Annotated in this window: 198 protein-coding genes, 2 tRNA genes and 2 pseudogenes (2 of these 202 running past the window's edge); 87 read left to right on the forward strand and 115 right to left on the reverse strand. The window is 46.0% G+C overall.

What is annotated here, in order from left to right; all coding sequences use genetic code 11:
• Nucleotides 1-1,267: the 5' portion of an ABC transporter permease gene (locus MYF79_RS31055; protein ID WP_247811701.1), read on the reverse strand. The gene continues 83 nt to the left of window position 1, outside the view; only the first 1,267 of its 1,350 coding nucleotides appear in the window; its start codon is at nucleotides 1,265-1,267; its stop codon lies beyond the left edge, outside the window.
• 4 nt (nucleotides 1,268-1,271) lie between these two features.
• Entirely contained in the window at nucleotides 1,272-2,522 is a 1,251-nt protein-coding gene (locus MYF79_RS31060; RefSeq protein WP_247811702.1) for an efflux RND transporter periplasmic adaptor subunit, read from the reverse strand.
• Nucleotides 2,523-2,727: 205 nt separating this feature from the next.
• Here MYF79_RS31060 and MYF79_RS31065 point away from each other — a divergent pair, with 205 nt between their 5' ends.
• The gene (locus MYF79_RS31065) at nucleotides 2,728-3,888 is read left to right on the forward strand and encodes a hypothetical protein (RefSeq protein ID WP_247811703.1); all 1,161 of its coding nucleotides are present in this window, start codon (nucleotides 2,728-2,730) and stop codon (nucleotides 3,886-3,888) included.
• 190 nt (nucleotides 3,889-4,078) lie between these two features.
• On the opposite strand, the gene MYF79_RS31070 is transcribed toward MYF79_RS31065, so the two are convergent.
• Nucleotides 4,079-4,477: a response regulator gene (locus tag MYF79_RS31070; RefSeq protein ID WP_247811704.1), complete on the reverse strand. Its 399-nt coding sequence runs from the start codon at nucleotides 4,475-4,477 to the stop codon at nucleotides 4,079-4,081.
• A 132-nt stretch (nucleotides 4,478-4,609) separates the two neighbouring features.
• Nucleotides 4,610-5,459: pseudogene (locus MYF79_RS31075) on the reverse strand (sensor histidine kinase); the annotation flags it as partial.
• A gap of 274 nt (nucleotides 5,460-5,733) precedes the next feature.
• Here MYF79_RS31075 and MYF79_RS31080 point away from each other — a divergent pair.
• The 9 genes from MYF79_RS31080 to MYF79_RS31120 all read left to right on the forward strand — a co-directional run bounded on the left by MYF79_RS31080 (nucleotide 5,734) and on the right by MYF79_RS31120 (nucleotide 15,806).
• Nucleotides 5,734-7,827, forward strand: a complete 2,094-nt coding sequence (locus tag MYF79_RS31080) for a M48 family metallopeptidase (RefSeq protein WP_247811706.1) — start codon at nucleotides 5,734-5,736, stop codon at nucleotides 7,825-7,827.
• 122 nt (nucleotides 7,828-7,949) lie between these two features.
• Nucleotides 7,950-9,836 (forward strand): DNA polymerase III subunit gamma/tau, encoded by a 1,887-nt coding sequence (locus MYF79_RS31085; RefSeq protein ID WP_247811707.1) that lies wholly within the window; start codon nucleotides 7,950-7,952, stop codon nucleotides 9,834-9,836.
• An 85-nt stretch (nucleotides 9,837-9,921) separates the two neighbouring features.
• Nucleotides 9,922-11,562, forward strand: a complete 1,641-nt coding sequence (locus tag MYF79_RS31090) for a pyruvate dehydrogenase complex dihydrolipoamide acetyltransferase (protein WP_199653375.1) — start codon at nucleotides 9,922-9,924, stop codon at nucleotides 11,560-11,562.
• A 174-nt stretch (nucleotides 11,563-11,736) separates the two neighbouring features.
• Nucleotides 11,737-12,126, forward strand: a complete 390-nt coding sequence (locus MYF79_RS31095; protein ID WP_247811708.1) for a VOC family protein — start codon at nucleotides 11,737-11,739, stop codon at nucleotides 12,124-12,126.
• A 118-nt stretch (nucleotides 12,127-12,244) separates the two neighbouring features.
• The gene (locus MYF79_RS31100) at nucleotides 12,245-12,751 is read left to right on the forward strand and encodes a GbsR/MarR family transcriptional regulator (protein WP_247811709.1); all 507 of its coding nucleotides are present in this window, start codon (nucleotides 12,245-12,247) and stop codon (nucleotides 12,749-12,751) included.
• A gap of 63 nt (nucleotides 12,752-12,814) precedes the next feature.
• Nucleotides 12,815-13,759, forward strand: a complete 945-nt coding sequence (locus tag MYF79_RS31105) for a TIGR01777 family oxidoreductase (protein WP_247811710.1) — start codon at nucleotides 12,815-12,817, stop codon at nucleotides 13,757-13,759.
• Between the two features lie 82 nt (nucleotides 13,760-13,841).
• Nucleotides 13,842-14,210: a CoA-binding protein gene (locus tag MYF79_RS31110; protein ID WP_247811711.1), complete on the forward strand. Its 369-nt coding sequence runs from the start codon at nucleotides 13,842-13,844 to the stop codon at nucleotides 14,208-14,210.
• 205 nt (nucleotides 14,211-14,415) lie between these two features.
• A complete protein-coding gene (locus tag MYF79_RS31115; RefSeq protein ID WP_149693599.1) occupies nucleotides 14,416-14,889 on the forward strand; it encodes a ribonuclease H-like YkuK family protein in 474 nt (157 codons plus the stop codon).
• A 512-nt stretch (nucleotides 14,890-15,401) separates the two neighbouring features.
• On the forward strand, nucleotides 15,402-15,806 hold the full coding sequence (locus tag MYF79_RS31120; protein WP_247811712.1) for a hypothetical protein: 405 nt from the start codon (nucleotides 15,402-15,404) through the stop codon (nucleotides 15,804-15,806).
• Between the two features lie 14 nt (nucleotides 15,807-15,820).
• Here the strand turns inward: MYF79_RS31120 and yihA are convergent, their stop codons facing one another.
• Nucleotides 15,821-16,429 (reverse strand): ribosome biogenesis GTP-binding protein YihA/YsxC, encoded by a 609-nt coding sequence (gene yihA / locus MYF79_RS31125; RefSeq protein ID WP_247811713.1) that lies wholly within the window; start codon nucleotides 16,427-16,429, stop codon nucleotides 15,821-15,823.
• Nucleotides 16,430-16,509: 80 nt separating this feature from the next.
• Here yihA and ubiE point away from each other — a divergent pair, with 80 nt between their 5' ends.
• The 5 genes from ubiE (at nucleotide 16,510) to MYF79_RS31150 (ending at nucleotide 22,478) form a co-directional block, all read left to right on the forward strand.
• Nucleotides 16,510-17,244: a bifunctional demethylmenaquinone methyltransferase/2-methoxy-6-polyprenyl-1,4-benzoquinol methylase UbiE gene (ubiE, locus tag MYF79_RS31130; RefSeq protein WP_247811714.1), complete on the forward strand. Its 735-nt coding sequence runs from the start codon at nucleotides 16,510-16,512 to the stop codon at nucleotides 17,242-17,244.
• Nucleotides 17,245-17,279: 35 nt separating this feature from the next.
• Entirely contained in the window at nucleotides 17,280-17,921 is a 642-nt protein-coding gene (locus tag MYF79_RS31135; RefSeq protein WP_223233115.1) for an outer membrane beta-barrel protein, read from the forward strand.
• Between the two features lie 57 nt (nucleotides 17,922-17,978).
• A complete protein-coding gene (locus MYF79_RS31140; RefSeq protein WP_247811715.1) occupies nucleotides 17,979-19,322 on the forward strand; it encodes a dihydroorotase in 1,344 nt (447 codons plus the stop codon).
• Nucleotides 19,323-19,515: 193 nt separating this feature from the next.
• On the forward strand, nucleotides 19,516-20,847 hold the full coding sequence (locus tag MYF79_RS31145) for a MutS-related protein (protein WP_247811716.1): 1,332 nt from the start codon (nucleotides 19,516-19,518) through the stop codon (nucleotides 20,845-20,847).
• A gap of 86 nt (nucleotides 20,848-20,933) precedes the next feature.
• A complete protein-coding gene (locus MYF79_RS31150; RefSeq protein WP_247811717.1) occupies nucleotides 20,934-22,478 on the forward strand; it encodes a YifB family Mg chelatase-like AAA ATPase in 1,545 nt (514 codons plus the stop codon).
• Between the two features lie 4 nt (nucleotides 22,479-22,482).
• Here MYF79_RS31150 and MYF79_RS31155 read toward each other — a convergent pair whose 3' ends face one another.
• Nucleotides 22,483-24,612 (reverse strand): elongation factor G, encoded by a 2,130-nt coding sequence (locus MYF79_RS31155; RefSeq protein WP_247811718.1) that lies wholly within the window; start codon nucleotides 24,610-24,612, stop codon nucleotides 22,483-22,485.
• Between the two features lie 221 nt (nucleotides 24,613-24,833).
• Here MYF79_RS31155 and MYF79_RS31160 point away from each other — a divergent pair, with 221 nt between their 5' ends.
• The 3 genes from MYF79_RS31160 to MYF79_RS31170 all read left to right on the forward strand — a co-directional run bounded on the left by MYF79_RS31160 (nucleotide 24,834) and on the right by MYF79_RS31170 (nucleotide 27,603).
• Nucleotides 24,834-26,591: an ABC transporter ATP-binding protein gene (locus MYF79_RS31160; protein WP_247811719.1), complete on the forward strand. Its 1,758-nt coding sequence runs from the start codon at nucleotides 24,834-24,836 to the stop codon at nucleotides 26,589-26,591.
• 20 nt (nucleotides 26,592-26,611) lie between these two features.
• Nucleotides 26,612-27,025 (forward strand): DUF983 domain-containing protein, encoded by a 414-nt coding sequence (locus tag MYF79_RS31165; RefSeq protein ID WP_247811720.1) that lies wholly within the window; start codon nucleotides 26,612-26,614, stop codon nucleotides 27,023-27,025.
• A 92-nt stretch (nucleotides 27,026-27,117) separates the two neighbouring features.
• A complete protein-coding gene (locus tag MYF79_RS31170) occupies nucleotides 27,118-27,603 on the forward strand; it encodes a hypothetical protein (RefSeq protein WP_247811721.1) in 486 nt (161 codons plus the stop codon).
• A 64-nt stretch (nucleotides 27,604-27,667) separates the two neighbouring features.
• Here the strand turns inward: MYF79_RS31170 and MYF79_RS31175 are convergent, their stop codons facing one another.
• The 5 genes from MYF79_RS31175 to MYF79_RS31195 form a co-directional block, all read right to left on the reverse strand.
• Nucleotides 27,668-30,100, reverse strand: a complete 2,433-nt coding sequence (locus MYF79_RS31175) for a TonB-dependent receptor (RefSeq protein WP_247811722.1) — start codon at nucleotides 30,098-30,100, stop codon at nucleotides 27,668-27,670.
• A 102-nt stretch (nucleotides 30,101-30,202) separates the two neighbouring features.
• Entirely contained in the window at nucleotides 30,203-30,505 is a 303-nt protein-coding gene (locus MYF79_RS31180) for a hypothetical protein (RefSeq protein ID WP_247811723.1), read from the reverse strand.
• Nucleotides 30,506-30,712: 207 nt separating this feature from the next.
• Nucleotides 30,713-32,287 carry a DUF1501 domain-containing protein gene (locus tag MYF79_RS31185; protein ID WP_247811724.1) on the reverse strand — a complete coding sequence of 525 codons (1,575 nt, stop codon included), beginning with the start codon at nucleotides 32,285-32,287 and terminating at the stop codon, nucleotides 30,713-30,715.
• Nucleotides 32,288-32,308: 21 nt separating this feature from the next.
• A complete protein-coding gene (locus MYF79_RS31190; RefSeq protein ID WP_247811725.1) occupies nucleotides 32,309-33,955 on the reverse strand; it encodes a DUF1800 family protein in 1,647 nt (548 codons plus the stop codon).
• A gap of 197 nt (nucleotides 33,956-34,152) precedes the next feature.
• Nucleotides 34,153-35,328: an acetyl-CoA C-acyltransferase gene (locus MYF79_RS31195; protein ID WP_247811726.1), complete on the reverse strand. Its 1,176-nt coding sequence runs from the start codon at nucleotides 35,326-35,328 to the stop codon at nucleotides 34,153-34,155.
• 110 nt (nucleotides 35,329-35,438) lie between these two features.
• On the opposite strand from MYF79_RS31195, the gene MYF79_RS31200 reads away from it, so the two are divergent.
• The 5 genes and pseudogenes from MYF79_RS31200 to MYF79_RS32560 form a co-directional block, all read left to right on the forward strand.
• Nucleotides 35,439-35,512, forward strand: a tRNA-Lys gene (locus tag MYF79_RS31200).
• Between the two features lie 1,238 nt (nucleotides 35,513-36,750).
• A complete protein-coding gene (locus tag MYF79_RS31205; RefSeq protein ID WP_247811727.1) occupies nucleotides 36,751-37,101 on the forward strand; it encodes a hypothetical protein in 351 nt (116 codons plus the stop codon).
• A gap of 1 nt (nucleotide 37,102) precedes the next feature.
• A complete protein-coding gene (locus MYF79_RS31210) occupies nucleotides 37,103-39,928 on the forward strand; it encodes a KGGVGR-motif variant AAA ATPase (protein ID WP_247811728.1) in 2,826 nt (941 codons plus the stop codon).
• A 547-nt stretch (nucleotides 39,929-40,475) separates the two neighbouring features.
• Nucleotides 40,476-41,837, forward strand: a complete 1,362-nt coding sequence (locus MYF79_RS31215; protein WP_247811729.1) for an ISL3 family transposase — start codon at nucleotides 40,476-40,478, stop codon at nucleotides 41,835-41,837.
• Nucleotides 41,838-41,848: 11 nt separating this feature from the next.
• A pseudogene (locus MYF79_RS32560) lies at nucleotides 41,849-41,971 on the forward strand (hypothetical protein); the annotation flags it as partial.
• A 62-nt stretch (nucleotides 41,972-42,033) separates the two neighbouring features.
• Here MYF79_RS32560 and MYF79_RS31220 read toward each other — a convergent pair.
• A complete protein-coding gene (locus MYF79_RS31220) occupies nucleotides 42,034-42,393 on the reverse strand; it encodes a hypothetical protein (protein ID WP_247811730.1) in 360 nt (119 codons plus the stop codon).
• 48 nt (nucleotides 42,394-42,441) lie between these two features.
• Here MYF79_RS31220 and MYF79_RS31225 point away from each other — a divergent pair, with 48 nt between their 5' ends.
• Entirely contained in the window at nucleotides 42,442-42,795 is a 354-nt protein-coding gene (locus tag MYF79_RS31225; RefSeq protein ID WP_247810391.1) for a hypothetical protein, read from the forward strand.
• Between the two features lie 11 nt (nucleotides 42,796-42,806).
• Here the strand turns inward: MYF79_RS31225 and tnpC are convergent, their stop codons facing one another.
• The 7 genes from tnpC to MYF79_RS31260 all read right to left on the reverse strand — a co-directional run bounded on the left by tnpC (nucleotide 42,807) and on the right by MYF79_RS31260 (nucleotide 48,423).
• On the reverse strand, nucleotides 42,807-44,606 hold the full coding sequence (gene tnpC, locus MYF79_RS31230) for an IS66 family transposase (RefSeq protein WP_247810392.1): 1,800 nt from the start codon (nucleotides 44,604-44,606) through the stop codon (nucleotides 42,807-42,809).
• Nucleotides 44,607-44,698: 92 nt separating this feature from the next.
• Complete coding sequence (tnpB, locus tag MYF79_RS31235) at nucleotides 44,699-45,043, reverse strand: IS66 family insertion sequence element accessory protein TnpB (protein ID WP_247810393.1); 345 nt, start codon at nucleotides 45,041-45,043, stop codon at nucleotides 44,699-44,701.
• A complete protein-coding gene (tnpA, locus tag MYF79_RS31240; protein WP_247810394.1) occupies nucleotides 45,040-45,354 on the reverse strand; it encodes an IS66 family insertion sequence element accessory protein TnpA in 315 nt (104 codons plus the stop codon). The genes tnpB and tnpA overlap by 4 nt, the downstream gene beginning before the upstream one ends.
• A gap of 36 nt (nucleotides 45,355-45,390) precedes the next feature.
• Entirely contained in the window at nucleotides 45,391-46,194 is an 804-nt protein-coding gene (locus MYF79_RS31245) for a Mu transposase domain-containing protein (protein WP_247811731.1), read from the reverse strand.
• 4 nt (nucleotides 46,195-46,198) lie between these two features.
• Entirely contained in the window at nucleotides 46,199-46,891 is a 693-nt protein-coding gene (locus MYF79_RS31250; RefSeq protein WP_247811732.1) for a hypothetical protein, read from the reverse strand.
• 395 nt (nucleotides 46,892-47,286) lie between these two features.
• Nucleotides 47,287-47,610, reverse strand: a complete 324-nt coding sequence (locus MYF79_RS31255) for a nuclear transport factor 2 family protein (RefSeq protein ID WP_247811733.1) — start codon at nucleotides 47,608-47,610, stop codon at nucleotides 47,287-47,289.
• Between the two features lie 18 nt (nucleotides 47,611-47,628).
• Complete coding sequence (locus tag MYF79_RS31260; RefSeq protein ID WP_247811734.1) at nucleotides 47,629-48,423, reverse strand: SDR family oxidoreductase; 795 nt, start codon at nucleotides 48,421-48,423, stop codon at nucleotides 47,629-47,631.
• A gap of 131 nt (nucleotides 48,424-48,554) precedes the next feature.
• Between MYF79_RS31260 and MYF79_RS31265 the strand changes: the two genes are divergently transcribed.
• Together MYF79_RS31265 and MYF79_RS31270 are read left to right on the forward strand one after the other, a co-directional pair.
• Nucleotides 48,555-48,959: a winged helix-turn-helix transcriptional regulator gene (locus MYF79_RS31265; protein ID WP_247811735.1), complete on the forward strand. Its 405-nt coding sequence runs from the start codon at nucleotides 48,555-48,557 to the stop codon at nucleotides 48,957-48,959.
• A 251-nt stretch (nucleotides 48,960-49,210) separates the two neighbouring features.
• The gene (locus MYF79_RS31270) at nucleotides 49,211-49,630 is read left to right on the forward strand and encodes a hypothetical protein (protein ID WP_247811736.1); all 420 of its coding nucleotides are present in this window, start codon (nucleotides 49,211-49,213) and stop codon (nucleotides 49,628-49,630) included.
• Between the two features lie 235 nt (nucleotides 49,631-49,865).
• Here the strand turns inward: MYF79_RS31270 and MYF79_RS31275 are convergent, their stop codons facing one another.
• A complete protein-coding gene (locus tag MYF79_RS31275) occupies nucleotides 49,866-50,222 on the reverse strand; it encodes a winged helix-turn-helix transcriptional regulator (protein WP_247811737.1) in 357 nt (118 codons plus the stop codon).
• A gap of 138 nt (nucleotides 50,223-50,360) precedes the next feature.
• On the opposite strand from MYF79_RS31275, the gene MYF79_RS31280 reads away from it, so the two are divergent.
• Nucleotides 50,361-50,702 (forward strand): hypothetical protein, encoded by a 342-nt coding sequence (locus MYF79_RS31280; protein ID WP_247811738.1) that lies wholly within the window; start codon nucleotides 50,361-50,363, stop codon nucleotides 50,700-50,702.
• 156 nt (nucleotides 50,703-50,858) lie between these two features.
• On the opposite strand, the gene MYF79_RS31285 is transcribed toward MYF79_RS31280, so the two are convergent.
• A complete protein-coding gene (locus MYF79_RS31285) occupies nucleotides 50,859-51,770 on the reverse strand; it encodes a helix-turn-helix domain-containing protein (RefSeq protein ID WP_247811739.1) in 912 nt (303 codons plus the stop codon).
• A gap of 65 nt (nucleotides 51,771-51,835) precedes the next feature.
• Between MYF79_RS31285 and MYF79_RS31290 the strand changes: the two genes are divergently transcribed.
• The 4 genes from MYF79_RS31290 to MYF79_RS31305 are packed head-to-tail and all read left to right on the forward strand — an operon-like array spanning nucleotide 51,836 to nucleotide 55,388.
• On the forward strand, nucleotides 51,836-52,639 hold the full coding sequence (locus MYF79_RS31290; RefSeq protein WP_247811740.1) for a hypothetical protein: 804 nt from the start codon (nucleotides 51,836-51,838) through the stop codon (nucleotides 52,637-52,639).
• 17 nt (nucleotides 52,640-52,656) lie between these two features.
• A complete protein-coding gene (locus MYF79_RS31295) occupies nucleotides 52,657-53,499 on the forward strand; it encodes an alpha/beta fold hydrolase (RefSeq protein WP_247811741.1) in 843 nt (280 codons plus the stop codon).
• A gap of 51 nt (nucleotides 53,500-53,550) precedes the next feature.
• Nucleotides 53,551-54,366 carry an alpha/beta fold hydrolase gene (locus MYF79_RS31300; protein WP_247811742.1) on the forward strand — a complete coding sequence of 272 codons (816 nt, stop codon included), beginning with the start codon at nucleotides 53,551-53,553 and terminating at the stop codon, nucleotides 54,364-54,366.
• Nucleotides 54,367-54,371: 5 nt separating this feature from the next.
• Nucleotides 54,372-55,388 carry an NAD(P)-dependent alcohol dehydrogenase gene (locus MYF79_RS31305; RefSeq protein ID WP_247811743.1) on the forward strand — a complete coding sequence of 339 codons (1,017 nt, stop codon included), beginning with the start codon at nucleotides 54,372-54,374 and terminating at the stop codon, nucleotides 55,386-55,388.
• Nucleotides 55,389-55,868: 480 nt separating this feature from the next.
• Here MYF79_RS31305 and MYF79_RS31310 read toward each other — a convergent pair whose 3' ends face one another.
• Nucleotides 55,869-56,216, reverse strand: coding sequence for a winged helix-turn-helix transcriptional regulator (locus MYF79_RS31310; RefSeq protein ID WP_247811744.1), 348 nt, complete (start codon nucleotides 56,214-56,216; stop codon nucleotides 55,869-55,871).
• Between the two features lie 125 nt (nucleotides 56,217-56,341).
• On the opposite strand from MYF79_RS31310, the gene MYF79_RS31315 reads away from it, so the two are divergent.
• Complete coding sequence (locus MYF79_RS31315) at nucleotides 56,342-57,097, forward strand: SDR family NAD(P)-dependent oxidoreductase (protein ID WP_247811745.1); 756 nt, start codon at nucleotides 56,342-56,344, stop codon at nucleotides 57,095-57,097.
• Nucleotides 57,098-57,365: 268 nt separating this feature from the next.
• Here MYF79_RS31315 and MYF79_RS31320 read toward each other — a convergent pair whose 3' ends face one another.
• Both MYF79_RS31320 and MYF79_RS31325 read right to left on the reverse strand, forming a co-directional pair.
• A complete protein-coding gene (locus tag MYF79_RS31320) occupies nucleotides 57,366-58,169 on the reverse strand; it encodes an alpha/beta fold hydrolase (protein ID WP_247811746.1) in 804 nt (267 codons plus the stop codon).
• Nucleotides 58,170-58,181: 12 nt separating this feature from the next.
• On the reverse strand, nucleotides 58,182-59,003 hold the full coding sequence (locus tag MYF79_RS31325) for an alpha/beta fold hydrolase (RefSeq protein ID WP_247811747.1): 822 nt from the start codon (nucleotides 59,001-59,003) through the stop codon (nucleotides 58,182-58,184).
• Nucleotides 59,004-59,382: 379 nt separating this feature from the next.
• Between MYF79_RS31325 and MYF79_RS31330 the strand changes: the two genes are divergently transcribed.
• Nucleotides 59,383-59,967, forward strand: coding sequence for a Crp/Fnr family transcriptional regulator (locus tag MYF79_RS31330; protein WP_247811748.1), 585 nt, complete (start codon nucleotides 59,383-59,385; stop codon nucleotides 59,965-59,967).
• A 5-nt stretch (nucleotides 59,968-59,972) separates the two neighbouring features.
• Complete coding sequence (locus MYF79_RS31335) at nucleotides 59,973-60,926, forward strand: hypothetical protein (protein ID WP_247811749.1); 954 nt, start codon at nucleotides 59,973-59,975, stop codon at nucleotides 60,924-60,926.
• Nucleotides 60,927-61,183: 257 nt separating this feature from the next.
• On the opposite strand, the gene MYF79_RS31340 is transcribed toward MYF79_RS31335, so the two are convergent.
• From MYF79_RS31340 to MYF79_RS31355, 4 genes are all read right to left on the reverse strand, one after another.
• Complete coding sequence (locus MYF79_RS31340; RefSeq protein ID WP_247811750.1) at nucleotides 61,184-62,122, reverse strand: HipA domain-containing protein; 939 nt, start codon at nucleotides 62,120-62,122, stop codon at nucleotides 61,184-61,186.
• Complete coding sequence (locus MYF79_RS31345; RefSeq protein WP_247811751.1) at nucleotides 62,109-62,438, reverse strand: HipA N-terminal domain-containing protein; 330 nt, start codon at nucleotides 62,436-62,438, stop codon at nucleotides 62,109-62,111. Before MYF79_RS31345 ends, MYF79_RS31340 begins: the two co-directional genes overlap by 14 nt.
• 135 nt (nucleotides 62,439-62,573) lie before the next feature.
• Nucleotides 62,574-63,011 carry an EthD family reductase gene (locus MYF79_RS31350; RefSeq protein ID WP_247811752.1) on the reverse strand — a complete coding sequence of 146 codons (438 nt, stop codon included), beginning with the start codon at nucleotides 63,009-63,011 and terminating at the stop codon, nucleotides 62,574-62,576.
• A gap of 226 nt (nucleotides 63,012-63,237) precedes the next feature.
• Nucleotides 63,238-63,927 carry a DUF1493 family protein gene (locus MYF79_RS31355; protein ID WP_247811753.1) on the reverse strand — a complete coding sequence of 230 codons (690 nt, stop codon included), beginning with the start codon at nucleotides 63,925-63,927 and terminating at the stop codon, nucleotides 63,238-63,240.
• A 211-nt stretch (nucleotides 63,928-64,138) separates the two neighbouring features.
• Here MYF79_RS31355 and MYF79_RS31360 point away from each other — a divergent pair, with 211 nt between their 5' ends.
• Nucleotides 64,139-65,140, forward strand: a complete 1,002-nt coding sequence (locus MYF79_RS31360; RefSeq protein ID WP_247811754.1) for a lipase family protein — start codon at nucleotides 64,139-64,141, stop codon at nucleotides 65,138-65,140.
• Between the two features lie 443 nt (nucleotides 65,141-65,583).
• On the forward strand, nucleotides 65,584-66,009 hold the full coding sequence (locus tag MYF79_RS31365; RefSeq protein WP_247811755.1) for a cupin domain-containing protein: 426 nt from the start codon (nucleotides 65,584-65,586) through the stop codon (nucleotides 66,007-66,009).
• A 124-nt stretch (nucleotides 66,010-66,133) separates the two neighbouring features.
• Here the strand turns inward: MYF79_RS31365 and MYF79_RS31370 are convergent, their stop codons facing one another.
• From MYF79_RS31370 to MYF79_RS31385, 4 genes are read right to left on the reverse strand one after another with little or no spacing between them, the layout of a single operon-like run.
• On the reverse strand, nucleotides 66,134-68,431 hold the full coding sequence (locus tag MYF79_RS31370; protein ID WP_247811756.1) for a GH92 family glycosyl hydrolase: 2,298 nt from the start codon (nucleotides 68,429-68,431) through the stop codon (nucleotides 66,134-66,136).
• A 45-nt stretch (nucleotides 68,432-68,476) separates the two neighbouring features.
• On the reverse strand, nucleotides 68,477-69,178 hold the full coding sequence (locus tag MYF79_RS31375; protein WP_247811757.1) for a hypothetical protein: 702 nt from the start codon (nucleotides 69,176-69,178) through the stop codon (nucleotides 68,477-68,479).
• On the reverse strand, nucleotides 69,159-70,136 hold the full coding sequence (locus tag MYF79_RS31380; RefSeq protein ID WP_247811758.1) for a hypothetical protein: 978 nt from the start codon (nucleotides 70,134-70,136) through the stop codon (nucleotides 69,159-69,161). The genes MYF79_RS31375 and MYF79_RS31380 overlap by 20 nt, the downstream gene beginning before the upstream one ends.
• 52 nt (nucleotides 70,137-70,188) lie before the next feature.
• Nucleotides 70,189-70,512 carry a DUF4870 domain-containing protein gene (locus MYF79_RS31385; protein WP_247811759.1) on the reverse strand — a complete coding sequence of 108 codons (324 nt, stop codon included), beginning with the start codon at nucleotides 70,510-70,512 and terminating at the stop codon, nucleotides 70,189-70,191.
• 229 nt (nucleotides 70,513-70,741) lie between these two features.
• Between MYF79_RS31385 and MYF79_RS31390 the strand changes: the two genes are divergently transcribed.
• On the forward strand, nucleotides 70,742-72,610 hold the full coding sequence (locus MYF79_RS31390; RefSeq protein ID WP_247811760.1) for a helix-turn-helix transcriptional regulator: 1,869 nt from the start codon (nucleotides 70,742-70,744) through the stop codon (nucleotides 72,608-72,610).
• A gap of 150 nt (nucleotides 72,611-72,760) precedes the next feature.
• On the forward strand, nucleotides 72,761-73,150 hold the full coding sequence (locus tag MYF79_RS31395; RefSeq protein ID WP_247811761.1) for a hypothetical protein: 390 nt from the start codon (nucleotides 72,761-72,763) through the stop codon (nucleotides 73,148-73,150).
• Nucleotides 73,151-73,218: 68 nt separating this feature from the next.
• Here the strand turns inward: MYF79_RS31395 and MYF79_RS31400 are convergent, their stop codons facing one another.
• The 4 genes from MYF79_RS31400 to MYF79_RS31415 all read right to left on the reverse strand — a co-directional run bounded on the left by MYF79_RS31400 (nucleotide 73,219) and on the right by MYF79_RS31415 (nucleotide 75,946).
• Entirely contained in the window at nucleotides 73,219-73,812 is a 594-nt protein-coding gene (locus MYF79_RS31400) for a hypothetical protein (protein WP_247811762.1), read from the reverse strand.
• Between the two features lie 141 nt (nucleotides 73,813-73,953).
• The gene (locus tag MYF79_RS31405; protein WP_247811763.1) at nucleotides 73,954-74,553 is read right to left on the reverse strand and encodes a hypothetical protein; all 600 of its coding nucleotides are present in this window, start codon (nucleotides 74,551-74,553) and stop codon (nucleotides 73,954-73,956) included.
• Complete coding sequence (locus MYF79_RS31410; RefSeq protein ID WP_247811764.1) at nucleotides 74,553-75,047, reverse strand: RNA polymerase sigma factor; 495 nt, start codon at nucleotides 75,045-75,047, stop codon at nucleotides 74,553-74,555. Before MYF79_RS31410 ends, MYF79_RS31405 begins: the two co-directional genes overlap by 1 nt.
• Nucleotides 75,047-75,946: a TraB/GumN family protein gene (locus MYF79_RS31415; protein ID WP_247811765.1), complete on the reverse strand. Its 900-nt coding sequence runs from the start codon at nucleotides 75,944-75,946 to the stop codon at nucleotides 75,047-75,049. Before MYF79_RS31415 ends, MYF79_RS31410 begins: the two co-directional genes overlap by 1 nt.
• A 500-nt stretch (nucleotides 75,947-76,446) precedes the next feature.
• Here MYF79_RS31415 and MYF79_RS32565 point away from each other — a divergent pair, with 500 nt between their 5' ends.
• From MYF79_RS32565 to MYF79_RS31430, 3 genes are all read left to right on the forward strand, one after another.
• The gene (locus tag MYF79_RS32565) at nucleotides 76,447-76,557 is read left to right on the forward strand and encodes a hypothetical protein (protein WP_410688428.1); all 111 of its coding nucleotides are present in this window, start codon (nucleotides 76,447-76,449) and stop codon (nucleotides 76,555-76,557) included.
• 61 nt (nucleotides 76,558-76,618) lie between these two features.
• Entirely contained in the window at nucleotides 76,619-77,017 is a 399-nt protein-coding gene (locus tag MYF79_RS31425; RefSeq protein ID WP_247811766.1) for a cupin domain-containing protein, read from the forward strand.
• A 17-nt stretch (nucleotides 77,018-77,034) separates the two neighbouring features.
• Nucleotides 77,035-77,802: an SDR family NAD(P)-dependent oxidoreductase gene (locus MYF79_RS31430; protein WP_247811767.1), complete on the forward strand. Its 768-nt coding sequence runs from the start codon at nucleotides 77,035-77,037 to the stop codon at nucleotides 77,800-77,802.
• A 202-nt stretch (nucleotides 77,803-78,004) separates the two neighbouring features.
• On the opposite strand, the gene MYF79_RS31435 is transcribed toward MYF79_RS31430, so the two are convergent.
• Both MYF79_RS31435 and MYF79_RS31440 read right to left on the reverse strand, forming a co-directional pair.
• Entirely contained in the window at nucleotides 78,005-79,558 is a 1,554-nt protein-coding gene (locus MYF79_RS31435; RefSeq protein ID WP_247811768.1) for a vanadium-dependent haloperoxidase, read from the reverse strand.
• 1 nt (nucleotide 79,559) lies between these two features.
• Nucleotides 79,560-80,519, reverse strand: coding sequence for a transporter (locus tag MYF79_RS31440; protein ID WP_247811769.1), 960 nt, complete (start codon nucleotides 80,517-80,519; stop codon nucleotides 79,560-79,562).
• 454 nt (nucleotides 80,520-80,973) lie between these two features.
• On the opposite strand from MYF79_RS31440, the gene MYF79_RS32455 reads away from it, so the two are divergent.
• Both MYF79_RS32455 and MYF79_RS31445 read left to right on the forward strand, forming a co-directional pair.
• A complete protein-coding gene (locus tag MYF79_RS32455) occupies nucleotides 80,974-81,108 on the forward strand; it encodes a hypothetical protein (protein ID WP_262922360.1) in 135 nt (44 codons plus the stop codon).
• A gap of 66 nt (nucleotides 81,109-81,174) precedes the next feature.
• Nucleotides 81,175-81,849 carry a hypothetical protein gene (locus MYF79_RS31445; RefSeq protein WP_247811770.1) on the forward strand — a complete coding sequence of 225 codons (675 nt, stop codon included), beginning with the start codon at nucleotides 81,175-81,177 and terminating at the stop codon, nucleotides 81,847-81,849.
• 52 nt (nucleotides 81,850-81,901) lie between these two features.
• Here the strand turns inward: MYF79_RS31445 and MYF79_RS31450 are convergent, their stop codons facing one another.
• A complete protein-coding gene (locus MYF79_RS31450) occupies nucleotides 81,902-82,612 on the reverse strand; it encodes a hypothetical protein (RefSeq protein ID WP_247811771.1) in 711 nt (236 codons plus the stop codon).
• Between the two features lie 104 nt (nucleotides 82,613-82,716).
• Here MYF79_RS31450 and MYF79_RS31455 point away from each other — a divergent pair, with 104 nt between their 5' ends.
• Together MYF79_RS31455 and MYF79_RS31460 are read left to right on the forward strand one after the other, a co-directional pair.
• Entirely contained in the window at nucleotides 82,717-83,064 is a 348-nt protein-coding gene (locus MYF79_RS31455; RefSeq protein WP_247811772.1) for a winged helix-turn-helix transcriptional regulator, read from the forward strand.
• Between the two features lie 693 nt (nucleotides 83,065-83,757).
• Complete coding sequence (locus MYF79_RS31460; RefSeq protein WP_247811773.1) at nucleotides 83,758-84,135, forward strand: hypothetical protein; 378 nt, start codon at nucleotides 83,758-83,760, stop codon at nucleotides 84,133-84,135.
• A 209-nt stretch (nucleotides 84,136-84,344) separates the two neighbouring features.
• On the opposite strand, the gene MYF79_RS31465 is transcribed toward MYF79_RS31460, so the two are convergent.
• The gene (locus MYF79_RS31465; RefSeq protein ID WP_247811774.1) at nucleotides 84,345-84,791 is read right to left on the reverse strand and encodes a lipocalin family protein; all 447 of its coding nucleotides are present in this window, start codon (nucleotides 84,789-84,791) and stop codon (nucleotides 84,345-84,347) included.
• 188 nt (nucleotides 84,792-84,979) lie between these two features.
• Between MYF79_RS31465 and MYF79_RS31470 the strand changes: the two genes are divergently transcribed.
• The 3 genes from MYF79_RS31470 to MYF79_RS31480 all read left to right on the forward strand — a co-directional run bounded on the left by MYF79_RS31470 (nucleotide 84,980) and on the right by MYF79_RS31480 (nucleotide 87,026).
• The gene (locus MYF79_RS31470; protein WP_247811775.1) at nucleotides 84,980-85,822 is read left to right on the forward strand and encodes a hypothetical protein; all 843 of its coding nucleotides are present in this window, start codon (nucleotides 84,980-84,982) and stop codon (nucleotides 85,820-85,822) included.
• A 95-nt stretch (nucleotides 85,823-85,917) separates the two neighbouring features.
• Nucleotides 85,918-86,424 carry an RNA polymerase sigma factor gene (locus MYF79_RS31475; protein ID WP_247815103.1) on the forward strand — a complete coding sequence of 169 codons (507 nt, stop codon included), beginning with the start codon at nucleotides 85,918-85,920 and terminating at the stop codon, nucleotides 86,422-86,424.
• Nucleotides 86,424-87,026, forward strand: a complete 603-nt coding sequence (locus tag MYF79_RS31480; protein WP_247811776.1) for a hypothetical protein — start codon at nucleotides 86,424-86,426, stop codon at nucleotides 87,024-87,026. Before MYF79_RS31475 ends, MYF79_RS31480 begins: the two co-directional genes overlap by 1 nt.
• A 177-nt stretch (nucleotides 87,027-87,203) precedes the next feature.
• On the opposite strand, the gene MYF79_RS31485 is transcribed toward MYF79_RS31480, so the two are convergent.
• The 4 genes from MYF79_RS31485 to MYF79_RS31500 all read right to left on the reverse strand — a co-directional run bounded on the left by MYF79_RS31485 (nucleotide 87,204) and on the right by MYF79_RS31500 (nucleotide 92,746).
• Nucleotides 87,204-90,341 carry a PQQ-dependent sugar dehydrogenase gene (locus MYF79_RS31485; RefSeq protein WP_247811777.1) on the reverse strand — a complete coding sequence of 1,046 codons (3,138 nt, stop codon included), beginning with the start codon at nucleotides 90,339-90,341 and terminating at the stop codon, nucleotides 87,204-87,206.
• 617 nt (nucleotides 90,342-90,958) lie between these two features.
• Complete coding sequence (locus MYF79_RS31490) at nucleotides 90,959-91,549, reverse strand: YdeI/OmpD-associated family protein (RefSeq protein ID WP_247811778.1); 591 nt, start codon at nucleotides 91,547-91,549, stop codon at nucleotides 90,959-90,961.
• A 10-nt stretch (nucleotides 91,550-91,559) separates the two neighbouring features.
• Entirely contained in the window at nucleotides 91,560-91,973 is a 414-nt protein-coding gene (locus tag MYF79_RS31495; protein WP_247811779.1) for a DUF1761 domain-containing protein, read from the reverse strand.
• Between the two features lie 77 nt (nucleotides 91,974-92,050).
• Nucleotides 92,051-92,746 carry a helix-turn-helix transcriptional regulator gene (locus MYF79_RS31500; protein ID WP_247811780.1) on the reverse strand — a complete coding sequence of 232 codons (696 nt, stop codon included), beginning with the start codon at nucleotides 92,744-92,746 and terminating at the stop codon, nucleotides 92,051-92,053.
• Nucleotides 92,747-92,915: 169 nt separating this feature from the next.
• Between MYF79_RS31500 and MYF79_RS31505 the strand changes: the two genes are divergently transcribed.
• Genes MYF79_RS31505 through MYF79_RS31520 form a run of 4 tightly spaced genes read left to right on the forward strand, consistent with a single transcriptional unit; the run spans nucleotide 92,916 to nucleotide 97,190 of the window.
• Entirely contained in the window at nucleotides 92,916-93,773 is an 858-nt protein-coding gene (locus MYF79_RS31505; RefSeq protein WP_247811781.1) for a DUF2911 domain-containing protein, read from the forward strand.
• A gap of 27 nt (nucleotides 93,774-93,800) precedes the next feature.
• The gene (locus MYF79_RS31510; RefSeq protein WP_247811782.1) at nucleotides 93,801-94,250 is read left to right on the forward strand and encodes a protein-disulfide reductase DsbD domain-containing protein; all 450 of its coding nucleotides are present in this window, start codon (nucleotides 93,801-93,803) and stop codon (nucleotides 94,248-94,250) included.
• A gap of 7 nt (nucleotides 94,251-94,257) precedes the next feature.
• Nucleotides 94,258-95,928 carry a protein-disulfide reductase DsbD family protein gene (locus MYF79_RS31515; RefSeq protein WP_247811783.1) on the forward strand — a complete coding sequence of 557 codons (1,671 nt, stop codon included), beginning with the start codon at nucleotides 94,258-94,260 and terminating at the stop codon, nucleotides 95,926-95,928.
• Between the two features lie 23 nt (nucleotides 95,929-95,951).
• Nucleotides 95,952-97,190 (forward strand): peroxiredoxin family protein, encoded by a 1,239-nt coding sequence (locus MYF79_RS31520; RefSeq protein ID WP_247811784.1) that lies wholly within the window; start codon nucleotides 95,952-95,954, stop codon nucleotides 97,188-97,190.
• A 51-nt stretch (nucleotides 97,191-97,241) separates the two neighbouring features.
• Here MYF79_RS31520 and MYF79_RS31525 read toward each other — a convergent pair whose 3' ends face one another.
• Nucleotides 97,242-98,150, reverse strand: a complete 909-nt coding sequence (locus tag MYF79_RS31525; RefSeq protein ID WP_247811785.1) for an SDR family NAD(P)-dependent oxidoreductase — start codon at nucleotides 98,148-98,150, stop codon at nucleotides 97,242-97,244.
• 207 nt (nucleotides 98,151-98,357) lie between these two features.
• On the opposite strand from MYF79_RS31525, the gene MYF79_RS31530 reads away from it, so the two are divergent.
• The 5 genes from MYF79_RS31530 (at nucleotide 98,358) to MYF79_RS31550 (ending at nucleotide 101,797) form a co-directional block, all read left to right on the forward strand.
• A complete protein-coding gene (locus MYF79_RS31530; RefSeq protein WP_247811786.1) occupies nucleotides 98,358-98,534 on the forward strand; it encodes a hypothetical protein in 177 nt (58 codons plus the stop codon).
• A gap of 36 nt (nucleotides 98,535-98,570) precedes the next feature.
• Nucleotides 98,571-99,578, forward strand: a complete 1,008-nt coding sequence (locus MYF79_RS31535; RefSeq protein ID WP_247811787.1) for a bestrophin family protein — start codon at nucleotides 98,571-98,573, stop codon at nucleotides 99,576-99,578.
• A 77-nt stretch (nucleotides 99,579-99,655) separates the two neighbouring features.
• Nucleotides 99,656-100,114, forward strand: a complete 459-nt coding sequence (locus MYF79_RS31540; RefSeq protein ID WP_247811788.1) for a carboxymuconolactone decarboxylase family protein — start codon at nucleotides 99,656-99,658, stop codon at nucleotides 100,112-100,114.
• Nucleotides 100,115-100,146: 32 nt separating this feature from the next.
• Nucleotides 100,147-100,488: a YciI family protein gene (locus MYF79_RS31545; protein WP_247811789.1), complete on the forward strand. Its 342-nt coding sequence runs from the start codon at nucleotides 100,147-100,149 to the stop codon at nucleotides 100,486-100,488.
• Between the two features lie 64 nt (nucleotides 100,489-100,552).
• On the forward strand, nucleotides 100,553-101,797 hold the full coding sequence (locus tag MYF79_RS31550) for an RNA polymerase sigma factor (protein ID WP_247811790.1): 1,245 nt from the start codon (nucleotides 100,553-100,555) through the stop codon (nucleotides 101,795-101,797).
• A 22-nt stretch (nucleotides 101,798-101,819) separates the two neighbouring features.
• Here MYF79_RS31550 and MYF79_RS31555 read toward each other — a convergent pair whose 3' ends face one another.
• The 6 genes from MYF79_RS31555 to MYF79_RS31580 all read right to left on the reverse strand — a co-directional run bounded on the left by MYF79_RS31555 (nucleotide 101,820) and on the right by MYF79_RS31580 (nucleotide 109,058).
• Nucleotides 101,820-102,599 (reverse strand): succinate dehydrogenase cytochrome b subunit, encoded by a 780-nt coding sequence (locus MYF79_RS31555; protein WP_247811791.1) that lies wholly within the window; start codon nucleotides 102,597-102,599, stop codon nucleotides 101,820-101,822.
• Between the two features lie 69 nt (nucleotides 102,600-102,668).
• Complete coding sequence (locus MYF79_RS31560) at nucleotides 102,669-103,025, reverse strand: YciI family protein (RefSeq protein ID WP_247811792.1); 357 nt, start codon at nucleotides 103,023-103,025, stop codon at nucleotides 102,669-102,671.
• Nucleotides 103,026-103,093: 68 nt separating this feature from the next.
• Nucleotides 103,094-103,327 carry a hypothetical protein gene (locus tag MYF79_RS31565; RefSeq protein WP_247811793.1) on the reverse strand — a complete coding sequence of 78 codons (234 nt, stop codon included), beginning with the start codon at nucleotides 103,325-103,327 and terminating at the stop codon, nucleotides 103,094-103,096.
• A 212-nt stretch (nucleotides 103,328-103,539) separates the two neighbouring features.
• Nucleotides 103,540-104,295 carry an SDR family oxidoreductase gene (locus tag MYF79_RS31570; RefSeq protein ID WP_247811794.1) on the reverse strand — a complete coding sequence of 252 codons (756 nt, stop codon included), beginning with the start codon at nucleotides 104,293-104,295 and terminating at the stop codon, nucleotides 103,540-103,542.
• 320 nt (nucleotides 104,296-104,615) lie between these two features.
• The gene (locus MYF79_RS31575; protein WP_247811795.1) at nucleotides 104,616-107,813 is read right to left on the reverse strand and encodes a sigma 54-interacting transcriptional regulator; all 3,198 of its coding nucleotides are present in this window, start codon (nucleotides 107,811-107,813) and stop codon (nucleotides 104,616-104,618) included.
• A 468-nt stretch (nucleotides 107,814-108,281) separates the two neighbouring features.
• Nucleotides 108,282-109,058: an alpha/beta hydrolase gene (locus tag MYF79_RS31580; RefSeq protein WP_247811796.1), complete on the reverse strand. Its 777-nt coding sequence runs from the start codon at nucleotides 109,056-109,058 to the stop codon at nucleotides 108,282-108,284.
• A 342-nt stretch (nucleotides 109,059-109,400) separates the two neighbouring features.
• On the opposite strand from MYF79_RS31580, the gene MYF79_RS31585 reads away from it, so the two are divergent.
• Nucleotides 109,401-110,246 carry a family 16 glycosylhydrolase gene (locus MYF79_RS31585; RefSeq protein ID WP_247811797.1) on the forward strand — a complete coding sequence of 282 codons (846 nt, stop codon included), beginning with the start codon at nucleotides 109,401-109,403 and terminating at the stop codon, nucleotides 110,244-110,246.
• A 31-nt stretch (nucleotides 110,247-110,277) separates the two neighbouring features.
• Here MYF79_RS31585 and MYF79_RS31590 read toward each other — a convergent pair whose 3' ends face one another.
• The 6 genes from MYF79_RS31590 to MYF79_RS31615 all read right to left on the reverse strand — a co-directional run bounded on the left by MYF79_RS31590 (nucleotide 110,278) and on the right by MYF79_RS31615 (nucleotide 115,521).
• Nucleotides 110,278-110,724 carry a hypothetical protein gene (locus tag MYF79_RS31590; protein WP_247811798.1) on the reverse strand — a complete coding sequence of 149 codons (447 nt, stop codon included), beginning with the start codon at nucleotides 110,722-110,724 and terminating at the stop codon, nucleotides 110,278-110,280.
• A gap of 478 nt (nucleotides 110,725-111,202) precedes the next feature.
• Complete coding sequence (locus MYF79_RS31595) at nucleotides 111,203-112,114, reverse strand: IS3 family transposase (protein ID WP_247809346.1); 912 nt, start codon at nucleotides 112,112-112,114, stop codon at nucleotides 111,203-111,205.
• A gap of 23 nt (nucleotides 112,115-112,137) precedes the next feature.
• Nucleotides 112,138-112,554, reverse strand: a complete 417-nt coding sequence (locus MYF79_RS31600; RefSeq protein WP_247809347.1) for a hypothetical protein — start codon at nucleotides 112,552-112,554, stop codon at nucleotides 112,138-112,140.
• Nucleotides 112,555-113,177: 623 nt separating this feature from the next.
• On the reverse strand, nucleotides 113,178-114,095 hold the full coding sequence (locus tag MYF79_RS31605) for a helix-turn-helix domain-containing protein (protein ID WP_247811799.1): 918 nt from the start codon (nucleotides 114,093-114,095) through the stop codon (nucleotides 113,178-113,180).
• Between the two features lie 68 nt (nucleotides 114,096-114,163).
• Nucleotides 114,164-114,904, reverse strand: coding sequence for an SDR family oxidoreductase (locus MYF79_RS31610; RefSeq protein WP_247811800.1), 741 nt, complete (start codon nucleotides 114,902-114,904; stop codon nucleotides 114,164-114,166).
• 101 nt (nucleotides 114,905-115,005) lie between these two features.
• Nucleotides 115,006-115,521: a dual specificity protein phosphatase family protein gene (locus tag MYF79_RS31615; protein WP_247811801.1), complete on the reverse strand. Its 516-nt coding sequence runs from the start codon at nucleotides 115,519-115,521 to the stop codon at nucleotides 115,006-115,008.
• Nucleotides 115,522-116,048: 527 nt separating this feature from the next.
• Between MYF79_RS31615 and MYF79_RS31620 the strand changes: the two genes are divergently transcribed.
• Nucleotides 116,049-116,699 carry a DUF6304 family protein gene (locus MYF79_RS31620; RefSeq protein ID WP_247811802.1) on the forward strand — a complete coding sequence of 217 codons (651 nt, stop codon included), beginning with the start codon at nucleotides 116,049-116,051 and terminating at the stop codon, nucleotides 116,697-116,699.
• 68 nt (nucleotides 116,700-116,767) lie between these two features.
• On the opposite strand, the gene MYF79_RS31625 is transcribed toward MYF79_RS31620, so the two are convergent.
• The 3 genes from MYF79_RS31625 to MYF79_RS31635 all read right to left on the reverse strand — a co-directional run bounded on the left by MYF79_RS31625 (nucleotide 116,768) and on the right by MYF79_RS31635 (nucleotide 118,359).
• The gene (locus MYF79_RS31625; RefSeq protein ID WP_247811803.1) at nucleotides 116,768-117,181 is read right to left on the reverse strand and encodes an OsmC family protein; all 414 of its coding nucleotides are present in this window, start codon (nucleotides 117,179-117,181) and stop codon (nucleotides 116,768-116,770) included.
• 217 nt (nucleotides 117,182-117,398) lie between these two features.
• Nucleotides 117,399-117,809 (reverse strand): DUF1348 family protein, encoded by a 411-nt coding sequence (locus tag MYF79_RS31630; RefSeq protein ID WP_247811804.1) that lies wholly within the window; start codon nucleotides 117,807-117,809, stop codon nucleotides 117,399-117,401.
• Between the two features lie 10 nt (nucleotides 117,810-117,819).
• On the reverse strand, nucleotides 117,820-118,359 hold the full coding sequence (locus MYF79_RS31635; protein ID WP_247811805.1) for a TetR/AcrR family transcriptional regulator: 540 nt from the start codon (nucleotides 118,357-118,359) through the stop codon (nucleotides 117,820-117,822).
• Between the two features lie 202 nt (nucleotides 118,360-118,561).
• Between MYF79_RS31635 and MYF79_RS31640 the strand changes: the two genes are divergently transcribed.
• Complete coding sequence (locus MYF79_RS31640; RefSeq protein ID WP_247811806.1) at nucleotides 118,562-119,887, forward strand: cytochrome P460 family protein; 1,326 nt, start codon at nucleotides 118,562-118,564, stop codon at nucleotides 119,885-119,887.
• A gap of 233 nt (nucleotides 119,888-120,120) precedes the next feature.
• Nucleotides 120,121-120,996, forward strand: a complete 876-nt coding sequence (locus tag MYF79_RS31645; RefSeq protein WP_247811807.1) for an NAD(P)-dependent oxidoreductase — start codon at nucleotides 120,121-120,123, stop codon at nucleotides 120,994-120,996.
• Between the two features lie 258 nt (nucleotides 120,997-121,254).
• On the opposite strand, the gene MYF79_RS31650 is transcribed toward MYF79_RS31645, so the two are convergent.
• Nucleotides 121,255-122,232 carry a c-type cytochrome gene (locus tag MYF79_RS31650; protein ID WP_247811808.1) on the reverse strand — a complete coding sequence of 326 codons (978 nt, stop codon included), beginning with the start codon at nucleotides 122,230-122,232 and terminating at the stop codon, nucleotides 121,255-121,257.
• A 326-nt stretch (nucleotides 122,233-122,558) separates the two neighbouring features.
• Here MYF79_RS31650 and MYF79_RS31655 point away from each other — a divergent pair, with 326 nt between their 5' ends.
• A complete protein-coding gene (locus MYF79_RS31655; RefSeq protein WP_247811809.1) occupies nucleotides 122,559-123,449 on the forward strand; it encodes a glycosyl hydrolase in 891 nt (296 codons plus the stop codon).
• A gap of 79 nt (nucleotides 123,450-123,528) precedes the next feature.
• Here the strand turns inward: MYF79_RS31655 and MYF79_RS31660 are convergent, their stop codons facing one another.
• Nucleotides 123,529-124,587: an aldo/keto reductase gene (locus MYF79_RS31660; protein WP_247811810.1), complete on the reverse strand. Its 1,059-nt coding sequence runs from the start codon at nucleotides 124,585-124,587 to the stop codon at nucleotides 123,529-123,531.
• Between the two features lie 219 nt (nucleotides 124,588-124,806).
• Here MYF79_RS31660 and trxA point away from each other — a divergent pair, with 219 nt between their 5' ends.
• Nucleotides 124,807-125,103 carry a thioredoxin gene (gene trxA / locus MYF79_RS31665; protein WP_199653462.1) on the forward strand — a complete coding sequence of 99 codons (297 nt, stop codon included), beginning with the start codon at nucleotides 124,807-124,809 and terminating at the stop codon, nucleotides 125,101-125,103.
• 232 nt (nucleotides 125,104-125,335) lie between these two features.
• Complete coding sequence (locus MYF79_RS31670; protein WP_247811811.1) at nucleotides 125,336-126,211, forward strand: lipase family protein; 876 nt, start codon at nucleotides 125,336-125,338, stop codon at nucleotides 126,209-126,211.
• Nucleotides 126,212-126,373: 162 nt separating this feature from the next.
• On the opposite strand, the gene MYF79_RS31675 is transcribed toward MYF79_RS31670, so the two are convergent.
• Nucleotides 126,374-126,907, reverse strand: coding sequence for a carboxymuconolactone decarboxylase family protein (locus MYF79_RS31675; RefSeq protein WP_247811812.1), 534 nt, complete (start codon nucleotides 126,905-126,907; stop codon nucleotides 126,374-126,376).
• Between the two features lie 124 nt (nucleotides 126,908-127,031).
• Nucleotides 127,032-127,901 carry a pirin family protein gene (locus MYF79_RS31680; RefSeq protein ID WP_247811813.1) on the reverse strand — a complete coding sequence of 290 codons (870 nt, stop codon included), beginning with the start codon at nucleotides 127,899-127,901 and terminating at the stop codon, nucleotides 127,032-127,034.
• A 287-nt stretch (nucleotides 127,902-128,188) separates the two neighbouring features.
• Between MYF79_RS31680 and MYF79_RS31685 the strand changes: the two genes are divergently transcribed.
• The 4 genes from MYF79_RS31685 (at nucleotide 128,189) to MYF79_RS31700 (ending at nucleotide 132,466) form a co-directional block, all read left to right on the forward strand.
• The gene (locus MYF79_RS31685; protein WP_247811814.1) at nucleotides 128,189-129,715 is read left to right on the forward strand and encodes a TROVE domain-containing protein; all 1,527 of its coding nucleotides are present in this window, start codon (nucleotides 128,189-128,191) and stop codon (nucleotides 129,713-129,715) included.
• A gap of 399 nt (nucleotides 129,716-130,114) precedes the next feature.
• Nucleotides 130,115-130,263: transfer RNA gene (locus MYF79_RS31690), tRNA-OTHER, on the forward strand.
• A 723-nt stretch (nucleotides 130,264-130,986) separates the two neighbouring features.
• Nucleotides 130,987-131,340, forward strand: coding sequence for a hypothetical protein (locus tag MYF79_RS31695; RefSeq protein WP_247811815.1), 354 nt, complete (start codon nucleotides 130,987-130,989; stop codon nucleotides 131,338-131,340).
• A gap of 613 nt (nucleotides 131,341-131,953) precedes the next feature.
• Nucleotides 131,954-132,466 (forward strand): hypothetical protein, encoded by a 513-nt coding sequence (locus MYF79_RS31700; protein WP_247811816.1) that lies wholly within the window; start codon nucleotides 131,954-131,956, stop codon nucleotides 132,464-132,466.
• A 126-nt stretch (nucleotides 132,467-132,592) separates the two neighbouring features.
• Here the strand turns inward: MYF79_RS31700 and MYF79_RS31705 are convergent, their stop codons facing one another.
• Entirely contained in the window at nucleotides 132,593-133,837 is a 1,245-nt protein-coding gene (locus MYF79_RS31705) for an MFS transporter (protein ID WP_247811817.1), read from the reverse strand.
• Nucleotides 133,838-133,961: 124 nt separating this feature from the next.
• Between MYF79_RS31705 and MYF79_RS31710 the strand changes: the two genes are divergently transcribed.
• The 4 genes from MYF79_RS31710 to MYF79_RS31725 all read left to right on the forward strand — a co-directional run bounded on the left by MYF79_RS31710 (nucleotide 133,962) and on the right by MYF79_RS31725 (nucleotide 136,974).
• On the forward strand, nucleotides 133,962-134,396 hold the full coding sequence (locus MYF79_RS31710; protein ID WP_247811818.1) for a MarR family winged helix-turn-helix transcriptional regulator: 435 nt from the start codon (nucleotides 133,962-133,964) through the stop codon (nucleotides 134,394-134,396).
• A 10-nt stretch (nucleotides 134,397-134,406) separates the two neighbouring features.
• Nucleotides 134,407-134,880, forward strand: a complete 474-nt coding sequence (locus MYF79_RS31715) for an OsmC family protein (RefSeq protein WP_247811819.1) — start codon at nucleotides 134,407-134,409, stop codon at nucleotides 134,878-134,880.
• 246 nt (nucleotides 134,881-135,126) lie between these two features.
• Nucleotides 135,127-135,765: a YiiX family permuted papain-like enzyme gene (locus MYF79_RS31720; RefSeq protein ID WP_247811820.1), complete on the forward strand. Its 639-nt coding sequence runs from the start codon at nucleotides 135,127-135,129 to the stop codon at nucleotides 135,763-135,765.
• Between the two features lie 111 nt (nucleotides 135,766-135,876).
• Nucleotides 135,877-136,974, forward strand: a complete 1,098-nt coding sequence (locus MYF79_RS31725) for a tetratricopeptide repeat protein (protein ID WP_247811821.1) — start codon at nucleotides 135,877-135,879, stop codon at nucleotides 136,972-136,974.
• A gap of 37 nt (nucleotides 136,975-137,011) precedes the next feature.
• Here MYF79_RS31725 and MYF79_RS31730 read toward each other — a convergent pair whose 3' ends face one another.
• Together MYF79_RS31730 and MYF79_RS31735 are read right to left on the reverse strand one after the other, a co-directional pair.
• Nucleotides 137,012-137,380, reverse strand: coding sequence for a hypothetical protein (locus MYF79_RS31730; protein ID WP_199653474.1), 369 nt, complete (start codon nucleotides 137,378-137,380; stop codon nucleotides 137,012-137,014).
• A 280-nt stretch (nucleotides 137,381-137,660) separates the two neighbouring features.
• Nucleotides 137,661-138,587 (reverse strand): endonuclease/exonuclease/phosphatase family protein, encoded by a 927-nt coding sequence (locus MYF79_RS31735; protein ID WP_247811822.1) that lies wholly within the window; start codon nucleotides 138,585-138,587, stop codon nucleotides 137,661-137,663.
• Between the two features lie 370 nt (nucleotides 138,588-138,957).
• Between MYF79_RS31735 and MYF79_RS31740 the strand changes: the two genes are divergently transcribed.
• Together MYF79_RS31740 and dinB are read left to right on the forward strand one after the other, a co-directional pair.
• Nucleotides 138,958-139,482 (forward strand): DinB family protein, encoded by a 525-nt coding sequence (locus tag MYF79_RS31740; RefSeq protein ID WP_247811823.1) that lies wholly within the window; start codon nucleotides 138,958-138,960, stop codon nucleotides 139,480-139,482.
• A gap of 180 nt (nucleotides 139,483-139,662) precedes the next feature.
• Complete coding sequence (gene dinB / locus MYF79_RS31745; RefSeq protein WP_247811824.1) at nucleotides 139,663-140,778, forward strand: DNA polymerase IV; 1,116 nt, start codon at nucleotides 139,663-139,665, stop codon at nucleotides 140,776-140,778.
• 119 nt (nucleotides 140,779-140,897) lie between these two features.
• Here the strand turns inward: dinB and MYF79_RS31750 are convergent, their stop codons facing one another.
• From MYF79_RS31750 to MYF79_RS31820, 15 genes are all read right to left on the reverse strand, one after another.
• The gene (locus MYF79_RS31750; RefSeq protein ID WP_247811825.1) at nucleotides 140,898-141,236 is read right to left on the reverse strand and encodes a hypothetical protein; all 339 of its coding nucleotides are present in this window, start codon (nucleotides 141,234-141,236) and stop codon (nucleotides 140,898-140,900) included.
• 23 nt (nucleotides 141,237-141,259) lie between these two features.
• Nucleotides 141,260-145,666: a DUF6443 domain-containing protein gene (locus MYF79_RS31755; protein ID WP_247811826.1), complete on the reverse strand. Its 4,407-nt coding sequence runs from the start codon at nucleotides 145,664-145,666 to the stop codon at nucleotides 141,260-141,262.
• 14 nt (nucleotides 145,667-145,680) lie between these two features.
• A complete protein-coding gene (locus MYF79_RS31760) occupies nucleotides 145,681-149,208 on the reverse strand; it encodes a hypothetical protein (protein ID WP_247811827.1) in 3,528 nt (1,175 codons plus the stop codon).
• An 885-nt stretch (nucleotides 149,209-150,093) separates the two neighbouring features.
• Nucleotides 150,094-151,728: a RagB/SusD family nutrient uptake outer membrane protein gene (locus MYF79_RS31765; protein ID WP_247811828.1), complete on the reverse strand. Its 1,635-nt coding sequence runs from the start codon at nucleotides 151,726-151,728 to the stop codon at nucleotides 150,094-150,096.
• Nucleotides 151,729-151,748: 20 nt separating this feature from the next.
• Complete coding sequence (locus MYF79_RS31770) at nucleotides 151,749-154,670, reverse strand: SusC/RagA family TonB-linked outer membrane protein (protein WP_247811829.1); 2,922 nt, start codon at nucleotides 154,668-154,670, stop codon at nucleotides 151,749-151,751.
• A gap of 787 nt (nucleotides 154,671-155,457) precedes the next feature.
• Nucleotides 155,458-155,964, reverse strand: a complete 507-nt coding sequence (locus MYF79_RS31775) for a DinB family protein (protein WP_247811830.1) — start codon at nucleotides 155,962-155,964, stop codon at nucleotides 155,458-155,460.
• Nucleotides 155,965-155,993: 29 nt separating this feature from the next.
• Nucleotides 155,994-157,034, reverse strand: coding sequence for a sialidase family protein (locus MYF79_RS31780; RefSeq protein ID WP_247811831.1), 1,041 nt, complete (start codon nucleotides 157,032-157,034; stop codon nucleotides 155,994-155,996).
• A gap of 106 nt (nucleotides 157,035-157,140) precedes the next feature.
• Nucleotides 157,141-158,763, reverse strand: coding sequence for a SusD/RagB family nutrient-binding outer membrane lipoprotein (locus tag MYF79_RS31785; protein WP_247811832.1), 1,623 nt, complete (start codon nucleotides 158,761-158,763; stop codon nucleotides 157,141-157,143).
• 36 nt (nucleotides 158,764-158,799) lie between these two features.
• Nucleotides 158,800-162,354: a SusC/RagA family TonB-linked outer membrane protein gene (locus tag MYF79_RS31790; RefSeq protein ID WP_247811833.1), complete on the reverse strand. Its 3,555-nt coding sequence runs from the start codon at nucleotides 162,352-162,354 to the stop codon at nucleotides 158,800-158,802.
• Between the two features lie 378 nt (nucleotides 162,355-162,732).
• Nucleotides 162,733-163,782, reverse strand: coding sequence for a FecR family protein (locus tag MYF79_RS31795; RefSeq protein ID WP_247811834.1), 1,050 nt, complete (start codon nucleotides 163,780-163,782; stop codon nucleotides 162,733-162,735).
• 94 nt (nucleotides 163,783-163,876) lie between these two features.
• On the reverse strand, nucleotides 163,877-164,416 hold the full coding sequence (locus MYF79_RS31800; protein WP_247811835.1) for a sigma-70 family RNA polymerase sigma factor: 540 nt from the start codon (nucleotides 164,414-164,416) through the stop codon (nucleotides 163,877-163,879).
• Between the two features lie 294 nt (nucleotides 164,417-164,710).
• A complete protein-coding gene (locus tag MYF79_RS31805; protein WP_247811836.1) occupies nucleotides 164,711-165,208 on the reverse strand; it encodes a ferritin in 498 nt (165 codons plus the stop codon).
• A gap of 100 nt (nucleotides 165,209-165,308) precedes the next feature.
• Nucleotides 165,309-165,638 (reverse strand): cupin domain-containing protein, encoded by a 330-nt coding sequence (locus MYF79_RS31810; protein ID WP_247811837.1) that lies wholly within the window; start codon nucleotides 165,636-165,638, stop codon nucleotides 165,309-165,311.
• 173 nt (nucleotides 165,639-165,811) lie between these two features.
• Nucleotides 165,812-166,945 (reverse strand): TlpA disulfide reductase family protein, encoded by a 1,134-nt coding sequence (locus MYF79_RS31815; RefSeq protein WP_247811838.1) that lies wholly within the window; start codon nucleotides 166,943-166,945, stop codon nucleotides 165,812-165,814.
• A 266-nt stretch (nucleotides 166,946-167,211) separates the two neighbouring features.
• Nucleotides 167,212-168,528 (reverse strand): sugar porter family MFS transporter, encoded by a 1,317-nt coding sequence (locus MYF79_RS31820; protein WP_247811839.1) that lies wholly within the window; start codon nucleotides 168,526-168,528, stop codon nucleotides 167,212-167,214.
• A 189-nt stretch (nucleotides 168,529-168,717) separates the two neighbouring features.
• Here MYF79_RS31820 and MYF79_RS31825 point away from each other — a divergent pair, with 189 nt between their 5' ends.
• Nucleotides 168,718-169,503, forward strand: a complete 786-nt coding sequence (locus MYF79_RS31825) for an alpha/beta hydrolase (protein ID WP_247811840.1) — start codon at nucleotides 168,718-168,720, stop codon at nucleotides 169,501-169,503.
• Between the two features lie 198 nt (nucleotides 169,504-169,701).
• Here MYF79_RS31825 and MYF79_RS31830 read toward each other — a convergent pair whose 3' ends face one another.
• From MYF79_RS31830 to MYF79_RS31850, 5 genes are all read right to left on the reverse strand, one after another.
• On the reverse strand, nucleotides 169,702-170,559 hold the full coding sequence (locus tag MYF79_RS31830; protein WP_247811841.1) for an AraC family transcriptional regulator: 858 nt from the start codon (nucleotides 170,557-170,559) through the stop codon (nucleotides 169,702-169,704).
• Between the two features lie 178 nt (nucleotides 170,560-170,737).
• On the reverse strand, nucleotides 170,738-171,583 hold the full coding sequence (locus tag MYF79_RS31835) for an aldo/keto reductase (protein WP_247811842.1): 846 nt from the start codon (nucleotides 171,581-171,583) through the stop codon (nucleotides 170,738-170,740).
• Nucleotides 171,584-171,827: 244 nt separating this feature from the next.
• Complete coding sequence (locus MYF79_RS31840) at nucleotides 171,828-174,275, reverse strand: glycosyl hydrolase family 95 catalytic domain-containing protein (protein ID WP_247811843.1); 2,448 nt, start codon at nucleotides 174,273-174,275, stop codon at nucleotides 171,828-171,830.
• A 304-nt stretch (nucleotides 174,276-174,579) separates the two neighbouring features.
• Nucleotides 174,580-176,229: a GH39 family glycosyl hydrolase gene (locus MYF79_RS31845; RefSeq protein ID WP_247811844.1), complete on the reverse strand. Its 1,650-nt coding sequence runs from the start codon at nucleotides 176,227-176,229 to the stop codon at nucleotides 174,580-174,582.
• A 268-nt stretch (nucleotides 176,230-176,497) separates the two neighbouring features.
• On the reverse strand, nucleotides 176,498-176,779 hold the full coding sequence (locus tag MYF79_RS31850; protein WP_247811845.1) for a hypothetical protein: 282 nt from the start codon (nucleotides 176,777-176,779) through the stop codon (nucleotides 176,498-176,500).
• Nucleotides 176,780-176,881: 102 nt separating this feature from the next.
• Between MYF79_RS31850 and MYF79_RS31855 the strand changes: the two genes are divergently transcribed.
• On the forward strand, nucleotides 176,882-177,817 hold the full coding sequence (locus MYF79_RS31855) for a helix-turn-helix transcriptional regulator (RefSeq protein WP_247811846.1): 936 nt from the start codon (nucleotides 176,882-176,884) through the stop codon (nucleotides 177,815-177,817).
• Nucleotides 177,818-178,340: 523 nt separating this feature from the next.
• On the opposite strand, the gene MYF79_RS31860 is transcribed toward MYF79_RS31855, so the two are convergent.
• The gene (locus tag MYF79_RS31860; RefSeq protein ID WP_247811847.1) at nucleotides 178,341-178,535 is read right to left on the reverse strand and encodes a hypothetical protein; all 195 of its coding nucleotides are present in this window, start codon (nucleotides 178,533-178,535) and stop codon (nucleotides 178,341-178,343) included.
• 108 nt (nucleotides 178,536-178,643) lie between these two features.
• On the opposite strand from MYF79_RS31860, the gene MYF79_RS31865 reads away from it, so the two are divergent.
• The 8 genes from MYF79_RS31865 to MYF79_RS31900 all read left to right on the forward strand — a co-directional run bounded on the left by MYF79_RS31865 (nucleotide 178,644) and on the right by MYF79_RS31900 (nucleotide 189,589).
• Nucleotides 178,644-180,482, forward strand: a complete 1,839-nt coding sequence (locus MYF79_RS31865; protein WP_247811848.1) for an ABC transporter ATP-binding protein — start codon at nucleotides 178,644-178,646, stop codon at nucleotides 180,480-180,482.
• Between the two features lie 67 nt (nucleotides 180,483-180,549).
• Entirely contained in the window at nucleotides 180,550-181,893 is a 1,344-nt protein-coding gene (locus tag MYF79_RS31870; RefSeq protein ID WP_199653498.1) for an NAD(P)/FAD-dependent oxidoreductase, read from the forward strand.
• A gap of 62 nt (nucleotides 181,894-181,955) precedes the next feature.
• A complete protein-coding gene (xseA, locus tag MYF79_RS31875) occupies nucleotides 181,956-183,395 on the forward strand; it encodes an exodeoxyribonuclease VII large subunit (protein WP_247811849.1) in 1,440 nt (479 codons plus the stop codon).
• Nucleotides 183,370-183,579 carry an exodeoxyribonuclease VII small subunit gene (xseB, locus tag MYF79_RS31880; protein ID WP_247811850.1) on the forward strand — a complete coding sequence of 70 codons (210 nt, stop codon included), beginning with the start codon at nucleotides 183,370-183,372 and terminating at the stop codon, nucleotides 183,577-183,579. Before xseA ends, xseB begins: the two co-directional genes overlap by 26 nt.
• A 213-nt stretch (nucleotides 183,580-183,792) precedes the next feature.
• Nucleotides 183,793-185,049 carry a TolC family protein gene (locus MYF79_RS31885; protein ID WP_247811851.1) on the forward strand — a complete coding sequence of 419 codons (1,257 nt, stop codon included), beginning with the start codon at nucleotides 183,793-183,795 and terminating at the stop codon, nucleotides 185,047-185,049.
• A gap of 2 nt (nucleotides 185,050-185,051) precedes the next feature.
• Entirely contained in the window at nucleotides 185,052-186,062 is a 1,011-nt protein-coding gene (locus tag MYF79_RS31890) for an efflux RND transporter periplasmic adaptor subunit (RefSeq protein WP_247811852.1), read from the forward strand.
• A 43-nt stretch (nucleotides 186,063-186,105) separates the two neighbouring features.
• Entirely contained in the window at nucleotides 186,106-186,411 is a 306-nt protein-coding gene (locus tag MYF79_RS31895) for a DUF190 domain-containing protein (protein ID WP_247811853.1), read from the forward strand.
• Nucleotides 186,412-186,442: 31 nt separating this feature from the next.
• Nucleotides 186,443-189,589, forward strand: coding sequence for an efflux RND transporter permease subunit (locus MYF79_RS31900; RefSeq protein ID WP_247811854.1), 3,147 nt, complete (start codon nucleotides 186,443-186,445; stop codon nucleotides 189,587-189,589).
• A gap of 98 nt (nucleotides 189,590-189,687) precedes the next feature.
• Here the strand turns inward: MYF79_RS31900 and MYF79_RS31905 are convergent, their stop codons facing one another.
• The 5 genes from MYF79_RS31905 to MYF79_RS31925 all read right to left on the reverse strand — a co-directional run bounded on the left by MYF79_RS31905 (nucleotide 189,688) and on the right by MYF79_RS31925 (nucleotide 198,169).
• Nucleotides 189,688-190,503: a hypothetical protein gene (locus tag MYF79_RS31905; RefSeq protein WP_247811855.1), complete on the reverse strand. Its 816-nt coding sequence runs from the start codon at nucleotides 190,501-190,503 to the stop codon at nucleotides 189,688-189,690.
• 77 nt (nucleotides 190,504-190,580) lie between these two features.
• Complete coding sequence (locus MYF79_RS31910; RefSeq protein WP_247811856.1) at nucleotides 190,581-195,089, reverse strand: chemotaxis protein CheB; 4,509 nt, start codon at nucleotides 195,087-195,089, stop codon at nucleotides 190,581-190,583.
• Between the two features lie 227 nt (nucleotides 195,090-195,316).
• A complete protein-coding gene (locus tag MYF79_RS31915; protein ID WP_247811857.1) occupies nucleotides 195,317-195,895 on the reverse strand; it encodes a biliverdin-producing heme oxygenase in 579 nt (192 codons plus the stop codon).
• A gap of 76 nt (nucleotides 195,896-195,971) precedes the next feature.
• Nucleotides 195,972-196,421, reverse strand: coding sequence for a response regulator (locus MYF79_RS31920; RefSeq protein ID WP_247811858.1), 450 nt, complete (start codon nucleotides 196,419-196,421; stop codon nucleotides 195,972-195,974).
• 263 nt (nucleotides 196,422-196,684) lie between these two features.
• Nucleotides 196,685-198,169, reverse strand: coding sequence for a S41 family peptidase (locus tag MYF79_RS31925; protein WP_247811859.1), 1,485 nt, complete (start codon nucleotides 198,167-198,169; stop codon nucleotides 196,685-196,687).
• A gap of 500 nt (nucleotides 198,170-198,669) precedes the next feature.
• Between MYF79_RS31925 and MYF79_RS31930 the strand changes: the two genes are divergently transcribed.
• Entirely contained in the window at nucleotides 198,670-199,677 is a 1,008-nt protein-coding gene (locus MYF79_RS31930; protein ID WP_247811860.1) for a glutamine synthetase beta-grasp domain-containing protein, read from the forward strand.
• Nucleotides 199,678-199,770: 93 nt separating this feature from the next.
• Here MYF79_RS31930 and MYF79_RS31935 read toward each other — a convergent pair whose 3' ends face one another.
• From MYF79_RS31935 to MYF79_RS31995, 13 genes are all read right to left on the reverse strand, one after another.
• Nucleotides 199,771-200,532, reverse strand: a complete 762-nt coding sequence (locus tag MYF79_RS31935) for a hypothetical protein (RefSeq protein ID WP_247811861.1) — start codon at nucleotides 200,530-200,532, stop codon at nucleotides 199,771-199,773.
• Nucleotides 200,533-200,653: 121 nt separating this feature from the next.
• On the reverse strand, nucleotides 200,654-201,613 hold the full coding sequence (locus tag MYF79_RS31940; protein ID WP_247811862.1) for a DUF5018 domain-containing protein: 960 nt from the start codon (nucleotides 201,611-201,613) through the stop codon (nucleotides 200,654-200,656).
• A gap of 32 nt (nucleotides 201,614-201,645) precedes the next feature.
• Nucleotides 201,646-202,365, reverse strand: a complete 720-nt coding sequence (locus MYF79_RS31945) for a hypothetical protein (protein ID WP_247811863.1) — start codon at nucleotides 202,363-202,365, stop codon at nucleotides 201,646-201,648.
• Nucleotides 202,366-202,388: 23 nt separating this feature from the next.
• Nucleotides 202,389-203,174 carry an HmuY family protein gene (locus tag MYF79_RS31950; protein ID WP_247811864.1) on the reverse strand — a complete coding sequence of 262 codons (786 nt, stop codon included), beginning with the start codon at nucleotides 203,172-203,174 and terminating at the stop codon, nucleotides 202,389-202,391.
• Between the two features lie 32 nt (nucleotides 203,175-203,206).
• The gene (locus MYF79_RS31955) at nucleotides 203,207-203,905 is read right to left on the reverse strand and encodes a hypothetical protein (protein WP_247811865.1); all 699 of its coding nucleotides are present in this window, start codon (nucleotides 203,903-203,905) and stop codon (nucleotides 203,207-203,209) included.
• Between the two features lie 8 nt (nucleotides 203,906-203,913).
• Complete coding sequence (locus MYF79_RS31960; RefSeq protein WP_247811866.1) at nucleotides 203,914-206,040, reverse strand: TonB-dependent receptor plug domain-containing protein; 2,127 nt, start codon at nucleotides 206,038-206,040, stop codon at nucleotides 203,914-203,916.
• Nucleotides 206,041-206,073: 33 nt separating this feature from the next.
• Entirely contained in the window at nucleotides 206,074-207,096 is a 1,023-nt protein-coding gene (locus tag MYF79_RS31965; RefSeq protein ID WP_247811867.1) for an HmuY family protein, read from the reverse strand.
• A 40-nt stretch (nucleotides 207,097-207,136) separates the two neighbouring features.
• Nucleotides 207,137-209,212 carry a TonB-dependent receptor plug domain-containing protein gene (locus tag MYF79_RS31970; protein ID WP_247811868.1) on the reverse strand — a complete coding sequence of 692 codons (2,076 nt, stop codon included), beginning with the start codon at nucleotides 209,210-209,212 and terminating at the stop codon, nucleotides 207,137-207,139.
• A 254-nt stretch (nucleotides 209,213-209,466) separates the two neighbouring features.
• Nucleotides 209,467-209,784, reverse strand: coding sequence for a DUF6686 family protein (locus tag MYF79_RS31975; RefSeq protein ID WP_247811869.1), 318 nt, complete (start codon nucleotides 209,782-209,784; stop codon nucleotides 209,467-209,469).
• 763 nt (nucleotides 209,785-210,547) lie between these two features.
• Nucleotides 210,548-211,579 (reverse strand): hemin-degrading factor, encoded by a 1,032-nt coding sequence (locus MYF79_RS31980; RefSeq protein ID WP_247811870.1) that lies wholly within the window; start codon nucleotides 211,577-211,579, stop codon nucleotides 210,548-210,550.
• A 3-nt stretch (nucleotides 211,580-211,582) separates the two neighbouring features.
• Entirely contained in the window at nucleotides 211,583-212,431 is an 849-nt protein-coding gene (locus tag MYF79_RS31985; RefSeq protein WP_247811871.1) for a heme ABC transporter ATP-binding protein, read from the reverse strand.
• Nucleotides 212,428-213,486 (reverse strand): FecCD family ABC transporter permease, encoded by a 1,059-nt coding sequence (locus tag MYF79_RS31990; protein ID WP_247811872.1) that lies wholly within the window; start codon nucleotides 213,484-213,486, stop codon nucleotides 212,428-212,430. The genes MYF79_RS31985 and MYF79_RS31990 overlap by 4 nt, the downstream gene beginning before the upstream one ends.
• Nucleotides 213,486-214,331, reverse strand: a complete 846-nt coding sequence (locus MYF79_RS31995) for a hemin ABC transporter substrate-binding protein (protein WP_247811873.1) — start codon at nucleotides 214,329-214,331, stop codon at nucleotides 213,486-213,488. The genes MYF79_RS31990 and MYF79_RS31995 overlap by 1 nt, the downstream gene beginning before the upstream one ends.
• A gap of 503 nt (nucleotides 214,332-214,834) precedes the next feature.
• Here MYF79_RS31995 and MYF79_RS32000 point away from each other — a divergent pair.
• Entirely contained in the window at nucleotides 214,835-215,086 is a 252-nt protein-coding gene (locus tag MYF79_RS32000) for a hypothetical protein (RefSeq protein ID WP_089828543.1), read from the forward strand.
• 11 nt (nucleotides 215,087-215,097) lie between these two features.
• On the opposite strand, the gene MYF79_RS32005 is transcribed toward MYF79_RS32000, so the two are convergent.
• The 4 genes from MYF79_RS32005 to MYF79_RS32020 all read right to left on the reverse strand — a co-directional run bounded on the left by MYF79_RS32005 (nucleotide 215,098) and on the right by MYF79_RS32020 (nucleotide 220,754).
• Entirely contained in the window at nucleotides 215,098-215,967 is an 870-nt protein-coding gene (locus MYF79_RS32005) for a DUF4249 domain-containing protein (protein WP_247811874.1), read from the reverse strand.
• A 9-nt stretch (nucleotides 215,968-215,976) separates the two neighbouring features.
• Complete coding sequence (locus MYF79_RS32010) at nucleotides 215,977-218,622, reverse strand: TonB-dependent receptor (RefSeq protein WP_247811875.1); 2,646 nt, start codon at nucleotides 218,620-218,622, stop codon at nucleotides 215,977-215,979.
• Nucleotides 218,623-218,642: 20 nt separating this feature from the next.
• Entirely contained in the window at nucleotides 218,643-219,593 is a 951-nt protein-coding gene (locus MYF79_RS32015) for a FecR domain-containing protein (protein WP_247811876.1), read from the reverse strand.
• Nucleotides 219,594-220,244: 651 nt separating this feature from the next.
• Entirely contained in the window at nucleotides 220,245-220,754 is a 510-nt protein-coding gene (locus MYF79_RS32020) for an RNA polymerase sigma-70 factor (RefSeq protein WP_247811877.1), read from the reverse strand.
• A gap of 129 nt (nucleotides 220,755-220,883) precedes the next feature.
• Here MYF79_RS32020 and MYF79_RS32025 point away from each other — a divergent pair, with 129 nt between their 5' ends.
• Nucleotides 220,884-221,906, forward strand: coding sequence for a quinone-dependent dihydroorotate dehydrogenase (locus tag MYF79_RS32025; RefSeq protein WP_247811878.1), 1,023 nt, complete (start codon nucleotides 220,884-220,886; stop codon nucleotides 221,904-221,906).
• A gap of 167 nt (nucleotides 221,907-222,073) precedes the next feature.
• Here MYF79_RS32025 and MYF79_RS32030 read toward each other — a convergent pair whose 3' ends face one another.
• The 5 genes from MYF79_RS32030 to MYF79_RS32050 form a co-directional block, all read right to left on the reverse strand.
• On the reverse strand, nucleotides 222,074-224,074 hold the full coding sequence (locus tag MYF79_RS32030; protein ID WP_247811879.1) for a glycoside hydrolase family 127 protein: 2,001 nt from the start codon (nucleotides 224,072-224,074) through the stop codon (nucleotides 222,074-222,076).
• 13 nt (nucleotides 224,075-224,087) lie between these two features.
• Nucleotides 224,088-225,704 carry a RagB/SusD family nutrient uptake outer membrane protein gene (locus tag MYF79_RS32035; RefSeq protein ID WP_247811880.1) on the reverse strand — a complete coding sequence of 539 codons (1,617 nt, stop codon included), beginning with the start codon at nucleotides 225,702-225,704 and terminating at the stop codon, nucleotides 224,088-224,090.
• Between the two features lie 19 nt (nucleotides 225,705-225,723).
• Nucleotides 225,724-228,987: a SusC/RagA family TonB-linked outer membrane protein gene (locus MYF79_RS32040; RefSeq protein ID WP_247811881.1), complete on the reverse strand. Its 3,264-nt coding sequence runs from the start codon at nucleotides 228,985-228,987 to the stop codon at nucleotides 225,724-225,726.
• A 285-nt stretch (nucleotides 228,988-229,272) separates the two neighbouring features.
• The gene (locus tag MYF79_RS32045) at nucleotides 229,273-230,142 is read right to left on the reverse strand and encodes a FecR family protein (RefSeq protein WP_247811882.1); all 870 of its coding nucleotides are present in this window, start codon (nucleotides 230,140-230,142) and stop codon (nucleotides 229,273-229,275) included.
• Nucleotides 230,143-230,211: 69 nt separating this feature from the next.
• Nucleotides 230,212-230,686 carry the 3' portion of a sigma-70 family RNA polymerase sigma factor gene (locus tag MYF79_RS32050; protein ID WP_247811883.1) on the reverse strand. 113 nt of this gene lie beyond the right edge of the window, so only the last 475 of its 588 coding nucleotides appear in the window; its start codon lies beyond the right edge, outside the window; its stop codon occupies nucleotides 230,212-230,214.

A 230,686-nucleotide genomic window follows, 5' to 3' on the forward strand; every position in this document is an offset into this window, starting at 1 on the left:
ATGCCAGCACGAAGGACAGGAAAATGGAAATGCCGGAAACAATGGTATGGATGTCGGCCAGCTTATCCACCAGGTAGGCGCCTGAAACGCCCAGTATCACACCTATCACGCCCCCTGTAAGACTGATCAGTACTGACTCGAACAGGAATTGCATAACAATATCCTTCTTCTGTGCACCCAATGCGAGGCGGATACCTATTTCGCGCGTACGTTCCAGTACAGAAGCCAGCATGATATTCATGATACCAATACCTCCTACCAGGAGTGAGATACCGGCAATGGCACTCAGCACAATGTTGAATACATCTTTGGTCTTCTGCTGTTGCTTGAGCAACTGCTCGGGGATAGTGATCTCAAAATCCAGTACATCGTTGTGCCTGCGTCGCAGCATACGGCTGATGATAGTCGCCGATTCTGACAATGATTCCGCCGCATGTACCTGTATGACCAGTTCATCCAGCTGATGAAAGATCTTGTTCTGGGGAGCCTCGTTACTTCTCCCGAAAAACATTCCGTTGTCGCCCGCCCCCAGGTACAAGGAAGGGTTCTTGTAACGGATGAGCGATGTCTGAATAGGTATGTAGATATCCAGGTTATAATCCCTGATACCGAGATTATCTTTAGTTGCTTTGCTGATCGTTTTTTCTTCTGTAACGCCAATGATCTTCAGCCACTGTGTGCCGCATTTTATAGTTTTTCCCAGCGGATCTTCTGAGATGAAGAACTTCCGTTTCACATCACTGCCAATGATACATACGCCTTCGCCGGCAATGCGTTGATGCTCATTGAAGATGGTGCCTTCGCCAATCTTAATATTGTTGATATCAAAGAAGGCCGGCTCCACTCCCACTACTTTCAGTTTACTGCTTTTACTACCGTAGATGATGTCCTGTTCCTGTATCATCTCCGGACTGATGGCAGCCACGGTGGGAATAATGCGGCGGATGCTCTCTGCATCTGCGAGGCTCAGACCTTTGGAGAAACGGTTCTTTGTGGTGGCAGCTTTAGCTCCTGATTTTTCGTCTGATTCCTTTTGTTGTTCTTCTTCCTTTTTCTCTTCTGCCTTGGGTTTGATCACAATGTTATTCACACCTACAAGCTTCATCTGCTCAAGGATTTCCGCCTGTGCGCCCCTGCCGATGGCCAGCATGGCAATGACAGCCGCCACGCCGAAAATAATGCCCAATGCTGTCAGGAAAGAACGCAGCCGGTTTGCACCGAGGGAATCCAGGGCGATATATAGGTTGTTGAAATTACGGTCCAGCATCACATTATTTTAATATCGTTATTTTCATGTCTTTTGCTGATGCCGGTTCAGAGAGATAAACAATATCTCCTTCTGCCAGTCCTTTTTCAACGATCACTTCTTCATCATTGGATTTGCCCAGCACTACCTGCTGTTTGGAGATGTTACCTGATTTGCTCTTATAGACATAACTTGTTTTACCGCTGGCAAAAACCGCTTCCAGCGGGATGATCAGCTTGCCTGGCAATTCACTGATCAGGATATGGTTGGAGGTGGTCATTCCAGGCTTGAGAATGGAATCCACTTTATTAAGTTTGATATTTACTTCAAACACCTTCGCCGTAGCGCCGGGACGGGTCTCACCGATGTTGGCGACCGTCTTCACGATACCCTCCATCTTCACTTCAGGGAATGCATCCAGTCCCATGGTCACCTTCTGCGACTGGTGTATTTTACTGATGTCAACTTCATTGATATACACCTTGGACAACATGCTGGAGAGATCGGGAAGCATGGCCACGCGGGGATCCCAGGAGCGCACCACTGAGCCGGTCTTCTTCTTGCCTCCACTGGCCCAGTCATTGATGTACACCAATAGTCCGTTCTTTGGCGCCTTAATAATAAAGCGGCTTTTCAGTTCTTCCAGCCTTGCTATCTGCCGGCCGAATTCATCGGCTTCACGGCGTGCCTGGATCATTTTTGTAGCAGCCTGTTGCTGTTTGATCTTGTAGTTATCTTTCATCTGTACCAGGTCACGCTGCGCCTTTTCAAGGTCTATCTCTGCCTGCCGGATGGTAGCGGGAGGCTCGTACTTACTCAGTTCCAGGGCCAGTTTTTTCTGTTCCATCTGGAATTGAAGATTAGTCATCTGATCACGAGCCTCCCTTAAAGTAAGTGCTGTATCCAGTGCCGTTTGGGTGACTGCTGAATTCGACTTTTCGAAGGATAGCTGCCCATCGCTGATGCGTTTATTCACCAACGTTGGATCCAGTGTAGCGATATAATCACCTTCTTTTACATGGGAACCCTCAGCCACCATATCCTGTATCTTGATCTCATCATAGATCTGATTGGCCTGCAGATCGGCAGGTGCAGAGACATAGACAGTATTTTCCGCCTCCAGTTCTCCTGAACTGGCTACAACGTCACGGAAGTTACCTTTACGTACCTTGGCAGTAATACTGCTGTCGGCAGCTTTACCAGAAAACAGAAAATAACAGATCGCAATGATAGGAATAACAATGGCTGGCAGCAGCCACCTTCTCTTTTTTAACATAAGTTGGGTAAATGGATTATGAAAGGCCGGGACACTATTTTGCTACAGACACGTTATAAAAGTAATCGTCCATTTGAAAAATAAATGTTAAAAGTACCTGCATCAGCAACTATTATCGACGGATAACGGAGTTATGAGTCCCATTTCCGCTACACTATCGACTATCGACTTTAAACACTATTTTTGCACCTCAAATTCGCTCCCTATGGAACTGGTGATCGTAAATAATAAAAAGACAGCCAAGCAGTTTATTGATACACATGTAGCCCTGAATAAACATATTCCTGAGTGGATACGTCCCCTGGATAAAGATATCGAGCAGGTATTCGATCCGGAAAAGAACAAGGCTTTCAGGCAGGGAGAGTGCATACGCTGGATCCTGAAGGATAGTAAGGGTAAACTGATAGGCCGTATTGCTGCCTTTGTAAATAAAAGGTACAAAACCAAGGGAGATAAACAACCAACCGGCGGTGTTGGTTTCTTTGACTGCATCAACGACCAGGCAGCTGCCAACCTGCTGTTTGACACTGCCCGCGAGTGGCTGAGAGAGAGAGGCATGGAAGCAATGGACGGGCCTATCAATTTCGGGGAGCGCGACCGTTGGTGGGGATTACTGGTAGAAGGATTCTATGAGCCGCTATACGGCATGAACTTCAATCCGCCTTACTATAGAGAACTGATGGAAACATATGGCTTCCTGCCATTCTTCAACCAGATCTGTTATTCCATGGGTGTAGATACGCAGCTGCAGGAAAAATTCTTTTCACGGCATGCCGCTATAGCAAAAGATCCGGCTTTTCACGCGGAATACATCAGCAAAAAGAACCTGCCAAAATATGCGGAGGACTTTACCGTAGTATATAATAAGGCCTGGGCCAGGCATGAAGGCGGTAAGGATATTACCAAACAGCAGGCGCTGAACATCTTCAAACAGATGGCTGCCGCTATGGATGAAAAGATCGTCTGGTTTGCATACCACAACAATGAACCTATTGCCTGCTGGCTGAACTTACCGGAACTGAACCAGTTCTTCAAACATATGAACGGGAAATTCGGTCCGTTCCAGAAACTACAGTTCCTGTACATGAAGCTGATGAAGAAATGTAAGAAATTCACCGGGATCGTATTCGGCGTGGTGCCTGAGTTCCAGGGTAAAGGAGTAGATGCCTTTATGATCGTGGAGGGCGCCAAAGTGATACAGAAAACACTATCCTATGAGCAGTATGAACTACAATGGATCGGCGACTTCAATCCCAAGATGCTGAATATTGCAGAAAGCCTGGGTACTCAACCCAGCCGTAAGCTCATTACTTACCGCTATCTTTTTGACAGGACAAAAGAATTCCAACGCCACCCTATTCTTTAAATAGGTTGCATAATATATTTCCGGGCGTACACCACATACGCCGCCGGCTGAACCTATTTACGTTTGGTTGCCATGCGCATCCCGCAGGTCGTACCAGGGTGAACAACATGGCGCTGACAGGTGACTATCAAAAGCGCCGGTAATGATGGATGAGAAGCCTGTAGAGATATACAGGAATACAGGCATTTCTTTAGTGGGGAACGTTAACATGAACGGGACGGAGATGCCGGATCATGACGTTGTATATCTCTTTTTCCCGGAAAGGTTTTAACAGGTAATCATCAAAGCCGGCATCGATGAATGCCTGGTTACCGGGCATAGTAGTATCTGCCGTCAGTGCCAGTACAGGTATCTGTGCTTTGGCGGGTTCCTTATCTTCCCGTATTCTTTTCACCACCTCCACTCCAGTCATACGGGGCATCTGGAGATCCAGCAGCACCATATCGTAATTATTGCATACAAATAATTCATAGGCAGCAACCCCGTCCGGCGCTTTATCAAACCTGCACTGCCAGCGGGTCAGGATCTTTGCCATGAGAGCCAGGTTCATTTCCTGATCATCAGCCACAAGTATGTACCGGTCTTTCATAAACTGGCCGGTTGCTTGTGCAAGTTCCCGCTGGGTCACGACCATGGTTTGTGGTTGAGGCACGCGCTGATAACTGAGAGAGCAGGAAAAACAGCTGCCTCTTCCCGGTATGCTTTCTACAGTGATCTGCCCATTGTGTAATGCTACCAGGTCCCGGACGAGCGCCAGTCCCAGTCCCGCGCCGTGCAGGGCGCCTGCTGCAGGGGCCACTGTTGTACATATATTGCCCGAATATAAAGGGCAGCCTTTCCGGTGTGATGCCACTACCGGTATCCCTTACCTTTATATTTACCTTCACGATTCCCGCGTACTGTTCCTGCAGTTGCATATGGCAGTGTACGCTACCGGTATCGGTATATTTAACCGCATTTTCCACGAGGCAGGTAAGTATACGGCTCAGGCGCCGGCCATCGCCGCTTACCTCCAGTTGCCCTTCTCCCTCACAGATCGCTTCAAACTCCAGGTGTTTGTTGCGAGCTACGGAAGACAATTTCGCCGTAACAGTTTCAAATATTTTATAAGGTGAAAACGGATAAGTATCAAGATGCAGTTCTCCTTTCTGTAACCAGCCGAGCTCCTGGATATCCAGTTGTATCTGCATGAGCATACCGGCTGCATTTTCAACGGTCTCCAGCAGTTCCCGCTGATTACAGTCAAGCGCTGTATAAGACAGCTGTTCGCTAAACCCAATAATAGCATTTAAAGGTGTACGTATTTCCTGGCTGATATTATTGAGCATATGCAGGCAGGAGTTCGTCATTTCTTTCCCGGTACGATTTATGTGTATGATATGTTTCCGGAGACGCCAGATATAATACAAGAGAACAATCACTAACACGAATAACAGCAAAGGCAGTAAAAATGATAGATCGGTGACACCGGTAACTGCCAGAACAGTGATGGCATTTACTGATGGGGCATTTACAATCACGAACAGGGAGAATATGTATGGGATTAATCCAAGAGCAAGCGATAGATACATCGTATGCAATTAAAAGATGAAACAAGTTGGCGTTAAACTAACAAGCAATTAAGAGTGCTGACTCTTCCAAACCCGGTCTTTTAACAGGCTACATTGATGTACCGAATTTAATCAAAAGCTGTGAGATGGAAAATTATTTCCCTTTCGTGTTATGTTCCGGCATAGAAAATAGGAGTATATTTATCATGAGCTGATATGCTCCACCATAACGCGTTAATACTATGTCCAACAACCAATGCGGAGGCTCCCAAAACTATTGTGAATTACACGCAATATGATGTCAGGTACGTACTTTAAGCAAGAGGTGCTACGAATGACAGGCGGCGTCCTGTTGTTTTATGTCACCTATATCATTTTATTATTATGCTCTTTACTGCTGCTCGCCGCTTTTACCTGGAGCGGAAGTACGCTTATTGCGTATGCTTCTTATATGGGTATATCCGGCATATTTATGTCGGTGTCGGGCGCTGTGCTGATAGTGCTGGGTATTCTGCAGGTAGCTTTCATTGTTTTATTTCTCTTTAGCAGGCCAAAGACCAAAGTGCCCTACCGTACTGTCGTTACAGAAAAAGAACAGCCTGTGTTGTTTGATTTTATTCACAAACTTGTACAGCAGACCAGAACGGCTCTTCCCAAAAAAGTCTACCTCGTACCGGATGTCAATGCAGTGGTCTTTCACTCACCCGGCATAGCAGGCCTTTTCGGTGAAGCGGACAAAAACCTGGTAATAGGGCTGGGTATGGTGAACAGCCTTAATATCAGCGAATTTAAAATGGTGCTGGCACACGAGTTCGGGCATTTCTCCCAACGCAGTATGAAGCTGGTGCTGCACGTATATACGATCAACAGGATCATTTACAATATTCTCTATGAAAATAAAGGCTGGCGGAACGCCCTTATATGGCTATCCAACAAAGGCCTGCTGGCAGCTCTCTTATCCCGCCTGTTTGTGTTACTGGCGGCAGGTCTGCATTTTCTTTTCCGGAATATGCATGAACTGATCAACCGGCAGTATATGCGTTTGAGCCGTGAAATGGAATTTAATGCCGATGAAGTAGCACTTTCCATCTGTGGAACAGATAATGCCATCTCTGCGATGCGCCGGGCAGAAATGAGCAATGCCTGTTTCCTGCAACTATTGCAGAAAGTATCGGCGTGGGCACAGCAACAACGGTTCATCCGGAATATTTATGAAGCACACAGCATGCTCATAAAATATCACGCGAAGCGGCACAGTACCCCTCTGGACCACCAGCAATTGCCACAGTACAACGACGACCAATTCGGCACCACCGTGAGAAGCCAGGTGCAGTTCCGCGACCGCTGGGCATCGCATCCTACGCAGGAAGAACGTGAACAACGTTACCTGGCCGCCGATATTCCCGGTGTGACGATCCCCCAAAGTGCATGGACGCTGTTTCATAATGCAGCAGCTTTACAGGAGCAGATGTCGCGACAGGTTTACCAGGTACTGGCGCCGGAAGCCGGGCCGGGACAGTGGGAAACTGCAGCAGATCTTATCAGGGAGATTGAAGCATCGCATGAGCAGTATGCTTTTCCTGCCCAGTACAATAACTACTACAACGACAGGCCTTTTTCTGATGTTCCTTCCGGCAAACTGGAGCCTTTCCCGGAGGAAGAACAAATATTATATACGCTTTCCAACCTGTATGCAAAAGAACACTGGCTACGGATCCGTCATTACTTCCGGGATATCCAGGATGCCGCTACCTTACAGGCGATTATAAGCAGGGAGATACAGGTGGCGCATTTCACTTATGGAAATGTGCAATACCGCAGTCATGAAGCGCCGAAGATCCTGGATAAGTTGCAGCAGCAGATTGCCAGGGACAAGGAATGGTTGCAGGAACACGACCAGCTCTGCCTCCGTTATCACTATACCTTTGCGCTGCAACATACGCAGGAGGCAGCCGTTAATTTAGAGGAACAGTACAAATGTATTCTCTCCCATCAGACCAAGGCCGCTGCACTCAATGAAATAGCGGCGATGATAATGGAAAGTATTCCAATCATTTACAGCAGCCATAATATTTCACGGGAAGGGACAGATCACCGCCTCCGGATACTGCGGCATGAGGCAACGCAACTACAACAACTGCTGCAGGATCTTTCATGCCAACACCATATCAGCGACCAATGGGAACCCGACCTGCAGCAAAAAGTGGCGCATTTTATTCAATACCAGTATCCTTACCTGCGGGAACACCTGCCATCGCCGGAAGAACTGGAAACCATGCACGAGATCAGCGCCGCCGTATCAGACCATTATAATAACAGCATTGTGCTGATGAAAAAAGACTTTCTTTACCATTGCCTTGACTTCAGCGAATTGTCTGTTGCCCGTTGATGATTTACTTTTCTTAATATGTAAGTAACTACCATACCGGCAGCTACCATCAACTATGGGACAGCAGCTAGGGACTATGGACAATTTTCTGTACTTTCGGCCCTCGCGAATGCGTTGTATATATGGAGAATTTTATCGTTTCAGCCCGTAAATACCGTCCACAGAATTTTTCAACCGTAGTCGGACAATCACATATTACTACCACCCTTAAAAATGCGATCCGTAACAACCAGCTGGCACATGCCTTCCTGTTCTGCGGTCCGAGAGGTGTGGGTAAAACAACCTGTGCCCGTATACTGGCCAAAACAATCAACTGTGAAAACCTGCAGCCTGATGGGGAAGCGTGTAATCAATGTCATTCCTGTACCTCCTTCAATGAAGGAAGTTCCTTCAATATCCACGAACTGGATGCTGCGTCCAACAACTCGGTAGATGATATCCGGACGCTGGTAGAGCAGGTACGTTTCGCGCCTCAGGCAGGAAAATACAAGATCTATATCATAGATGAGGTACACATGCTCAGTTCTTCCGCATTCAATGCGTTCCTGAAAACGCTGGAAGAGCCTCCTTCTTATGCCATTTTCATCCTGGCTACCACAGAAAAGCACAAGATCCTTCCGACTATCCTGAGCCGGTGTCAGATCTTTGACTTTAAACGCATCACTATCCAGGATACTGTAGAGCATTTACAGGAGATCTGCCAGAAAGAGCATATCCAGGCAGAATCTGATGCGCTGCACCTGGTAGCCCAGAAAACGGATGGTTGTATGCGTGACTCACTCAGTACGCTGGACAAGATCGTCAGCTTCACCGGCGGGCACCTGACTTACCAGAACACGCTGGAGCACCTGAACATCCTGGATTATGATTATTTCTTTAAAGTGATGGATGCCGTGCTGCAACAGGATGTTGCCACTGCCCTGTTAATATTTGACGAGATCTTACAGAAAGGTTTCGAGGGAGATAATTTCCTGAACGGCTGGGCGGAGTTTCTCCGTAACCTGCTGATGAGCAAGGAAGAAAAGGTGCTGCACCTGGTGGAAGTATCCGGTAATCTTAAAGACAGGTACAAGCAGATGTCCGGCAAGGTAAGCCCGTCTTACCTGATCACGGCGCTGCACCTGTTGAATGAAACGGAGATCAACTACAGGATGGCCCGCAACAAAAGGCTGCATGTGGAAATGGCGCTGATCAAGCTATGCTTCCTTCAGCAGGCCGTTACCTTAGTCAGCGATGACCAAACCGGAGAGGTAGTAAAAAAAAAACTGGTAGCTGATGGTGCAGTGCCACAGAAGCTACGGTCTTCCTTTATACAGGCAGCGCCGGGGCCTAAACCGGTGGCAGGTCAGCCGGCCACTACCAGCTCCATAGCAGCCAATGAAGCAAGACTGACCATTGAAACGCCGGCACCGGCGGCCAACCATATACAACAAACACCTGCCCAGCCTGTACAGCCCGTGCAACGGCAGGCGCCAGCAGTGCAACCCGCCACAGCACCTGCAACAGCTGCAACAGCTACAGCCGCCAGGCCTGGTCAGACAGCAGGGCCTCAACCCAAGCTGACCGGCCTTGCCGCCATGAAGGAGGCACTGGCTGCCAAACAGCAGGTGCAATCGGTACACCAGGCAATTCCTATGACCCTGGGGGCACTTCATGTATACTGGGAAGAATTTATCAATACTTTCAGGCAGGCTAACAAAATGACAGTCGTGAGCAATCTCCAGCTGGCTGTTATTAACCTGGCAGGTCCTGAAGAAATAGCCATTGTGAGCAGGAATATCGTGCAATTCCGCTTCATGGAAGAAGAAAAGCTCTCAATTTCGGCTTTCTTCAAAGAAAAGTTCCATAACCCGGCTATCGTGCTGACCTTGCAGCTGGATGAGAGCCAGCAAACGGTGGATATTGGCCCCGCGCCGCTTTCCAGCCGGGAACAGTTCCAGAAGATGACTGAAAAATATCCGCTGGTGAAGGAACTGAAAGATAAGTTGAATATGGAACTGGATTTTTAAAGGGGTTTACAGAAATATCTTCTGTAATCTAACTTTCACAATTCGCATTTCTTTTGTAGGTTTGGGCAAAATTTGGAAAAATACTATGGCAGAAGTTATCAGAATGCCCCTTTTGAGTGACACAATGACTGAAGGGGTGATCGCGGAATGGCATAAAAAGGTAGGAGATACCGTAAAAGCAGACGACGTAATTGCTGAGGTGGAAACAGATAAAGCCACCATGGAAGTAATGGGCTATGTTGAAGGTACTCTATTATATATCGGTGTCGAGAAAGGTAAGGCTGCTAAAGTAAATGAGATCATAGCAATTGTAGGAAAACCAGGTGAAGATTATAAATCTTTACTCGGTGGAGGTAATAATAATGGCCAGGCGGCACAGGAAGCTAAACCTGCAGCGCAGGCAGCACCAGCTGCAACTCCGGCTCCGGCAGCCAGCAGTGCTGACAGTGCAGCAGCTGCGGAAGCACTGAAAAATGCAACCGTTATCCGTATGCCGTTGTTGAGCGATACGATGACGGAAGGTAAAATTGTAGCCTGGAACAAAAAAGTAGGCGATACCGTGAAGAGTGATGATGTACTGGCTGAGGTAGAAACCGATAAGGCTACCATGGAAGTGATCGGTTACGCCGACGGTGAACTGTTATATGTAGGAGTAAAAGAAGGCGACGCCGCCAAAGTAAACGGCATCATCGCGATAGTAGGTAAAAAAGGCACCAATGTAGATGCGATCCTCGCAGCAGAGGGCGCAGGTGGTGCAAAACCAGCTGCACAGGCAGCACCAGCAGCAACTCCGGCTGCATCTGCGGCTCCGGCAGCAACGCCTGAAGCTTCTGAAAGCAAAGACGGACGTGTAAAAGCATCTCCGCTGGCGAAAAAACTGGCTGAAGAAAAAGGCATCGATATCAACAAAGTGACCGGCTCCGGCGACGGTGGCAGGATCGTGAAGAAAGATGTTGACAGCTACGTACCATCCGCAGCTCCGGCTGCAACCAAGCCAGGTGCTGCTCCAGCCGCTAAAGCTGCTGCATTCACTCCGGCAGGTCAGGAAGGCTACACTGACGTTCAGTTAAGCCAGATGCGTAAGGTAATTGCTAAACGCCTGAGCGAAAGCAAATTCTCTGCTCCTCACTTCTACCTGAAAGTAGATATCAATATGGACAAAGCCATTGAAGCACGTAAAGCTATCAATGAAGTGTCTCCTGTTAAGATCTCCTTCAACGATATGGTGATCAAGGCTTCTGCCCTGGCACTGCGTCAACATCCTGATGTTAACAGCAGCTGGATGGGAGATTTCATCCGCCAGAACCACCATGTACATATCGGTTCCGCTGTAGCAATAGAAGATGGCCTGATCGTTCCGGTGATCCGTTTTGCTGATCAGAAGAGCCTGAGCCAGATAGCTGGTGAAGCGAAAGAACTGTACGACAAAGCCAAAAACAAAAAACTGCAGCCGCAGGATTTCTCCGGCAATACCTTCACTATCTCTAACCTTGGTATGATGGGTATAGACGAATTTACTGCCATCATCAACCCTCCGGATTCCGCAATCCTGGCTGTTGGTGGTATTAAAGAAACAGTCGTTTCCGAGAAAGGACAGTTCAAAGTAGTGAACATCATGAAGCTGACCCTCAGCTGTGATCACCGTAGTGTGGATGGCGCTGTAGGAGCACGTTTCCTGGCTACGCTGAAAAGCTACCTGGAAAATCCGGTAACAATGCTGGTATAATGTAAATATCACAACGAACTATAAAGAGAAAGGCTGCGTCAAGTTGACGCAGCCTTTTTTTGTTCGCATACGGATCCATTCCCTATCTTCTTAACACGCTGTTATTCAGCAGCAGAATTTGGGAATTGCTATTTAAATGATTAAATTTAAGTGGCCCCCAACAACAAATGATCAATGGAGATTCCTAAGAATGCGTTAAGCTGGTTCGAAATCCCTGTACATGATTTTGACAGGGCAAGGAAATTTTACAGCAAAATATTCAACTATGAAATGCCGGAAGAACAGTTGGGTCTGAAGAGGACAGCATTTTTCCCATTCGACAAACAAAATCATGGTATCGGCGGAGCCATTGTTCAGGGCTCCGAATATTTTCCCAGCCAACGTGGCGCATTGATCTACCTGCATGCCGGCGATGATCTCTCAGATGTACTGGAACGTGTGGAGGCGGCAGGCGGTAAGATAGAACTGGACAAACGCCCCGTATCTGAGTTACAGGACCTGGGGTATTTCGCCATCTTCTTTGATCCTGATGGTAACAGAGTTGCCCTTCATTCCCGCCGATAAAACAGCTGAAAACCAACAAACACAAACACCCCATTCCTAACCAGCCTCACCCTCTTTCACTTTCTTTTGAAAGTTCAATAACTTAGCATTACATTTGGGGTAACGAAAAGAGGATTACATGAAATTGGCAGAAGCAAAAGCACAGTTTATACAAACCTGGGGATCTTTGGGTGCCCAATGGGGCATTAACCGTACTATGGCCCAGATCCATGCCCTGCTGATGATCATGCCAGATCCGCTGAGTGCCGAAGATATTATGACGGAACTGAATATTTCCCGCGGCAATACCAATATGAACGTGCGGGAACTGATCAACTGGGGGCTGGTGGAACGTGTATTGATCCCTGGGGAAAGGAAGGAATATTTTACCGCCGAAAAGGACATCTGGAAGGTAGCCACTGAAATTGCCAGGGAACGGAAACGCCGGGAGCTGGATCCTATTCTCAAGACCCTGAACCAATTGCAGGAAGTGGAAGGAGATGCGAAAGATAAACACGTAAAAGCCTTCAAAGAATCCATCCAGGGCATCAATAAGTTCGCCCATCAGACAGACAAGGTGATCAACTCTTTCGTGAAAGCGGAAGAAAGCTGGTTCTATGGAACGCTAATGAAATTATTCAAGTAATATTTTTTCTCCAAATGTTTCACTTTTTACTGAAAGTTCAGAAACAGTATTAATCCGCATACCATGAAAAATAAAAAAATAGTCATTGCAGCAGGAACAGGGTTCATCGGCACAGGTATGATCGACTACTTTGGTAGCGATAATGACATTGTTATTCTTACCCGTCATCCGGTTGCCGGGCATGGCCGGGTAAGCTATATAAAGTGGGATGGCCGAAGCCTGGACACGTGGTCAGAACAACTTGAAAATGCCGACCTGCTGGTCAACCTGGCCGGGAAAAGCGTGAACTGCCGCTACACGGAAGAAAATAAACAGGCAATATTTGATAGCAGGACAAATGCGACTTCGGTGCTGGGCGCTGCCATACGAACCTTACAGCGTCCGCCGGCATTGTGGATCAATGCCGCCTCTGCCACTATTTACCGGCATGCAGAAGACCGGCCTATGGATGAATTTACGGGAGAGATGGAAAATGATTTTTCCGTACAGGTATGCAAACGCTGGGAAGCAGTCTTTAACGAGCAAAAGACGCCGGGTACCCGTAAGGTCATTCTCCGTATAGCCGTAACGCTGGGTCACCAGGGAGGGGTTATAGCACCATATCTCAATCTTATCAAATTTGGACTGGGGGGCTACCAGGGAAGCGGAAGGCAGCAATTCAGCTGGGTACATATCAATGATGTATGCCGGATGATGGCATGGCTATATGAGCGTCCGGAACTGGATGGTGTATTTAATTGCAGCGCACCTCATCCTGTCAGCAACCGGCAGTTTATGAAAACATTACGGAAGGCGGCAGGTCATCTTTTCGGCTTGCCTGCGTTTACCTGGATGTTGTATATCGGGGCCAGACTTATTGGCACCGAAACTGAGCTGCTGTTGAAAAGTCGCTGGGTGCTACCCACCCGCGCCCTGCAGGCAGGTTTTGTTTTTGAGTATCCTGAACTTCAGCCTGCCATGGAAAATATTATCGGTCAACTGCCAAGGCGTCGGTATCACCTCATATAGATCATTATGGTTTAATGTTTGCTCTTAATAGAAAGTGCCTGCCGGGGTTTATACCCTGGTGGGTACATTTAAAAAGATGGTTATGAACGATAAGAAACTCACAGTTGTATTAGGCGCCTCTCCCAACCCGACAAGATATAGCTACCTGGCAGTGTCCAGATTGGCGGCAAAAGGGCATCCTGTACTTGCTATCGGCAAAAAAGAGGCACAGATAGGCGATATCCCTGTTACGAAAGAGCATCCGGTGCCTGCAGATGTGGACACCGTTACCCTGTATATGAATCCGGTGCTACAGCGGGAGTATTATGATTATATCCTGCAATTGCACCCGAAACGCATCATTTTTAACCCGGGTACAGAGAATGAGGAGCTGGCCACATTGGCTGAAAATAAAGGTATTGAAACGATGGAAGCTTGTACACTGGTGTTGTTGAGCACTGGCCAGTATTAAGGCCTGTAGCCACTATTACCCTCCTGTGAAATGTTGTCCCTTCCGGAATAAGATGCCGTTAATTCTTGCTTTCTCTTATCTGATTGCTGATTAATTTTTGTATATTACTTATAATTTTCCCCTACCAGCAAGGATTTATAACGACAGAACGGCATAAATGTAATCTTAACTACCACGCCTATTCACTCTAATCATATATATTATCATGAAATGGAGAAGATTCAACGGCGAACCGATTCATTTGCCCATTAAAGAAGAAGTACGCCAGGCAATTGTCCGGGAAACCGGAAAGGGCTTTCACTTAAAAGTGTGTATTGGCACGGACTCACAGGTAAAAGGTGCAGAAACAGAATTTGCAACAGTGATCGTTTTCCTGCGTGAAGGACATGGAGGTTTCATGTTCATCCACAACGACAAAACACGCGACTCTTACTCCATCAAGGAGCGTATGCTCATTGAGGTAGCCAAGAGTATTGAGATCGCCTATGAACTGTGTGACATGTTCACTGAATATGATGTGGACATGGAAGTACATGCAGACATTAACACGAACCCCCAGTTCAAAAGTAACCTGGCCCTGCGTGAGGCAATGGGTTACATCCTGGGAATGGGATTTGCCTTTAAAGCAAAACCAGACGCCTTCGCCAGCAGCTGCTGTGCGGATAAGGTAGTGAACTAAGCCTGCAGGCTGATATTTACTTTCCCCGCTGTCAGGATGCGTTCCTTCGCATCCGGGGGCTTTCTTCCCCCTGAAAAACCGATACCCTCAAGCCAATTATCCGCCCACAATACGGATTACAGATACCTTTTAGACATACCTGCCATAAAAGGCTGCAAATGCTTTGAGAACGGCCATCATACCGGTTTTCCTCTAGAAACTGGTCTTTATATTGCTATCCCGGTAACAGCGCGCCGGCCAGTGGCCATTATATGTGTGCGAAACAGGGTATGCCTTTCCATCAGGCAGGGTGCCCGGCGGACAGTGAACGAAAATCCCGGAAAAATATTGTTATGTTAACTCTTCGTAAAAGCAGAAGGCTCAAACGCAGTCCAGGCCTCATTTCGAGGCCTTAACCTTTCAACTCCCGGCTTTCTCATCCGGACGGGGCTCTTTTAATTTGAAAAAAAATCCTTAATTTATACTTGTTATACTGATACTGTTATACTGATTTTACTGAATAGCTGTCCAACATGCGTGCCTACATAACTGTCATACTACTGTTAGTATTTGCCAACTCCTCGTGCAAAAAAGAGACTATCTCCGACACTTCTTCCCAAAAGCTGCAGGGCAGCTGGCGGCTGTTGTATTCGAAGCCTTCCGGGGGAAATACCCTGGTTCAGCCTGATACAACCTCTTTAGAGATCCTGAAATTCGATGGTAACAATATGCTTACCTACAATCGTGGCTCGCTGATCTCCAGGGAAACCTACCTGATGGCCCTTAAAAGCGATCGCCAGCCCTACCTGGTGGCAGACAGTGATCCATGGAATCCACGGATATTCAGCTGCAATATCACAGGGAATGACACCTTATCCCTCTTATCAGTGCATTCCAGCGTCCACGTCGGCCGTGTGTATGTGCGGGTGAAGCCTTAATTTGTTTTGCCGGGCTAGGCAATGGCCCGGAATTCTGTATTCATCTCGTCTATCATTGACAGGATAGCATCTCTGCCTGTCTTTTTCACAGTGCTGGTTACAAAATGGGCAGGGAGAAATTCCCATGTTTCCCTGAGCTTATTCAGGAATGCCTTGATATTCCGGCTGGTTTCCGCCTGGGTATTCTTATCTGCTTTGGTAAATACCAGGGAGAAAGGGATCTGCCACTCTCCCAGCTGGTTAATAAAGTCGATATCCAGCTTTTGCGGGGTATGGCGGCTGTCTATCAGTACAAACACATTGACCAGGTTCTCCCTTTTCCGGAGATAATTCTCGATCATCTGCTCCCAGGATCTACGCTGCGACTGACTCACCTTGGCAAAGCCATATCCCGGCAAGTCTACCAGGTACCAGGCCTGGTTGATCAGGAAGTGGTTGATAAGCTGCGTTTTACCCGGTGTTCCGGACGTTTTAGCCAACTTTTCATTGTTTGCCAACATATTGATCAGGGATGACTTTCCCACGTTGGAACGGCCTATAAAGGCATATTCCGGGAGATTCGGAGTGGGACATTTCTGCCAGTCAACATTACTGATGAGGTATTCTGCGCTCTTGATGATCATATTATTACTCTTCGGGCACAAAGTTCATGAAAATTTACTTATTGCCGGCATTTCTCTATTTTCTCCTAACTTTGCGGGCTATGTCAGATAAGAAGATTGTACCGTTTGCCACATCAGAACTCAGCAAGAAGGAACAGATAGCGACCATGTTCAACGACATTGCTCACCGCTACGATTTCCTCAACCATTTCATGTCATTAGGTATTGATATCCAATGGCGTAAAAAGGCTTTAAAACAACTAAAGACCTTACAGCCAAAGAAAATGCTTGATGTGGCCACCGGCACGGGCGACTTTGCCATTATGGCGAATAAGATGCTGCAACCCAGTACAATAACCGGGATTGACATCTCTGAGGGCATGCTTGCTCACGGACGTGAAAAGATCAATAAACTGGGACTATCCGACAAAATAACCCTCCAGCTGGGCGACAGTGAGACAATAAGTTTTCCAGACAAGACGTTTGATGCTATAACGGTAGCATACGGCGTACGTAACTTCGAGAATCTGGAAAAAGGACTGGCTGAAATGTTGCGTGTACTAAAGCCGGGAGGAAAGCTGGTAATATTGGAATTCTCCAATCCGACCGTTTTTCCTATTAAACAATTATATAATTTATATTTTCGTTATATTACACCTTTGATCGGGAAATGGATAGCCAGGAGCGAAGCAGCATATACCTATCTGCCGGAGTCCGTGAAAGCGTTCCCACAAGGTCAGGAAATGTGTAATATTTTAATTAATACCGGTTTCCAAGCAGTAACATGCAAAAAGCTCACATTCGGCATCAGCTCTATTTATTGCGCATCCCGCTAGTACTTCTTCTGGTAATCCTATGGAATACAGGTAGCGTGAAAGCGCAGTCTGTGATGAACATGGAAGAACATGACGCCAAGCCCTATTACTTTGGTATCACACTTGCAGGCAACAATTCCAATTTCAAGTTATACCATGATGAGATCTTCCTCAAGCAGGACTCTATTATGGTAGCTGAACCATTAAGGACCTTCGGTTTTAACCTGGGCTTACTGGGAAACGTACGCCTGAGCGAGAACTTCGACATCCGCTTCAATCCGCAGCTATTATTTGCCTCCAAAAACCTCTACTATAAAGAGAACTATCCGGCAAGAGAAACGACCAAGAACATCGAGTCTATCCTGCTCAGCTTTCCACTGCAGCTGAAATTCAAATCTGACCGTATCGGTAACATGCGCGTGTACACGATCGGTGGTCTGAAATACGACTATGACCTTGCTTCCAATGCGAGGGCCCGTCGTGCGGAAGACCTGGTGAAGATCAGGAAAAGCGACTATGGTTATGAGTTCGGAGCCGGCTTTGAGTTCTACTTCCCCAGTTTTATCTTCTCTCCTGAGTTCAAGATCAGCAATGGTATTGGTAACGTACATGTGAAAGATGAGCACCTGCGTTACTCCAATGTGATCGATAAGCTGAATTCGAGGATGATCGTTTTTTCCATCCACCTGGAAGGTTGAGTTCCTGCCGCACATAGTTAGTCTGTGGACAAATTGTCTATTTACTATCTTTGCGCCATGAATTACATCATCCGCAATATATCAGTGGTCAACGAAGGCACCACTACTGTTCAGGACGTATATATACAAGATGGCCGCATCGCGAAAATAGCTCCGCAATTGAATGTGAGCGGTCAATACACAGAAATTAACGGGGAAGGCAAGCACCTCCTGCCCGGCGTTATTGACGACCAGGTCCATTTCCGTGAACCAGGCCTTACGCACAAAGCCACCATTTATACCGAAGCCCGCGCAGCAGTAGCCGGAGGCACCACCAGTTTCATGGAAATGCCTAATACGCAACCGGCGGCACTTACACAGGAATTACTGGAAGATAAATATAATATTGCCGCACAGCATTCACTGGCGAACTACTCCTTTTTCATGGGTGTAGCCAATGATAATGTGGAAGAAGTACTGAAAACAAATGCCAGAAAAGACCGGATCTGTGGCGTAAAGATCTTCATGGGCTCTTCTACCGGTAATATGCTGGTAGACAATTACATTACGCTTGAACAGATCTTCTCAGGCAGCGAGTTGTTGATCGCTACACACTGCGAGGACGAAAAGATCATTAAGGCTAACCTGGAAAAGTATAAACAGGAAGTGGGTGCGGAAAATCTTACTGTAGACTATCACCCCATCATCCGCAATGAAGAAGCTTGTTTCGAGTCTTCTCTCGCGGCTATCCAGTTTGCCAAAAAATTCAATTCAAGACTGCATATCCTGCATATCTCGACCGAAAAAGAATTACAACTGTTCAGCAATATGCTGCCCCTGGAAGAGAAACGCATTACTGCGGAAGTATGTGTGCATCACCTGCATTTCTCTGCGGATGACTACCCATGGCGGGGCAACCTGATCAAATGTAATCCGGCTATCAAAGCAGTACACAATAAACATGCACTCTGGAAAGCCCTGCTGGATGACAGGCTGGACATTATCGCAACAGACCATGCGCCACATACATGGGAAGAAAAACATCAGCCTTACTTACAGGCGCCTTCCGGCGTACCGCTGGTGCAGCATAGCCTGCTGCTGATGCTGGAACATGCATCGCTGGGCAATATCACCCTGGAAAAAGTGGTGGAAAAGATGTGCCATGCGCCGGCAGTATGCTTTCAGATCAAAGACAGGGGCTACCTGCGGGAAGGCTACTTCGCTGATTGCGTGATCGTTGATCTGCAACAGGCCACTACGGTGGATAAACAGAATATCTATTATAAATGCGGCTGGTCTCCTTTTGAAGAACATACTTTCCCGGCAGCTGTTACACATACATTCGTGAACGGACACCTGGCTTATGAGAATGGTCGTTTCAATGAAGCGGAACGGGGACAGCGCCTGTTATTTAACCGTTGATCATCTTATTCAACAGATAAAGGAAAATGCTCTTATCGTTCATTGATAAGAGCATTTTCTTTTGTAACATTACCATCCTCTGCATTTATGGAAATGGCGGCGCCCTGCATCTATACATATTATTGGGAACAGCGCATCGTCATGATACCAATGCTTTTTCGATTATACGTATATTCACTAAAAATACCTGTGCATGGAACTGGACAAAACAACCTACTATGATCTCTCCATATTTAACCGTGAAGAAGAATATTCGCTGTTTCATAAACTGGATTTTACCACTACCACAGGTGGCAAGGATTACTTACGATACCTCTACAGCAATCCTTTAAAAGATATTGCTTCCATAGAAGAGCGTCAGAAAGTATTACAATACATCCTGCAGCAGGAAGACAGCTGGCCTGCAGATATCATCAGTAATGGTACTATCGTCGTGATGGAGAACTACCTGGAAGCACAGATAGAGCCGATCAGCAACCCGGATGGTGTTCCATTGCTTGTAAGCGCGCTGCTGACTAAAACCATTTTTTCACCGGACTATAGTTTTATTAAATTCTCCTTTACCCAGCTGCTCAATCTCCTGACGGGATTCCGCCAGCTGGAAAAGAATTTCAATACAGACCAGACGCCGAAGATACTGAAGCAATTACTGGACAGGGCCCATCACCTGCTTTATCAGAAAGAATTCAATGATATCATAACAGCAAGCGAGGCTGGCCCTGTATCCTTTGTACAGATACTACGGTATGACCATTACATCCGGAAGAGACAGCGGAAAACCATTTCCGAACTGCTGGATATCTATCGCCGCCTTGACGCCTATTATGCTATGGCAAAGGCTGTACGGCATTTCAACCTGCAATTCCCCGTGTTTGAAGATACGCCTCATCCCTTTGTACAGCTGGATAATCTCTATCATATCATTCTGCCCAAACCAGTGGCATACGATATCACCATGAAACCACAGTCGCACTTCCTGTTCCTGACAGGAGCCAACATGGCAGGGAAAACAACTTTTATCAAAGCAGTGGGAGTAGCTGTGTTCCTCGCGCATATAGGCATGGGGGTGCCTGCGGGAAGTATGAAGCTGAGCTTCTTTAACGGTATATTCAGCAATATCCAGGTACAGGACAACATCTTTAAAGGAGAAAGTTTTTTCTTCAATGAAGTACAACGTATCAAGAACACTATCATCAAGATAAATGATAACAGGAAATGGCTGGTACTGATAGATGAAATGTTTAAAGGTACCAATGTGGAAGATGCGAAGAATTGCTCACTCGCTGTGGTAAATGGATTACTGAAGAGCACCAATTGTCTTTTCATCCTATCTACACATCTGTACGAGATCGCGGAAGAGCTGCAAAATGCACAGAATATCCGGTTTAAATATTTTGAATCGCAGGTCATAGACGATAACCTGTACTTCACCTATCAGCTGAAAGATGGTGTAGCAAAAGAAAAGATCGGATACCTCATCCTTAAGCGAGAGAAAGTACTGGACTTACTGAATGAGATAAAATAAAATGCACAGAATGAATAAATATTGGATGCAGACCTTTCTCTAAATTCGGCATCCATATTTATTCATTCTCAATTTTATCCTTATCTATGATCGTAAAAACCTACGGCAGTGCCGTACAAGGCGTAGAAGCCATTTCCATTGTTATTGAAGTAAACGTTGCTCCCAAAGGCACCCAGTTTTACATTGTAGGCTTACCGGACAGCGCTGTCAAAGAAAGTGAACGGCGCATCGAATCTGCCATCATTAACATCGGCTTTAAGTTTCCCCGTTTCAGGACAGTCGTGAACATGGCTCCGGCCAATATCAGGAAGGCCGGTTCTGCCTATGACCTGCCCATTGCATTAGGGTTGATAGCCGCGTCAGAACAGATCAGCCCTGACCTCTTATCACAATTCACCATCATGGGAGAATTATCCCTGGATGGTACCGTACAACCCATCCGGGGTGCCTTACCTATTGCCATCCAGGCCAGAAAAGAAGGTTTCAAGGGCCTGATCGTACCGGCACAGAATGCCCGCGAAGCAGCGATGGTGAATAACCTCGAAGTATATGGCGTTACACATCTGCAGGAAGTGATCGATTTTCTGCAGGCGCCCGATACGCTGCAGCCGGTATTTGTAGACACGAGAGCGGAGTTTGCGAACGGGCAGCAGCATTTTGATATCGACTTTAACGATGTAAGAGGCCAATACACCATTAAACGCGCATTGGAGGTAGCTGCAGCCGGCGGACATAATGCGCTGCTGATCGGTCCTCCGGGCGCAGGCAAGACCATGCTGGCCCGCAGACTTTGTACGATATTGCCACCGCTTAGTTTACAGGAGGCACTGGAAACGACCAAGATCCATTCTGTAGCCGGCAAACTACCGGCGGATGCTTCATTGATCACACAAAGACCTTTCCGCTCCCCGCATCATACCATTAGTCATACCGCATTGATCGGCGGAGGGGCCATTCCACAACCGGGTGAAATATCGCTGGCACACAACGGCGTACTATTCCTGGACGAGCTGCCCGAGTTCAGCAGGCAGGCACTTGAGGTAATGCGGCAACCTATAGAAGAAAGAAGAGTGTCTATTTCCCGGGCCAAACTGTCGGTTGAGTTTCCCGCCAGCTTCATGCTGGTTACCAGTATGAACCCCTGCCCCTGCGGTTTCTTTAATCACCCCGAGAAGGCCTGCACCTGCGCGCCCGGTTCCGTACAACGGTACCTGAACAGGGTGTCTGGCCCGTTAATGGACAGGATAGACCTGCATATAGAAGTAACACCCGTGCCCGTACACTCCCTGCTGGACCATTCTGATGGGGAGCCCAGCGTAATTATACGGGAACGGGTATTAATGGCAAGAGAGATACAAAACGCCCGGTTCAGGGCTTACAGGGGTATATACTGCAATGCGCAGATGACCAGCAGCCTGCTACGGAAAGTATGCAGGTTGAGCAAAGAAGGTGAAGATCTTCTAAAGAATGCCATGCAGAAGCTTAAGCTCTCCGCACGTGCCTATGACAGGATTCTCAAGGTAAGCCGTACTGCGGCCGATCTTGAAGCCAGTGAACACATAAAGATCGAACACCTGGCAGAAGCTATTCATTGCAGAAGTCTGGACAGAGAAGACTGGTGGGACAAATAGTCCATTATGCCACCAGTTCCGCGCTTTTATATTCTTCAGACAATTTCTTCTGTACATCAGGCGGCACGGGGGCATACTCCGCGAACGCGGTCTTGATCTTAGCCTTACCCTGCGTAACATTCCGCAGCGCTGCATACAATTTATCCAGCTCTGCCTGCGGGGTACGGGCTTTGATAACCTGGTAATTATTCTGCGTATCCATACCGGTAATGATACTTCTGCGGCTCTGTAGCTCGCTCATTACATCTCCCGCCATCGCGTCGGGTGCGGCGATCTCGATATCAAATACCGGTTCCAGCAACTGCGGCGCTGCCTGGTGAAAGGCGTCCCGGAACGCCATCATACCGGCTATTTTGAAAGAGATATCATTGCTGTCTACAGGGTGCATTTTACCATCATAAACACTCACCCGGATATCCCGCACATAAGAGCCGGTAAGGGGCCCTTCCTGCATTTTTTCCATCACGCCTTTGAGGATGGAAGGCAGGAAACGGGCATCAATGGCTCCTCCTACGATGCAGTTATTGAACACCAGCTTTCCGCCCCAGTTAAGGTCTATTTCATCTGTGTCGCGCACAGGATGCTCCTTATAAGGCGGCATGCCTTCATAATAGGGTTCAATAGTGAGGAAGACCTCTCCGAACTGGCCGGCGCCACCGGATTGTTTCTTGTGTCGGTAGGTAGCCGCAGCATGTTTCCGGATGGTTTCGCGGTAGGGAATTTTTGCAGGTAAATATTCCACATGCATCTTGTAGATATTTTCCAGCCTCCATTTGGTAACAGCCAGGTGCAGGTCTCCCTGTCCATGCAGGATTACCTGTTTTAATTCGCGGTTGTATTCTATTTCCAGGGTAGGATCTTCCATATGCAATTCCGCCAGCACTTCCCCCAGTTTTTCATCATCTGCTTTATTGGTAGCCTCAATGGCCACTCTCACCTTGGGACCCGGGAATTCAATAGGTTTTACCTGTTTACCTGATTGTTTGTCGCTGAGAGTATGATTGGTAAGGGTATTTTTCAGTTTCAGTGTACAGCCAATATCCCCCGCGCGTAATACCTCGGTATTTTGCCGGTTACGGCCATCAGTAATGAACAACTGGTTCAGCCTTTCCATGGTACTACCCTTCTCATTGTATAATTCAACACCTGCTTTTATTTCGCCTGCCAGTACCTTAAAAAACGAAAGGCGCCCTATATGGGGCTCCTGGAGGGTTTTAAACACGAATAAGACTGGTGATGCGGAAGGATCACAGGGAATAGCGCTGCCGTCTTCTGCCTGTTCAGGAGGCATATCTACGGCAGCCGGGGCCACATTATCGATGAAACCCATTAAACGGCCACTGCCCATATTATTGATGGCTGAGAGGCAGAAAACGGGGAATACCTGGTGTTTAAGCATGCCTATTTTCAGCCCCTGCCTCATTTCGTCTTCATCGAGATTGCCTTTTTCAAAATACTGTTCCATGAGGGTGTCATCATTTTCGGCCGCTTTTTCTACCAGCTCGTTATGAAGTCGCTCCGCCTGCTCCCTCTCGCTGTCAGGAATGGGGAGCTTCTCGGGCTTTCCACCATTTTCAGGGAAACGGTACATCGTCATTTTAAGCAGATCGATCACACTATTGAACCCTGTACCCTGATTTACAGGATATTGCATGATGGTCACCGCCGGACCGAATACGCGGCGCGCCTCATCCACCGTACGGGTAAAGTTGGCCTGTTCTGCGTCTAACTGGTTGACCGCCAGGATAGTTGGCTTCTGGTATTTGTCTACATAATCCCATATCTGTTCTGTACCTACTTCTACTCCGTATTGTGCATTCAGGAGCAGCAGCGCAGTATCGCAGACGCGGATGGAGGAAATGATCTCACCGATAAAGTCCTCCAGCCCGGGCGTATCAATGATATTGATCTTATAATCACGCCATTCGGTATGCAGACAGGTGGCATAGACGGAACTTCCCCGTTCATGCTCTACATCGTGGTAATCGGAAACAGTGTTCCCTTCTTCTACGGTACCACGTCGGGGAATAATACCTGCTTCAAAGAGCATGGTTTCACAAAGGGTTGTTTTTCCGCTCTTTGCGGCACCCAATAATACAATGTTCCTGATGTGTTTCTCATCATAGGTCTTCATAAACGTTAGAATTAATGATTGCTCAGCCGGAGAGGCTGATCGTAAACAATAAGAAAAGAAAAGCAGACGTGGAATGCCGTTTTGGTGATTTTAGCCGGTGCTGGATAAGCTGTGACCGATTCTGAGTATTAAGTTACTCTATTTTTTTCTACCGTAGCAGCTCAAACATGTTGCAACATCAATATTAATGTACCTTTGTCTTCTAGACCGTCATAAGTATCATGAAATTGTTTTTATATTATCTGAAAAGTTACAAATGGTTGATAGGACTGGCCTTATTATTAGCTACCATTAACCAGGTATTCTCCCTGTTGGATCCCTATATATTCGGCAGGATCGTAGACCTTTTTGCGAATCATCCGCACACCACGGCCAATGGCCTTCCGCGTCCGCAATCTGAGTATGTAAAAGGCGTTATTCTCTGGCTGCTGGCATCTATAGGAGTTGCCATGGTGTCCCGTATCGCGAAAGCATTCCAGGATTATTTCGTGAATGTGATCATCCAGAAGTTCGGGGCCAGGATCTACACCGATGGTCTCCGCCATTCGTTAAGGCTTCCTTACCAGCAGTTTGAGGATCAGCGAAGCGGCGAAACGCTGGCCGTGCTCCAGAAAGTGAGGACCGACAGCGAGAAATTCATCACGTCCTTTGTGAACGTACTCTTCGTAGCCTTCATCGGGGTCATATTTGTAATGATCTATGCCTTTAGCGTCCACTGGAGCCTGGTATTCGTATATTTTGGTGGCAGCCTGATCCTCGGCTGGCTGATCAATGTACTGAGCAGGAAGATTAAGACCATACAGAAGACCATCGTCAAGGAAACAACCATGCTGGCGGGCGCTACTACAGAATCCCTGCGCAACATCGAGCTGGTAAAAAGCCTTGGGCTGACGCACCAGGAGATCGGCAGGTTAAACTCGACCACCATCCGCATCCTGATGCTGGAACTGAAGAAAGTGCGCAGCGTACGCAGTATCAGCTTTATACAGGGTACTTTCGTGAATTTCCTGCGCCAGACCATTCTGTTCCTGCTCCTTTTTATGATATACAAGGACACGGTGAGCGTAGGACAGATGTTTACGCTGCAGCTGTACTCCTTCTTCATTTTCGGCCCTTTGCAGGAGTTGGGAAACATCATCCTGGCTTACCGTGAAGCACAGGTATCGCTGCTGAACTTCGAGCGGATCATGAACACGCCGGTAGAACCAACCCCGGTAGACCCGGTTAAGATCAACCGCATTGACAAGCTGACCTTCAAAAATGTAGGCTTCAAACACCAGACCGCTACCTCTAAAGCATTGGATGGCATCAACTTCAATGTCAACGTGGGTGAAACCGTCGCTTTTGTAGGCCCCTCAGGTTCTGGTAAAACCACCCTGGTAAAACTGCTGGTAGGTCTTTATTCACCGCAGGAAGGCTCTATTGACTACAACGGGGTGGACAGCCGTAACATTGATATTGAGGAACTGAGATACCAGATCGGTTTCGTAACACAGGATACCCAGCTGTTCTCCGGATCTATCAAGGAGAATCTGTTGTTCGTGAATCCGCAGGCTACAGATGAAGAGATCCTGCAGGTGATGAAGCAGGCCAGCTGTAATACCCTGCTGGAGCGGGCAGATAATGGCCTCAATTCAGTGATCGGGGAAGGCGGTATGAAGATATCCGGTGGTGAAAAGCAGCGTTTATCTATTGCACGTGCCCTGTTGCGCCGTCCGCGCCTGCTGGTATTTGATGAAGCTACGTCAGCGCTGGACTCAATTACAGAAGAATCTATTTCCAATACAGTACGTGACATTACCTCTACAAGGGAACATATCACCGTTATGATCGCACACCGCTTATCCACCATCATGCATGCCGACAGGATCTATGTTCTGGAAAAAGGCCGCATTACGGAAACCGGTACGCACGATCAGTTGCTGTCAGAAAAAGGCCTTTATTATGCGATGTGGAGGCAACAGATTGGGGAGCGATAATTATAATTATCTTTGCGCCCATGAGCAAAAAGCGACCAAACTACTTCCTGAGCATGCTTACTATGAAATGCCCGCATTGCCGCAGAGGAGATATGTTTAAGACCAAAAATGCCTATACGAACCTGAAAAGGACCTTCGATATGCATGAACGCTGTCCCGTTTGCGGGCAGAAATACGAACTGGAAACAGGTTTCTGGTTTGGCACCGGGTATGTCAGTTATGCTTTAGGTGTAGCCTTTTCGGTAGCAACGTTGATCGCCTACTGGGTATTCTTCGGCTTATCGTGGGCAGACAACAGCATCTTTATCTGGCTGGGCGTAAACGGCGTTTTGCTGATATTACTGCAGCCCTGGCTGATGCGCATCAGCAGGGTCATATATCTGTACTTTTTTGTGTATTATGATGAAAGCACGGCAGAATTGCCGGAAAAATAAACAAAAGGAAGGCTGGCTACAAAGTCAGCCTTCTTCATTTACACCCCGATTCATTGCATGACTTTTGTTATACCTCTGCAAAAGATCAACTCATGCAAGTCAATCACCTACTGTACATCTTCGCCATTTCCCTGCTGAGCAGCTGCGTGGCCGCCTCACAGGAAACAGAAACAAAGGCAGACAGCAACAGCGTAACAGCCGTCACAGATGAGGCGCCTGCAAAGCAACAAACTGTGGATACGGCCCGCAATACCCCGGAGGGGGAAGTACTGAAGCCACAGGCTGGCCCCTACCCTCCCGAATGTTATAAAACAATTACAGACATCATACAGAGCTCTGACTTCAAATCAGATCTTGCCGAGAAAGCGAACATCAAGGTAAGGATAGACCGGCAGGATAACAGTAAGCTATTCCTGCAACTGTTTGCCAGTGAGAAAGACCACGAATCTACCATTGCATGGTTGCGGCTGGATAAAGCAAATGAAAAACTGGAAGATATTACCGTCGATCCCGACAAACCAGTACAACTGAACTATGACAGATCGCTGATCAGTGCATTGAGACAAAGCTGCCCATAAACAGCAACAGGAAATAATGTACTTTTCCACATTATTTCCTGTTACCTGATCAATCAGTCAGTGATCACTTAAAATCAATCGGGATGGACACTTTCATGCTGAAAGTCCTGCCCATATTAAATACGCCCATCCTGCCCGTTACCTCGTTCTCAGGAGCATATTTCAAGCGGCTGAGGTGATTCTGATAAGCAACGTCTGTCAGGTTATTAGCTGCCAGATGCAGGGAGAACAATACTTTACTATTTTTCTTATTCACGAAATCAGTACCGATACCTGCGTTCAGCAAAGTGTATCCGGAGGTAGCTGTTTCTGTCTGGTAGGCGTAGAAGACATCATTCTGTGCAAATGTCTTATCCAGCTGCACGCCGATGTATGCATTCTGCATGACGCCTCCTACCTTTTTGAACTTCCCTTTCAGCTCAGAAAGCCAGCGGGCTGCGGGGATATTGGGTAGATATTTTGTTGAATCGGTGCTATTGGCAACAGATGAGCGTACATAAGAAAAGGTATTCTCAAAATGCAGCCAGTCGATCGGATGCGGATGTATATCGAGCATTAATTCTCCTCCATAAAGATTGGCAGTGTTCTGCTGATATTTAAAAGCGGAATATCCTTCATCATTATCAGTAGCCGGGATAGAATCTGTACCAGCTGCATTTACCAGTTTACGGGCAAAGATGAAATTGCTGATATGATTGTAGAACACACCGGCGGTTAGGGAAATATGCTGTGAGTTGAACTCCAGTCCCAGATCTCCCTGGGTGCTCACTTCCGGCTTTAAATCCTGGTTGCCGTATTCATATTTAATAGTTCCTTCATGCACACCGTTCGCTGCCAGTTCTGAAATATTCGGCGCACGGAAACCGCGGGCCACATTCAGCTTCAGGGTTACCTGCTGGCTGGCGGCATAGCTTAGTCCCGCACTACCCGATACGTTGGAAAAGTCACGATCAAAGCTGGCAAATTTCGTTTCACCACCATCCAGTTGCAGCCCCTTAATATTCATATGGCGGTTATCGAAACGCAAGCCGCCGCTTACCGTCAGTTTATCAAATGTTTTGCTGGTTACTGCAAATACCCCCGCATCGAAGAGGTCGTAAGCGGGTATCAGGTATTCTTCTCCGCCGATGTTATTCTGCTGCTGCATACCATTTACCCCGATGGTAGTCTGCCAGCCATTCATTTCCGGCAGATAGTATTTCAGTCCATAATTGAAAGTATTCAATTTCAGGAACAGATCAGGTTCATCCGGCGCCAGTACATTCCCCAGCTCCTTGCGGCGGTTCCACTGGTAACCCAGGGTCAGCGCCAGGCGACCGCCATTCTGCAGATAAACATTGTTATCCCATACCAGTTTATTATGTGTGATCTTCTGGCGTGGTGCACCGATGCTATAGGATTTAAAATCGTCGTTTGTAGCTACTGCCTCATCGGCCACGCCATTATTGTTGATCGGTTTGATGAATTGTCCGTTCTCATTACGGTCGCCCTCAACCAATCCCAGCTCCTGGTTGAAGGAAGTAAAGCGGAGAATGGAGGAGCCCCATTGTTTGTTCAGTCCCAGGCTACCACCGTAGTTGGTATTTTTGAATTTGGAATTGAATACATAACCATCGTATTTATTCTTATAATCATGGGCAAATTTCTGTGTACCAAAAGCGCTCCAGCTCAGTCCTCCTTTTGTGGTACCTGCAATATCCGCATGATAGGAGATCTGTCCGTTGTTAGTGAGGTAATTTGCTGCTACATTCCCTTTTATCTGGCCGGCAGCAACACTACCGGGAGGTACAATATTTACAACACCGGCAAGCGCATCGGAGCCATATACCAGGGAGGCTGGGCCTTTCAATACTTCCACTTTGCTTACATTATAATCATCGATCTCAATACCATGTTCATCTCCCCATTGTTGTCCTTCCTGGCGTACACCATCGCCCACTACTACTACGCGGTTATATCCGAGACCACGTATAAAAGGTTTGGAGATGGCAGGTCCGGTAGTCAGCTGACTTACCCCAGGCAGCTTGGCAATCGCATCAATGATATTGGTAGAGATGTTGGCATCCAGGTAATCTTTTCTTACAATACTTACCGGCGTAGGCGTTTTCTTCAATGTAGTGGCCATGTTCACACCGGTGATCACCACTTCATTTTTCTCCAGCAGCGTCTCTGACAGGGCAAAGTCCTGCTGTGTAACACCGTTGATCTGTACTGTTGTTGTAAATGCGGCATAGCCGATATAATGTACTTCCACCAGGAATTTTCCCTTAGGCAGGTTTTTGATTTCATATTCGCCCTGAGCGTTGGCGGAAGCGCCAACATGCAGGTCTGGCAAATAAACAGTAGCCCCGGGCAATGGGCTGTGAGAAGATTTATCTGTTACTGTTCCTTTAAGCGAGCTGCCGGCATCATCGTCATTTAATATTGAGGCAAAACCGGGAATATATATAAGCAAGCTGGTAACTAAAGCTATAATAAAGACACGTAAATAGTGCATAGAAAGATTTGTTTATAGACAATTATCTATACAGCAACACAGCGTTGCTATAATAGTAACAATACGGGCAGGATGCCCTTTCATAAGAGTGCATGTAAAAAACTAAACGAGCGCTGTTACCGGGGGCGCACGGGGAGGAAGTGTTCTGTGGGGTAGGTATTCAATAACCGGGATAACCGGGATGGCGTAATGCCAGGATATCTCCTTCACCAGTACATGATAAAATGTAGTGGTGTGTTCATAAGGTTCCGGTTCTATTTGCAGGAAACCGCAGTGTACGTGTTTAACGGAAAAAGCGGGGCCATGCTTTGCTACCGGAGCTTCATCTTCAGTATCATGGTGCGGGAAGAACTGGTGTATAAATGCCCGGGGGGTAGTATTAAATACAAATACCCCCAACAGCATGATAGCCAATATCCTATATAACACCTTATGCTTCAGATCATGAGTTTGAACGGTAACAAAGGTAGGGAATAAATGCAACAATGTTGCTCATACATAGTATTAGTCCATAAATGAGCAATAGGGCTGATGGCTGGCGGATGGTCTTAGCATGAAAAAAGTCCATAGCATAGCTGCTATGGACTCCCGGAATATTTTCCGTGCTGATTATTAATACTTTACTTTCAGCATCGATCTTACATGCTGATACACACCATTCTGCAGGCGTGCGTAAAAGATACCGCTGGCGAGATTACCGCTATCGAAGGTGATGCTGTATTCTCCGGCAGGCTGGATCTTATTGACAGGCGTTGCCACCAGGCGGCCCATAGTATCGAAGACCTGGACCATGGTGTGGCCACCCCTTGTCTTATATTTCAGTGTCGTGGTAGACACGAATGGATTCGGATAATTGGTGATCAGGTTATTGCTGCCATTATTCACATCGTCGATGTTAGTCAGGGTGCCACAGGCAATACCGCTCACGATAGGCAGACGCTGATAATCCTTGAAGAGAATGGTCTGGAGTGTTGCATTGTCCACGCAGAACCACTGTTCCAGCAATGAGGCGTATACAGAACGGAAGTCGTACTGCATCGGCATATTGTCGGCCACATTGGTTTCTGTAGGAATGTCGGGAGAAGATCCAAGCACACCCTGCAGTACATAATCGCCAAATACGATCATCGGGGCAGCAGCACCGTGGTCGGTACCCATACTACCATTGGATTTGATACGACGGCCGAACTCAGAGAAGGTCATGCCTACTACACGGCGCGATGCCTTGAGCTTGGTGAGGTCGTCCATAAACGCCTTGATAGAATCCGACAGCTGGCCCAGGAGGTTTGCGTGATCACCTTTGGTGGTATCGCCTGACTGCGTCTGGTTAGCATGTGTATCGAAGAAGGCATGCGTTACCATGTAGAGGCGGGTTTTCAACCCACCGGCTACCAGGCGCGCTACTATTTTCAGCTGCTCTGCCAGCCTGTTGTCAGGATAAGGGCTCTGTGAAGTAACATTCGCAGCAGCCTTTTTGATGGCATCAGCAAATTTATTGGACTGTTTGGCGATCAGACGCACGTATTCCAGCTCAACACCCGCGTGGGTATTGGGAACAGGGTCGTTAATATCTTCGATCAGGTTATAGAAGTCGGTAGAGCTGGAGATAGCCACAGCCATATTTGCATCATTACCCTGGAATACCGGAGAAGTGAGGGAACCGATCTGAATAGCCAGGGGCTCAGCACCTTCGTAAGCGTCAGGGAAGCCAGGGAACTGTGTTTCCAGGTAACGACCCGCCCAACCGGTTTCCAGGATCTGGTTCTGATCAGAACCGCTCATCCAGATATCCATTGCGCGGAAGTGGGAATAATCCGGAGAGGGATAACCTACGCTCTGGATCACACATACTTTACCATTATCGTACAGTTCCTGCAGCCCTGTCATAGCAGGGTGGAAACCTGTTTTAATATTGTTGGCCAGTGGCAATACCGATCCTTCCGGGATAGCGATATTTTTACGGGCATTCTGATAATCCGCGTACACATCCAGCGGAACGATCATATTAAGACCATCATTACCACCAATCATCTGGATCATCACCAACACGTGGTCATTATCTTCTGCAGATTTCTGCAACGCATTCAGCAGCGATGAAGCGCCGAAAGCCTTTACAGAAAATCCGTTTATAAAGGTAGGCAGAACCGTTGCCGGGGCGGAATATTTAAGGAAGTCTCTGCGTTTCATAGTTTATAGGTCTTTCTAAGATCAGGCTAATTGATATTCAGATAAATTCATCAGGTACTTGTACAGTGTCTGGAGACGGCTTTCCACAATGTTGCGGTTAGCGGATGTAGGATTGGATTTCCAGGTATTCCAGGCATCTGTCCAATAGTAATCGCTGTCAGGGTTCTGGCCACTGAGCAGGATGATGTTCTTTATTCTTGCCTTTGATGCGTCAGATAATTCGATACGGTATAAGAGGTCCAGTGCGTCCTGGATCAGCGCAACAGGATTGGAAGGGTCAGAGAATTTCTCGGTGAAAGCCAGTACATCGATCTTTACACCACCAAAGCCACCGCTGCTAATGATGGAATCAGTCATCATGTTACGTTTGGGCAGGGTGTCTGTATTGATCCAGATCTCATGGTACTGCGGCGCCAGGTGATAGGCTTCCCAACCTGCTACCTGTGGAGGGTCTCCGATGTCCTGCAGCATGCTGGCGCAATGACGGCGGATGGCATCCAGCGACTCATGAGCCGCCATATAGTCTGCCGGGAATTCTATACCAAATTCACGTACCAGACCTACGGCAAATTCCATCGGGCTCTTGATCAGTGCTGACATATTCAGCGGATCGAAGAAGTGCTCACTCTTGAACAGGGCCTTAAGTACTGGCTTCAGTTCAAATTTGTTTGTACGGAAGATCTCTGCCAGTGGTGCGATCACATTCTGTTCAACGGCATCGTCTATCAGGTAATACACGAAGAAACGGTACAGTTTACGGCAGATGAACTTTGATACTTCCTGCTGAGCAAAAATGATATTCAGCAGGTCATCCAGTTCACTGGCTCCTTCAGCGCCTGTTTTACCAGTGATCTTAGCGTTATTATAGAAACTTGAGAATTCCTTGTTGGTGATCACGTGCTGTGTAGAATCAAAGTAAGACTCTATCGTCACCGGGTTGATCCTGTAACCTGTCAGCACGGTAGCGGTTGTCCTTACATCTTCTTCCGTATAAGCGGAATCAGGTCCTTTACCTACCGTGAAGAGTTCATGCAGCTCACGGCCATAGTTTTCATCCGGGCTTTCCTTTCCGTTCAGATAGCCGTTCAGGTATTTGAGCATCGCCGGATCGAGGGTCACAGCTTTGGTCAATGCCTTGAAATTGCCGGTAGCATTATTTCTCAGCATGACATTGTGCTTATATATGTAGCGGGCATCATTCACCATATCCATTTCTGTTGCGAAATGGTTATGCCAGAAGAGCACCATTTTTTCCTGGATACTGCGTGACTGGTCAATCATCACTTTCAGCCACCATGCTTTATAGGAAGACCATCTTTTCCGGTCAAGATCACCTTCTTCAGGAGGGGGAGCAGAATTCACCCAGGTAGCGCCGGGAGCGATACCAGTTTCGTCTTCTCCATATGTATTTACTGGTTGTGTGGTAACCGGGGTAATGGTATCAATCAATGCATCTACCGCTGCGTCCATACCCAGACCTTTCGCCCATGCTACATCTTCAATTGTAGAACCGAACATGGTGCGTTTCAGCAGGTGTACCGCCTGGGCAGTACCAAATTCTCCCGTATATGCTGTAATGCCAGAATCAGTACGAAAGCCAGTAGTCTTCGCTTTGACTGCTGTTTGCTGGCGTTGGGCAGGAAGCGTAAGGAATTGTCTGCGATCCATAGATAGTATGATATGGTTGTATTGATATATAGGGAAAAATGATTAACGTAGGCTATTACACAGGTCCCATTTGCGGATCCAAATTAATAAAAACTTTAATTCAAGCAGATTATTTTATTTGTTACCTGATACTCAAAAAGAAAAGGGGTTGACTACCATTTATTTAGTCAACCCCTACTCAGTATTGTTCTCTTTTACTATAATCTCTCGATGACACCGGCAATGCCTTGTCCGCCGCCGACACAGGCTGTAACAACGCCATATTTCTTATCAAGGCGTTTCAGATCGCTGAGTATCTGTACTGTGAGCTTCGCGCCGGTACAACCCAGCGGATGCCCCAATGCGATGGCCCCGCCATTGATATTCACCAGGTCAGGATCCATGCCCAGTTCACGGATCACCGCTACCGACTGGGAGGCAAAAGCCTCATTCAGTTCCACCAGGTCAATGTCATTCAGCGACTTACCTGCCTGTTTCAGGGCTTTCGGGATAGCGGCTACCGGTCCGATGCCCATGATACGCGGGTGTACTCCTGCGGAAGAACAGGCTACCAGCCGGCCGATAGGCTGCAGGTTCAGCTCTTTCACCATGGTTTCGCTCATCACGATGACAAAGGCCGCGCCGTCTGAGGTCTGGGAAGAGTTACCTGCTGTAACACTGCCCCCGGCAGCAAATACCGGTTTCAGTTTAGCCAGCGCTTCGGGAGAAGTATCCGCTCTCGGACCTTCATCTGTATCTACCGTGTAAGTGCGGGTTTGTTTACGGCCCTTTTCGTCCACATATACTTCGTTAACAGCTATCGGGAGGATACCTTCCTTAAAATAGCCGTTCTGGATAGCTTTGATGGCTTTCTGGTGGGAGCTGTAAGCAAATGCGTCCTGATCTTCACGGGACACATTGAACTCACGCGCCACGGCTTCTGCGGTCAATCCCATGCCCAGGTAGTATTCTGGTGTTGTACTGGCCACGGTGTAATTAGGTACCGTCTTCCAGCCGGCTACCGGCACGAGGCTCATACTCTCCGTCCCTCCTGCTATGATACAATGCGCCATGCCTGACTGGATCTTGGCCGTCGCAATAGCGATAGTTTCCAGTCCAGAGGCACAGTAACGGTTCACCGTCATACCTGGAACTTCTATTCCCAATGCACGTACAGATATCATACGGCCGATCTGCAGGCCCTGTTCTGCTTCGGGCACCGCATTGCCCACAATGAGGTCATCCACCCTTTTGGGGTCGAGCTGCGGTACGCTTTTCAATAATCCGGTAATTACATCCACGGCCAGGTCATCAGGCCGGTAAAAGCGGAAGCCGCCCCGCTTGGCCTTGCCCACGGCGGTTCTATATCCGGCAACTATATATGCTGTTTCCATTCCTTGTCTCCTTTTCCGGGTGTAAAAACCCGATTTTTTTCTTTTAAGTTAAAGAAGTTTTGCGAAATAGAAAACAAGGTGTTAGATTTGCAGCCCGCAACAGCGGAAAAGACTCCTTAGCTCAGCTGGTTAGAGCTACTGACTCTTAATCAGTAGGTCCAGGGTTCGAGTCCCTGAGGGGTCACCGGAAGCCCGGCTTCGAATAGAAGTCGGGTTTTTTATTTGTCCGAAGTGCTCGTTGGTTCTGCAACGAGCGCGAATAAAGGGGATTGAATTTTGTGGTTCGAGGTTGGTCATTTTCCTTGTTATAATAGATTCCCTCCGGAAATATCATCTTCTGCATTCTCTGCTTTTCCTGATAATTACTGTGGTCCCATGCAGAGCGGGTTCCATAACACGCTGAGTAGCGAATTCGATGTATTCTCTGAGGTTCTAGGGCGTTTAATGGGGAAGGTTGTAATGCCTCCAGCAATCAGTTACTGAGAAAATGATCACAGAACGTCATACTCCACATGAAGAGATCCTGAAAAGGCATGTTAAGCACCGAGACAAAAGTAAGAATATCCATGATATCAAATATGGTCTGTTGGCAAAATATGTTACCCAGCTATTTCCTGCGTCACTTGCAGGTATAATTATCCTAAACTGAAAATTCTTCCCGCGCATAAGAAATTTTACTTTGGAACCCTCTTCCCTTCTGAATCTAAGATTTTGTAAAGGTTATTGAATATTCGAAGACTATAGCTTCCATCATCAAGACGCAGGATGTAAGCAGTTCAGCTTCTGCGAATACCTGACTTCCGCTTTTTAATGAGGGTATATATTTCGTTAATAGGTTGACAGGCAAATAGGCACAAAACAAATATTCGTCCCAGCAGACTCACCCTGCGTAGTTTATGGTATGGTGCGCTTAGCGGGTACAGAGGCGTTTTTAAATGGTGCATGTTTCTGGCCAGAGGAATGTCCGTGAGGTTTGAAAGCGAAGCAGTGTATTTAGACATGTAACTTTAACATTACAAGACACCCACAAAGGGATACATTCGGAAAAACGACTTAGAGTACTCATAAAACCCGAATAATCGTGCTTTCAGGGGATTATGCCTCCCTGCGCCGTGATGCCTATCTCGTCCCCGACCACTCCAGTGAAAATGGTATGGTGTAAACTGTCCACATTTTTAATGATCGGTGTACTAATTTTCTTATAACGATTGTTTTTCTGACATCTAGATATATATTTGTAAGGGAACAAAATAAATTATTCGTATCTCACTTCAAATGCCCAGAAAGTTAACATTTCCCGAATTTAGAACAGCAGGATATAGGAATTTAAGTGTATGTAGAGAACTATTAAATAGCTTAAGGAGCTGCCCTGCTAGAAGTAGGGCACATATCCTTCATAAGATATTTTACCTGTCTGGATACGTGATCGAGTTTTCATTCAAATATATCCTGTTTTCTTCACTTAGGGTAAAAGAAACACAGAACTTATATGAATATGACGACGAAATTTTCCGAAAAAGTTGGCAACAACATAATTTCGACAGACTCCGCTTAGTATTGGACACGAAAAGAATCATCATCAGTACAGATGTTCCTTACATCGGAATCAAAGTTGAAAATAAAGAATTGGATGATTTAATAAAAGCTTGGGATGTGCAGATTAGGTATAGTTTGGGGCTTTCTCATCAACCCGTTGTATTGACCGAACCACTGATGGAAGAATTCGTGGGCCTTACCGAGCAAATTTTGAAACGCGTAACAAGCAAGTATTAAAATGATAGGAATACTACAATCCTTTGATAAAATTAGAGAGGCATTAGCCATTAAGAAAAAGACAGGTGCAATTGACAAGTTTCAGATCACCATGAACCACAGAAATGAAATTGCCGTGGTAGTGGTTGCAGAAGATGAACTGTTAAGAACCGATCTGATTGATGATGGTGATGTCTTGGAAAATGTAGTTTACACATTTCTTTCCAATGACGAGCTCCAGGAAGATTTCTTTTATAGTGAACTGTTTAATACTGGCGGCGACTGCATAATCGAATATGCGAATTCAAGAAGGAAATTAAATAATCTTCTCAGCCCTGGCACCGAACACAAGACATCCATACCCATTGTGACTTTTTATAGCTATAAAGGTGGAATGGGCAGATCAACAAATCTAGTTATATCATCCACATATTTGGCAAGGGCACATGGTCGTAAAATCATCATAATAGATTGCGATTTTGAGGCGCCAGGTTTTTCCAACTTTTTCCTCGAAGAAAATTCTTCACCAATCTATAGCAATGGTCTTATCGAATATTTCTTTGACAAAGAGAGCCAAGAGGAAATTAACCTTAATGATTATTCATGGGAGGTATCCAAACAATACTCGCAAAGTGGTGAAATCAGAATTATACCAGCCGGTAACACGGACCCGAAACGCAGGCTGGAGAATATTGAATTTCCGACCCATTTAACCCATTATCTGGAGGGCCTATCGAGACTGGATTTGTCTTCAACTGAATCTATCATTAAAAAGTTCAAGTCTCTTATTTCTGATATACAACAACAGTATCGCCCGGATGCTATTTTTATAGATAGCAGAACTGGATTTACCGACATTTTTGGAATTGCGGCACTGCAATTATCAACCCAAGTTGTCGGTTTTTTCAGTAGCAGTTCCCAGAATGACCCCGGTATATATCAATTTATACAATCTATTAGCAAACTTGCCAATAGTAGAACGGATGTTTATGCTCCGATTCTGGTAAATTCATTTTCAGATTTAGGCTATTTTAATGACTTTCGAAAAAAAATCGAGGAAATTATAGCTAGTATTGGAGACCCCCAAGACTCCTTCAGGTTGTCTCCATACTTTTACCACTTTAGATATGATGGACTGTTGTCTGAAATAGGAACCAAGCGCGAAAATAAGGATGAATGGCTAAGTCAAATAGATGAAAGACAATTATTAAAAGGATATATCGATGTTGCAGACAAGATTAATGAATCAATAGGGCAAATTACTGAACGGATTGTGGATGAACAAGAAGAGATTAATGAGCCAGTTGTAGAAGTTGAAGTAAGCCCTGATAAAGAATCATCTAAAACAGATCAGGAACAGATTTTAGGAAATATCTATCGAAAATGGCCTGATCTCTATGCAGATAGCGAAGGGCTTGATTATCAAACCGAATTTGAACAAGGGCGCGTCTTTTACCGTGAGTCAATGATGGATCTGTTCAATTTCACTAAATTTATCGTATTGGGCAATAAGGGAACCGGCAAGTCCTACATGTTCCAAGCACTTAAAAATGAGGACATAACAAATGAGTTAAAGCGAAGGGCGCAAAAAACAACTGTCAAGATAGAATTCCTTCATTTGGTCGATAAGAAAATGAATTATTTTATCGGAACCAGTGGACTTGAAACTTTTAAAAGAGACATCGACGAGATCGGAGACTTCTTCAATAAATTTTGGAAAGTTTATACTTGGCGAAGCATCATTGATAAGTTGAATGGTGTGATCACATTTGAATCCTCGATACCTCATTTCTTTTCAATCAAAAATAATGACACGGATAACCTTAAAAGTCTAATACGATTTATTAAAGATGTTGAAAATATTATCGCTGTCGAAAAGGAATTGGCTCTGCTTGATAAAGAGTTAAACTCCCATCAAACAGATATAGTTGCTATCTACGATAATCTGGACCTTATGGTTGAACCTTCCAAATGGAAGGATGAAATGGCGTCATTGATCAGTTTTTGGCAGTTTTCAAGCTATAAAAGGATACATAGTAAATTGTTTTTGCGCTCGGATCTATTTAAAACCATTAGAGGGATCAATAATGTACAATCCTTAAAAAATAATATAATCTCGATCGAGTGGCAAAAAGAAGAGATTTTTAATTACTTCTTTAATCTTGTAAAACGATACGCCAAAGAAAGTTTCATTAATGTTGTCAGAAAATTTGATTTCAAAAGGGTTTCAACGGATGCACTGGAATGGATTACAGAATTTGAAAAGAAATTCGACAATGTAAAGCAAACACAATTCGAAGAGGCTATTCTTCGAAAGTTATGTTGGGTCTTTTTTGGTCAATATCCCGACAGGAAAGCGTTTGGAGAATCGTATGATTGGCTGTACAAAAACATCATGAACGCGGATGAAACTATTAGCGTCCGACCGTTTTTAGACTTGCTCAGGCTGTCTATTGAGCTCTTTCAAAGTGACTATAATAAAGATAGCTCTGTTATCCTTCCAAGTAAATATTATACCGCCAAAAGCGTACGAAGGGATGCCGTAACGCGGCATTTTCAGGACTTGGTAACGGAAAAGGGAAACGAAAGCCTGCAGCATATTTTTGATTACATTGATAATAACGAAGACTACCAATTCTACCAACTGACTAGGGTTGAATTATACGAACTGTTAGGAAAGGTTATAAAAAAGCACGAGTTAACAGAATCAGTTGAAGATTTGGAGAAAATTCTTGATATAAATGGAATTTTAAGGAGACATAGTAATTCAAGTTACAATTTCGCATTTCTATATAAATACCGTTTGGGATTAAAAAACAGGGAAAGAAAACGATTAAAAAATTACTAATTATATGTTGAAATAAATGAGGTTTCGATAGAGCGATCGAGGTTACCACCTCATTTCGAAAACGATTCTTGGTAGATTTAAATATGTAATAAAACATTGGGGAGTACCTGCCGGATAATTTTGACGCGGCAGGTACTCTTTTATTATAGAACTTGGGGGCCAATTTTGGATAGTATTTCTAAATAGAGGCATACATGGATAGTGAATGACGTCATGGGTTACAAAGGGTGGCGCGCTCGCCAACATGAGTCATTATCAATTGACAGATGACCTTCGGGAAGATTACCTGTCTAGCTATGACAATGGAAGGTTTTGGGACACGATGTTGTTTTTGAAAGCCCTCCCGCATGAACTGCCAGGTCTACGTGTGTATTCCGGAGATGCTGGTTCTTCGTCACTTTTGGTGGTTGGGAAGTGTTACATAATGAGACTCAATGTAACATAAGTTATAAATTTCATGTGGCCTCAAAATTTAATATTTGATTGTGATGTGTTTTGCTTTGATTTATTGGATTACAAAGTAGATGCAGGTAATATCACTCTATTTATGAGAAGCCAGAAAGTGGAGCAGTTGTGCCCTCTTTGTAATATTCCTGCGACCAAACTTCATAGCTACTATTATCGATCCTTCAGAGATTTACCAGTGTTTGAGAATAAAGTATTGATAAGATTAAAATGTAGGAAATTTTATTGTGAAAACCAGTCATGTATCAGAAAGATCTTCGTTGAATCTCTTGATAATACTTTTTCTAAGTATAGTAGGACTACCAATAGGCTGAATAAAAAGCTTTTGAAGATAGCATTGTTGGTTGGTGGTAATATGGGATCAAAGTTATCTCAAACCTTAAATATACCTACGAGTAGTTCCACGTTTATCAGATTAATACACAAACAGAAATTTCCTCAAAACTTTGAGGCAAATGAGATAGGGATAGATGATTGGGCATATAAAAAAGGCCACACTTATGGAACTGCTATTATCGACCTGACATCACGAAAGATCATTGATTTATTACCCGATAGGGAAGCTAAAACCGTAGAAGATTGGTTAAAGCAAAGACCTGATATAAAAATAGTAACCCGGGATCGGTTCGCTAGATATGCCAAAGGAGTTTCAAAAGGTGCTCCGCAGGCATTACAAATAGCAGATCGTTGGCATCTGATAAAAAATATGGGTGATGCTTTGACTAAACTATTAGAACGGGTTCGGCAAAGCATGAAACCTCAATTGGTAAACAAGGTGAAAGCAGCAAAGGAATACCTGGAACCAGGAAACCAGGCTTTGAAAGAATCCTCTTATGGCTCATTGCCGAAGCGCTTTTCGCAATTCGAACAAATAAGGAAATATTATAAGGATGGCGTACCAATAAGAACTATTGCCAGATTGGTAGGAGCAAGTAGAAATACTGTAAAAAAATACTTGCACCTAAACGAGCCACCACCTAAAATACCCGCCAGAAGTAACTTAACTGGATATGTAGATTATATCCAGTCCAGATTGAGAGAAGAACCTGAAGTGGAAATTATTCAGTTATGGAATGAAGTTAAAGAAAGAGGATATAAGGGAAGCAAAAGCGTATTCTATGAACACCTAAAGGGATATCAGAAAGGGAAACGGTATCCAACAATATCATCCTCTTCAATGCCATACTGGTCCGCAAGGAAAGTAAGTCTATTACTTTATCGAAAAAGAAAGCAACTATCAATGGAAGAGAGGGAATTGATCTCCAATTTAAAGAAAAAGTCAAAGGATATTCAAACAACTTCACTTTATGTAAACAGGTTTCGTAAACTATTAGAAAATAAACATGGAGAAGGATTACAAGATTGGATTGATGAAGTATCTGGTACCAACCTTAAAGAGCTTAAAAGCTTTGCAAAGGATTACTATCAGACATCACTGCTGTAACAAATGCAGTCTCATTTCCCTGGAGTAATGGACAGGTTGAAGGCCAAATTAATAAATTGAAGACAATAAAGCGTCAGATGTACGGACGGGCTGGATTCAATCTGTTACGAAAGCGATTGGTGCTGCAAAGGTAGTAACCACCAAAAGTGACGAAGAACCACATAAATCAGAACGGTGGGTCAACATGGTCCAGAATCTACAGACGATGTTCCCATTCAGCATCCACCAGCAAGGTTAGCAGTTCATCTGCGGTACAATGCGTGTAATGCTGGTCAGTAAGACTTTGATGGTAAAGACGGGCCATGGCGCTAAGATGCATTCGACGTAATTTCTCTACGGTGTTGTTTTCGTTCATTATGATTTGTTTTTTAATAAGTAATCGTTGATACCAGCGCTTAGTGATAAGCTGCGGCTCCCCGGATATTTGCATGCTCCGGGATGGAAGGCAGCTCTGCGGGATCATCTGACAGCTTGTCCAGACGTAAACCTCCAACGTGCCCCGTCTTTTTACTATCGACATTTCACCAGTAATATCTCGTGATATTCCGTTTTTCATTTTAGCGTGATTTTGTCGATATTTGGTTTACAACCAAATAGTTCCGTTATGTTAACGTTCTCCCCGCCCGATAGATTGACTGTAGGCCAGGCGCTGGCTAAATTGAGAGCAATCTATCAACCCGACAACACCGCTTTTTCACAGGCCCTGCGTACTTCCTATACGACATACTTGAAAACAGAACGGGATCAAAGAGAACTGAGCTTTTTAATGGCATTGAAGATCTGTAAATTTTACAAGATCGATATTCACGATTTGGTCGTCATGCTCAGTGATGAAGAACTTGATAGAAGAGATCAATCTGTTATTAGGGCCCAGGAGAAACGCGACAGGAAGAAGGCGGAGGCAGAAAGTGCAAAAGTGATAGATCTCGCTACCGGCAAAATAAAGCAAGGGATATAATCGGATATCTGTCAGACAGCCGATTTATGTGTGGTGTTGGACGATTTCCAGTTCTGGGGCAAAAGTTCCAGATACTTGTCTTTAGGGTGATCAGTAATTCTTCGCAGCACATCATCCAACCATTTTACAGGATTGACACCTTGTAGACGGCAAGTAGCCAGCAGACTGTAAATAATAGCAGCGCGTTTACCTGCCAGATGAGAACCCGCAAACATGTGGTTATGCCTGCCTAATGCCAGTGGTCGTATTTGTGCTTCCAGTAAATTGTTGTCAGCCTCTAACATTCCATCAGTTGTATAGATCATCAGTGCGTCAAAGCGGGTAAGTGCGTAAGTAATAGCTTTATGCATCGGAGTCCCCGGTATAGTACCAGGAGCTTGTTGTTCCAGCCACTGACGCATTGCTAATAGTACCGGAACGGATTCGGCCTGTCTCTTTTCAGTGATCTGATCATAATCCAGGTTCAATGCTTTACATGCTGCTTCGATGGCATATAAAGGTTTAAAGAAGTTATCTAAAGCATATCCCGCACGGCTGGAGTCATAATTCAGGGCTTGCGTAAAATATCTTCTCACATGCACAAGACATTGTTGATGGATGACACCTGGCTGTTTACCATAGCTGGTATACACCCCATAACCATCTGTCAGCAAGTATCCCCGATACCCTGACAATATTTTCGCAATATCCTTTTTACCTCTTCCTTCCTGATAGGTAAAACCAGCTATGCGCTGAACAGGGGACATTATTGCCCACATCCAGCCTAAATGTGATTTCTTACCCTTCTTGCGGGTGTCATCCAAAACCTTGTAACAACTCTCATCAAAATGAAGATGCCTGCTGCTTAATATTTCCTTAAGAAGTAAATGCCATAATGGTTCCAGTATATCGCAGACCCTATTCGTAAAATAGGATAGCGTGCTATAAGATAGCGTGATCCCATACTGGACAAAACGTCTCTGCTGTCGCCATACAGGCATATGATAAAGGAACTTGTCAATCAATAGCATTACCAGAACACTAATGTCTACTTTACATCTGGGGATAGGATGTTTTGGTAGCGGAGCTACGAACTGTTTAGCATACAAGCCATCTTCACAAGAAGCTATGTAAACAGGTCTCCTGGTAACTTTGACGTACCACCGTAGCGGACTACAAGCCAACTGCCGCTGTTCTTCTATTCGCAAAAGTCTGGCGCCAACAGGCAGATTTTCTACGTCCAGGACAATAATCTCTTCTTCCAACCCTTCAGGAAGATCATGTCGACCACCTCTTTTCTTTGGGGCAATGGTAATACTGGTCCTGATATGAGCGGCTACTAGTTTTCTACTGTTTATGTGACATACACCCCAGTCATCAACGTCCAGGGATAATTTGCCTTGTATCACATCTACCGACATGGGGAGTTCGTTGCTGGTATGACGTTTCTCACTTTTTATCCCATAGATCCATTTCTTTACTATACGCAACTCATGCCGAAGCATATCTAGCTTACTTAACTCTTTATTCTGTTCGTCTAAGTGTTGCTGCTGTGTAGATATCTGTTTATGCTGGTTGGTGATCAGTTGATCATACTGAGATAATTGTTCGACTTGTTGTAGGATTGTTTGCTGATAGCTGGCAAGTTGCAGATCCTTATCGCATAAATACTGATGCTGTCTGATGATCAATTGGTCCTGCTCTCTGAGTAAGTTATCAGTAGTCTCACGATCCTGCTGCAGGAGCAATATTTGCTCCTGTAATAGTACAATTACCTGATCCTTTCCATCAGAGATAGCAGCTTTGTTGTATGTTTCGTGAGATTGTTTCATCAGACACTACCAATAACAGCGAAGGCAGATCTTTGTTCGATCTACCTTCACTGTTAAACAAAAATAATTTGCGCACTGAGATTAATAAAAGATTAAGTGTATTGACGATACTTATGGAAAGATAATCCTTTAAGAATAGATAATAAGTCACTGGCATTTAATGCAACTGCGTTGTTACCTCCTTCCTGCATCAAAAGATCGAACCTCCCCTTATCTAACTTACGATACAGCATCGTAAAACCATTGTGTTCATGCAAGAGTATCTTCATGTGAGTCTTGTCTTTGTTGAGGAATACAAATATGTCATTATCTGTGATAGTCATGTGCATCTCATTTATCACGATTCCGCAAAGTCCTGCAAAACTTTTACGCATATCAGCACTGCCTCCATATAAAAAATACCTATACCGGTCTGTAAACAATATTATGTTGCTCATGCCAGTAACGATTTGAGATAATCAGGGCCAACTGGCTGGTAAAGACAAATATCTCCCACTTTGGCAAATAATCGTTCTTCCGGTAAATCTCTAGCGGGAAGTGAAGAAATGATTTCTATAAATCCTTCTGAAGGAGCTGTTTTTATGGGTGGATATTTCTTTCGCCAATTGTAAAAGGTGGCATCGCTTATATTATGAAGTTCGCAAAAGTCCTTAACTCTCATTCCTCCCTTATCAAACATATCCATCAAGCCACTGATTTCACTCTCCGTGCGACGCATTTTAACCGGTTTGTTTAATTTGCTGCTCATAGTTTTTTTTAGCAGCAAAATTAATGGGCAGAACACCTATGACCTATGTGGGGCAGGTTGTTGGTTTACGTCCAGACCTGCCTTTAAAATGCGTTCAACAGTATGAAAGCCGGCTTTATGATATTCGAGTGCCCGATGACAGGCCTGCTCAAGACGTTGTGAGGTATAATCCTTTCCTAAAGCCAGTATTCCCTGGCATTGCTTGTAAGCGATTTCCGGATAGCTGTACTGGCCTAATAACCTTTGGATATAGAGAGGGGTATTATTGCCTACCTGCGCTGCTTTATCCTCAAAGAACTTAGGACTCCAGTCATTATATACCTGGTGAGTAGAAGGCAGATGATCGCTGATAGTAGTATAGTGTCCTGGGATAAAACAACGTCGATGACTGGATATGCGGGTATGGTTATAGAATATCTCTACTGATACCTGATTATATTGTACCTCTACGTGAAGGCCTTGATAGCGATAGGGTACGCTATAGTAATTCCGACTTTCACTCAGGTAGATATAACTTGTTTTCTGCACTTTGGCTCTTCTGTATTGCCGTATGTGATAACGGCCCTGTGGCAGCGATTGCAACCACTCTTTTTCAGTATCAATAAATTGTTGCCAGCGGGTTGTACCTCCATGGGCAAACAGGTAATCATTAAAAGTGATCAGCATATTGCTGATTTCAGTATTAAGCTCTTCAAGAGAAAAGAAGGTATGGCGGGATATTGGGTAGTAAATACGTTGGTATATTAGCTCCACTGCGCGTTCAACTAACGCTTTATCTTGCGGATGATAAGGGCGGGCAGGATCTACAGCACAGCCATAGAACAGTGCAAAATCGGCCAATGTTTTATTGATCAGTGGCGCATATTTTGTGTGCCTTGCTCACAGCACTTTTCAGATTATCAGATACAATGGCCTGAGGAACTCCTCCAAACCACTGTAAACAAGCAGATAAACAATTGATCAGATCCTCTCTTTTCTGTGAGGCTACTGCTTTTACGAAGGTATATTGGCTGCAGGGCAATTTTGCCACAAACACTTCTACAGCTATCAGTTCCCCGGTAGTTTTGTCAATATAGGAGAGCTTATCACCACGAAAGTCGACATACAGTTTGTCGCCAGCTTTATGCAATAGTTTTCCTCCCGGCGTACTCCTTTTATTCCACTGCCGTATGTGCCAGCAAAACTGTGTATAACGGTAACCGTCCGGGTGTTTTGACAAGTATTCCTGGTGTAATGCTCCAAGTGTACAACCAGGCTTCAAAAGTTCCTTTTCAATGTAGCTGAAGTAACCAGCCAATGTCTCATAGCGCTCTTTTTCGGTCTGGCTATCTTCTGTAAAAAGGTCTGCAAGTTCAGCATCTTCTAACTGCATTAGGGCATCCAGGGGTAAATCCAATGCTTTAAAGCGGGCCATATAACTGTCTACAGTCTTACGGTTGACCTTAATGTAGTCGGCAATCTTACGATTGCTCCAGCCCTTCTGTTTCAGTGAAATTAATGTACGTACTTCCATGACATTGATTCTTTGACCCGCCATATACCTATTGCTTTTTTAGGTACAAGACTATTGCAAATCATGGAAAGTGGCCCAATGACCTCCGTTTGGGGCTACGGTTATTGATTAATTTGGCCCAATGATCTCCGTTTAGCGCGGCAGGAAACCTTATTTTTGCCCCAATAACCTCCGTTTTAAACAGTGGAACCTGGAGATTGGCTTATTAAAACCGTTCTAGGCAAATTACTTTTGCTCATTTTGGCCCAATATCGCCGTTTTGACTGGCCCGGTATGCTCCGTTATGGGTGGCACAATGACCTCCGTTTTAGACAGCGATCGGTAAGTTGTTCGAATTCCCCTATCTACACCGGAAAAAACCGCCCCTTTTTAGAAGGCGGTCTCTATGATCTATATCAGCGCAACTTTACAATGTAACACTACCCGGTTACTTTTAAAGAATCTATAAGATCGTCCTTAAATCCCAAATGAAACTTCAACACTATAGGGCTTCCAGGGAATGTGCCAGACACCTTGGCTGTCAACACTGCCTTCGATCCGGACTGCTCATAATTGAGAGGTTGCATCGAAGATTGATAGGCCTCATTCGCATGTTCGATCCATTGGCGAATTTCTTCTTTGCCGGTATGCGTTTTGCCTTCATCATGCACACTGGCAGTATCTGTAAAACACGCCGCGTAAGCCTTGCTGTCGTAATTGTTCTGCGTCTCTATAAAACGTCCTACTACTTTTGGTAATTCCATGATAATATGATTAAGTTTTTAAATTGTTGGTATTGTTCCGCCGTCAATGACGAAATTTGTTCCGGTTAAGTAATTGGCTCTTGGTGAAACTAAAAAGCCAACAAATTCGGCTACTTCTTCCGGTTCGGCGGGCCTGCCGTAAGGTATTCCACCCAATGCATTCATGACACCTTGCTGAGCTTCTTCTACAGTACTATTTGCATTTCTTGCAATCTCGCCCAACCAGGCTATCGATGCTGTTGTATTTATCCATCCAGGCGAAACAGTTAGTACGCGAACGCCTTTGGGCGTGACTTCATTTGATAAACTTTTACTGTAATTGATTAATCCTGCCTTTGAAGCTGCGTACGGCAAGGTAGAATCGTATAGCGGCAATTTGCCCTGGATGGAGGCGATGTGAATAATAACACCACTTTTCCGCTCGATCATTTGCGGTAAAAATCCCCTGTCAAGCCTGACAGGAGCAAGTAAATTAGCTTGTAGGGTTGATATCCAATCCTCATCATTCAATGCTGAAAAACCACCGGCGGGTGTTGATGAACCACCAAGGTTGTTTACCAGGATATCCAGCCTGCCATAGGTTGACAGCACTTCGCTGATTACTTTTTGCGCATCTTCTGCCTTGCTCAGGTCTGCCGGCACAAAATAAAGGCCTGCATCTGCATGTTCGGGTTGGTTCCTCGCGGTAATAACCACCGTTGCGCCAGCTGCCTTTAAGCGTTCGGCGATTGCTTTTCCGGCGCCCTTTGTACCACCTGTCACTAAGGCTATCTTTCCAGATAATTCGTTGCTGTAGATGAATTGCTGTTCCATATTTCTTTGTTTGTAGTACAAATCTCGATACTACACAGATAGCAAACAATTACGGTCTTATGAATCAAATAGGGACAAATTTATCCGTATTGATCCCTTACCGGGTGTTGTTTATATTTGTAATTATGTACATGAAAAAGACTACTCCAATGCTCAATTGCGGGCTTGACCTGGTTGGTGAAGTATTGTATGGCAAATGGAAGATACGTATCTTATGGTTCATTCATCAAGGCACCCTTAGACCGGGTGAACTTCAACGGAAAATCCCCGACGTAACGAGACGGGTGCTGAATGTCCAACTGAAAGAACTTGAAGATCATGAATTGGTTACTAAAACGATCTTTCCGGTATTGCCTCCTAAGGTGGAATACCGTCTTACGGACTTCGGTAAAACACTTATCCCGTTGATTCAATCCATCGGACTTTGGGGCGACGAACATCAGGAGCGGCTCCGCAGGGTTATTTTGAAGCATAATGCAGCATCATTGGATGATATCGAAAATGCTTATAAAGAGGGGCCCTCGTTATTAATATGATTCGGGCTTATGATGTTGAATTGATATTTCTGGTAAATCTTGAAGCTGGTGTGAGATATGATCTTTTAGCTTAATGGTAGATGGGTGAGTTTTGTAATGATGCCGCTGGCTTGAATGACGTGTTGATTACTTGATGGTCTTACCTATTTTGAAAGTTGTGCCTTTGCCGGGGAAACTTTCATAAACATATTAAAAACGGGAGTTTTCTATCAACGCATAATATTCATAACGATAGCTATTTTTTATACCCCATGAATACAGCAGGATACTCAGCAACACCACTGGCTAAAAAATTGGGCATTAAGGATGGATTCGTAATTCGCCTGGTGGGTCAGCCACCATATTATTTTGATCTGTTTGAGGACATGCCACTCAACATCCAGATACTCGATGATACGACAAAATCCAAAAACCTTATTCATTATTTTACAAGGCAAGCAGACGATCTGCTCAGGGATATTCCATTATTAAAGAGAGAAATCCAAACCAATGGCATGATATGGATCTCCTGGCCCAAGAAGGCATCAAAGATCACCACTGATATTACTGAGGATGTAATCCGGGACCTGGCGTTAAGCAATGGTCTTGTTGACATTAAAGTTTGTGCGATAGATGAAATCTGGTCCGGCCTTAAATTGGTCATACCGGTAAAGGACAGGGCCCAAAAATAAAAAAGGCAAAGGCAATTAAAGGAATCCCCCCTGATAACAATGTCTTCGATTGATCGATCAGAATAATTCCAAGAGAATAAAACGCGGCAGCGCTAAACTTTGAAAGGAAGCAAACAATCAAAGGCCACCAGCATTTTTTTTATTTCCGCAACTCTTTTCCAGGCCCTGATGGATTAGCATTAACCCGGTGCCAGATGGCTCTGGTACTGGCTATCCGGGAAGAAATGCTATATGCTTAGCCGAGATCAGCTGGTTTTGCCTTGCTCCGATTGTTTACCTTCTGCTTCAGCTGTACCGCCCATTCGTTGACGTGGTTAAGCACAGGCTTTAACGTAAGGCCATCTTCTGTCAGGCTATATTCCACGGTAATCGGTACCGTATTAAAGGTCTGCCTGTATACGATTCCCGCCGCTTCCAGGTCTTTCAATTCTTTGATGAGCATTTTGGGTGAAATGGTCCCTATTTCCCGCTCCAATTCCTTAAACCGTTTCTTGCCGAAATACAGGATGGAAAGGATATGTAATTTCCATTTCCCGCCCAAAACCTGTAGAACAAATTGCAGTGACTCAAGGTTAGGTAAACAATTTTCCATATTTTTTTTCGATTCAACTAAATGATTATCAACCACACTAACTTTTTGTAAATTAGAATACTATCTGGTAACTACTTTCAAAAATAAACCTTCCTACCTGTCCACCCCTGGTGGGTTGCATTCACCCAGGTAAAGGGATTGCCGGAGGAATTATTGGAAGGACGCTTCGGTATTGTCCAGGAATGGATGTTTGATAAGATGCTAGTTAATAAAGATAGTATTAGCCACTTCGACAGAACAATTTATGCCAAAGCATATGATACCAGGGATGCAATCAGGGCATCAAGTGCCTGGTACCAAGCCTTTCCGCAAGATATTCAAGATATCAAAGTAATGCCACGAATAGAGGCCCCAACTTTAGGAATTGCAAGCTCTGGAAGCATTCAAATGTTAAAAGCATCACTTCCAAATTATATCAAGAACGCTAAGATGTGGTGGAAAATTCCGGTCACTTTCTGCAAGAAGAGCAACCACAAATAGTAGCGGACCTGATTTTAAATTTTTTAAATTCCAAACTTTAATAGCTACTATTACTTACAATCGGTACTCTGGCGTATCCCAACCCGGAATGCTGGTATTTTCTTAGTATCAGTCACATCAATCATCGATAATGAGATAGCTGATTACAATCTTACTTCAGTTTTGCCTATACTTCTCCTTGAACTTGCCCGGCGTGATACCGACCACCTTCTTAAACAGCCTTGTAAAATACGAAGGACTCTCGAACCCTAGCCCATAAGCGATACCGGCCACATTGTTATCGGAGGTCAGCAGCTGGTCCTTGGCTTCCTTTATCAGATAAATATGAACGTGGTCAATGGCGGTCTTACCTGTCTCCAGTTTGAGCACGTCGCTCAAATATCTGCTGGAGAGTCCCAACTCTCCGGCCAGGTAATTTACTGTCGGCAGGCCATTGCTGTTGTGGCGGCCGGAACTGAAATACTGCGCCAGCACCTCCTCGAATCTCCGGACGGTTGTGCCGGACAGGTTCCCACTCCTGTTAGCGAATTGCCGGCGATAAAAACGATCGGAATATTTCAGCATAGAGTCGATATGCGACAGGATGATCTCCCGGGTCAGCTCGTCGCGGGGATTATCGTACTCGTCCCTGATTCTGTGGTACAGGTCCCAGATAATAACCTCTTCCGATGGTGAGACGTGCAGCGCCTCATTGATCTCGTAATCGAAATACCCGTATCTTTTTATCTGTGTGTGCAGCGAATGGCCGCTGAGATAGTCCTCGTGAAAGAAAATGACAAACCCTTTTTCGGCGAACTGGATATTGCTGACTTCGATGATTTGCCTGGGCTTGGTAAAGACCATGGAGCCATTGTCGTAGTCGTACTTTGTTTTCCCATAAAGCATATGGCCTTCCCTGATCTTTTTCAGTGCGATCATGTAGAAATCACCGGTCAGGCGACCATCTCCGAAGGAATACCGCATCAGCTGCTCACAAGTCATCATGGATAGCAACGGATGTACCGGAGGGGGATAGCCGCTCTTTTGGTGTAGTTCCGCAATAGACATGTAATGACTGATCTTTTTCATGTAGTATTCTATGTAAGGTAAAATTAGGCGATTATCACGTATTTCTGTGCTATTCTTCCGTTGATATGGGCAAAGACCAGGCCGCCCGCCCCGCTAATTTTGCTTTGTCAAATGAATTGATCATTCAATGGAATAGAAGCATGGAAGAAAATCGTTTTTTGGATAAAGTCCTGGATCTGCATGGCGGCGTTACCAGGTGGAAATCGTTTAACAGCGTTCAGGCGCACGTCAAAATCGGGGGAGTTACCTGGAGCATCAAGGGACACGAAGGGGCGCTGGACGATGTCTGGTTTACGGGGCAGCTACATGAGCAACGGGCCAGCTGGAAAGGATTGTTTGGCGGGCAGCTCTCATCCGATTTCACTCCGCAAAAGGTCACCTTGCTGGATGCGAATGACGCCGTCGTCGAAGAGCTGGCCGATCCCCTGGTTTCCTTCAAGGGCCACCAGATCACTACGCCGTGGAGCAGATCGCAGCTGGCCTACTTCAGCAGCTATGCCACCTGGAACTATCTGACCACGCCGTTCAATTTTTTACAAGCGGGCATCGTCGTGAATGAGATGCAACCATGGAAAGACAAGGATGAGACCTGGCGGAGACTGGAGGTGCTCTATCCGGACCATATCGCTACGCACAGCCAACGCCAGGTGTACTATTTTTCGGAAGAGGGCTATCTGAAGCGCCATGATTACTGGCCCCGGGTCCTGGGCGGATCGTCTGCCACCCAGATCCTCGAAGACTACAAGGAGTTCTCCGGGATCAAGACGGCAACAAAAAGAAGGATCTATATCCTTGATGACAAAGACAACAGCTATCAGATGGAGCCAGTACTCGTATCGATCGATGTTCTCGATCTGAAGTTTCAATAACCGCTAAAAATACAACGATGGCAGTAGTCAAAAACAGTTTTGGCAACACACCTACGCAATATATAGAAATAGACGGGGTCGCATATGCATATCGTCGCCTTGGCACGCCAGCCGCAGTGCCACTGATCGGTTATCAGCATTTTACGGGTACCCTTGACAACTGGGACCCGGTCATAATTGATGGTCTTGCCCAATACCGCGAGGTAATCGTTTTCGACAATAGAGGCGTGGGCAATTCAGGGGGCAAGACGCCGGCGACTGTCGCGGAAATGACGGCCGATGCTATTGCCTTCGCCAGCGCTCTGGGAATAAGCCGGTTTGATGTGCTCGGCTTCTCGCTCGGTGGTTTTATCGCCCAGCAGCTTGCCGTGGAGCGGCCGGACCTGGTCAGGAAAATGATCATCGTCGGCGCGGCCCCACAGGGTGCAAAGGTGCTGCAGGCCTTTCCGCAGCTGATCGAAAAGGCAATGAAACTGGAGGAGGCCGAGCGCTTCCTGTTCATTTTCTTTACCGCCTCTGAAGAAAGCCGTGCAAAAGGCCGGGCTACCCTGCAGCGGCTGTATGCCAGAACGGAAGACCGGGACCGGACGACGGCTGCCGAGTCGGTGATGGCGCAATTGAGAGCGATTACGGCGTGGGGGACCGATCCGGTAACCATCGATCTTTCAAAAGTTGCCCATCCAGCGCTGATCGTCCAGGGAAGCAACGACGAGATGATGGATAGCGACAACTCCTATGTCTTGTTTAAGCAGCTGCCAAACGCGGTGCTCAGCTACTACCCTGATGCAGCCCATGGCTCTTTTTTCCAGTATCCAGAGCTGTTTGTCAACGAGGCCAATTTCTTCCTGGACCGGTATTAGGATCTGTTCTTCCTGTTTTCATTGACGTATTAAAGTAGAATACATTTAACTATGAACAGTTTAAAATATGAGTCCATTGACAACTTAAACATCCGTTCCGCTACCAGCATGGGGGGATTTTCCGAAACGGTTCTACTGCTAAGCCCTTTGCCAGAGAGCATCCGCGCATTCGAGCCAATTTGGGATAAACTAGCGTCAAGGTTTAACGTTATCGCGATCGATTTGCCGGGATTCGGTAAATCTGGAGGCAGGAAAGAACTGTTAGCTCCAAAAGCAATGGCCACATTCGTTCGGAAGGCCATCGATCACTTCGGAGGTGGCCCGATGCACGTCGTCGGTCCGGACGTAGGCTCAAGCGTTGCGCTGTTCATCGGGCAGGAAGATCCTGGGCGCATCCGTAGCGCCGTGGTGGGAAGTGCGGCCTGTGTATACCCAATAGAGTCCGACGGAATATTGACGACCATGATTATGGATCGGACAAACGACGAATTGCAAAAGTACAGTTCACGGGATATCATCAATGGCGCGCTCGCCAACATGAGTCATTATCAATTGACAGATGACCTTCGGGAAGATTACCTGTCTAGCTATGACAATGGAAGGTTCTGGGACACGATGTTGTTTTTGAAAGCCCTCCCGCATGAACTTCCAGGCCTACGCTTGAAGGACATTCAGACACCTGTGTTAATTATTTGGGGAAGGACTGACCCTCTGGCTATTCTTAAAAACGGAGAAATCCTACATCGTGAACTACCAAACAATCAATTTCATATTCTGGAATCCGGTCATTACGCCTGGGAAGATACTGCTGAAGAGTACGGCGACCTGTTGGTGAAGTGGATAGAAGGTGAATACCTGAAAAAATAATAACAATGAAAATCGTTAAAGGCTGGGCTCAGTTGGAGCCCAAAGGAAAATTAGTTCCAATCGAATACGAACTATCGCCGCTGAACAGTGAAGAGGTGGAGGTCGAGATAGACAATTGTGGACTTTGCCATACGGATCTGAACGCCCTCAATGGAGCATTCGGTTTGCCTTATCCAATCGTGGCAGGCCATGAGATAACCGGAAAAATTGTGCGTATCGGTGAAGTGGCCAAAACAAAAGGGCTGTCTGTCGGTCAAACGGTCGGCATCGGCTGGAATAAGGAAAGTTGCGGACATTGTGACCCATGTCTTAATGGAGACCCCCACCTTTGCACTACACTCAAGGCAACAATTCTGACGGGACACGGAGGATTTGCCAGTCGAATAAAGGCGCACTGGCTCTGGGTTATTCCGATTCCAGAAGGGATTCGGGCGGCCGACGCCGGGCCCTTGTTTTGTGCAGGAATAACTGTCTTCTATCCACTGCTGGCCTATGAGGCCAAACCTACCGACCGCATTGGTGTTTTTGGTATCGGCGGGCTGGGGCACCTGGCCGTGCAATTTGCCCGGGCGTGGGGAAGCGAAGTAGTGGCCTTTTCCTCAAGCACCGACAAGCAAGAGGAGATTGTCAAATTAGGAGCGGACTATGTAGTGACAAGCCGGCATACATCCGCGTGGGAAGCCCTGAAAGGCAAATTCGATCTAATTGTCATCACTGTGGGAGCTGCACTGGAATGGGATAAGATTCTGGAACTGCTGTCTCCAAAGGGACGCATGCATTTCGTTGGTATTCCCTTTGATGCAATACCGGTAAATGTTCTTTCGGTTTTGATACCACAACTCCATATTTCCGCGTCTCCGGGCGGGTCTCGATGGGCAATTGACAAAATGCTTCGGTTTGCCGCACGTCACAAGATCGCACCCATAGTTGAGCATTTTCCCATGAGTAGAATTAATGAAGCCATCGAACACCTGGAGTCCGGAAAAGCAAAATATCGTGTTGTGCTTGACGCTGATTTCTGACGCAAGAGGGATTCAACGCATGGGCGACCAGAATATCTAACGGCAATATCTTCGGGATTGAGCGCCGGTGGCCAAATAATATGAGCCGACTTTATCACCGCTAGTGTCTAAGAACTGTGTACTGATCAGCAGTTCTTAGACATTTTCATTTTAATGCACCAACGACCTGATGAATGATCTGCTAAAAAAATAATTTTCTACACTACTCATCGCACTCTGAAAAATCCCCTTATTACCGCTCAGTTGCGGTACCAAGCCTTTCCGCAAGATATTCAGGATATTAAAGTAACGCCACGAATAGATGCCCAAACTTTAGGATTACAGGAACATTTCTTCTGAATTGCAGGAATGTCCCTTTTTCTTTTGGTGAACAACTGCCTGACGAACACCAAATGAATGCTGGCCAGGTTAACAAGACTTGCCAGGAACTGAAAGGTATTTTCATCAAACAGCATTTGAAATATTTAAGATTGTCTGTTTTCAGCGGGTCGCACGCTTGTTGCGATTATTTACCTTCTGCTTCAGGTGTACCGCCCATTCGTTCACATGGTCAAGCACAGGCTTTAGCGTAAGGCCATCTTCTGTCAGGCTATATTCCACGGTAATCGGTACCGTGTTAAAGGTCTGCCTGTATACGATTCCCGCCGCTTCCAGGTCTTTCAATTCTTTGATGAGCATTTTGGGTGAAATGGTCCCTATTTCCCGCTCCAATTCCTTAAACCGTTTCTTGCCGAAATACAGGATGGAAAGGATATGTAATTTCCATTTTCCGCCCAAAACATGTAGAACAAATTGCAGTGAGTCGAGGTTAGGTAAACAATTTTCCATATTTTTTTGATTTAACTAAATGATTATCAACTACACTAACTTTTTGTAAATTAGAATACTATCTGGTAACTACTTTCAAAAATAAACCTTCCTATTTACTTTTACTTTCATTAAAGTATTAAAGAATGCTAAAAGGTAGAACGATTTTAATCACTGGCGGCGGATCGGGAATAGGTGAGGCGCTGGCAACGATTTTGTCTGCAGAAAATAAAGTGATCATTAATGGAAGAAATGAGGAAAAACTTAAAAAAGTTTCAGCAGCCGGCAAGGATATTTCTTATTATGTAGCAGACGTATCAAAGCCCGATGAAATAGACGGCTTATTCAAGCGTATGAAGGCAGACAACATCGTTGTTGATGTGCTGATCAACAATGCAGGGGTAACGGAGCCTTATTATATCGACAAGAAAATCATGACTTCATCGCAGATTTTTGAGAGAATAAACACAAACCTTTCCGGGGCTATCGCAGTTACACAACAATTCATCTGTCAGGCAGATCGCGCTGCGAGCAATTTAATTGTGAATGTCTCGTCGGCAATTGTAGCGTTCCCAGTGCCCGCCCAGTTGCTGTATTTCTCTTCAAAAAGCGGCTTACATGCCTTTACCCGGCTATTGAGATACCAGCTGAAAGACACTAATTTTAAGGTGGTTGAAGTCCTGCCGCAAGGGGTAGATACCGAAATGTCGAGGGGCTTGGGATATTCAGGGAAAGCTCCGCTGCCATCAACCTATGCCCGGGAAGTGATACGTAGTATAAATAAAGGCAAAACGGAGCATGCGTTCGTTGGCTTCACAACCGCCAGGCTATTTAATGCGTTGATACCGAATGCCACATTACGGCTGGTCGATAAAATGTCCCAAAAACTGTTTAAGCATTAATAATGGAGCAGCAAAAAGACTACAATGATGAATATCCGGTAAGCCATTACTAAAGATTATGGAAGAGACAATTGTTTCGCCTATTGATATAACCCCCAAATACCCGGACTTTTATATTGTATTTTAACTTGTCAGGACATGCTTGCGAGAATCTTTACCTCTTTAATAAAAATGCTCTAAAAATGTACTGATGGGGTTATGGAAAAGGTTTCAAAGCAAAAAAAAAGCCGCATAGATCAAATGATCTAGGCGGCTTCCATATTTCGTATTAAAAGATATTTGCCTCCAATGCAATGATTTGCGCCAAAACATGAGGAAATATTATGAAAGGTGTATGACTTGATGGTAGGGAATACAATCTTTGTATACCAGCGTCTTTGGTCATCTTTTGCTGAAGCGTGTACCCAATAGTATGATCATTCTGGCTAAAAACAAAGACCTTATTAGTTTTCCCAAACCGACCCTCCGTCAGTGTAACGGGAGTAGATAAAGGAGCTAAAGGTTCCGGTTTAAAATTATCAATTACATAGTCGGCTATGTGCGTTGGTGCATCCGCCAGAAAAACGTCGGCAATTCCCTCCTTCCTTATCGTTGCGCTCCCTGCTTTTTCATCAACAATTAGATTTCTGCCTACATGACTTTCTGCATCAGTCTGCGCAATGGACAGCAGGCTTTCTCCATTCCTGGGCACATAAGCGGCAACATATATTATCTTCGCTATTTGTGACGAAATTTGCTCCGCTACCTGGCTTGCAATGATACCTCCAAAGCTATGCCCTACCAGAACAATGTTCTGCTTGTCACCAATGGCTTTTTTAACTTGTTCTACATAAAGTTTAAAGGTAATGGCTGAAATTGCGGTATTATCAGTACCATGTCCGGGAAGGTTGACAGAAATAACTGAATTTCCGCCTGCAATTAAATCTTCAGTAACATGCTGCCAGTCATTAGACGATGACCACGCACCATGTACAATGACTATTGTCTTTGCGTTCTGAGCCTTATTATCTTGTGAAAAAGCAGTGGATGCAGAAAGCAAAAGCGCTGCCATCAATACCATTAAATTTCTCATATTATTTGATAATTAGTTTTTTGCTATTTGGCTAAGTAGGGATGTTAGAGTATCAGGTTGCGACAGGAATGGGCAATGGCCGGAGTTTATCTGATATACAGCTGCAACTTTACCGTCCTCAATCATTTTGTCCTGCAGATACGGCGATACAACATGATCCTGTAAGGTTTTGATGTAAACTTTTTCCACCGAACCAAAATTTTCCGCAGTCAGCGTTACAGCATTTATAAAAGGCTTTAATGGCTCTGGACGGTAATTTTGTTGAACAAGGCTTTGAACCTGGGGAGTGCCGTCCTGAATGAAAAGGGGGATGATTTCGTCCGGTTGTACATCAACTATAAAATCGTTGTAATTAAAAATCAAGGTACCATCTCCTCCAAGCTGGGAGTCAGGATCCATATGAGCCAATTCATCCAATGTTTGACCTGAAACAGGCAAATAGGCTGCTATGTATACCAGCTTTTCAATTTTTGCGGGCATTACTTCCGCAACTGAAGAAATCACCATTCCGCCAAGACTATGGCCTACCAGAATAACTTTCCCATCGATTTTAGAAATTGTATTAATTACTTTATCTCTATAAACATTTAATGTAATGTCAGCGGGAAGCGTCCGGTCATCGCCATGGCCGGGCAATTCAATAACAATCACCTTATTCCCCTTTTTTTCAAGATTGTTTTTCACTGTTTGCCATACGTAAGGTGCCTGCCATGCTCCATGGACAAGAACATAACTGCTGGCGGCAGGCGGCTGCTTATCATCTTTGGAGCAGGATGCTAACATAAACGCAAAAGCAACAGCGAGAAGTTGAATCAACTTTAGTTTTTTCTTCATTGTTAATAATTACAGTTTTATTTTTATTAAAAAAAAGCCATTGCGAACACCATGTTACATTGACTATTACGATAGTGCTTGTGACTTAACCAATGGTAAACTCAGGTCCGCAGCTTGTGACCTTGCAAGACTATATTTTGTTTATTATTATGCAAAGGAAGTGGTAATAAAACGAGATATACTTGTCCTAGGGCAAGTAATGAATTATAGTTATTCTTTAAATTGTCGCTCCATCCGCCATGTGATATATGACAGATAAGGAAAGTTAGTCGCCTCAATTAAACCTTTTAAATTGGGATGGAAGCTATAATGGGCAGGACGTGTCAGCTACAGAGGCTTGTCATGATAGAATCAGCATCACAATGTCAATACAAACAAAATGGACAAACAGGGATTAAAAAACTACATCATAAAAAATTTACCGTTCCCGGACCGCACCCTGAATGGCGTGGTTGAATACTTTGAAGAAATTACGTTTTCGAAAAACGATTTTTTTCTTAAGGCGGGAAAAGTCAACGACCGCTATTTCTTCTTGCAGAGTGGTTTTATGAGAGCTTTTACACACGATGTAGATGGCAAAGAAATAACTACTGCTTTCTACCAAAAAGACAGCGTAGTATTTGAGGTATCATCTTTTTATTTAAGAACCCCATCCACCGAGAATATACAGGCGCTGGCTGATTGCAGAGGCTATGCAATCAGCTATGAACAGCTGAATTTATTGTTGCAGGCTATTCCGGAATTCAGGGAGTATGGGGTGAAGATGTTGGCTAAAGAATATGTATTGTATAAGAAAAGAGCCCTGGAACTAATTAATCTTAGTGGTGAAGCCCGATATGAAAATCTCATCGCCAACAACAAAGAGGTGTTTCAATATGCGCAACTCAAACAGATAGCTTCTTACCTCAATATTACAGATACCTCGTTAAGCAGGATCAGACGTAAATTCTCAACGAATAAATAAAACTAATGAAAAAGATTATCGCAATTCTGTTGCTATACTGTATAGCATCCGATGCTGTAGCACAACAAGATAAAAATCAAATTTTTGAGCATATTGCAATATTACAAGGCGATACAATATCCTTTCCAATTACGCTGGTTGATGCCTTTCCCTTTATATCCGTTACAGTAAATGGAATAAAAGGAAAGTTCATGTTTGATACAGGACTTAAATCGGCCATTGAGATTAACGACAATGCTGTGAAACTACCTGCCAGTAAAAAGACAGGTACGGGCAACGTGGGCAGCGGGCAGTCATTTATTATGAATACAAATGATACCATAACAGAAGTCCGATTCCCTAATGACTTGACCTATCGGAACCTGCTCAATATTAAAAGCGCCAATTTTGATTTCCTGCAGAACAATATAACCACCGACTGTATTGGCTATATCGGTCATGACTTTTATGCTGGATACATCTTTAAACTTGATTATCTGAAAAGGAAAATTACCTTTTATAAAAACACGGAACTACGCAAATCGTCCAAAGACTTCCTGAGGGGAGAAAAGGTACTGGGCATCCTTAATTTTGAGACAAGGAGATTGCCCAACCATCCTTTAGTTCACGTTAAAATCGGGGATGTTGAATTACTTGGTTCGTTTGATACCGGTCAATATGGCATGCTACAATTGGAAAACAATGCTAAAAAAATCCTAACCACAAACGGACTCTTGACCGACATAGGACCGGACGGCCATAATGACCAACAGGTCAATGTAAATGGCATCGAGATCAACGGTATCTTCAGAACAACGCTGAAGGGCGTATATCCAGTGACTATGGAAGAAACTACACCATTTCGAAACGCGATTCGAATTACTGAGTCAAACTACATATGTTTTGGATTTAGATTCTTAGACCAATATAAAACTGTTTGGGACTATAATGATAACAAAATCTATATATTGGAAAAGTAAACACTAACAACCATAATAACTACCAGGTAATCGCGATTTTCCGCCATCCTGAGAGTGGGCAGTCATTTTTGTGCCGGAACAGTGTAGACGGCATTATAAAGCAAGGTGACCGCCTGCAGGCGGTCACCTTGAAAACCCGGGGATTTACATGTTTATGTCCTGGCGGCCCTGTAACAGAAAACTCAACATCTAACACTTTCCTTTGAGCATTATAAAAGCTGAATCCCTATATTTAATGATTTCAACAGCAGCATTCCTTATTCAAAAATTTTCTGCTTCTTATTCCATATCTGCCAATAATTCTCTTTTAATTCGGCACTCAAAAAAGAAGCATTGATCATTTCAAACACCGCTGTATTACGGGACCTAAACTTTTCGTAAATATTAGATCTTACTTTCTCGGGGATAGCAAGCACTACGGCAAGCGCCTCAAAATCCCTTAATTTGATATTTTTCTTTTTTCCGTTGAGTAATAATGCCATTTCTTCCTGATCCTTTGGATATAAGAGATTAACATTCAACAGATCGTATGCGGGGCTCAACGCAATGCCATTTTCCAAATGCAATAAAGAGAAGTTCTTCAGGTGCATATCATTGTTTCCTGTCAGATAACAGAAGACCAATAATTCAAAATATCTTAGAACATCAAGTCCCGGATTCGTACAATGTTGCAGTATCAATTTGCCAGATCTCTCATAAGATCCTTTATACTTATTCTCCGTTAGGAACTCCGACAGCTGACAAAAATCCTCAACATGAATCTTCTTACCCTTTGCTCTGTCAAAACGTCTTGCAATATAAACAAGTGTACCATTAGTAACCCTAAGCAAAGTATGGCTACATACAGTAATATCAAAAAGTTCTGCAAGGTGCATCGTAAGATCTTCCGTTTCAGGCATGGCGGGAAATTCCTTATGCTGTGGCTTCAGTATATATTCCTGCCATAGTCCCTCGATTGTGAGCCTGCCATCACCTTTGTTTTTTCCCAGTGTAACGGGTACCTTAGGCTGGACTCCCGTTACGGCTATATGTTTATTGATAGTCGTGGTTGCCAGATCTTCCAACAGTTGATCATCTAACTTTAGCGTTGGTATAACTTCCGTATTAAAAAAACGTCTCGCACATTTGGCGTGGTATTCCTGATTTGCAGCCTCTTTATAACAAAATAAACAATTAGGCATATTATTCAGTTTCATTTTCAGGCTCAATACTCACTGCACCAATGGCATCCCGACAGGCTAATAATAATAACTCAAAACGATCATTGCCCTTAACTTTCCAATGATCTTTAGCGATATCCAATAACCATCCCTCTGGAATTAATCCATCAAAAAAAGCGAACAAAGTTGTGCTATAATATGCCGCCTTTCTCAATGGCATGGTCAGACTTATTGGTTTTGCTGATCCCTTAGCTAAATACTCTGCATCATATGAGAAATGGTAGCCAGTATCTGATTCTGTAATAAATCCAGCCAGTAAGCTACCGTAAAATACCTTCCCTGTCTTACTCATGATTTCTTGATTTAAGGAGCGGCTATAAGCTCCATTCCAGACAAGAACAATAGCTGATTGACGTTATCCATACGCATAGATGGTTTGCCTTACGCCATTTCACGTATAAAGCCTAATCATAATTTCGATTTCAAGTCAATATCTCCCTGTGTAGTACTTTACTACCTCACTCACCAAAATGACCGGCATGGCATTCGTATAGTTTACAAAATCTGCACGGATCGCATCTCTGTTTGGAGCAATAGCCGCCTGATAATCAGTTAAGCTCTTTACATAAAATGTACCTATAGCCATAAATGGTAAGGGTTGGTTAGGAATACCACTTGAAAGCCCTTTTTCAATAGTATATTTAACCAGATTTGTGCCTAGAAAACCCGCAACCATGGGCATATGCTTAGTTTCATAATACTCCATATTGAAGGTTTTCCCCTCGGCATAAGGGTACATAATGGATATCTTAACCAAGCCTTTTTCAATAACAGTACTATCGTGTTTTGAGGATTGCCTTTGCTGACCAAATGCAGCAAAACAAGTGGCTAAAAGCAAGAATGATAAAATTAGTTTAGGCTTCATGATCAGTTAACTTTAGGTTACAAAATTTAAATTGGTCAATTATTTCCGTTTGTAGCGGCTAAGCGGAAAATTAAACGCGATAAAACCTCCGGCACTATTTTGATGCGGGGAAGGCTTACATAGTCTACTCTTACTTCACTAGAATAATATCTAAGTTAGTATAATATTCAGTTTGTTCCAGCTTTTTGGGTTTGCATTCCACCTTTCTTTTAAGCAATTAGTCAGCTTAGACATCCGCAGGATCAAACCAATCACCGTTTTGCATAACCGCATATAAATGCTTCACCGTAAATCGGGTAACAGGTTCATTATCGTTTCGAAACAATTCGTCCTCACTAAGCTCGAAATGTTCCCTTAGTGCTTCTTTTGAAAGAGAAAAGATGCGAAGATCAATGCCTGCGAATGAGAACTTAAAACGACGGGATACATCGAACAAGAATTCGTATGCTTCTTCTCCGCTAATATTCAAATCATCAAATAACATCGTATTCTCTGTAATGTCATACTGCGGGAATTTTTCCTGGATGAATTCAATCAGCGCTTCCATCGGCGGCAATGCATCAATTTCCTCTTCGCTCAAACTTCTCATATGTTGAACGAGATCAACTGCCTTCTGCATAGCGACTTTCAACTTTTTAAGATCGGGCCTTACAAATGCTATATGATATACTCTATACTGGGTCTCTCTTCCGCCTGTCACCGCAACTTTAAAGAAATTATCAGGATGTCTGATTTGTTCCCATGCATTCCCTATCCAGTCAATTGAAATGTAAAAGTTAAAAGCACGGTCTTTATACATTAATAACCAGATATCGCCCACCAGAATGCCGCGTTGGGATGATAGTGGCACGTTTTCCTCAAGAGGAAAATCTTTATATACTTTTCCATCAAAAACTTCTATTCCAAAATATCTCATAATATAGGACCAGGTTTCAAAGTTAACTAACAGATGGGATGAACCTGAAATTTATTCTACCCGCAAAAACACCAACACCTCCAAAATAAACCAACATATTTTTTTGCAATCCAAATAATTACACTAACTTAATATCCTCATTTTCAGACAGAACGAGTCATGTGAATCAATTGTAGCCCTATTAATTTTACACTCAAAATACCATAATCCCATGGAATCACAAACCACAATGAATCCGCTTCAAAGCGCGCTGATTGCCGTACAGCTTTGTAATGTAGCCGCCGATCATCACCCCGTTCAGAACATCGGTAATCTCGTACCCGGCTGGAAAATAGTCTGGAGCAGTGGCCAGACTACCGACCCCAATTACTCATTTGTAGCGACAAACACCACAGAAGATGTTTATGTATTGACCACCAGAGGCTCTGTTGCAGCAGATAAATTTTATTCTGACTGGGATGGCTTTGTTGACTGGATCATCGAAGACCTGGATGAAGCCTTGGCGTATTGGCCTTTTGCCAGCGCTAAAAAAATGCCTTGTGTCAGCGCTGGCGCTTACGTTGCATTCACAAGTATGCTGATGGCAAAGAATGCGCTGGGAGCCGGCGAATCGCTTCTTGATTTCCTGCTTGCCAAAGCCGTCGGCAGAGGTAAACAATTAATCATTACAGGTCATAGCCTGGGCGGTAATATCGCTAATGTCTATGCTTCTTATTACGTAGAAACCCTTAGACAAAAATCGATACCTGCGGATAATGTATCTCTCTTCACCTTTGCTGCACCGGCGTCTGGCAACAGCGACTTCGTTGACGATCTGGACAGCAAAGTTTATGTAGCGTATCATTATCAGAATACCAATGACGCGGTTCCCAACTTTCCAGTTGCACAAGGCCTCGCTGATACCAGCAAATTCTACGAGCCGAATACGCCGGACGCGGCTAATGTCATCGTAAAATTTAAAGATCAGCAGGCGACGTTGCAAGAGGTTTATCTGATATTGGCTGAACTATTCATGCCCTTTGATTACCAGCAACCAAAGAGAAACTATGTTAAATTTACCGCTGACCTCGATTTGAAATTCAAAGCCAATAACATCGATTCCTGGCTGCAGCAGGCAGGTATACAACATCAGCTTTTCGTTTACGCCGGATATCTTGGCGTAAAACTTCCACCAATCAATAAAGAAACACCAATCGCAGAGATGGCGGTTTAAAATTCCTGAATAATCTTTTCAACATTCGGACAATCCGGAACACAGCACCCGGCTTTTTGAGAATAGCCTCAAAAGGCCGGGTTTTCATTTGTTTCAGGTCTCCCTGTTCAACCATAAACCGCAATAAAGCTTACGTTTTACAGGTTAGTGGTTAGTCATTTTGAAACCCCGACGCTGCTTTCTTAAACCAGTTTAAGTAGATAGATTATTTTCCAATGGACCTTTGACACAGAAAACATCAATGTATGATACGGCCGTTCAAACTTCGTTTAGATGTCAGTATCTACACTGGCAGGTTTCTGTCTTGTGCATGACGTAGTAGGCGCTTCTTACGTAATGCCCATACCACCAACTTGGAAAGAAAGTATTTCTGCAAGCTATCATTCCTTCTTACAAGGAAGGATCTGGCGGCAGATGTATCCCATAATTTAAAAATAGTCATTATGAAAAAATTTGCATTTGTGCTTGTGGTATTGTCTACAGCATTTGCAGTTAACACAAAGGCCCAACATTCAACACATGATGAGGTAAGCAAACACAAACCTAAAGTGCTTTTTCAGAGAGAGATCACTTCCTTACCGGATGTTAAGGGACAAGAAGCTAAGGTAGTACTGGTAAATTTTGCTCCGGGTGAGGTAGCTGGCGCCCACAGGCATCCACAGGCAACAATTGGCTATGTGCTGGAAGGCGAAATAGAATCTACATTTGAAGGCAAGAAGTATGTCTACAAGGCTGGAGATACTTTCTGGGAAGAACCCAATGGCCTGCATAGTGAAACCAAAAATCCAAGCAAGACAAAAGAGGCCAAACTGTTGGTATTCTTTCTTGGGGCAAAAGGAACACCATTCCTTGTTCCGGAGAAAAAATAGTATGCCTGCAGAAAGGTAAACATACAAATAGATATGCAACACAGCTGGGTAAAATGAAGAAGACGCGATTGATCGCGTCTTCTTCATTTTACCCAGTAAGACCTGGCTGGCGCTAAGCATGTATCTATTGTACCGAGGGCGGTGGCGTCTGGCTTCCCCATTTCTCATTCGGTACATTGCCCATTTTCATCAGCAGCTTCCCTCCTTTCATTAGTTCGTCCCGGTACAGCCAGGCATTATCAAGCGGCTTACCGTTGAAGCTTGCCTCCTGTACATAAATATTCTCCTTGCTGTTGTTTTGTGTAATGATGTGAAGCGTTCTGCCATTGCCCAGTTTGATATCTGCGCGGTCAAACAGTGGACTACCCAATTGTATAACCGGCCGCTGGTCGGTAAGTCCTTTGACGTCAAACAATCCCAGGGAGGCCATTACATACCAGGAGCCAAGCTGGCCCTGATCTTCATCCTGCCCATATCCATAACCATGGATGCTTTCTGTGCCGTAAAACTCATCGCAGATAGCACGCGTCCATTTTTGTGTGAGCCAGGGCTTGCCGGAATAGTTAAACAACCAGCTGACGTGCAGGTTAGGCTGATTACCATGATTGTAATTTGCTTTTATACCGGCGAATGCATCGATCGTCTTACCTCCACCAAAACTATTCTCCCGGGCGGTATTGAAGATGTTGTCCAGGCGTGAGTTAAACTCATCTTTACCCATTGCGGCAATAAGGCCGGCAGGATTTTGCGGTACGTAGAATGTATACTGGACCGCATTCCCTTCCTGGAAACCCCGCCAGGGCTCCAGCGGATCAAATTTATCAATGAACCTGCCATCAGCAGTCTTGGGTTGTATCAGCTTCGATTCGGGGTTGAAAAGCATTTTCCACCCATTGGACCTGTTAATGAAATAATCATAATCAGCTGTTTTCCCCATCGCCTTGGCCATTTGCGCAGCAGCAAATGCGCTGTAACTGTATTCCAAAGTATGCGATGCTGAAAACCTTGATCCGGTGGCATCTGTTCTATCCTCCGCAAGAAAAGGCGAGTAACCGTACTTGTTAAAGGCTTCAACATCCAGTTTACCCGCTCCATCCGGCCTGTTACGCCCATCTATTTCGTTTGCTTTTATGGCCTTGTACGCCAGCTCAGTATCATAGTCGCGGATACCGCATTGATAAGCGGCAGCTATTGCCAGTCCTACGAAATTGGTACCGACTCCGGAAGTGAAATGGCCATTGGAGACGCCGTCGGCAAACCAACCCCTTTTTTGATAAATGTCGAGCTGTGAACGGACGTAATCATTATAATGCTCAGGATAAGCAAGCGCCCAGAGCTGCGTCAGGTTCCAGAATGCTCCCCAGATGGCATCGGTGTTATAAAGATTGGGTTGTCCGGCATCGTTAATAATACCCCGGCCTAACAATGCATGATACAATCCCGTGTAAAACTTGGTCTTATCCTTTGCATCCGGACCGCTTACAGAAAGCTTGCCCAGTTCCCGTTGCCAGATCTGTTGCGCACGTTTTCGGGCCTTTGTGAAGTCAAGACCTGCCTTTTCTGCTTCAAGGTTTTTCTTCGCGTTTAACGTAGACGAATACGAGAGGCCTATTTTCAGTTCGACAACTTCCTGATTTGTGGTGGAGAATTCAAGGAACAAACCAGCTCCCTTACCTTTACTTTCAGTAGTGTTTTCTTTCACCTCGCTGGCATTGAATGCCCCTACGGATGCAGGTTGCTTGCTGATCTCTCCATAAAAATACATGCTTACCCTGCCTTCCGGGTCGTATTTTTTAATGTATGCCGGGTAGGTGGTTACAAAGCCTTCAAAATGCGTCTCATCAGTCATGCTTACAGCAGCATCCAGCACCTCGCCGCTTTCCCCCTGCTTATTGCCAATATCCAGTATGATCCGGGAATCTGTGCTGGCGGGGAAAGTATATCTGTGGAAACCCACCCGTTCGGTCGCAGTAAGCTCAGCTACGATGTTATAATCTTCTAGTTTTACTTTGTAATATCCCGGTTGGGCAACTTCGTTTTTATGCCCGAACAAGGATCGATAACCGTTTTTGATCCCTTTTTCGGCGTCCTCCAGGGTTCCGGGTGTCAAGAGCCGACGCCCCGTTGCAGGCATCACCACAACGCCCCCCACCTGCCATTCATGAAAATGAGCGAATCCTTCTATTGACCGGTGCCTGGTATCATAACCAACAGCCTCCCAGCCACTGGGGTTACCATAGTGCCCGTTCGTGGAGGGAGCTAATTTTGCCATGCCGTGCGGCAAGGCAGCAGGTGTGTAAAAGAACCAGCGACTATGCGCAGTCCCGATGCCAGGATCTGCATATTGCAACAGGTTTTCCCGCTGGCTTACGCAGGAACTAAGAAAGACGATGAGTGCTAAAGTATATATATGTCTGTACATTCAACGTGGTTGTATGTACAAACATATAGCTTTAGTAGTTAAATGTCAAGATCCACCCCGTAAATTCCCGTTCACGTCGAACGTGAGGCGATAATCGCGCCTGTTACCCTGTATCATGATATACCATTCCTTTACATGTACAGCCTTGATATGACTAAAGTAAACATGCTGTATAGGTTTGGCGCCCTCAATCGTTTTTGATCTTTCCACTCCTATATCGTAGACCTTTTTTGCCGTACTGAACTTTATTTCATCCAGCGGCATCAGCAACATCTGGAGCGGAAAATGCCGGCTACCTGTAATCTTCACCGGCCGCTGTCTTTCCCATGCCCCATTACTATAGGTGTAGGTGTCGATATTGTCAGGATTGTCCGGATCCTGCAGATCGACAGATATCATACCTCCCCGGTAGTCATAAAAATAAAGGCCTGCCATAAAGAATAGTCTCTTTCCTTTAAAACCAGGCATATTATATAACTCCTGCTGAATACTGTCTAACAGGGCGGCATCGTCGAAAATGCTTTTAAAGCCCTGTTCCGCCTGGACTGCCGAAAAAGCGGTAGATGATGAGAAAATAGTAGATGAAGATGCATTGCTGGTCCCCATTGCATCGCTGTCACCTGCTTTTGTTTTATTGCGCGGTACAGGATGTAAAGTTTCATCAATACTTTTACGGGCCTCTTTACATGATGTTATCAACAAAAAAGTCAGTAGAACAATAAACGTATTATAAGGTGAGCTCTTCATAAAACACAATGTTTTCAGGTTCATCAGGTAGAAACATGATCTCTTTAGGACCTTTGTCCAGTTTATGAACATCCAGCAGTGAGACGATCTTTTTATAAACAGTTGCGTGCATGACACCCTGGTGGTCTGTATATTCGATTTCAAATTGTACCTGCGGCTGCTCATTAATATACATGCCCGTTTGTTCGTAGTTCTGGATGATACCTGTAGTCTTAAGGCCATACATGACCATGCGTAGCGGTTGGGCTGTATCGCCGGATGCTTTGCTGATAAATCCAAGCAGTACTCTCAGGAACAGAACAATGCCGATATTTATCAGCGGTACCGAGATCCAGGGATGCGAAAGCCTTAAAAAACGCCAACCGGCCCCCTCACTCTCCTGCGCATATGAAAAAACGGGGTAAACAATAGCAGCCATCAGGAGGATTAAAAAAATGAGTGAATAGAATAATACAATCCCCTTATTACGCGATACCTGCAGTGTTTTCGGAACAAACGTTATATCCCTCCCATTGAAGCTAACACTCATTGCAATAGTATTACCCACTTCATAACGTTTTTCAAAGGGCCTGCCATCATTCAACTCGTAGGGTACTTCCACCTCAGTACCGGCAAGGTTCCGGAATGCAAGCCTGAGATCGAGCGTAACAGCGTCGCGAATAGCGCCCCGCTTCACCTTCCGGACAATCTTTGCCACAATTGTAGTGCCTTCCCGGGCCGTTTTCTCCAAACGATATTTGTCTGTAAATACCAGCTTTATGAAAAAACGGCTATACATCCCGATAGCGATCAGCCAACTGAGAATACCGAGACCCAGGTAAAAAAAGGCAACCGTAGCGCTCTCCTGTGGTGGTTCATCTGCACTGCCGGTTGTATAGTAAAGAAAAGTCGGTAGTGCAATTGTAAAACCGAGTGTGTACAAAAGCCAAAAGATCTTACCCAGGTCCGCTTTATTCATAATGCTATTTTTATCATGTGCCCTAATACTGTCTCCTCGGTTAAAGTGTCATTTACCCGATAAAAGAGAATTTGTCCTCGAATATTTTTCCAAAAACAGGAACGGGCTTCAGCGCCCCGTTAACCGCGTTGATGATGCCCAGCACCCAGAAGATGGTGATCACAAGGCTAAGCAGGCTCAAAAAGGAAAGCGCAGGAATAATACCTGCAATAATGTTTAACACAATGCTGAAAAGCACACTGACAATGGCCAGTCCCAACGACTGCCGTAAATGATATTTTAGCAGCTTGTCTGCCCTGTCTTTACCGGAAAAATAAGCAACTGCCCAGCCGATCAATGTTACATAGGAGAGAATAGATAGTGTTTTTGTGTTCATGTTTAAATGGTTACGTGTGGCGTTATTACCGGTACAAAGGTGAACTGACATCTGCTCAACAGCAAACCTGACGCGGCTACGAAGCATCTACTTCCCTGCGTAAAGGTGTCTACAATACGACTACAGATTTCCTTAATTATTTATTAAACAGACGATTACGCATATCACAAAGCGCATTTCCTTCAATAGTTTTATCTGCCGTCTTATTGATTTACAGTAAATTGGTAGTATGAAATCCTTATTGTCGATATTCATCTGCCTCACCTGTTTAGGCAGTTTTGCACAAACCAGGTTGTCTGATAGCCTACAATCAGTTATTGACCATCCACAAATAAGCGGGCAGGAGAAAGCAGTATTGTTAAACCGGCTGGCAGAGTTTTACCGGGTCAATAAAGAGTATGCGAAGGCCATAAATACCGCCCGGAAGAGTATATCGCTATCCTCGGGCATTAAAAATTATACCGAAGCTACCAAAGCTTATCTTGTACTATTGAATAGCAGGATCAGTGCACAGGAACTTAGCAATATCAAACCACTCAGTGATACTTTAGTTCTGACAGCCAATAAGGCCAATGCCCCGGTTGCCCTGGCCTATGCCTATTACGGACAAGCCCTGCTTTTTAAAGTACTTGAGCATCCGGAAACTGTCCTGAAGTATTGCCAGATGGCGCTGACCTCGCTGGAGAAACAACACGACCCATATATCGCCGCCAAGGTTTATTATCAGTTGTATGCAGTTAATTCGAACTGGAATAATGGCGATCAAGCCTATCATTATGCCTCCCTCGCCACAGAAAATGCCCTGAATACCACTGACTATACGCTGCTGAGCAATTGCTATAATGCAATGTCAACGGCATATGAATATAAATATGAAGCGCATCATCAACAGGAAGCGCTCGACAGCATCCTGTACTTCCTTAATAAATCAGAGCAACTTTACACCCGCTACCCGGGCCAGCTTAATAATTACGCTTACGCGATCACCTGTATTAATATTGCCAGCTACTATCAGCGGTTTGCCAGTCCCACCGACAGCAAGGCACAGGGTATATATTATGCCAATACCGCCCGGGCAGTTTTAAGAGATGCCCCCAATAGCCAGGAAGTCATTGCAAGTAGCCTTGGTATCCTGAGTGAATATGCAAGGCGGGACGGCAAGGACCGGGAAGTGGAACATTATCTGCTGGAAGCATATGAGGTGATGCTGACCCAACAGTCGCCCTATTATTATACAATGATCAACGTGACCAAAGGCCTGGCCGCCTTCTATGAAGGACAAAGGGATTACAAAAATGCACTTAAGTTTCAGCAGCTTGTAAATGAATATAGCAGCAAAAATTTTGACCAGCAAAAAGCGTTAAAGGCCCAGAAGCTTGAAATAGAATATCAAACCGAAAAGGCCAATAATGAACTACGCTTCCTGAAAGAACGGGAAAAAAGCCAGCAACAAAAGAACTTCTTATATACCTGTATCGCTATCGCCTCCAGCCTGCTCCTGTTCTTTTTGTTCCGGTCCTATCATTTCCGCTTACGCTACTCACTACAACGCGAAAAACAACTGGAACTGGAAAAGCAGGATTCCGAGCTACAACTGAAACTTGAAAAGGAGGAACAGGCAAGACTGAAGGCAGAGCAACAACTGCTGGAAGTACAGCAACAACAGCTCAAAAAAGAAGTCATGGCCAATGCGCTGCAGCTGGAACATAAAAACCAGATGTTATACAATCTGAAAGATAAACTAGCCGGCGGGGATGAAGTAAATATAAAGAAGATCCTGAAAGAAGAAATGATCCTGGATAATGATTTCGAACAGGCAAAACTGCAGATCCAGCAGGTACATGTCGACTTTTTCCAGTTGCTGAATGAGAGAGCACAGCGGAAGCTTACATTGCTCGACCTGAAATTATGCGCTTATGTCTATCTGCAGATGGATACCCGGCAAATAGCACAGTTGATGCATGTTGAAGCCAAAAGTGTCAGAATGAGCCGCTACAGGATCAAGCAGAAGCTCGGTCTGGACAAAGACGAAGATCTCAACGCCTTCTTACAGAGTTTAAATGAAAATATCCGCGGGAACAGAACAACCGAATCTTAATCTGTCACCTACCCCGAAACTACACACTTCATATTAAACGTAAATTTTTACTATCAACAGCGCCAGCTTAAGTTATCATATGGATTTAGATAATTCATTTGGCGGATGAAATGAAAAAATTGCAGTATGTTCGTGCCAGATCCCTGTATCATGCGTAAACTTTTACTTAAGAATCTTTCTCTTACGGTTGTTTTATCATTCATATTATCCTCCGTTTTGTTTCTCGTTTATTACGAATCTGCAAACGAGGGGTTTGAAGGGAAACAGGCATTACTCATACTATTCGCCGTGGCCGATATCTTCCAGCATCTGCTTTTGTTTATCTTTTCATTGCCTGCGCTTTTCCTGGCAAGCCCCAGGATATATGCCAGCAAGGTACAGCGGCCACTATTTTACTTCGGAGGAGCGGTATTGGTGACACTGATTTCACTCGTGCCGATTATTAGTGATAATCCTGGCGACATGCCATTGCTAATTCCGAATCTATTATTCCTGGTTATATACACCCTGTTTTATTTCCGGTTGACGAAGCAGCAGTAGCTTGCAAACCTGTTATCAGGGCCTTCCTACCAGAGATGATATTAGATAATAACCACACGATAGCTCATCTACAACCCATCTTCTCTGGACGACAGCCATTGCCTATACCTTTCTTTGTAAAGATCACGGGTTGAGGAATCCCTTAGAATGATATCCATCCCGCCATCATAAGGCGCTACAATACAATTATTACAGATAGAAACAAAGAAGACTCTCAGATTATCTTCCGCCACATCTCTGAGTATTTCGTCATACTTATGATGAGACCAGACCTGTTCCGTAAACATTAGTGTATAGATTTGCCCCTTTTCATAATTCACCGGATCGTGCAGATGCAGATCAATAGGCTCCAGCCGGGTGAATGCAAAGGGCTTGACAGATGCCGTTTCATTGGTTGCAGACGAATCAGTATAACCCTCAATATAAAATTCTCCTGTTACAAGAACGAAGGGAGATCCGTTCGTAAACAAATCAGTAAGAATGATGTTTTGCCTGCTCAACAATATATCCCAGTCTTTCGGCCCCGAAGGATACCGGCGGGAATCCGGCAGGCTATGAATACGAAACCAGCGATCGGCATAGTCATGCCTAAAATGATGTCCTATCGGAATCGTATCAGGATAGTTGGATGTCCAAAAAATTTTAAATTCCTCCGCAGTCATTAATGTCTTTATGATTTATAGAAATTGGGATTTCCATCACAAACCATCAAAAAAAACATTCATAATATTTCCAAAAGCGTTCAAATATAAAACAACTTTTAACAACAACGCCGGGTGGCTATCACCCGGCATTGCATCTTATTATTCAAACTCCTCCATTAATTCCTTCATCTCCTGAATACGCTTCCCAAATCGCACCCTGATATACCATACATTAATATAATGCACCAGTACACTCAACACCAGCCATATAGCCAATGCCCAATACCATGTAAGATGCGGAAAGAGTTTAAACTGTACTGCTATCATCGTAACACTAACGCCTGTCGATGTCCATAGGTATATGTTTATGACCTGTTGCGTTTTCTCATAAATATTCCTGATATAATTGCTGATATGTATATCCTTCTGACTTGAGGAAATCTGCCTGAGTCGCTTAAACATAAAGAGCCATACCAGCATATACAGTATTCCCCCTATGTTTGTAACATGTTGTACCAGGGTGATCGGCGGTACGGTGATGGTTTTCCTGAGCGAGTTGAAACACTCAAATATTATAAAAAAGAACAGGCATGTTATAATGATGTTGATCTCCTTTTTGAATTGAAGACGCAGCCCTTTCTTGCTGGCAACAAGGCGTTCATCTATCATCCTGCTTACATCACTCTCAGTAAACGACGTCTTATTGTACTCTCCGGCAGCTGCCCTTAACAGCGAATCAAAGTCATCCATCGGCTCCATCAGTATTCAATTTTAGTACGTGTGATTAAATCTTTCAGTTTCTGCCGTATCCTGCTCAGTTTAACACCGACATTATTTTCTGAATCACCTGTGATATCTGATATTTCGCGGTAGCTGATGCCGTCTATATACAGCAGGATCAAAGCTTTTTCTGCTTTGGGAAGCGCACGGATAGCATCCCAGAGTATGCGCTCCTGGTCATGATGTACCTGGTCATCATAATCAACTGAGGGTGCTGGCATTATCTGTTGTGTATGTTTTTGCCGCGTGGCAGACTTTTTAGAATGCGTCAATGCCGTGTTCAATGCTACCTGGTACATCCAGGTAGACACTTTACTTTTATGCTGAAACCTGGGAAAAGACAACCATAGCTGTAGCCAGATTTCCTGTAAAAGGTCTTCTTTATCCTCTCTCGTATCCGCATAGATGTTTATTACTTTGAAAATGATTCCCTGATGCGGCATTGTGTGTTCCAGGAACTCGGATTTGGTCATTACTCATGCGCCTTTTTAATGTTAAAGGGAATGTTCTTCAAAGTATACCCTTTTTCTTTCAATAACATTATGAGGCCTGTCTTGTTCCCCAGGTGCCCGGCGCCCACAGCAATCAGTGGATGTTCATGCTGCAGCAGGGAGTCGATTCTTGCGGCCATCACAATATTTCTTTTAACGAGTAATTGTTCGTTGAAATTCACGTCAAGCGGACTTTCATCATTCAGTTCCGTCAGCAGACGCTCAATGTCCTGCTTAACGTACACCGCCGTCATATTCTTCAGCAATGCTGCAGGCGGCTGCTTTCTTATCAACGTCTGCTGGAGCATTTTTACCTGTTCGGGAATAGAGATGGCATTGATGGCGTCCATTTCTTCCTTTACCGTTTCCAATCCGCCGGTAGGCAGTTTCTTCTTACCTGCAGCGCCGTACAATGCAAGGTCGACCGAGGCCGCCTTGCCATCATTTCCCATGATCAGTGCGATCAGCAACACGGGCTTGATAGCGTACAATCTGTCTCCAAGCATGTTTAGCGTAACGGAAGTGGAGGACAAAGCCCGGAGCTTTTCTAATGATGCAGCGTCCAGCAATTTATTGATGTATTGTGTAGTGTCTGGTATAAACATGGCAGCCATCATTTCTGAGGGATCGATCTTTGCGAAGTCCAGCTCGAAGTATACCTTATCCACTTTGTCTAACATATCAAACGGCGCCTGGGGTAACTCATATGAACTGGTATCGTACAGGTGAATGGTGCCAAATAAATAAGCAGGTTTTGACAGGTTCTTACCAGAAATCTCCCACAGGAGCCCTTTCTGTTCCTGGGCAGATACCGGCTGAAACGCTGCTGTTAACAGGGCCAGACTTAAAACAATGGTTTTCAGTAAATTTAATGTTCTCATTTTAAGCGTTTTTATTCATTAGTATGCCGGCATGCTAAAAACTTACACTATTTGCCCGGATATTTTTTTAATCACATTCAAAATACAAGATCTTCTTATAAAAAACAGCACACCTTAAATGCACTTATTTTATCCTAACCCGCTAACCTCTGGCTCATGACTGCAGATAATACAGTTCTGCATTTATCTTGACTACGATCAGCATAAAAATGCTGCATCCCACATTATGGCCGTTTTCCTGAATTTACCTGAGAGACAGTTCCCTGTTGAGAACAGTGACCTTCCGGTCTCATTAAGAACCGCCCGGGACTATGCCCGATAAATTTCCCGGTGCGTCAACTTTTGGTGGCTATTCCGGAAAGATCATTGTTGGCAAGTACTATATACTGACCATACCGGAAAACCTTAATTTAGCACCTACTACGCCGTTGTAGTACGCCCGTATCACTGTCGCAGGTATCGGTGGTTTAGGGTATATGGGCATTAAAATTGCGAAAGCAATGGGCGCTCATGCGGTTGCATTCACTATTTCTGAATCAAAATTCGCTGAAGCCAAACGCTTTGGTACAGATGGAGTAGCGCCCGATCACATTGCTGCAAACATTATTTAATGAGGCGTCCTGCCTCCCATCTTCAGGATCAATATTTGTTGGATAGTTAAAAGAATAAATAATGGAAATAACAAGAATAGGTTCGAGGGCTTCCGTCAAGGGGCCGGACGATTGGTTTACAGGTGCTGTGAGGATAGATCCGCTTTTTGATGCCAATGAGGCCAGACGTGCTGCAGCTGCGAGCGTAACCTTTGAACCAGGAGCAAGGACGGCCTGGCACACTCATCCCCTCGGTCAAACCCTCATTGTTACAGCAGGCTTTGGCTGGGTACAGCGTGAAGGCGGCCCCGTAGAAACCATACAACCCGGAGACGTGGTTTGGTTCGAACCTAACGAAAGGCATTGGCATGGAGCGACCGCTACAACAGGCATGACGCATATTGCTATCCAGGAGAACCTGAACGGTAAGGTGGTGGAATGGATGGAGAAAGTTACAGATGAGCAATATAGAGGCTTATAACTTTTTTACCCGATAACATGGCGAGAATATTTATTACAGGCTCCGCAGATGGCCTGGGACTATTGGCTGCAAGATCTTTGATAAGCTCAGGTCACCAGGTGGTGCTTCATGCACGCAATAAAGCAAGGGGCAAGCACGCAATGGAGAAAGCGCCTGGCGCTGAAGATGTGTTCATCGCCGACCTCTCCAGTATTGAACAAACAAAAGCACTGGCATTGGAATTAAATGCCAAAGGCGCCTTTGAAGCGGTGATCCATAACGCGGGTGTTTACCAGGTACCGAAAGACAGTGTCGGGGCGGAAGGCCTGCCCCTGTTATTCACTGTAAATACGCTCGCTCCTTACATCCTGACCTCCCTGATGCATAAACCTGAACGGCTCATCTACCTGAGTTCCGGCATGCATCTGCAAGGCAATCCAAAAGTAGAAAGCCTGCCGAAAAGTTTAGATGCCAAACATGGCCACATCAGCTATTCCGATACTAAGCTGCACGATGTAATACTGTGTATGGCGGTAGCCCGTAAGTGGACAGATGTGTATGCTAATGCCGTTGATCCCGGCTGGGTGCCAACAAAGATGGGAGGCGCCGGCGCTCCGGACAATCTTGACAAGGGTTTCGAAACACAGGTATGGCTGGCGGTAAGCAATGATCCGGAAGCATGCGTAAGCGGGCAGTATTTTCACCATAAAAGAAAAGCTCGTTTCCTGCCGGAAGCCGAAGATCCTGCTATACAGGAAAAGTTCCTTTCCCGTTGTGAACAGATTACGGGTGTTTCTTTTCCGTAAATAATGGCGAGTCAGCCGCCATCCATAATATTTGAAAGACACCGGTTTTCACCCGGTATCCAAATAAAAGCGCCTGTATCTTTTCTTGAATTGTCCCCTGGAAGTGCATGACTTCGGGCGTTCGCTTCAAATCCAGATACAGGCGCTATATGTTTTTTCTGCCTGACAGTAAAAGAAAACACTGTCATCACCGGGGCATCAATTATTCTGCACCGTCGGACTTAGCTCTTTGTATTGCATAGTTGCCAACATTTCTTCCTACCACCAGCCCTACTCCACAGTCACTTTTATTGTAGTGGATCCCGGCATAAAACCTGGACATGGCAGCTTCCTCAGCCATCGCTTCATAAGCAGCAGCTCTTTCGGGAATGATATATCCCAGTATCCTTGCAGCCGCACCACTAAAAGTTGAATGCCCCGATATATAAGACGGAAAATTCGGAACGCCGGTAAGTGTTTTTATATTCGGGTTCATCTGGCATGGACGGGGATTGAAATAGGTAAACTTTGTATCCCAGCAAACGATGGCTGCGTCCATTTCAGTCATCGCAAGAAGTGCCATATTGCGTGCCCAGCGCACTTCGCTAAAGTTTTTCCTGATAAAATCCTCCGCAGCAATCGACATCCAGTGGCCGGGAGGTGTATAGGTACCTGCACCATCAGCCCAGAAATCTATAATGCGCATCTTCTCACGGCTCGGATGCGAGGTCTGGTAATATACTTCTTCCACCTCAGCTTTCATATCGGCGCCCGAGGTCGAAGGCGGCGGACCAGGCCGTAATGCGATCACTGTCAGTGAATCGAAAAGGAATGGCTTCACTTTTCCGAACAAAGGCAACATGGGAGGCCGTTTGGGCGTTTCAAGACTTTGCCAGGCAATCTCCCCTTTAGCTGTACAATCATCTGCCAGTTGCTTCCACACCGTGGCATTCCCCACAGCAGCTCCAGCCCTGTCGCCTCTTGCTCTTGCCACAAATTTCTGCGCCACAGCTTTACCTAAAGCCTCTCCAGCTTCTATATCGCTGCGAACGTTGGCGCCTGCTATAATGCGGGCCCGTTTCTCTTCCTCAGCTTTCTGTTGAATAAACTCCTGATCGCCGGGAAAGAGCAACTTCATCATTTCCGCAGCTACACCAGCCAGTACCGCATCTTCTGATGGATAAGACGGAAGATCGGATTTAGGAATAAGCACATTCAAAGTACTATCCACTTTATAAGGTGCAGCACGATTGTACAACGTTTTATAATACCAGGCAGCAATAAGTGCGTCGTATTGGGCAGCCGATACATAAGCATAAGCCCTTGCAGCATAGGGAGGATTCGCAAATGGAAACTGCGGGTATGCCAGCGGATTGCTGGCGCTTGGTATCGGGTAAGTACCGTCGTCATTCTGATATGGCGGCAAGTTGTGTTTAGCTACCAACTCACGCAATATCTCGTTCCAGCGCAGTACCGCCCCTGCACTCCAGTATTTCACCAATTCCTTTTCTTCACTGGTCAGGTTGGCCTGCCAGGATTTTATTTCATTGATCTGTGCTATGTAGTCGGGGGATGTAGTAGCGCCCGGAGCAGCCACTGCAAATTCTGATGGCGAGGTCAGTAGCACCGGCTTCCATGTTCCGGCATTCAAATCGATGTTGGCAGGAGAAAGTGCCGGAATATTGTCAGTCCTTCCTTCGATATCCTTGTTGCAGGCAGTAATGGCTGATATTGCCGTTACAAGAACTATAACCAGGTAAAAATTTATCTTCTTCATATCATTTAACTTTTGAAGTTGGGTCAGTTGCGTTTGACTTCTTTGAGAAGTTCAGGATATAAAAAACAGACCCGTAAACAGTAGTTGCTTGTCCTACATTTCTACCGGCAACCGTAGTGTTGCCACCTGCTACTATTGATAGCTGCGGCAAAGGCGGGAGGACGTATTTAAAATTTGCGCCTAAAGTAGTTGCATTCATTTTGTTGCTGGGAAAAGGCATATTATTCCGGGTAATATCAAATCCGCCTAATGTAGTCCAGATATTCATTACCGCTTCCGCTATCCACCGCTGATTTCTAAAGCCCGCCCGGAAATTATAATTGGAGGCATCCGGCATCTCTACCTCATGCGTATTGTGCATTTCGGTGGTGTAATAAGACTCCCGGTCAATTTTAATATTATCCCTGAGAACGTAGGTAGCAGAAGCTGTGGCGAAGAAGTCCCTCCACTTGTAATCCACCATTAGTCGTCCTAAAGCCGTTTTGCTATGCAGGCCAATCGAGAGTGGCAGGTAATCGGGCGTATAATCCGTTAAAGGAACAGACACTCCTGCAATCCCCAATACAGATAATTTTCCGGCACCTAGTTTTGTTTGAAATGGACGCCATTTCAGAAAAAGGCTAAGATCCTGTATTCCATCCAGGCCTTGCAATGTTCCTGCAGATGCTTTTGTTTTGACATAGGGCGCACTAAAGAGTATACTCAACTTCTTTGTGATGCCATAATTTCCCATTACAGTAAGCATCCTTGTGGAAACGGTCCCGAGATTTTCATTGTCCCTTTTCCGGGTTCCCTCCCAATAATTTTTCCAGCTGCTGTAGCTATACATAGGCCCTATACAAAATTCATTCTTTGACATCATGAGCGCATCAATATCTGTTTGCGCAGACAGGGAGTGAGGTAATAGCATGGCAAATAATAACATTGCTACCACTGCCATGTGGGTGGTTAATTTTTTCATTGTTCAGATGATTTTGGTCAAAAACTCCATAGGTAAGTCAATGCATAACGTACACTATCGATCCACGAAATATAAAAAACTATTGAAGATATTAAACTAGTCCCGGTATAGAGCAGCCTGCCGATTCATCGTAAACTGTCCTGAATAAATAATAAAAGTATATGGGAATGTTTTAAGTTAATACTTCTTACAATATGTTCACTGATTAAAATACGTCTCGAACTTTATTCCTTAAAAATAACTTTTTTCCGGATAGTATTGTTCAAATTCTCAACACTTTATATCTGGCACCCTAAAGCATTTATTTCGAAAACACAGCATATAGCACATTCATTATCAATCCATAACAACTCATCGAACACAACTATCAGCTACCTGTCGCTTCACGGGCAAATATGTCCACTTCAACCGGAAGTAACTTTTGGTTCGGACTTACCCGCAGTAATTTGCAGTTATGAAAAACATGAAGCAATACGGAACAACGGCAATCGCCATCTTACTACTGCTGGCAATTTTCGCAGCAGCCTTATTTGAATTTACCTCCGCAGGTCAAAAAGCGGCTACGAGCTGCATTGTAGGAGCGCCGTGAGACGGGATACCCGGTGTTTACTTAATATTATCATAAAATACATACCTTGTCAAAAATAGACTAGTAATGAACTGGAACAGGAACTACCATTTCTTCCTCATATTTGGAGACAGTACAAATGACCAAGCGCCATGGAACAATAAAATATGGAAAGAAAATGTTCACCTCCGGATAGATTTTCTATTGAAGCATTCCTCTTTTTATAAAAAAACCGGCCTCGGAACAATTCAATACGTCCCTAAACCTAATTCTCAATACTTTGAGACGCTTAAACTTGGTAAATTAACCTGGAATGAAAGTTCTCATGAAAAATGGACAATTACTACTTTAGATTCCCAACGTCAGTTCCATCGAATGGACATATGGACACCCTCCCGCGGAACCTGTGCTAAACTAGGTTCTGCCCCCGACATTTTTTTTAGCATAAGTAACGAAAGGTCAACATATAATATGGAACATGTCGAATTCGAATGGTTTGCGGTTTTAGCAGTCGCAGTCGATATCCCATGTGACATAAACAACATCGTCTTGGACTTATCACAGTCGATGCTCGCAAAGAAAACCGTATACAGAGAAAGAGCCTGGTTGCAACCAATTCAACAAGCACCGTGGCAATTTATCAATGGTATTCAAGATACCGTCTCGTACGGTATATATACCGAAGGCCCACACAACATACATAAGACTCCTTTTCGAAACCTGCAGTTTGTCCCTTTTTGGGAGACAATCTGGGAGGCATAAAATAATCGGAGGAGACTCCTTGTATTTACCTGCCATTAGTTACCGGATATCATCACCCTGCACTATGCCGTTTATTAATAAGCAATAACTCTTCATCCCTTAAATCTAATTGCCCCAGGATAGCTTTACATTCAGCAAGCGCTTTTTCATCATTCATCGCTGTTGCCAGCTCCATGCGCATTACCAGCACTTCAGCCACTTCAAGCGGATGTTCCCCTTCCCGGCGTTTTAATGCTACATCAAGCGTTTGCGCAGCCATAACGTCATCGTTCTTATAATCACGAAAACGCCTTGCAACCGTCAAAGCACTCTTCATCCTACCCTGGTCGCGATTATCAGCCTCCTCCCACACTTCCTGATCCCGCTCGCCACGGCTGACAAAAATCACTGCATTCCCCGCAACGTCTGTGAGCGTGAAACGCGTAGCACCAGGTTTCATCCTCGAAATTCTTGGAATGCCGCTATGAGGTACCTTACCGGTGGTTTGTCTGAACCGGCCTGCAAATTCATTATATACCGCTGCTGCATCCCCCACTATTACCAGGCAGCCCATATTGGAATTGGTTTGCTTATCTAATCCTTTGAGATACCCAAAGTGCAGTGCATATCCACCCCGCTCTACCACCCCGTACTGGTAAGGCCGGGTTTGCTTATAGGTGATCGTATACCCTAACATTTCCCAAAATTCAAGCGTTTGAACAACGGAGCTACAAGGCAAAATGGGAATCGTCAGCCATTCATTGATGGTACTGTTTTCTGTCATATCGGAACATTTGGCGCAAGTTAAACCTCCTCCCCATAAGCCAGCCTTTACATACTTATTTGTATGTAAAGGAAGATAGCGCCTGCAAATCGTATTTTTGCGCCATGACGAACTTCTTCTACCAGGGCAGGTTATATTACACCCCTATTGAACTGACAATGGCATTCATTGGCGGCACCTGGAAAATGCCTATTCTGCTTGCCCTGCGCAAAGGGCCGGTAAGATATGGAGACCTTAGAAAAGCAATTCCACATATCAATGACAAGATGTTATACAGCCAGCTGCGTGATCTGGAGAAGAAAGGTATGATCCAGAGAAAGGTATATCAGACAAAACCACCGAGGGTCGATTATATATTGACTGATCTGGGTAATAAGTCAATTAAGCTCGTTGATAAAATAAACGATTTTGGGGAGTATTTATTGGAGGTGGAAGGTATTGAATTGAAGTGAAGCCAGCTTAACTGTAGGAGCAAGGACCTACACGTCAGTCAAAGCTGAAAACAGTCTGGTAGTCATGAGCCTTTATGGATATTCTGTGTAGGTAAGATTAAAAAAATCGGGAATAACTTCCTTATATGGCTTCACCCAGCTTTTCAAAACATAGTCCTCAAATATTTCAATTTGTTCACTTTTAAGCCTGATTCCTATTCTGTCCAGAAAGGCCAATAAGATAGTATAGCCAACCACAGTAGGGTTCGTATCGGTCAAGCTACGCCCCTCTATATTATGTATGTGCACAGTCCAGTGTGCAGTAGTCAATGAAAATGCATACTCAAGCCCTTTTCTCGCAGCAAGTTTCCAGGAGTCATAGCCAACCGGAGAAATTTGCTCCAGGTATCCTTGACTAAAAAAACCGGTTCCAGTATAGTATTCCTCTATTTCATTTCTTCCTAGAAGATTGGGAATATGTCAATATTTACCAATGCAACAGACCGGATTCCATTTTTAGATATCGTCCATTTAAAAGATTCGTTTTTATCTCTCTCATTATTTATCATAATCGCTCTGTTATCTGACGCGTTGCTAAAGTAGTATATATACAACGGATCTTATAAATCATCCTAAAATTTCTTTTCAACTGCTCTATTTGTCAAAACCATCATAAATTTAGGATGGTTGTTTATAACTATTAACGCTGAAACTATGCTGAACCATTCCAACGATCCGCTTCTCCAGGCTTTTATAGCCGGAAAATCAGCACACTCCCTGCTATTGCTCCAACATTTCATAGAGCAATATCAACAGCTGGGCGATGTATACCTGTACCCCACCAAATCTATGATCGGTATCGGCAGCGGGGATACGCGTATAGCATGGATCACACAATTAGGCAAGAACTTTATACATGTGGTGTTCCCTTTTGAACATCCCTATGCTGATAATCTCTGTTTCCAGAAAATAGTGCAGGTGCCTGGCGACGCGCATCAGTTTAATCATCATTTCCGCATGTTGCTGCAGGAAGATATTAATGAAGAAGTTCTACAGTTTATGCGATTATCCCTGCAGGCTTGGAAGCCATAACCAAACCTGCAGGTCAATCATCATTTATCCCTTACCAGTCACATACCATCCTGTGCCATTGCTCCTATAGGTAATGGCCTGCTTTGCAGTCATTGAGCTCGTTTCTCTCGCTGATAGTCACGGTGTCACCGTCATGCATATGTTCATCTAATTACAAAACCTTGCAGGAAAAGCTCCCGCAAGGTTTTTGTAATCTCTTGTGAATACGGTTATTGTTTTGTCATAGTATATGTCATTCTATCCCCATCAGTGATCCCGTTCTCCACATAATAGACCAGTGTTTTACAATCAAAGCTGGTAATAGTGCCCGGCAGCGGCTCATCATCCAGGGTAAGGATATGCCCCTGCAGGTTCCAGGAACCCTTTTCAACTTCATGTGAGGCACAAACATTACCAGCATCTTTGTACTCGTAGGTGCCATCATTTCTTAATTCCAGGATATTATCCTTCTCACAGTCTTCCATAAACTGCATATAGTTCACCGGCGTAGCCGATGCGCTCTGCTTATATTCCACAGCGGTAAACTTATAAGATCCGGAAAGGTTCGCCTTGTTAATTTCGCAACCGGAGGGTTTATCTTCATCTTTCTTACAGGAGAAAAACATACAGGCAGAGACCATTGCCATTAAAGCCCATTTCATAGTAGTTGTTTTCATACATTTCGCTTAAGTGAATATTATTGGTGTTTAACGGTAATACCCCTCCTAAAGGGCAAAGGGTTGGGGGAACGAAAAAAAATTTTTTTTTTGAGGGATACCCAACCCTTCTTAAAAAAAGGAGGTATTGTTATTGGTACCGGTTTGCGTCAAAGTGAACAGATTTAAAAAAATTAGTAGTTATTTTAATGAATAAAGAGAACGGGATCAAGATGAAATATGCAGTATTAATGCTCGGTGTAGTTTGTATGACAGCCTGTGGCCCCGCTATGAAACTGGCAGTGCCGGAAAAATTCAGGGAACAGGCTACCATGGAACACGTGCACGGATCCAGGGGTAATAAGATGTCTTTCCCGGGCATCGCCACCTCGAGAATAAAAAGAGGTGTACATCTCAAATACCCCGGTTGGGGACGTAGCTTTTTCCTGGAAAACCTCTTGTTGAACCAGGCAGGCGTTTCAAAATCTGAAGTCGTTGAAAAGGAAAAAGCAGGGTTCCGCTACGCGCTCACCGACGGCACGACCACCGTACAGGTCTTTGCGGCCGAAAAGCAGATCATCAAAAGCCACGATTTCGAATTGATGAACACCAATGCTATCTTCAAAAGTTTCGAGGTGTTGCAGCATTATGAATATATATTCTCCGCCCTCATCAGTGCTGATACGACAAAGAGCATCACCTGGGAGTTAACGATGACCAATCTCTACGACCGGGAAGCCGAGAACGACAAGAACCCTTTCACCTTTATCAAACAGGCAGATAACGGGCTCGCTACCAACGGCACAGATACGATCATTATTAAACCTCTGAGCATTAAAAAAACGGAACTGGCCAATGGAAAAACAGGCAAACTGCCATTTAAACTGCTCTCAGGTTATGAATTGAGCATCGACGGTGGCGTAATTGCTATTATTGACCTGATTGATCAGAATGTGTGGTTCTATAATGAATTGACACCTGGAGATAAACTAACGGTCAGCGCCATTACAACAGCGCTCTTTGCCAGGAAAGTACATGATACCAAATGGTAATCCGCAGGAGAGAAAGAAGATCTACGCAATGTAAGGTGACAAATTGTAACAAACGGTTTCATTAACAGCTGGAGCAGGATTTAAGTAATATTATCATTGATTGCCGCAACGGCAATAGGAAAGCACAGGAGCAATTATACCGGCAGCTTTATGGCTTTGCAATGGCTATTGCCATGCGCTATGCTGTCGATGAACATGAGGCTGCTGACATCCTGACCCATGCCTTCGTGAAAATGTTCCGGAGCATCCAATCCTTTGATGTTACGAAAGGAAATTTCCACGGCTGGTTGAAAAAGATCGTTATCAATGAGTCATTGGATCATATCAAACAACGCAGCCGCTTTAGCAGCGTAGAACTGGAAACGGTGGAAGAGCCGTCTGTCAACAACAGTGTCATCGAAAAAACGGATGCCGCTGCCATACTCGCCCTGGTCAGGCAACTACCGCCGGCTACGCATGCCGTGTTCGTCCTGTATGCCATTGACGGCTATACCCACAGGGAGATTGCAGAACAATTAAACATTAGCGAGGGTACCAGCAAATGGCATTTAAGTGAGGCAAGAAAAATTCTTCAACAAAAATTAACAGCAATAAAGGTTTAGTGAATACAACCACACCATACGAAAAATTAATAGCAGAAAAGCTGGAACAGGTGCCTGTACCCGATATGGCGGACAGTATCTGGGCCAGTATTGAAATGCAGTTGGATGTGGTGACCGATGCACCAGATAATACTTCTACGCCTGAAAAAGCTATAAAACACAAAGGTAAAGGCTGGTATGGAGCCGCCGGCGCGGCAACTGTTGCCGTTGCCGTTTCACTGTGGTGGTTCAGCCATAAAGAGCAACCCCTCCAAAAGATAACACCCGTTCAACCTGCACCTACCATCAGGATACCGGTAACTGTTCCCGACAGCACATCAGACAAACCTGCTGAAACAAAACCTGCTGTTCCCCTAATCCGCCCGAAGGATACCGTGTCAATTATTGATATACTGCCTGCCCTTCCCGATTTTGACTCCACAGCCCAACAGACGTTGCCGGCAGCAAAACCGGATTCACAGGCATTGAAATACCATCACGTATTGCCGCCAGTGCCTGATGCTGTAACTACCCCTCCCCCTAAAAAAAGCAGAGGTGTAAAAGGTATTACGGAAGATGACTACCGGCTATCTGTTGAAGACTCGACCCATAAAAAACAGTGATGTCTGATAACGGGCTGACACTTAATGCGGATATTCCATACAAGCTTTAGACGCGCATTTAAGATCTCCTGACGCTATCAGGCATGCGAATAAAAAGGGTCTGCCGGCCTTTGGCTGACAGACCCCTACATTTAACCGCACAATGCTCACATGCTTGAGGAATGCGGTGAAAGAATATTATTCCCTGATAATTTTCAGGCTGCTCACCTTTCCGTTATGCACCAGTTTTACCACATACATACCTGCCGGCAATGACACCGCAGATACTGTTTTTGTATATGCTCCTGCTGCAAGTCTGCCGTTCACCGGTACCAGCAGCTGTTTACCGCCCATATCATATACAGCCAGTGTTGTGTATCCATTTGATGGCAGGTTGAATTTCACGGTAAAGGATGCTCCGGCAGGGTTAGGATACACTGTAAGTGCCGACAGGCTCACTGCTTTGTCCGCAGCAGCATTAGCAGTTGTTTTGATCTTCACCTCTGCATAGCTGTTCCACTCATTTACATTATTACCATGCCCGAGAATACGCACATATTTCGCTGTTCTGGCAGTAAAATTAAAGCTCTCAAAACTGAGTGATGTGCCACTGCTTTGTAAACCGGTAGCTGCATTGCTCCAGGCGTTTCCATCCGGGCTTACCTGCACATCAAATAACGCGCGACGGGTATCGCCTTTATAGAATGCAATATCCACACCTGTGACGGTTGCCGTGTTACCCAGGCAGAACTGTATCCACTGCCCGTTGCCGCTTGCCGACCAACGTGTATTCAGATCGTTATCAATGGCGTTCGCCGCCACATTGCCGTCATCGCTGCTGGCAACAACAGGAACACAATTGGGATCTCCTGTGGAATCGGCAATGATGCTCAGCTGCGGCGCATTAGCGCCTGCCTCTTTTGAGTTCAGCAATACACGCGGATCGTGCGCCTGCTGACTTTTCAGCGCCAGGGTGATCTTCCGCCGTCCTGCTGCCAGTTCACGCTGTACATAGCTGGTCAGGTCCCATGTATAATATCGCGCCGCCTCATTGGTAAGGATGGCAGACGATAAAAGTGTCGTATCGGCAGCAGGCTTATTATTCCAGTTGATCGTCTTTTCAGACCAGCTGGTATTGCTTACAGCATATGCTCCAACAGGTATACTGATAAGGGAGCCACCTGCATCTACATATCCAAATACTTTCAGCACTACGGATGATACGGCGCTTGCCCTGTTGGTCAGATCGAATGTCAGATAAGTTTCACGCCCGTTATTCAACTGTCCGGCAGGTGCAACTTTCGTAATGAGCAACGTAGAATCAGTCACGCCAAAAGTAGTGGCGGCATTTGTTCCATCCCTCACGTATGCATCCTGTACCGGCAACAGGTTGATAGTAGCCGGTGCTGCTTTAAATATCGCAGTGAAGGTAGTATCGTTATCAGTGATCCGGATATTCTGTACCCTGGCGCCTCCATGTGCCCAATGATCGAAAATATACGTTACGCCGTTAAGTGTTTGCGGAGAAGGTGCATCCATCGGTCTCACCATACCCGATAAAGTTGCTGAGGAATAAGGCGTGGTAAAAGGTATATCGTTGAGACGGAGCTGCAGGCCCGCCGGTTCCGTTTTCAGCGTTATATTGGACGTTACAGGCCGCATTTCCACATAGGTGGTATCCACCTCTCCCCTGCTATCTTTTACAGCAAGATAAATACGGTACCAGATATCTGTTTCCGTATGGCCTCCATCTGAAATAACAAAGGTTCCTGCTTTAACGCTGTCGCGCAGTTGTGGTCCCGGATGAACATGATTCGCATGATGGAAATCAACCCACCAGTGAAATGCACTGGCCGGCAGCGTACCATCTTCCACATCAGTACCGGTACCTGCAAATGAAACAGTATCTCCGGCGCGGAACTTAGCATTGTTCACAGGTGTTGTAATGGTAGCAACAGGTAATACGTTAGGTTGGGCAACAGTCAGTTTTGCATTACTACTGGTAACATTACCCGCGCTGTTGGTCACCACTACGCTGTAAAGACCGGAATCTGCCGGTTGTACATTGGCAATAGCATAAGTAGCTGCCGTTGCATTCGTAATATTAACTCCATTCTTTCTCCACTGATAAGTAGGTGCGGGATTGCCGGTAGCTATTACGCTGAAGGTAGCAGTTTGTCCCTGTGGCACAGTAAGTGATTTTGGCTGTGTCGTTATTGCAGGCGCCTGTGTACCCGTATAAATAATCTTGTACAATGCGCCATTATCCCTGCTGAGAAAATAGAGATTGCCATCAATGCCCTGTTTAATATAGACAAGCCCACCCCCTAATCCGGTAGCGAAAGCCGTCCTTGTAGGAGATGCGGGATTTAAGTAGTTGATCCATCCGCCACAATAATCCAGGAAGAAATATTTACCGTTGTAGGTGGCAGGATAGTTGCTGATGGCGCCATTGAAAAACGTACCACCATTGATGGCACAGCCCTGACCATCGGGAGGAGTACCATCCCTGTTGGTACTATACCTGTACAAGGGATTGGTCAACCCCGTACAGTTGGAGCTACAGGTCCCTTCCTGATCCGGCCAGCCAAAGTTACGCCCACCGGTAGTGGCATCATTGATCTCTTCCCAGGTGGATTCACCAACATCATCGATAAAGATCTTACCGCTTACCGGATCAATGGCATTCGTAAAAGGATTCCGCAGGCCATATGCCCATACCCGGCTACGGGCCGCGCCGCCGCTAAAGGGATTTCCCGTTGGTACCGAGCCATCCGTATTGATACGTAACAATTTCCCCATATAGCTGTCAAGATTCCTGGCATTGTCACCCACCTTATTATCACCTACGGATACATACAGCTTACCATCGTTACCAAAAGATAAACCGCCGCCGTTGTGATAAATAGCGCTTAGTGTAGGAAGATCGAGCAATGCAGTTTCGCTGCCGGCAACATCGCCAGTCATGGTAAAACGGCTCACACGGTTATGCGGCCCTGAAGTATTGGTGTAATACAGATAGATATAATGATTAGTGGAGAAGTTGGGGTCTACCGCAATCCCGATCAGGCCACGTTCTCCGCTGGAATTGACTGACAGTGTGATAGCTGGTGCAGATAATAAACTTCCGTTTTTGATCACACGCAACTGGCCCGTTTCCTGGCATACAAGGATACGGCCGTCAGGAAGAAATGCCAACGCAGCAGGGCTGCTGATGCCGCTCGCTACCTGTACCCGCTGAAAATTGGCAGGTAACGATTGTGCACTGAGCGACAGCGATGAAAACAGTAAGAACAGCGGTAACAGTAAGCTGGTAATAAGGTACTTTTTTTCCATAATAGTCTTTTGAGGGATGAAATATGAGGTAATTCAGGCATGCGCTGCCCATCCACGTGTGAGCGTTTAGGTTATACACAATGGTATGGCCGCATGCAGACATGGAACATCCTGTTAAGGGATGTAATGAGCGGTCAGGTTTTCATAACGTAAGTTTTAAGGATGAACAATTAATATACAAGATACAGGAACAGGGCATGTTACAATGCTTTGCTACATGGTGTTTCCCAATAATATAGGTTACTGTCTTCTCTACAGGGATTTATATGGTTCGTCGGCTACGCTACTGAAGTTATGCAAACGTTTGCTAAAAAAGGCATACTATTTTCACATTTCCCAATACTATATTGAAGACGGGGTATATCGTTTAGTATTAAGACTACTTTTCCGGTTTGCATGCGTACTCTATAAATAGCAATAGGCGAAATTGCAGATTGCACAACCATGTCCGCTTAGATAAGATTGTTTTTATAGGAATAATAAAGGCCGGTTCATTAAGAACCAGCCTTAGCGCTTTTTTTATTCCTTTCTATCCCGGGGCTTGTTTTTCAACATAGAATACACCCTCTCTTATTTGGATGCCAGCCTATCATTTAAGCGATCCTAAGCCGCTTATTTTACTTTTTAGTTTTCTTCCTGGGTGGCTTTAATTGCTCAGCCAGGGATGTCATTATATCGGCGATTCTTTGTTCCCTTGTTTCCGGCCGTTTCGCCAATACAAGCCTGTAAAGCATGGCCTTTTTTACCGACCTGCTCAAACGCTCAAAACAGGCCTTTGCACCATGTTGGGACTTAAATGCCTTTTCAAGGTCTTTGGGTATTTTCAGTTCTTCTACATCGTCTAAAATTGCCCATGAGCCATTCTGCTTTGCCACCTCAATGCTTTCAAGACCAGCCGGCATCATCAGCCCTTCATCTATGAGGCGTTGTACCTTGCCTTTATTAATTTTCGACCAGACACTATTGGTTTTTCGCCGGGTAAAGAACTGCATAAACTTTTCATCGTCAATAGGCTTTGACGTACTGTCTATCCATCCGAAGCAAAGCGCTTCATCTACGGCGTCACTCCAGGTAAGCGTAGAAAGATTGGTCTTCTTTCTGTAATAGATCAACCAGATGGATGCTTTGGTACGATGGTGCTTTTGCAACCATTCCCTCCATTGCAACCTGTCCACAGGACAAAAAGTTTCAATAGCCTTCTTTTCCATTAGTTCTTCACTATTTCATGATCACTAAGATAATACTCACGAAAGAAATACCCACCAGGTGATAGGTTCCGCTGATAATTCCATACAGGATCGGCCGGGGAATGTTCGGGTTGATGGCAATGTTCACCGTATTGGCAAACAGGTACCCGATACCTACAAGAAAGGAGAACTTTAAAGCATCATCAAAGGATTGGAGATTCAGCGCATAGATCAACACTGCGCTTGCCACTGTAATAACAAGAGAGCAAATTGCCGGGCCAACAATGAAAATAGGCTTGTTCTGCAGCGTTTCGTTTTCACGCCCCAGGGAGGTCCTGTACTGTTTACTGAAAAATAAAGTGAACCATAAAGCCCCAAGTATGAAATACCCGGCAAATGCTACTAATACACTGATCCAGTTTAGATTTGCTAATTGACTAATCATAAAAAAACACCTTTTTTGTTTATGATGCAAAGCTAAATGGGGGCTGTGACAGCCCTATGTCAGGGGTCAAAAAGAAATTAATAATAACGGTCAAAATATTCCTGCAGGGTCATATTATGTGGGGTAAAGTGCTCACTAAGGATCTCCAGCTTTTTAATCCTGTCGATCCGGAAATACCGGAACTCTTCCCGCAAACGGCACCAGGCTACCAGCAGCCAGTTTCCCTGTGTGCTCAGTAGTGCAAAAGGTTCGATCAATCTGCTTGTTGTTTGCCCTGCTTCATTGGCATACTCAATCCGTATAAGGTTAAAATTGGTAAGGGCAAACTGCAGTTCCGATAAATTGTTACTGTTCCGTTCCGCGTTCAGGTTCTGCCCGATCCGGGTTCTTTCTGCCAGCAGGTTCGCTTTGTCCCGTATGCTATGTCCCAGTACTGCTTTTATTTTATCAATAGCTTCCAGGTAATCCTTGACAAATGACGCATCTTTATTCATCAGCACCAGTTGTTCCGCCAGTATCAGGGCATTGGCCTGGCTTTCAGTGAACATCACCGGAGGAATCCTGTACCCCTGCATCAGGGTATAGCCCTTCCCCTCTTCTGTCAGTATCGGTACACCCGCCTGCTCCAGTGCTTTTATATCCCTGTAAATGGTCCTGACACTAACAGCGAACTTATCGGCCAGCGCTGTTGCCGTCAAAAGACGCTTTGTCTGCAATTGCGTCAGGATTGCCGTCAGCCGGGAAAGCCGTTTTGTATCGGTGTCGTTCATCATGCGCTCAAAAATATCTTTTTTCCATAATAGTAATTTTAAAATTCAGATTCCCCCTCCCCCTTGTCCACTTCGCCCATCAATTTGCCTGGCCGGCTACTCTCCGCTAAGCCTTGTGGATTAATTCCACTCAATTTGCATAACACTTAACATACTAAAAATGCGAAACTATATGAAGAGAATTAACATGATGCTGCTGATACTGGCCCTGTTCACCGGTTTGACCACTTATGCCCAGGTTCCGGGTGTGCCTAACAGCAGCACTACCCAAACCCTCATACAGGAATTAGGGATAGGTAAGATCACACTCTCCTATTCAAGGCCCAATGTCAGGGGAAGGGAAATATTCGGGAAACTGGTGCCTTATGGCGAAGTATGGCGTACGGGAGCGAATACCTCCACGCAGATAACATTTTCTGAAAATGTACTACTGGAGGGACATGCGGTACCTGCGGGTGCTTATTCCCTGTTTTCCATTCCGGGTAAAGATACCTGGACGATCATACTGAATAAGACGGTGGGCGACTGGGGAGCATACAGCTACAAACAGGAAAATGATTTCCTCCGTTTCAATGTGAAACCTCAGGCCGCGAAAGTAAAACAAGAGACCTTAACCTTCCAGTTTCAGCATGCTACTACCGAAACAACAGATCTTATCCTGAGCTGGGATAATGTTGGCATCGATATTCACATCGCATCAAACGATGAAGAAAAAATACTTGCCAATATTGACAGCCTGATGAATCAAAAGGAAGTTTCCAACCTGATCTACTTCACAGCTATCCAATATTATTATCTGCATAACAAGAACACAGATAAAGCACTCGGATGGATAGCCAGGGCTGAAAAAGACTTCCCTAAGAGAGGCTCCTACAGGCTTTATAAGTCACGCTTCCTGCTCAGGAAAGGAGACCGGGCTGGCGCCATCAGTGCGGCTGAAGAAGGGATCAAAGTGGCTACTGACAGCAATGACAGCGAGTACCTGCACCTGAACCAGGAAGCCCTGGCATTGGCCAAAGGCAAAAAATAATGTATTCACGACTAAACACATGTAACAATGAAAGCGATCATCATGCTTAGCATACTATGTTCCTTATGCTGGACGGCTGTAGATGCACAAATATTGAAACCAGTAAAATGGAGCTATGCCGCCAAAAAAACATCCGCTACGGAAGCCACCATCTATATAAAAGCGACGATGGAGCAGGGATGGCATATCTATTCCTTAGATACGCCAGAAGAAGGGCCCGTCAGGACAGCCATCGCCTTCACGCCCGATCACTCGTACCAGTTAACAGGCGCCCTGCTGCAGCCACAACCGCTCAGTAAAATGGAGCAACAGTTTGGCAAGGAAGTGAAATACTTTGAGAAAACGGTGATCTTCCAACAGAAGATAAAACTACAGCAAAATACTGCTACTGTTAAGGGAGACATTACTTTCATGGTATGTAGCGACCGGCAATGCCTTCCGCCAGGCAATATTCAGTTCAGTGTAGATATAAAATAAGAGGAACATGAAGACGATACAATACGGCCTGCTGGTGCTTGTATTATTCCTGTCGGGCCTGAACAGTCAAATATATGCACAGGGAAACACCGCCGGTACAGATACCGGGGCATTGATATTTTCAGACATACAAGATCTGTCAGCTGTCGATAGCATTGCAGGCACTGATACCTCCGCTGTAGTGAGTACCCTGCAGCAGATGGAGCCGCAGGTAGCGCACCTGACACACCATTTAAGCCTGTTCACTATATTCCTGGGCGGATTGCTGGGTGGCTTTGCCGCAGTACTGTTACCCTGCATTTTCCCGATGCTGCCTTTAACGGTCGGCTTCTTTACCAAACGGCATCAAAACAGGCGCAAGGGAATCATCGACGCGCTCATATATGGTCTTTCTATCATCCTGATCTATGTGGGTCTGGGACTGCTGATCACGATCCTGTTTGGAGCTGATGCGCTGAACGCGATCTCAACAAATGGCATTTTTAACTTTAGCTTCTTCCTGTTACTGGTATTGTTTGCCGCCTCATTTTTTGGGGCTTTTGAAATTACCTTACCCGGTAGCTGGATGAATAAGGTAGGCAACAACAGCGGACAAAAAGGTCTTACCGGCATCTTCTTCATGGCGGCGGCGCTCGCCCTGGTATCTTTCAGCTGTACCGGCCCAATCATAGGTACATTGCTGGTAGAAGCGGCTGTATCAGGCGCCCGCCTGGGCCCTGCCATCGGTATGCTGGGCTTTGCACTGGCCCTCTCCCTGCCCTTCGTGTTGTTTGCACTGTTCCCCTCCTGGCTGACCAGTCTTCCAAAATCAGGCTCCTGGCTGAATAGTGTGAAAGTTTGTCTCGGCTTCCTTGAGTTGGCACTGTCCTTAAAGTTCCTGAGCAATGTGGACCTGGTTTATCACTGGCGACTGTTTGACAGAGAAGTATTCCTGGTGCTCTGGATCACTATTACCGCACTGGCTGGCCTTTATCTGCTGGGCAAGCTGAAATTCAGTCACGATAGTGATGAAAAACAGGTGTCAGTTCCAAGACTATTCATGGCCATTATCGTCCTTTCATTTTCGCTGTATATGGTTCCCGGACTTTGGGGAGCTCCATTGAAGGCCATATCAGCATTCCTTCCGCCCCAGTCAGGCCAGGACTTTGATCTGTATACCCGGCAGCTGAGTGCCGGCGCGGATAATCTGACAGGACAGCCGAACGATCGTCCGAGGAAATATGCCAACCTGTTTGATAAGCCAGCTGGCCTCAATCCCTTCTTTGACTACCAGGAAGGCATAGCATACGCAAAAAACGCCGGCAAACCAGTGCTGATCGATTTCACAGGTCACGCCTGTGTGAACTGCAGAAAAATGGAGGCTGCCGTATGGCCGGATAAAACAGTGTTGGGCCTGTTAAAGAACAGTTATGTACTCATTCAACTGTATGTGGATGATAAAACAACACTACCGGAAAACGAGCAATATGTCAGCCCTTTCAGCAAAAAGAGGATCACTACAATAGGGGCATTGAATAGTGATATACAGGCGAGGCAATTCAACGCAAACGCACAACCATTTTATGTGTTGCTCGACCCTGCTACACAAAAACAACTCGCAGCTCCCAGGGGGGCAGATTATGATCCTGCCAGCTATGCAGCTTATCTGAAAACAGGTATTGCATCTTTTGGCAGATAAAAAGGGCATTTTAAAATCGCTATATGATAAAGAAACAACTAATATTCATGCTCTGCCTGATCCTGGCAACAGGCGCAACAACACAACAAACAAAGGCGCCGCTACAACAGGGACGCTGGCATGCTTCGCTATTCCGAAATGACGGGAAGCAGATACCATTTGTTATCGAATTACGCTACGACCAGCAGCAGCTCTTCGCCTATATCGTCAACGGACGGGAAAAGATCAGGACAGAAAACATCTCTTTCAGCGAAGATTCAGCTGTTATAAGGATGCCTGTATTTGAATCCTTCTTCAGGGTCAGGAAAGTAGGTACCGACAGCTTGAATGGTGTATGGGTAAAAGGCGCAGAAGGTGAAGATATCATTGTTCCTTTCTCTGCTCGTCTGGCGGCAAACAGTACCGTTATGCCAGCTAAGGCAAAAGGCAGCATACAGGGAAAATGGTCTATGGAAATTACGCGCCCGAACCGGACTAAACGTCCGGCTGTGGGTAGTTTCACACAAAAGGGCAATAAAATATCAGGCTTCATCCTCACGCCATCGGCAGATTACCGTTACCTGGAAGGAACTATTGCCGGCGATTCCATACTGTTCTCCACATTCGACGGGAGTCACGCCATGCTCTTCCTGGCAAGGATCAGTGGCAATAAAATGAGCGGCACTTTTTATAATGGCGCCAGTGCTAAAGAAGACTGGGTGGCAACACGTAATGAACAGGCAGCCCTGCCACAGGCGAATGTTCCTGTAACTGCAGTAAGGGGAAGCGGTGAGGAAAAGCTCAATTTCAGTTTCAGAAATATTGACGGAGCGACAGTCTCCATCAATGATGCGCAGTATAAAGGTAAAGTGGTGGTATTGCAGGTAATGGGATCATGGTGCCCCAATTGTATGGATGAAACAGCCTTTCTGAGCGAATATTACCGCAAAAATAAAGACAGGGGAATAGAGGTGATTGCACTGGCTTATGAATTAAGCACTGACGAAAGCAGATCTGCCAACAGCCTCAGGAAGTTCCGTGAAAAGTTCAACGTGCCTTACCAGATGCTGATCACAGGTGCAACGGCGTCCGATCCTGAAAAAGCCGAAAAGACACTTCCACAGCTAACAGCACTTAAAAACTTCCCTACAACGATCTTTATTGACAGAGAAGGAAAGGTGAAAGCGATTGAAACCAATTTCTATGGTCCTGCTTCGAAAGAATATCACGAGAAATTCAAACGGGAGTTTGAAGAAACCGTGAATAAGCTTCTTCGTAAGTAATACTACATTAACAACATTACATGACATATTTAACAACGAAGCATTTCAGCCTTAATCACCCGCTTTGGCATAGAGAGAGGTTACCGTTCTTCTTGGCAGCGTTCGTATAAGTACAGCAATAACTTTTGCAAGGGTACCTGGTACAATTATCAGTCGCCCTTTCAATGTTTTCTTCACAGCTATTTCTCCCACTCTTTTCGGACTGACTGCCATTTTTTTTCCAAACCAACCAAATCTCTTCTCTGTTTCCCGTCTTATTTCCGGTTTAGTAAAAACAGGGCCGGGACAAAGGCAACTCACACTGATATGCTTTTTCTTCAACTGGTAGCGTAACGAATAACTAAAAAAGACAACAGCAGATTTTGTGGCAGAATACAGGTTCTTTATTGGAATGGGAGCAAAGCCAGCCATACTGGCAACATTCAGGATACAGGACGGAGCATTCTTCTCTAACAGGGGAAGTAATGTAAGGCTGAGTGCCATCATCGATTCAACATTCAACCTGACCATATAACGCAAGGTATCGAGCGAGGTAAGTAAATAGTCCCTGGGGCCGCCATGCCCCGCAACATTGCAAAGTACCTTCAGTTTAATATTCCTGTCCATACACCATTTGGCTATTTCCGTGGCCGATTCTTCCTTGCTTAGATCATGTACCAATATTTCTACATGAATTGCATATGCCGATTCAAGCTTTTGCTTTGCAGCCAGCAGACTATCAAGATGTCTTGCGATCAGGATCAGATTGTATTTTCGTTTGGCTAATGCTTCGGCAAGCGCATACCCGATCCCCTTACTTCCACCCGCAATCAAAGCATATGGCCGCGAACTGTCCGGGCTCACCACTGAAGTATCTATTTCATCCGGCAAAAAAGAAGTTTCGGTAAAATCACATGACTGACTATATCCACTCATCAAACCACTAAAGAAAATAAAGATCAGAATGAGTATCTTTTTCATAGCGTGACATTTTCCTGGTGATGTTATATAGATAGTACGATATCCCTATCCCCCCAAATGACACTATATACCGTGTAAAATCCGCCCTTTCACGATATACAGTGAGCCGGCCCCGTTCAAAACTCATACAAGTTAATAATAATCAGCAACTTATCCGCATGGCACATCGATTGTATTCACCTGGTCAAATCACCTAAACTATAAATCATGACAGCACTTACCCAAATCCTCCACAAGCTCTTTCCGGAGAAAGAAACACCTGTAACATTGGTACAAACAGCCCTGGAAGAAATACATGAAGACAATTCCTGCGAGGGATGTGAATTCCTGGACGAACCTGCCATGCGGGATGAATCACCTGAAGACGAAGGAAAAACCGCGTAGCCAGGTGCATTAAAATCTTAACATTAGTCAGACGATATGCACATTGGTAAATCCTACAAGTTATCCGACTTTCTCATCTGGACAAGAAGAAAGATATACATATTGCTCATCCTGGGCGCCCTGCCGGTAATACTATATCATGAACTGGGAATAAGATGGCTGGTGGTACCCTGGAACGTGGTATCACTACTGGGAACTGCCACGGCCTTTATTGTAGGTTTTAAAAACACCCAGACCTACAACCGTACCTGGCAGGCGCACGGCATCTGGGGCAATATCGACAGCAGCAGCAGGGCCTGGGGCATTGTGTGCCGGGATTACCTGACCGATGCAGCAGCGACCCGGACATTACTCGACCGCCACTTTGCCTGGCTCACTATCATGCGTTACCAGCTGCGGGAAGAACGTGTATGGGAAGTGGCAGACACTCACCATAATGCAGAATACCAGCAATACTACACCATTCCCGAGCGTCAAACAGACCTTGAAAAGGAGCTGTCGAAATACCTGTCGGCCGAAGACCAGACGGCTATTTCAGGCGTCCGCAACAAGGCAACACAGCTGCTGTCATTACAAAACAAGTGCGTGAAGGACATCTATAACACCCAGGCACTGGTACCCGCCCAGTACCTTGAAATGCAACGGATACTGAACACACTTTACAGCCTGCAGGGACAATGCGAATCCATTAAGGATACTCCCTACCCAAGGCAGTATGCTATCATCAATACCATCTTCGTCCGCATATTCTGTTTCCTGCTCCCTTTTGGCATGTTACAGGAATTTGACAAACTGGATAATATCGTAACAGGCGTTATGAAAGGACATATGATCTGGCTGATCATTCCCTTCAGTGTCATCATCTCCTGGATGTACACCGCATTGGAACAGGTGGGGGAAAGCACGGAGAATCCTTTTGAAGGCAGTGCCAACGACGTTCCCATCTCACAGCTCTGCCGGGCTATAGAGATAGATCTGCGGGAAATGATGGGTGAAAAGGAATTACCTCCTCCTATAAAAGCGCAGAACGACATTCTTATTTAACAAGAAAAAAAATTCACCGGAATTTGTCCAATAAGCAAAAACCGATTGTCATTAACACACAACAAAAAACCAGTAAAATGAAACAGAGGGTTAATTTTTATGAAAAAGGACAAAATGCATTAAAAACGCTCTTTACTATTGGCGCGTATCTCAAGAAATCTTCCCTGGACCAAAGGCTGATAGAACTGGTCGATTTCCGGGTATCTCAGATCAATAACTGTGCTTATTGCCTGGACATGCACTCAAAAGACGCCCGCGCTCATGGGGAAACAGAGCAGCGCCTGTACAGTATAAGTGCCTGGAGAGAAACGCCTTATTTTACAGAAAAAGAAAGAGCGGCGCTGGCCTGGGCAGAAGCGGTGACTGCCTGCCAGGTGCCTGATGAAGTGTATGCACAGGTAAAAGATCATTTCACCGAAGAAGAACTTGTTGACCTGACATTGGCTATTTCGTCTATTAATACGTGGAATCGTTTTAATATTGCATTTCCAATGCCTGATGCTGTAGGCACTTATAGGGTAGGGCAATTTGGCTGAGCCCTTATTACCGACATACTAAATCCACAATTATGAATGAATTCTTATTAGTGTTCCGCCGGGATTACAAAACGAAAGAAATTCAACCCTCTCCCGAAGAGCTGCAGGCACATCTGAGCCGCTGGAGGGATTGGCTACGCAGCCTGGAATCAGCAAATAAGCTTGCCAGGCCCCCGCAGCCCTGGGAAGCCAATGGAAGGGTGCTGAAGCACGATAAGAGTGTGACGGATGGTCCTTATGCAGAGATCAAAGAATCTATAGGTGGGTTTATAGTGATAAAGGCTGCCGATTATGAGGAAGCCCTGGAAATAGCGAAAGGCGCTCCTATCTTCGATCTGGGAGGTACCGTGGAGGTACGTATGGCAGTGAAATAGAAACTGTTGCACAACAAATAAAAATGCCTTCTTATTTTTGTAAGAAGGCATTTTTATTTGTTGTATGGAAGAGAGAGAGCTGCTACCACATTTATTCAGAACTGAGTACCAGAAAATAGTGTCGGTACTATGCTACCTGTTTGGCATCGAACACATAGCTGTAGCAGAAGATATTGTAAGCGATACATTTCTTACCGCTACTGAATCCTGGAGTGCCAAAGGCATCCCCGATAACCCCACCGCATGGTTGTACACCGTAGCCAAAAACAAAACAAAGAACTGGCTGAAGCGGAATACCTTCTTCCGGCAAAAGCTCATGGTAGACCTGCAACACAACATGCCGGCCGGAGAAGAGATTGAAATAGACCTGTCTGAACAGAATATTACCGACAGCCAGCTCGCCATGATATTTGCAGTATGCCACCCTGCCATTCCTACCGAATCACAGATAGCCCTTGCACTGAACCTGCTCTGCGGATTTGGGGCACAGGAAATTGCCGACGCCTACCTGACCAATAAGGAGGTGATCTACAAAAGGATCAACCGGGCAAAAGAAAAATTAAAAGAGGCAGATATAAAAATACAACAGCCAACCCTCGCAGAGATCAATGACCGCCTGGATGCCGTACTCAAAACATTGTACCTGCTTTTTTCCGAAGGCTACTACTCCACCTCCAATAACACGGTACTACGAAGAGACCTTTGCATAGAAGCGATGCGGCTGAATTATCTGCTGATAGATCATCCACACACCAACAAACCCGCCGTCAATGCGCTGCTGGCATTGATGTGCTTTCATGCCTCCCGCTTCGATGCGAGATTAAATGATACCGGTGGCCTCATCCTGTACGACGACCAGGATGAGACGCGCTGGAACCGGGAACTGATAGAACGGGGCGAGTACTACCTCAACGAAGCCGCTGCTGCTCCCACCCTCACCAAGTATCACCTCGAGGCTGGCATCGCCTACTGGCATACGCATAAGGCCAGTTCCGGAGAGAAATGGGAGAATATCCTTGACCTGTATAATCACCTGCTGATACTCGAGTACTCACCAATTGCCGCCTTAAACCGCACCTTTGCGCTGGCCAGGGTCAAAGGCAAACAACAGGCCATCGTGGAAGCAGAAAAACTCTCCTTAACCGGCAACTATTTTTACCACGCATTGTTAGGTAACCTATATACTGATATTGACGACCATAAAGCGCTGGAATACTATAAGACAGCTTTGCAGCTGGCCAATTCGCCGGCCGATAAAACATTAATGACAAAAAACATTGATCAGTTAAACCAAAAGCTGCAGAACTAATTCCTCCCTGTCCTTTTCAACATTATAGCAGGCTTTTTATGTAGAACACCAGCGGCATCGATGCAAACGTCAATGGAATAATGACCGCGAAGAGCCATATACCAGTGAATTGTATAACAGGCGTATATCTTTTCTGTACCATTCCCACCGTCCGGAAAGCGCTCTGAAAACCATGGTACAAATGATAGGATACCGCCACCATCGCTACCAGGTACAATAAGGAATACCACCACAGGCTAAAGCTATGCGCCACTATCGCATACAGGTCTTTCACTCGCACGATCTCAACATTGCTTTCTGTAGTCACGGCATATTCAAAATCAGGTGAGACCGGCTCATAAACGGCAGATGTCAGGGTTCCCGTCAGCAGTTCTTTCCGGTATTCCCTGTAAGTTCCCTCCATGAATTTATACCTGGCCCAGAAGTTACTCATATGTATAATAAGGAACAGGAAAATAATGCTGCCCAGCAATCCCATATTCAGGGAGGCCCATTTCACAGGCGTTTTGGGAGCAACCGCATATTTCACGGGACGTGCCTGGCTATTTTTCACCGTCAGCAAAAGTGCATAGAAAGCATGTATCAATATCGAGATGTACAGCCCATAGCTGATAATTTCAACAGGCAGGAAGTGGGTCATAAAATGGGCATAGATATTAAAGTTATAACCTTCATCGCCGGCAAACAAAGTAAGGTTGCCTCCCAGATGTACTATAAGGAAAAGGCATAGGAACAACCCTGTGATAGACATGATCAGTTTTCTGCCTATAGAAGAATGAAGGAATTGCGAAAAATTTATCATAGCAAATGGTTTTAATAAAGCCTTTACAACATGGTAAAGGCTTTATTTATGCTTTGTTCAGTAGTGTTTTCAGGCAGCGGTGATAGCCATACGTACTTCAACGATAGCACCGTATTTAATGATCGGACAGCCTTTTGCTATCTCTACTGCCTCATCGTAATCTTTTGCTTTTATCAGGAACAGGCCCCCGATAGATTCCTTGCCTTCGGCATAGGGCCCATTGTATACATGATCTTTCTTTTTCTCATGTTTAATAACGCGACCGTCAACATCCCAGCGTTTGGGAGGGGCTACCAGTTTATCCTGCGCCGCAATACCAGCTACCCATTCCTGATACGGCTTAAGGGCTTCTTTCATCTCCTCCGGGGAAGGTGCCGGGTTAGCGCTGGTCAGATCTCTGTGGATCACTAAGAGGAATTCTTGCATTTTTTCTGCGGTTTTAATGTTAATAATGATTGTTATTGACCTCAATATTGATGGTGGGACTTTCATGCCTACAGCAATGTTGTCTGCTGCAAATATGCCTGTTGCATGCCTTTGATGATAAGGGCAACATCTTCCTGCGACTTACCGGTTTTACGTTCGATCCTGGTATACAGCTCCGTTTCTTTACCTGCTTCAAACACCAGGTCTTCGTCCGAAAGTTCACTGAAACGCTGCCTGAGCAGCTTCTTCAATACCGGCCACTGGTATCCCCGGATATTCATTGTAGCATAGTTATTCGTCATCGTATTGGGTTGTCAGACCTGCCAGGCGCTGATGTGTCGTTGCGTTGCTGACCGGATGTCGCAGCCATATTGCGCCGGCGTCAGGAAAAAAAACTATGCGCGAACGGGTGGAAAGCGCATACCTGTTACAACAGCCGCAACGAGCTGACACCCGTCATCTTCGTTACAGGCAGCACATGGCAAATCGTGACAGCAGGTTTAAAAATTCCGGGTTACACGCTTACCGCCTGGCCGGCGAACCAGGTTTCGAAATCGATCTTGCCAATACGTGGATTCGGGCCGGGCACCAGCGACTGGTCATTCAGCGCTGCGCCGAAATACAAGGCATGCGGATCGGCAACAATGCTGCGCGGATCGCCTTTTTTAGCCAGGTAACGGCCTACCAGCGTAGCAAGACCGACCCTTTCCGGACCAGCAATTTCTACGATGCCATTGAGTGGCGCTCCCACTGCGACAGCAGTTACGGCATCAGCTACATCATCTGATGCAATAGGCTGCACAGCGGCGGGCGATAAATGAATGGCCTCACCTTTTGCGCCGGAAGCAGCAATACTTCCCAGGAACTCAAAGAACTGGGTAGAATGTATAATCGAGAATGGCAGGCCTGATTGCCTGATCAGGTTTTCCTGTACCTGTTTTGCACGCATATAACCACTGTCCTGCAGTCTTTCCGTACCTACTACCGACAAAGCGATATGATGCCTGACGCCTGCTTTGGCCTCTGCTGCCAGCAGGTTGCGACCTGAAGTTTCGAAGAACTCCATTACAGCCTTGTCTTCAAAGGAAGGAGAGTTAGCCAGGTCTATCACCACATCTGTGCCCTCCATTGCTTCCGAAAGCCCTTCACCCGTGATGGTGTTGACGCCTGAATTTGGAGATGCTGCAATTACTTCGTGGCCAAGTGCGCGAAGCCTGTTTACTGTCTTGGAGCCGATAAGGCCGGTGCCGCCGATTACTACTATTTTCATGATCTGAATGTTTAATGCCTGTATCCAGGCAGGAGTTAAAAAATTGATTAGTCTTACCCGTTATCCCCGGTTACCCTGTTGCCGGTTGGCGGGAAATGCGCTTCATCATTCATTGATTTCCGCCTACTATTTTACAAGCCGGATGCCATCCGGATAATCAATTAACAACCAACACAATACAAGCAAAACAGTGGTTTTCCTTTCACTTTATTAAGGGAATTGTCAGTGTCTTTCACTAAATACCGTGAGTGTTCCATCTGTATAAAATGAAAAAGGCCGGAACAGGATATGTTCCAGCCTTCATGATGAGGTATGACCACTTATTTTATAAAATAATCTGCTTTTGAGATACCCAGTTTCTTCATCTTGGAATGAAGCGTAGTACCGGGCACCTCCAGTATTTCTGCGGCCCCGCCTGCGCCTGAGATCTTACCACTGCATCTCTTCAGCACACCAATGATATGTGCGCGCTCAATCTGTTCCAGGGCCACATTATAGAACCCGGTGATCTGCTTATCTTTTTCTTCGTGCCTGGGCAGATGGATCTCTGTTAAGGTCTGCCCTTCGCACAACAGGATGCTTCTTTCTATCAGATGTTCCAGCTCCCTGACATTGCCCGGCCAATCATAAGCTTTTAATTCCTGCAATACCTGCGGAGAGATGCGGTTGACTTTTTTACCGGCATTTTTACTAAACTTAGCCACAAAGAAATTGGCCAGCGGCTCAATATCTTCCGGCCGTTCCCGCAATGGCGGCAGACTAATAGGGAACACGTTCAGCCTGTAATAGAGGTCAGACCTGAACCGGCCGGCCTGTACTTCAGCTTCCAGGTCACGGTTGGTGGCTGCAATGACACGCACATCCACCTTAATGGTAGACTTTCCTCCTATTCTCTCCAGTTCCCTTTCCTGCAGTACTCTTAACAATTTTACCTGCAGTTCCGGCGGCATCTCGCCTATTTCATCCAGGAACAATGTGCTGTTGTTTGCCAGCTCAAACTTACCGATCCTTCTGTCTATGGCACCGGTGAAGGCGCCTTTCTCATGGCCGAAAAGCTCACTTTCTATCAGGTGGGCAGGTAAAGCGGCGCAGTTCACTTTTACCATCAGTTTGTTCCTTCGGGGAGATGCATTGTGAATAGCCCGTGCGATCAATTCCTTGCCGGTACCCGTTTCGCCCAGTAACAGCACCGTCGAGCCGGATTCCGCCACCTGGGATATCAGGCGGTATACCTTCTGCATCTGGGTGCCACTGCCTACGATCTCTGAAAAATTGTAGATCGTTTTGATCTGCTCCCGCAGGTAATCATTCTCCATTTCCAGCTTCTGCTTGTAAGCAAGGATCTTTTCATTGGCGCGGATATTCGAGATGGCGATAGACACCTGTGCACAGATGCCTTTGAGAATAGTGAGATTGATCTCATCCATCAGCAGCCAGAATGTGCCCACAGCTACATTCCCTACGCGCAATGCAGCGCCGAAGGCATTCTTTGCCCCCACCTCTTTCCAGAGCTTAATATACTGCCCTGGGTTGCCCATCCGCAATTCTTCTTCCACATTGAAGATAACCGCTTCTTCACTCTCCAGCACCCTTGCCGTAAGCGGTTCATTTACATCAATATTTTTTGATGCCATCATTCTGAAGGTCTCGCTTACTTTTTCAAAGGTACTTTCATCGTATATATAAGGCCTGAGCGTAAGACCGTCATCTTCTATAATGCGGATCATGGCCAGCTTTACCTTCAACACTTTTTGCAGTACCTCGGAAATGGTCTCTTTCAGTTCTTCTTTTGTACGTACACAAGCGATGTTATGACTGAATTCAACCAGGAATGATTGTTCCCTTTCCCTGCGGAGCAGTTCTTCATTGGCCATGATGTTGGACATGGCAACGGAAGTCTGCGCGCATATGCCCTGCAACAGCGGTATATTCACTTCTTCAATACCTAACCATAAAATACCCAGTTTGGTATCTCCTGTACGCAAAGCCGTGCCTACCATTGTTTTGAGCCCCATTCTCTTCCAGAATTGCAGGTACCTGGAAGTATTTCCCCGGTTCATCTCCACATTTACACTGAAGAGAAGGGGAATTTCACTGTCGAGCACCCTGTTCTGCAACCCGTCTTGAATAGGGAACCTGGTATTAATGATTTCCTGCAGTTCATCATCGTCATCAGGAATATTAAGGGCGTCATATACATAGGCACTTACAGTAGACCTGTCGTCATTGATCTTCCGGATAACATACCCCAGCTGCGGTTTTAGTTTCCGAAGACACTTACGCAGTACTTCCGCAAGATCTTCCTTACTTCTTACCCCGGCAATATCGCTACTGAAATCCAGCAGGAATGATTTTTCATTCTCTCTTTTCAATATCTCCTCATTGGCCGATATATTACTGATGGCGGTAAAGACCTGGCCGGATATACGCTGGAGAATACTTACAGCCTCTTTTCCGAAAGTCCCTGTTCTATCACCAAACAACATCAGGCTATACTTTGAGGAACCATTGTCGCCCAGTATCTTCACGATCATTTCCCGCGCCCCCATTTCATAATGCAGCTTAAACCACAAAGGCGCTTTGTCTATATCGAAGGCATCCATATTAAAGACCAGCGGCTTGTAATAAAGGGAGGCGATATCGTAAATACCGTCTTCAACAGGGCTGGGCATTTCAAGCACATCGCCATAGTCTGTCAGTTCCCTGAATCCCGCATCGGCATCAGCCAGGTAGGCTTTATAGTATTCTTCCGATTCGTCCATCACCGTCATCATACTGTGAGAAAAACCGATGACCTCCCGCAGGCCGGAGTTAAGCACATTCAGCATGTCCTGGCGGCTCCTGACCTTCACCATATCATTACTTAAAGACAACAGCACTTCGTTCAGCCTTTCCTCCCGGCTTATTTCCTCATTCCTGATGATATTGATCACCGCACCTGATATCTGGGGGGCAATCCCCTTTATAATACTTTTGAACTCGTCGGTAAAGTCATTGACATTAACAACATACATATGCAGGAAGCCTATCACCTGCCCTTTGCTTTTAAGAGGGGTCATTAGGATCTCCCTCACGCCACCATCATAGTTCACTCTCAGAAAAGGAGGACTTCCCGGCGCATCCATAATATCTTCCAGGATAAAGGAACTGGGGGCGTCATTTTCCATCACCTGTTGAATAAACGGTTCATCCAGCGGAAAATGTCCTGCAACGAGAGCAGGGTAATCCGCATGCTCTTTAATGGGGGAAGATTTGGGATCGAGTAAAAAGGGGCAATATACCCTTGCTTCATAGTCTATCAGGCTAACAATGGCATGGGAAAAAGGGAAGATGGACTTGAGTCGCGATGAAAATAAAACGATCAGGTCATTCTTCTCCCTGACCTTGGTGATGTCATCGCCTAATTCCAGAAGTATCCTGCGCTCGTTCTCCAATCGCTTTATCCGTTGGTCCGGCACAGTGCTCAAGTCTTTACCACTCCCCGTTTCCGGTTTTCCGTTCACAGTTATGCTCTTCATATTTTTCATGCTATAAATTAACAGATTGATAAATGTGTGCAGCTGCTTTTATATACATGACAATCGAAAAATGATATCTGGACAAATGCTGTCTATTATTTCACCGTCTATAAAATTTACTCATTTTAAACTGGATATCAAAATATTGTGGAGGGGTTGACAAGCAGTCATTATCATATTCAATAAGTTATTCTTTTCTGCCAGATGAACCGCTGCATCAATTGATGATCCCGGCCAGGGAAGACATCCCACTTCAGATATAAGGTATGCGGAAAACCCGGGATGCCCCGGGTTGTCACCCGGGGCTGCAAACCCGGCGCTGCTGCCGGAGCGATGTGCATTGTTTTATACATATTTCCGAGGTTACGATTATCAGGAGATGATCATTTCCCGGTTGTCAACCCCGTTATGATTCCTCCGTCTATCTGTGTCACAAAAACCCGGGTATGTACAGTTACAGCGGCAGGCCTACAATTGACCAGCTGCGCGGATGATGAAGGCAGCCACCTTGTCGGGCTGTGACAACATGGGAACGTGACTTGATTTCAGTTCAAGTGTAGTTGCCTTTATCATTTTTGCTTCTGCCCTTGCCAATTCCGGGATCACCATATGATCTTCCTGACCAATGATACACCAGGAAGGTTTAGTCTTCCAGGCTGGTGTAGATACTTTATCTGTTGTGGCTTTAACTGCCCATGGCCCTTGTGTAGCGTAAACAATCCATCTGTCTTCCGCATTCAGGTCCTGCGCAAAATGTTCATTGATCCCTTTGAGTGACAGCGTCAGGAATCCTGCCGCATCCTGTTGGAATTCCGCACCGCCAGGAGCAGGAGGATATGGTTTCAATACATCAGCTACTGCCTGGTTCTCATCAGGGATCAACGCACAGACATAGACCAGGCCCGCAACCTTAGGGTCATTTCCTGCTTCGGATACCACCATACCGCCATATGAATGTCCTACAAGCAGGACAGGCCCGTCCATCTGCGCAATGGCCCTCCTGGCCGCAGCTGCGTCTTCTGCTACAGAAGTAAGCGGATTTTGTACAGCTATTACATTGAATCCCCTCGCGTGAAGTATAGCAATGACCTTTGACCAGCTTGAACCATCAGCAAACGCACCATGGACCAACACTACATTTTTAACTCCCTTTGAGACGGATTGTGATTGTGCTGGATGCAACGACGAAAAAAATACAATACTACCCATCAATACGGCTGACACAAATTGTTTAATAATCGACATAAAATCTATTGTTTAAATGAAAGAAAACGGATAATGATCGGGGCGGCAAAAGAACCGCAGATATTCCGGCCCTCATATTACAAGCGGCAGACCATCATACAATTATATAATTATCAATTACTTACAAGACATCTTGAAAATTCACTACACTTTATTTCGCGAAACAGCGAACGGATATGCTATATTTCGGGTTAATGAATACAGCTGCTGCGCCGCGGGAGTTTTGAGCTTCTAAGGGCGAATTTTTGGCCAGGAGTAATTATCTTCCATTATTAACTATAACCACAGGTTGATCTCCCAATAATAACCCACATGATTTCACTCAATTTTAAACTTCACATTATGAAAACGCTAATTGCTTTTGTATTTATCGTAACGGCCCCTACATTGTTTGCCTGCCGGAAACAGGCAGCGCCTGAACAGTCACCCCGTCTTTCACTGGCAGCACAACAACAGGCGGCAGTAGCTGCATCCACCTGGGAGACGGTGATCGACAACTCCACTTTTGCCAATTACACCGCATTTGAGGCGGCATGGAATTACCTGTATCCATGGGGTTCGGATCATAACGGTACAGCCCGTATGTACGGAAGTCCAACAGATCACAATCACATCTATTTAAATAACGGTGTGCTTACCATAAAGGCGACGCGTATTACCTGGAATGAAGGTAACAGCAGCAGCGATCCATATCTGCCTATCAGGTATCATTCCGGAGCCGTCAACACGAAACTGCATATAGAGGTCAATGACCAATTCCCGAACTGGGAGGTAAAATGCGATTTCCAGGTGCCTACTGTCAAAGGTTCCTGGCCAGCTTTCTGGCTTACAGGCGTCAACAGCTGGCCTCCGGAAAGTGATATTATGGAATTTAAGGGCGACGCTACCAACTGGCAGAATACATTCAGAACACCATCCGATGTATCCAGTACACTTACAACAGTATCATCTCCCGGCAGCTGGCACACCTACCGTGCCTGGATCACGAAAGTAAGTGCTACTAATATTGATATCCACCATTACATTGATGGAGTATGGAAAGCGGTGCACAATGCGAACTTCGTAGGAAAGCCGCTCTACGTGATCATTAACATGCAGATGGAAGGTTCCAGTGGCACTCCCGGTCCTACTGCTGATACTTATTTGAATGCGAGGAATATTTATATAGGAAGGACCAGGGAATATTAAGGAGAGATGGGCCTGTGGTGTTTCGCCCTCCTTATCTGAATTCAAAGGTCAGCACATCGCCCGGTATCCAGTTACTATTGAATCTGAATGCCAATGTATCCTCTTCCAGGATCAATATATCCGCATAAACCGTATCGTTGGATGCCAACAACAATTTACCGTCACTGCCCACCTTCCAGGCATTTGCAGCCTTTGAACAGTCTTTCCAGTCTTCCGACCATTTTGTATCAGCATAAATCCCCGTATTCAAATTTGGATAAGGCTGATCTTTGAATATAATGTGGTAACAATCTGAGAAATTGTTCATAACCACGGTTGGCTGTCCTGTGTGCTCAACTGTTATTTGTTTTGTAGACCAGTAGCCTACCAGTTTACGTTCTGTTTCGTTCAAATTTGAGACAGGTCTTTTGTCTTTGCTACAGTTGGTATACATTATCAGCACCAGCAAACCATTAACAAAAAAGGATCTGATTTTCATAAAAACAATGTTTAATGAAAAACAATTTTCTAGTGTCCCCCAGGTATGTCTAAGCTGGTAATTATTAGGAAGTTGGTTAAGTAAGTTACGAAAAATATATGGTAAATAGCAGCCACAGGCGCAGTGCCTTTTCTTTTATTTAGCGCCAGGGTGAAGCAAGCATATGACTATAGTACCAATGGCCTTAACTTACGTTCAACTTGCGTTCAGGACGTAAGTTGAACGTAAGTTAAGGCCATTGGTACTATAGTTGTACCGAACTGCTAAACTGTAAAGTTAATCCTGATCATCAGTAATAAACTGTAAAGCTTTTTTAGTACTAAGACAGTTTTTCTGTACCAGGACAACCTGTTTCAGGACTTGACAAATACCGCTTTGATTGTCTTATCCTGGTATAGGTTTACACTTTTGGTGAGATAATCCGTTTGAATTTTACAATATTAAAAGATAATCCTAAAAAGGTTGTTTTCTTTAGATTTTAGTCCTGGATCAGGTTGACAGTATCTGCTGTTAATCCTGATTTTGGACCATCTTTTTTCTTGGTTCGCCATCTCCTTACTAATTCCCCTTGTTTTGTATGTGCCTGATTCGGAGTCAGATAGTCGCAGCTTGTATGAGGCCTTTGTTCATTGTAGATGCGGATAGTCTCTGCTACTATAGCAGCCGCGGCTTCATAGTTTTTAAATAACCGGTCCAGGCCAAATTCTAACTTTAATATTCCATTTACTCGCTCAGCAATGGCATTTTCATACGGGTTGCCCTTCTCGGCCATACTAATGCCGACGTGACTATCATTAAGTAATTCTATGTAGTTTTTACTACAATATTGTGACCCTCTGTCAGAGTGGTGAATCAGGCTATATTTGATGGGATTCTTTATATCCGATAAAGCCATTTTTAAGGCCTCAATAGGCCCTTCGGCCTCCAGTGATGGATGTAAGCAATAACCGACGATTTTTCTTGAATAAGCATCAGTTATCAGGCTCAAATAACAGAACCGGGAGCCTACCAAAGGAAGGTAAGTAATATCACTAACCCACACCTGGTTAGCCTGACTAAGCTTCAGCTCTTTAATCAGATTAGGATATTTTTTGAAGGGATGATTAGAATCGGTAGTCCGTATTTTCTTACGTTTTCTTTTACGGACAAGCATTCCATTTTCAGCCAACAGATTGAAAAATCGATCCCTGCCTAATTTAATTTTATGATGTTGAAGAGTTTGTGAAAGCATTCTATGAAGTTTTCTGGCGCCCAGTCGCTTTTGTGAAGCTCTGATTTGCTCCGCTTTGTCAAGAACGATGGCCATTTCCAGGCCAAATTGATGATCGCTGTTTTTCCGCTTATAAAAAGCTTGTCTGCTTTTACCAAACAGTCCGCAAACATTACCCAAATCCTTGTCCGGATAATGTTCTTTTACTCTGCAGACGGCTTGGTACCAGGCTTTTTTTGGATCTCAATATTAAATTGTTCTTCAGCAACTTCGATCATTGTCTGAAAAGCAAATGCCTTTAAATTGGCATGTTCCAGCTTTTTACGGAGTTCTTCATTTTGCTTTCTTAAAGCATCAAACTCCTTTTTTTCCTGTTCTGTCATGGCCGTAGATATTATGGGTTTTTCCAAAGTCGTTTGCCTAAGTTCGGAAGAAAAAAGAGAGTACCAATAAGCTATTTGTGGTTTAGTGATCTTATAACGAGCTGCGACCTGGCTCATGCTTTGGTCTCCGGCCATGTAATCGGCTACGACTTTGTTCATGAACGACTGCTCATATTGGAACTGTGGTCCCAGGCGTCCCTTGCGTCCACCTTTGTTCTGATTGTTTGAATTTTGCATGTTTTACACTTTTTAAGGTGTAAACCTATTTCAGGACCTGACAGATACCGCTTTAATACCGCTAATGCTACGTTAATCTTACGTTCGTGAACGTAAGATTAACGTAGCATTAGCGGTATTAAAGCGGTATCAAGACGGGAAAAAAGCACGAAAAAAATCGGCATCTGTCAACAAAAAACAGGACTTAACTTTCGGTAGAGGTTCGCTCAAGGTAGCCTCATCCTCCCTTAATCTTCCGTTCCGGAACGGAAGATTAAGGGAGGATGAGGCTACCTTGAGCGAACCTCTACGGGACCTTTACTAAAGTTTACCCTACTGTCTCATGAAAAACAAGATTTCCCTGTCGAGCCGATATTTATACACAACTAATTGAAAACTAATGAATTAAAACACATTTCAATGTAGCAAAAATGCGTATTTCCCGCATCAATTTTCTCTTTAGTTTTGTAATACGATCCTAACTGTTACAGCTACTCTTTCGGGCGTAGTTTACGCATCGTTTCAGGACAATCCGCGCTATCAGCGCGTCTATATAAATTTGCATTTGTTACCGATGCTGCATTGCCGGATGATGCCCCGCAAGACACGCACAGTGACAACTGCCACAAAATGACAATAGCACTTCAGGAAAAAGACTGCCTGAACTCCAGCGGTGTCATATTCGTCTTCTGCCTGAACAGTTTATTGAATGACTGCGGGTGCTCAAAGCCCAGTTCATAGGCGATCTCCGCGGTGCTCAGGCTGGTATGGCTTAAAATGTGTTTCGCTTTTTCAATGAGATGAAGATGGATCTGTTGTTGGGCACTCAGGCCGGTGAGCGATTTCAGCATATCGGTTAAATACCTCGGGGAAACACCCAGATGATCCGCCAGTTCCTGGACAGAGGGGATGCCGCTTAAAGGAGACTTACGGTTATCAAAGCGCTCCGCCAGGTACAGGTTCATTTTGCTGATCAGGTCATCGTGAACGGTCTTCCGGGTAATGAATTGCCTGTTGTAATAACGGTTGCTATAATTCAACAGCAGTTCTATCTGTGATACCAGTACATCCTGGCTAAAATGGTCGATGTTATTATCCAGTTCCCTGGAAATAGCGTCAAAAAGGGAAGCAATCACGTTCTTCTCCTTTTCTGACAGGAAAAGGGCCTCAGACACGTCATAGGAAAAGAAACCGTATTTATGGATATTATTTCCCAGTGGATAATTCCTGATAAGGTCAGCATGGAAGAAAAGGACATACCCCTCATAACTGCTTGTCTCAGCAGGTACCGTAACGATCTGACGCGGGGCTAAAAAGGCAAGGCCACCCTCTTCAAAATCATAGTAGTGCTGGCCATATTTCACCTGGCCGCTGAATTTGGTCTTAAATGATATCTTGTAAAAGTCGAGGGAATATTTCTCTCCCACGTCTGCCACCGCCGCCTTGCAGTTGTTATAGTCTATTAATGCCACCAACGGATGCAGCGGAGCAGGTTGTTCATGATGCCGCATTAACGCAGATATACTGTCAAATACATGTAGTGCTGATGAAACCTTTTTCATGCGTAAACCGGTTACTGAGTACAAAGCCTATACAGGCGCCACAACAGCGCCTGTATAAAGTTAGGTAATTAATCCTGTGCGGCAGGACGGACTACAATATCGCCCACATCCACATTCGCAGGCTGGCCGATAGCAAACGCAACTGTACTGGCAATGGCGTCAGGAGAAATGCCGATCGTTTTCATTTTTTCGAGAGCGGCAGTTCTCATTTGCTCATTCTTCAGGTTGTTCACGAATTCCGTCTGTACAAAACCCGGTGAGATTCCGGTTACACGCAGCCAGCCGTCAGACTCCTGCCGCAATGCTTCGCTGATGGTACGTACCGCGTTCTTTGTACCTGCATAAACACCTTGCAGGGGAACGATCTTTATTCCGGAAGTGGAAATAATGTTGACGATATGCCCGGCGCCCTGCTCCCGGAAAACCGGTATGGCAGCTGCAAACCCATATAAAACGCCTTTCAGGTTCACATCGATCATTTCCTCCCATCCGTCAATATCCAGTTCGTCTATGCGGGATAACTGGGCTATCCCGGCATTGTTGATCATCACATCCAGCCTGCCATAATTGTCGCAAGCCAATTTCACGAGCTTTGTCAGATCGTCCCTGCGCTTTACATCGGTAACAGTATAAGCCACCTCGCCACCTTCTGCCTTTATAGCCGCAGCCAGTTCCGCCAGGTGCTCAGACCGGCGGGCGCCCAATACCACCTTTGCTCCTTCACGGGCCAGCATAAGTGCAATGGCTTTGCCAATACCGCTGCTTGCCCCGGTAATAGCTACAACTTTTCCTTCAATTTCATATTTCATAATGTGCTTGTTTTGTGCAACAAAATTCCATTGAAAGCGACAGGAAGCTGTAGCCAAAACTGTAAATGTTGTAGCCGAAATGTTGAGGAGAAATAGGAAGATTATATCCGAAAACTACTTTTTTTAAGCGTAAGACTGATCCTTTTCAGCCAGTCTTCCTGCTCATCAGTATCCGGTACCCGCAACCCGCGTACCTTACCGATGTAGCTAAATACCTCATCGGGCTTATATCCATCCTGCACCATCAGGTATCCGGCTATAATAGATGAACGGCCTATGCCCATGCGGCAATGAATCACTGTGCTCTCGCCCAGTGCTATTCTTTCCTGTACCTGCCTGATGAAGTGATGCAACTGTTTGTCCTGGCTTGGAATGGACCTGTCTGGTATAGGGAAGTGTAAATACAGGATCTCATGTTTGGCGCATATGGCAGGTTGGCGTTGCAGGTCCAGCTCCAGGATCTCATCCTTCTCCAGCAAGGATACAATTACTTTCACTCCCTGCCTTTTAGCACTCAGAATTTCTTCTTCCAGCCACTCATTTCCCCTGGGTCTTGACATGATCCCCAGCTGGGACGAATTTTCAAACTTGTGCAGCCAATATATTCTTGTAGCCATTGATTATAAAAATTCCGGTGAAAAATAAATCTGAAAGAATTTTTCTATGACACTGATCATAAATTGATAAATCCTCACTATTTATTTCAAGCACATTCTTATAATGATACGCCCGGCTCGCAGGATAAAATCCTGTACTTTCTCTATTGCTAATATATAAAAATGGAGGAAAATTACCATTGCAGTCTCACGCGTATTTTTTTTAAAATGATATACACATCCTCTCAAAATGAGACACTTTTCCCGTACGCACTTAAACAGGCCGAATGGCAATCTCTCAACACCAAAGGATTTCAGACAATATACTCCTTTTTGGAGCGAGTGTTGCCCTCATAGGTGGTACCAAACTGATACCTCATGCAAAAGATCAATAACCTGATACAGGAACGATTAAAACCATGGCACTTACTTTTAGGCCTTTACTCGCTCATTATCCTGGCAGGGATTGCGTACAGGATTATCAAAGCCTGCTGAAAATGTTATAAATCAAGGCTGAAGACCTATCTTTATGATTCAAGTAAAACCCTATGAATCAGGAAATCGCTGCTGTCTATACTGACAAACATGGCAGTATCCATACGTCCATTATCAATGATGCTGAAACCTTAACCATTACACTGGATGGCATCATCTTCTCCGGAGATACCTTCGTCTTTTTTCAGCCCGCCGCAAACCTTCCATTGCCCGGTCGCTTCTCCCTGGGTCAGCTCGGCCAGCTGACAGATTTTACATTAAGCTGTCGTATTCCTATTCCCACCTGGAAAGGGGGAACCGCCATACAGGCCTTTCTATTGCTGGAAGTGGACTATTCGGAAGATGCCCTCCTGCCCAGCTATAGCTCGCCTTACTTTCATTTCAGATTTGAAATGGACAATGAAATTATTGAAGTTGGAAAGCTGCAACAATTTGAAGGCGTATTCGAAAGATTGCAGGAAAAGTTGCCAGGCAACATTGTTATAAAAACCTGTTATACCTGCCAGTATTCCGATTACAGTGTATATGGCTCTGACGTTTTCGGCGACATGCTATGTTTCAGAAACGTAAAAGATTCCTATACAAAGGTCAGGGACAAGAGCGAGTATATGGATATGATGGATGATTTCGAGAGGATGGTACAGGAAACCTATCTGTGCGAAGACTTTAGTCCCCGTATCAAGGGAACAGGATACAGGGGATAAAAATGTAAATCCTCACCGGTCGACCGGCGAGGATTCAGATTTCAGATATATATTGATTGTTGTACTAATTAAGCTATCAACTCCGCCTGCAACGACATTTCCAGGTTAAGCGCCCTGCTTACCGGACAACCGGCCTTCGCACCCGCAGCTACTTCCTGGAATTTTTCATTGGTGATGCCTGGTACTTTTGCTTTCAATACCAGATCAGAACGGGTAATTGTACCATTGTCCAATGTCACTGTTGATGTTGTTTCCAGGGTGTCTGCCTTAAATCCTGCCGCTTCCAGATCGAGGGTGAGTTTCATATTGAAACAACCCGCATGTGCTGCTGCTATCAATTCCTCCGGATTGGTACCTACACCTTCCGCAAAACGGCTGTTGAAGGAATATTGTGTTTTATCCAGAACAGTGCTCTGTGTAGAGATATTACCTTTACCTTCTTTGATAGTACCATTCCAGATGGCAGATGCTGTGCGTTTCATAGTATTGAATGTTTTAAGAGTAATTGGCTTGTTTGTTAATCATTAACTGATGACACAAAATTAAGCCGGCAGGCTAGGGCAAACAATGTACATTTTGCCACTATTCTTGTACTTTTTACCCCTCCCCTCTCCCGCTAGCAGCATTCCTCATAGGGATGCTGCTCATTCCCGGTTTATTCATCCGGTTGCCGGAAGCATTGTAATGATACTGCTGATATTACAACCTTCTCTCTGATTCCTGTATAGGCAGGTCATTGATACTGGCAAACCTGCGCTGCATCAGGCCATTCTCGTCAAATTCCCAGTTCTCATTACCATAGGCCCTGAACCATTGACCATCCTTATCATGATACTCATATTCAAACCTTACGGCAATCCTGTTGTCAGTAAAAGCCCACAGCTCTTTCTTTAACTTATAGTTCAATTCCCTCTTCCATTTCTCTTCCAGGAATTTCTTTGCTTCAGCCCTACCATTCAGGAATGTGGAACGGTTCCTCCACTCTGTATCAACGGTATAGGCCAGTGATACTCTTTCAGGGTCCTGTGAATTCCATGCATCTTCCGCGAGTTGTACTTTCTCTTTGGCTGTTTCCAGCGTAAATGGCGGTAACGGATATTTCTTTTCCATGTTCTATATATTAATTGATTAATGAATTGACTATTTTCCTGGCCCTGTTCACCGGCCACTGGTCGCGGTACAACTGGCTTTCCACAAAGGCCCCTTCATACAACAGGTATATATGGTCGGCCAGTTCTGCATGCTGCAACAGGTCTTTAAAAGACTGCCTTACATTACTTTTATGGGCATGAATGACATTCCTCACCTTCGTATTCTCCACAGGGATCTCCGAAAGAATGTTCAGGAAAGCACAGCCTCTGAAATCTTCCTTTTCATTCAGCAGTGAGATGAGGTCGAAAGAAGCGAGTACCTTCATTTTAGCACTCCGCTTTTGAGCAGACAGCGCCTGCAGCTGCTCCTCTATATAATGATGACGCTTTTCCAGGACGCCCACACACAGATCTTCCTTTGATTTGAAATGCTGGTAAAAACTAGCCTTGGCCACATCTGCCTCTTCTATGATCTGGTTTATACCGGTGGAGTTATAGCCCTGTTTCAGGAAAAGCGCATACGCGGTTGCTAATATCCGCTCGCGTGGTTGTAATGATTCTTTACTCATGATACAAAGGTAAGGGAAAATAAAACAAACAGACAAGTCTGTCTATTTTATTTTTTTTTCGCGCTGCGGATTTCGAAACATCTCACCTTCCCAACCATCAATTTTCCACGTTCAGCTATTTATTCTCCCCGTACAACAATTTCTGCTTGCTATTGGTATTCTCTACGGGCAATTTTGCCAGTAACAACAAATCGGCCCAACAATGTCTATATCCACCTTCCTTAGAAAAAAAATTGTAAACATCGCCCTGCTCATAGCCGGTGGCCTGATCCTGATACAATTTATCAGACCGGGTATTAAGAATCCTCCGGTTACAAAAGACATCCAGGTACCACCTGACGTAGCCCAAGTCCTGCGGGTGTCCTGTTACGATTGTCATTCAAACGAGACTAAACTAAAGTGGTTCGATAAGATAGCCCCTGCTTCCTGGCTGGTGGCCGGTCATATCAGGGATGGCAGGAAGGCGCTGAACTTCTCACACTGGGACAGCCTTTCTGCCGGCGATCAGAAGGCCAGTCTTTTCCTGTCTGTGAACCAGGCAATGTTGGGAGCAATGCCGCTCCCCTCCTATACTACCTTCCACGGAGAGGCCAGGTTAACAGAAAAGGACATCAATACCTTAAAGACTTATGTGGGCGGTCTGGCCCCGGTCAAAGTATCTGACACTTCCCGCATTACAGTGGCGCAGCAACAATTCAGCAAGTGGGCCACCGGCGCGCTTCCTGCTGTTCAGGCAGTGCAACCTGCGCCTAATGGCATCGCCTATATACATGACTATAGGGACTGGCAGATCGTGAATATCTCAGACAGGTTCGACAACGGTACAATGCGGGTGATCCTGGGCAACGACATAGCCATTCAGGCAATTAACAGGCACCAGACCAATCCATGGCCCAATGGCGCCATATTCGCCAAAGTAGCCTGGGAACAACTGACTGACAGCAACCTTGTTGCCAATACCGGTGAACTGAAACAGGTTGAATTCATGATTAAAGACGATAAGAAATATGCCGGTACAGCAGGCTGGGGCTGGGCCAGGTGGAAAGGGAATGAACTGAAACCTTATGGGAAAACACTCACCTTTACACAGGAATGCGTGAACTGTCATCAACCCATGAAAGGCAATGACTTCGTCTTTACGCCTGCTATGGCAGATGCTGACAGGCCCGATAAAGTAGTGAACGGCGCACAACTTCAGCTGATAACCTCGGTGATCGATAACAAACGCCAGACCCATACCGTACTGCTCGGGAATGCCATTGCCGTACAGCATGCCAGAAGCGGCGCTGCCGGCGCTTATCCCACCGGTGCGATTCTTACACTGGCCACCTGGTCACAGCAGGAAGATGCACACTGGTTTGGCGCAAAGATCCCCCAACACCTTCAGACGGTAGAAACGGTAAAAGTAGGTACAACAACAACCTATGAAGGGCATCAGGCGCCTTCCTGGAAGCAATTGCCGGCAGCCGACCATACAGACAGGATCAATTACATTACACATCTGAAAGCATCCGTGATCTTTAACTGATCATGCCCGTGTATACTTCAGCATATCTGCATATCCCGGTTGATCCGGACCCAGGCGTCCGGCTCATCGCCAACCCATAGCAAGCCGTACGGCCGGTAACTGGCTTACCGGCCGTACCGGCGTGTTAATAACGTGGGCAGTGGAATGCCCTGGCGGGCACTTCCACTGCAGGAATAAATTGTGCTCTTTTACGGTGTTTTTCCTAGATTTATACACTACCAAAAAGAAGTCTTATGAGTCGTCTGAAAATAGGATGGGCCGGTCTTGGCAATATGGGCACGCCCATGGTAACCAATCTTGTCAAAGCCGGTTTTAAGGTAAAAGTCTACAATCGCACACCAGCGAAGGCTACAGCATTACAGGAAAAACTGGACATAGCTGTTGTCAGGAGCCCGAAACAACTGGTGGAAGACGTAGATGTGGTGATCACCATGCTTACCGACGATGCTGCGCTCAAAGAAGTATATGAAGGGCCGGAAGGCATTCTTTCCGTTACCCTGCCCGCCAATATGCTGGCCATTGACATGAGCACAGTTTCGCCGGATACTACGCGGCAGCTGGCCGCCTTATGTGAAGCGGAAGGCATCTGGTATATGGATGCACCGGTTTCGGGCAGTATAAAACCTGCGGAAGAAGGGCAGCTGGTGATTATGGCCGGAGGCCGCCAGGAAGATTTTGAACGCGCCAGGCCCATCTTTCAGGCACTGGGTAAGGCAGCCTATCTGCTGGGAGAGAACGGCGCCGGAAATTATGCCAAACTGGCTATCAACACCTTCCTGGGCATTACCCTGCAGGGCTTATCTGAGGCCGTTATCTTCGCAAAGAATAATGGCGTATCGCCCGAGCAGCTCCTGCCGCTCATCAATGACGGACCATTAGCCAGCGTGTTATCCAGGAGTAAATCGCAGAGCATCATCAATCATGATTTCACACCGTCGTTCCCTTTGGGTCTTCTCGCAAAAGACATACGGCTTGCAAAAGCGCAGGGAATGGATACGCCCGCAGGCAATGCGCTTGCCGATACTTTGCAGGAAGCAGTAGCAAAAGGGCTGGGAGCGGAAGATATGATTGCCATCTATCAGTTTCTTGAACAGGAATATGTTGTATAAAAAGCATAGGCCGGTCTCGCGACCGGCCTGCTCACAACGTGTGTCTTTCAAGGATAATCAGGATAATAACGCTTCATCACTCTTAAAGTAACCTTCGGGCTTTTCAATTATTATATATCGCAGGTTGTTTCATTCTTTTGATATAACATACTTCCCTTCTTCACTGTTGCTTCCGGCCGCAAAGTTATGCTGACCTCCTTATTGTCCATGCTACCTAATGTGGTAGCAGCATGCCCCCGATTAAGGGGATACGCCCGCTCAGGGCGTGAATTTCTCTACATGGTGATACGCGGGCTTCAGGCTTTTCAGGTAGGCGTAGACAGATCTGAGATCACTGGTATCCATGCCCGAATAATATGCCCATGGCATTAATGTATTAAACCCTCCTTTCGCTACAGGCTGATTACGCGTTGCACTGTCTGTAAATGCCTTAAACCGCGACACAAACTGTTCTGCGGTCCATTGACCTATGCCCGTTTCCTGATCCGGCGTAAGATTGGCCGCGCGGGACATGCCACCGCCGGGCAATGGAAAAGCCGTTCCTCCTGCAAATGCATCTCCGGAATCTTTACCCTGCACTTTATAGGTATGACAGTCGGCACAACCGGCTATCATGACGAGGTAGCGGCCATAAGCTACAGAATCGCGACGTTCAACCTGCGCAACAGGTTCCGGGTCTGACGGTGTAAGGTTCATTAGCAGGCTGACAGGGAAATCCGCGGAAGATGCCGGTACATCATTAGGGATGGAAGGCATAGTGCGGAGGTATGCTATAATAGCATAGACATCTTCTGTCTGCATCTTTTTGTAATTGGTATAAGGCATTACAGGGAAGAGTGTTTTCCCATGCCTGTCCACACCACTGGTAATAGCCCGGTATATCTCACCATCTGTCCATTTGCCCAGGCCATAAGGCGTGATATTCTTTGAATAGAATACACCCGGGAAACCAAACCTGCGATCGAACCGTATTCCTCCCGCCCCCATGGAATCAGGGAAATTGGGCCCGGCAAGTTTGGAAAAATCCCGCTGTGAATGACAATCCGTACAGCCGGCTACGTTATGAACCAGGTAGCGACCCCGCTCTATGCGGGCTGGCGTACGTTCTACAGTAAGGTCGGGGGCGTGCCCCACATTGGGAAGCGCAAACCGGAGATAAGAATAACCGCTGATGGCAATTAATACAACTAATAGTACAAGCGTGGCTAAAATACGCAGGATCGTTTTCTTCTTCATAAAAATGTAATGGATGTTTTTTCCCGAACTATTTATCAGACATTATCGGATCAGGGCCACAAAGTTATTAAGGCATGTGTACGCTTGTTGCTACCTAAAACGGTTGAAAAGCATCCCCACATCAGGGGATAGGAGTTGTACCAGTAATTGTAAGACTATGCATGTTATGCTATCGGCAATTGATTTTCAAATACTAACTGCTACATTATAATAACACTCGTAAACCGGTGCCCGAATAATAATATTAAATGATACAAAAAAGCAATATCATTGCGTTCTATTATCCAAGTACAACCATATTCTGAAGCCAACTTAAATATCCTGGAATGACCAAATTAAAACTCGCGCTCTTAATGAGCCTGTCCCTGTTCATCGCCTGCAGTAAAGACAAAGACACCACTCCCACACCCGGAGGAGGAAGTGAAAATGGCGGTGGCTATGAAGCGCCTAAAACCGGCAAAAAAGGTGCTGACTTCAGCACCAATACAACTAACGGCACCTGGTATACGAACGTTGTAAATCTGAAAAGCCACTGGTTCTATACATGGGGCACGCCCTTACCAGCCAAGACAGTGCCGCAGAATTGTGAATTCGTCTCTATGTTCTGGGGAAAAGGTAATGTGACCGATGCGCTGATCGATTCCGTTAAAAGAATGAAAGCCTCCGGTACTGTAAAGTATGTACTGGGCTTCAATGAACCTGACCTGGGCGATCAGTCCAATATGACAGTACAGCAAGCGCTGGACCTCTGGCCTAAACTGGAAAGTATTGGCCTGCCACTGGGTAGCCCCGCTGCTGCGTGGCCGGAGCAGGCATGGATCTATGAATTCCTCGACAAAGCGATCCAGCAGAAGCGCCGCGTGGACTTCATCTGTGTACACATGTATGTTGGTCTTGATGATACTCACTTCGTGAGTGTATTGCAGAAGCTTTATGATAAATACCATCTGCCTATCTGGATCACGGAATTTGCAACGGTGGATAACAACGCAACAACCGTAGACGGTAATATGTACAGGCCGGATCAGGTCCTGGCATTTATGCAACGCCTGCTGCCTAAACTGGAGGCATTGCCGTTTGTACACCGTTATTCCTGGTTTTCCGGCTCCCCAACCAGCACAAGGTTATGGCCTTCTGCACTGGTGGGCGCCGATGGTAAGCTGACAACGCTGGGCCAATGGTATGCAGACTATAAACCCAATACAGCCGTGAAATAATCACACTGTCCCGTTACAGAAAGACCCGCGTTATACATTGGTATGGACGCGGGTCTTTTCTTTATAATCAGCAGTAATATTATGCCTTTCTTAAGTAAAAATCCGGCAAGGGGTTGAGGGCAAGATTTCCCCGCTGATGCCAATATGGATAAATTGTTGGGGCATCACTGGCGGCATCCAGTTTTTTTACCTGTTCTACGGTCAGGTTCCATCCCACTGCTGCCAGGTTCTGTTTTAACTGCTCTTCATTCCTGGCGCCGATAATAACGCTGGATACCGTTGGTCTTTGCAGCAGCCAGTTAATAGCCACCTGTGCAACTGTTTTGCCTGTCTCTGCCGCTACTTCATCCAGGGCGTCCACTACCTTATACAAGAGCTCATCAGGAACGGCAAATGAGGGTACAGGACTACCACCCTGCGCTACACGGCTATCAGCGGGAAATGGCTGATTACGACGGTATTTTCCGCCCAGCATACCGGCAGCCAGGGGGCTCCATACCAGTGCTCCTACTTTCTGATCAATACCCAATGGCATTAATTCCCATTCGTACTCCCTGTTTACCAGGGAATAATACACCTGGTGAGCCACATACCTGTTCCATCCATACCTGTCGGCAACAGCCAGGGATTTCATCAGATGCCAGCCGGAGAAATTGGAGGCTGCAATGTAACGCACCTTGCCGCTCTGTATCAGGTCGTCCAGGCTGCGTACCACCTCTTCCACGGGCGTATTCCCGTCAAATCCGTGCATGTGATAGATGTCGATATAATCAGTATTCAAGCGTTTCAGACTGGCCTCTACATTCCTGATCAGCTGAAAACGGGACGATCCCTGGTAGTTGGCTATCTGTGGCGCATTGCTCATCGGGAAAGTGGATTTTGTGGAAATAAGCACTTTATCGCGCTTTCCACTGATGGCCTTTCCCAATATCTCTTCCGATTGCCCGTCAGAATAAATATCCGCCGTATCAAATAAATTAACGCCGGCATCCAGGCAGACGTTCACCAACCGTGTTGCCTCTTCCACCTGTGTACTCCCCCACGCCTTGAAAAATTCATTACTTCCGCCGAAAGTAGCGGTGCCAAAGGTCAATACCGGCACCTGCAATCCTGATGCTCCTAAAAATCTGTATTCCATCTTGTTTACGGTTAACTATTAAAGAATTAGATAGCCGTACAAAGATCATACTTTCCCCATTTCCCCGATTGTACAAATCGTATATATATCTGTAAATATAGGGGACGCTACCGCACCTGTCCATTCTATCTTCTAAAATAGCAGTGACTGCCACAAGTACAGTCATAGGTACTTTTGCATATTTTTTGTACTAAGGGATGCATACAAACAGCATAAAATATGGCAACGTTTTCAGAGCTTATAAATAGTGATAAACCGGTATTGGTGGATTTCTTTGCAACCTGGTGCGGTCCCTGTAAGATGCAGGCGCCCATACTGGATCAGCTGAAACAAAAGGTAGGCGATGCAGCTACCATTATTAAAGTGGACGTGGACAAAAATCCGGCAGCAGCCAACGCTTATCATGTGCAGGGTGTACCGACACTGATCCTTTTTAAACAGGGTAAAATAGTGTGGCGCCAATCTGGCGTGGTTCCGGTAAATAACCTGGAACAAATTGTCAGGCAGAACGCCTGAGCGCCGGCGGAACAGCCTTAGATCAAATTACAGGGGTCGTTAAAGCGGCCCTTTCCATTATGCCATCTCATCCCTTGCCAGAATTCCCCCTATTTAGCTACGAAGGCCCGAATGTTTATTCCCCGCATGATACCACTTATACCTTCAAAAGCTCATTTTATGCCATTTCCTCCCCCGGCACAGCACACAGCAGCTACCTTCACAATATAATCACCGTTTAAAAAGAGAGGCTATGGTAAAGTCTATCCAGACGGCTGCATTGAAATATGCTTATTTCATTCATGCCGCTTACCAGGTCAGTGAGCAGAGCCCATTACAGGAAGAGTATCCGGTTTTTCCGGCGGGCTATACACTGGTGTACAATATTCATATGAAAGATCCTGCTAAAGGAAAGGGAGGATTGACCTATTGCGGCTTTCTGGCAAAAAGCAATTTCTCACAGGAAACGCCTGTTACCTATGTACTGGCATTGAAAGGCACCAACAATTACCTGGATTGGGTAGACAAGCTGGACATCCTGCCTGCACCGGGACCATTTGGCAATAACAGCGGCAATGTGGTATCAGGGTTCCTGGATCTCTACAATCATATGACCTTTTCCGATCCCGGGCAGCTGAAGCCGAAGGGATTGCTGAAATATATCAGATACAGTATTCGCTATACCGACATGCAGTCGGATGATGATGTACAGCCTATGGTTTGTACAGGTCATGGTCTTGGAGGCGCAATGGCAACATTATTTGCGGCGGGGGATGCTTACACCCTGCACCCCTGCCGCTCCTATACCTATGGTTCTCCCTGTGTGGGCGACCCGGCCTTTGTTTCCTTTTATAATGCACTGATCACTACCAGTGAGCGTTATTACAATCTGCCGGACCTTGTACCCACTATCCTGGATGCCTTTGGTTACGATCATGTGCACAGCGGCATTCCGCTCGATTCCCTGGGAGACCCTGCGCTCAGCTGGTTACCCGCCTGCACACATTCGCTCAACACCTATATGTACCTGTTGGGAGCAGGCCCTTCTATGATCAATAGTAATTGTCTCATCGCTGATATAGACGATGATATTATGATAAAAAAATTGAGTTTTCGCAGACGATATTAGTACACTATGGTTATGTTAATCAGGAAGGAAAGCCGCTTCGTTTATACGAGGGGGCCTATCTTTTTTACAAAGGCCCATATAAAGAGACAAACCGCATTCCCTTTTGAAGAAATGCGGTAAGCCCACTGTTCGATGTTAACTATATATATTGAGCGAGAATTATTAAAGCGCCGGAGCTGCGGGGAAATCAACCGGTACATGCGTAATACCGTGCAGGTAGTTAGTGATCATTTTGTCGCCGATCAATACTACTGTATCCACCAGGTTTTCGTTGGTATAACCAACCGCAAAGAACTGGTCTACCGCAGCAGCATCAGGTTTGCTCCTGTTTTCAACAGCACTTTTTACCAGGCGGGCCAGTGCATCCAGTTTAGGATCGAATGAGGCGCCACCTTTACGGATCTCGATGACCTGTTCATCTGTAAAACCATTCAGCTTGGCGATATATGTATGTGCAGCCAGACAATAGTCACATTCATTCACCTGGCTTACCACCAGGTTCACTACTTCTTTTTCTTTTGCTTTCAGAGAGGTTTTGCCACTCTGTAATGCCAGATAAGTACCCAGTGCATTTTCAGAATACGCCATTGTAGCGTAGAGGTTAGGCACTTTACCGATTCCTTTTTTCAGATTGTCGAACAACACCTGGTTAGCGGAACTTACTTCTTCTCTTGCTGGTACATTAAACGTTTTCATTTTATTAGGTTTGATCTGTTTTATTCGTCGTTATTGACGATGTAAAATTGCGACAAACCAGGGCCCTAAAAAATGGACATACTTCCCCAAGGATTGTATTTTTTTCCCTGAAAGGGCCGGATCTTTATTTTCTGTAGGTAATGGAACCATATTTCCCATCGAAAAAGTCCCTGTAGGCATCTGCTATCTCTCCCCTGTTGTTCATTACAAAAGGGCCTTGTGTAACGAAAGGCTCGTGTTGTGAAGGGCCTCCAAACAGCAGGATGTCTGCTACCATGGCGCCTTCATTGCGAAAAGCGATCTCGTCTCCGCCGAAATCAAATACAGACAGGCGGGATGGCCTTTGCGGCTGTCCATTTACTACCGCTTCGCCGGAAGGCGCAAATACGGCATATTCGTAGCGCTTCTCCACCTGCATCGTGTATACAGCTCCGGGGTTAAGGCGCAGGTGACAGATAAAGTGGTTATTATATACAGGAACGGGAGAGGCATCATTGCCCATATGCCCGATCAGGACTTTGACGCTTCCGGCGCCATCCGGCAGGATAATATCCGGGAAATCTGATTGATCGAGGAACATATACACCGGTGCTTCTCTTTTGATGGCGGCAGGTAGATTGATCCAGCACTGGATGGCATGTAAGGACTGCCCGCGGCTTGTGTTAGCTGGTATTTCCTCATGCAGGATGCCTTTGCCCGACATCAGCCAGTGGGCATCGCCTGCTCTGGCTACAGCACGGTTGCCGTAACTGTCTGCATACTCCATTTCACCGTCCAGGATATAGCTGAAAGTAGCTACTCCCCTGTGAGGGTGGGCATGTTTCCCGGCTTCTGAGGGCGGATCACCGGGTACACTGCTGGCAGGGCATATATGATCTATCAATACAAAAGGGCCTATTGCATGAACATACCGGTTAGGGAACAGGTGATTGATCAACAGCGCGCCCACTTTTGCATTTCTACCTTCCAGGGTAGCCAACAATGCTTTTTCCATTTACGTTAGTTTTAGCTTCACTCAGGACTTAATACCCGACAAAAGGGCTGGCTGCCAGGGACATGCCAACGGATAGTTTTCACAACTTAATACTTTGGGTCTGGCTGTTTTAACAAAGGTAATCATATACTTATCCATCCTGAATGACATTTGCCGAAAAATAGACTTGACATTTATCAACCGTAACAAGACAGGATTTTAAAAAATCTCAAAAGAAATTTCATCCTGCGCAAAAAGAGTGCGCATGTGCGTTCCAACTTTGTACCATCAACGAAAACAAAACGGTCATGAGATTCAATTTTTTTAAAACTACCACACCGGTCACCAATTATGCGGGAGCAAAGGCCTACAAGCTGACGCCCGACATGGAACTGTATAGTGCTGTAGTTACAGCTTCTCTGCAGGACCAGTTTTATGAGAAAACTACAGACAAGCTGGAACGCCTTCGCTCCCTGATTGCGCAGAACGATCCCGGATTTGTGGCCAGACTGGCCGTATATACCCGTGAAAAGATGTACCTGCGTTCCATACCATTAGTACTGGCAGTAGAACTGGCGCGGACACATAAAGGAGATAACCTGGTAAGCCGGATGACCACCCGCATCGTACAACGCGCGGACGAGATCACGGAATTGCTGGCCTATTATACGCTGGCGAACAACAGGAAGGAAGTGAAGCAGCTGAATAGCCTGAGCAAGCAGTTACAGAAAGGACTGGCGGTGTCTTTCAATAAATTTGACGAATACCAGTTTGCAAAATATAACCGGAAAGCAGCAGTGACATTGAAAGATGCGCTGTTCATTGTACACCCGAAAGCAAAGGATGAAGCGCAGCAGTTACTATTCAATAAGATCGTAAAAGATGATCTGCAAACACCTTATACATGGGAGACGGAATTGTCTGCTGCGGGACAGGTGGCATACGGCTCGGAAAAGAAGAAAGCACAGGCTTTCAAAAAAGTATGGGAGGAACTGATCGACAGTGGTCAGCTGGGTTATATGGCCACCTTGCGTAACCTCCGTAATATGCTCGACTATGACGTCAGCACAGCGCACCTGCAGAAGGTATGTGCTATGTTGTCTGACAGGGAAGCGGTATTGAAATCCAAACAATTGCCTTTCCGTTACCTGTCTGCATACAGGGAGTTGAAGCACATCAACCATGGTATGATCGTCAGCATTAAACGTGCGCTGGAAAAGGCGTTGCAGGTAAGTGTGCAGCATCTGAAAGGCTTCGATGCCAATACCCGTGTGGTAATAGCATGCGACATATCGGGCTCCATGCAGCAGGCTATTTCTCCAAAGAGCAAAGTGATGCTGTATGATATCGGGCTGCTGCTTGGCATGCTGTTACAGCATAAGTGTGAGTATGTTATTGCCGGCATGTTCGGCGACAGGTGGAAGCAGGTGAGCATGTCACCAGACAACATCCTGGGTAATGTAGACGAGTTCTATCGCAGGGAAGGTGAAGTGGGTTACTCCACCAACGGATACCTGGTACTGGAGGATCTTATCAAAAGGAATTATGTAGCAGACAAGATCATGCTTTTCACAGACGGACAGCTCTGGGATAGCAAGACCAACAATGCTGCCACGGCCAACACTATGTCGGCAAAGTGGGCGGAATACAAAAAGATAGCGCCAAACGCAAAGCTGTACCTTTTTGACCTGGCAGGACATAAGTCCGTACCCCTGGATGTACGTCAGAATGATGTATTCCTGGTAGCGGGATGGAGTGATAAAATATTCGAAATAATGGATGCCATTGAAAAGGGTAGCGACGCTATCACAGAGATTGCCGGCCTTGCTTTATAGCCATTCGTTTTTTGTTACCTCATAGGAACATCCCGCTGAAAGGGCGGGATGTTCGGGAAAAAGCAGGTGTCGTTGGTAAGCATTACTTCGTAAGGGTTCCGGGGGTCGGGGGTTCAAGTCCCTCCCTGTCGAAAGACAGGTAGCGCAGTTGGTTAGCGCACCGGGTTAGAATCATATGTTTACTATTTATTACCCTGCTTTATTTTACCTTTTTCAGGAACAAGTGTCGTTCGGAAAGCGCTACTTCACTTTAAAGAAAACAATCGCTTCCGGTTTGTTGCCTTGTTCTTTTTAAAACCTTTTTAACAGGTGTCGTAAGAAAGCGTTACTTCGTTCCAATCTATGGGTCGGGGGTTCGAGTCCCTCCGGAGTTGCCCGGAAAACAATGTTTTTTTGGGCAGCTTCGTAGCTCAGCTGGTAGAGCAATAGCAAGAGTCGCTTCTGATTCATTACCCTGTTATTTTTCTACACCTTCTTTAACAGGTGTCGTAAGAAAGCGTTACTTCGTTTTAATCTATGGGTCGGGGGTTCGAGTCCCTCCGGAGTTGCCCGGAAAACAATGTTTTTGGGCAGCTTCGTAGCTCAGCTGGTAGAGCAATAGCAAGAGTCGCTTCTGATTCATTACCCTGTTATTTTTTACACCTTCTTTGACAGGTGTCGTAGGAAAGCGTTACTTCGTTTGAATCTGCATACGGGGGTTCGATTCCCTCTCCGCTACAAGGCGGATGGCTGAGATGGTTAAGTACAGATATAGTCGCTTCCGGCTTATTACCCTGTTGTTATGAGACTGAAAGGCCTGTTGAAATTACGTTCAACAGGCCTTTTTATTTGTCGGTATTTATCTGCGACGCGGTATTTTTCAGCGCATTGTTTACCATCTGATATTGGCTTTAACAGGCACACGTAATTTTTTAGCCAACTAAATGTTCTGCACATTGATCAATGTATTTTTCCAGACATTGTTTCTCTCCTGAAAATAACTTTAGAAGGCACAGTATTTTTTAGAGCCAATTAATTGTTCCATAATTTGATCAATGAATTTCTCATGCATTGTACTCGCCTGAAAATAACTTTAACAGGCACACGTAATTTTTTTCACTAACTAATTGTTCTATAATTTGATTGATGTATTCTGCAAAATTAGTGCGGCAACCTGTGCGCAGTGAATGAAATTAAATCGTATATTCACATTGTTGTTACCCGTTATGCATAACACCAACAAAAACCTTAGACACATTTATTTTTAGAAAACCCGACAAAACAAACTATTTATGAAAAAGATGTTGCCCGTTGCGATGCTCACTGCATTCGCGTTGATCTCCTTTACCTCATTTTCTGCAGTAAAACCGAAAGAAAAGCCAACCACTAAGTCAGTTGCGGTTCCACCATTAACCTGGCCTATTACCGGGACTTATGGCGATTTTACTTATTCCATTCAAACTACAGATCACATCAGTTTTTATAAGAATGGCGCTTTCGTGGCTTCTTACAGTTTTACACAGGACTATCCCAACCAGGTATGGGGTGCTCGTATCGACAGCAACGTGATTCCCGGCCTGATAAATGTGAATCTGGCCATCTATGGTAGTCCGGCGCAGTACAATCTTGACCTGGTATCGCTTTAATTTAACAAACATTCAACAATGAGATAAGTGATAGCGTTGCGAAAACAGATTAATTCCTTATTTCATTTCGAATTCTGAGGCTGTATCACGCTTTGAAGTACCCGAAATTCAGACACTTTTGGGACACTTCAAAGTGAGTTACAGCCTCTTTTTGTCTGGATGCAATAAGCGCTACCAATGCTCATTTTACGTTTGATTCTTCCTCCAAAATACCGGCTTCTCCTGCCGGGAATTATCCGTTGTGGATGTGATTACTTGTTCCATTCACAATTTATTTTTGAACGACGCTGTCTCCTGTTTCGCGCTTCTCTTTTCCTCAATATTTCACAATTAATTTCACTACGCACGACCAGTGCGTAACGCGTAACTATCTTTGTTATATCAAACGATGATACAGAAAAACCTGCCATTGTTTGTTAAAATAAACCCCAAAAAATCATGATTAAACCCCAGACCATTTAACCATTAGTTTGAACCCCAACCCTGCACTACTGCAATACAGTCATCTATGCTTTAAGATGGTGGCCAATGCGGCCGGGAGCACTCCTGTCCTCATTGGCCACGGTGTGGGTTGCTTACCGGAAATCATTCAATACATCAATTTTTATATACTATGTTAAAATCGAAGATCGACCAGCCATTCAGCACAGTTCTTAATCTTGGCGCCCCGGGGTATTTGTCAAGAAGCGGACAGGTGTCTTCAGGCGGGTTTATCACAACCGTTGCCACACTCGACAACAGGGAATTAAAAAGATCTGACGGGATCGTTCATCTGTCGGCGTTCGGACAGATCTATGGCGTTGATCCACAGTCCTCACTGACTAATGATCTGGTCATTGTATTTGGCGATGAAAGAGACCTGCATGAGGAATTTGTTTTGTTCAACCAGCCGCTTCCCCCTACGGATCTTACGTATAAAGTAGATATCCAGTTCAGCCTCTGGGGAGATGCATATTACGGCACCTGTACTGTCAACTTTGACACAGGCGTATCATTCATGAAGCCCTTTTCCATCCCTAACTGCGGTGGAAATAATTTTACCGCGATCCGGCTGAAGACCACAAAGCTCTCTAACAGCGATGTGCAGACCACACTGGACGGGTTTAATTACCTGCTCCTCAATTAGAAACACCCGTTCGCAGGACCGGACTATGAGAACGGCCTCACTTCTATCAATGCAAGCGACAGGAAATCTGCTGCGATGCAATGGTAGAAGTGAGGCCGTATGTAGCTTTGTCAATATCTGCGTGTATCAGCGCAAATGTCTTACGCGCATCACATGCAACCATCTTAACCAATGGGTGATGCCTCTCTGTTGTAACATAAATACCAGGACGATCACTATTCCCAGCATTCCTTCCACGAACACCACTACACCCACACCAAAGAAGTGTGCCAGGTAACCTATCAGCAAGCTACCGATAGGCAGCATTCCCTGGTAAGACATGATATAATAGCTCAGCGTCCTTGCCCTCATTTCTGAAGATGCATGTGTTTGCAGATACGTATTGATGGCAGAGTTCTGGATCATCAATCCGGCGCCTGTGGCAGCCGTGGCCACCAGTGCGAGGAACATGGAGGAAGAAACTGCCAGTCCCAGCAAGGCTACCGCAAATACAGTACTGGAAAGAATGGTAAGGCGTATAAGATCATGGGTCGGTTTTAAGGTAGCCATGAACACTGCTCCAAATAAGGCGCCGAATCCGGCTGCGCTCTCAAACCAGCTGAAGGTAGTTGCATCTCCATGGAAAACATCCTTGGCAAAAACGGGCAATAAAGTAGTATATGGAATTACCAGCAGGCTGGAAGCTGCCAGCAATAATATCAGGGATGACAGGTCGGGCGATTCTTTCAGGTATTCATACCCCTTACGCAGGTCGCCCCAGATATTGACTTCGGAGCGGGAGGCAGGGATCAGTTTCAGTTTCATCATCAGCAAACAGCAGATCACCGCTATAAAGCTCAGGAAGTTGATCAGGAAACAGACGTCTTCACCCAGAGAGCTGAGTATGATACCAGCCAGGGCGGGACCTACCAACCGGGCCGCGTTAAAAGCGGAAGAGTTCAGGGCTATGGCATTGGGCAGGTCTTCCTTATTGTCTACCAGGTCTACCATCAGGGCCTGGCGGGCAGTGGTATCGAAAGAGTTGATCAGCCCCTGCATCAGGCTCAGTGCCGAGATCCAGGCAATACTGTAATAATTCAGCCAGACCATGGCCGCCAGGGCGCCTGCCTGTATCATCAGGGCGATCTGGGTAACCATGACCACCTTGAATTTATTATGCCTGTCTATAAAACTGCCGGCGAAAGGCGCCAGCACAAGTGAGGGTATCAGACTGAGGAAAGTGACCAGCCCGAGCAGAAAAGCAGACCCTGTGAGGCGGTATACCAGCCAGCTGATAGCTACCCGCTGCATCCAGGTGCCTACAAGTGATATGGCTTGTCCTGTAAAATGTAGTCTGAAGTTATGGTGTTTAAGTGAACGAAATACTGACATCTTAATAAAGTAAATTAATAAAGCTACTTTACAAAAGTACAACTTTTTGGCCAAATGAGTAGAAGGAAAGGAAGTGTTCCTCATTAAGAAAATGTAAAGTAACTTTGTAAATTGATTTTATTATATGCCTACTAAAACTTATGAAGTAGCAGCCTCCTTACGGAGTACGGTGACCCGTCTGGTAAGGCAGCTGCGCAAACAAAACATCTCATCCGATTTCTCCAATGCGGAGCTATTAACGATGGGGCTGCTGGACCAGCATGGTAAGCTGCTCCCCTCCGCGCTGGCTGAAATGGAACGGATCTCTGCACAGGCCATCTCCCAGATACTCAACCGGCTGGAAGAAGTTGGCTGTGTGAACAGGGTTGTGGACGAAGCCGACAAGCGGAAGTCCGTCGTATCCCTGACGGAAAAAGGCACGCAGCACCTGTACGAAAACAGGCGGATCAAAGAAGAATGGCTGGTGAAAGCGATGGAGAAGTTATTTTCGGCAGAGGAACTGTCGCTGATAGAAGCCTTTCTTCCCCTTCTCCAGCGATTAGCAGAGTACAATGGATAAGCACATATATATGAAAGGTACACATCACTATGCAATGACTACCCGCTGGACGGGCAATACCGGCAATGGCACGGCCGGTTATCAGGCCTATGAACGCAGCCACATTCTCCGGGCAGCAGGTAAACCCGACATTCCTGGCTCGTCCGACCCTTCCTTCCGGGGCGATAAAACGAGGTACAATCCGGAGGAAATGCTGGTAGCATCCCTGTCTTCCTGCCATATGCTGTGGTACCTCCACCTTTGCGCCGCCGCCGGCATCGTGGTGGTAGATTATGTGGACCATGCCACCGGCACCATGCTCGAAACCGCGGACGGGGGCGGCTATTTTTCAGAAGTTACACTGCACCCCGAAGTTACCATTACCGATGCCGCCCATATTGATCAGGCGAATGCACTGCATCATAAGGCCAATGCGCTATGCTTCATTGCCAATTCGGTAAAGTTCCCGGTACATCACCAGCCACTTTGTAAGGTAGGGGCATAAGGACCCTGATCATATCGGGAAGATCAGGAGTACTAAGTATTGAAACTCATTATGATTTTCACCACCCAGGTGAAAAAAGCCAATTTTTGCGTAAAAACGGCGAAAAAACCATAAAAATGGGGACAAAAGGGTTCGAAAGGGCCTGTTCTCTCTTACCGCACACGTATTTTAACTTTCGCTTAGCGATAAAATTATTAATTTTATATATGTTATAACGCCTGGCGTTTATACTAAACTAACCATTGCATGAAAAGGGTACTCACAGCATTACTGGCAATTTTCGTTCTGGGATTGGCGATAGTACTATATGCCTTTAAAGAAGAACGACCTCCGCTGCGCTCAGGTGATGTGATATTCCAGACGTCGATGTCTCCCCAGTGCCATGCTGTGAGGCTTGCTACCCACTCGCAGTTCAGTCACTGTGGTATGATCTGGAAGAAGGGTGATAAAGACTATGTGCTGGAGGCCGTACAGCCTGTAAAGGTCACACCATTGAATGAGTGGATCTCTCATGGAGAAGGAAAGAAATACGTGGTGAGACGCCTGAAAAATGCAGACAACATCCTGACGCCCACCGTATTGCAAAAGATGGAGGCTGAAGGCAAGAAAATGCTGGGAAAATCCTATGATGGCTACTTTGAATGGTCGGACGACCGGATATACTGCTCTGAGCTGGTATGGAAGATCTATAAAAGAGCGGCAGGGATAGAAGTTGGTAAACTGCAGCAGATCAGGGACTTTGATCTGAGCAGCGAAGCGGTAAAACAGATTATCCGCGAGCGATATGGCGACAAGCTCCCTGAAAATGAAACCGTTATCTCGCCACAGAGCATTTACGAGAGTAGTTTATTTGTGACCGTTATGTCGAAATATGGCAAAAAATAGTATTATCTTCAGTAACTTTGCAGTACAGGTCTGGTTTAACCAGTGAGAACAAGGTTCGATTTTTTATATCAGCGGCGTAGTTCCGTTTACGTTTATTCCAATCCTATGAATATGAAAAGAATTTCTACATCCCTATTGCTATCCGCAGTATTCTCCCTCACCGCTGCCGGACAAAATTACAAACAGGATTTTGAGAAATTGTGCGTCAGTGGCGACACTGCCAAACAGCGCACCCTTCTGATGAAATGGGAGAAAGCCAAACCCGGCGATGCGGAGCTATACATCGCCTACTTTAATTACTATGTAACCAAAAGTAAAACTGAGGTGGTAACTATCAATCATACCGCCAATGGCTCCAATGCCCTGAAGGCCGGCAAAAACGGCGACCCGGCCGGATACACCAGCGAGGTGGGTTATAAAAAGGAACCACTGAACAAAGGCTTCAAATACATCAACACCGGTATCTCCAAGTTTCCCAACAGGCTGGATATGCGCTTTGGCAAGATCTACATGCTGGGTGAGAACTACAATTATACTAACCTGACAAAGGAACTGGTGAGCGCTATCAACTATGGGCATACCATTGACAATAAATGGAAATGGTCTGACAACAAACCGCTCGATAAACCGGAACAGTTCATGCTGAACGCAGTACAGGAATATGTAGCGCAGATCTATAACGTGGGCAAGAGCCAGGCTGACAATATGAAACTGATCTCCGAAACAGTATTAAAATATTATCCTAAACATGTAGAAAGCCTCTCCGACCTCGGCCTGGCCTATACGCTGAAGGAAGACCTGGACAATGCGCTGAAAACTTTACTGAAAGCCAATGCCATCGCTCCTAAGGATTTCATAGTGCTGAACAATATTGCCAATATCTACGCAAAGAAAGGAGATGATGCCAATGCGATCAGGTACTATGAACAGGCGCAGAAATATGGCGACCAGGAAGCTAAAGACCTGGCCACCAACGAGATCAAGCGCATAAACGCGAAGAAGCCGGTACCAAAGGCAACTATGCCGAAACCAGCTACCGCCAAAGTATCTGCAGAAAAAGCCACTGCTACGAAACCATCGGCTGCGAAGACAACCGCAAAGGCGAAGACAACAGCCGATAAATCGTCCACATCAAAATCGACAACATCCAAGTCGACCGCGGCTAAAAGCACTGGCAAAACAACAAGTAAAAAGCCTTCCAAGAACTAGGCTCAGAAGGCTTTTACCGGCAAAAAGATGATTGCATTTATTTAATAGACTGCAGCAAACTACAGAACTCCAGTTTCTCATCTGAAGTCAAAAATGAATTGGCAATCGTTTCATTAATTAAGTCGCTGGTCAGGGAAAATTCATCGTAAAGGTCATTTTGTTCCACTCCGTACTTTTTGGCCGTTGAGAAGCGTACTGCTACCAGGATTTCTTTTGACGGTACTTTCTTTTCCACCAGCAGCGGCCTGATGGAATACAGCATTTCATTGTTGGCAATCTCTATCTTTTTCTGATAATCGGATTTACCATGCTTTGCGAAGTACTGCCTGGTAATCAGGTAAACGATCAGGGAAAGTAGTACACCGAAGATTGCGGTATAAACAGTGTTTTCAGGTAAGTGCATCATAAATGGTTATGAGAGCTTAAAATGTGTATAATACATTATCAACATACACAATATATGTGATGCATATTTTAGCAAAGCACTGATTTATTGTGTGTTCAAACAAGGTTCCATCCCCTCTCCGGTCAACTGGCTGTGAATCAGTATACATTATAAAATATACTCACAGAAACAGAAATGAGTAATACCACTCCATATTGATGGAGAAATATGGGGTATTTAAAACAAATGCCCCTGACAGACAAGCCATCAGGAGCATCCGATATTATTAAGTTTCCCCTTCTTATTTCAGCGAAACAACGACCATCACCGGGAAGTGGTCTGAAGGCTCACGGGCCACATATTTACTGATCGATACTTCTTTCGGGAAATTAGCCGTATTCACTTTCTCATCCCCTTTATCTGTCACCACGGGACCACGGTAAGTATCTGTCAGGATACCATATTTTTCCACACGGAACTGTTTGGTCAGGAAAATATGGTCTATCCGGCTGTCGGTCTTTCCATCAGGATTGAAGGAGTTGAAAGTACCATTTTCCGCATAGCGGATGGCAGTTGTCTCGTAGGCATCTCTCAGCAATCCGGAGGTATTGATAAGCGTGTAGGATTCACTATGCTGATCCACGTTAAAGTCGCCGGTCAGGATGGCCGGAATATTGCCCGCCATCTTTCTTACCTTGTCCATCACCAGTTTGGCACTTTCTGCACGGGCCTTTACGCCCACATGGTCCATGTGCAGGTTGAAGAGATAAAAGGTCGCCCCGGTCTTTATTTCCTTGAATTTACCCCAGGAACAGATCCTTGGCAATACCGCATCCCAGCCTTTATTAGGTCTGTCAGTCACTTCCGACATCCAGAAGTCCCCGTTTTCCAGCAGTTTGAATTTTTTGGTATTATAGAAGATAGCGGAATGCTCTCCTCCCTGTTTACCATCATCACGGCCTATGCCTACATACGCGTACCCGGGAAGACTGTCTTTGAGGTTTTCCAGCTGGTGGTGCATACATTCCTGTGTACCGAAAATGTCAAAGCCATGGAAACGTATCATGGCCGCGATCACCGGTAAGCGCTGCTTCCAGCCATTCCCCTCTGCGGCATCTTCCTTGTTGTTGTCATTACGCATGTTGTAAGTAGCCACCGTGATCGTTTGCGCCATTGCGACATACGAAAACACGGTAAGAACTGCTATCAGCAGTATCCCTTTTTTCATCTGCATCTCGATTTTTTTATAATAAGCATTAAAATTAAACCAACATTCCGAACCAGGATATTATCCCGGTTCCATTTATTAGCAATAGGCTGTTACATTATTGTTAACAACTATAGCTTCAGCGCATGGAGCCCGATGGTGGAATATAAGGCCTGTTACAGGTTACACCAGTACCGGTGTAAGTATAAGAAAATACCTGCTGAGCTGCAATCATTTTTCCATTACCGGTTCAGACAGGTATTAACAGGCAGCTATTCGCAAAAGAAATAAAGGGAGCAAAAAAAAATCGCAGTCCTGACATTCCTGCTGACATAGGGTTGTCACAAGGCGGCGCTTACTTTGTTTTCAGAAACAACAAAAACACACAATTATGGAACTTATTCAATCTCTCCTTAAAGAAATGGAACAGGAAGCACAGACAACCCGTAAAATGCTTTCTATCATTCCTGAAGATAAGTTTAACTGGCAGCCCCATCCCAAAAGCATGACTGTTATCAGGCTGGCCACTCATATTGCAGAGCTGCCTACCTGGGTGAGCATGGTACTGACAACGGATGAACTGGACTTTGCCACAGCCCCATACACCCCCAAAGTGATCAACAGTGTGGAGGACCTGCTGGCCCATTTCGAAGAATCACTGGCAGATGGTAAAGCCCATCTGGAGAAAGCTACACTCTCCCAGTTCGACGAAAAATGGACACTGAGGAATGGTAATGATATTTATGACGTATCTCCTAAGGGAGAAGTGATCCGTATGGCATATTGCCAGATCGTGCACCACAGAGCGCAATTAGGTGTATTCCTGCGTCTGCTGGATGTCCCGATCCCTGGCAGCTATGGCCCGAGCGCAGATGAAGAGTTTAAAGTAGCAGTTGTGGATATGCCAACAGTATAAACGTTACAACGGAAATCAATTATCATCGGTCAGGAATTGAGAGCAGCCGCCATTCGCCTCAGTTCCTGATTTTGTATAAGTGGCATCTTCCACCGGTCGCGGAGCACTATGGGTTTTTACCTTGTAAGACCTGTTCCACTTTAATATTTCTTTGGCGATCTTTGTACTGTTGCGGCTATCATGGAAGGAGAATCACATATAAAACTACGGAAGATCATTCATATAGATATGGATGCATTTTATGCATCCGTAGAGCAACGGGACCATCCGGAATACCGCGGCAAGGCAATTGCGGTGGGAGGCTCTCCCGAAGGCCGTGGCGGCGTGGTAGCTACCGCCAGTTATGAGGCGCGGAAGTTTGGCATTCGCTCCGCCATGCCTTCCAAAAGAGCGCTGCAGTTATGCCCTGATATTATTTTTGTACGCCCCCGCTTTGATGTTTACAAGGATGTTTCCCGTAAGATACGGGAGATCTTCAGCCGTCATACCGACATCATAGAACCACTCTCCCTCGATGAAGCCTATCTCGATGTAACGGAAGACAAACAACAGATCGGCTCTGCCATAGAAATAGCGAAACTGATCAAACAGGCCATCAAAGAAGAGCTGCAGCTTACCGCTTCTGCCGGCATCTCTGTGAATAAGTTCGTAGCCAAAATAGCATCTGACCTCAACAAGCCCGACGGGCTTACCTTTATCGGCCCTTCATCTATCGAGGCGTTCATGGAAAAACTGCCGGTGGAAAAGTTCCATGGCGTAGGCAAGGTCACTGCCGATAAAATGAAAAGAATGGGACTACATACGGGAGCAGATCTGAAGCGGCTGACAGAAAACGACCTGAAACAGCATTTTGGCAAAGTGGGCGCCTTCTATTACCGCATTGTGCGGGGAATTGACGATCGCGAGGTACAACCTCACCGGGAAACCAAATCTTTGGGTGCAGAAGACACATTTCCCTTCGATCTTACCAAAACGGAAGAGATGTATGCAGAACTGGAGAAGATCGCTATAACGGTCTGTGAACGGCTAAAAAGATATGGACTAAAGGGCCGCACCGTCACCCTCAAAATTAAGTACAGCGATTTCCGCCAGATCACCCGTAATCAGTCATTCCCGTTCCCCGTGGGAGATTTTGATAAAATACTGGAAACAGCCAAACAGTTATTGTTATCCACAGAACCGGAGGATAAACCGGTAAGGCTATTGGGCATTTCATTGTCTAATTTCGGAGAAGTGATCCCGGTGACGGGACGTTCGGGCAACCCGGCACAGTTGTCATTGTTTGATGAGGAATAAGTACCAGACAAGAATAACACCTAAACCGGGTCCATTACTTTTTCATATAATAAAAACAGCCGGAAGAAAACCTTCCAGCTGTTTAATATTTCGATAGTTAACATTCTGAATTTATCTAGCTAATATCGTCTTTCTTTGTTATTTACATACACAAGTATCAATGCTGTAACTAAACCCGCTGACAGGATAATGGCCATTAAAATGGTCGAAACGGTTCGCGAATGCATACTTAACAACGCAGCAACAATGACCGAGTTATATACAATTGAAATATATTTCTTCGCATTCAAATCACAAGTTATCAATACAGCATACACTAAAATTACCAACAGTGTAGGTAAAGCCAACTCCTTTGCGTCCTCTCCCCGGGAATTAATAAGGGACATATTCAGGAAAAAAATAGCGGCTAATGCAACATAAGCAGATGCATAAATGGTAGTGGTAATATTGCTCTTCATAAACAATTATATGAATTTTAAAGTTATCTAATTGGCGTCGGTGTAACAAATGTTCCCGAGGTTTGAATCTTTAATGTAGTCGATGCATTTTGGTTGAAATGGCCCATTCCTGCATCCTTAAAGCTAACTTTATAGGTAAATTGCATTTGTCCCTCATATTTATACCCCTTCGATGTAGAACTTGTCTTAGAATTAATGGTAACAGAATGTTCCCTTTTTTTTGAAGCCTCTGCCGTAGCCGATACCTTTGTTTTATCACCTGCTTCTGCACCTGTTTCAACCGATGAATTTTTTTCAGAGGTTGCCTTTCCCTCAGCATTTAATTCTCCTGAGATCTCTTGTCTGCCAACTAACTTAGCATTATTATCGATTTCTATACCAACTAACCTTATGGTAATCTCATCGTCATTGAACGGCCATGACGCTTGCGAATCGTTGATTTTTCCCGAAGTCTGAAGTTTGTCGCTTGTCCCCTTCAGTTGTTCAGCAACCATTATGTCAATCTCTTCCATCGTTTCCTGTTTTACATTAGTTGTAAGACTTCTAGATCCATCTCCGGATGTCACTTCTTCGACAGCATCATCTATTTTCCCAACAACACTTGCCACATTTGTAGCTGGATAGAGAACACTTCCAGAAGGCATAGGCACCATTGAATCTCTCGTATCCGCGGGAGTCATACCATCCGGATCTATGAAGCGAATTGGATTATCAAAAGCATAATTGTATGGAGAATGACGCGACATCTTGCTTGCCGCAGGGTCCACTGACTGCCATCTTCCAATTTGAGCATTGTACATTCTTGCTCCATAATCATACCATTCCAGCCCACCTCCTGTTGAAAATTCGCCACTCTGTAATTCCTTACCGTTATATTTTAGTCTATTCTCCGAGTAGTTAGATCCCTTCAGCGCATTAGAACTAATTCCCCCCATTATAAGACCGTATGGATAATAATGCGTTTCTTCTATTAAAGGGCCACTAGTCAGCCCCAACATGATATTGTCGAAATAGACATCCTGTAAGCTCTCATTACTAGTATAAACATACAGGAAACCAGTCTTATTAACAGCCATCTTTTCCACATTTAAGTCTTGCAGTTCATCTGGAGCGGCTTTCACCTGTCTTACGCCACTATTATCATTCACTAAGTTGAAGCCATCGTCAAACAATACAAAGTTAAGGTAGGCTTTAGGACGTCCGGGAGTTTCCGGCTGCTTGTCCTTTTCCGTCAGACGTTGGTAATTACTATTATAAAATTCTGCCGTAAATGGTGTTGCATTTCCCGTTAAACTTCCAGCATGGGATAAATCCGCAGTATTACTACTCCCAAATGTTTGTATTAAATTAGCAAGCATATCTTCTACTGAAGCCAGTTTACCGTCTTTATTAGGACCTTGGGACTTGTAAAATGCCTTGGCTTTGATTTGTATGGTGTCCCCCGCCATTACACGTAACATTAACGATGGTCCTATCTTTCTTCCACCAGTCTTTGCATTTAGCCGGGCAACAAACATATTTTTTTCAGTTGTTTTGTCCTCTGGATAGCCAACGGGCTTCTCAGTGCGTGTTTCTTCTATATTACTGAATAGTGCATTTTCCTTGGCAGCACTTGCCGTTTCCATCGTTACGGAATACATAGAGAAATCCGATTGTTCAGTAAGTACAGTCCTCACATTCCCAACATGGTCCTTTTCGAAATAGTCAAAAACATATCTCACTGAATCTCCAGGTTTATAAACAGGTCGGATGCGCCCTTCTTCGTGGCTAATTAGCTCAAGTGTATCCTGTTGGTAAATAAAACTACCCGCATAGTCCGTTATGGAAATCCTTGCCGGAGTTACTGTATTGTCAATTACCTTTTTGCTTAATTTAATACCGGATGCATCATATTGATACGTGATAATGCCTTTTCCATCAACGGTAATAATGGTGGGCAAGTTCAAATGATTATAAACAACAGAACTAATATGCTTATTTGAATCTGCGACCAGACTACCATTAGGGTTATACCAATAGTCATTTCCAGTATTACTACCATTGATAAAATCACCAAGTTCTGAGGAGGCCGTCTTCGCCGGGTTTGGATCCGTCACAGCCAACAGTTTGTTACTATATGCTTGATAAGTATAGGTCATCTGATCAATTGTATCAATCTTATTCCCAATCATGCCCTTCTGCCGCATTGATTTTATGTTACCATTTGCGTCGTAACTAAGATTCTCGACCGAAAAATCCATTTTGTCTTTTGCCCATGTTGTACCGCTTAACTGTGAAAATTCTGCTAGTATTAACCGATTTGCATTATCATAGCTGTATCCATATGCACGGGCAATAGTATCGGACCCACTTTTCCACTTAATACCAGCAATATTACCATTAAATTGTCCCGATGTGAACCCATAATCATAACAAAGTTCTTGTCCAAACCAGTTAGATTTACTCATGGAGTTATTTACAAAAGCTTTGTTAATACCTTGCATCCAGCCACGAATATTGTAGGAGTAATTCAAGGAGTCCAAAACGGCTCCAGTACCAGATACACCCAACCTTTTCAAGTTTAATCTGCCTAATTCATCGTATTTATAGTCGGCAATAGTTCTTTCCAGTGTTGGGTTATCATTAAGTCTCTTCTTAGTCATTAATATACGACCGGTTTGATCATATGACATCATTGTTAGCAACGTAGTCTGTGCCGTATTGCTTTTAGGGTTCTGATGACGCATGTAACTGCTTAATAGGGTACCTTTAAAGCTATACAAGTTCGTAAGAATGTCCTTTCCTCCTAAGTGATTATCGCTAATAATCTGTATAGGTGCCCCTTTATCGTTGTAGTAAATAGTTGTAGTTAACCAGGTTTCCGTACCTAAAACCCTAACTTTCCTGCCGGTAACAAGGCCGGTCGTTAAATCATTAAACGATGACAATATCTCAGGGAAAAGGGTATCCGATGCCTGTGGCTTTGAAAGATCAGCGCTTACGAAGCCATGTTTGCCATTATAATTATAATCATCGTAAAAAGTATATGTTAAAGGCGTCAATGCCGAGGCAGGAATGTTAGGAAGCGGATTAGTAGCAACAAGCCTCATGGTATCGCCCGGAGCAGCCAAATCTATCTCTGCCGTCAGATCTGCTCCTGTGCCCGAATCAAAACTACCCAACATCGTAATACTATTTGTGGCTTTATATGAAGCTCTGCCATCATGGTTATATAGCGTAAGATCTGCTTTAGGAGGTATTGTATACGTGATTGTCTGATTCACAGGTGCTGCGTTCATACTTGTCTGTAATGCCTCTCTTGTTGACGTTCCACTATAAATAGCCGTCATAGTAGGTCGATTCTGTGTATCATAAAAGGTGACCAACCACTCCATGGGTGACTTCGCGCGTTGCACGGAGTCTTGGGTAAATACTAATCTGTCCCGAGTATCATAGACCATAAATATTCGGCTTCCTCCCGGAAATTTCTTTACCGTCATTCGTCGTCTTTCATCATACTGATACTGAAAACAAAGTCCATCCGCCTGTTGAGTTAAACTCCAACCATTGATCATTGCAGTCTCAACAGCCAGTGGTGGAATAACAAAGCGCAAATTATTGAAATCGTCATACACATAATACGTGCAAAGCCATCCCATGTGAGCAGTACCAAGAGAAGCAGATATTTGTACTTTTCTTAGGACAACATTTCCCGATTTATCTCTATATACTATGATCTGATTCCCCGCTTCATCAATCAGCACCTCCTTATGCAACTGTCCGGCGGGAAAAATCCCCGAGGTTGTTGGAATACCTGTTCCGACATTCCATATTCTTACCGAATCAGCCACCGCATTGATTAGATATTGATTTTCTATTGGACGCGTTGCCCAACTATCACCCGGAGCGAAACTCTTTAATAGCCTGTTTAGTGGAGAGCCATCATACTCATTATGTTCATAATAAATATGATCTCCAATTGCGCCTGGATTAAGCACTCCGTTGCGATAAAAGGTATCCTGTGCGTTAAAAGGGTTCATCTTGAACTTACCATCAGTCGCATTACCTGTCTGAGGCGAGTATTGAAGATATTTAAACGCCTCCCGCCCGAACTCATCATAGACAGACGGAGCTACAATATCTCTACCGTTTCCACTCATTCCCTTATTAACCGTCTGCAAAATACGCCCTAATCCATCAAAGTACTGGGTGGTTTGCTTTACCTCCCGAATTTTTCGGGTAGCTGAAGAAACTGCGGCGGTATCTGTTAATGGCATATCCGGTTCCCATATTCTTATGTAGTTAATTGCCGAGTGCGTATATGACCCTGGAGTGGCGACTGGAGTGGCGATTGACCTGATTCCGCCGGGTTTTTGCGCTTTTAGCGTAGTTGAATAAATAGTACCAACAACTCCTATCACTATCAACAATTTATATTTAGCTAATTTCATATTTATAGGGCTTATTATTTTGTAACGGGCACCTGGAACTGGTAATCAATTTCTTTCAAAACCTTACCATCTTGATCCTTAATAACTTTTAATCTTCCTAATCCATCATATAGATATGACTGGAATTCATTCTTCGCATTACACTCTCCTATAATGCCGTAGAGTGGCTGATATGTATATGTATGCATTGTCGCATCCACAGGACACAACCTCAATTCGTCTATTAGCGCGGTACCCTGAACAGTTACAGATGTTGTTCCGGCAGATAACAAATGTTCAAAATAAAACCATCCATTCCTCGCAGCCTTTTGTACGCCGGTTGAACCATTTACCGTAGCAGCAGCACTCTTACTCCAATAGGAAATTTTATACGCTTTACCGGATGTCAACCCATTTTTTGATACAGGTCCTGTTGATAAATTATACACTTTACCACCGGATAATGCTGTAACATCGGAAGCCGGTATGCCTGTGTAAACCCAGTTTCCCTTACCATCTTCATCAAACCCAGTATAGGCAATTTCACTTTCCAATGCGTTTACAGCTTCCGCAATAACGTAATTACCCCTATATCCGTATATATACGCATGTTTTACATCGCCAACTTTACTTTGTTCATTTAAGTAGCCTTTAGACGTATATTGACTAAATGATATCAGGTCTTTAAAAAGATAAGTATCCCTATTGAATAATGCCGGATTAAATGCTCCAACAGAAGAAGAAGCTATTGTCTCTGCAGAGCTGAAGGCTCCGATACCCGAACTCCTTATTCCTGACGAATGTTGTATATATAGATTTATATACCCACCCGTAAGATATCTCATCGTACCTTTTGTCTTCCAATTTTCAACCGCTATCTCTTTTGAGTACATATTCTGTGCCTTCATTGCAACTGCGACAGGATTCGTGTACTCATAGGGATAAGTAACTATTTTCTCCAGTTTCTCACCAAGGCTGTTAGCCATTGTCACACTTTTAATATTAAACGCCGTGTCATAAAAATAATCTGTCTGAACCTGAAAGATTTGGCCATTAGCATACTCAGTCGCAATGTTTCTTTTCAAGTCTTTTCTTCCGGCACCAGGAGTGAAAGTCTTTGCCAAATAATAATATGGTTGAGTAACCTTAGTCCAATCAAACGAAGGTGCATTTACTTCGTACATAACAGGTCCCAACGCAATACAGGTAAAATTAAGCAAGCGCTGCGTACTATAATGGTAATTATCAATTGTTGTTATGTACTCGTTTTCAGTCTTCTTTAAGAGTGTCTCATTTTTATCATATATCAATTCTTTCTCCAATTGTCCAAAACTCCAATTGAAGTACTCAGGGGAGGTAAACGGGAACACATTATATCCTGCCAGCCCTCCCGGAGCATAGGAAGTAAAATATCTGTCGATATGCCCATTATTCTGCCCATTGTTTACTTGCTTTTCAACCACCCTACTATAAATAACCGGACTACCGTTGATACAAGCTAATGTCTGGGTCGGAGAGCTGACACGCACTATTGCATTCGAAATGCCGTTGCCATTATAAATAACATATGGGGCGTTCTGACTTTGGGTGTTATACCAATGATATTCATAATATACTGGATATTCGTATATAGGCAATACACCCAATGAACCAGAACTTTTCGCACTATTTTCCTGTGTATATTGGTATTCTTTTGCTATGGCAGGTGTAACACGTATTCCGTCATATGTTTTCACGGACTTAACTCTTACTCCTCCTATATACAGATGCTTAACAACCGTTTTAATGGTATCCGGATTCTGATTGCGAATTTCAGTCCAGCTCATCGTCATATAGTTGTCGTAACTCATACCCTCTGTATAAACATACCAGGTATAGTTTCCTTTCGCCAGATTAGCAAGTGAAAATGAGTAATCTTTGTAATTATACGACCCATCATTGTTTATAGTTTGCGTAGTAACAACTTGGTTAGATGCATTCTTTATCTGCACTATGAAATTACAGGCTCCAGTGCAATCCCCAGACTGGAAAACATTAACATTAAATATGGTTGTGCTTCCAGCATCGCCGTTAAAAATAAATGGCTCGGCGGAAGGCGCACTGCTACTGCAGTAAACCGACATATTAAAATTCTTCTGTTTTATATACGTTACTGTGGAATCGGTCAAACGAGGATCTTCAGAGGAGTTCGCTTCCATCTCGAAATCGCTGTAACCACCTGTTGGATAGGTCATTCTTTTCAAAGTTCCTATTTTGACTCTCGCAGTATCAGTGTCGCGCTTACCACCTTGCAATATAATCCCGGTCGGAGGGTACTGATACGTGGGCAGCAAATCATTACCGGGATTGGTATTGTAAAACCCCCAGTGATCCTGATTATTATCTAGTCTTGATGGTAAAACGCCAAGATAATCAAAAGAATAGCCCTTTTCTTCTCCTACCGAACTGTAAGGAGATACTCTTCTAAGGGTCAGTCTGTTTATAGAGTAGTCGTGATATAAATTGTATCCCCGTGTAAAAGTACCATCACTAATACTTATTTGTTTCAGACGGACAAGCCCTTCACTAAACTGCATATCTTGTCTAATTCCAGTATCATAGCTAAAGGCGATATTGACACCATCCGGGAATGCGATCTTTTTAATACGCTGTCCATTCGTGATAACAGATGAGTAAGATGTTTCACGGTCTTTTGATGGAAATCCAGGAAGTCCATAAGTCATCGTAACAAATCTCCCGGTGGTATACTTTGTATACTCTGGCTCGTATTCAAGGATAATACTATCCCTGGACGAAGGCGAAATAATCTTTGTTAAATACCAAGAGGATGTCCACATATGGTAATTCTGCGCAGTACCATTATCGCTGAATTCTACCGCATCAAAAATATATTTAACTCCACTTTCATCAGTCAACGTAAACTTTCCAATCATTTCTGATGCGATTCCATTAACGATCACACCCTGCTGCTTTTCAACCTTCAATTTATTTGAGGTCAACATCAAAAAATCATTATTCTTGCCGTACACAAACTGGCCACTTCTACCAGCAAAATTGAAGCTAAATATATCATTCTGGCCATCTGCGTTGTGGCTGGCGATATAATTAAAATAACTGGAAGTCGTACCATAGCCCTCACGTTTATTGCCTTCAGCTTCATTTAACACCACCATTGAATTCATGAATCCAAATACCCCTGCTTCATCATAAATGTCTCTCACTGTACGGGTAATAGCCCCACCTGCTCCCAACGCCCATCCACTTCCTACATTCGATGCAACTTCATCCACTTTAATACCACCAGCGTGATAATCCAGACTGACATCCAACTTCAGCGTGTTATCTATGTTTTTATAACTATATATAGGCACTGTAATCTGAGGAATGCCAGTAGCCGGTCCTATCTGAATATCACCAAATTTCCCCAAGGCCGCCGCGTTAGGGCTAGGGGGCGTTATATTCATTAGTGCCGGCTGGTCTGTCGGGCTTTGCGCTACAGCACAGCCCATACCTAGAAAAAAACATAATATTCCCAATTTAAGCTTTCGATTATTCTTTTTCATTTAGTCTTTATATACTCAATTATTAATTGGTTTCCATTCCTTTAGTACACACTATCCCAACAAATAACTATGTAGCCCAACACTGGTGGAAGAGGACTACCTGTCAGATGAATGGTCGCTGGGAGCACTTTCGTTATGGTTTTACTCATCATTATTGTTTCCTAACCAAGGAATAACAATTCGTTATTCTTTTGAATAAGTTTGCGGGTTCATTATAATCCACCCTAAGAAGTACATGTTACAAATTGAACACCGAACAATAGTTCATTTTCGCGTCGTAAGCTTTTTTGGGATAATAACAACATTTAGAATCCAGCAAGCATAACCACGCCTTTTCACGACAAGACGCCCTCATCGCTCGGGGTTATCTAACCCGCAAAACTATTTATAGGTCAAAAATTATAATGTATCTATAATGCTGACATCACACTTTGTAAAGTAGAAATCCACAGATGGCTGAGGCATCATAGCATAATCACTCAAAGCCACTTATCAATAATTATTTGTTCAATAGGTTAAACATTTATCAAGATTGAAGGATAGGCTCAAACAAAATAAACCAACTGGCATAGAGAACAATCGCAAATTTCATTCAAAGACAAAAGTGCTCATTTTCAGTCAAAAAACACATACCACTATCGTGCTATCAAACTATATGTTTTTAAAAATTCAGAAATCTTTTCAAAGAAAATCCTCGCCTACGCACTCTAATTGCGTATTCGTTTAAACTTTGCTTTTCCTTACATTTTGTGACAACCTATATCACTCATTTTACCTCCGATCTTAATATTCCATAAATCACGAATGCCGCCTCACCCCTAAGGACAAGACGGCATTCGCTATCGTTTATGGAACCGCATTGAGATCAATGCGAGCTTAAGTACGTTAGTTTGGATAACCAGGATTCTGTGCCAGGTTGGTATTGTTGGCCCGCTGGTTCTGAGGTATCGCGAATAATGTTCTGAAGTCTTCGGACGCCTTGTGATCCCACCAGGTACCTGTAGTGAATTTACCCCAACGGATCAACACCTGACGGCGGTAACCTTCAAAGATGAATTCACGTCCGATTTCTGCCAGCAGTTCATCCATAGTCAATGTGCTGGTTGTATATTTATGAGCATCCCATACTTCAGGCGAGAAAGCACGCTGACGTACAGTATTCACCAGATCTACAGCTTCCTGTGTGGCGGAACCACCATTCTTACGCATCAACGCTTCTGCTTTTGCGAAGTATACCCATGATAAACGGTACACAGCCCAGTCAGTACTTCTGTAGTGTGGATCTTTGTCCGATCCGAGCTTGTATTTATTGAAACGTACACCACTGTTCTCTTCCCCTTCTGTCATATTGGAAACTGTGCTTCCAATTTTATTTTTGCGGATGTTGTCTACAAATACCAATTGCTGACCATCATATTCGTTGCCGGTAGTAATAACAGGTATGGTGTCTGCGCTGCCATAAACCCATTGCGGTCCTTCCAGTATCCATTGCTTTTTGCGTTTGTCGGCTGCATCGAATGTGGTGTATACACCAGGAATAACAACAACCCCGTCATTACCATTACGATCGTTTCCATTGATCTTACCCTGTACAAAATGATAGAAATCGCCGGTCCATGATGGAGTAAAGTCAGAGATCTGAAAATCATAGGCAATGGAGAAAATGTTCTCCTTAGCAATATTGCTGTTATCCGGAGCATAAGTGTCGATCAGGTTAGTATCAAGTGCCAACGCACCATTTACACCGCCAGCACCACCTTGAATCAGCTGATCAGCGGCTGCAATACAATCGTCCCAACGAGCAGTACCAGACCATTTTTCTGCGTTCAGGTATAATTCCACCAGCATCGCATAAGCACCTTCTTTAGACATACGTCCCAACAATGCTTTAGACAAATGAGGCGCTTTATCGATGTTGTCCTTGATCTCCTTTTCAACAAATTCAAACACTTCTTTACGCGTGGCTGTAGCAGGACTTGTTGGCTCCCCTACTTTAGTGATGATAGGCACATTACCCCAGAGGTCCATAATGCGGAGATAATGGAAAGCACGCAATAATCTCAGTTCGGAAGTATACCCGTCCTTTTCTGCCTGTGTTAAGCCCATGGCGCCGGCATCACGCTTCTCTATATTCTCAATTGCGGTAGTACAAAAACCAGTTCCCATCCATACTAACCGCCAGCAATCCCTTATTGGACCATCATCAACGGTCCATGTATGATAATGCAGGCGGATCCAGTTACCACCATCGTAACCGTGACGACCTTTCTGAGGCCAGGCCAGTTGGTCGGCCGACAGTTCACTCAGTCTCCACCAGCCATTTTGCCCTGAAGGAGTGATCCAGGCATTGGCATGTGTATATGGTCTTAATACGGCAGATACTACTTCATTTTTATTATTGTAGAATTCATCGGTAGCTATCTGGTCATATAAATTCTCAGATAAATCGGTACAGCTGTTTGCAAACACCGGCAACAAGGCCAGGGCTGTATATGTAGCTATTTTTCGAAATTGTTTCATTCCTGATGTTTTAATTTTTTTTAGAAACCTACATTAAGACCGAACATGAATGATCTTGTGCTCATGTAAGGAGTACGGTTGTCACTGTTGTTCAAAGCATCAATACCTGGGTTCAGGCCTGTGTCTTTAATGAAGTCAGGATCATTACCGGAATATCCTGTAATAGTAGCCAGGTTACCGCCGGTAAAGTAGATCCTCATGTTCCGGATGTATTTGTTGCCCTTAAAGGGAACATTGTAGCCCAGCGTTACCTCATCCAGTTTCATATAACCACCGTTCTCAATGTAATAGCTGGAATACTGATAACCATCTTTCAGTGCAGCGTGTTTGGTAAATGCAGAGTGCAATACGTTGTTGGGCAGCTGTTTCTTTGTACCATAGAACATCTCCATGGTGTTCAGTACCTGATATCCCATGCGGCCGCGCATAAATACACGCAAGTCCCAGTTCTTATATTTGAAGCTGTTGGTCACAGACAGGTAATACTTAGGAATAGCGTTACCGATCACAGCAAAGTCTGTTTCACTATTCAATTGATCAGCAGATGCTTTTGTCCCATCCTTTTTGTAGAATTGCCACAGGCCATCCTGTGTCAGACCAGCAAAACGTTTACCATAGAAATTGCCAAGCTTACCACCTTCGTAGGTGCGGATAGCGTTACCCAATGCTCCAAATCCACCTATAGCGCCATATTCTTTGAACGTTGCCTTGTATAGGCTGTTGGAAAATTTTTCAAGTTTCGTTGTGGCAGTGCTGAAAGCCACATCGGTTGTCCAGCGGAAATCTTTCATATCAACGTTTGTGGAGTTGATAGTGATCTCAAAACCATTGGACTTCAGTGTACCCACGTTTGCATAAACGTTATCTGTTACGAAGGGAGGCAACTGAGCAGTAAATGATTCCAGTACATCTGAAGTCTTGCGTGTAAATACATCAACAGAACCGGTTAAACGGCCTCTGAGGAAACCATAATCTACACCGACATTCAACTCTGCTTTTTTCTCCCATTTAAGATCAGGATTAGGGTTCTTGTTAGGACCATATGTCTGACGCCATACACCGTCCGGGTTGATATAGTTACCACCGGTGCCCATTGTTACCAGGGAGCTGTAGTTATTGATACCTGAGTTACCTGTTACACCATAACCAGCCCTCAATTTTAACTGATCGATGAATGTTACATCACTCATGAAAGACTCTTCTTTCATATTCCAACCAGCGGAAATAGCCGGGAAGTTTCCCCATTTGTTATTGGCCCCAAAGCGGGAAGAACCTTCGCGGCGCAGTATGGCAGACAACATATATTTTGTGCCGAATGCATAGTTCACTCTTCCGAAGAATGCGATAAGGGTATTATCATTTTTATAGCTACCCATACCTGCTTTACCAAGTTTCAACTGGTTACCGGCGTTCAGGTTATTCTCTTCGAACCTATCATTCACAAAGCCGTAGTTATTAGCATTGAAGCCCTGATATACCTCATAACGGTAGCTATAACCACCGATCGCGGTAATGTTATGCTTATTATTGATACTGATGTTATATTCTACAGTTGGCTCTAAAGCATACTTATTAGACATCTCATTGTTCTGGGAAGCGTAACCGGTACCCTGGTAGCTTTCTTTGGATAACTCTGAGGCAAGATCAGCATAAGCTCCGTCGGTCCAGCTATCACGTTGCAGGGAACCGAACAGGGAGGCTTTCAACCCTTTGATAAGATCCAGTGTTAGTTTGGCGTCGCCGGAAGTAGTCTGTTGCTGGCGCATGTTGGTCTGTTGGTACAGGCGGGCCAGTTCATTGGTGCTGGTCGTTTCGAAGTACCAGGAACCATCTGCATTATAAGGAGAATAAGTAGGCTGGAATGCATAATAGCCTGCCAGGTTACCACCATCTGTCAAACGGTTAGCTTTATTGAAGTTGGTAGCTAAATTGATCTGAGTAGTTAAACGGTCATTCAGTCCTTTTGAGACAATATTCAGACGGCCACCATACTGACGGCGCGCATTCTCTTTCAGTATACCTTCCAGGTTCTGGTAGTACATACTTGCGCGGTAGGTTGAGTTTTCATTCCCTCCGGATACCGCGAGGTTATGATATTGAGAAAGATTGCCATGGTCTACCAGCAAGTCCACGAAATCCGTTCTGTGCCCTTTATCTTCCGCGATGATTTCTCCGCTTGCAATTTTAGCCGCAAATTCATCAGCACTTAAGAAATCCGGCCTGCGTTGTACATATTCTTTACGGAAGTATGTATTATAATCAACCCGTGCCGGACCTTTCTTACCACGTTTTGTCGTAACCAGGATCACACCACCATTGGCCTGCGTACCATATATCGCGGCAGCAGAGCCATCTTTCAGTACAGAGATTGATTCGATATCATCCTGTTGCAACAGGTCAAGATTACCATTCGGAATACCATCGATCACGACAAGGGGTTGTTGTGTTCCTGTCAATGAAGTAACACCGCGTAACTGAATAGCCACACCGGTATTCGGGTTGGTACCTCCCAGGCGGCTGATCTGCAGACCGGCCACTTTACCCTGTACCAGGTCGAGCGCATTACGTGCACCACTCTGTCTGAAATCTTCAGCAGTGATAGAAGTAACAGCAGAAGTAACTTCTGATTTTTTCTGTGTACCATATCCTACTACCACAACATCTTTCAATGCAGTAACGTCTGCGGACAGGCTGGCATTTGTTGTACCGGAAGCAGCGATAGGCAGTTCCTCCTTCTTGTAACCAACAAACGTGAAAATTAACGTGGTAGCACCCTGTGGTACTTCCAGTTTATACGTTCCGTCGGGACCTGTTTGTGTTCCTTTAGCGGATCCTTTAACCTGTACGGTAACACCAGGTAAAGGTGCATTGCCCGGCGTCTCTGTGACTTTACCGGAGATAGTTCGGGATTGTGAAAAAGCTACCAGCGATAGGAGTAGCATCCATAGGCTGTGTAGAGATACCCGAGAAAGAAATGAGAATCCTCTCTTCATATACTTAAATTTTGGTATTAGGCAAACTGTTACGACAATAAGACCCTGTTACGCTCCCTGCCTTTGCAGCGGAGGTTTAAATGTTGAGACAATAAACTCCCATCACGCTCACTGCACCTGCAGCAAGGTTTAAATGTTACGGCAATAAATTCCCATTACACCCGCTGTGTTTACAGCGGGGTTTAAATATTGCGACAATAAAGTCCCGTTACGCTCCGCCGCATCTGCAGCGAGGTTTAAATGTTACGGTGATAAAGTCTTTATTACCCTCCCTGCACGCGCAGCGGAGGCTTAAGTAGTAATCCCCAAACAAAATCAGGAGGTTGTGCCTGCTTTTGTTTCCGGCGATTCTGGTTTAAATAAGCAAAAGGCTTTTTGTAAATGAATAATTAGTTCAATAGTTCGATAACGTCAGCTCCGGACAAATTACGCCCGCATATAGCGTATCTGTCCCCTTTTTTTCATTACGTTTATAACTCCTGGATGGCTTCCTCTACATATACAGATTAGTAAAATCGATTTAGCAATCTGAAGTAAAAATAGAGAACTTTTTAACAAAGTAAAATGGAAACAGGGGGTTTTGAATTGCGTTAACAATGTTTAATGTTCATTAACAATTAATGTATTATGCAGTAGGGCCGCAGCGCTCAAATGAAAATCTGTCAACCATTTTATCATGTATGGAATGTGCGTAGTTCCTGACAGGTTGCTTTACATGGCCGATAGTCGACCGATGCTATGAATTAACAAGCATCTTCACTGTCACCAGCAACTGGCCGGTGTGCCGCATGGTATGTTCAGCCGCATGAAACAATAAGCCCATCACCGTAGAAGGCAATTGCTTCCTGCCTACGCCCCGGAACGCTGTCAGGCTGCCTTCATCTATAATCTTCAAAGTCGCAACAGCAGCCACTACCTGCGCATCCAATACAGCCAGCAGGCTATTGACCGTCACGCCGGGGGCCTGTTTGCCTTCTTCCGCCAGGTAGTCCAGTTGTGTGGCTGACAAGGCTTCTCCTGCTGCATAGGTAAATAACCTGTCCAGCACTCCGGCAATGTGCTGCAGGTGGAATCCCGCTGAGGCTACTCCGGCAGGTTGCTGCCACAGTAATGTTTCGGGGAAATGTTCCATCAGGGCATGTATCTCTTCCTGCGCCTGCAAGAGCGTATGCGCCACTGGCTGCAGCAAGGCGGGTACTCCTGCTACCGGTCCCCGCATCCATACTTCAGGTTGTTTCATCATAACATCAGTTTATAAACCAGTATCAGCGCTTAGTTCCTTTTTAACTTCAGCACCACATGTTTAATATTCTCACGATTGTATGTATAAGTAATATGTAAGCGACCGTCTTTCGTCTGGATAACAGCAGGATAACTAAACTCTCCCTTAGGCTGTTTCACCAGCTCATACACGTCGTTCCAGTGTTCTCCATCTTTTGATACTGCTACCCGCAGCTCATTCCTTCCCAGCCACCAGTCCTTACCTGCTATTGCCGGGTTGTATACCAGCACCTGCAGCCCTTTCCGGGTAGTCACCGCATCAATGCCGGAATTGGGATTCATGAGTTCCTGCCTGCTCAGCGGCGACCAGGTCTGCCCGTTATCGTCGGACCAGGTCTGGACAATCACATTCTGACGGCTCCTGCATAGCATTTGCAGGCGATTTCCCGGATGAAACAGTATGGAAGGCTGTATCACCCCAAATGTATCACAATCTATCGCTATCCGCCTCCAATTATGTCCTGTGCTGTCTGACAGCTCCACATGTATATGCCATTGCTTTTCATCCAGGCTCTCCGTACTGGAAGGGTGGAGAATAGTACCATCCGCCAGTTGTACCGGTTTATTTTTAATCGGCCCGAGTATGCCGTCCGGCAGTCGTTCGGCGGCAGACCAGGTACGGCCATTGTCGGTGCTGGATTGCATAAGTCCCCACCATTCACGGGGATTGGGCCCTACTTTATAGAATAAAAGGATCCTGCCGCTGCGGGTGGTAAGTAATACCGGGTTCCAGGCGGCATAGCGGGCAGCATCATTCACGATGCCGGTAGCAACGATCACCGGCGTAGACCACTTTCCCTTCCGGAACCGGGATGTATAGATGGAAACATCGGGCGCGCTTTCCCTGCTACCGCCAAACCAGGCCGCCAGCAGCTCCCCTCCCGGTAGTTCTGTAATGGTGGAGGCATGAGCCGCAGGTACAGGCGGGTGCTGCATGATAAATTCATCTTTTACCAATACTGCTTTCTGCTGCGCCGCTGCCTGCAGTAACGAGCCTATCGCCAGCCCGGCTGCGAGAAGATATCTTTTCATTGTACTGTGCTATAAAATTGACAAGGCCACAAAGATAACAATGTCTGCCATTGTTAGCTTTGTGGCCTTGCCCCCCATCTAAATTATAATTCTTAAAGCCTGTCTGTTATTCTTTCATCCAGAAAATTTTTGCGTCACGTTTATCTTTTGCCCTCATAGCGTCATCATAGCTGCTGTTATAAGCCACCTCACTTGCAGGATAAAGGAACCTGGTAGGAGGCAGTTCGTAACCAACCCTTCCTGACGGTAGGGTGTATACCTGCGGATAACCGGTGCGGCGCCATTCTGCCCATGCCTGTCTTGCCTGCAGCACGTTGAAGTGCAGCCACTTCTGCGTCCATATTTTTGCGAGCTTCGTATTGGAATCACCCGAATAAGCAATGGAAGGCTGCGTCAGGAACTGACTAATTGTGATCGACGACGGCATTGTTAACCCTTCACGGTTGTTAGGGTTCTGACTATACAGGAAATACATGAATGCGATGGCCTGGCGAACACCCAGTTCGTAACTGCCCTGTGCGGTACCACCTGTCAGGCCCCAGCGTTCGAATGCTTCGGCCTTCAGGAAGTTTACTTCAGAAGCAGATATGTAAATACCAGGCAGCTTACCATTGGTCAGGTAAGTAGTGGAGTCATATGTTGCAAAGTAAGAAATGCTATCACCCTGGAGAATTGCTGTGTTAGGCATCGCAACGTATTCTTTGTTTGGTTTACCCTCTTTGGTGGTGTTCTTGTCAAACATAAACGGAATACGTGGGTCATTTGCCGGTTTCATTACTGTGTTCAGCATATAGTCCGGTGCAATCTGGCCCCTGATCTCGGTGAATGAGTTCATAGGCGTATTGCTGTAGTTTGTCAGCTGATACAATAATATATCCGTACTTGCCGGGCTATAGTTATCACCTACTCCATCTCCGTCCACCAGTGGATATAAGATCGGATTAGCGAGAATTTCCTGTACCTCTGTTCTTGCTCTTGCTTCATCAACCATAGAAATGCGCATCAGGTAGCGCAGACGGATTGAATTCACATAACGGCGCCATTTATCGATACTTCCTCTCATGAGATAGTCCTGCGCGGTGAAAGATGCACTTGCAATGGCATTCGGAGTTGTACCGGTAAACCAGTCAGCGACATCCTTCAATCCTATCAGCACAGTGTCATAAAGTGCCTTCTGATCCTGGAATTTTGCATTTGATATGGTGTTGCTCATATCCAGTGATCCTGCCTCAGTAAAAGGGATATCTCCAAACATATCGATCATCTGTGCTGTCTGGTCAAGTAACAATGCCTTGCCTGCCATCATGAAGATCTGAAAGTTAGGACGCTCATCGAGCGGCAGGTTACTGTAAAGACGTTGCATAGTGCGATACTGGGCCACAATACCATTACCGGTATTATAGTTCAGATCACTTCCCTGGTTACTTGGCGTATAATAATCATTCCAGAGATCCTGTACAGGTCCCGCAGGCTGCACATATCTTTCCTCTTTATTGTCTATCGTAGCTGTCTGACAGAATGCAGCCAGCATTGGTAAAGCAATGGTACGCATTTCCGTATAGTTCGGTCTTGCGCGGTTATTATCCTCTATGGATGAGAAGAGTTTCTCAATAGTAGGATTAGTTGTTTTGTCAGGGTCTACGTAGTAATCATCGAGCTGGCTTTTACAACCCACCATACCAATGGCGAGGGCAGCAAAACAACTTATATTTATTAATGTTTTTTTCATAATCATAACTGTTTGTAGCAAGTCACAATAAATTAATTAGAAACTGGCGTTTAAGCTGAAACCATAGCTACGGGTAGCACCGGAAGAACCTTCATCGATACCCTGTTTTAACCAGCTACCACCCATTGGCGCTTCAGGATCAAGATTCTTCATAGTTCTGTAAACATACATGAGGTTTCTTCCTATCAGCGACAGGCGCAGGCTTTGCAAACGCAGTTTCGCTGCTGTTCCTTTTGAAACGGTATAGGATAGTACCAGTTCGCGCAGTTTTGCATAGTCGTTCTTTTGTAAGGCCGGTATGTTCCAGGATTGAGGATCGTCATTAAACGTGTTAAAATAGTAATATCCCGCCTGAATGAGTTTAGTGTTTGGCTGGCCATTTTTCGTTACACCATCCAGGATCATACCATCATGATAAACCTTTCCATTCGGAGGAACTGAGGTATGACTTGGAAGCTGCACCATCTCACCAGCGGTATTAATGTAATATGGAATACCGCCGTGTTCCGCATCACGACCTTCCAGGGTGTTTTTAAACATACCCGCAGCGGTCTGATATTTCAGTGGCGTAGATACGATCATTCCACCGAAACGGTAGTCGATCATGAAGTCGAGGGACAGGTTATGATAGTTGATCGTGTTCGCAAAACCACCTACTATCTTAGGAAGCAGGTTGCCCATTTTCTCGTACTTGCTATCGTCAATAACATACAGTCCATTGTCATTAATCACAAAATTACCTTTGCTATCTTTCAGGCGCGGGTACATATAAATATTACCAATAGGCTGGCCTTTCTCGGCAACCACTTTCAGGGCGTTCCTTGCAGCCCACAGCATCACGATCTGGTTTACACCTGGCGTCAACTGTTCAACACTTGATGTATTTGTTGCAAAGTTCAAACGGGTGCTCCATTTGATCTTCCTGGCAACCGGCGTAGCTGTCAATGCAACCTCCAGACCTTTACTGTGCAGTTCACCTACGTTGGTGATCCTTGTGTTTGCACCATTACTTACTGCAACGTTCAAACGCATCAACAGGTCGGTGACACGGCTGTCATAGTAAGAGATGTCCACACCCAGACGGTTATGGAGCATTTTCACTTCCGTACCGATTTCCAGTTCTTTTTTCTTCTCTGACTTCAGCGCTTCATTACCATAGTTGTTCTGCGCTACCAGTAAGGGTACAGAACCATTAACAGAAGAAATTGGTTTCTGCGTATAGGTAACGTTCGACTCAAACGGAGGAGGAGCATTACCTACGAGACCGTAAGAAGCACGCACCTTACCGTAAGTAAAGAGCGTTGGCAGATGGAAAGCCTCTGTGAAGACGAAGCTCGTGTTCACTGATGGATAGAAGTAACTGTTATTGCCGGAAGGAAGTGTTGATGAATACTCCTGACGGGCGGTACCTTCCAGGAATAAGTAGTTCATGTAGCTCAGGTTCATGATACCTAGGTAAGCGTACTTAAACGCTCCGCTACGCTGTTCTGAGGTATTCTGAACATTATAGGAGTTATTGATACTGAACCAGTTTGCAGTAACCAGACCACCATTGGTAGAAGAGTTCTGATCACTGTAGGTTTCTTTACGTGTCTGCAGACCGGCGCTGAATGAGTATCCAAATTTCCTTGTTTCCTCATCTTTGGCGAAGGTCAGCAACTGATCGCTATAAAAGATAGAATAACGTCCTTTAGCCACTGCATATTGACCAGTGCTCGTTCCGCCGTTGAATGCGATCGGATACTCGTTGTACTTCTTGGTTTCGATATTCAGGCTCGTAAAGTCGTTACCTATCCTGGTACGGAACTTCAGGCCTTTCGCCAGGTCAATGTTCAATGTTACGCTGGACAATAAACGATCCTGCTTCTCAACTTCCTGGTTACGCAGCTGATACCACAGCAGGTTCAGTACTTCTGACGGACGTATGTTATATTTTAAAGCCTCGTCAGGGTTCCACTGTGGCTTATCATATGGTACCCATTTATATCCCTTGGAGGTCTTATACTTATCGAATATGATACCCATATCCTCGGCACGTGAGAAGAATCCGTTAAAATCGTTGAAGATACGTGCCATTTGCAGCGGACGGTTCGTGATCTTTGTATTTACATAACCACCTACAACATCCAGGCTCACTTTGTTATGCAGCTTGATAGTACTGTTCAGGTTGAAAGTATTACGCTGCTGATCGCCACCAACCTGGATACCTTTATAGTCGCTACGGGTATAAGAGAAACGGTAATTCGCTTTTTCCGTCATGTTCGAAAGGGATACATTCAAATTTGAATTGTATCCCTTCTGAAAGAGTTGTTTATAGTTGTCGGGTTGGGGTGAATAAGGATGCATACTACCATCCCACCAGGGCACCATCTGTCCATCCATTTTCGGACCGAACTGGGCGTAGGCCCTAAAGTAAGGCCTTACTGTTCCATCTGTTCCAATGGGTACCCAACCATCTACGTTAGTGTTCGAACCGGCGGTCTTTCTGTCATAACCGGGACCGTAGACGTTCTGATACTGAGGAGCAAAAGCAATTCGCTCGGCAGTATGTGAATAGTTCAGATCAACACCCAAACCTCTTCCTTTCATACCTTTCTTGGTAGTGATTACCACCACACCACTTGCCGCATCAGAACCATACAGCGCGGTAGCACTTGCACCTTTCAATACGGTCAGGCTTTCGATGTCGGCAGGGTTGATATCCAGGATACCGTTACCACGGATACGTGGGTCAGCCCAGTAGTCAGCGTTGTTGGTACCTGCTGCACCTTTTTCGTTGTTGTTCCTGATCTGCACACCATCTACTACATACAGCGGTTGCGTGTTGTAGTTGAGGGAGTTCACACCACGGATCTGTATATTCACCGCGCTCGTAGCACCACCTGGAGCAGTTGTGATCTTCACACCAGCTGCCTTACCATATAAGGCAGAGGCAAAGTTGGTGGCACCGGCAGCAGTGATCTGTTCAGAAGTGATAGTACTTACTGCGTATCCGAGAGCCTTTTGCTCTCTTTTGATACCCAGTGCAGTTACTACCACTTCATTCATCATTTTTTCATTTGGTTGCAGTGTGATAGTGATGGCGGTTTTACCATTTACAGGAATTTCCTGTGTTTTAAAACCTACATATGACACTAACAGTACTGCATCGTCCGGAACGCTAATGGTAAATGCACCATTTTCATCCGTTGCTACCCCATCAGAAGTCCCTTTGATCTTTACAGAAGCTCCGATCAAAGCCTCACCGGTCTGGTCCAATACCTTACCGGTAACTTTAATAGCTTTCAGCTGAGCGCCTTTTGGCATGATAACGATCAGATTGTTGGACAGCTCCTGGTAAGTAAAACCGGAATTGTTCAATATCAGATCCATTACTGTAGTGATCTGTGCGTCTTTTACGTTAATATCTACTTTGTTGTCACTCGGAATGTTCCTGTTGCTGAACATGAAACGGTAATCGCTCTGACTTTCGATAACAGTCAGTACTTTCTTAAATTCAACATCACGGAGGTTAAGAGTGATCTTGGTTGCGCGGGCGGCCGCGTGTACGTTCAGACTCATGGTAAGCACCAGTCCTAGTACTAATTTCATAAGTAGCATTGGCTTTAAAAGCCCGTAAGGGATCTTTACGCCCCTGGGGCGTAGGATAAACGTCATAACTTAGATGTTAAGGGTGATTAAAGTCTTTCAAATGTCAGGATTCGTTCAAAAAACCATTCATTCAAGGATATAAGTTTCTTTGCCGGCAGGTACCATTTAAGAACGGTGCCTGCTTTATCTAGTAGTAGTCGATCTCTTTTCCCATAGACAAAATTTTAGGCGTTAATACTTTGTTTCTGGTGAAATGAACGAGCGAATACATACGGTGTAATCATAGACATAGGTATCGGCTTCATAGGGTCCTCATCTCACCTTTCAATGTTTGAAAGGATAATTTTTAATCGTTTTTCTTTTTCCGTACTCTCCTGATTAATATATAACTATCGTTGAATCTTCTATTCTGTAACTGAAATCTTCCGTCAGGTGCAACGCGCTGAATGCTTCCGCGACTGTTTCTCCTTCCAGGATGCCTGTAAACCTCAGCTGCTTCATGCCACTCCGGTTAAAGCGGATGCTGACATTATACCAGCGTTCCATTCTTCTTGCAAGTGTTTCAAAATCTTCATCCTGGAATACCAGTTTGTTCTGCAGCCAGGATGTTTCCATGATAACAGTATCCTTTTGCTGGAAGTAAGTCAGGGTAGTTAATGCAGGTGCTGCATCTTTCAGGCTCACTGACTTCTTTTTCTTGGGATCGTCATTGTTTACGACCAGTTTCTGGGATGGTTTCAGTACAATCTTCTCAGAAGGATTGTCTGTTACCGTTACTTCTATTGCCCCTTTCAACAGTGTTGCTTCTGTCGATGTTTCGTTAGGATACGATTTTACGTTGAAAGCTGTACCCAGTACCTTAATATCCATGTTATTGGCATGAATGATGAAAGGCTTCCGTGCATCGCTGTGCACATCGAAGAAAGCCTCTCCGGTCAGATACACTTCACGGCTCTCCTGCGGGAAATTAGCTGCATATTCCAGCTTACTGTCCGCATTCAGCGTAACCCGCGTGCCATCTTCCATCATAAAGGTGGATTTCTCCCCTTTTGAAGTATACTTGGCTACAAGCGGCTCATGCAGTGAGTTGTAGTAGTACACGCCGGCTGAGATCAGGAGCGCTACCGCAGCAGCAACACCAGACATCCATACCAGGCGGCCTTTACCGCGTACTGGCGTCATCAGAGGTTCGATGACTGACGTACCGGCTTCTTTCTCCAATTCACTGATACGCGTCTGCACATTAGAAAAAAGTCTTCTGCTGTCAATATGATCATGATGATTCTGGGCCCAGTACATGCGGAACAGCTCATACTGTCTGGCGAAGACAGCATCCTCACTCATGATATGTTGCAGTTCCTGGCCTTCTTCTGGTGTTGAATCACCAGCCAGGTCCTTTATAACAATTTCAAAAAAACGTTCACTCATTGTCCGATGGAATAACCCTTTGTATATAAGACAACATTTAGTACCTAATATGCTTACAAGGTTTAAAATTTTTTTTAACATATATATTAAAGGGTTAATTACCCATAAATATTGATATTATCAGCAATGTCGTTATAATACTATCTGTAATATTATCCGAGGCCTGCCTGCCCGCCTTTTTCAGATAAGGCTCCATGGCAACTGTCATCTTTTTCATTGCACGCAACATCTGCGTATGCACCGTACGGGGGGATATATTCAGGATCTCCGCAACCTCCTTGTATTTCATCCCATTTTCCTTCACCAGCCGGAATATAATGCTACACTGGCGGGGCAGGGAAGAAATAGCCTGATCCATCCTGAAGAATAACTCTTTCTTTTCTAGTTCCATCTCGGGGGAAGCAGCATTGACCAGCTGTGCACCGCCTTCATGGTCGTCTATATTCACCAGTTGAAGACTGGAAAAACGCTTATTGTAGTTTAATGCATGGTTCTTTACAGCAATGAAAAGGTACGTCTCAGGCTTGAGAACGTCCCTCATTTTTGCCCTGTCCATCCAGCATTTTACAAATACATCGGAAACTATCTCTTCCGCAACTTGTTGATAATGAACGTACATTGTGCAAAACTTCACGAGCCTGGGGTTTAATTCATGGAAAAAAACCTCAAATGATTTAGAGTCGCTATCAACCGTGATGCGCTCCCATAGATCATTTATATTAACCTCCTTTTGCATTCTAACTTTTCATTATATTTCAGACAGCAATGTAGTAAAAGTATATGGCAAATAAAAATAATAAAACTTTCTGAATTAATTATTTATAATATATATTATCTGCGATACATTAGAAAAACAGGGTTATTGACCGGGCAATAAAAAACCCGCCCTGCCTGCGCAGAGCGGGTATATAAGTATCTGTCAATCAATTTATTCCTGTTCCATTGTCATAATATCACGGTCAAACAGGTACAAACCGCTCTTGTCATCACCGATCAGTTCCAGCTTGTCATTACATTCCCTGGCCACCCGCTCTTCCTCAATCTGTTCATTTACATACCATTGCAGAAAATTATGGGTGGCATAGTCCTTTTCCTCCAGCGCAATATCCACCAGGTCATTAATGCTCTCACTCACCTTGACCTCGTGGGCAAACAACTCTTCAAATGCCTTTTTCAGGGAAACAAAGGTCAGAACCGGTTGGGCCAACGCCGGTATAATGGCAAAACCACCCCTTTCGTTGATATAATGGATCAGCTTCAGCATATGGAACCGCTCCTCATCGCTGTGCTTGAAGAAAAACTTGGTTACGCCTTTCAGACCGGGCTGTATTTCGGCCCAGCTGCCCATTGCCAGATATGCCTGGGAAGACTGCGCTTCCATTACCACCTGACGGTTCAGGGCCTCCTGCATTCTTTGTGACAACATGTTATTCGCTTTTAGGGTGAAAAATTGAAGTGAAATAAATGTACTGAATTTCCAGAGGCCGCTGAAATATAAGCTTTCCTCTTCATTGGGAATCACCAACTTACTTAATGAAATCCTCCCTGTGGGGACTAAACACATCTATCAATACCCCCGGCTCCAGGCACAGGGCGCCATGTAAGACATGCGGAGGAATATAGTAGGCATCGCCTGCCTTCAGTACCTTCTTTTCCCCATCAATGGTGATCTCAAATACCCCACTTTCCACATGCGAGATCTGTGAGTGGTAATGCTCATGTATCGCTCCTACCGCTCCCTGCTCGAATGCTACTTTTACCATCATCAGCTGCTCATTATAGGCCATTACCTTCCGGCGGATGCCCGGGTCGGGGTTTTCCCATTGAATGTCTTTGTCTTCTATAAAACGGTCCATATCGGGTTATTTTTCCGTATTAAAGCCTTCGGCATAAACTATCTGAAAACAAATAGTCCATAGCGTACCGGCCCTGTTGGTGGGTTACTTAGCTTACCAATTTAATCATTGATCTGCTAATAACCGTACAACAATTTCGATCTGCTATGGACTACTTTTATAAAACGGGTAGATTATTTCAGTATTTCACTCAGGCGCTTATCCAGCTCCTCCCCTCTCAGGTTCTTAGCCACGATCTTTCCTTCGGGGTCCAGCAGGAAATTCTGGGGCACTGATCTTACACCGTACATTTTCGCAACGGCATTATCCCAGTACTGCAGGTCAGATACATGCGTCCAGGTGAGGTTGTCTTTATGAATAGCTTTCAGCCAGGCATCACGACCATTTGGCTGGTCCAGCGATACGCTCAGGATGGTGAAAGCCTTGTCTTTGTGATTGTTGTAGGCTGCCACCACGTTCGGATTCTCTGCGCGGCAGGGGCCACACCAGGAAGCCCAGAAATCCACCAGCACATATTTGCCACGGAAGTCTTTCAGGTTCACCGGTTTGCCCAGGGTATCGTTCTGTGTGAACAGGGGCGCTTCTGCCCCGATGGCGGTAGACTTCCAGCTATTCAGCAGTTTCGCATATTCCTGTCCGCTTTTACTGCTTTTCACCTTGGCATCCAGGCTATTGTACATAGATTCGATCTGGCCCAGGTCGTCCGGCATACCACCTGAATATTGCTGCAGCGCATCCAGGCTGATGAGGGATTTAGGATTGTTCTTTACAAAATCCACATAAACAGCCTTTTCCTGTTTACGGATCTCTTCTACTTTCTGGTCGAGGTACTGGCGGAATTCCAGGGAACCGCGTTTCTCGTCGTCGGCAGCCATGTACTCGGCGTTCAACTGTCCGAAAAGCGCACCCACCGGTTTCAAAGCATCCTGTAAACGTTGATTATCAGTATTTATCTGGGAGCCGGCAAAAGTAGCCTTCTGCAAAGAGTCAGGGCTGCTCAGGGTGATAGTGCCTTTTTCAACGTAGAAAACGATCATATCACGGGCTCTTGGGTCGGCCGGCGGATTGACATGCTTTAATACCATCATGGCCTGCGAAGGACCATCTACCGTTCCCTTGAATTGAAATGTACCGTCTTTTAACACGGCAGAGTCCTTTACGTCAACACCTCCGTTCCGGTAAACAAGTTGTAGTTTGGCAGGTGCATTCCAACTGCCGATTTTGCCCTTCAATACAAAATCTCCCTTCTGGGCTAACAAAATGCCTGGGGACAACAGTAAAGTCAAGGCTGTTAATAATTGCTTCATTTGGTTTGGTTTGATTTTTTCGAGTATCACTAAAAATAGCAAATAAAAGTGAACCCGGACCGCAGCCCTGGGATGACCGGTAAAAAGACAGTATGAGCTTCGGTACAAACGGTGTGCGACAGGTATACCGGTTCCTACCTATAGGCGCATTGGTACTACATTAGAGGCACAGTTCTATAGCGATCGCTATAGAACTGTGCCTCTAATGCTATAGAAAACAGCCTGTAAGCAGGAGGCTGCACACTTGTGGTAAGCCAGTGTAAGGCTTATTCTATGCCCAGTTCTTTCTGGATCTCTTCCAGAGACCGCCCCTTGGTTTCCGGCATCACCTTCCAGATAAACAGCAGCTGCAATAACATCATACCGCTATAGAACACAAAGGAATAAAATCCGCCCTTTTCACTGCCGGCAACAATGATGGGGAAAGTCCAGGAAATAATGGCTGCCATTATCCAATGGGTAAAGCTGCCCAATGCCCCTCCCTGCGATCTTACTGAGTTAGGGAAGATCTCGGAAATAAATACCCATATCACCGCGCCCTGTGAGAAGGCAAAAAAGGCGATATACCCGATCAGGTAGATCAGCACATTTCCGCCCAGGTGAGCGGGGTCCCTGAATGCGTAGGCAGTCAGGCCCAGGAACAGGATCATCCCCAGGGAGCCGATCAGCAACAATGTCTTACGGCCGAATTTATCAATAACGGTCATGGCCAGTAAAGTGAACAACAGGTTGGCAGCCCCGATATATACCGGTTGCAGATAAGCCTCCGCTTTGCTGAAACCCGCCAGTTCAAAAATGCGGGGAGCATAATACAGGATGGCATTAATGCCCGACAACTGGTTGAACATAGCCAGCAATACCGCATACAGGATCGGCTTGGCATATCTCCCCTGGAACAGGTGCTCCTGGTGTGTTTTGACAGATTCCCTGATGGCCTTGATGGCGCCGGGTACATCCGGCTCCTGCAAGCGTTGCATAACGGGCACCGCTTCTCCCTCCCGGTTGTTGAGTATCAGCCAGCGGGGACTTTCGGGAATTGTTCTTAACAATATCGCAAACAGGGCTGCCGGTACCACCATGATGCCCAGCATCCAGCGCCAGGAATCATCTCCCATACCGGCAAAGAGAAAATTGGTCAGGTAAGCGATGAAGATCCCTCCCACTATATTCAGCTGAAAGGACCCTGCGAGCCTGCCTCGCAGCGGAGCCGGAGAGATCTCCGAAATATACATAGGCCCTACCACCGACGATGCGCCAACTGCAACACCTGCCATAAAGCGGAATAATACAAATAAGAGCCAGGCTGAAATGGAAGCGCAACCAATAGCGGAAACGACATACAGTAAAGCTATTGCCAGCAGAACCTTCTTGCGGCCATACACCCTGGCAGGTATACCTACCACCAGCGAGCCCAGTACGGTCCCGATCAGGCTGGACGCGACCGTGAACCCCAGCCAGAAAGGGCTGAGCGACCATAATTCCATAATCGTCTTTTCCGCACCGGATATTACGGCGGTTTCAAAGCCAAACAGGAAACCGCCTAAAGCGGCGATCAATGCAATTCTAACAGGATAAGAAAACATGAGTGTTGTTTATTGTGATTGTTTGTGGAGCCGAGGGTGATCATAACGTTTTACTATAAGGGAAAAAAGTAATCATAAAAAACGGTAAAAGCAACTTTCAATATTTGAAATTCATATATCGCTTATTTGATATTGCTACAGCCCGCACGGGATGCACCCTGCATTTTTGTATTATAAATATCACTTGAAATGAAAATGCTTAAGAATTCAATCAGACCCGTGAAATGGCTCAGCGCTACATTGTTTGCTGTACTCATCATGGCATTTCCCCTTGCAATGCAGGCACAGGAATCTGCCAAAGTAAAGAACATCATCCTGGTACATGGCGCTTTCGCTGATGGCTCCGGATGGGAAGGGGTATACAAGATCCTGGCCGCCAAAGGATATCATGTAACTGCATTACAGTACCCGATGACCTCACTGGAAGACGACGTTGCGGCGCTCAACAGGGCGATCGACAAACAGGACGGCCCTACCCTGCTGGTAGGACATTCCTATGGCGGTATGATCATCACCGAAGCGGGTGTTTCTCCTAAAGTAACTGCACTGGTATATGTTGCTGCATTCGAACCTGATGCTGGCGAATCCTTGGTGACACTGGCGCAAACCGCTCCTCCTAATCCTGAAAACGGTATCCTGGCTCCGGACGATAAAGGATTTGTATACTACGATGAAGCAAAGTTCCATGCAGGATTTGCCGGCGATCTGCCTAAAGATAAAACAGCATTCATGTATGCATCGCAGGGCGCTATCTCCGCAAAATGTTTTACTACACCGGTAACACATGTTGCATGGAAAGAGAAACCCAGCTATGCTGTTTTGACCACCGACGATAAGAGTATCAATCCTGTAATACAGGAGAACATGGTAAAACGTTCAGGCGCTAAGGTCACCAGGATTAAAGCCAGCCACGTTGTATTCATTTCTCATCCGAAAGAAGTTGCTGCTGTTATCGAAACTGCTGCCAAACACTAAAATTATCCAAATAAAAACAGGCGGTATCAAAGGTTTGATACCGCCTGTTTTTATTTGGATACCTGATTAGGTAAGGCAGTCATTTAAGCGATTCCGGGCGTTTATTTTACTTTTGAGTTTTCGTCTTTTTATTTGGATAACAGCCAACACCAGGTGATCTCTTATGAACGTGTTAAAAATATGCTTTTTCCTTCTGTGTCAATTTGAGACGCCTGCTCTTCTTCTGAACTCCGCAGGTGTAATGCCTGTATTTTTTTTAAAGAATAAACTGAAATTAGGTTGTTCTGCAAAACCTATACTGTAACCAATCTCCTGCAATGTCCAGTCAGTTTGTAACAGCAGTACCTTCGCCTCTTCCAGTAAACGGTTACGGATATGCGTACTGACGTTCTGCCCGGTATGTTTCTTCAGTAATGTGTTCAGGTAATTTGGATGCATATGCAGGCTCGCTGCAAATTCCTTCGCTGTTTTCCTGGCAATGGGATTGGTATAATTGACATTGGCCGTTTCTTTCTCCAGCAGATGAAAGAATTCATGCACAGGTTTATATTCATCAGCAACATGGTCAGCCGCTTTACAATCAGAGATGCGGGCGCTCTGTATCATTAACAGTTGGAGATACGTCTGGATAGCATCTTCATTCAGGCGGTATCCCAGTCTTTCCTCCTGTTCCATATTGAAGAAAATGCCATTCAGCACCCTGATATCTGCGGGCGACAAGCGGATGATGTTGTTAGCATCTCCCTTGAACAGCAGGTATTTCTCTATGGTTGTTTTCAGTACCGTATGCCTGTCGAGCAGGTCTTTCCGGAAAAGACAGGTATAACCTTCATGGCCGTCAGATAGTTGCTTCCATGCAATAATATCCGAAGGATGAATAAAGACGATCATGGGAGTATCAATGTAGTAGGTATTCGTTCCCACCGCAAGTATGCCCAGTCCGCGGGTGATCATTACTATTTTATAGAAATCCTCCCGGCACTCTTCCGTCACAGTGATCAGCTCCGGGAAATCGCGTAACAGACCGATTGTTTTGGATTCCAGTATTGTCATCATATCTGTCTGAGATTTACCCTACAAATATGTCTCACATCGGGAAATTTTCAGTTGTACTAATGCACACAATTCGGGTATTTTTCCCCGCTTTTTATGCTTCAACCGGTTTAATACATAAAAAGCTGCTTCACGCCGTCTGTAACGGGGTGAAACAGCTTTCCACACAACCAGGAACGCTTTACTTTGATAGTTGTTCGAATTCTTCGTCGCTCAGCTCTATATTAGCCGCAGCCAGATTTTCTTCCAGGTGTTTTACGGAACTGGTACCGGGAATCAGCAGGATATTATCCGCGCGTTTCAGCAACCAGGCCAGCGCGATCTGCGCTGTTGTGGCATTGTGCCGGGCCGCGATCTGGCTGATCTTATCTGCCAGTGTATCCGGACCGGAAGCCAGGGGGAACCATGGAATAAATGCCAGCCCACGTTCAGCAGTATAATCCACAATTTCTTCCCACTGCCGGTTACCCAGGTTGTAGAGATTTTGCACAGATACGATCGGTAATACCTTTTCTGCCTGTTCTATCTGCTCAATGTTTACTTCAGATAAGCCCACATACCTGATCTTACCAGCATTCACAGCTTCTGCAACGGGTGCCAGCGTTTCCTCCACGGGTACCCTGGGATCGAAACGGTGCAGCTGCCAGAGATCGATGGTATCGACCTTTAAACGTTTGAGACTACCTTCAATATTCTCGCGGATAAAAGCCGGGCTTCCATCGGGTACCCACTGATTGGGACCGGGACGATTAAAGCCTCCTTTTGTAGCGATCACCAGGTCGTCTTTGTAAGGGTAAAGTGCGTCTGCGATCAATGATTCATTAAACTTTGGCCCATATGCTTCTGCTGTATCGATAAAATTGACACCGCCGGCTACAGCAGCCTGCAGTACTTTCTTCGCATTCTCCCGGTCAGCCACCTCTCCAAATACGCCTGTTCCTGTCAATTGCATTGCCCCGTAACCAAGACGGTTGATCTCAAGCTGGCCTCCCAAGCTGAAGGTCAGATTCTTTGTGCTTGTTGCCATTTTCTTATGTTTTAATAATCAATTCTGAAATATGATGATAATGCGGTAAGCTGATGCGTTTCAGCATTCAACCTGCTATGCGCATCAATAAACGTACCCGGCCTGATGCCGCACTGGCTACTTTAATAAGTAAATACCCGGAGCTGGAGACGCTCTGCATATTCGTTTTGTGCTGTCTCCGACACAAAGGTGAATTGTTTATAAAAGGCAGCGATTAGCAAAAGCAAATGTTTTCTTATGAATTTCAAATTTCAGATCCTGCCGTAAACACATACACTTTCCCTTTCTCAGTAGGCACATCATACAGATTCGTTGCCTCAAATTCCAGGGGCTTTACATCTTTAGTATGTATTAAGGGTTCAGCCACCGGCGTTACCTGGTAGAAAGGATTACTATTCTCTCCGCTTGCCTTTGTTAAAGCCTGCGTCCCTTTCAAAGGCTGATTACTTCTGATACGGCAATTACCGCCTAATGTAGACCTGATCACCAGTTTAGTGATCTTCCCGTCCTGCCATACCAGGTCTTCCACCACAAACCCGCCTCTTGCACGCAGGCCCTTTATACTACCGGTTTTCCATTGCTGCGGAAGCGCCGGTAATACATAGATTGCGCCGTCATGACTTTGCATCAGCATTTCGGTAATACCGGAGGTGCAGCCGAAATTCCCGTCTATCTGGAAAGGTGCATGTGCATCAAAAAGATTGGTATAAGTACCGCCGCCCTGTTTACCAACAGGGCTCAACTGGTTCGTGATGAGTTTCAGCGCATGATCGCCATTCCGTAACCTTGCCCACCAGTTCACCTTCCAACCCATACTCCATCCTGTAGAGATATCCCCACGTTGTATGAGGGTTGTATTAGCGGCACTGGCCAGTAATGGCGTACGATCGGGAGAGATCTGGGAAGAAGGATAGAGGCCATACAAATGTGATATATGACGGTGTTCATCCTTAGGATTATCCAGGTCATCGATCCACTCCTGTAATTGTCCGTACTGCCCGATCTGCATAGGCGGCAGGCGCTTACGCACCGTGCTGAAAGTGTCAGCCAGGGCTTTATCTTTCCCCAGGATGCCGGCAGCATTGATAGCCGCGCTCAGTGCATCAAAAACGATCTGGTTGTCCATGGTACAACCCGCATCCATGTGAACGCCGGGTCTTGAAGCCGGTGCATTTTCAGGCGAATGACCAGGGTTCACTACCAGGTAACCGCGTTTCGGATCTGCTACAAGATCGTCTACAAAGAACAGTGCCGCACCTTTAATAGCAGGATATACATCTGCCAGATAGTTCTTATCGCCGTTATACAGGTAGCGTTCCCAGAGATGCTGGGCCAGCCAGGCGCCGCCCATGCTCCAGATACCCCAGTTGATCTTGTCCACAGGGCCTGTAATACGCCAAAGGTCTGTATTGTGATGAGCTACCCATCCGCGGGCCCCATACATCATGCGGGCAGTACCCTGGCCGGTTACAGAAAGCTCTTTGACCATCTGTATCAATGGCTCATGCATTTCCGGCAGATTGTCCTTTTCTGCCGGCCAGTAGTTCATTTCGGTGTTGATGTTAATAGTGTATTTACTATCCCATGGCGGCGTCATTTCTGCGTTCCAGATGCCCTGCAGGGTAGCGGGTTGTCCGCCGGGCTGCGAGCAGGATATCAGCAGATAACGGCCAAACTCGAAGTAAAGCGACACAAACTGGGGGTCAAACGTCTTTGAGAAATTGGCCAGCCGTACATCAGTGGGATCCTTTGCGGCATCAGAAGTACCCAGGTCGATCTTTACACGGTTGAAATAACGTTGATAGGCAGCAGTATGCTCTTTCAGCAAGGTGGCATAAGGCTTTTTTACAGCGGCGTTCAGATAGGCGTTTGCACGTTTCACCTCATCGGCACTAAGATCCTGGTAGTTCACATAATTGGTAGCCATGGATATAAAGATCAATGCACTATTGGCATTCTTCACAGTGACAGCAGTATCTCCGGTAGTTACGTTGCCGCCGGTGGCGATCACTCTTGCAATACCGTTGAACTTCACCTTTCCTTCCACCGTTTCATGACCACCTGTCATACCATTCACCGTAAGATCGTTTTTCGTTGCCTTTACAACGGCATTCTTCTGCGGCGTGCTCAGATAAGCGGAGAAGTTCAGTGTACCCGCTTTGCTGCTGCTCAGCCGTACGATGATGGTCTGCGCAGGTACTGAAGCAAATACCTCCCGGGTATATTGTACGCCGTTCACTGTATAGGTGGTCTTTGCGATCGCTTTGTCAATATCGAGCTCCCGGTAATAATCCTGGTACTGCTCATGACCGGGAAATACCAGGTGCAGGCTACCTACAGGCTGGAACATCTGTCCGTTGGAAGTTTTCGTCTGGACCTTCTCTGCCGCCAGGTCCTGGGCCTCTTTCTGTTTGCCTTCGAAGATCAGCTGCCTGATCCTCGGCATAGCTTCCAGCGCTTCGGGGTTGTCATTACGGTTAGGACTACCTGTCCAGACGGTGCCTTCATTCAATTGAATGATCTCTTCGGCGGGGTTCCCAAATACCATACCTCCCAGACGGCCATTCCCTACGGGCAGCGCCGCTGTCCATATATTGCCGGCCGGCTGCCGGTACCATAATTTCAATGATTGTTGCGCAAAGGATAAAAGCGGAAAGATGCCTCCTAGTACAAGCAGGGTTATTTTTTTCATAACTGGATAATGTGTTAGACCTATAAAAGATCAGCCATGCCTGTGAACAGTTCATGGCTGGGGTATATAATACAGGAAAGCAAATTACAAATGATGATCTATGAATGCAAACCGCCTGTAATAATAACTGTAATATTAACACACAAAATACCGGTTGCCGCACATCTGCCGGTGGGTTAATACTTCGGGGCCTTGCCCCTGTAAGTTTTTGTGCCAGGCTGGCACAGAGACAGCCCTCTGGCGGGAGATAACAATTCGTTCGGGGTTGTGACGCTATGCCTTTGCCGGGCCTCATCAGTACTAACTAAGCCGTTTCATCGATCAGCATCACATCCCATGGCTGCAATATTTTGCTGATGAGCAGTACGCCCACATTGCTGGACAGCACCTGTTCTTCCTTCACGGCCATGGCCATCTGCTGCATTGTTTTCAGCTGATCGCCCGCCAGTGCATCAGGGTTGCCGGCCTGTTTCAGGGCATTCAGCGCATTGCCGTTCTCCTTGTCCAGTATCTCCACATTAAAGCGGGCATCTTTATTTGTATTCATGAGCTTAAACGTGAAGTTACGCGGCTCTCCCAGTTTGAGGGTGCCATCCACCGCATCGGCGGCGCTGAAAGGCGGCGCAGTTTTCAATGCAGCGGGATAGTTGTACACCAATGTGGTCAGCTTTTGTGTGCTCTTATGGCGTGTCACCACAATACCGTCCTTATTGTAAAGCAGTTCATCGCCCAATGCATGCAACATCCTGTAAGCATGGAAAGAGGGTTTAGCAATGCCCTGGTAGTTCAGCAATCCGAATCCACCGGAAAATCCCTGTCCGCCGATGCCTTCCTCTCCACAGTCTGTAAACGACCAGTAGGAAAGCGAATTAGCCAGGCCGATGCTGTCAACATTCGCCTTTATGATATAGGCTGCAGGTGGTAATGCATCGTGCATAGCATCCCTGCCGGACGAGCTGGTGCCCCATTCTGTGAGATGGATCTCTGCCTTCGGAAAGGCGCTTTTATCGACCACAGCTCTCAGCCATTGCAGATCTTTCAATGTAGCATCTACACCTCGGGTACGGCCCTTAGTGTTGTTGTAGGGGAAATCGGTAGGATAAGGGTGCGTGGAAATAAAATCCACAGGCGCCTGCTCACGTTTGCAGTAATCCAGGAATTCCTGTATCCATACGCCTTTCCATGGCAGGTTGTCCAGATCGTCTGTACTACCTGTGAGTATCTTTGATTTATCTTCTGTTTCCCCGTCAAAGCGACCATCGCCCACAAAATTGCTGGTGGCAGGCCCACCCACTTTCAGGTCTGGCGATACGGCCTTGATAGCCTGAGCAGTGGCCTTGTACATAGCAAAGTACTGGCTTCTGCTACCATCCCACATGGCCTTCTGATTAGGCTCATTCCACACCTCAAAATACCAGGTGCTGACTTCAGCCTGACCAAATTTTTCTATACAGTGTTTTGTGAAAGTAGTGACCAGTTGCGCCCATTTCGAAAAATCGGCCGGAGGCGATACATTGGCTTTCCACCAGAAAGCTGTACTTGTTCCCCCTGCTATTTCTTTGGGAAAGAAACTGAGCTCGATAAAAGGTTTCATGCCCGCTTTCAGGATGCGGTTGATAAGATCGTCCACCCTTAACCAGTTGTACACACCGCCCTGGTATACGGACATATCATCGTGAAAGATCCCATGGAAGCGACAATATTCAAAGCCACAATATTTCTTTGCGAACTGCAGTTGTTCCAGCCATGGAGAACCCGGACGGAATACCTCGCCAGCGCGGCCTGCGCCTACACATTTACTCCAGAAATGAGAAAAGGTACGTCCCTGAACTTTGGTGTCAATCAACAACGGTTGTTGTTCTTCCCAGAAGGAGCGGCCCGAAACGAAACCTGGCAACAATGCACTGCCGGCAGCTGTAACAATTGCCTGCTTCAAAAAATTACGTCTTTCCATGAGGTAAGGGTTAGTTAAAAATATGTAGCTGTCCCCTGAAACCGGCCGCTTGTTTTTCATATCGTGCCACTGCTCACTTTAATATTCCGGGGATACAAGCCTTTTTTGATTGATAAAATTTTGCTCTGCTATCAGACAACTATTGATTTACAATGTACGGCATTTTATGAAATACGCAACGCGGTTGCGCAATTCATTGAATACAACACACATATGTACAAATTACTCTATGTTTCCGATAAATGCAAATAATGGGGCCAGGATATTTTCAGAACGTAACTGGAACAGCATGAATAACTTGGCTTACCTCTGCCACGATTGCAGGGTCATTGGCCAGTATAGTGCACAACTCTGTATCTGATGATATTGATAATGAGACAAATAGTCCTTCTTCATGTACCAGCTGACCGGTTTGCAGGACCTTTCCGGCCTGCTGCAGCTGCGTATAAAATTCCGTTTGGGCCGCCAGGTATGTTTTTCTGTCCTCCCGCGACCAGTTCCTTCCTTTGTCAAAGAAAAGCAATACGCCATGTGGCTGTCCGTAGTTCATAAATAACTTTATTTTTACGCAAAGTTCCGCATCGGTATATTCACCTTGCTAACGCAAACGGAACTTTTATAGCCGCAAACAGTGCCAAACCTGCATTTTCTTATGAACATCGTACAGCCACTATATCCTAAGCATCAGATAGTTGAAACCAGACGCCTGTATACCCGGGAACAAACAGCAGGTCCGGAGATCAGCTATAAGGAGATCAGCATGGGAGACGCCCGTATGCTGTGGTATTCTTATGTGGCTGATAAAGAGTATCATATGCCTATGCAGTTGCCGGGAGAAAGGGTGGAGATGCATTTCAAACTACAGGGCAGATCAGGCGTGTCATATGAAGGAGAACATTACGTGATGCACACCAATGAACAAAGTCTTTTCTATCAACATGACCTGGAGGGGGAATACACGCTGTTTCCGGGAGAAAAAAGCGCCTTTTTTGAGGTGGAGTTTTCCCGTTCTGTATTTGAATCGCTGGTGACGGAAGAATGCCCGTTTCTGCAACAATTCTCCGAAAAATTGCAGACGCCCCGCCATCACCTGTGGCCGGGACATTCGATGGCCATTACTCCACAGATGCATATGATCATTGCCGAAATGAGCAACACAACCTATACCGGTCAAATGAAAAGGTTGTTCCTGGAAGCGAAGCTCATAGAGCTGTTCCTGTTGCAGGCAAGCGGTTTCGACCAGTATACGCCCTGTACGACTGAGCTTCGCTCAGCCGACATAGAGCGGCTGCATGCAGCCCGGCATTACCTGGAACAACACTTTATGGACGACTGTTCCATCATCTTCCTGGCCAACCAGGTAGGCATCAATCAAAAGAAACTGAAACAGGGATTTAAAGCATTGTTCGGTCATACCGTTTTTGGGTACCTCAGTCATGTACGCATGGAGAAAGCCAGACAACTGCTGCTCGATGAGAAGAAGACAGTGGGAGAAGTGTCTGAACTGGTCGGTTATCAACACCCCCAACATTTTGCCGCCGCATTTAAGAGAAAGTACAATATACTGCCCGGGACGCTCAAAAATTAATCGCTTATTCCTTTCTTGCCAGCGCCCCCTTTCAGAGAACAATCGTTCACCCGTTTCGATATCATTAACAAAACACCATAGGCCCCGCCAGGGCCACCTGTTTGTAGCCCGGAGCGGCAACCCCGGGAACCCGGAAACGATGTCCCAATCATGGGATGGTATCGCGCATGCCAACCATCGCCCATTCGATACGATCAGCAAAACGCAATAGGCCCCGCCAGGGGCCACGTGTTTGTAGCCCGGGGTGACAACCCCGGGAACCCGGAAACGATGTCCCAATCATGGGATGGTATCGCGCATGCCAACCATCGCCATTCGATACGATCAGCAAAACGCAATAGGCCCCGCCAGGGGCCACGTGTTTGTAGCCCGGGGTGACAACCCCGGGACCCCGGTTCCGGGACGGACGATGCCCAAATCATGGGTGCCCCGGGGAGCCCGGGGTTCCAGGGGTAATGTATTCACCAGGAGAGAACCAGCACAGAACAGGCACAGAAGATAGAGAACAAGTATTGAGGTCAATTCAGGAAGGCCTGTCCTTTGTACTTCTGATCAGCCCTATCCCGGCAAAAAAGAAGATAGCCCCCAGTATGGAATAAATGAGAATTTGCTTCACGCTTCTGGTTGCCCCTGTACTGTTCATAAAATTCAAAGCGCCCAGTATCAGGCCGGCAATACCCAGAAATGTCAGTATAATGCCGATAATCCGCTTTTCCATAGCAAGTTTTACAATAGCTGATACAAATTGCATGCCTTCCGGTGCCACCAGGTACTGCCAAATAGACGTTCCACCCCCTCATGGTGTAATTTTTGTGCTCACCCCGGCATGAAGATCTTCTGGAATTATATGCGTCCCCACCGCTGGACGATTGCCCTGTCCCTCTTACTGGCCGGCATAGGCCAGGTGGCGATGATGACAGACCCCATGATCTTCGGGAAGATCATAGACAAATATGCGCTGCATCCCGGCAACAGAACGGAAAACGAACTGCTGAAAGGCGTGCTGTTCTGGCTGGCAGTAGCCATTGCCGTGGCCATGGTGGCCCGGCTGGCAAAAGCCCTGCAGGACTTCGTCATGCGGCTTATCATACAGCGCTTTGGCATGCAGGTGTTCAACGACGGACTGAAACAGACGCTCCGACTCTCCTTCCAGGAATTTGAAGAGCAACGTAGTGGCGAAACAGTTGCGCTGTTGCAGAAAGTCCGCAACGATACCGAGCGTTTCTTCAATGCATTCATCAATATCCTCTTTTCTTCCCTCGTGGGAATAGGTTTCCTGATATGGTACGCTATCACCAAACACTGGGCCCTGGTGCCCATTTTCTTTATAGGTGTGCTGATACTGGGAACGCTTACCGGACTGCTGAGCAGAAAAATAAAAAAGATACAGCGGGCTATCAACAAGGAAACGCTGAAGATGTCGGGCTCCATTACAGAATCGCTCCGCAATATCGAACTCGTCAAAAGCCTGGGGCTCACTTTCCCGGAGGTCCGCCGCCTGCGCACCTTTACACGGAATATCTATGACCTGGAAATGAAGAAGGTAAAACAGGTCAGGATGCTCTCATTCGTACAGGGTACTACCCTGAACCTCCTGCGGCAATCCATACTCTTTATCCTGCTCTGGCTCATCTTCCGTAAAGTGCTTAGTCCCGGGGAACTGATCGCCATGCAGTTCATTGCAACGGCCATCTTCGGCCCCCTGCAGGAGCTGGGCAGCATCATCCTGGCTTACCGGGAAGCTGAAAGTTCCTTATTGCTCTTTGACCAGCTGATGCACAAGCCGGTGGAAGAACGCCCTGCCAGCCCTGTGGAACTGGGGCCGCTGGAAACGATCCGCTTCTCAGACATTGTATTCCGCCATCAGACGGCTACTGTGAACGCCCTGGATGGTATCAGCTTCAGTGCCAAAAAAGGAGATACGATCGCATTTGTAGGTCCTTCCGGCTCAGGTAAATCTACCCTGGTAAAACTGCTGCTTGGATTGTATCAGCCCGTTTCCGGCGAGATCCTTTTCAACGAGATCCCTTCGGGCGACATCCGTTATAACCAGATGCGCCGGCAGATCGGATTTGTATCGCAGGACACCCAGCTCTTTGCCGGAACCTTCAAAGACAACCTCCTGTTCGTGAAACCGGATGCCACTGATGAAGAGATGATGGCAGCCCTCGATAAAGCATCCTGTACCCAGTTACTGGCCCGCTCTCCCGAAGGACTGAATACGAAGCTTGGAGAAGGCGGACTGAAGCTTTCAGGAGGAGAAAAACAGCGAGTTTCCATTGCCCGCGCACTGATACGCAATCCCCGCCTGCTGATCTTCGACGAAGCTACATCGGCGCTGGACTCCCTGACAGAAGAAGCCATCACAGACACCGTCCGCAACATTTCCGCCAGGAGGGAACAGCTGAATATACTCATCGCACACAGGTTGTCCACCATAATGCACGCCGACACCATTTATGTGCTCGAAAAAGGCAGGATCGTGGAAACAGGGACACACCCGGAACTGCTGGATCAGAAAGGCCTGTATTACGCGATGTGGCGCCAGCAGATAGGCGAACGCCGCAGCACATCTCCTGCCGTCTCAGAAGACATTACCCGGATCGGGACCTCCCTGTCGGGCACTGCATCCCTGCCAGATGTGAAGCCGGTTCCCGAAGTGTAACAAGACTGGCGCACACTGCGGGGGCATGGTTTTTGGGCCGCCCTTTGTACATATAAATCATTGGTTTATGGAACAAATGAGGCAGATTACCCTTAATATACCCCCCACTACCAAACCCCGTGTAGTGATCGTGGGCGCTGGCTTTGGCGGATTGAACGCTGCGAAGAACCTCCCTGACGACAAGTTCCAGGTAGTGCTCTTTGACAAGCATAACTACCATACCTTTCAGCCACTGCTATACCAGGTGGCCTCAGCAGCTTTGCAGCCCGACGCTATTGCCGGACCATTGCGCAACCTGTTCCATAATACGAAAGATTTCCACTTCAGAATGTTGCGGGTCCTTTCTGTCGACCCGCTCACCAATACCATCAATACTTCTGCCGGCTCACTGCAATACGATTACCTGATCTTATCCAGCGGCGCTAAGACAAACTATTTTGGTAACGAGAACATGCAGCGTTTTGCACTGCCGCTGAAGACCATCCCCGATGCGCTGAATATGCGCAGCCACCTTATGCAGATCTTCGAATGGGCCAGCCTGAATGCCAATCCCGCACTGAAAGAACATATGCTCAACATAGTACTGGTCGGCGCCGGCCCTACCGGTGTTGAAATGGCAGGCGCTTTTTCAGAGCTCCGCAGGTATGTACTGCCGAAAGATTATCCAGTTCTTGATTTCAGCAAGATGAAGATCTACCTGCTGGAAGGCATGGACCGGGTACTGCCGCCCATGCATCCTAAATCGAGCGCCCGCGCCCAGCGGTACCTGGAAAAGATGGGTGTTATCATTAAGCTGAACGCGATGGTGCAGGATTATGATGGAGAAACCATTACCCTGAAAAACGGAGAACAGATCAAATCTTTCTTCGTAGTCTGGAGTGCCGGTGTAATGGGAGAAGTATTGCCAGGCATTCCAAAAGAATGGACAGAACGGGGCCGCATCCTTACAGATCCTTTCTGCCGAGCCATTGGCAGCAGCAATATATTCGCCATCGGCGACATTGCGCTGATGAAACTGGAAGATTATCCCAGGGGGCATCCCGGGGTGGCGCAACCTGCTATCCAGATGGGAAAATATGTTGCCAAAAACCTCTTTGCGCTACACAGGAATGAAACGGTGAAGCCCTTCAAATATTTCGATAAAGGTTCACTGGCTACCGTAGGAAGAGGCAAGGCTGTAGCCGATCTTCCCGGCGATATTCACCTGGGTGGCAGGCTGGCATGGCTCATCTGGTTGTTCGTACACGTCAACTTCCTTGTCAGCTTCCGCAATAAACTGCTGGTGCTGGCCAACTGGGCCTGGAACTTATTCACATTCGATAAAGGCAACCGCCTTATTATCCGGCCCTATATCCGTAAGGGCGATGAAAAGAGTAAAACCGTCTTTGCCGAAAACCAGGTGGGCAGTTAACATAATCGCGTCTGCACCAGTGCCTTTTCGGGAGGCCCTTTTTATGTACCTTTGTGCCTGCTTTGGATACAAGAAACTACATAACATTATCACAACTGGCGGCCAGCATACAAGGCACTATCAGGAATACTTTTTCGGGCCAGAGCTATTGGGTGGTGGCAGATGTTACCAGCCATTCCTTCTACCCCGCTAAAGGATACCACTACTTCGACCTCGTTGAAAAAGATGCCCGCAGTCACCAGCTTAACGCGAAAATTTCCGCCAGCGCCTGGGGAAATGGCAGTAACCGCATCAAAGAATTTGAGAGCGTTACCGGTCAGCGCTTCAGCAATGATATGCATGTGCTGGTAAGGGTTGCCGTGGAATATCACCCCGTTTACGGCTTAAAACTCTCGCTGCTGGATATCGATACCAGCTTCACCATCGGATTGCTGGAGCAACAGAAACAGGCCACCTTGCAGCGCCTCCTCAACGAGTGCAGTGACATCGTGCGTAAAACACCCGAGGGTTATATGACGCGCAATAAAGCACTTCGGCTTAATCCCGTTATACAACACATCGCTGTTGTCTCTTCCGCATCGTCTGCAGGTTACCAGGATTTCATGCATACGCTGCAATCAAACGCCTACGGTTATATCTTCCATATAGAAAATTACTTCAGCGCTGTACAGGGAGAAGCGAATGCGGCCCAGGTGTGTATGCAGCTGGAAGCGATCGTGAACTCCGGAAAACAATTTGATACCGTCGTGATCATCCGCGGTGGCGGCGCGCAGACAGACCTGCTGTTATTCGATCAGTTCCCACTGGGGAAAGCAGTAGCAGGCTTTCCGGTGCCGGTCATTACCGGTATCGGGCACCACAAGAATGAAACTATTACAGACATGCTGGCGCATACCGCCACAAAAACGCCTACGCGTGCAGCAGAACTGATCATTGCACATAACCGCAGCTTTGAAGAAGCCCTGCTCACACAGCAGCAGCATATTATCATCCGCATGCAGCAGATGCTGAAAGACAAACACCAGCAACTCTCCTCCCTGCATACGGGCATTATCAACAGGTCGCGCAACCTGCTGACAGACTATAAAGAGGGACTGGCCCGTAACCGGCAGGGCATCCCGCAAAGTGCCCGGCACCTGTTATTGAAACATCGTTCGGCCATGGCGCAGCTCTCCGGGCAATTGCTGGCCAAACCCGGGCAGGTCACCGCCAGCCGCTTACAGGAACTATCCCACATCCGCAAGGATATACAGGTATATGCCCGTAAACTGTTACAACAACAACAGCAAAAACTATTGCATCACGAAACGGTGGTCCGCATCATGAGCCCTGTTGCTTTATTGCAGAAAGGCTTTGCCATGGTACAGCATAAAGGAATGATCATCACCAGCGCCGCACAGCTGTCGCCGGGAGACGAGATCACGGTTCAGATGGCAGATGCAGGTGTGCATGCCACCGTTACTTCAAAAACAACAAATGATGGACACGAATCTGACATATGAAGCAGCCTATAAGGAACTGCAACAGATAGCCAGGGAGATAGAAACAGAGTCCGTTTCTGTCGATGTACTGGCGGCAAGAGTGAAACGCGCTTCTGAATTAATCAGCTTCTGTCAGGCCCGTTTAAGGGCAACAGAGGCAGAAGTGGAGAACATTATCCAGCAAATGGAAGACAAACCGCTTTAAGCTTTTTAAGCTGCGGCGGCATCTATTATCAATACACCGCCGCAGCCAATCTCCTTCCCCTCCTTTATTACAGCCCCGCTCCCCCCATTTTAAGCCGCCTTAAAGGTTTTAATATTTTGATTAAAAACGGGTTAAAATCAATCCCGGACGTTTTATCACCCGCTGCCATTCTTGACCTTTGTCCTGAATTCTTTAGCGGACAAACAGTATCTCATGAAACGATCGATCGTCCTGGCTGTAGCAATGATGGCAATATCCTGTATCGGGAACCTTGCTACCGCCCAAACCAGCTACACATTATCGGCGGCACTAGACACCGCCAGAACAAACAGTCCTGTGCTGAAAGCCAGGTTTATGAACATCGGCGCCGCACAGGCGGATGTGACCACAGCAAAACTGCGCCCCAATCCTACACTGAACAATCAGACCCTGCAACTGGTCCGTTCTGACCATTTCGCGCCCAATACCAGGTGGTCGTCCAACCAGAACAGGCAGGTATGGTACCAGGTTACAAAGCCCATTCAATGGCCTAACCAGCGCAGGTACAAGATCGAGACAGCCGATAAGGATGTTGCGGTGGCCGGCAATACCTACCAGGAAGATGTACGCAACCTCTCCCTCGATGTAGGCAACAGCTGGATCAATTGCTGGGTGCTGAAGAAAAGACTGGCCCTGCTCAACGAGAGCAAAAAGAACCTCGATACGCTGGTGCAGATCAATCAGCTGCGCTACAAGAACCAGGTCATCACACAGACAGACCTGATCCGCACAAAAGTATTGCTCGATCAATACAACCTGCAGCTGAGTAAATTCTACCAGGACTACCAGAACGAACTGCAAACGCTGCAACTGCTGACAGGCAATACTACTCCCATGGACATCGATACGGCCAGCGAGATACTCACCATCACGCCCTCGCAGACCCTGGACAGCCTGATCTCTCAAACCATGGAGAACCGTTCCGATGTTGTACTCGCCAAAAGCACCATCGATGAACGTAACAGCAACGCAAAATATCAACAGTCATTAGCTGTACCACAACCTGAAATAGGCTTTATATACAACCCACAGAACTCGGTCCCCTATATCGGTTTCTATGGTACAATAGACCTGCCTTTCTTCAACAGGAACCAGGGCGAGATCAAAAAGGCGCATATACTGCAGCAACAGGCGCAACAGGAGCTCTCTGCCACACAGCGGCAGGTGCAGACCGAAGTGGTGACTGCCTACAATACCTATCAGCTCCAGAAAAGGAATATGGAGAAATACACAGGTATCCTGCAACAGTCGCAACAGATCCTCGACAATGTGAAGTATGCCTACCTGCGTGGTGGTACTACCATCATCGACTTTCTCGATGCACAACGCAACTGGTATGACACCCGCCTGCTGTATTACGATTCCCTGCAGGCATACTATCAGAGTTATATACAATTATTATTCGCTACCGGCCTTATAAACCAATTGTAATTATGCAACGCATTACCGGATATTTCTTAGCCGCCTCCCTCCTCCTGGCAGGATGCAGGCATAAAACACAGGAAACAGTTGTTGCCGGAGATCCATCTCCCGTTATTACCGGCAACGGGCAACAGATCTCTTTTCCTGATACGGCGTCTTCCAGCTTCTTTACAGTAGAACCTGTGGGCGATTCTACACTCAGCGGTACACTGCATGCACCCGCCAAGGTAGCAGCCACTGTACTGCGTTCAGATATAGGCGGTCAGAACATCGTACTGTTTGATGATCCGCAGCTGACCAGCGATTATTCACAGCTCATCCAGCATCAGATCAACATCAATCATATCCAGGAAGTCAACATCAAACAGAAGAAAGTAGAACTGGACCGCACCCAGGATCTCTTCGATCATGGTGCTGCCAGCGGAAAAGATATCCTGGAGGCAAAGTCTGAACTCTCTATCGAACAGACCAACCTGGCCAATGAGAAAACGCAACTGATAGAGCATGAATCAGGATTGAAAGCCGCCGGCTTTAACCCGGAAGCTTTGCGCAGCGCCACTCCCGGCACCGCTTACATCATCTGCGATATTCCTGAAAACCAGCTGAGCAATGTGAAAAAAGGCTCTCCCTGTTCCATCGTACTGTCTTCATTTCCTAACAATACCTACAATGGTAAAGTAGAAGACATTGCCGATGTGATAGATGATGTTACACGCATGATCAAGCTGCGTATCCGTTTGAACACAACGGACAACGACATCCGTGCAGGTATGTTTGCCAGTGTTACTTTCCAGGTACATGGCGACAGTAACGGTATCAACATCAGCAGGGATGCACTGGTAACCGCCGATGGACAGAATTACGTATTCGTCAGAACAGCACCCAACACTTTCACGAGAAGAGAAATACGCACCGGTCAGCAGATAGGCGACCGTATTGGCGTATACAGCGGTTTGAAGAACGGAGAGTATGTAGTAGTGAAAGGCGTGATGCAACTGAAAGGACTGAGCTTCGGATATTAACCACAACTGTTCAACCAATCATTCATATTAACAATATTGCCCCATGTTACAGGCACAGATATTCATAGATAAAGACGAAGTATTCGGTTCACAACCGCTATATGAATTTATCATAAAGTTCTTACTAAAGCAGAACATCGCCGGCGCTACTGCCTTCCGTGGTGTGATCGGCTTCGGAGAACACCACCAGCTGAAAAGGCCGGATAGTCTTTTCAGTTTTGACGAACCACCTATGCTGATCATTTTCATTGATCAGGATGAAAAGGTACTGAACGCACTCACTGCTTTACGCAGGCAGGTAAGCAGTGGCTTCATCGTTACCAGCCAGGTAGAAAGGTTTGAGGTATAACATTTCAGGACTTGATTGAAATTCACTTGTAATGATTCGCAATCTTTTAATATTCTCTCTTAAAAACAGATGGGTGATCATCCTGATGGGCCTTGGCCTGATGGGCATCGGTTACTGGTGCTTCACCCAGCTGAAAATAGAAGCATACCCGGACATTGCCGATACCAATGTGATCATTGTAGCGCAATATCCCGGCCGCGCTGCAGAAGAGGTAGAGCAGCAGGTTACCATTCCGATAGAAAGGGCACTGCAGAACACACCCAATGTACTGGACCGCAGAAGCCGCACCATCTTTGGATTGAGCGTGGTACAGCTTACATTTACTGATGGTACGGACGACTATTTTGCGCGGCAGCAGGTCAATGAAAGGCTGGCCGGTGCAGAGCTCCCCGATGGCGTATCGCCGGAACTGGCGCCGCTTACCACAGCTGTAGGAGAGATCCTCCGCTACGTGGTGGAAGCACCGCCTTCCTTTACGCCTACAGAGATCCGCGACCTGCAGGACTGGGTCATCAAACCCGCCCTGCTCCAGGTACCCGGCATTGCAGATATTACCACTTTCGGTGGCCCGCTTAAACAGTTTCACATACTGACCGCCCCCGACAAACTGCGCAAGTACGATCTGACCTTACAGGATGTTATTGACGCTGTACAAAAGAACAACCAGAACACCGGCGGTAACATCATTAACCGTGGAGAGCAGGGCTTTGCCGTGCGCGGACTGGGTGCTGTGAAAACAGAACAGGACATCCGCAACATTGTGCTGAAAGCCGCCAATGGCATGCCTGTTTACCTGGGAGATGTAGCCACCGTGGAAGTAGCGCCTCCCCCGCCCAGCGGTGTAATGGGTTATACCATCAATGCCACCAAAACAAATGTCAGCAACGGTGTGGAAGGTATTGTGCTGCTTCGCAGATATGAGAATCCCAGTGAAGTGCTGAAACTCCTGAAAGACCGTATACAGGACCTGGAGCAGAATGAACTGCCTAAAGGCGTACACCTGCATACACTCTATGACCGCAGCTTCCTGATAGATCATTCACTCGAAACGGTGGGCCATACCTTACTGGAAGGCGTCTCCATCGTTGTGATCATCCTGATCTTCTTCCTGGGCAGCCTGCGTAGCGCACTGGTAGTAGCGCTGACCATTCCCTTCTCGCTCCTGTTTGCATTCATACTGATGCGCCTTACGGGCATACCGGCAAATCTTTTGTCGCTCGGCGCCATTGACTTCGGTATCATTGTAGATGGGGCCTGTGTAATGGCGGAACATCTCATACGCACCTACCGGACGGCATCGCCGGAAGAGAAAAAGAAAGGTATTATCGCACTCACATTACGTTCCTCACAGGAAGTAGGCCGTGAGATATTCTTCTCTGTAACTATCATCATCCTGGCATATATGCCTATCCTGCTGATGACGCGTGTGGAAGGAAAACTATTCTCGCCCATGGCACTGACACTGGCATTTGCCGTGATCGGCTCTATGCTGGCAGCGCTGACGCTCATACCCGTACTGATCTCTTTCGCCTTCAGGAAAGCATTCAGCAATACGGAAAAACCAATGAAGGAGCACAGGAACGTTGTGCTTGACTTTCTTTCAAAACAATACTCACGGGTGCTGGCCCGCGTCATGAAATGGCCTAAAACGGCTGTTCTAAGCGGCTTCTCCATCGTTATACTGCTCATATTACTGGGTGGCAGCCTGGGGTCTGAGTTCCTGCCGGAACTGGACGAAGGTTCTATCTTCCTCAGGGGGAACTTCCCCGCAGGTATCACCATCCAGGAGAATGCAAAGTATTCTCCGAAGATCAGGGAGGTGATTGCCAGATATCCGCAGATCTCATTTGTGATCACACAGGCAGGCCGTAACGACGATGGTACAGATCCATTCCCGTCCAACCGTAATGAGATACTGGTAGGCCTGAAAGACTATAAGCTGTGGAGCGATACTATCTCTAAAAAGGAACTGGTCACCAACATACGGCATGACCTGGAAAAAGCGATGCCTGCCGTGAAGTTCTCTTCCGGCCAGCCGATCATCGACCAGGTGATGGAGATCGTGACGGGTAGTGCGGCAGATCTGGCCATTTCCATTGTAGGAGACGACCTGACAATGATGCGGGCCAAGGCAGATACTATTGCTAATCTCGTAAAACAGACGAAGGGCTCGGAATCTGTTAACATTGAACAGGAAGGTCCTTCAGAGCAGATCGCCATCAACATCAACCGTGAAAATGCGGCCCGCTTTGGTATTAACGTAGCCGATATTCAGAGCATGATCGAAGCGGCCATTGGCGGCAAGGCCATCTCCACGCTGTACGATGGCACCAAACGTTATGACCTTGTTATCCGCTACCTGCCGGGAGAACGCAGCACGATTGAATCGGTGAAGAACCTGCAGGTACCTTCCGCCACAGGAGAGCTCATTCCTATGAGCCAGCTGGCAGATATTTCTTATGTACAGGGCCAGACGAATATCTACAGGTATAACAGCAAACGTATGGTGACGGTGCGTACCAACATCCGCGGGCGCGACCAGGGTGGCTTTGTGAGTGAGATCAATCAGAAGATCAACAGCCACCTACACGTTCCGAAAGGTTACAGCATTATATACGGCGGCCAGTATGAGAACCTCCAGCGTGCGGGCAAGCAGCTGTCAATGACCATTCCGCTCACCATCATCATGGTGTTCCTGGTATTGTTCATCCTGTTCCGCAATATGCCGCAGACCTTCGTAACCGTAAGCTGTATCTTCTTTGCAATGGCAGGTGGTATAGTGGCGCTGTTCATTCGTGGTTATCACTTCAACGTATCAGCAGGCGTAGGGTTTGTGAGCATCTTTGGTATCTCGGTAATGGCCGGCGTACTGCTGGTGTCAGCATTCAACCGCTTGCGTATAAGGCCTGGCCAGACATTACAACAAAGTGTGTTAATGGGCTCGAGGGAGCAGCTGAGTGCTTTGTTATCTATCCTCATCGTTGCAATAGCCGGCCTGATTCCGGCAGCTACATCTTCCGGCATCGGCTCTGATGTGCAACGCCCGCTGGCAACAGTTATCATAGGCGGATTGACCAGTACACTGCTCTTCGCCCCTTTATTGATACCTCCCCTGTATTGGTGGATAGAAAGGAACAGGGCTGTTAAACAGGTGGTAAAAGACGAAGAACTGGAATAAAGAATATAGGACAGGGTGAACAAAAAAGGGCTGCCGATCTGTTGATCGTGCAGCCCTTCCTTTTATCTTTAAAAACGACTATCCGGGGTGATGATAACTTAGTCGGTGATGATCTCGCATTTCAGCCTGGCGCCAGCTTCCACTTTCTTGGCGATGTCTGCTCCGCCTTCTTTTACCAGGCATACAGAGAAGTTCTCATCTTCTACTTTCGCTACTGCAATCTTACCTAAGGTCTTTTTTCTGTGCATTTTCTTACCATCTACGGTCAGATCGGTCACTTCGTAAACCCTGAACTCATCCTGCTCTTTCAGCCCCGCTAAACTGCCCGCAACGATCAATACCCTGATGGCATCTCCATTGCTGCTTTTTTCCTCTATCTGGGCAATAGAAACAGCAGTTTTCATGTTATCGCGGATGAATTTATCTATTTCAGGCTCCAGTCCTTTCAGTGCATCTTCAAAAGCAGCTTTACCCCTGCCTGCGCCGGTGAACCTGCTGGAGGCCACTTCTTCACCGCTGTTCACATCTACAATAGCAACATCGAACAGGAGCTCAGATACATTGATATTGGTGATCCCCAGAGGGAGGTTGGATGGTTTTGTTTCTACGTTGGCTTTCAATATGTTACCGGTAATGATATATTGTGCGCCTAAAGATTTTGCCTGTGCCAGGGCACCCGCATCGGGATTCGCCTGTCCTACTCCTGTCTTGATCTGCTCCAGTTTATTCTTCTCTATCATAGAGAACCCTCTCAGTCTCAGGGTAGCATCATATACAGCGTCCTGTATGGCCGTTACATATTCGGTCTTACCGGCACTTTTAAAGGGTGCTACACCGACGAGATTTTTGTTTTGAGCGAAAGCAGATGAGAAAGCAACAATGCCGCATAAAACGGATAATACTCTTTTTGTCATGGCTAGGTATTAATTTGAAATAGCGCTCAAAATTAACGACTATTCCCTTATATATATACTTTTTCTTGATGAATAACCTAACCGGCTGGCTGGTCCTGTTTCACAGGCAGGATAATCGTAAACGTTGCGCCTTGCTTCTCACGGCTGTGCGCTGTGATCAGACCATTGTGCTTATCGATGATCTTGCGGGCAACTGCCAGGCCAATGCCGGTACCTTCGTATTGATCTTTCGTATGCAAACGCTGAAAGAGCACAAATATTTTATCCAGGTACTTTTCATCGAAGCCTATTCCATTGTCTGATATAGAGATGCATACAAACGGGCCTTCCGGATCGGCCTCACTTTCAAACCGTTTCTCTTTAATGCGGTTGGCGGTAATGCTGATAATGGGCTGCACATCTTTAGCGGAAAATTTGAACGCATTGCTTAACAGGTTCTGGAACACCTGTCTTAATTGCCCCGGTACTGCTTCAATGACCGGCATGCGACCAACAGTGACCTTTGCATTCTTTTCCTGTATAAGTACTTCAAGATCAGAGAGTATTTCCTTTATGATCACTTCCAGGTTCACCTGTTCAAAGAAACTTGTCTGCGACAGGCGGGAGAAGCGCAGCAGGTCATTGATCAGGTTTGTCATACGGGAGGAGGAACTGATGATCCGGTTCAGGTAGTCCACCGCCTTATCTTCCATATTTTCCTGGTAACGTTCCTTCAGCATATTCCCGAACATATGGATCTTACGGAGCGGTTCTTTCAGGTCGTGCGAGGCAACAAATGCATATTGTTGTAATTCTGCATTGCTGCTTTCCAGTTCCTGGTTGGCCTTTTGCAGCGCAAGGGTACGTTCCTGTATACGTTGTTCCATGATCTCGGCGGCCATCTTCTGCTCGTTGATGTCGGTGCTGGTACCCACCAGTACAGTGGACGTGCCGTCCCTGCCTTTCTGCACCCGCGTTCTGTGCAGGAACCAGTCATATCTTCCTTCCTGGTGCCTGATACGCATTTCCATGGAGAAGTCTTCCTTATTCTTAACGGCCTGCATCCATTTCTCCGCCCAGGTATCCATATCGTCCTGGTGGATCACACTTTTCCAGCCCTCTTCCTGCAGTTGTTGCAGGGACCTGCCGGTATAGCTGATAAACTGCTCATTCACAAAGTTCACCACCCCCATCTGATCGGCCGTCCAGAGTATCAGTGGTATTGATTCTGCCAGGAAGCGTTTTTCCTCCCTGTTCACTTCTGCCAGTTCTTCTGCATCACGCAGGCTGGTTACATCCATGATAGATCCCAGCATCCTGTAAGGCTTTTCCTTAGTGTCCAGCATCAGGTAACCACGGTCCAGTACATATGCATAGCTGCCATCGGCACGACGTAACCTGTAGCCTTCCGACCACTGGCTTTGTTTGCTGTTAACGGCCCGGGTTATACTGTTATGCACTCGTTCCTTGTCGTCCGGGTGTATGTTTTCCAGCCAGAAGCTACGGCTGTTCGTACCTTTTTTGTCAAAACCGTATAGCGCGTAGAAGTTATCACTCCACCATACATTATTGGAGAGCAGGTTCCAGTCCCAGACCGTATCGTTGGTAGCCTTGGACACCAGGCGGAAACGCTCTTCACTCATTGTCAGCTCACGGGTTCTTTCCAGCACTTTATTTTCCAGGTCGGCATTCAGATTGCGCAGGCTTTCCCTTACCTGTACCAGTTCATTATAGTTTTTCCGCAGCCGGTTCTCTCCTTCTTTCTTTTCTGTCACATCACTACAGGTGATCACAATATTGCCATCCTCTGTCTTTACAGCCGACATTTCATACCAATAGTCCTGCTGATTGCGCTCCATATGGAACTCCGTACGCATCAGCGAGCCATCATCCATCACATGGGTATATTTTTCAAACAGGCCCTGTTCCAGCAGTTCGGGAAAGGCCTGTCTCATTGACGGATGATCCTTTATCTCCACATCCTTTCCAAGGAAACGCAGCCCTTCACTATTAGCGGCCAGCAACCTGAAATCGGCCACTGCCCCTGCCTCACTGAGCACTGGCTTAAAGGCCAGTATCGCGCTGGTACTGGCGTTGAAAACACCCTTCAGCAGCATATCCAGCTCTTTGATGGCAGTAACATCCACGAAGGTGATCACCGCGCCATCCGTCTGCTTATCCTGGCGGATGTAAGGGAGGATCTTCATCAGGTACATATTCCCGTTGCTCAGCATCATCTCTCTCTCCATGATCTTCTTTTGCCTGATCACGGTATGAATATCATCTATCATACTGTTCTGCAGGATATTGGTAGAAATGTGATGAATAGGGCGCCCGATGTCTGAAGGTATCAGGTTGATCATTTTTATGGCCGCCGGATTGAACTTACGGATGCGCAGATTGACGTCAACAAATACCTGCCCGATGTCAGTACTGCGGAAATAGTTGTCCATGTCGTCGTTGAGCGACTGGAGTTCCTTTATTTTCAGCTGATGTTCCGTGTTCAGGGTATGCAGTTCTTCATTGAGCGACTGCAGCTCTTCGTTACTGGATTGCAGCTCTTCGTTGGCGGAAAGCAGTTCCTCATTACTGGACTGTAATTCCTCATTGGAGGTTTCCAGTCCTTCTATCGCCATCTGCAGGTTCGTGCGGGTTTCACTCAGCTCGGCCTCCAGCGACATAATATGATCTTTTATATCTGCAGGCTGCTGCGCTGTATCGGGTATTTCTCCGGGTATGTTTACCCTGTCATGATCTTCGTTGAATACTATCAGGGTCTGCTGGTCACCGCCATTTCCATTGGAAGGTTTGATCAGCAGGTTTACAAACCTCGTGCCTTCAGGTGTATTGATCTTCACGCCCTTCATCACCGCTTTTTTATCTGCGCCCCAGGCCTGTCTCAACGCGATGTTCAGCGTCATGGACAGATCGTTCGGCACCATCTTCAGCAGGTTCAGGTTCAGCTTCTTTTCGGGCAGTGAGAGGTATTTTTTATAGTTCCCTATCGCTTCCCGGATCTCGTATGTTTTGTCGATATAGACAGCGGCAAAGCCAAAGTCCTCGGCCATCACATCCCGGAATTCTTCCAGCAGGCCATTCATTTTCTTTTCCGCCATTGCCAGACGGCCGTTGGCGTTACCACGCATCTCACGGGTCTGACGTATATATTCCAATGGGCTGTAAAGATTGTCGGGCAATATGCCACGCGTATTGTCGGTCTTCCGGTAGATCTTCCATTTCTGGTGTGTTTCTTCCAATCCTCCGCGTATCAGCGAGGCCGATTCACTGGGCCCCAGGAACAGGTAACCTCCTGCGTTCAACCCAAAATGGAGGGAAGACAGCACCTGCTTTTGCAGCACAGGCTCCATATAAATGAGCATGTTGCGGCAGGTAACGAGGTCATTCTTTATAAAGGGAGGGTCTTTTAATATATTATGGCGGGCAAAGACGATCTGCTTCCGCAGGCGCGGAGCGATCAGATAATGCTTTTCTTCCTTTATGAAATATTTCTTCAGGAGCGCGGCATCGACATCTTTCACAATAGTTGCGGGATAGACGCCTTTGGCAGCAAATTCAATCGCATTACTGTCAATATCCGTAGCAAAGATCTTTATGTCCAGCCATTTGTTCTGTTCCTGCAGGCATTGATCAAGCAATATTGCCAGGGTATAGGCTTCCTCCCCCGTGCTACAGGCGGTGACCCATACTTTCAGGATATCGCCTTCTTCCTTTCCCTCCACCAGCTTGCTGAGTATGTTTTGCTTCAGGTACTGGAACGCTGACCTGTCACGAAAAAAACAGGTAACGCCGATCAGGAATTCCCTGGCCAGCGTTTTACTTTCTTCCTCACTTTGCCGCAGCAACTGCAGGTACTCTTCCAGGTTCTTTAAGTTCAGCAGCGCCATTCTTTTGGCAATACGGCGCATGATGGTAGGAGATTTATAATGATTGAAATCCTGCCCGCTATGCTCTTTCACCAGCTGGAAAACTTCCGTAAGCAGGTGTTCGTCAATCTTGCCGTTAAACACCTCCACCGGCATATCCTGGATATAATTATATATTTCTGATGGCATAAATTCCGGGGCGAGAATATAATCTACAACATCGGCACTGATCACGCTGCGTGGCATACCGTCAAATCTGGCAGTGCCCGGATCCTGCGCCATCACCATTCCCCCCGCCTTTTTAATGGCAGCGGCGCCCCGGGTACCATCGGTACCTGTTCCCGAAAGGATGATACAGATGGCCGAACGGCCCCTATCTTTTGCCAGTGAGAAAAGGAACGTATCGATAGCTGTATTGGGCGCTTTTTCAGCCGGCTTTTGCAAAAGCCGCAGGCGCCCCTGTTCTATAATGATCTCCTTATTATTAGGAATAACATATATGCAGTCACTTTCAACTGCCATATCTTCCTCCACCTCTCTTACCTGCATATTGGTATGCTTGGAGACAAGCTCCACCAGCAGGCTCTTATAGTCGGGGGATAGATGCTGGATGATAACAAACGAAAGGTTGCCGTATTCCGGCATGTTATCGAAAAATTCATGAATGGCTTCTAATCCACCGGCAGAGGCTCCTATGGCTACTATGTAATTCGCTTTCTTCATCCGATGATTATTGAAAATGAAATAACCATTTTCATACCAATTTGTACAGTAGTGACTTATGACCGTCTTGTCAGGCGGTGCCCCGGGATGAAGTCTGGAGATGGGAAACTATAGGTGTTCCGGTCTGTAGCTATATTAGCCTGGGGTCAGATATTATAAGACACGCTGTGAGGTACAATGTTAAAAATCAATTTTTTACTTAAAGTAGTAGACGGCAAGCGGGTAGGCTATTGCAGTTCCCGTGCCCCCGAGACCCATGTCTTAAATTTCAGGAAAGTGGCGGCCGCAGCATCCAGTACGCTTTGCTGCTGCGCCTCCGTACCATGATATCCCTGAACATAATGAACAAATGTATCCCAGTAAGACTGCGTATCACTGCCGTAGCCCTGGAAAAAGGTCATGGCCTTCGGCAGCTCAGGCGCCTGCAGGTTACGCAGCAGGATATGGCTGAACAACTGCCCATCCAATGTAAGGTCTTCCAGCACATACATCGCGCCCAGCGCCTGCGCATGATCTGCGATCTCAGGAAGATCTGTACAGAAGGGAGGTATGCCCGCCGGCACACCACTGATGGCGGCTATATCATCCAGCAGGAAGGGGGCCTTCCTCCTTCGTTCAAATCCTCCCGGAAAAGAAATATCCATATGGGCAGCGATATGCTGTTCCAATGGATAATAGTATCCATACAACAGCGCTAATAACCTGATATATTTTTCAGGTGTATTCGCCTTCCTTATAATGGGGATCAGTACACGCTCCAGCTCCTGATGCTGTTTATCCGTACGCTCCCTTAACAATTCGATCATTATACAATATGGTTATAAGTTGTTAAGAGTAGTTAAAAGTACGCTGAATAAATGTCAGGGCCGTGTGGAAAGATTTCTACGGTAGTTGTACGACGGTAAACCAGTAAGTGTGCAGCATATGAGCAAATGCCACCAGGTCAGAAAAATTAGCCGGTTTTATGGTATAACTGTTTACGCCAAGCTCATAACATTTTGAGATATCTTTTGCTTCGGTAGAAGTGGTCAGGATAATAATGGGTAACGATTTCAGGTTGGCATGTTCTTTTATCTCACGTAAAGCCTCACGTCCGTCCTTACGTGGCATATTCAGATCAAGCAATATGATACTGGGGAAAGGATATTTTTCTTCGTCTGCATATCTTCCCTGCCTGTTCAGATAAAACATTAATTCTTCTCCATTCTCCACAAAAAGCAATTCTGCATCAGCGCCACTTTCTTCAAATGCCACCTTAATAAGCTCCCTGTCGTCTGCGTCATCATCTGCCACAAGTATACATTTCCTGTTACGTAGCACCTTTTTGATCATCCAATTTTAGATTTAACGGCTAAAATTACTTAAATAAACTTGCAATAATGTCAATAGAAATGGGAATTGTGCCTGAGGTCCCACTATCTGCGATAATGGGACCACCGAGGACTTATAATTTTAAGAAACTTATATGCTTGACTGAAAGTCGGATCTGGGTGTAACAAACAGCACTTTTAAATAGGAAGCTGTTGCAAAGTTAAGGCAGCAGTGTACTATATGGCTGATCGGATCGGGAAAAAACATTACGATATAGGGAAATATCAGCGCAGTTTTAACCTCGTCTCTATCATACCGTTGAAGGATACCGGTCCCATGTGTACCACCGGTTCTGCCGGTCTAACCCTTCCGGCCGGATGACCTTCTATATAATTCAGCGCTGACATCACGCAGGTCTCGCCCGGCACGCCGAAATCGTTCCTGACATCATCTTCCGCAGGTATATCCACATCCATTCCATGGAAATAATTACCATCTCCGTTTGCATTCTGCATATAAAAATTGGATAAGTACACGGTGTACTTGTCGATCTTAATACCGAAGAAGCCTACAGGCTTTCCATAGGTCCTTGCCCCTACCAGTTTTACCGGCATATAAGGCTTCAGGCTATTGATAACCAGCTCACTGGCAGATGCAGTGTTACCACTCACGATGAACACGACCTGTTTCAGTGAGTTAAGCGAACCGTCGCTGGTGAACTTAAACGTGTTGCCGGCAACGGTATAATCCAGGTCGGCATAAGTAGCCCAGTGTCCATTCCACATCACGGGTTCGCCTGCACTGTTGCGGTAAAGCTGCTCTTTCAGGATAGGCGCCTGTCCTTTCTGCAGCAGGTCGTTGAAGTATTCAACATACATCACTTTACCATCCAGTGAATTAGGCGCGATCTGGTTGGCGAGATACTGGGCCGATTCGGTATAACCTCCACCGTTATAACGCAGGTCCACGATCAGTGAGGTCACCCCTGCTGTTACAAATTTTGCAAAGGCCTGGTCTATAGCGGCCTTGGTTACGCTATAGGCCGAGAAGCGGCCATAAGCGATGTAACCGACTTTCTGCGTGCCGGCATCGAGTATAGAAGTTTTTAATACCGCCGAGGATGTATATTGACGCTTCGTCAGGTTTACTATTTCAGGCACGCCAGGCGTCTTTTCCACCGTCATGGTTACGGTAGACTTATCCAGTGCGGCCTCTATGAAAGGCCCGGACGATGAATTGACCGGTGTGCCATTGATTGCCACTACCTTCATTCCCCGGGTCAGACCAGCGCCGGCAGCCGGAGATGCCGGGTATACGATACGGATACGTACTTCACTGCCGGAAGCTGAAAGCCCCAGGCCAAGATCGTCCCCTTTATCATTCAGGTCAATAGTTCCCATCCTGCCACCCGTAAGGCTTTCTTCTGTTATGAAGGAATATTTCGGGTGACCGGGCACGCCTGAATATTCATAGGCTTCACCGGTTTGCGGATTGGTCTTGAATTGTGTAATGGCGTAAAGTTCCCGCTGATAATTGGACAATACATTCCCTCCCGTGGCATATTGCCGTGGTTTAAATACGTCTATAGCCGGTATTGCATCATACCAGAGATAGATCTGTTTAGCATAAAGGTAGAGTGAATCCGTTGTCAACTGCTCCCGGGTTCCTTCAGCAGGCGGGGTCGGTGGGTCTGGCTGTTTATCTTTTTTGCAGGCAAACCATAACAAGGATAAAAACAAGAGTTGGACTAGGGAATATTTCTTTTTCACCTGGAAGGTTTTAAGTTGACCGTAGAATAGTACAATCCCATGAAATTACAAAAAAACGCAGACTCCATTGACATTCAGGGCCCTCGTAATTATAAATAAAAATTAACCACTGATAATCAGTAAATAAAACATTACTGATCCAATACCAGCCGTCTCCTCCCGTATAACAGGTTCCGGACTGCTTCTCCGGCGTACAGGCGCGGGCATAAAGCATCAAAAAAGATCAGATCGTAGACAAAAAAACATTAACGCAAAGTCTCCGGGAACATAAAACATTGTTTACCACAGGCTTAATATCCCCACTTTTGGTGATCGCTAATTCTTATTCCGGGGATTGACAAACACAACATTTATAACTTTCTTTGCACTTCGAAAATTTGCCAGCTTTTATACACCACATTAAGGGAAACGGGATACAAAAATAAAACTGGGGTTGTTGTCTACAATCCCGGCCAGGCAATTGTCATAAGTGAACATAATCCTTAAATATCAGCTAATCAATGATCAAATTTGAGTACATCTGGCTGGATGGCTATCAGCCCACCCAAAGCCTTAGAAGTAAGACCAAAATCGAAAAGAGCTTTAGTGGTAAACTGGAAGATCTCCCGATGTGGAGCTTCGACGGTTCCTCTACCCGGCAGGCTCCGGGCGGTTCATCTGACTGCCTCTTAAAACCTGTTTTCTTCGTTAAAGATCCGCAGAGAAAAGATGCTTACCTGGTAATGTGTGAAGTACTGGATGCTTCCGGTAAACCACATCCTTCCAATGGGCGCGCTACCATTGAAGACGACGATAACGACTTCTGGTTCGGTTTCGAACAGGAGTATTTCCTGTGGAATCCTGCCAGCAACAAGCCACTGGGCTTCCCTGATGGCGGTTATCCTAATCCGCAGGGCCAGTACTACTGCTCTGTTGGTACCAACAACGCTTTCGGACGTGAGATCGTTGAAGAGCACCTGGACGTATGCCTGGAAGCAGGACTGAACGTAGAAGGTATCAATGCGGAAGTAGCGGCCGGCCAGTGGGAATTCCAGATCTTCGCTAAAGGTGCGAAAGAAGCTGGTGATCAGATCTGGATCGCCCGTTATTTGCTGGAAAGAATTGGTGAGAAATATGGTGTTTCCATCAACTGGCATTGTAAACCATTAGGTACGCTCGACTGGAATGGTTCCGGTATGCATGCTAACTTCTCTAACACCCTGCTGAGAACAGCTGGTAACAAAGCTGTTTACGATAAAGTGTGTGAAGCATTCAGACCTGTAGTAAAAGAACATATCGATGTATACGGTGCAGACAACCATTTACGTCTGACCGGCCTGCACGAAACTGCGTCTATTCACGACTTCAGCTATGGCGTTTCCGACCGTGGCGCATCTATCCGTATACCTGTAGCTACTGTAGAAAGAGGCTGGAAAGGTTACCTGGAAGACAGACGTCCAAATTCTGCAGCAGATCCATATAAAGTGGCTGCGCGGATCATCAAAACAGTAAAATCTGTAGCCGTATAAGCGTGGCTACTATATGCATGTAAATAATAAAAAGGGTGCGTCATTTCTATGATGCACCCTTTCGTTTTGTAAGGCGGCTACCCTGTGTAAAGACTAGTTCAGTCTCTTGTAACGGAATTTGAAGAAAGGATAGTTATTAGCCTGTACAGTGTTGTTTGGCGTACCGTTGGAATATACGTCCTGTAACTGCACCTTGTATTTCACACCTGCGTCGGTTGTTACGATCAGGGTTACTTCCACGCCCCATTCAGCAACAGGATATACGATGTGATTCACCACATCATAGTTATACCATCCCGGATGAGCAGTGTTGATAGTTGTATTGCCGCTTGGAGGGCCAGTCAGTATACGGTTGTAGCCGAATACGGTTACAGTGGTACCTACGGTGCTGGCAGTGACATTGGCAAATGAAGTTGAAGCGGTATATTGTAAAGTATAACCGGATGGCACCCTGATATCAGCATTGGCGGTACCATTGAAGATCAGGTCATATCCATCACAGCCGCCATCATTGTCAGCAAGGCTGTAATAATAAGTAGAATGCGCAACATGCGGAGGGTTGCCGGTTGTACCCTGTACCCCCTGGAAGAAGTTGGCCACGTTATACACACCGCTGGCATCCAGCGTTACAGTACCATAAGTACTATCGCAGGTGAACGATGCCGTCTGGCCCGTACCCGGATTAGTAGCAGCAATAGTATGATCAGCACCTGCCAGTACAGGCGCTGCCTGTTCACCTTCCTTCTGGCAGGAAGAGAATATAGCTGCTGATACCAGCGCCATTGCAAACAGTGAACGAGAAATATTTTTTGTAGTTTTGACTGCTGATTTGGGAGCAGTGTCTAAGATTTTCATTTTTAGAGTTTTAAAATGTTAAGGATAAGATATTTGTTCCCGTATCTTCCGGGAGCCAGACAGTTCCAGTGTCTGGCTCTCTTCATTTCCAGGACGGCAGCCGCCGTAAACAAAACTTTATTTATTCTGTAATGATCAGAACCGGGTTAATTGTTCCTGCACGCAGGTATACTGTTGCGCCCAGATAGTTCCGGAACGCGGCATGTAAAAGATTATAGTTCCCCACCGGAAAATGAGCAGGTATACGATAGGTCACACTACTCAGATCAAAGGCTGCCAGCTCCAGGTTGTAATAGGTCTGGCCACCGGTCAGCCTGGCCCTTCCTGCCACCATTCCCCTCATGTTGGCGCCGCTGAGTGTAAAGGTCTCGCCTCGTTTAAGTGTAAAGGCCGTTGTTACGCTGTTAACTGTCGGGAAAGGATAAATGATCTTCACATAATCCCGCTCACTGGTAAGCGTTTCTGTACCTGAAACGATCTTCAGCTTATAACTGCCGGTATCCACTGCCGGTGTGGCTATATTGACAGCATACTCATTAGCGCCCAGTTCCGTAAAACTATTGATCACACACTTTGTCTCCGCACCTGCTCCCGATACCAGGTACACAGCAGTGAAAGCCGTATCAGGTATCACGTAGGTAATACCGGTGATATCTGTGGTGGCCTCCAGTCTGCCCACTACATCCGTTGCGTCATTGATCAGCAGGTCGGGCTGATTGACCACTACACGGAGCTTATAAGTAGCTTTAGCTCCTGTCTCTGCTGTCACCACATAAGATACACTGTCTTTCAGCGACACCCGCGCTCCCGATGCCGGCGATACCGTTGCATGCTCAGAAATAGTGACCAGTGGCGCAATAGCATCCGGCAGCGGATGATCAAATGGCCAGTACAGTATAATGTTGCCATTACTGATAGCGGCAGGGATCGTGTCTCCTGGTCCTGCCACCACCTCGAAGGTCTTCAGTTCATTATAAGGATAAGGCGCCTGCACTGTTTCCTTACTACAGGCGCCTATGGCCAGCCATAACAGTAAAGCCACGGCTGTAGCCTGCATGATAGATATATTGAGAAGTTTCATGTATGCGTTGTTTTTAGCGCTTAAAAGATCGCTCAGAGCGATTGAATCCTTACCGGGTTTTTCATGGTGGCCGAACGGGTATATGAGGTGACCCTGATCCGGTACAATCCTGCCGGCACCTGCTCTGCAGACGGCACAGTGGCGCCTATCCTCATTGTATAATTATCGCCGTTCACCGCAGTATATACCACCTGTCCCTGCTCATTCAGATAACTGATGGTAGAGAAAATGCCCAGCAGCTCCTGCTGCGGAATAAAGTTCTTACCCCTGATCTCAAAGAAGTTAAATTCAAAAGTAGCCGGCTTGCTGTGGTACAGTATTGTTGGATTGGCAGGGTCGGGCGAGAGTTCCTCCAGTGTGATATCCGGCTGCTGGGTACTGAGCAGTAGTTTGTAACGTGCCTTGCTCCCGTCCTTCCCTGTCACTACATATTCAATGTTGGCGCCTTCCGTCAGTTTCTTCGTAATACTGTCTATGAGCACACCGCTGGCAGGACTTACTGTTGCCCCTTCAGAAACAGTGATTTCAGGCTGTATAGTGGTCAGATAATAGTAATAGGGAAGAATAACCGTGATCGTTCTTTTCCCGTCATTCACAGCTCCATAAACAGGTTCTTCCGGCACATTGGTGATCTTGTAGGAAAGTATCCTGTTGGAGGCCTGTGCCGGCACCTCAATTGTTTCCGTTTTCTTACAGGCGGCCGTCAGCAGTATTGCTGGTAAGACCAGCAGTAGCAGGTATTTGATCTTCATTGCGGGTATATAATTGAGCATGATTATTTCAGGTCCAGTTGTTTACTGCCATCTTTCTGAATAGCGTATTTAAAAGTCACAAAGCCTGGTTTATGCGCGCGGGTGGGCAATTCCGGCGCGCCCTTATAAATACTGTAGATCACCATCTTGGCGTAGTGCCCCTTTGCCGTTTTGATGATCAGCGTACGTGGCATACTATAGCAGATATGTGCTACACTATCCGGGTTGGCGTCGGGGAACTGCAAGCCATAAAAATCATAAAAAGCCCATCCATCTGTGCTGGGACCGAAATAATCCAGCCCTATACCATCGTTGGTGAGCAACTGATCGTCACTGACAGGTACTGTTTTCACGTGTGCGAAAGCACTGTCGAACAGGCGACGGGCAGGAACGGTCTTTAGCGCTTTCTGCGGACCAACATAATATTCCGCATCAATGGCAGCATCTTTCACCAGGTAAATGCCCCCTGCGCCTGGTCCGCCGTAACCGGGTGAATACTTTGCCTTCCCGTTGTTGATAAGAATAGTACTGTTGTAGGTGCCGGTAAAGGCGATATCCCAGTTGGCCGTCTGTACCTGCGATGCGGGAATGGTCTTCTGGTCTTCCAGGCTGTAGTAAAATGCCCGCGCGGCAGCGCCGGAAGTGGCGTTCGTATCAGCAGCAAGATCCGCCAGGGTGTACACGCCGGTCTTCACATCCACGGTAGCTGTATCAACCGGGGGATTGACATCCGGGGTATCAGTATCACTTTTAGAGCAGGCGATGGCAAACATGGCCATGGCCACGCATAAGAGATTGGTCTTTTGCATAGAAATTATTGTGCTTAATCAGGTAATTACTCTCAGGGTGTTCTCAGGTTACGGCTTCCATCTTCCTGCACATAATAGCGGAAGGTGAAGTAAGGCGCCGGCCAGTACAGGTCCGTCACTGCCGGCGGGTTACCCTGGTATACATTGATCAGTTCCAGTTTAGCATATTTGCCTTCAGCTGTCATGATGACGAAGGTCCGGTTCTTAATGGGTATTGCCAGATGCGTGGTCAATGAGTAAAAGTACCAGCCTGTATTATACACCTGCGGATAGCCATCCCATCCTGTGAATTTCAGGTTATGCGCTTTCATTTCCTCCAGGGAGGGCGCTTCGGTCACCTTTGAATAAGGTGAATCCACGGCTATTATTAATCCTTTCCCCGGACCACCATACCCGGGGCCATTGGGATTGTTGCCGTCATTTACATAGACCAGCGCATTGTACACATCTGTAAAGGCAATGTCCCAACTGGCGCTCCGCCTGTTGCTGGCAGAGCTGTCCCAGGATTGTAACTTACTCTTCAGCTTGAAATAAAATGGCTTGAACGGACGGCGTTCCTTTCCTTCCACCCCATCGGCAACGGAAGCTTCCGTATCGCCGGCCAGGTCGTAGATCACTGTACTGACGCCATCTTCATAGTTGGTCTTTGTGTCCTTATTCCCGTCCTTCTTACAGGACGCAATGGTTAACAGTGCTGTCGTTAACAGACAAATATGGATTGTATGTCGCATGGTATTATTTATTTAAACATCCGCCATTTCAGTCCGGCCATCAATATCCGTCCTGGTTGTCCCGGCATCAGCATATCCGTATAATTCATCAGGTTATCCGCTGTTAACTGCACGGATAAATGATCTTTGCAAAATTTCTTTTCGAGCGATGCATATAGCATAGCATACCCTGCTATGAATGTATCGTACCTGTCCAGGAAACGGTTGTTGTTCGCATCATCATACCCGGCTTTACTCCTGCAGGTAAGGCGGAAGCTGGCGTTGATACCCCAGGGTGCATACTCATAAAACACCCGCAGGTTGGCCATGTGCCTGGACCTGTTTTCAAGGCCGATGTAATCACTCACTTTCGCGTTACGTGTTTCACCTGTATGACTGTTCCTTACCTTATTGTAAGGGTACCCACCCGCCCGGATGGAATCCATTATTCCCCTGTCTTTTGCGTACAGCAGCTGGTAACCTGCGGAGATGTCCAGTCCTTTTACAGGACTGACAGATACACCAGTTTCTACACCCGAAGTGTAAGACCGGTCAAGATTGATATAGGAATAAACAGGCTGATAATTAGTTCTTGTTGCTACCTGAACGGTATTAATAAAATTGTGCAGGTTGTTATAGAAAACATTCAGGTCCAGCTTTACAGCAGCATGTGGCTGTACACTGATACCGGCGTTACAAGACACAGATGTTTCCGGTTTGAGCGCAGCGCTGATATTCCTTGCCACAGGCCGTATTTCGCTGATCAGTCCTGCCGTCTGCATATCTGCCAGGGTAGCAGCCACCTCCTCGACCCCCAGTACAGTATACCCCGCCTGTGGATTGGTGAATACCTGGTAGCGTTTTTTAAAATCAGGCGTCTTGTAACCTGTCCCTACGGCTGCCTTAAATATGATCTTGTCGCTTAAACTATAGCTAACACCTACACTGGGATTCAACCTGCCCCCATAGTAATTATGGTGATCATAACGCAGGCCGGCACGCGTGGTCAGTTTACTGCATATCTTCCAGTCGCCCTGCAGATAAGCATATTCACTACGCATATCATTGCCGCCATGCAGTTCGGTATCGTCCATACTTTCGAGATTGATGCCCGCACCTCCGGTAAAGGACAATTTATCCGCAGGAATATATAAGACCTGCTCCTCAAAGCGGTGGAAATATTGTGTAAATTCATTTTCCTTCAGTACTGCCTGTTTGCCGGTGCTTACGTCCTGGCGGGAACTGTAACGGGTAAGGTAGTACTGGCTGTTCAGCCGGAACTTATTGTTAAAGGCAGACTGTAATACAAGAGACGCATTCACATCACTTTCGCTCAATACATCTTTTGTACTGTTTTCCGTTTGTCCTGTGCCATACACCGATTCATTCAGTGAGTTACGCAAAGCCCATCTGCCGGAGATGAACAACTGCTGACTACTACTGAGGCGATAACGTAAACGTGATTGCAAACTATAGCTGTCGTAAGGCGGAGCAGTAGCCCCCCTGCGCAAATAGCTGTTCACATTGTATCCATCCGTATGATAATAGTTGCCGGACAATGAAAGGGAGGCCTTCTCTCTGGCAAAAGGCATCTCTCCTTCCACTGTGGCATCCTGCGTATTTTGAGAACCGTAGCGCACAATAGCCTGTGCCTGCGGTGACGAGATCTTCTGACGGGTGATGATGTTCACCACTCCTCCCAGGGCCTCACTTCCAAACAAACTGGAAGAGGCGCCCTTTACGATCTCTATCCGTTCTATGTCTGACACGGTGATACGTGACAGGTCAAAGTTCCCCGCATTTCTTCCAATCATCGGCTGCCCGTCTATCAGGATCAGGATGTAATCGGAACTGAAGCCCTGCATCTGCATCCCGATAGCGCGTGAACCGGCGGCAATATCATTGACGATGTTCACACCGGTCTGTTCCCGCATTACTTCATCCAGTCTGCGACTACCCATCATGTCCAGTGTTTTCCTGCTGATGACCGTTACCGGCATAGCCGCTTTACTGGTAAGCGTTTCCAGGCGAACGGCCCTCACCTCCACCCCACGCAGGGCTTTCGCCCTGGTGGCAGTATCAGTCTGTGCCGATGCCTTATAAGCGCCGGTACACAATAGTATGATAGTGATGCACAGTTCCTTTCCGGTATACATTGGTTAAAATGCTGGTACGAATAAAAGTCTCTTCTAGCTGGCCGATTTCACCAGTTTGTACTCAATAACAGGGTATCCTCTGGTACCACCATCATTCAGGCCCATGCTGACGAATTTCAGCTTGTAATAATTGCCATTGGCATCCTTTACGATGTAATAAAAGTTCTTGTAGATGCCGTTACCTGTCGTAGCTCTCCAGCTGCCGCCGATGGCATCGCGGGTAGACACGAAGGTTTGCGCAGCGATATGGTCTGCTTTGAAATTGTTATAGCTTACGGTATTGCTGTCCACCTTTGCCGCAGTCACACCAACATATTGGTTGATCACTACAAAGTCAGAAAAGAAATACGGGATGGTAGCTGTGTAATAGGCAGCGTAAGACCAGGCGATATCCCATTGTGTTTTCTTAGGTTCCACATTTACAGTAGCACCATTATCCAGGGAGAAGAAGGTAAAGTTGTAGTTATTATCCTTGGCGATATTGGCCGTTTTGATAGTGGTTTCTTTCAGCTTTGCATACTGCAGGGTATAGCCATCTCCATTGCGTGTAACAAGGATCTTATACCAGGTAGCAGGATCTGCGGCGGAAGCATTTTCCGGTTTCACCAGGTAGACATGATTGGCGGAGGCAGTAGCAGATACTTCTGCGATCACAGTTTTGGTGAGGTCGCCATATACATCGTCGATCATGCTTAGTGTACCTGCACCCTGACCAATAGCCAGGCTTATACCTGCGGTATCGCTAATGTTCACAGTATTGATATCGGTCTTGCTCAATGCCACAGCGCTCATGGAAGTAAAGCTATTGAGTACGACACGGTATGAGGACCCGCTATAAAAACCGAGCGACCAGCTGGCGCGTGCTCTTGTAGCAGTAGAGTCTGAACTGAAATCTACGTAAACGGTATTAGGGGAACCAGTACCACCGCCACCGTTCAGGGTCAGCTGCGAGCCGTCTGAAGGAGGTATCACCACGGTGGTATCCTCGTCTTTACTACATGCACTGAATAATCCTGTTCCTATAGCAAGTACGAGAAAAAGTCTGCTTAATTTCATAGCCATCTTTTGTTTTTGCATTGTATTTATTAATCAATAATTATTTTCTGCTGTTCCAGTTGAAGCTTAATCCGGCGAAGTAGGAGCGCCCATACCACATCGGCAAAACACCTCCTGCAGTATGTGCCTGCCCGCTGGTCAAAGTAGAATTGCTGATATTCGTATTGTCAAACAGGTTTCTTACACCTGCATTTATAGTCACATACTTCGTAATACCCTTGCTTACTGTAAAATCCGCCTGGTGAAAAGCCTCCGTTCTCACTTCATGTATGAAGGCAGGTGCATTGGCAGTTGTCACCTCTTCATACGCCGGGCGTTCTCCATTGAACTTATAAGAGAGATTCAATGCTGTCTCTGTCTTCCTGAAATGATATGTAATGTTCGCATTCACTTCCGGTGTCCAGGTAAACTCAGGACTCGGATAGCTCTTATTGTACGTATCATCATCGGCAAACTGGTTATACCGACCTATGTAAGCGATGCCTGCGTTCACCTGCAGTTCTTTCCAGTTCAGCACTCCGCTCAGCGTGGCTCCGGTGGTTTTAAACCTGCTGATGTTTACATAGGTAGAGGTATCAGTACTATTGATCGTTGCAAGATCTATCCTGTCGTGGAAGTCGTTGTAAAACCCGGTTGCCGTTGCATTCAGGCGCACTGGCCCTTTCTGAATAGCCTGCCAGCTCAGAGACCCGGTGAAACTGTTGGAATATTCCGCTTTCAGGTCCCTGTTCCCTTTTATAGAATGACTGGCATCAAAGAAATAGAAATATAGTTCCCTCAATGCCGGCGCCCTGAAGCCACGGGCATAAGACAAACGCAGGTCCAGGTTACTGCGCAGTGCCAGCTTAGTGTTAACAGAAGGGATCAGGGGTGGCGCATCATAAACGGAGTTCCTGCTTAACCGTACACCCGGACGTACATTCAGCCAGCGTATTGGTTTGATCTCTGCAGACAGGAAGAGGGAATAATCACTGATCTCCGGTGTGCCCGATATCCGCTCACCGGAGGAGCCGTCCCTGCGGTATTCAATGCCTGGCTGAAAAGACCATACCGGCGATAATGTATACTGTGCAGTTCCCCTGAAGAAGATCGTATTGAATTTGGAAACGTCCTGTGCTCCTGCATTGGCCGACAGCATTTCCGTGTTATTGGTAAAATCTTTGATAGTAGTACGTGTCACTCTTTTGTATTGCTGGTATGAAGCAGCACCATTCACGCTCAGGTCTTTATTCACCTGCCACATTGCCTGTGCCTGGTGCGTATAGCGGTCTGTCAGGTAATGCTGGTCTGTAGCCTTGCCATTGTCAAAATTGATATCGCCTCTGCTGATGATATCTTCATCCAGGTAATCGAGCCTGTACCATATTTTCAGATGATCATTAGTGTAGCCAAATGAGCCATTGGCCATCAGCTGATCCTTTGGTTTCCAGGCCTTCTTCCGGCCTGTGAGCGTATCACTCCATCCGCCAAAATCATTGCGGGTGATACCTCCTCCGGCAAAGAAACCATTATGCCCCCACTGGAGGCCCAGGTTTTCATTATGCACACCTTTACCACTAAAGGCTGCATACTCTTTCCCCACAGTCTCTTCCTGTACCCTGGCTGTTACAGACAACTGCTTACCACCACGATATTTCTTAGTGATAATATTGATAACGCCCGCCAGTGCATCAGTACCATATGCAACAGACATGGGCCCTTCTACTATTTCAATCCTTTCTATTGTATTAATATCTATCTGTGTCAGACTTTGCCGGGTGCTGCCCCTGTCAGCCAATGGCACACCATCCAGCAAAATCTTTACATTTGTGCCAGACATGCCCATGAGCTCCACATCAGTTTCTCCCAGTGTAGCATCGTTGGAGAAGCGCACGCCCAGTTCATTATCCAACACGCCCAGCACATTCGTGGCGCCGCGCAATTTTATATACTCACCCGAAATGGTTCTTACCTGGTAAACCGATTGTTTTAATGACTGCGGAGTATATTGCCCTGTTACCACTACGTCACGCAAACGTACTGAATCAGATATAACGGTAGCCGGTGCGGCAGACTGCGCCCATGCGCCGTTACACAATGCAATAGAAAGTCCCAGCACAGTAAGATGTGACCTCATAAAGTATAGTAGCATTAACCCCTTAGAGTTGTTAGAACAAAAGATCCCCTGTCGCGATATTGGTATAAGACAATACGGCGACCCATGCGGATGCATTAACAGTTTTAAATAAATATGTTATTGTATTACACGAACTACAGCGGAGTTTGTAGCTATTGTATAATATTGGCGGAGTAATAATACATGCAAAGAAAGCATGTAACGGGTAAATAAGTTTATCTATTCAGGAAAATGATTTACGCGAAAAGGAAAATCTACCTGATCAGTTCATATACCTGTTGGAGTAATATGGCTTCACTCATGGCTTCTTTCATATCCCGCCATTCCTGTTTGGTAAAAGTAAAACTGATGTCCCGGTATGGAGAGTGCACTACTACACGCTCTTCTCCGTCGGGAAACGTCATTGAGCAATCGTGAAACTGCTGGTGCTCCAATGATTCATAGAATAGCTGAAATTCCTGTGGTGTGAAGTTCAGGACCAGGTTATTGTGCCAGATATAGACTGTCTGACAATTTGCACAATGGCTGATGTGGGCCTGGTTTTTCCTGCACAATGTTCTGATATCGCACATATTTTTTTGTTTAAGGGTTCTTTAGAATCACAGCACTCCTTCCGGAGTGCTGTGCCGGAAATACCTGTTCTGCCTGGGTCTGCAGTCCGTAGTGCTGACGGGCATTGAGCATTACTTCACAGAAGGTTTTGTAGGATAGCAAATATTTTTTGGGTGCTGACAAACAATGGATGTTCGCAGCATGATATTTCAATCACTCTTTACGCAATTCAAAAATAGCGAGTAGTATTAAGGAAGGATGCTCAAATGAGGAAAACGATTTGTCTATTAGGGAAAATATCGGAATGAAATCAGGGATTAATATGCAAAATCCGCGTATCATGTACCCCGGGCATTGCCCAGGGGCTACAAACACGGCGCTCCTAACGGAGCGTTGTGCGAAATTGATGGAGGTTTGTCTTGATATATATTATGTTCCCGCGCTACGCCCGGGGCTATAAACATGGCGCTCCTAACGGAGCGTTGCGTGAAATTGACGGAGGTTTGTCTTGATATATATTATGTTCCCGCGCTATGCCCGGGGCTATAAACACAACCCTCCTAACGGAGCGTTGTGCGAAATTGATGGAGGTTTGTCTTGATATATATTATGTTCCTGTGCTATGCCCGGAGATATAAACACGGCGCTCCTAACAGAGCGTTGCGTGACGTGATGAATGTTTGTCCGGGTATACACATTATGTCCCCGGGCCACAGCCCCGGGGACATAAAGACGGTGCTCCTGCAGGAGCGTTATGCGACATTATTATTTGTTCAACACCTGTTACAACGCAGCAGCCAGCGCACGCCATTCCTGTAGTTCGGGATTACCTGGTTTACGCTTGCCAAAGAACTGTGCGATCATTTCTCCTGCTGCATCAAACACTTCTACTGAGGTAACAATCCCATCAACAGAAGGTTTTTCTACCACCCAGCTTTGTGCGATCGCATCTGTTCTGAGGTGAAGGTTGAAATCTTCATCCATTACATTGATCCAGCTGGGAATAGCCACGATCTTCTGTACAGGGCCTGTATGTATTTCAATGTTACCCGGATTACCTACAAATACCATGATCTCCAGTCCGCTGGCAGCGGCTTTCTCCAACAACGTCTTTACACAATCATTATCAGTACGGCGCGCGAATTTGCCCGCTGCGAGTTCAAGCGCACGAACCCGGGAGAGTTTATGTTTCATCAACAGCGGGAAGAAATCATGCGTATCCTGTAACGCAGCCCATCCCTGAAGGAATGCTTCCGCATCAGCATCTTTATCATTATATACAGGAGCAGGAGGCGGAGCCGCAACGGTAATAGCAAGGGGTTGTTCTTCGGCAGTGAAATCTGCTACCAGCGCATCCCAGGCAGTCAGATTGGTTTGTTCTACAGCATAGATCTTCATGATGGCGGTGCCTTGTGCGTCAAATATCTGGATAGATCTTTTGAAGCCTGTGCTATCGTCTGTTTCTACAGCAAATCCGTATTTCCAGCGCGAGAAGAACATACGCAGGTCTATATCTTTTCCCAGCACGGTACCCACATGTTTATTCTCAGTGTTCACTATTTCAAAAACACCTTTGCGTTCTATCACACAGTGTTCGTTGCGTGTCAGCACCATTACCTTCCCCAGTGCAGGCATGGCCTGTATGAGTGCAGGAAAATCATTCTTCAGATGTTTTACGGTACCACCGGTGCAGGCAGCTACCAGCTCGCCTTCACTTACCTGTAACTGGCTGGCAGCGTCACGGATCCTTGTTTTAGGATGTTGTTCACGAAAAGCCAGCCATTGTTCTTTTAACGTTGTCAAAGTTGCGTTCATGTTTTATAATACATTTAATGCCTTTGCGGCAGGTAATTGAAATAAACCACTGGCAGCGGCGGTAACCACCAGCGGATAAAGACAGTGAGGATGTTCCAGTACGGCGACATCCACACCGAAACAGTTTTTGATATGCGCCGGTGTAAAGATCTCTTCCACAGTTCCCTGTGCATATACACGGCCATCTTTCAGCATCAGCAGTGTACGGGCATAAGCGGCGGCCAGCTGAAAATCGTGCAGTACAGCTACTACCAGTACACCACTGGCAGCCAGCGTGGAGGCCAGTTGCAATGACAATTGCTGGTGTTGTATGTCCATGCCCGTTACCGGTTCATCAAGCAGCAGCATTTTTCTGCCCCTGTAATCTGTAGCCTGCAGATCGGGCGCTTCCAGCAACTGGGCCAGTACACGCGCCATCTGTACACGTTGCTGCTGCCCTCCCGATAATGTCGGATATGTTCTGTCACGCAGGTGCTGTACCTGCATTACTTTTAAGGCATAGTTAATGATCTCTTTGTCTGCAGCAGAAAGATGGGTATTATAGATATAACGGCCCATACTTACAACTTCTGCCACAGTGAATGGCTGATTTAACGTCAGTTGCTGTGACAACACCGCCCTTGTGCGGGCCTGCATTGCCACCGGCAATGTCTTTAGTTCCTGCCCTCCTATCAGTACACTTCCCTGGTACTGTATGTATTCACCAGCTATGACTTTCAGCAAGGTGGATTTTCCGGCGCCATTGGCGCCCATGATCACACACAGCTCACCGGCAGCGGCCTGCAGGTGAATGCCTTCCAGGATCTTCATTTTACCGAGTGAAAGCGAAACATCTTTTACACACAACATCATGCCGGTATGGTGCTTTTTTCTTTGATAATAAGCCAGAGGAAAAATGGTGCGCCTATTACAGCGGTAATAATTCCCACGGGCAATTCCGCAGGCGCTACGATGGTCCTGCATAAGAGGTCTGCCACCGTCAGTAATACTGCGCCGGAGAGTGCAGCGCCCGGTATGAGTATCCTGTAGTCAGGGCCGGTGAACTGACGTACGATATGTGGCACGATCAGGCCTATAAACCCGATAATGCCTGCTACTGCTACGCCTGCCGCTACGGCCATCGTTGCAAAGATGACCAGCATCGACTTCAGCCTGGGTACTCTCACGCCGCTATGCATAGCCTCCCTTTCTCCTAATGCCAGCAGGTTCAATGCAGGCGCCAGGCGGGGCAGCATGATCAGTGGAATGATAATAAAGGGTGCTACGCCTGCTACAGTTTGCCAGCTGGCGCCTCCCAGGCTACCGAGCGACCAGAATGTAATACTGCGTAGTTGCTCGTTGTTGGCCAGGTAGGTCATCAGCCCGGTAACAGATTCGCATAAGGCCCTTACCGCAATACCGGCCAGCAGCATGGTAGAAATAGCTGCTTGCCCGCCGCTGCGGGCAATACGGAAAATAAACAGGGTCGTAATAACTGCTCCTGCAAATGCTGCCAGGTTCAACGCGTAAAAATTCAATACAGGCGCCTGCTCAAATACAGGTAATGCACTTTGCACAATGATCATTATCACCGCCGCCATAGAAGCGCCGGAACTGATACCTATCAGCCCGGGATCTGCCAGCGGATTGCGGAACAATCCCTGCAGTGAGGCGCCAGCTACGCCAAGTCCTGCACCTATCAGTACGCCCAGCATGACCCTCGGCAGGCGTATCATCCACAATACGCCGGGCATATTCTCTTCATAGGTAACAGGCAGGTGAAAGCCTGCCTTATCCAGCAGGATGGCAAGTACCTGCACCGGAGAGATATGCATCGCGCCTGTACCGGTTGCCAGCAATATCACAATGATGAGCAACACACCCAGGACGCTGATACTGCTGACACGTTTTATATTTGCTATATTCATTACGAATTCAATTTCCCCGCCAGCTCCTGCACAGCCTGTATCACACGCGGTCCGAAGCCTGTCAGCAGCTGGCCATCCATGACAATTACCTTTTTTTGTTTGCCTGCTGTTGTCTGTGCAATGCCCTGTACTTTCAGCAGGCCATCCACACCGCCCATGCTTTTTAGTCCGTCATCAAACATCAGGATCACATCAGGATTGGCAGTCACCAATGCTTCAGGCGTCAATGGCTTGAAATCATTGAACCCGGTAGCCGCGTTCTGTGCACCGGCAAGCGCAATGATCTTGTCGAGGGGAGTTTCTTTGCCTGCCACCATCATAGTGCCGGCGCCGCGGGCATAAATGAATAATACTTTTTTCGGCTGTGGTTTTATCTGTAACGCCTGCTGCTCCCTATCCAGCTGTTTTACCAATGCAGCGCCTTTCTCCGGCACTTTCAGGGCAGCGGCTACTTCTGTGATCAGTTTTTTTGTTCCTGCTACGGAGAATTCCTGTTTCATCAATACCGTTCTTACACCCACATTTTTAAACTGTTCGATCACAGCCGGCTGAATAAAATTGTCAGTGGCCAGGATCAGGTCAGGCTGCAACGCCAGTACCGGCTCCGCAGAAATGTTCCTGTTATGTCCCACTTTCGCTACCTGCTTCATACTGGCAGGATACGTGCTGGTTACATCCACACCTACCAGGGCGTTCTCAAATCCAAGTGCACATACAATCTCAGTAACAGCACCGTTCAGGGACACTATACGCTTAATACCCTGTTGCGCGCTAACATTCATCGCTGCCAGCAAGCAGACAGCCAATGACACGATCAATGATCGTATCCTTATATGATTCATCATAATCTGATTAAAGTAAGAATGACAATAAATAATGTTGAAAAGAAGAAATGAATGGTTGACCCTACCCGGGGTTTGGGCCAACCATCGCTTACCGTAAGCATTTTACTCCGCCATGCTCAGGCAAGAACTTTAAAATAAGTTATCGCATACAGGATACCGGGAAGTCAGGTATTGGCACGAAAGGCCACTACGGAACTTCACAGTTGTCCGGTACAGTTTTACCAGTAATTAAAATTTAAAGTGTAGCTATCAGCCGAGAATGATATATAGGGATATATCAGAAATGGACTGACAGGTGCGGCGGAGTAATTGAGTGATGCAAATCTATGTCATAGAAATGTAACAAACTAATCGGATCGGGAAATTTTTATGACAATCTTTACGCAAAAGGAAATATTTACGTCTTTCAATATTTCATGGGGGAAGTTCAGGATGGGGTTAAACTAAATGCTTTCTGCTATTGTTAAATATACATTACCTATCACCGGAAAAACTTTAAACCCATGGATTGGGATGAAATACTGAATCCACTATCGCCATACTATCAGAGTGCGATGCAGGAACAACAGCAACTTGTGAATCTGCAGGATGGACTTATATCAGCCGCCAGAGAACTGATGTCATCCGTTTACCCGCAGATCTATCACCTTGAATCGGCCGGATACACAGAACTTGAAAACACCATTATTTCGGAATGTGTGAAACTGTCGTGTAAACTGAACGATATTATACTGAAGTACCAGATAGAAAAATAGCCACTGTACTATTACTGTACTGAGAATGAAAGCCTTCTGGCATTCACCCCGCCTAAGATGCCATATCCGTTCTTCACATTGGAATAGACGTTCACGGGATCTGTTGTGAAATCCAGTCGATCCTCCAATCGTTGCGAATATGTTCCATCGAGGTATTTATAGGCTCCTCTGGTCAAACCGCTAACTTCCACTATCATGTGAGAAGCTGTTATTTCTTTGCTTGTCTGTAACACAAAGAGGACATCTTTTCCATTGATACGCTCGTCGGTCAGCAATACTTCACTGTAATACGCATTACCGATGATGTCAATGAAGTTATTGTTGAACGAGGGGTCCAGCCGGAACTTTACGGTGTCCTGCTTCAACGGTACGATCTGTCCATTTACCGTATCTGCATTATATACGCGGATCCTGTAATAATTCTTTTCTGCGATATTATCTTTCAAAGAGAACTTTATCCTGTTGGAAGTCCTCTGTGCGGATGCATCTCTGACGTTTGCCGCTGCAGGTGTGCTATCTGTAGCTTCTACACTGGCCAGACCGGTATAACTTACGCTCACCGTATACTGTTTCCCGGCCCCGGCTACCCCTTGCGATACATAATATCCTTTTCCGTTGATCATCCGCCACTCCGGCGCAGGCAGGGTTATTCCGTCTTCCCGTAAGACTACATTTGCCCCCGGCAGCTCAGGGAAGCGCAGGTTGCCATACTCTTTCACCGGCTTGCTTTTGGTAACGCGTATATAAATGAAGCTGTCTGGTTGTATCAGGCTGTTCAGGACCACCTTGTCCCCGTCGTAGGGAATGGGCATCCGTGATTCTTTCTCACAGGCTGTCGTCACAATAAGCAGCAACATTGCATAAAAAGAAAATCGACGCATACGTTTCGTTTAAAATTTAATTGCATAGGTCACGCTGGGCAGGATAGGCAAAATGCTGACCTCTGCCAGGTAACGTTCCTGTTTCTCCGTATCGGTGACCATATAGTAAGAATATGGATTCCGTTGATTATAAGCATTGTACAGGCTGAATGTCCAGCTCTTTGTCCACAGTTTTTTCTTTTTACTGTATGTGGCGCTGATATCCAGCCGGTGCATGGATGAAGTACGATATTTATTCCTGTCGCCGATATGATCGATGATGGGATCTTTCCCCGGCGGATCAAAAGGAGAGGCATCTCCTATTCCTTCAAAGCTTGCCGTTGGCAGAGTCAATGGTAAGCCGGTCGTAAACTCCCAGGTGGCAGACAATTCCCAGCGTTTGCCAAGGCGTTGTGTCAGCACTGCTTCAATATCATGCCGGCGGTCATATTTATATGGGAAAGGCTTACCTCCGTTCACAGTCGGAAATGTTCTGTTTGACCAGGCCAATGTGTAACCGATCCATCCGCGTGTGGTGCCTTTTTTCTTTTCCAGCATGATCTCACCTCCATAACTGCGCCCTTTACCAATAGCCACCAGTTCATCCCAATGCGTGCCTGCACCACTGAACGGGGATACCGGTTCGTTATATTCAATCACATGGTCCATCGTTTTATAATATAACTCCAGGGACATGGTATACATGCGATGCCTGCTGCTTTTGGCTATTCCCACAGAGCCCTGCCGGGAGAACATCGGCTGCACCTTCCCTGTAGACGGCACCCATAGATCAGTAGGCGAGTTGATGGTACTGTTGGTCAAAAGATGCAGATACTGGGTCATATGCGTATATGAGGCTTTAACAACCCACTTGTGCGGCAACAGGTACCGCGCGCCCAATCTCGGCTGTACAGAATGATAAAAACGACCGTCTACCAGGAAGCTGGAAGCATGTACACCCGCATTGATCCAGAGGGACTGTGATGCTTTCCATTCATCTTCTGCATATAACAGTATCTCCTGTCCTGTGGAAGCACCATCGTTGTAAGTGGTATCCAGTGCCGGCTGTCCGCCGCCTGCGTCTTCAAATAATGATACCCCCGGATTAAAGATGTGCGTGATAGCACCTGCGCCAAACTTGATCGTATGATTGGGTTTTGGCCTGTATTCAAAATCCGCCCTTCCAACGATATCCGTTATGCTGGAATAATATTTCCCGTATGCAATACTTGTATCTGCTGTATTTAACGGATTATAATCATAATTATATTCAGTAGAAAAATGGTATTGTGAATAAGTGCTTGTGATATTGGCAAACAGCTTCGGACTGAATACATGGTTCCAGCGCAGGGTGCCGGTGTAGTTACCCCAAACGAACCTGGAACGGCTATCAGCATAATAAGTAGATGTTCCGGCCGTATCTCCTTTCCGGCCTTCCCGGTATGTTACCTTCAGCATGTCCTGCCCTACATAGCCACTCAGGTACAAACGATCCTTTTCGGAAAAAATGTGGTTCACTTTCAGATTAGCATCATAAAAATACACGTATGCCTTGTTATCCGGTTCTTCAGCCTCACCGTTCAGCTTCAGGTCATTCAGCAGCGCATCAAGATGTGAGCGACGGCCAGACACCACAAACGAAGTCTTTCCTTTTTTTATAGGACCTTCTACCATGGCCTTCGCAGCAATCAGCCCGATAGCAGCCTCTCCATGATACTGCTGCATATCGCCGTCTTTCAACGCAATATCTACAACAGACGATAAACGGCCGCCGTAACGGGCAGGAAATGCACCTTTATAGAAGTCTGCACTCTTAACAATATCAGGATTGAACACGGAGAATATCCCGAATAAATGTGAGACACTGAAGATCGGTGTACCATCCAGCAGCACAAGGTTCTGATCCGGGCTACCGCCTCTTACATTCAGTCCGCCGCCACCTTCCAAACCACCCGACACACCGGGCAATGCCCCGATCGCCCGCATCATATCCGCCTCGCCCAGCAGGCGTGGCATCGCTTTCATGTCTGCCTGCGACATGTTTAATTTACTCAGGGGCGCCTGTTCCTGTTGTTGCCGGAGCGTATCTGTCAGTATCACCACTTCGGGCAGGCTGTTTTGGGATTGGAGCGGTACGATCACGGGGTCTGTCTGGGATTTTCTTACCGGTAACCTGCCCGGTTTATAACCGATGTAGGAGACTAGTAAACTAATCGTATCCCGGGGTAATGTGAGACTGAAAAAGCCAAACTGGTTGGTGGTGGTCCCAACACGTTGTACAGGGGAGTAAACGGTTGCACCGATCAGCTTTTCGCCGGTGGTATAATCCTGCACATATCCACTGATCGTCTGTGTGGGATGCTTTTTAAAGGTCAGTACGATCTGATCGCCGATACGGGCGAAATGGATATCGAAGGGCTCAAAAATATCTTCCAGCGCTTTTTTCAGGGGCCTGTTATGTATGTTCACTGTTACCAGCGGAGACAGGTCAACAACATTTTTGCTGTAAGAGAAATGGATGCCATATTGCTTCTCGAGGATAATACATATGGTTTCAAGCGGCTGGTCCTTCACTGCCACACTGACCCTGGTACGCCAATCCCACCCGGAGGATGCAAGTACAGGAATACAGATCAGCAATGTTCCCAATAACATCCTACCAAACAGCGACATCATTCTTCTTAAGGTTGTAAAAATTATTCTTCATGCTTCTTTAATATTACGACGGTGTCTTTTTTCTCTATCTCTGCATTGGTCATAAACGCAATAGACGCCAGTACATTCTCTGCCGTTTCTCCCGTAAAAGTAGCTGTTACAGGCAATTGCAGCAAGGCGGCATCTGCGGTAACATGCATATGATAGATCATTTCAATGGTCTGCAATACTTCGGACAAGGGAACATCGGAAAATACCAGCTGCCTGGCGGAGGCATCTGCCACATGTGCGGCGATCCTAAAAGGCACCTCTTCTCCCTGCTGTTCCAGCAGCATACCGGCAGATAGTACCACGCTGTCCTTACTGTTCCTGTCTGTTACCATGATCTGCCCGGTATCCACATGTATACGCAATGCACCTCTTTTACCCGCTGCCACATCTACCATAAAACGGGTACCTAATACTTTGATCGTTCTCTCCCCGAGTTTTATTATAAACGGGTGAGCGGCATCCGGCGTTACATTAAATATGGCTTTTCCTTCCAGCGACACTTCCCGCTGCCTGCGGCCAAACCCTGCCTGTACCAGGAGCTGTGCCTTATCTTCCAGCTGAACGGTAGTCCCATCTGTCAGCTGCGCCACCACCGGCCCTGTAAACCGTTGGGTACGGCCACTGCGGGTGGTCAGCCATAACAGGCCCGTTCCGGCGGCGAACAATATCACAGCGGCTGCCATCCACCATTTACGCCATTTGACCGTCCTTCCCCCCATCCTGGCGTTCAGGGATTGCCAGGCACGTTCCGTATCAGCAGGCGTCACTACGATATGGGGCTGGTCCTGCAGCAACTTTTCAAGTGCTGAGAGCAGCCCGGGGTGCTCAGGATCACTTCTTAACCAGTCGTCCACCCACTGGCGTTCAGCCTTATCAGCCTCACCCAGCAAATATTTACATAGCAAGGCGTATAACGCCTCATCAGCATACAGTTTAGTCATCGAACAGTTTGTAGTATTTAAAACAGATGAAAGCAGGCAAAAGCACAATGAGGCTTTCTCATGTTAACAGACGCAGGTTGTAGCAGGTTTCCCCTATCGGAGATGCAAATATTCGTAAAAATTATAAAAGATAATCACATTAACAACAGCGCAGAAGCAATTGACGGCATCTGCCAATTCCGGGGACAACATATCTATCCCTGTTCCGGAGCCCACCACGAGGCATAACAGGTCTATTATAACGGGATCATTTGCCAGGACCAGCTCCATCCCCCGGGCAAACAACAAACCGGCAAACAACAACCGGCCAACAATAAACCGGGAAACATAACGCCAATGGACTCCGTCAGGAGTCCCCGTGTTTGTAGCGCGGGGTGTCAACCCCGGGCCAAAAACAACCGGCAAACAACAAACCGGCCAACAATAAACCGGGAAACATAACGCCAATGGACTCCGTCAGGAGTCCCCGTGTTTGTAGCGCGGGGTGTTAACCCCGGGCCAAAAACAACCGGGCCAAAACAACCGGCACCCCCCCCCGGGCCAACAACAACAAACCCGGACAAACAACAACAACCGGCCAACAACAACCCGGACAAACAACCCCGGGCAAACAACAAACCGGCCCCCGAAGGGGCAAACATACCTGACCGGTCATAACAACAACACGTGCAGGTACTCTTTCAGCTCTTTATGCATGATTTTCAAGGCCTTCCCCATTTGATTCTCCACCGTCTTCACAGAAATGTTCATCACCTCCGCTATTTCGGCATATTTTAATTGTTGCTGCCGGCTGAGTATAAATACTTCACGGCAACGCTCGGGCAGCACTTCCAGCGCCTGCTGATACATCCGCTCCAACTCCCAGGCGGGAGATTGTGCCTGCCCGTCGGCGGCCCGCAGACCGCCTGCCACCTGCTCTTTTTCCTGCCTTACTGTTTCCTTCCGCCAGTTACTGATAGCCGTATTCCGGATGGCGGCAAACAGGTAAGACTTCATAGCGCCCGCAACATCAATGGTTTCGCGTTTCTCCCACAGTCGCAGGAACACCTGCTGCACTACCTCTTCCGCCTCATGGACGTCGCCGGTGTAATGCACCGCAAATGCCAGGCATGCGGCATGATGTTCTCTAAAGGTATTTTCAAATGTACGACGGTCCAGCATTGGTATTTAAGCCCTGTAAAGATATAATATATACCGGGTTTTGTTGTGTTATATGCTGACTATCACCATTTCCGGGTATTCAGGTTCGAAGGAATGACTATTGTTGAACTTATTTATCTTTGTGCCCGCATGTATAATCTTATCAAAAAAATACTCTTCCGCTTTCCGCCGGAAGGCATTCACCACCAGGTAATGAAAGGCCTGCAGGTAATGCACAATATCCCCCTGGGGAAAAATGTCGTACGTTCTTTCTGCCAGCCTAAACGCAAAGGCCTCGAAAGACAATTATGGGGACTGACCTTTAAAAATCCCGTAGGACTGGCAGCAGGTTTCGATAAAGACGCCCGCTATACTGACGAACTGGCCAGCCTCGGATTCGGCTTCGTGGAGATCGGCACCGTTACACCGGTAGCACAACCCGGTAATGATCAGCCCCGCCTTTTCCGTCTTCCTGCCGACCAGGCACTTATCAACCGGATGGGCTTCAACAACGGAGGTGCTATCGCCGCTGCCAAACGCCTGCAGAAACGGAAATCAGATATTATCATCGGTGGTAATATCGGCAAGAACAAGATCACTCCGAATGAACAGGCCATCAACGATTATGAGAAATGTTTCCATGCCCTGTTCGATGTGGTGGATTATTTCGTTGTGAATGTCAGCTCTCCCAATACGCCTAATCTCCGTGCGTTACAGGAGAAAGAGCCCTTAAAGCAGCTCCTGCATCACTTGCAGATGCTGAATGCCCAGAAGCCGAAACAAAAACCTATTCTGCTGAAAATAGCGCCAGACCTGACCAGCAGTCAGCTGGACGATATTATCGAGATCGTACAGGAAACCAAACTGGCGGGTATTGTTGCTACCAATACAACTATCGACAGGGATAACTTACAGACGCCGGCAGAAGAAGTAGCCGCTATCGGCTCCGGGGGGCTGAGCGGCCTGCCGGTAAAGCAAAAGGCCACAGAAGTGATCCGCTACATCCACAAGCACACTAATGGCGCTGTGCCTATCATTGCCGTAGGAGGCATCTTCACCGCTGCAGATGCACAGGAAAAACTGGATGCCGGGGCCTCGCTGGTGCAGGTGTATACAGGATTTGTGTATGAAGGGCCAACAATTGTAAAGAAGATCTGCGAAGGATTAAAATAATATATACTGAAACACAACAGGCGTCATATGTGCACAGCTGTGTACATATGGCGCCTGTTGTATTAAGAAAGGAGTTTTTTTTATTTGGTTACCTGCTGGTCGTTTAAGCGATTCGCAGTGTCAATTTTTACTTTTGAGCTTTCTTCAATGGCTTTTTTTCCGATGGATTACCTGGCCAGTATTTCCACGTCCACTATTTTCTCAGGGAACCATACATTCATTTCTCCTTCTCCCCTGTTTGCCCATGCATAATATGGGATCAGTGTTACCTGCTTAGGTACGGTGCTCACCTGCTGTTGCTGTTCATTTACATTGATACTTTTGCCTTCCCCTTTGAGCACCACGACGCCGTTCAGCATGTCTTTCCTTACTTCAGGCGCGAATACTTCCGGTAATAACAGATTGCTGGTACGGCCGTCATTATCTTTCCACTCTGCACAATACATCAATGGTCCGCGCTGAACTGCGATCTTACCGTTATCATCTTTTACCTGCTGATTGGCCAGTACTTCATGTGTTTCCATAGGCAACTGTACCTCTACCACATCTTTCCTGTTCCATTTCTTTCTGATCACGGCATATCCCTGCTCCAGCTGATATGATACCGGCTGGCCATTTACTTTGATCAGCACACTGTCTGCCTTACCGCCTTTAAAATAATAGATGCCGCCGGGAATAGCTTCCTGTCTTGCCCAGCCGGGTATGCGGACTTTCAAGGTGAACTCCGTTGCCGCAGCCGGCTCTATATTGAAACGCAGATTGCCCTCCCATGGGTAATTGTTGGACTGCACGATCTTCACTTTCTGTTTTTCCACATCCAGTGAGGCGGTACTGTTAACAAACAGGTTCACATATACTTCCCGGCCTTTCTGTGCGTAGATGTAGCCGGGGAGTGAAGGCAGGAAACGCGCCATATTTGTCGGACAGCAGGAGCATTCAAACCATCCCGAGCGCGATGCCTCCAGGCTGTGATGATGCATTCCCCGGCGTACCTGCATGGCATTGGTATAGAAGAAAGACTTACCATCCAGCCCCACGCCGGATATCAGCCCGTTGTACAGGATCTTTTCCAGCATATCCACATACTTTGCATCGCCATGCAACTGGAACATACGTTGATTCCAATAGGCATTACCGATAGCTGCACAGGTCTCATTATAAGCGGTAGCATTGGGCAATTCATAATTCTCGCCAAAGCGCTCGCCATCGGGTACAGCACCGATGCCGCCCTGCACATAGATCTTTTTAGTGGCCATATTCTCCCAGAGCCTGTCAATAGCATGCAGATAGGCGGTATCGCCTTCCAGCGCTGCTATATCGGCCATCGCTGCATACAGGTACATAGCCCTTACCGCATGTCCTACCACTTCTGACTGCTGTACTACCGGCGCCTGGTCCTGCCAGTATTTGCCATTCTCCCATGGGTTCCTGCTTTTAAAATTATACTGCCGTTTGCCTCTTTCATCGATGAAGAACTTTGCCAGCTGCAGGTATTCTTTCTTTCCGGTAACGCGGTATAAACGTACCAATCCCATCTCCACTATTTCGTGCCCGGGAGCAACACCACGTTTGCCGGGACCAAAGGTCTGTACCAGCAGATCAGCATTCTTCAGCGCAATGTCCAGGAAATTACGTTTGCCGGTAGCCAGGTAATGCGCACTGGCAGCTTCAAACATATGCCCGGAATTATAAAGTTCATGGCTTCCGTCATGCTCCTTCACCCATCGCTCCGGTCCCGACCAGTCGTGCGGATGCAATGGATCGATCGTTCTTGCTGTATACAGGTAGCCATCAGGTTCCTGGGCTTTAGCCACAATAGCGATCAGCGAATCCACATAAGCGTCCATCTTCTTATCGGGCGTAACAGCCATGGAGTAGGAAGCCCCTTCGATAGTCTTGTAAATATCCGTATCATCGAAGGGGAACTTCGTACAGAACTTCCCTTCTTTCGCTGCCGCCATCTCAAAGTTCTTCACACGTCCCGTACTTTCGCACCTTGCAAAAGATGCAGGGATCGTCACATTATGATTCGTACGTACACGCGGCAGCCAGAAGCTGTCTGTCAGCTGCACAGCAGTGAAATTCACTGCCCTCACAGGATAGTCGGCCTGCTGCGCACAAAGAGGAACAGCGTACAACAGGGCGAGCGATAATAATTGTTTTTTCATAACCCTTTATAAATTAATAACCACCATTTTGCTGAAGATTGCCATTTTTGTTGATCTCGATACGGGGAATAGGAAAGAGTGTACGGTAGTCGCCATTAGGTGTATGCGAAAACCATGATTTCTTTGTAAACACTTTAAAGCGGATCAGGTCCTGCCTGCGGCGGTCTTCCTGCGCAAACTCCCAGCCCAGTTCATCCAGGAAGCGGCCATACTGGATATCAGCCCCGCCTTCCACAGTTTGATTCAGATGATCGCGCAAGCCGTAGTTATAAACACTTCCTTTCAGCAAGTCAGCGCCTGTAACCAGCGCTTTATCCGGATGCTCTGTAAAATTCCGTTGTCTTACCTGCGTTACCAGCGTAGCTGCGCCTGCAGCATCGCCATTCCTTAACAGGCTTTCCGCTTTCATCATGAGGATGTCTGCATAGCGGAACAAAGGCCAGTCATTGCTCAGCTGTACATTGGCTTTCTGCTTGATCTCAAATTTACCCAAACGGAAACCATGTATCTCTTCCGACTGATCGATGCCCGGCACTTCATTGATAAAGGCCAGCGGTTTGCCCGTATAAGCGCCCATGGTGCAGTTCAGTGCAGCACCGGCAGCGCTGTATTGTTGTCCCTTGATCCAGTTATCGCGATAGCGCGCATCATCCATATCAAATGTATTGATGAACTGGGGAATAGCACAGATACCGCCCCATGGAGTGGACTTGAGATTATAGGTAGCCTGGCATGCAGGTTGTAATGTCTGCATGTGAATATCAAAGGCATTCCAGTTCGTTACATATGTCTCATCAAACGGCAGCGCAAAAATGATCTCCTTGGAGTTCTCATTGTCTGTTACAAACACGCTGCGTTGTACGGGTTCCAGTATAAAGCCTTTCCCTGAATTAATGACAGCATCGCATGCTGCGATACATTCATCCCATGCAGAGGTACCGGTGTATACTTCTGCGTTCAGGTACATCTTGGCCAGTAAAGCATAGGCTGCCCACTGATTGAACCTGCCATAGGTTGTCTTGTCATTCTTATCGCTCAGTAAAGGAAGATTGTCTTTTATTTCCTTGACGATGAATTCATATACTTCCTTACGGGTACTTTGCTTCGGCAGGAATCCTTCCGGCACGTCGAACTTCGTTACAATAGGTACATTGCCATATACATCACACAACACATAATAGTAGGAAGCGCGCAGTACCTTCAGCTCAGCCAATGTTTCTTCCTTTCCATTGGAGACAGGTATACTGCCTGACTCCAGCTGATAGATGACACGGTTGCAATTGGTAATACCGGCATAGGTACGGTTCCAGGTATTGATGGTAACATCATCATCTGCCGTCCACTTATGCTCATGCAAACGACGATAGATACCGCCATCCACCCAGCCATTAGGGCGCGCCGGGATCACCACTTCATCTGAGGTAGCTTCCTGTATGCGGGCAAAGCCATTCCAGTCGTTCAGCACAATACGCCAGTTCACATAAGCAGCGCCCACCAGTGAGGCCAGGTCTTCTGTGGAAGGATCAAATTGCCCGGCGATGATCTCGTTATAACTTACATCCTTTAATTTGGTGCAGGCAGACACCAGTAACAGCGTTGCCAGTAATATTGTCTTGATAGATTGTTTCATAACAGCAGAAATTAAGAGATCAGAAATTCATGTTAACACCAACGGTAAAGGTCCTTACTGAAGGATACTTGTCCCTGTCATCGTTGCCGGGCGCCAGTCCCAGCCTGTTCACCTCAGGGTCGATCCCCTTATAACCAGTGATGACAAAAGTGTTCAGCGTAGATACATACACACGTGCGGAATGCATGTACTTTAATTTCAGGTTCCGGAAATTGTATCCCAGTGTGATGTTGTCTACCTTCCAGAAATCGCCGTTCTCCACATAGTAGCTGTTAAACTCCAGTGGCATATCTTTACTCAGTACTGCTTTTCCGAATACCTTATCGTAAGCAGACTTTAAGCGGTTGTACTGCTGCAGGCCGGTATTCTCATAATACATGCGCTGGAAGTTCAGGATCTGGTAGTCGAAAGCGCCACGCATAGTAATATTCAGATCAAACTGTTTGTAACGGAAGGTGTTGTTCCATCCGGCATAATACTTCGGAAGACCATTACCCAGTACACGTTTATCTTCGAAAGCATGCTGGTAACTGTCGTAGGGAACAGGCTTCCCGTCACGGCCTTCATAGATCCATTTACCATCCTGGGAAATGTCTACCACTTTGAAACCATAGAAATCGCCGATATTATCGCCGATGTTCACAATGTGCGTGAAGGTCTGGATCGGTTCGCCGGTACCACCAGTGGTAAAGTAATTGTTGGTAGTCTTGTAGAGGTTATTAGACAGGCTTACAAGTTTATTGGTATTGGTAGAGAAATTCACACTGCTGCTCCATTCGAAGTTCCTTGTCTTTACCGGGATGAAGTTCACCAATACTTCCAGACCTTTATTTTCCATCTTGCCTACGTTAGCACGTGTGGACGGATACATGTTCGGAGGACTGGGCACCTGGTAGTCGTACAACAGCCCATTGATGCGGCGGATGTAATAATCTATGCTACCGCTGATCCTTCCGCTATACATAGAGAAGTCCAGACCTGCATTCGTTTCATGTTTTTCTTCCCAGCGCAGGTTGGCATTGGGGTTCTGTGAAGGTCCCAGTGTCTGTATCCACACGCCGTTTACATATACATAACTGCTGTAGTTCAGGATGGCCACACCAAGGAACAGGTCTGTCGGCTGTGTACCGGTAACGCCATAACCTACACGTAGTTTCAGGTCGTCGAACAATGTCTGCTTTTTCATAAACGCCTCGTTGCTGATACGCCATCCGGCAGAAACAGCCGGGAAGGTACCCCAGGGTTGCTTAGTGCCGTACAATTGGCTGGCGGCTTCATGACGTAGGCTGGCCAGCAGGAGGTAACGGTCGTCATAGCTATAGGTAGCCCTGCCAAAAAAGCCAATGAGGTTCGTTTCTGTTTTATCGCTGTATTCCGGCGCCAGGCCTTCCTTCAGGGCCTGCCCTATGCCAATGTTGTTGTAGGTAAAGCGGTCTGTGGGGAAGTCCCAGTTCTGCATCCAGTGACTGTTATACTCACGTTCCTGGTAGCTGTAACCTGCCAGCGCCGTGAATTTATGTCTTCTTACATCTTTACTGTATTGTGCTGTCAGTTCCACAAGCCTGTCCATCCTTTGTGCTGAGCCTACTGATGCATACCCGTTCCTGCTATCCCTGAGATTAGATATATGCTTTTTAGTTTCTGAGTACCCCCTGTCTTCATTGTAATGCGTATAGGAGAATAAGGCAGACAGTTTCAGTCCTTCTACCGGCAGCAGGGTCAATGAACCATTCAGACGGGTGTTCTGAGAAGTATTCCGGCCGTCGCTTTCATAAAGCCTTGATACCGGGTTTTCGTAGTTAAACAAGCCGGTCTGTTCATACCAGTTTCCCAATGAATCGCGCAAAGGAGATGTCGGGTTACGGATGAGGGCCTGCCTGTAGGTATAACCATTAAAGCTGAAACCATCGCCGGTGGTAGTGTACCTGTTGTTGGCGCTCAGCATGCCCAGGTTCACCCGCAGCTTATCATCCAGCATACTGTGGTTGATATCGATACGGCCGGTGAAGGTCCTGTTATCCGATTTCTTCATCACACCTTCCAGGGAACGGTAGTTAGCATTCGCAAGATAATTTGTTTTGGCATTCCCTCCCCTCATTGTAAGGTTGTGTACATGCGTGAATGGCGTCTGTGATATTTCCTTCAGCCAGTCGGTATTGGCGCCCTGGTCCCAGGAAGCGTCCCTGGTGCCTTCCGCGATCTGTTTACGGTAGTCGGCAGCTGTCAGCATTTCCGGCTTGCGGGCGATGGTCTGTGTGCTGACATACCCGCTGTATTCCACTGAATTGTTGTAGGTACCGCTGGCCCTGCGGGTGGTGATAATGATCACACCGTTGGTACCGCGTGTACCATATATAGCAGCAGCAGATCCGTCTTTTAACACATCGACAGATTCGATGTCTTCCGGCGCTACTGTCTTAAGATCGCCCGGTATACCGTCTATCAGCACCAAAGGATCAGCGTTGGCTCCCAGCAGGGTGGTATTACCACGCAGCAGGATCTGCGAGGTACTGGTGGGGTCGCCGCTGGGCGTAGCGATGGAAAGTCCGGCTACTTTACCCTGTAGCAGTTGTCCGGCGTCCAGCACATTGCCTTTTACGAAGCTCTCTGACTTTACGGTAGCGACAGCGCTGGTCAGGTCGCCCTTCCGCAGGCTACCATATCCTATTACAACAACGTCTGCCAGGGAGTTATCGCTTAGTGCCATCTGGATATTCAGCTGACTGCGGCCTTTCACGGCCACTTCCTGGGTGCGGTAACCGATGTAACTGATCAGCAGCGTATCGGCTTCGTTTTTCGCTTCGAGCGAGAAAACACCTTTCTCATTGGTAATGGTACCCGCCCTTGACGATTTCACCACGATGCTCACTCCCGGCAGTGGCTGTCCTTTTTCGTCGGTCACCATGCCTGTGATGACCTTGGCCATGCCCTCGGGAACCGGCATGCCTTTAGCGGCAGCCTCCATGGCAGCAGACATAGGCATTCTTTTGATAATGATATATTTCCCTTCCTGTACATAGAACAGGTCGTGTGGCAGCAACAGTGCGTCCAGCACCTCTTTCAGTGAGCGCTCCTTGTTTTCCAGCGCGGGTACAGGCGTATTGCCGGCCAGCGCACCGTCTACAATAAAGAAGAAAGGCGCCTGCGTTTCTATGCGTTTTAATACTTTATCAAGTTTTCCTTCCCTGATATTCAGCTGCAACATCACGGTGTTCAGGTCCTGCCCATTGGTATCACGGGCAATGAGCAACAACGTTGTTGTACACAGCACTATCATTATCATGATCACTGTTCGCATTAGCTTAAACAAAAGGTCTGGTAAATAATGGTGGGTAATGCCCATAGGCCTCCCTGTCAAAATACCGTAGTATTTCATATCTTTAATTGCATTTTGTATGATGTAATAGAATACAAAGCCGTAGCGCCTGCGTTGCATATATGGTTTGCAGACTCTGATGCAGACAGCGCTATGTTATCCTTTCCTTACGGGAAAGGATTTTTTTATGTGGTATTGCCGGGAAATGCTGTTGTTTGCTTCATAACGGGATTCTTGATTTTTGTGAAAATATTATTGGCACCCTTCTCCGCTGATATATACTTCTTTTTTGTCCTGACTAATGCGGTATGTGGAATTGTTGATCTTACATAATAGCTCCAATATTCGCTCCATCGTTGCCTGTTCATCAAAGCTGGCAATGAACGTGCATTGCTTCAGTGCGTTGTTCTCAAAATGGAAAGTGACGTCATATTTCCTGCTTAAGGTGTTGGCAATAGATTCAAATGTTTCATTGTTCACCTCAAACCCGCCATTTATCCAGGCGTGGTAAACCGTTGCATTGACGGTCCTTTCGGCGGCACTGTCTGTCTTTTCTTCCAGCGTGATCTGTTTATTGGCTGTCAGTACCGTAATATGCTTCCTTTCATCTTCCACCTTTATCTTCCCGGAAGCAACAGTAATGGAAGTTGGTTCGCCGCTATAGGCTTTAATATTAAAGCTGGTACCCAACACGGTTGTAGTGCTGCCTCCCGCTTTTACAATAAATGGGCGGGCGCCTTTCCGCACGTCAAAAAACGCTTCTCCGCTGAGTGTGACCTCCCTGTGTTGCGGCCCCTCATGGTATTGCAGCTTACTGTCTGCATTCAGCCATACAATGCTACTGTCGGGCAGTACGATCCTGTTTTGCTGTTCCTTTGGTACGTATACGACAAGTTTCTTTTCAGCCCCTTTCGGATATAAAGCCCAGACACCGGCGGCGATCAGGATGGCAGCAGCCATCCACCACACTGTAGACAAACGCCTTGTCCGGGGCCTGTCTTCCATCCTGACCATATCCATTTCTTCCTTTCCGTACCATTGCATCAGGACGTTGATCTCTTCCTCTGTGGCGGTACCAGCCAGCCATTTGCGGGCAAGTTCGTGGATGTAATCGTCAGGCATTATTTCCGAGTTATACTAATTAAGAGTGTATAACTGACAATTTACCCTTGCTGTTAAGAAAGATTTTTTTCAGAAGAGGACAGTGTGCAGAGCGCTTAGTTTCAGGCGTAATATTTTGAGGGCTTTGGTCAGGTGCCCTTCGGCTGTTTTCTGGGATATATTGAAGGTCTCTGCCGCCTGGCCAATGGAGTAATCGAGCAGTTTATTATAGTAGAATACCTGCCGGCTCTTCTCCGGCAGTTCATTGGCAACAGTTTCTATTAGTTGTAACAGCAGCCTGTCATTTACCAGGGCCTCCACATCGGCCCCATTGTTGCCGGCAGCTTCGGACATATGAGATAAGGTTTTCATCCTGGAAGCAATGGTCTGCTTACTGGCCAGGTAATGAAATACGGCGTAACGGGTAATGGCAAAGAGGTAGGGTTTCAGCGCGGAGATCTCGATATCATGTCTTTTCTCCCATAAGATGATGAAGGTATCCTGTACTATTTCTTCTGCGATCTCTCTGACCTGCAGGCGCTTCATGGTAACATGAAATAACAGG

The organism is Chitinophaga filiformis, from assembly GCF_023100805.1.
Classification (GTDB): domain Bacteria; phylum Bacteroidota; class Bacteroidia; order Chitinophagales; family Chitinophagaceae; genus Chitinophaga; species Chitinophaga filiformis_B.

What these genes read in the sequence shown, in the direction of transcription:
- MYF79_RS31060 (WP_247811702.1), bottom strand. Translation starts at nt 2,522, where the DNA reads ATGTTAAAAAAGAGAAGGTGGCTGCTGCCAGCCATTGTTATTCCTATC.
- MYF79_RS31065 (WP_247811703.1), top strand. Translation starts at nt 2,728, where the DNA reads ATGGAACTGGTGATCGTAAATAATAAAAAGACAGCCAAGCAGTTTATT.
- MYF79_RS31070 (WP_247811704.1), bottom strand. Translation starts at nt 4,477, where the DNA reads ATGAAAGACCGGTACATACTTGTGGCTGATGATCAGGAAATGAACCTG.
- MYF79_RS31080 (WP_247811706.1), top strand. Translation starts at nt 5,734, where the DNA reads ATGATGTCAGGTACGTACTTTAAGCAAGAGGTGCTACGAATGACAGGC.
- MYF79_RS31085 (WP_247811707.1), top strand. Translation starts at nt 7,950, where the DNA reads ATGGAGAATTTTATCGTTTCAGCCCGTAAATACCGTCCACAGAATTTT.
- MYF79_RS31090 (WP_199653375.1), top strand. Translation starts at nt 9,922, where the DNA reads ATGGCAGAAGTTATCAGAATGCCCCTTTTGAGTGACACAATGACTGAA.
- MYF79_RS31095 (WP_247811708.1), top strand. Translation starts at nt 11,737, where the DNA reads ATGGAGATTCCTAAGAATGCGTTAAGCTGGTTCGAAATCCCTGTACAT.
- MYF79_RS31100 (WP_247811709.1), top strand. Translation starts at nt 12,245, where the DNA reads ATGAAATTGGCAGAAGCAAAAGCACAGTTTATACAAACCTGGGGATCT.
- MYF79_RS31105 (WP_247811710.1), top strand. Translation starts at nt 12,815, where the DNA reads ATGAAAAATAAAAAAATAGTCATTGCAGCAGGAACAGGGTTCATCGGC.
- MYF79_RS31110 (WP_247811711.1), top strand. Translation starts at nt 13,842, where the DNA reads ATGAACGATAAGAAACTCACAGTTGTATTAGGCGCCTCTCCCAACCCG.
- MYF79_RS31115 (WP_149693599.1), top strand. Translation starts at nt 14,416, where the DNA reads ATGAAATGGAGAAGATTCAACGGCGAACCGATTCATTTGCCCATTAAA.
- MYF79_RS31120 (WP_247811712.1), top strand. Translation starts at nt 15,402, where the DNA reads ATGCGTGCCTACATAACTGTCATACTACTGTTAGTATTTGCCAACTCC.
- yihA (WP_247811713.1), bottom strand. Translation starts at nt 16,429, where the DNA reads ATGATCATCAAGAGCGCAGAATACCTCATCAGTAATGTTGACTGGCAG.
- ubiE (WP_247811714.1), top strand. Translation starts at nt 16,510, where the DNA reads ATGTCAGATAAGAAGATTGTACCGTTTGCCACATCAGAACTCAGCAAG.
- MYF79_RS31140 (WP_247811715.1), top strand. Translation starts at nt 17,979, where the DNA reads ATGAATTACATCATCCGCAATATATCAGTGGTCAACGAAGGCACCACT.
- MYF79_RS31145 (WP_247811716.1), top strand. Translation starts at nt 19,516, where the DNA reads ATGGAACTGGACAAAACAACCTACTATGATCTCTCCATATTTAACCGT.
- MYF79_RS31150 (WP_247811717.1), top strand. Translation starts at nt 20,934, where the DNA reads ATGATCGTAAAAACCTACGGCAGTGCCGTACAAGGCGTAGAAGCCATT.
- MYF79_RS31155 (WP_247811718.1), bottom strand. Translation starts at nt 24,612, where the DNA reads ATGAAGACCTATGATGAGAAACACATCAGGAACATTGTATTATTGGGT.
- MYF79_RS31160 (WP_247811719.1), top strand. Translation starts at nt 24,834, where the DNA reads ATGAAATTGTTTTTATATTATCTGAAAAGTTACAAATGGTTGATAGGA.
- MYF79_RS31165 (WP_247811720.1), top strand. Translation starts at nt 26,612, where the DNA reads ATGAGCAAAAAGCGACCAAACTACTTCCTGAGCATGCTTACTATGAAA.
- MYF79_RS31170 (WP_247811721.1), top strand. Translation starts at nt 27,118, where the DNA reads ATGCAAGTCAATCACCTACTGTACATCTTCGCCATTTCCCTGCTGAGC.
- MYF79_RS31175 (WP_247811722.1), bottom strand. Translation starts at nt 30,100, where the DNA reads ATGCACTATTTACGTGTCTTTATTATAGCTTTAGTTACCAGCTTGCTT.
- MYF79_RS31180 (WP_247811723.1), bottom strand. Translation starts at nt 30,505, where the DNA reads ATGCTGTTGGGGGTATTTGTATTTAATACTACCCCCCGGGCATTTATA.
- MYF79_RS31185 (WP_247811724.1), bottom strand. Translation starts at nt 32,287, where the DNA reads ATGAAACGCAGAGACTTCCTTAAATATTCCGCCCCGGCAACGGTTCTG.
- MYF79_RS31190 (WP_247811725.1), bottom strand. Translation starts at nt 33,955, where the DNA reads ATGGATCGCAGACAATTCCTTACGCTTCCTGCCCAACGCCAGCAAACA.
- MYF79_RS31195 (WP_247811726.1), bottom strand. Translation starts at nt 35,328, where the DNA reads ATGGAAACAGCATATATAGTTGCCGGATATAGAACCGCCGTGGGCAAG.
- MYF79_RS31210 (WP_247811728.1), top strand. Translation starts at nt 37,103, where the DNA reads ATGATAGGAATACTACAATCCTTTGATAAAATTAGAGAGGCATTAGCC.
- MYF79_RS31215 (WP_247811729.1), top strand. Translation starts at nt 40,476, where the DNA reads ATGAGAAGCCAGAAAGTGGAGCAGTTGTGCCCTCTTTGTAATATTCCT.
- MYF79_RS31220 (WP_247811730.1), bottom strand. Translation starts at nt 42,393, where the DNA reads ATGAAAAACGGAATATCACGAGATATTACTGGTGAAATGTCGATAGTA.
- MYF79_RS31225 (WP_247810391.1), top strand. Translation starts at nt 42,442, where the DNA reads ATGTTAACGTTCTCCCCGCCCGATAGATTGACTGTAGGCCAGGCGCTG.
- tnpC (WP_247810392.1), bottom strand. Translation starts at nt 44,606, where the DNA reads ATGAAACAATCTCACGAAACATACAACAAAGCTGCTATCTCTGATGGA.
- tnpB (WP_247810393.1), bottom strand. Translation starts at nt 45,043, where the DNA reads ATGAGCAACATAATATTGTTTACAGACCGGTATAGGTATTTTTTATAT.
- tnpA (WP_247810394.1), bottom strand. Translation starts at nt 45,354, where the DNA reads ATGAGCAGCAAATTAAACAAACCGGTTAAAATGCGTCGCACGGAGAGT.
- MYF79_RS31250 (WP_247811732.1), bottom strand. Translation starts at nt 46,891, where the DNA reads ATGGCGGGTCAAAGAATCAATGTCATGGAAGTACGTACATTAATTTCA.
- MYF79_RS31255 (WP_247811733.1), bottom strand. Translation starts at nt 47,610, where the DNA reads ATGGAATTACCAAAAGTAGTAGGACGTTTTATAGAGACGCAGAACAAT.
- MYF79_RS31260 (WP_247811734.1), bottom strand. Translation starts at nt 48,423, where the DNA reads ATGGAACAGCAATTCATCTACAGCAACGAATTATCTGGAAAGATAGCC.
- MYF79_RS31265 (WP_247811735.1), top strand. Translation starts at nt 48,555, where the DNA reads ATGAAAAAGACTACTCCAATGCTCAATTGCGGGCTTGACCTGGTTGGT.
- MYF79_RS31270 (WP_247811736.1), top strand. Translation starts at nt 49,211, where the DNA reads ATGAATACAGCAGGATACTCAGCAACACCACTGGCTAAAAAATTGGGC.
- MYF79_RS31275 (WP_247811737.1), bottom strand. Translation starts at nt 50,222, where the DNA reads ATGGAAAATTGTTTACCTAACCTTGAGTCACTGCAATTTGTTCTACAG.
- MYF79_RS31285 (WP_247811739.1), bottom strand. Translation starts at nt 51,770, where the DNA reads ATGAAAAAGATCAGTCATTACATGTCTATTGCGGAACTACACCAAAAG.
- MYF79_RS31290 (WP_247811740.1), top strand. Translation starts at nt 51,836, where the DNA reads ATGGGCAAAGACCAGGCCGCCCGCCCCGCTAATTTTGCTTTGTCAAAT.
- MYF79_RS31295 (WP_247811741.1), top strand. Translation starts at nt 52,657, where the DNA reads ATGGCAGTAGTCAAAAACAGTTTTGGCAACACACCTACGCAATATATA.
- MYF79_RS31300 (WP_247811742.1), top strand. Translation starts at nt 53,551, where the DNA reads ATGAACAGTTTAAAATATGAGTCCATTGACAACTTAAACATCCGTTCC.
- MYF79_RS31305 (WP_247811743.1), top strand. Translation starts at nt 54,372, where the DNA reads ATGAAAATCGTTAAAGGCTGGGCTCAGTTGGAGCCCAAAGGAAAATTA.
- MYF79_RS31310 (WP_247811744.1), bottom strand. Translation starts at nt 56,216, where the DNA reads ATGGAAAATTGTTTACCTAACCTCGACTCACTGCAATTTGTTCTACAT.
- MYF79_RS31315 (WP_247811745.1), top strand. Translation starts at nt 56,342, where the DNA reads ATGCTAAAAGGTAGAACGATTTTAATCACTGGCGGCGGATCGGGAATA.
- MYF79_RS31320 (WP_247811746.1), bottom strand. Translation starts at nt 58,169, where the DNA reads ATGAGAAATTTAATGGTATTGATGGCAGCGCTTTTGCTTTCTGCATCC.
- MYF79_RS31325 (WP_247811747.1), bottom strand. Translation starts at nt 59,003, where the DNA reads ATGAAGAAAAAACTAAAGTTGATTCAACTTCTCGCTGTTGCTTTTGCG.
- MYF79_RS31330 (WP_247811748.1), top strand. Translation starts at nt 59,383, where the DNA reads ATGGACAAACAGGGATTAAAAAACTACATCATAAAAAATTTACCGTTC.
- MYF79_RS31335 (WP_247811749.1), top strand. Translation starts at nt 59,973, where the DNA reads ATGAAAAAGATTATCGCAATTCTGTTGCTATACTGTATAGCATCCGAT.
- MYF79_RS31340 (WP_247811750.1), bottom strand. Translation starts at nt 62,122, where the DNA reads ATGAAACTGAATAATATGCCTAATTGTTTATTTTGTTATAAAGAGGCT.
- MYF79_RS31345 (WP_247811751.1), bottom strand. Translation starts at nt 62,438, where the DNA reads ATGAGTAAGACAGGGAAGGTATTTTACGGTAGCTTACTGGCTGGATTT.
- MYF79_RS31350 (WP_247811752.1), bottom strand. Translation starts at nt 63,011, where the DNA reads ATGAAGCCTAAACTAATTTTATCATTCTTGCTTTTAGCCACTTGTTTT.
- MYF79_RS31355 (WP_247811753.1), bottom strand. Translation starts at nt 63,927, where the DNA reads ATGAGATATTTTGGAATAGAAGTTTTTGATGGAAAAGTATATAAAGAT.
- MYF79_RS31360 (WP_247811754.1), top strand. Translation starts at nt 64,139, where the DNA reads ATGGAATCACAAACCACAATGAATCCGCTTCAAAGCGCGCTGATTGCC.
- MYF79_RS31365 (WP_247811755.1), top strand. Translation starts at nt 65,584, where the DNA reads ATGAAAAAATTTGCATTTGTGCTTGTGGTATTGTCTACAGCATTTGCA.
- MYF79_RS31370 (WP_247811756.1), bottom strand. Translation starts at nt 68,431, where the DNA reads ATGTACAGACATATATATACTTTAGCACTCATCGTCTTTCTTAGTTCC.
- MYF79_RS31375 (WP_247811757.1), bottom strand. Translation starts at nt 69,178, where the DNA reads ATGAAGAGCTCACCTTATAATACGTTTATTGTTCTACTGACTTTTTTG.
- MYF79_RS31380 (WP_247811758.1), bottom strand. Translation starts at nt 70,136, where the DNA reads ATGAATAAAGCGGACCTGGGTAAGATCTTTTGGCTTTTGTACACACTC.
- MYF79_RS31385 (WP_247811759.1), bottom strand. Translation starts at nt 70,512, where the DNA reads ATGAACACAAAAACACTATCTATTCTCTCCTATGTAACATTGATCGGC.
- MYF79_RS31390 (WP_247811760.1), top strand. Translation starts at nt 70,742, where the DNA reads ATGAAATCCTTATTGTCGATATTCATCTGCCTCACCTGTTTAGGCAGT.
- MYF79_RS31395 (WP_247811761.1), top strand. Translation starts at nt 72,761, where the DNA reads ATGCGTAAACTTTTACTTAAGAATCTTTCTCTTACGGTTGTTTTATCA.
- MYF79_RS31400 (WP_247811762.1), bottom strand. Translation starts at nt 73,812, where the DNA reads ATGACTGCGGAGGAATTTAAAATTTTTTGGACATCCAACTATCCTGAT.
- MYF79_RS31405 (WP_247811763.1), bottom strand. Translation starts at nt 74,553, where the DNA reads ATGGAGCCGATGGATGACTTTGATTCGCTGTTAAGGGCAGCTGCCGGA.
- MYF79_RS31410 (WP_247811764.1), bottom strand. Translation starts at nt 75,047, where the DNA reads ATGACCAAATCCGAGTTCCTGGAACACACAATGCCGCATCAGGGAATC.
- MYF79_RS31415 (WP_247811765.1), bottom strand. Translation starts at nt 75,946, where the DNA reads ATGAGAACATTAAATTTACTGAAAACCATTGTTTTAAGTCTGGCCCTG.
- MYF79_RS32565 (WP_410688428.1), top strand. Translation starts at nt 76,447, where the DNA reads ATGGGCGCTCATGCGGTTGCATTCACTATTTCTGAATCAAAATTCGCT.
- MYF79_RS31425 (WP_247811766.1), top strand. Translation starts at nt 76,619, where the DNA reads ATGGAAATAACAAGAATAGGTTCGAGGGCTTCCGTCAAGGGGCCGGAC.
- MYF79_RS31430 (WP_247811767.1), top strand. Translation starts at nt 77,035, where the DNA reads ATGGCGAGAATATTTATTACAGGCTCCGCAGATGGCCTGGGACTATTG.
- MYF79_RS31435 (WP_247811768.1), bottom strand. Translation starts at nt 79,558, where the DNA reads ATGAAGAAGATAAATTTTTACCTGGTTATAGTTCTTGTAACGGCAATA.
- MYF79_RS31440 (WP_247811769.1), bottom strand. Translation starts at nt 80,519, where the DNA reads ATGAAAAAATTAACCACCCACATGGCAGTGGTAGCAATGTTATTATTT.
- MYF79_RS32455 (WP_262922360.1), top strand. Translation starts at nt 80,974, where the DNA reads ATGAAAAACATGAAGCAATACGGAACAACGGCAATCGCCATCTTACTA.
- MYF79_RS31445 (WP_247811770.1), top strand. Translation starts at nt 81,175, where the DNA reads ATGAACTGGAACAGGAACTACCATTTCTTCCTCATATTTGGAGACAGT.
- MYF79_RS31450 (WP_247811771.1), bottom strand. Translation starts at nt 82,612, where the DNA reads ATGACAGAAAACAGTACCATCAATGAATGGCTGACGATTCCCATTTTG.
- MYF79_RS31455 (WP_247811772.1), top strand. Translation starts at nt 82,717, where the DNA reads ATGACGAACTTCTTCTACCAGGGCAGGTTATATTACACCCCTATTGAA.
- MYF79_RS31460 (WP_247811773.1), top strand. Translation starts at nt 83,758, where the DNA reads ATGCTGAACCATTCCAACGATCCGCTTCTCCAGGCTTTTATAGCCGGA.
- MYF79_RS31465 (WP_247811774.1), bottom strand. Translation starts at nt 84,791, where the DNA reads ATGAAAACAACTACTATGAAATGGGCTTTAATGGCAATGGTCTCTGCC.
- MYF79_RS31470 (WP_247811775.1), top strand. Translation starts at nt 84,980, where the DNA reads ATGAATAAAGAGAACGGGATCAAGATGAAATATGCAGTATTAATGCTC.
- MYF79_RS31485 (WP_247811777.1), bottom strand. Translation starts at nt 90,341, where the DNA reads ATGGAAAAAAAGTACCTTATTACCAGCTTACTGTTACCGCTGTTCTTA.
- MYF79_RS31490 (WP_247811778.1), bottom strand. Translation starts at nt 91,549, where the DNA reads ATGGAAAAGAAGGCTATTGAAACTTTTTGTCCTGTGGACAGGTTGCAA.
- MYF79_RS31495 (WP_247811779.1), bottom strand. Translation starts at nt 91,973, where the DNA reads ATGATTAGTCAATTAGCAAATCTAAACTGGATCAGTGTATTAGTAGCA.
- MYF79_RS31500 (WP_247811780.1), bottom strand. Translation starts at nt 92,746, where the DNA reads ATGATGAACGACACCGATACAAAACGGCTTTCCCGGCTGACGGCAATC.
- MYF79_RS31505 (WP_247811781.1), top strand. Translation starts at nt 92,916, where the DNA reads ATGAAGAGAATTAACATGATGCTGCTGATACTGGCCCTGTTCACCGGT.
- MYF79_RS31510 (WP_247811782.1), top strand. Translation starts at nt 93,801, where the DNA reads ATGAAAGCGATCATCATGCTTAGCATACTATGTTCCTTATGCTGGACG.
- MYF79_RS31515 (WP_247811783.1), top strand. Translation starts at nt 94,258, where the DNA reads ATGAAGACGATACAATACGGCCTGCTGGTGCTTGTATTATTCCTGTCG.
- MYF79_RS31520 (WP_247811784.1), top strand. Translation starts at nt 95,952, where the DNA reads ATGATAAAGAAACAACTAATATTCATGCTCTGCCTGATCCTGGCAACA.
- MYF79_RS31525 (WP_247811785.1), bottom strand. Translation starts at nt 98,150, where the DNA reads ATGAAAAAGATACTCATTCTGATCTTTATTTTCTTTAGTGGTTTGATG.
- MYF79_RS31530 (WP_247811786.1), top strand. Translation starts at nt 98,358, where the DNA reads ATGACAGCACTTACCCAAATCCTCCACAAGCTCTTTCCGGAGAAAGAA.
- MYF79_RS31535 (WP_247811787.1), top strand. Translation starts at nt 98,571, where the DNA reads ATGCACATTGGTAAATCCTACAAGTTATCCGACTTTCTCATCTGGACA.
- MYF79_RS31540 (WP_247811788.1), top strand. Translation starts at nt 99,656, where the DNA reads ATGAAACAGAGGGTTAATTTTTATGAAAAAGGACAAAATGCATTAAAA.
- MYF79_RS31545 (WP_247811789.1), top strand. Translation starts at nt 100,147, where the DNA reads ATGAATGAATTCTTATTAGTGTTCCGCCGGGATTACAAAACGAAAGAA.
- MYF79_RS31550 (WP_247811790.1), top strand. Translation starts at nt 100,553, where the DNA reads ATGGAAGAGAGAGAGCTGCTACCACATTTATTCAGAACTGAGTACCAG.
- MYF79_RS31555 (WP_247811791.1), bottom strand. Translation starts at nt 102,599, where the DNA reads ATGATAAATTTTTCGCAATTCCTTCATTCTTCTATAGGCAGAAAACTG.
- MYF79_RS31560 (WP_247811792.1), bottom strand. Translation starts at nt 103,025, where the DNA reads ATGCAAGAATTCCTCTTAGTGATCCACAGAGATCTGACCAGCGCTAAC.
- MYF79_RS31565 (WP_247811793.1), bottom strand. Translation starts at nt 103,327, where the DNA reads ATGACGAATAACTATGCTACAATGAATATCCGGGGATACCAGTGGCCG.
- MYF79_RS31570 (WP_247811794.1), bottom strand. Translation starts at nt 104,295, where the DNA reads ATGAAAATAGTAGTAATCGGCGGCACCGGCCTTATCGGCTCCAAGACA.
- MYF79_RS31575 (WP_247811795.1), bottom strand. Translation starts at nt 107,813, where the DNA reads ATGAAGAGCATAACTGTGAACGGAAAACCGGAAACGGGGAGTGGTAAA.
- MYF79_RS31580 (WP_247811796.1), bottom strand. Translation starts at nt 109,058, where the DNA reads ATGTCGATTATTAAACAATTTGTGTCAGCCGTATTGATGGGTAGTATT.
- MYF79_RS31585 (WP_247811797.1), top strand. Translation starts at nt 109,401, where the DNA reads ATGAAAACGCTAATTGCTTTTGTATTTATCGTAACGGCCCCTACATTG.
- MYF79_RS31590 (WP_247811798.1), bottom strand. Translation starts at nt 110,724, where the DNA reads ATGAAAATCAGATCCTTTTTTGTTAATGGTTTGCTGGTGCTGATAATG.
- MYF79_RS31600 (WP_247809347.1), bottom strand. Translation starts at nt 112,554, where the DNA reads ATGCAAAATTCAAACAATCAGAACAAAGGTGGACGCAAGGGACGCCTG.
- MYF79_RS31605 (WP_247811799.1), bottom strand. Translation starts at nt 114,095, where the DNA reads ATGAAAAAGGTTTCATCAGCACTACATGTATTTGACAGTATATCTGCG.
- MYF79_RS31610 (WP_247811800.1), bottom strand. Translation starts at nt 114,904, where the DNA reads ATGAAATATGAAATTGAAGGAAAAGTTGTAGCTATTACCGGGGCAAGC.
- MYF79_RS31615 (WP_247811801.1), bottom strand. Translation starts at nt 115,521, where the DNA reads ATGGCTACAAGAATATATTGGCTGCACAAGTTTGAAAATTCGTCCCAG.
- MYF79_RS31620 (WP_247811802.1), top strand. Translation starts at nt 116,049, where the DNA reads ATGAATCAGGAAATCGCTGCTGTCTATACTGACAAACATGGCAGTATC.
- MYF79_RS31625 (WP_247811803.1), bottom strand. Translation starts at nt 117,181, where the DNA reads ATGAAACGCACAGCATCTGCCATCTGGAATGGTACTATCAAAGAAGGT.
- MYF79_RS31630 (WP_247811804.1), bottom strand. Translation starts at nt 117,809, where the DNA reads ATGGAAAAGAAATATCCGTTACCGCCATTTACGCTGGAAACAGCCAAA.
- MYF79_RS31635 (WP_247811805.1), bottom strand. Translation starts at nt 118,359, where the DNA reads ATGAGTAAAGAATCATTACAACCACGCGAGCGGATATTAGCAACCGCG.
- MYF79_RS31640 (WP_247811806.1), top strand. Translation starts at nt 118,562, where the DNA reads ATGTCTATATCCACCTTCCTTAGAAAAAAAATTGTAAACATCGCCCTG.
- MYF79_RS31645 (WP_247811807.1), top strand. Translation starts at nt 120,121, where the DNA reads ATGAGTCGTCTGAAAATAGGATGGGCCGGTCTTGGCAATATGGGCACG.
- MYF79_RS31650 (WP_247811808.1), bottom strand. Translation starts at nt 122,232, where the DNA reads ATGAAGAAGAAAACGATCCTGCGTATTTTAGCCACGCTTGTACTATTA.
- MYF79_RS31655 (WP_247811809.1), top strand. Translation starts at nt 122,559, where the DNA reads ATGACCAAATTAAAACTCGCGCTCTTAATGAGCCTGTCCCTGTTCATC.
- MYF79_RS31660 (WP_247811810.1), bottom strand. Translation starts at nt 124,587, where the DNA reads ATGGAATACAGATTTTTAGGAGCATCAGGATTGCAGGTGCCGGTATTG.
- trxA (WP_199653462.1), top strand. Translation starts at nt 124,807, where the DNA reads ATGGCAACGTTTTCAGAGCTTATAAATAGTGATAAACCGGTATTGGTG.
- MYF79_RS31670 (WP_247811811.1), top strand. Translation starts at nt 125,336, where the DNA reads ATGGTAAAGTCTATCCAGACGGCTGCATTGAAATATGCTTATTTCATT.
- MYF79_RS31675 (WP_247811812.1), bottom strand. Translation starts at nt 126,907, where the DNA reads ATGAAAACGTTTAATGTACCAGCAAGAGAAGAAGTAAGTTCCGCTAAC.
- MYF79_RS31680 (WP_247811813.1), bottom strand. Translation starts at nt 127,901, where the DNA reads ATGGAAAAAGCATTGTTGGCTACCCTGGAAGGTAGAAATGCAAAAGTG.
- MYF79_RS31685 (WP_247811814.1), top strand. Translation starts at nt 128,189, where the DNA reads ATGAGATTCAATTTTTTTAAAACTACCACACCGGTCACCAATTATGCG.
- MYF79_RS31695 (WP_247811815.1), top strand. Translation starts at nt 130,987, where the DNA reads ATGAAAAAGATGTTGCCCGTTGCGATGCTCACTGCATTCGCGTTGATC.
- MYF79_RS31700 (WP_247811816.1), top strand. Translation starts at nt 131,954, where the DNA reads ATGTTAAAATCGAAGATCGACCAGCCATTCAGCACAGTTCTTAATCTT.
- MYF79_RS31705 (WP_247811817.1), bottom strand. Translation starts at nt 133,837, where the DNA reads ATGTCAGTATTTCGTTCACTTAAACACCATAACTTCAGACTACATTTT.
- MYF79_RS31710 (WP_247811818.1), top strand. Translation starts at nt 133,962, where the DNA reads ATGCCTACTAAAACTTATGAAGTAGCAGCCTCCTTACGGAGTACGGTG.
- MYF79_RS31715 (WP_247811819.1), top strand. Translation starts at nt 134,407, where the DNA reads ATGAAAGGTACACATCACTATGCAATGACTACCCGCTGGACGGGCAAT.
- MYF79_RS31720 (WP_247811820.1), top strand. Translation starts at nt 135,127, where the DNA reads ATGAAAAGGGTACTCACAGCATTACTGGCAATTTTCGTTCTGGGATTG.
- MYF79_RS31725 (WP_247811821.1), top strand. Translation starts at nt 135,877, where the DNA reads ATGAAAAGAATTTCTACATCCCTATTGCTATCCGCAGTATTCTCCCTC.
- MYF79_RS31730 (WP_199653474.1), bottom strand. Translation starts at nt 137,380, where the DNA reads ATGATGCACTTACCTGAAAACACTGTTTATACCGCAATCTTCGGTGTA.
- MYF79_RS31735 (WP_247811822.1), bottom strand. Translation starts at nt 138,587, where the DNA reads ATGAAAAAAGGGATACTGCTGATAGCAGTTCTTACCGTGTTTTCGTAT.
- MYF79_RS31740 (WP_247811823.1), top strand. Translation starts at nt 138,958, where the DNA reads ATGGAACTTATTCAATCTCTCCTTAAAGAAATGGAACAGGAAGCACAG.
- dinB (WP_247811824.1), top strand. Translation starts at nt 139,663, where the DNA reads ATGGAAGGAGAATCACATATAAAACTACGGAAGATCATTCATATAGAT.
- MYF79_RS31750 (WP_247811825.1), bottom strand. Translation starts at nt 141,236, where the DNA reads ATGAAGAGCAATATTACCACTACCATTTATGCATCTGCTTATGTTGCA.
- MYF79_RS31755 (WP_247811826.1), bottom strand. Translation starts at nt 145,666, where the DNA reads ATGAAATTAGCTAAATATAAATTGTTGATAGTGATAGGAGTTGTTGGT.
- MYF79_RS31760 (WP_247811827.1), bottom strand. Translation starts at nt 149,208, where the DNA reads ATGAAAAAGAATAATCGAAAGCTTAAATTGGGAATATTATGTTTTTTT.
- MYF79_RS31765 (WP_247811828.1), bottom strand. Translation starts at nt 151,728, where the DNA reads ATGAAACAATTTCGAAAAATAGCTACATATACAGCCCTGGCCTTGTTG.
- MYF79_RS31770 (WP_247811829.1), bottom strand. Translation starts at nt 154,670, where the DNA reads ATGCTACTCCTATCGCTGGTAGCTTTTTCACAATCCCGAACTATCTCC.
- MYF79_RS31775 (WP_247811830.1), bottom strand. Translation starts at nt 155,964, where the DNA reads ATGATGAAACAACCTGAAGTATGGATGCGGGGACCGGTAGCAGGAGTA.
- MYF79_RS31780 (WP_247811831.1), bottom strand. Translation starts at nt 157,034, where the DNA reads ATGAAAAGATATCTTCTCGCAGCCGGGCTGGCGATAGGCTCGTTACTG.
- MYF79_RS31785 (WP_247811832.1), bottom strand. Translation starts at nt 158,763, where the DNA reads ATGAAAAAAACATTAATAAATATAAGTTGTTTTGCTGCCCTCGCCATT.
- MYF79_RS31790 (WP_247811833.1), bottom strand. Translation starts at nt 162,354, where the DNA reads ATGAAATTAGTACTAGGACTGGTGCTTACCATGAGTCTGAACGTACAC.
- MYF79_RS31795 (WP_247811834.1), bottom strand. Translation starts at nt 163,782, where the DNA reads ATGAGTGAACGTTTTTTTGAAATTGTTATAAAGGACCTGGCTGGTGAT.
- MYF79_RS31805 (WP_247811836.1), bottom strand. Translation starts at nt 165,208, where the DNA reads ATGTTGTCACAAAGAATGCAGGAGGCCCTGAACCGTCAGGTGGTAATG.
- MYF79_RS31810 (WP_247811837.1), bottom strand. Translation starts at nt 165,638, where the DNA reads ATGGACCGTTTTATAGAAGACAAAGACATTCAATGGGAAAACCCCGAC.
- MYF79_RS31815 (WP_247811838.1), bottom strand. Translation starts at nt 166,945, where the DNA reads ATGAAGCAATTATTAACAGCCTTGACTTTACTGTTGTCCCCAGGCATT.
- MYF79_RS31820 (WP_247811839.1), bottom strand. Translation starts at nt 168,528, where the DNA reads ATGTTTTCTTATCCTGTTAGAATTGCATTGATCGCCGCTTTAGGCGGT.
- MYF79_RS31825 (WP_247811840.1), top strand. Translation starts at nt 168,718, where the DNA reads ATGAAAATGCTTAAGAATTCAATCAGACCCGTGAAATGGCTCAGCGCT.
- MYF79_RS31830 (WP_247811841.1), bottom strand. Translation starts at nt 170,559, where the DNA reads ATGATGACAATACTGGAATCCAAAACAATCGGTCTGTTACGCGATTTC.
- MYF79_RS31835 (WP_247811842.1), bottom strand. Translation starts at nt 171,583, where the DNA reads ATGGCAACAAGCACAAAGAATCTGACCTTCAGCTTGGGAGGCCAGCTT.
- MYF79_RS31840 (WP_247811843.1), bottom strand. Translation starts at nt 174,275, where the DNA reads ATGAAAAAAATAACCCTGCTTGTACTAGGAGGCATCTTTCCGCTTTTA.
- MYF79_RS31845 (WP_247811844.1), bottom strand. Translation starts at nt 176,229, where the DNA reads ATGGAAAGACGTAATTTTTTGAAGCAGGCAATTGTTACAGCTGCCGGC.
- MYF79_RS31850 (WP_247811845.1), bottom strand. Translation starts at nt 176,779, where the DNA reads ATGAACTACGGACAGCCACATGGCGTATTGCTTTTCTTTGACAAAGGA.
- MYF79_RS31855 (WP_247811846.1), top strand. Translation starts at nt 176,882, where the DNA reads ATGAACATCGTACAGCCACTATATCCTAAGCATCAGATAGTTGAAACC.
- MYF79_RS31860 (WP_247811847.1), bottom strand. Translation starts at nt 178,535, where the DNA reads ATGGAAAAGCGGATTATCGGCATTATACTGACATTTCTGGGTATTGCC.
- MYF79_RS31865 (WP_247811848.1), top strand. Translation starts at nt 178,644, where the DNA reads ATGAAGATCTTCTGGAATTATATGCGTCCCCACCGCTGGACGATTGCC.
- MYF79_RS31870 (WP_199653498.1), top strand. Translation starts at nt 180,550, where the DNA reads ATGGAACAAATGAGGCAGATTACCCTTAATATACCCCCCACTACCAAA.
- xseB (WP_247811850.1), top strand. Translation starts at nt 183,370, where the DNA reads ATGATGGACACGAATCTGACATATGAAGCAGCCTATAAGGAACTGCAA.
- MYF79_RS31885 (WP_247811851.1), top strand. Translation starts at nt 183,793, where the DNA reads ATGAAACGATCGATCGTCCTGGCTGTAGCAATGATGGCAATATCCTGT.
- MYF79_RS31890 (WP_247811852.1), top strand. Translation starts at nt 185,052, where the DNA reads ATGCAACGCATTACCGGATATTTCTTAGCCGCCTCCCTCCTCCTGGCA.
- MYF79_RS31895 (WP_247811853.1), top strand. Translation starts at nt 186,106, where the DNA reads ATGTTACAGGCACAGATATTCATAGATAAAGACGAAGTATTCGGTTCA.
- MYF79_RS31900 (WP_247811854.1), top strand. Translation starts at nt 186,443, where the DNA reads ATGATTCGCAATCTTTTAATATTCTCTCTTAAAAACAGATGGGTGATC.
- MYF79_RS31905 (WP_247811855.1), bottom strand. Translation starts at nt 190,503, where the DNA reads ATGACAAAAAGAGTATTATCCGTTTTATGCGGCATTGTTGCTTTCTCA.
- MYF79_RS31910 (WP_247811856.1), bottom strand. Translation starts at nt 195,089, where the DNA reads ATGAAGAAAGCGAATTACATAGTAGCCATAGGAGCCTCTGCCGGTGGA.
- MYF79_RS31915 (WP_247811857.1), bottom strand. Translation starts at nt 195,895, where the DNA reads ATGATCGAATTGTTAAGGGAGCGTACGGATAAACAGCATCAGGAGCTG.
- MYF79_RS31920 (WP_247811858.1), bottom strand. Translation starts at nt 196,421, where the DNA reads ATGATCAAAAAGGTGCTACGTAACAGGAAATGTATACTTGTGGCAGAT.
- MYF79_RS31930 (WP_247811860.1), top strand. Translation starts at nt 198,670, where the DNA reads ATGATCAAATTTGAGTACATCTGGCTGGATGGCTATCAGCCCACCCAA.
- MYF79_RS31935 (WP_247811861.1), bottom strand. Translation starts at nt 200,532, where the DNA reads ATGAAAATCTTAGACACTGCTCCCAAATCAGCAGTCAAAACTACAAAA.
- MYF79_RS31940 (WP_247811862.1), bottom strand. Translation starts at nt 201,613, where the DNA reads ATGAAACTTCTCAATATATCTATCATGCAGGCTACAGCCGTGGCTTTA.
- MYF79_RS31945 (WP_247811863.1), bottom strand. Translation starts at nt 202,365, where the DNA reads ATGAAGATCAAATACCTGCTACTGCTGGTCTTACCAGCAATACTGCTG.
- MYF79_RS31950 (WP_247811864.1), bottom strand. Translation starts at nt 203,174, where the DNA reads ATGCAAAAGACCAATCTCTTATGCGTGGCCATGGCCATGTTTGCCATC.
- MYF79_RS31955 (WP_247811865.1), bottom strand. Translation starts at nt 203,905, where the DNA reads ATGCGACATACAATCCATATTTGTCTGTTAACGACAGCACTGTTAACC.
- MYF79_RS31960 (WP_247811866.1), bottom strand. Translation starts at nt 206,040, where the DNA reads ATGTATACCGGAAAGGAACTGTGCATCACTATCATACTATTGTGTACC.
- MYF79_RS31965 (WP_247811867.1), bottom strand. Translation starts at nt 207,096, where the DNA reads ATGAAATTAAGCAGACTTTTTCTCGTACTTGCTATAGGAACAGGATTA.
- MYF79_RS31970 (WP_247811868.1), bottom strand. Translation starts at nt 209,212, where the DNA reads ATGAGGTCACATCTTACTGTGCTGGGACTTTCTATTGCATTGTGTAAC.
- MYF79_RS31975 (WP_247811869.1), bottom strand. Translation starts at nt 209,784, where the DNA reads ATGTGCGATATCAGAACATTGTGCAGGAAAAACCAGGCCCACATCAGC.
- MYF79_RS31980 (WP_247811870.1), bottom strand. Translation starts at nt 211,579, where the DNA reads ATGAACGCAACTTTGACAACGTTAAAAGAACAATGGCTGGCTTTTCGT.
- MYF79_RS31985 (WP_247811871.1), bottom strand. Translation starts at nt 212,431, where the DNA reads ATGATGTTGTGTGTAAAAGATGTTTCGCTTTCACTCGGTAAAATGAAG.
- MYF79_RS31990 (WP_247811872.1), bottom strand. Translation starts at nt 213,486, where the DNA reads ATGAATATAGCAAATATAAAACGTGTCAGCAGTATCAGCGTCCTGGGT.
- MYF79_RS31995 (WP_247811873.1), bottom strand. Translation starts at nt 214,331, where the DNA reads ATGATGAATCATATAAGGATACGATCATTGATCGTGTCATTGGCTGTC.
- MYF79_RS32000 (WP_089828543.1), top strand. Translation starts at nt 214,835, where the DNA reads ATGGATTGGGATGAAATACTGAATCCACTATCGCCATACTATCAGAGT.
- MYF79_RS32005 (WP_247811874.1), bottom strand. Translation starts at nt 215,967, where the DNA reads ATGCGTCGATTTTCTTTTTATGCAATGTTGCTGCTTATTGTGACGACA.
- MYF79_RS32010 (WP_247811875.1), bottom strand. Translation starts at nt 218,622, where the DNA reads ATGATGTCGCTGTTTGGTAGGATGTTATTGGGAACATTGCTGATCTGT.
- MYF79_RS32015 (WP_247811876.1), bottom strand. Translation starts at nt 219,593, where the DNA reads ATGACTAAACTGTATGCTGATGAGGCGTTATACGCCTTGCTATGTAAA.
- MYF79_RS32020 (WP_247811877.1), bottom strand. Translation starts at nt 220,754, where the DNA reads ATGCTGGACCGTCGTACATTTGAAAATACCTTTAGAGAACATCATGCC.
- MYF79_RS32025 (WP_247811878.1), top strand. Translation starts at nt 220,884, where the DNA reads ATGTATAATCTTATCAAAAAAATACTCTTCCGCTTTCCGCCGGAAGGC.
- MYF79_RS32030 (WP_247811879.1), bottom strand. Translation starts at nt 224,074, where the DNA reads ATGAAAAAACAATTATTATCGCTCGCCCTGTTGTACGCTGTTCCTCTT.
- MYF79_RS32035 (WP_247811880.1), bottom strand. Translation starts at nt 225,704, where the DNA reads ATGAAACAATCTATCAAGACAATATTACTGGCAACGCTGTTACTGGTG.
- MYF79_RS32040 (WP_247811881.1), bottom strand. Translation starts at nt 228,987, where the DNA reads ATGATAATGATAGTGCTGTGTACAACAACGTTGTTGCTCATTGCCCGT.
- MYF79_RS32045 (WP_247811882.1), bottom strand. Translation starts at nt 230,142, where the DNA reads ATGCCTGACGATTACATCCACGAACTTGCCCGCAAATGGCTGGCTGGT.